At 61.1% G+C, this 230,686-nt stretch carries 196 protein-coding genes, 5 tRNA genes, 2 pseudogenes and 2 riboswitches (1 of these 205 cut by a window edge); of the genes and pseudogenes, 112 read left to right on the top strand and 91 right to left on the bottom strand.

Annotated features, from left to right (window positions below):
• The 7 genes from CVS29_RS04425 to CVS29_RS04395 all read left to right on the top strand — a co-directional run.
• Positions 1 to 539, top strand: partial view of an ArsR/SmtB family transcription factor gene (locus CVS29_RS04425; protein ID WP_110105132.1) — the 3' portion only. It extends 172 nt beyond the left edge of the window; the window shows 539 of its 711 coding nt (coding positions 173–711); its start codon lies off the left edge, out of view; the stop codon is at positions 537 to 539.
• Between the two features lie 160 nt (positions 540 to 699).
• Positions 700 to 2,040, top strand: a complete 1,341-nt coding sequence (gene gdhA / locus CVS29_RS04420; protein ID WP_110105131.1) for an NADP-specific glutamate dehydrogenase — start codon at positions 700 to 702, stop codon at positions 2,038 to 2,040.
• A 161-nt stretch (positions 2,041 to 2,201) separates the two neighbouring features.
• Positions 2,202 to 2,882 (top strand): DUF1961 family protein, encoded by a 681-nt coding sequence (locus tag CVS29_RS04415; RefSeq protein ID WP_110105130.1) that lies wholly within the window; start codon positions 2,202 to 2,204, stop codon positions 2,880 to 2,882.
• Positions 2,883 to 3,016: 134 nt separating this feature from the next.
• The gene (locus CVS29_RS04410) at positions 3,017 to 4,276 is read left to right on the top strand and encodes an NAD(P)/FAD-dependent oxidoreductase (protein ID WP_110105129.1); all 1,260 of its coding nucleotides are present in this window, start codon (positions 3,017 to 3,019) and stop codon (positions 4,274 to 4,276) included.
• 261 nt (positions 4,277 to 4,537) lie between these two features.
• Entirely contained in the window at positions 4,538 to 5,671 is a 1,134-nt protein-coding gene (locus tag CVS29_RS04405) for a 3-deoxy-7-phosphoheptulonate synthase (protein WP_110105128.1), read from the top strand.
• Positions 5,672 to 6,120: 449 nt separating this feature from the next.
• Positions 6,121 to 6,357, top strand: coding sequence for a helix-turn-helix domain-containing protein (locus CVS29_RS04400; protein ID WP_110105127.1), 237 nt, complete (start codon positions 6,121 to 6,123; stop codon positions 6,355 to 6,357).
• Between the two features lie 113 nt (positions 6,358 to 6,470).
• Complete coding sequence (locus tag CVS29_RS04395) at positions 6,471 to 6,569, top strand: 30S ribosomal protein bS22 (RefSeq protein WP_074712200.1); 99 nt, start codon at positions 6,471 to 6,473, stop codon at positions 6,567 to 6,569.
• Positions 6,570 to 6,664: 95 nt separating this feature from the next.
• Here CVS29_RS04395 and CVS29_RS04390 read toward each other — a convergent pair whose 3' ends face one another.
• On the bottom strand, positions 6,665 to 7,477 hold the full coding sequence (locus CVS29_RS04390; RefSeq protein ID WP_110105126.1) for an HAD family hydrolase: 813 nt from the start codon (positions 7,475 to 7,477) through the stop codon (positions 6,665 to 6,667).
• A gap of 164 nt (positions 7,478 to 7,641) precedes the next feature.
• Between CVS29_RS04390 and CVS29_RS04385 the strand changes: the two genes are divergently transcribed.
• Together CVS29_RS04385 and CVS29_RS04380 are read left to right on the top strand one after the other, a co-directional pair.
• Positions 7,642 to 7,944: a glutaredoxin family protein gene (locus CVS29_RS04385; protein WP_110105125.1), complete on the top strand. Its 303-nt coding sequence runs from the start codon at positions 7,642 to 7,644 to the stop codon at positions 7,942 to 7,944.
• Between the two features lie 158 nt (positions 7,945 to 8,102).
• Positions 8,103 to 8,816, top strand: coding sequence for a redox-sensing transcriptional repressor Rex (locus CVS29_RS04380; RefSeq protein WP_110105124.1), 714 nt, complete (start codon positions 8,103 to 8,105; stop codon positions 8,814 to 8,816).
• A 9-nt stretch (positions 8,817 to 8,825) separates the two neighbouring features.
• Here CVS29_RS04380 and CVS29_RS04375 read toward each other — a convergent pair whose 3' ends face one another.
• Positions 8,826 to 9,524 carry a hypothetical protein gene (locus tag CVS29_RS04375; protein ID WP_110105123.1) on the bottom strand — a complete coding sequence of 233 codons (699 nt, stop codon included), beginning with the start codon at positions 9,522 to 9,524 and terminating at the stop codon, positions 8,826 to 8,828.
• 377 nt (positions 9,525 to 9,901) lie between these two features.
• Entirely contained in the window at positions 9,902 to 10,459 is a 558-nt protein-coding gene (locus CVS29_RS04370) for a YceI family protein (RefSeq protein ID WP_110105122.1), read from the bottom strand.
• A gap of 159 nt (positions 10,460 to 10,618) precedes the next feature.
• On the opposite strand from CVS29_RS04370, the gene CVS29_RS04365 reads away from it, so the two are divergent.
• The 5 genes from CVS29_RS04365 (at position 10,619) to ccsB (ending at position 15,563) form a co-directional block, all read left to right on the top strand.
• A complete protein-coding gene (locus CVS29_RS04365; protein WP_110105121.1) occupies positions 10,619 to 11,284 on the top strand; it encodes a histidine phosphatase family protein in 666 nt (221 codons plus the stop codon).
• Between the two features lie 111 nt (positions 11,285 to 11,395).
• A complete protein-coding gene (locus tag CVS29_RS04360; protein WP_179442507.1) occupies positions 11,396 to 11,983 on the top strand; it encodes a TlpA family protein disulfide reductase in 588 nt (195 codons plus the stop codon).
• A 15-nt stretch (positions 11,984 to 11,998) separates the two neighbouring features.
• Positions 11,999 to 12,754 (top strand): cytochrome c biogenesis CcdA family protein, encoded by a 756-nt coding sequence (locus CVS29_RS04355; protein ID WP_110105119.1) that lies wholly within the window; start codon positions 11,999 to 12,001, stop codon positions 12,752 to 12,754.
• Complete coding sequence (resB, locus tag CVS29_RS04350) at positions 12,754 to 14,460, top strand: cytochrome c biogenesis protein ResB (protein WP_110105118.1); 1,707 nt, start codon at positions 12,754 to 12,756, stop codon at positions 14,458 to 14,460. The genes CVS29_RS04355 and resB overlap by 1 nt, the downstream gene beginning before the upstream one ends.
• Positions 14,460 to 15,563 (top strand): c-type cytochrome biogenesis protein CcsB, encoded by a 1,104-nt coding sequence (gene ccsB, locus CVS29_RS04345; RefSeq protein WP_110105117.1) that lies wholly within the window; start codon positions 14,460 to 14,462, stop codon positions 15,561 to 15,563. Before resB ends, ccsB begins: the two co-directional genes overlap by 1 nt.
• Before the next feature lie 144 nt (positions 15,564 to 15,707).
• On the opposite strand, the gene CVS29_RS04340 is transcribed toward ccsB, so the two are convergent.
• From CVS29_RS04340 to abc-f, 3 genes are all read right to left on the bottom strand, one after another.
• Positions 15,708 to 16,169: a hypothetical protein gene (locus CVS29_RS04340; protein WP_110105116.1), complete on the bottom strand. Its 462-nt coding sequence runs from the start codon at positions 16,167 to 16,169 to the stop codon at positions 15,708 to 15,710.
• Between the two features lie 127 nt (positions 16,170 to 16,296).
• On the bottom strand, positions 16,297 to 17,697 hold the full coding sequence (locus tag CVS29_RS04335; RefSeq protein ID WP_110105115.1) for an NAD(P)/FAD-dependent oxidoreductase: 1,401 nt from the start codon (positions 17,695 to 17,697) through the stop codon (positions 16,297 to 16,299).
• A 441-nt stretch (positions 17,698 to 18,138) separates the two neighbouring features.
• Complete coding sequence (gene abc-f, locus CVS29_RS04330; protein WP_110105114.1) at positions 18,139 to 19,776, bottom strand: ribosomal protection-like ABC-F family protein; 1,638 nt, start codon at positions 19,774 to 19,776, stop codon at positions 18,139 to 18,141.
• Between the two features lie 255 nt (positions 19,777 to 20,031).
• Positions 20,032 to 20,150: riboswitch (SAM riboswitch) on the top strand.
• 37 nt (positions 20,151 to 20,187) lie between these two features.
• Here abc-f and CVS29_RS04325 point away from each other — a divergent pair.
• Positions 20,188 to 20,730, top strand: a complete 543-nt coding sequence (locus tag CVS29_RS04325) for an OsmC family protein (protein ID WP_110105113.1) — start codon at positions 20,188 to 20,190, stop codon at positions 20,728 to 20,730.
• A gap of 114 nt (positions 20,731 to 20,844) precedes the next feature.
• Here CVS29_RS04325 and CVS29_RS04320 read toward each other — a convergent pair whose 3' ends face one another.
• Positions 20,845 to 21,513, bottom strand: a complete 669-nt coding sequence (locus tag CVS29_RS04320) for a GntR family transcriptional regulator (RefSeq protein ID WP_110105112.1) — start codon at positions 21,511 to 21,513, stop codon at positions 20,845 to 20,847.
• Positions 21,514 to 21,525: 12 nt separating this feature from the next.
• Here CVS29_RS04320 and CVS29_RS04315 point away from each other — a divergent pair.
• A pseudogene (locus CVS29_RS04315) lies at positions 21,526 to 22,513 on the top strand (1-aminocyclopropane-1-carboxylate deaminase).
• A 19-nt stretch (positions 22,514 to 22,532) separates the two neighbouring features.
• On the opposite strand, the gene CVS29_RS04310 reads toward CVS29_RS04315, so the two are convergent.
• Both CVS29_RS04310 and CVS29_RS04305 read right to left on the bottom strand, forming a co-directional pair.
• Positions 22,533 to 23,147 (bottom strand): hypothetical protein, encoded by a 615-nt coding sequence (locus tag CVS29_RS04310; RefSeq protein WP_110105111.1) that lies wholly within the window; start codon positions 23,145 to 23,147, stop codon positions 22,533 to 22,535.
• Positions 23,144 to 23,827, bottom strand: a complete 684-nt coding sequence (locus CVS29_RS04305; protein ID WP_110105110.1) for a hypothetical protein — start codon at positions 23,825 to 23,827, stop codon at positions 23,144 to 23,146. The genes CVS29_RS04310 and CVS29_RS04305 overlap by 4 nt, the downstream gene beginning before the upstream one ends.
• 240 nt (positions 23,828 to 24,067) lie before the next feature.
• On the opposite strand from CVS29_RS04305, the gene CVS29_RS04300 reads away from it, so the two are divergent.
• From CVS29_RS04300 to CVS29_RS04280, 6 genes and pseudogenes are all read left to right on the top strand, one after another.
• On the top strand, positions 24,068 to 25,867 hold the full coding sequence (locus CVS29_RS04300; protein ID WP_110105109.1) for an ABC transporter ATP-binding protein: 1,800 nt from the start codon (positions 24,068 to 24,070) through the stop codon (positions 25,865 to 25,867).
• Positions 25,867 to 27,612, top strand: a complete 1,746-nt coding sequence (locus CVS29_RS04295) for an ABC transporter ATP-binding protein (RefSeq protein WP_110105108.1) — start codon at positions 25,867 to 25,869, stop codon at positions 27,610 to 27,612. The genes CVS29_RS04300 and CVS29_RS04295 overlap by 1 nt, the downstream gene beginning before the upstream one ends.
• A 98-nt stretch (positions 27,613 to 27,710) precedes the next feature.
• The gene (locus tag CVS29_RS18360) at positions 27,711 to 27,857 is read left to right on the top strand and encodes a hypothetical protein (RefSeq protein ID WP_170120891.1); all 147 of its coding nucleotides are present in this window, start codon (positions 27,711 to 27,713) and stop codon (positions 27,855 to 27,857) included.
• Between the two features lie 88 nt (positions 27,858 to 27,945).
• Positions 27,946 to 28,994: pseudogene (locus CVS29_RS04290) on the top strand (LLM class flavin-dependent oxidoreductase).
• Between the two features lie 197 nt (positions 28,995 to 29,191).
• Positions 29,192 to 29,692, top strand: coding sequence for a GNAT family N-acetyltransferase (locus CVS29_RS04285; protein WP_110105107.1), 501 nt, complete (start codon positions 29,192 to 29,194; stop codon positions 29,690 to 29,692).
• Positions 29,693 to 29,998: 306 nt separating this feature from the next.
• Positions 29,999 to 31,672: a ribonuclease J gene (locus CVS29_RS04280; RefSeq protein ID WP_110105106.1), complete on the top strand. Its 1,674-nt coding sequence runs from the start codon at positions 29,999 to 30,001 to the stop codon at positions 31,670 to 31,672.
• A gap of 116 nt (positions 31,673 to 31,788) precedes the next feature.
• Here the strand turns inward: CVS29_RS04280 and CVS29_RS04275 are convergent, their stop codons facing one another.
• The 9 genes from CVS29_RS04275 to CVS29_RS04240 form a co-directional block, all read right to left on the bottom strand.
• Entirely contained in the window at positions 31,789 to 33,507 is a 1,719-nt protein-coding gene (locus tag CVS29_RS04275) for an L-lactate permease (RefSeq protein ID WP_110105105.1), read from the bottom strand.
• 571 nt (positions 33,508 to 34,078) lie between these two features.
• Positions 34,079 to 34,756: a type I restriction enzyme endonuclease domain-containing protein gene (locus tag CVS29_RS19180; RefSeq protein ID WP_308467714.1), complete on the bottom strand. Its 678-nt coding sequence runs from the start codon at positions 34,754 to 34,756 to the stop codon at positions 34,079 to 34,081.
• A gap of 48 nt (positions 34,757 to 34,804) precedes the next feature.
• Positions 34,805 to 34,864, bottom strand: a complete 60-nt coding sequence (locus CVS29_RS19235; protein WP_373366707.1) for a hypothetical protein — start codon at positions 34,862 to 34,864, stop codon at positions 34,805 to 34,807.
• A 174-nt stretch (positions 34,865 to 35,038) separates the two neighbouring features.
• Positions 35,039 to 35,407 carry a hypothetical protein gene (locus tag CVS29_RS19175; protein WP_308467756.1) on the bottom strand — a complete coding sequence of 123 codons (369 nt, stop codon included), beginning with the start codon at positions 35,405 to 35,407 and terminating at the stop codon, positions 35,039 to 35,041.
• A 282-nt stretch (positions 35,408 to 35,689) separates the two neighbouring features.
• The gene (locus CVS29_RS04260; RefSeq protein WP_179442314.1) at positions 35,690 to 36,070 is read right to left on the bottom strand and encodes an RNA-binding S4 domain-containing protein; all 381 of its coding nucleotides are present in this window, start codon (positions 36,068 to 36,070) and stop codon (positions 35,690 to 35,692) included.
• A 136-nt stretch (positions 36,071 to 36,206) separates the two neighbouring features.
• On the bottom strand, positions 36,207 to 37,208 hold the full coding sequence (locus CVS29_RS04255; RefSeq protein WP_110105103.1) for a sugar phosphate isomerase/epimerase family protein: 1,002 nt from the start codon (positions 37,206 to 37,208) through the stop codon (positions 36,207 to 36,209).
• A gap of 4 nt (positions 37,209 to 37,212) precedes the next feature.
• Positions 37,213 to 38,418 (bottom strand): Gfo/Idh/MocA family protein, encoded by a 1,206-nt coding sequence (locus CVS29_RS04250; protein WP_110105102.1) that lies wholly within the window; start codon positions 38,416 to 38,418, stop codon positions 37,213 to 37,215.
• An 11-nt stretch (positions 38,419 to 38,429) separates the two neighbouring features.
• Complete coding sequence (locus CVS29_RS04245; RefSeq protein WP_110105101.1) at positions 38,430 to 39,536, bottom strand: Gfo/Idh/MocA family protein; 1,107 nt, start codon at positions 39,534 to 39,536, stop codon at positions 38,430 to 38,432.
• 5 nt (positions 39,537 to 39,541) lie between these two features.
• Positions 39,542 to 40,291, bottom strand: a complete 750-nt coding sequence (locus tag CVS29_RS04240) for a sugar phosphate isomerase/epimerase family protein (protein WP_110105100.1) — start codon at positions 40,289 to 40,291, stop codon at positions 39,542 to 39,544.
• A gap of 138 nt (positions 40,292 to 40,429) precedes the next feature.
• Between CVS29_RS04240 and CVS29_RS04235 the strand changes: the two genes are divergently transcribed.
• The 5 genes from CVS29_RS04235 (at position 40,430) to CVS29_RS04215 (ending at position 46,561) form a co-directional block, all read left to right on the top strand.
• The gene (locus CVS29_RS04235; protein ID WP_110105099.1) at positions 40,430 to 41,695 is read left to right on the top strand and encodes an ROK family transcriptional regulator; all 1,266 of its coding nucleotides are present in this window, start codon (positions 40,430 to 40,432) and stop codon (positions 41,693 to 41,695) included.
• Positions 41,692 to 42,771, top strand: a complete 1,080-nt coding sequence (locus CVS29_RS04230) for a LacI family DNA-binding transcriptional regulator (RefSeq protein ID WP_110105098.1) — start codon at positions 41,692 to 41,694, stop codon at positions 42,769 to 42,771. Before CVS29_RS04235 ends, CVS29_RS04230 begins: the two co-directional genes overlap by 4 nt.
• A 426-nt stretch (positions 42,772 to 43,197) precedes the next feature.
• Positions 43,198 to 44,502, top strand: coding sequence for an ABC transporter substrate-binding protein (locus CVS29_RS04225; RefSeq protein WP_110105097.1), 1,305 nt, complete (start codon positions 43,198 to 43,200; stop codon positions 44,500 to 44,502).
• A gap of 252 nt (positions 44,503 to 44,754) precedes the next feature.
• Entirely contained in the window at positions 44,755 to 45,729 is a 975-nt protein-coding gene (locus CVS29_RS04220; RefSeq protein ID WP_110105096.1) for a carbohydrate ABC transporter permease, read from the top strand.
• Complete coding sequence (locus CVS29_RS04215; RefSeq protein WP_110105095.1) at positions 45,722 to 46,561, top strand: carbohydrate ABC transporter permease; 840 nt, start codon at positions 45,722 to 45,724, stop codon at positions 46,559 to 46,561. The genes CVS29_RS04220 and CVS29_RS04215 overlap by 8 nt, the downstream gene beginning before the upstream one ends.
• 124 nt (positions 46,562 to 46,685) lie before the next feature.
• Here CVS29_RS04215 and CVS29_RS04210 read toward each other — a convergent pair whose 3' ends face one another.
• The 3 genes from CVS29_RS04210 to aceA all read right to left on the bottom strand — a co-directional run bounded on the left by CVS29_RS04210 (position 46,686) and on the right by aceA (position 50,681).
• On the bottom strand, positions 46,686 to 47,393 hold the full coding sequence (locus CVS29_RS04210) for a DsbA family oxidoreductase (RefSeq protein WP_110105094.1): 708 nt from the start codon (positions 47,391 to 47,393) through the stop codon (positions 46,686 to 46,688).
• A 197-nt stretch (positions 47,394 to 47,590) separates the two neighbouring features.
• The gene (aceB, locus tag CVS29_RS04205; RefSeq protein ID WP_110105093.1) at positions 47,591 to 49,246 is read right to left on the bottom strand and encodes a malate synthase A; all 1,656 of its coding nucleotides are present in this window, start codon (positions 49,244 to 49,246) and stop codon (positions 47,591 to 47,593) included.
• A 112-nt stretch (positions 49,247 to 49,358) separates the two neighbouring features.
• A complete protein-coding gene (gene aceA, locus CVS29_RS04200; RefSeq protein ID WP_110105336.1) occupies positions 49,359 to 50,681 on the bottom strand; it encodes an isocitrate lyase in 1,323 nt (440 codons plus the stop codon).
• 167 nt (positions 50,682 to 50,848) lie between these two features.
• Between aceA and CVS29_RS04195 the strand changes: the two genes are divergently transcribed.
• The 7 genes from CVS29_RS04195 (at position 50,849) to CVS29_RS04165 (ending at position 58,732) form a co-directional block, all read left to right on the top strand.
• Positions 50,849 to 52,345: a helix-turn-helix transcriptional regulator gene (locus tag CVS29_RS04195; RefSeq protein ID WP_110105092.1), complete on the top strand. Its 1,497-nt coding sequence runs from the start codon at positions 50,849 to 50,851 to the stop codon at positions 52,343 to 52,345.
• 279 nt (positions 52,346 to 52,624) lie between these two features.
• Positions 52,625 to 52,867: a hypothetical protein gene (locus CVS29_RS04190; RefSeq protein WP_110105091.1), complete on the top strand. Its 243-nt coding sequence runs from the start codon at positions 52,625 to 52,627 to the stop codon at positions 52,865 to 52,867.
• Positions 52,868 to 52,876: 9 nt separating this feature from the next.
• Positions 52,877 to 53,395, top strand: a complete 519-nt coding sequence (locus tag CVS29_RS04185) for a GIY-YIG nuclease family protein (RefSeq protein ID WP_110105090.1) — start codon at positions 52,877 to 52,879, stop codon at positions 53,393 to 53,395.
• A 150-nt stretch (positions 53,396 to 53,545) separates the two neighbouring features.
• Positions 53,546 to 54,364, top strand: coding sequence for an SDR family oxidoreductase (locus CVS29_RS04180; RefSeq protein WP_373366668.1), 819 nt, complete (start codon positions 53,546 to 53,548; stop codon positions 54,362 to 54,364).
• Positions 54,365 to 54,366: 2 nt separating this feature from the next.
• Entirely contained in the window at positions 54,367 to 55,629 is a 1,263-nt protein-coding gene (locus CVS29_RS04175) for an acyl-CoA dehydrogenase family protein (RefSeq protein ID WP_110105089.1), read from the top strand.
• Entirely contained in the window at positions 55,629 to 56,708 is a 1,080-nt protein-coding gene (locus tag CVS29_RS04170) for a phosphotransferase family protein (RefSeq protein WP_110105088.1), read from the top strand. Before CVS29_RS04175 ends, CVS29_RS04170 begins: the two co-directional genes overlap by 1 nt.
• Before the next feature lie 131 nt (positions 56,709 to 56,839).
• Entirely contained in the window at positions 56,840 to 58,732 is a 1,893-nt protein-coding gene (locus tag CVS29_RS04165; protein ID WP_110105087.1) for an FAD-binding monooxygenase, read from the top strand.
• Here the strand turns inward: CVS29_RS04165 and CVS29_RS04160 are convergent.
• A complete protein-coding gene (locus tag CVS29_RS04160; protein ID WP_110105086.1) occupies positions 58,729 to 59,478 on the bottom strand; it encodes a hypothetical protein in 750 nt (249 codons plus the stop codon). The genes CVS29_RS04165 and CVS29_RS04160 overlap by 4 nt on opposite strands.
• A gap of 148 nt (positions 59,479 to 59,626) precedes the next feature.
• Between CVS29_RS04160 and CVS29_RS04155 the strand changes: the two genes are divergently transcribed.
• Positions 59,627 to 60,259: a hypothetical protein gene (locus tag CVS29_RS04155; protein ID WP_110105085.1), complete on the top strand. Its 633-nt coding sequence runs from the start codon at positions 59,627 to 59,629 to the stop codon at positions 60,257 to 60,259.
• Between the two features lie 18 nt (positions 60,260 to 60,277).
• On the opposite strand, the gene CVS29_RS04150 is transcribed toward CVS29_RS04155, so the two are convergent.
• From CVS29_RS04150 to CVS29_RS04090, 13 genes are all read right to left on the bottom strand, one after another.
• Positions 60,278 to 61,081: an HpcH/HpaI aldolase family protein gene (locus CVS29_RS04150; protein WP_179442318.1), complete on the bottom strand. Its 804-nt coding sequence runs from the start codon at positions 61,079 to 61,081 to the stop codon at positions 60,278 to 60,280.
• Positions 61,048 to 61,851 carry a 2-oxo-hept-4-ene-1,7-dioate hydratase gene (hpaH, locus tag CVS29_RS04145; protein WP_110105083.1) on the bottom strand — a complete coding sequence of 268 codons (804 nt, stop codon included), beginning with the start codon at positions 61,849 to 61,851 and terminating at the stop codon, positions 61,048 to 61,050. Before hpaH ends, CVS29_RS04150 begins: the two co-directional genes overlap by 34 nt.
• Positions 61,852 to 61,983: 132 nt before the next feature.
• A complete protein-coding gene (hpaD, locus tag CVS29_RS04140) occupies positions 61,984 to 63,048 on the bottom strand; it encodes a 3,4-dihydroxyphenylacetate 2,3-dioxygenase (protein ID WP_110105082.1) in 1,065 nt (354 codons plus the stop codon).
• Positions 63,045 to 64,544, bottom strand: coding sequence for a 5-carboxymethyl-2-hydroxymuconate semialdehyde dehydrogenase (hpaE, locus tag CVS29_RS04135; RefSeq protein WP_110105081.1), 1,500 nt, complete (start codon positions 64,542 to 64,544; stop codon positions 63,045 to 63,047). The genes hpaD and hpaE overlap by 4 nt, the downstream gene beginning before the upstream one ends.
• Positions 64,541 to 66,040: a fumarylacetoacetate hydrolase family protein gene (locus CVS29_RS04130; protein WP_110105080.1), complete on the bottom strand. Its 1,500-nt coding sequence runs from the start codon at positions 66,038 to 66,040 to the stop codon at positions 64,541 to 64,543. The genes hpaE and CVS29_RS04130 overlap by 4 nt, the downstream gene beginning before the upstream one ends.
• A 189-nt stretch (positions 66,041 to 66,229) precedes the next feature.
• The gene (locus CVS29_RS04125) at positions 66,230 to 67,642 is read right to left on the bottom strand and encodes an NAD-dependent succinate-semialdehyde dehydrogenase (RefSeq protein WP_110105079.1); all 1,413 of its coding nucleotides are present in this window, start codon (positions 67,640 to 67,642) and stop codon (positions 66,230 to 66,232) included.
• A gap of 37 nt (positions 67,643 to 67,679) precedes the next feature.
• Positions 67,680 to 69,296, bottom strand: a complete 1,617-nt coding sequence (locus CVS29_RS04120; protein ID WP_110105078.1) for a zinc-binding metallopeptidase family protein — start codon at positions 69,294 to 69,296, stop codon at positions 67,680 to 67,682.
• Between the two features lie 44 nt (positions 69,297 to 69,340).
• Positions 69,341 to 70,987 carry a thiamine pyrophosphate-binding protein gene (locus tag CVS29_RS04115; protein ID WP_110105077.1) on the bottom strand — a complete coding sequence of 549 codons (1,647 nt, stop codon included), beginning with the start codon at positions 70,985 to 70,987 and terminating at the stop codon, positions 69,341 to 69,343.
• Between the two features lie 11 nt (positions 70,988 to 70,998).
• Positions 70,999 to 72,732: an amidohydrolase gene (locus tag CVS29_RS04110; protein ID WP_245932057.1), complete on the bottom strand. Its 1,734-nt coding sequence runs from the start codon at positions 72,730 to 72,732 to the stop codon at positions 70,999 to 71,001.
• A gap of 39 nt (positions 72,733 to 72,771) precedes the next feature.
• Entirely contained in the window at positions 72,772 to 73,815 is a 1,044-nt protein-coding gene (locus CVS29_RS04105; RefSeq protein WP_110105076.1) for a C-terminal binding protein, read from the bottom strand.
• Positions 73,805 to 74,572 carry an amino acid ABC transporter ATP-binding protein gene (locus CVS29_RS04100; RefSeq protein ID WP_110105075.1) on the bottom strand — a complete coding sequence of 256 codons (768 nt, stop codon included), beginning with the start codon at positions 74,570 to 74,572 and terminating at the stop codon, positions 73,805 to 73,807. The genes CVS29_RS04105 and CVS29_RS04100 overlap by 11 nt, the downstream gene beginning before the upstream one ends.
• Positions 74,573 to 74,604: 32 nt before the next feature.
• Entirely contained in the window at positions 74,605 to 75,342 is a 738-nt protein-coding gene (locus tag CVS29_RS04095; protein WP_110105074.1) for an amino acid ABC transporter permease, read from the bottom strand.
• A gap of 109 nt (positions 75,343 to 75,451) precedes the next feature.
• Positions 75,452 to 76,297, bottom strand: coding sequence for a transporter substrate-binding domain-containing protein (locus CVS29_RS04090; RefSeq protein ID WP_110105073.1), 846 nt, complete (start codon positions 76,295 to 76,297; stop codon positions 75,452 to 75,454).
• Positions 76,298 to 76,523: 226 nt separating this feature from the next.
• Here CVS29_RS04090 and CVS29_RS04085 point away from each other — a divergent pair, with 226 nt between their 5' ends.
• Genes CVS29_RS04085 through CVS29_RS04075 form a run of 3 tightly spaced genes read left to right on the top strand, consistent with a single transcriptional unit; the run spans position 76,524 to position 78,920 of the window.
• Positions 76,524 to 77,441: an Lrp/AsnC family transcriptional regulator gene (locus CVS29_RS04085; RefSeq protein WP_110105072.1), complete on the top strand. Its 918-nt coding sequence runs from the start codon at positions 76,524 to 76,526 to the stop codon at positions 77,439 to 77,441.
• Positions 77,442 to 77,493: 52 nt separating this feature from the next.
• A complete protein-coding gene (locus CVS29_RS04080) occupies positions 77,494 to 77,994 on the top strand; it encodes a DUF2127 domain-containing protein (protein ID WP_110105071.1) in 501 nt (166 codons plus the stop codon).
• Complete coding sequence (locus CVS29_RS04075) at positions 77,991 to 78,920, top strand: 2-dehydropantoate 2-reductase (RefSeq protein WP_110105070.1); 930 nt, start codon at positions 77,991 to 77,993, stop codon at positions 78,918 to 78,920. The genes CVS29_RS04080 and CVS29_RS04075 overlap by 4 nt, the downstream gene beginning before the upstream one ends.
• Before the next feature lie 60 nt (positions 78,921 to 78,980).
• On the opposite strand, the gene CVS29_RS04070 is transcribed toward CVS29_RS04075, so the two are convergent.
• The 3 genes from CVS29_RS04070 to CVS29_RS04060 all read right to left on the bottom strand — a co-directional run bounded on the left by CVS29_RS04070 (position 78,981) and on the right by CVS29_RS04060 (position 82,550).
• Positions 78,981 to 80,180, bottom strand: coding sequence for a hypothetical protein (locus CVS29_RS04070; RefSeq protein WP_110105069.1), 1,200 nt, complete (start codon positions 80,178 to 80,180; stop codon positions 78,981 to 78,983).
• 186 nt (positions 80,181 to 80,366) lie between these two features.
• A complete protein-coding gene (locus CVS29_RS04065) occupies positions 80,367 to 81,293 on the bottom strand; it encodes an NADP-dependent oxidoreductase (RefSeq protein WP_170120900.1) in 927 nt (308 codons plus the stop codon).
• An 87-nt stretch (positions 81,294 to 81,380) separates the two neighbouring features.
• Positions 81,381 to 82,550 carry an alpha/beta hydrolase gene (locus CVS29_RS04060; protein WP_110105067.1) on the bottom strand — a complete coding sequence of 390 codons (1,170 nt, stop codon included), beginning with the start codon at positions 82,548 to 82,550 and terminating at the stop codon, positions 81,381 to 81,383.
• A 158-nt stretch (positions 82,551 to 82,708) separates the two neighbouring features.
• Between CVS29_RS04060 and CVS29_RS04055 the strand changes: the two genes are divergently transcribed.
• Both CVS29_RS04055 and CVS29_RS04050 read left to right on the top strand, forming a co-directional pair.
• On the top strand, positions 82,709 to 83,323 hold the full coding sequence (locus CVS29_RS04055) for a hypothetical protein (RefSeq protein WP_146212992.1): 615 nt from the start codon (positions 82,709 to 82,711) through the stop codon (positions 83,321 to 83,323).
• A gap of 146 nt (positions 83,324 to 83,469) precedes the next feature.
• On the top strand, positions 83,470 to 84,219 hold the full coding sequence (locus CVS29_RS04050; RefSeq protein WP_110105065.1) for a queuosine precursor transporter: 750 nt from the start codon (positions 83,470 to 83,472) through the stop codon (positions 84,217 to 84,219).
• 182 nt (positions 84,220 to 84,401) lie between these two features.
• Here CVS29_RS04050 and tgt read toward each other — a convergent pair whose 3' ends face one another.
• The 4 genes from tgt to CVS29_RS04030 form a co-directional block, all read right to left on the bottom strand.
• Positions 84,402 to 85,769 carry a tRNA guanosine(34) transglycosylase Tgt gene (gene tgt, locus CVS29_RS04045; RefSeq protein ID WP_110105064.1) on the bottom strand — a complete coding sequence of 456 codons (1,368 nt, stop codon included), beginning with the start codon at positions 85,767 to 85,769 and terminating at the stop codon, positions 84,402 to 84,404.
• A 114-nt stretch (positions 85,770 to 85,883) separates the two neighbouring features.
• Positions 85,884 to 86,600: an SRPBCC family protein gene (locus CVS29_RS04040; RefSeq protein WP_218867975.1), complete on the bottom strand. Its 717-nt coding sequence runs from the start codon at positions 86,598 to 86,600 to the stop codon at positions 85,884 to 85,886.
• A 68-nt stretch (positions 86,601 to 86,668) separates the two neighbouring features.
• Complete coding sequence (locus CVS29_RS04035) at positions 86,669 to 87,208, bottom strand: NUDIX hydrolase family protein (protein WP_110105063.1); 540 nt, start codon at positions 87,206 to 87,208, stop codon at positions 86,669 to 86,671.
• Between the two features lie 14 nt (positions 87,209 to 87,222).
• The gene (locus CVS29_RS04030) at positions 87,223 to 87,837 is read right to left on the bottom strand and encodes a hypothetical protein (RefSeq protein WP_110105062.1); all 615 of its coding nucleotides are present in this window, start codon (positions 87,835 to 87,837) and stop codon (positions 87,223 to 87,225) included.
• A gap of 47 nt (positions 87,838 to 87,884) precedes the next feature.
• Between CVS29_RS04030 and CVS29_RS04025 the strand changes: the two genes are divergently transcribed.
• The gene (locus CVS29_RS04025) at positions 87,885 to 88,475 is read left to right on the top strand and encodes a YdeI/OmpD-associated family protein (RefSeq protein ID WP_110105061.1); all 591 of its coding nucleotides are present in this window, start codon (positions 87,885 to 87,887) and stop codon (positions 88,473 to 88,475) included.
• A gap of 32 nt (positions 88,476 to 88,507) precedes the next feature.
• Here CVS29_RS04025 and CVS29_RS04020 read toward each other — a convergent pair whose 3' ends face one another.
• Positions 88,508 to 89,560, bottom strand: coding sequence for a glycoside hydrolase family 76 protein (locus CVS29_RS04020; RefSeq protein ID WP_110105060.1), 1,053 nt, complete (start codon positions 89,558 to 89,560; stop codon positions 88,508 to 88,510).
• A 131-nt stretch (positions 89,561 to 89,691) separates the two neighbouring features.
• Between CVS29_RS04020 and CVS29_RS04015 the strand changes: the two genes are divergently transcribed.
• Both CVS29_RS04015 and CVS29_RS04010 read left to right on the top strand, forming a co-directional pair.
• Positions 89,692 to 90,471, top strand: coding sequence for an SDR family NAD(P)-dependent oxidoreductase (locus CVS29_RS04015; RefSeq protein ID WP_110105059.1), 780 nt, complete (start codon positions 89,692 to 89,694; stop codon positions 90,469 to 90,471).
• Positions 90,468 to 91,682 (top strand): acyl-CoA dehydrogenase family protein, encoded by a 1,215-nt coding sequence (locus CVS29_RS04010; RefSeq protein ID WP_110105058.1) that lies wholly within the window; start codon positions 90,468 to 90,470, stop codon positions 91,680 to 91,682. Before CVS29_RS04015 ends, CVS29_RS04010 begins: the two co-directional genes overlap by 4 nt.
• A gap of 26 nt (positions 91,683 to 91,708) precedes the next feature.
• On the opposite strand, the gene CVS29_RS04005 is transcribed toward CVS29_RS04010, so the two are convergent.
• Positions 91,709 to 92,515 carry a DUF1684 domain-containing protein gene (locus tag CVS29_RS04005; protein ID WP_110105057.1) on the bottom strand — a complete coding sequence of 269 codons (807 nt, stop codon included), beginning with the start codon at positions 92,513 to 92,515 and terminating at the stop codon, positions 91,709 to 91,711.
• A 169-nt stretch (positions 92,516 to 92,684) separates the two neighbouring features.
• Between CVS29_RS04005 and CVS29_RS04000 the strand changes: the two genes are divergently transcribed.
• The 11 genes from CVS29_RS04000 (at position 92,685) to CVS29_RS03950 (ending at position 100,899) form a co-directional block, all read left to right on the top strand.
• Complete coding sequence (locus CVS29_RS04000) at positions 92,685 to 93,236, top strand: SRPBCC domain-containing protein (RefSeq protein WP_110105056.1); 552 nt, start codon at positions 92,685 to 92,687, stop codon at positions 93,234 to 93,236.
• 185 nt (positions 93,237 to 93,421) lie between these two features.
• Positions 93,422 to 96,241, top strand: a complete 2,820-nt coding sequence (gene ppc, locus CVS29_RS03995; RefSeq protein ID WP_179442320.1) for a phosphoenolpyruvate carboxylase — start codon at positions 93,422 to 93,424, stop codon at positions 96,239 to 96,241.
• Between the two features lie 126 nt (positions 96,242 to 96,367).
• Positions 96,368 to 96,673: a hypothetical protein gene (locus CVS29_RS03990; protein WP_110105055.1), complete on the top strand. Its 306-nt coding sequence runs from the start codon at positions 96,368 to 96,370 to the stop codon at positions 96,671 to 96,673.
• Positions 96,674 to 96,848: 175 nt separating this feature from the next.
• Complete coding sequence (locus tag CVS29_RS03985; protein WP_218867976.1) at positions 96,849 to 97,382, top strand: Asp23/Gls24 family envelope stress response protein; 534 nt, start codon at positions 96,849 to 96,851, stop codon at positions 97,380 to 97,382.
• Positions 97,379 to 97,570 carry a DUF2273 domain-containing protein gene (locus CVS29_RS03980; protein ID WP_110105054.1) on the top strand — a complete coding sequence of 64 codons (192 nt, stop codon included), beginning with the start codon at positions 97,379 to 97,381 and terminating at the stop codon, positions 97,568 to 97,570. The genes CVS29_RS03985 and CVS29_RS03980 overlap by 4 nt, the downstream gene beginning before the upstream one ends.
• Positions 97,567 to 97,992 (top strand): hypothetical protein, encoded by a 426-nt coding sequence (locus tag CVS29_RS03975; RefSeq protein ID WP_146212991.1) that lies wholly within the window; start codon positions 97,567 to 97,569, stop codon positions 97,990 to 97,992. Before CVS29_RS03980 ends, CVS29_RS03975 begins: the two co-directional genes overlap by 4 nt.
• Positions 97,989 to 98,618, top strand: coding sequence for a hypothetical protein (locus CVS29_RS03970; protein ID WP_110105052.1), 630 nt, complete (start codon positions 97,989 to 97,991; stop codon positions 98,616 to 98,618). Before CVS29_RS03975 ends, CVS29_RS03970 begins: the two co-directional genes overlap by 4 nt.
• Positions 98,615 to 99,220: a hypothetical protein gene (locus CVS29_RS03965; RefSeq protein WP_110105051.1), complete on the top strand. Its 606-nt coding sequence runs from the start codon at positions 98,615 to 98,617 to the stop codon at positions 99,218 to 99,220. Before CVS29_RS03970 ends, CVS29_RS03965 begins: the two co-directional genes overlap by 4 nt.
• 109 nt (positions 99,221 to 99,329) lie before the next feature.
• Positions 99,330 to 99,899 carry an RNA polymerase sigma factor gene (locus tag CVS29_RS03960; protein WP_245932056.1) on the top strand — a complete coding sequence of 190 codons (570 nt, stop codon included), beginning with the start codon at positions 99,330 to 99,332 and terminating at the stop codon, positions 99,897 to 99,899.
• Positions 99,896 to 100,534 carry an Asp23/Gls24 family envelope stress response protein gene (locus tag CVS29_RS03955; protein WP_110105050.1) on the top strand — a complete coding sequence of 213 codons (639 nt, stop codon included), beginning with the start codon at positions 99,896 to 99,898 and terminating at the stop codon, positions 100,532 to 100,534. Before CVS29_RS03960 ends, CVS29_RS03955 begins: the two co-directional genes overlap by 4 nt.
• Positions 100,531 to 100,899: a hypothetical protein gene (locus CVS29_RS03950; RefSeq protein ID WP_146212990.1), complete on the top strand. Its 369-nt coding sequence runs from the start codon at positions 100,531 to 100,533 to the stop codon at positions 100,897 to 100,899. Before CVS29_RS03955 ends, CVS29_RS03950 begins: the two co-directional genes overlap by 4 nt.
• Before the next feature lie 94 nt (positions 100,900 to 100,993).
• Here the strand turns inward: CVS29_RS03950 and CVS29_RS03945 are convergent, their stop codons facing one another.
• Positions 100,994 to 101,917, bottom strand: a complete 924-nt coding sequence (locus tag CVS29_RS03945) for a pseudouridine synthase (RefSeq protein ID WP_110105048.1) — start codon at positions 101,915 to 101,917, stop codon at positions 100,994 to 100,996.
• A gap of 127 nt (positions 101,918 to 102,044) precedes the next feature.
• On the opposite strand from CVS29_RS03945, the gene CVS29_RS03940 reads away from it, so the two are divergent.
• The 3 genes from CVS29_RS03940 to CVS29_RS03930 are packed head-to-tail and all read left to right on the top strand — an operon-like array spanning position 102,045 to position 104,949.
• Positions 102,045 to 103,565 carry a WXG100 family type VII secretion target gene (locus tag CVS29_RS03940; RefSeq protein WP_110105047.1) on the top strand — a complete coding sequence of 507 codons (1,521 nt, stop codon included), beginning with the start codon at positions 102,045 to 102,047 and terminating at the stop codon, positions 103,563 to 103,565.
• Positions 103,562 to 104,254, top strand: a complete 693-nt coding sequence (locus tag CVS29_RS03935) for a hypothetical protein (RefSeq protein WP_146212989.1) — start codon at positions 103,562 to 103,564, stop codon at positions 104,252 to 104,254. The genes CVS29_RS03940 and CVS29_RS03935 overlap by 4 nt, the downstream gene beginning before the upstream one ends.
• Before the next feature lie 44 nt (positions 104,255 to 104,298).
• Positions 104,299 to 104,949 carry a maleylpyruvate isomerase family mycothiol-dependent enzyme gene (locus CVS29_RS03930; RefSeq protein ID WP_110105045.1) on the top strand — a complete coding sequence of 217 codons (651 nt, stop codon included), beginning with the start codon at positions 104,299 to 104,301 and terminating at the stop codon, positions 104,947 to 104,949.
• A 56-nt stretch (positions 104,950 to 105,005) separates the two neighbouring features.
• On the opposite strand, the gene CVS29_RS03925 is transcribed toward CVS29_RS03930, so the two are convergent.
• Both CVS29_RS03925 and CVS29_RS03920 read right to left on the bottom strand, forming a co-directional pair.
• A complete protein-coding gene (locus CVS29_RS03925) occupies positions 105,006 to 105,815 on the bottom strand; it encodes a DNA-formamidopyrimidine glycosylase family protein (protein WP_110105044.1) in 810 nt (269 codons plus the stop codon).
• Positions 105,808 to 110,736 carry a DNA glycosylase AlkZ-like family protein gene (locus CVS29_RS03920; protein ID WP_110105043.1) on the bottom strand — a complete coding sequence of 1,643 codons (4,929 nt, stop codon included), beginning with the start codon at positions 110,734 to 110,736 and terminating at the stop codon, positions 105,808 to 105,810. Before CVS29_RS03920 ends, CVS29_RS03925 begins: the two co-directional genes overlap by 8 nt.
• Positions 110,737 to 110,981: 245 nt before the next feature.
• Here CVS29_RS03920 and CVS29_RS03915 point away from each other — a divergent pair, with 245 nt between their 5' ends.
• Entirely contained in the window at positions 110,982 to 111,551 is a 570-nt protein-coding gene (locus CVS29_RS03915; RefSeq protein WP_110105042.1) for a hypothetical protein, read from the top strand.
• 7 nt (positions 111,552 to 111,558) lie between these two features.
• Here the strand turns inward: CVS29_RS03915 and CVS29_RS03910 are convergent, their stop codons facing one another.
• From CVS29_RS03910 to CVS29_RS03875, 8 genes are all read right to left on the bottom strand, one after another.
• Positions 111,559 to 112,248 (bottom strand): DUF4232 domain-containing protein, encoded by a 690-nt coding sequence (locus CVS29_RS03910; RefSeq protein WP_110105041.1) that lies wholly within the window; start codon positions 112,246 to 112,248, stop codon positions 111,559 to 111,561.
• A 226-nt stretch (positions 112,249 to 112,474) separates the two neighbouring features.
• Positions 112,475 to 113,188: a YcnI family copper-binding membrane protein gene (locus CVS29_RS03905; RefSeq protein WP_110105040.1), complete on the bottom strand. Its 714-nt coding sequence runs from the start codon at positions 113,186 to 113,188 to the stop codon at positions 112,475 to 112,477.
• 75 nt (positions 113,189 to 113,263) lie between these two features.
• A complete protein-coding gene (locus CVS29_RS03900) occupies positions 113,264 to 113,911 on the bottom strand; it encodes a hypothetical protein (RefSeq protein ID WP_110105039.1) in 648 nt (215 codons plus the stop codon).
• A 49-nt stretch (positions 113,912 to 113,960) separates the two neighbouring features.
• The gene (locus CVS29_RS03895) at positions 113,961 to 115,619 is read right to left on the bottom strand and encodes a sensor histidine kinase (protein ID WP_110105038.1); all 1,659 of its coding nucleotides are present in this window, start codon (positions 115,617 to 115,619) and stop codon (positions 113,961 to 113,963) included.
• The gene (locus CVS29_RS03890) at positions 115,613 to 116,362 is read right to left on the bottom strand and encodes a response regulator transcription factor (RefSeq protein WP_110105329.1); all 750 of its coding nucleotides are present in this window, start codon (positions 116,360 to 116,362) and stop codon (positions 115,613 to 115,615) included. The genes CVS29_RS03895 and CVS29_RS03890 overlap by 7 nt, the downstream gene beginning before the upstream one ends.
• A 194-nt stretch (positions 116,363 to 116,556) precedes the next feature.
• Positions 116,557 to 116,697 (bottom strand): hypothetical protein, encoded by a 141-nt coding sequence (locus CVS29_RS18345; RefSeq protein WP_170120888.1) that lies wholly within the window; start codon positions 116,695 to 116,697, stop codon positions 116,557 to 116,559.
• A gap of 171 nt (positions 116,698 to 116,868) precedes the next feature.
• Positions 116,869 to 117,309, bottom strand: a complete 441-nt coding sequence (locus tag CVS29_RS03885) for a hypothetical protein (RefSeq protein ID WP_110105037.1) — start codon at positions 117,307 to 117,309, stop codon at positions 116,869 to 116,871.
• 378 nt (positions 117,310 to 117,687) lie between these two features.
• A tRNA-Ser gene (locus CVS29_RS03875) sits at positions 117,688 to 117,777 on the bottom strand.
• Positions 117,778 to 117,845: 68 nt separating this feature from the next.
• Here CVS29_RS03875 and CVS29_RS03870 point away from each other — a divergent pair.
• Positions 117,846 to 119,018 (top strand): DNA glycosylase AlkZ-like family protein, encoded by a 1,173-nt coding sequence (locus CVS29_RS03870; protein WP_110105328.1) that lies wholly within the window; start codon positions 117,846 to 117,848, stop codon positions 119,016 to 119,018.
• 10 nt (positions 119,019 to 119,028) lie between these two features.
• Entirely contained in the window at positions 119,029 to 119,487 is a 459-nt protein-coding gene (locus CVS29_RS03865; RefSeq protein WP_245932055.1) for a hypothetical protein, read from the top strand.
• Positions 119,488 to 119,537: 50 nt separating this feature from the next.
• On the opposite strand, the gene tadA is transcribed toward CVS29_RS03865, so the two are convergent.
• A complete protein-coding gene (gene tadA, locus CVS29_RS03860) occupies positions 119,538 to 120,032 on the bottom strand; it encodes a tRNA adenosine(34) deaminase TadA (RefSeq protein WP_281268034.1) in 495 nt (164 codons plus the stop codon).
• A 22-nt stretch (positions 120,033 to 120,054) separates the two neighbouring features.
• Between tadA and upp the strand changes: the two genes are divergently transcribed.
• Positions 120,055 to 120,693: a uracil phosphoribosyltransferase gene (gene upp / locus CVS29_RS03855; RefSeq protein ID WP_110105035.1), complete on the top strand. Its 639-nt coding sequence runs from the start codon at positions 120,055 to 120,057 to the stop codon at positions 120,691 to 120,693.
• A 55-nt stretch (positions 120,694 to 120,748) separates the two neighbouring features.
• Here upp and CVS29_RS03850 read toward each other — a convergent pair whose 3' ends face one another.
• Both CVS29_RS03850 and CVS29_RS18620 read right to left on the bottom strand, forming a co-directional pair.
• The gene (locus tag CVS29_RS03850; protein ID WP_245932054.1) at positions 120,749 to 121,540 is read right to left on the bottom strand and encodes a formylglycine-generating enzyme family protein; all 792 of its coding nucleotides are present in this window, start codon (positions 121,538 to 121,540) and stop codon (positions 120,749 to 120,751) included.
• A complete protein-coding gene (locus CVS29_RS18620; protein ID WP_179442322.1) occupies positions 121,507 to 122,208 on the bottom strand; it encodes an aggregation-promoting factor C-terminal-like domain-containing protein in 702 nt (233 codons plus the stop codon). The genes CVS29_RS03850 and CVS29_RS18620 overlap by 34 nt, the downstream gene beginning before the upstream one ends.
• 3 nt (positions 122,209 to 122,211) lie before the next feature.
• Positions 122,212 to 122,415: riboswitch (cyclic di-AMP (ydaO/yuaA leader) on the bottom strand.
• A 220-nt stretch (positions 122,416 to 122,635) separates the two neighbouring features.
• On the opposite strand from CVS29_RS18620, the gene CVS29_RS03840 reads away from it, so the two are divergent.
• The 4 genes from CVS29_RS03840 (at position 122,636) to CVS29_RS03825 (ending at position 126,522) form a co-directional block, all read left to right on the top strand.
• A complete protein-coding gene (locus CVS29_RS03840) occupies positions 122,636 to 123,136 on the top strand; it encodes a MarR family winged helix-turn-helix transcriptional regulator (protein WP_110105034.1) in 501 nt (166 codons plus the stop codon).
• Complete coding sequence (locus CVS29_RS03835; protein ID WP_170120887.1) at positions 123,137 to 124,411, top strand: MFS transporter; 1,275 nt, start codon at positions 123,137 to 123,139, stop codon at positions 124,409 to 124,411.
• 641 nt (positions 124,412 to 125,052) lie between these two features.
• On the top strand, positions 125,053 to 125,889 hold the full coding sequence (locus CVS29_RS03830; RefSeq protein WP_110105033.1) for a winged helix-turn-helix domain-containing protein: 837 nt from the start codon (positions 125,053 to 125,055) through the stop codon (positions 125,887 to 125,889).
• 111 nt (positions 125,890 to 126,000) lie between these two features.
• On the top strand, positions 126,001 to 126,522 hold the full coding sequence (locus CVS29_RS03825) for a SixA phosphatase family protein (RefSeq protein WP_110105032.1): 522 nt from the start codon (positions 126,001 to 126,003) through the stop codon (positions 126,520 to 126,522).
• Positions 126,523 to 126,581: 59 nt separating this feature from the next.
• Here CVS29_RS03825 and CVS29_RS03820 read toward each other — a convergent pair whose 3' ends face one another.
• The 9 genes from CVS29_RS03820 to CVS29_RS03780 all read right to left on the bottom strand — a co-directional run bounded on the left by CVS29_RS03820 (position 126,582) and on the right by CVS29_RS03780 (position 138,192).
• A complete protein-coding gene (locus CVS29_RS03820) occupies positions 126,582 to 128,618 on the bottom strand; it encodes a YhgE/Pip domain-containing protein (RefSeq protein WP_110105031.1) in 2,037 nt (678 codons plus the stop codon).
• On the bottom strand, positions 128,618 to 129,535 hold the full coding sequence (locus tag CVS29_RS03815) for an ABC transporter ATP-binding protein (RefSeq protein ID WP_110105030.1): 918 nt from the start codon (positions 129,533 to 129,535) through the stop codon (positions 128,618 to 128,620). Before CVS29_RS03815 ends, CVS29_RS03820 begins: the two co-directional genes overlap by 1 nt.
• A 227-nt stretch (positions 129,536 to 129,762) precedes the next feature.
• The gene (locus tag CVS29_RS03810; protein ID WP_110105029.1) at positions 129,763 to 130,449 is read right to left on the bottom strand and encodes an N-acetylmannosamine-6-phosphate 2-epimerase; all 687 of its coding nucleotides are present in this window, start codon (positions 130,447 to 130,449) and stop codon (positions 129,763 to 129,765) included.
• Positions 130,450 to 130,480: 31 nt separating this feature from the next.
• A complete protein-coding gene (locus CVS29_RS03805) occupies positions 130,481 to 131,413 on the bottom strand; it encodes an ROK family protein (RefSeq protein ID WP_110105028.1) in 933 nt (310 codons plus the stop codon).
• Between the two features lie 191 nt (positions 131,414 to 131,604).
• Entirely contained in the window at positions 131,605 to 132,534 is a 930-nt protein-coding gene (locus CVS29_RS03800) for a dihydrodipicolinate synthase family protein (protein WP_110105027.1), read from the bottom strand.
• A 74-nt stretch (positions 132,535 to 132,608) separates the two neighbouring features.
• On the bottom strand, positions 132,609 to 133,436 hold the full coding sequence (locus tag CVS29_RS03795) for an ATP-binding cassette domain-containing protein (protein ID WP_110105026.1): 828 nt from the start codon (positions 133,434 to 133,436) through the stop codon (positions 132,609 to 132,611).
• Entirely contained in the window at positions 133,433 to 135,472 is a 2,040-nt protein-coding gene (locus CVS29_RS03790; RefSeq protein ID WP_110105025.1) for a dipeptide/oligopeptide/nickel ABC transporter permease/ATP-binding protein, read from the bottom strand. Before CVS29_RS03790 ends, CVS29_RS03795 begins: the two co-directional genes overlap by 4 nt.
• A 3-nt stretch (positions 135,473 to 135,475) precedes the next feature.
• Entirely contained in the window at positions 135,476 to 136,432 is a 957-nt protein-coding gene (locus tag CVS29_RS03785) for an ABC transporter permease (protein WP_170120886.1), read from the bottom strand.
• A gap of 137 nt (positions 136,433 to 136,569) precedes the next feature.
• Positions 136,570 to 138,192, bottom strand: a complete 1,623-nt coding sequence (locus CVS29_RS03780; protein ID WP_110105024.1) for an ABC transporter substrate-binding protein — start codon at positions 138,190 to 138,192, stop codon at positions 136,570 to 136,572.
• 397 nt (positions 138,193 to 138,589) lie between these two features.
• Here CVS29_RS03780 and CVS29_RS03775 point away from each other — a divergent pair, with 397 nt between their 5' ends.
• Positions 138,590 to 139,309: a FadR/GntR family transcriptional regulator gene (locus CVS29_RS03775; RefSeq protein ID WP_373366708.1), complete on the top strand. Its 720-nt coding sequence runs from the start codon at positions 138,590 to 138,592 to the stop codon at positions 139,307 to 139,309.
• Between the two features lie 227 nt (positions 139,310 to 139,536).
• Here CVS29_RS03775 and CVS29_RS03770 read toward each other — a convergent pair.
• Positions 139,537 to 139,609: transfer RNA gene (locus CVS29_RS03770), tRNA-Arg, on the bottom strand.
• Between the two features lie 290 nt (positions 139,610 to 139,899).
• Here CVS29_RS03770 and CVS29_RS03765 point away from each other — a divergent pair.
• On the top strand, positions 139,900 to 141,729 hold the full coding sequence (locus tag CVS29_RS03765) for a phosphoenolpyruvate carboxykinase (GTP) (protein ID WP_110105022.1): 1,830 nt from the start codon (positions 139,900 to 139,902) through the stop codon (positions 141,727 to 141,729).
• A 125-nt stretch (positions 141,730 to 141,854) separates the two neighbouring features.
• Here CVS29_RS03765 and CVS29_RS03760 read toward each other — a convergent pair whose 3' ends face one another.
• The 4 genes from CVS29_RS03760 to CVS29_RS03745 form a co-directional block, all read right to left on the bottom strand.
• Positions 141,855 to 143,027, bottom strand: coding sequence for a globin domain-containing protein (locus CVS29_RS03760; protein WP_110105021.1), 1,173 nt, complete (start codon positions 143,025 to 143,027; stop codon positions 141,855 to 141,857).
• 108 nt (positions 143,028 to 143,135) lie between these two features.
• Entirely contained in the window at positions 143,136 to 143,585 is a 450-nt protein-coding gene (locus tag CVS29_RS03755; protein ID WP_110105020.1) for an RrF2 family transcriptional regulator, read from the bottom strand.
• A 3-nt stretch (positions 143,586 to 143,588) separates the two neighbouring features.
• On the bottom strand, positions 143,589 to 144,044 hold the full coding sequence (locus CVS29_RS03750) for a hypothetical protein (RefSeq protein ID WP_110105019.1): 456 nt from the start codon (positions 144,042 to 144,044) through the stop codon (positions 143,589 to 143,591).
• 71 nt (positions 144,045 to 144,115) lie between these two features.
• Positions 144,116 to 145,531 carry a phosphomannomutase/phosphoglucomutase gene (locus CVS29_RS03745; protein ID WP_110105018.1) on the bottom strand — a complete coding sequence of 472 codons (1,416 nt, stop codon included), beginning with the start codon at positions 145,529 to 145,531 and terminating at the stop codon, positions 144,116 to 144,118.
• A gap of 96 nt (positions 145,532 to 145,627) precedes the next feature.
• Between CVS29_RS03745 and CVS29_RS03740 the strand changes: the two genes are divergently transcribed.
• On the top strand, positions 145,628 to 147,790 hold the full coding sequence (locus CVS29_RS03740; RefSeq protein WP_110105017.1) for a RecQ family ATP-dependent DNA helicase: 2,163 nt from the start codon (positions 145,628 to 145,630) through the stop codon (positions 147,788 to 147,790).
• A gap of 189 nt (positions 147,791 to 147,979) precedes the next feature.
• Here the strand turns inward: CVS29_RS03740 and CVS29_RS03735 are convergent, their stop codons facing one another.
• Together CVS29_RS03735 and CVS29_RS03730 are read right to left on the bottom strand one after the other, a co-directional pair.
• On the bottom strand, positions 147,980 to 148,738 hold the full coding sequence (locus tag CVS29_RS03735) for an SDR family NAD(P)-dependent oxidoreductase (protein ID WP_110105016.1): 759 nt from the start codon (positions 148,736 to 148,738) through the stop codon (positions 147,980 to 147,982).
• Positions 148,739 to 149,623, bottom strand: a complete 885-nt coding sequence (locus CVS29_RS03730) for a fumarylacetoacetate hydrolase family protein (RefSeq protein ID WP_110105015.1) — start codon at positions 149,621 to 149,623, stop codon at positions 148,739 to 148,741.
• A gap of 209 nt (positions 149,624 to 149,832) precedes the next feature.
• Between CVS29_RS03730 and CVS29_RS03725 the strand changes: the two genes are divergently transcribed.
• From CVS29_RS03725 to CVS29_RS03705, 5 genes are read left to right on the top strand one after another with little or no spacing between them, the layout of a single operon-like run.
• Positions 149,833 to 151,164 carry an L-fuconate dehydratase gene (locus CVS29_RS03725; RefSeq protein ID WP_110105014.1) on the top strand — a complete coding sequence of 444 codons (1,332 nt, stop codon included), beginning with the start codon at positions 149,833 to 149,835 and terminating at the stop codon, positions 151,162 to 151,164.
• 2 nt (positions 151,165 to 151,166) lie between these two features.
• Positions 151,167 to 152,567: an alpha-L-fucosidase gene (locus CVS29_RS03720; protein WP_110105013.1), complete on the top strand. Its 1,401-nt coding sequence runs from the start codon at positions 151,167 to 151,169 to the stop codon at positions 152,565 to 152,567.
• 36 nt (positions 152,568 to 152,603) lie between these two features.
• Positions 152,604 to 152,918 (top strand): L-rhamnose mutarotase, encoded by a 315-nt coding sequence (locus CVS29_RS03715; RefSeq protein WP_110105012.1) that lies wholly within the window; start codon positions 152,604 to 152,606, stop codon positions 152,916 to 152,918.
• A complete protein-coding gene (locus CVS29_RS03710) occupies positions 152,915 to 153,883 on the top strand; it encodes an aldo/keto reductase (protein ID WP_110105011.1) in 969 nt (322 codons plus the stop codon). The genes CVS29_RS03715 and CVS29_RS03710 overlap by 4 nt, the downstream gene beginning before the upstream one ends.
• The gene (locus CVS29_RS03705) at positions 153,876 to 154,727 is read left to right on the top strand and encodes an amidohydrolase family protein (protein WP_218867978.1); all 852 of its coding nucleotides are present in this window, start codon (positions 153,876 to 153,878) and stop codon (positions 154,725 to 154,727) included. Before CVS29_RS03710 ends, CVS29_RS03705 begins: the two co-directional genes overlap by 8 nt.
• A gap of 55 nt (positions 154,728 to 154,782) precedes the next feature.
• On the opposite strand, the gene CVS29_RS03700 is transcribed toward CVS29_RS03705, so the two are convergent.
• The 3 genes from CVS29_RS03700 to CVS29_RS03690 form a co-directional block, all read right to left on the bottom strand.
• Positions 154,783 to 155,454: a FadR/GntR family transcriptional regulator gene (locus tag CVS29_RS03700; RefSeq protein ID WP_110105009.1), complete on the bottom strand. Its 672-nt coding sequence runs from the start codon at positions 155,452 to 155,454 to the stop codon at positions 154,783 to 154,785.
• A gap of 134 nt (positions 155,455 to 155,588) precedes the next feature.
• Positions 155,589 to 155,680, bottom strand: a tRNA-Ser gene (locus tag CVS29_RS03695).
• Between the two features lie 92 nt (positions 155,681 to 155,772).
• The gene (locus CVS29_RS03690; protein ID WP_110105008.1) at positions 155,773 to 157,875 is read right to left on the bottom strand and encodes a prolyl oligopeptidase family serine peptidase; all 2,103 of its coding nucleotides are present in this window, start codon (positions 157,873 to 157,875) and stop codon (positions 155,773 to 155,775) included.
• Between the two features lie 100 nt (positions 157,876 to 157,975).
• On the opposite strand from CVS29_RS03690, the gene CVS29_RS03685 reads away from it, so the two are divergent.
• Complete coding sequence (locus CVS29_RS03685; RefSeq protein ID WP_245932053.1) at positions 157,976 to 159,919, top strand: FAD/NAD(P)-binding protein; 1,944 nt, start codon at positions 157,976 to 157,978, stop codon at positions 159,917 to 159,919.
• Between the two features lie 156 nt (positions 159,920 to 160,075).
• Here CVS29_RS03685 and CVS29_RS03680 read toward each other — a convergent pair whose 3' ends face one another.
• The gene (locus CVS29_RS03680) at positions 160,076 to 164,827 is read right to left on the bottom strand and encodes an ExeM/NucH family extracellular endonuclease (protein ID WP_110105007.1); all 4,752 of its coding nucleotides are present in this window, start codon (positions 164,825 to 164,827) and stop codon (positions 160,076 to 160,078) included.
• Positions 164,828 to 165,231: 404 nt separating this feature from the next.
• Here CVS29_RS03680 and CVS29_RS03675 point away from each other — a divergent pair, with 404 nt between their 5' ends.
• From CVS29_RS03675 to CVS29_RS03620, 12 genes are all read left to right on the top strand, one after another.
• Entirely contained in the window at positions 165,232 to 167,439 is a 2,208-nt protein-coding gene (locus CVS29_RS03675) for an acyl-CoA dehydrogenase family protein (RefSeq protein ID WP_110105006.1), read from the top strand.
• Between the two features lie 92 nt (positions 167,440 to 167,531).
• Positions 167,532 to 169,781, top strand: a complete 2,250-nt coding sequence (locus tag CVS29_RS03670) for an acetate--CoA ligase family protein (RefSeq protein WP_110105005.1) — start codon at positions 167,532 to 167,534, stop codon at positions 169,779 to 169,781.
• A 77-nt stretch (positions 169,782 to 169,858) separates the two neighbouring features.
• Complete coding sequence (locus CVS29_RS03665) at positions 169,859 to 170,473, top strand: TetR/AcrR family transcriptional regulator (RefSeq protein ID WP_110105004.1); 615 nt, start codon at positions 169,859 to 169,861, stop codon at positions 170,471 to 170,473.
• 22 nt (positions 170,474 to 170,495) lie between these two features.
• Positions 170,496 to 171,326, top strand: coding sequence for a VOC family protein (locus CVS29_RS03660; protein ID WP_110105003.1), 831 nt, complete (start codon positions 170,496 to 170,498; stop codon positions 171,324 to 171,326).
• Between the two features lie 136 nt (positions 171,327 to 171,462).
• A complete protein-coding gene (locus CVS29_RS03655) occupies positions 171,463 to 172,668 on the top strand; it encodes a thiolase family protein (RefSeq protein ID WP_110105002.1) in 1,206 nt (401 codons plus the stop codon).
• A 9-nt stretch (positions 172,669 to 172,677) separates the two neighbouring features.
• A complete protein-coding gene (locus CVS29_RS03650; RefSeq protein ID WP_110105001.1) occupies positions 172,678 to 173,109 on the top strand; it encodes a Zn-ribbon domain-containing OB-fold protein in 432 nt (143 codons plus the stop codon).
• A gap of 1 nt (position 173,110) precedes the next feature.
• Positions 173,111 to 174,607 (top strand): aldehyde dehydrogenase family protein, encoded by a 1,497-nt coding sequence (locus CVS29_RS03645; protein ID WP_110105000.1) that lies wholly within the window; start codon positions 173,111 to 173,113, stop codon positions 174,605 to 174,607.
• Positions 174,608 to 174,873: 266 nt separating this feature from the next.
• Positions 174,874 to 176,373, top strand: a complete 1,500-nt coding sequence (locus tag CVS29_RS03640; protein WP_170120885.1) for an MFS transporter — start codon at positions 174,874 to 174,876, stop codon at positions 176,371 to 176,373.
• A 275-nt stretch (positions 176,374 to 176,648) separates the two neighbouring features.
• Positions 176,649 to 177,542, top strand: coding sequence for a MaoC family dehydratase (locus CVS29_RS03635; RefSeq protein ID WP_110104998.1), 894 nt, complete (start codon positions 176,649 to 176,651; stop codon positions 177,540 to 177,542).
• A gap of 26 nt (positions 177,543 to 177,568) precedes the next feature.
• Positions 177,569 to 178,381, top strand: a complete 813-nt coding sequence (locus CVS29_RS03630) for an electron transfer flavoprotein subunit beta/FixA family protein (RefSeq protein ID WP_110105321.1) — start codon at positions 177,569 to 177,571, stop codon at positions 178,379 to 178,381.
• A 14-nt stretch (positions 178,382 to 178,395) separates the two neighbouring features.
• Positions 178,396 to 179,379 (top strand): electron transfer flavoprotein subunit alpha/FixB family protein, encoded by a 984-nt coding sequence (locus CVS29_RS03625; RefSeq protein WP_110104997.1) that lies wholly within the window; start codon positions 178,396 to 178,398, stop codon positions 179,377 to 179,379.
• A gap of 12 nt (positions 179,380 to 179,391) precedes the next feature.
• Positions 179,392 to 180,333 (top strand): cytochrome b/b6 domain-containing protein, encoded by a 942-nt coding sequence (locus CVS29_RS03620; protein WP_110104996.1) that lies wholly within the window; start codon positions 179,392 to 179,394, stop codon positions 180,331 to 180,333.
• Between the two features lie 68 nt (positions 180,334 to 180,401).
• Here CVS29_RS03620 and CVS29_RS03615 read toward each other — a convergent pair.
• Positions 180,402 to 180,489: transfer RNA gene (locus tag CVS29_RS03615), tRNA-Ser, on the bottom strand.
• A gap of 95 nt (positions 180,490 to 180,584) precedes the next feature.
• On the opposite strand from CVS29_RS03615, the gene CVS29_RS03610 reads away from it, so the two are divergent.
• The gene (locus tag CVS29_RS03610; RefSeq protein ID WP_110105320.1) at positions 180,585 to 181,568 is read left to right on the top strand and encodes an NAD(P)H-quinone oxidoreductase; all 984 of its coding nucleotides are present in this window, start codon (positions 180,585 to 180,587) and stop codon (positions 181,566 to 181,568) included.
• 44 nt (positions 181,569 to 181,612) lie between these two features.
• Here the strand turns inward: CVS29_RS03610 and CVS29_RS03605 are convergent, their stop codons facing one another.
• Together CVS29_RS03605 and CVS29_RS03600 are read right to left on the bottom strand one after the other, a co-directional pair.
• Positions 181,613 to 181,831 (bottom strand): hypothetical protein, encoded by a 219-nt coding sequence (locus CVS29_RS03605; RefSeq protein WP_110104995.1) that lies wholly within the window; start codon positions 181,829 to 181,831, stop codon positions 181,613 to 181,615.
• Positions 181,832 to 182,174: 343 nt separating this feature from the next.
• Positions 182,175 to 182,369 carry a hypothetical protein gene (locus CVS29_RS03600; protein ID WP_146212988.1) on the bottom strand — a complete coding sequence of 65 codons (195 nt, stop codon included), beginning with the start codon at positions 182,367 to 182,369 and terminating at the stop codon, positions 182,175 to 182,177.
• A 176-nt stretch (positions 182,370 to 182,545) separates the two neighbouring features.
• Between CVS29_RS03600 and CVS29_RS03595 the strand changes: the two genes are divergently transcribed.
• The 10 genes from CVS29_RS03595 (at position 182,546) to CVS29_RS03550 (ending at position 194,929) form a co-directional block, all read left to right on the top strand.
• The gene (locus CVS29_RS03595) at positions 182,546 to 183,202 is read left to right on the top strand and encodes a PadR family transcriptional regulator (RefSeq protein ID WP_110104993.1); all 657 of its coding nucleotides are present in this window, start codon (positions 182,546 to 182,548) and stop codon (positions 183,200 to 183,202) included.
• A complete protein-coding gene (locus CVS29_RS03590; RefSeq protein ID WP_110104992.1) occupies positions 183,199 to 183,924 on the top strand; it encodes an ABC transporter ATP-binding protein in 726 nt (241 codons plus the stop codon). The genes CVS29_RS03595 and CVS29_RS03590 overlap by 4 nt, the downstream gene beginning before the upstream one ends.
• A gap of 1 nt (position 183,925) precedes the next feature.
• Entirely contained in the window at positions 183,926 to 186,850 is a 2,925-nt protein-coding gene (locus CVS29_RS03585) for an FtsX-like permease family protein (protein ID WP_110104991.1), read from the top strand.
• A gap of 251 nt (positions 186,851 to 187,101) precedes the next feature.
• Complete coding sequence (locus CVS29_RS03580; protein ID WP_110104990.1) at positions 187,102 to 189,369, top strand: carbon starvation CstA family protein; 2,268 nt, start codon at positions 187,102 to 187,104, stop codon at positions 189,367 to 189,369.
• 2 nt (positions 189,370 to 189,371) lie between these two features.
• On the top strand, positions 189,372 to 189,572 hold the full coding sequence (locus CVS29_RS03575) for a YbdD/YjiX family protein (protein ID WP_110104989.1): 201 nt from the start codon (positions 189,372 to 189,374) through the stop codon (positions 189,570 to 189,572).
• A gap of 115 nt (positions 189,573 to 189,687) precedes the next feature.
• On the top strand, positions 189,688 to 190,356 hold the full coding sequence (locus CVS29_RS03570) for a bacterial proteasome activator family protein (protein WP_110104988.1): 669 nt from the start codon (positions 189,688 to 189,690) through the stop codon (positions 190,354 to 190,356).
• Position 190,357: 1 nt separating this feature from the next.
• Positions 190,358 to 190,903 (top strand): hypothetical protein, encoded by a 546-nt coding sequence (locus CVS29_RS03565; protein ID WP_110104987.1) that lies wholly within the window; start codon positions 190,358 to 190,360, stop codon positions 190,901 to 190,903.
• Positions 190,904 to 191,058: 155 nt separating this feature from the next.
• Positions 191,059 to 192,123 (top strand): iron ABC transporter substrate-binding protein, encoded by a 1,065-nt coding sequence (locus tag CVS29_RS03560; RefSeq protein ID WP_245932052.1) that lies wholly within the window; start codon positions 191,059 to 191,061, stop codon positions 192,121 to 192,123.
• 5 nt (positions 192,124 to 192,128) lie between these two features.
• On the top strand, positions 192,129 to 193,727 hold the full coding sequence (locus tag CVS29_RS03555) for an ABC transporter permease (RefSeq protein ID WP_373366669.1): 1,599 nt from the start codon (positions 192,129 to 192,131) through the stop codon (positions 193,725 to 193,727).
• Positions 193,724 to 194,929 carry an ABC transporter ATP-binding protein gene (locus tag CVS29_RS03550; protein WP_110104986.1) on the top strand — a complete coding sequence of 402 codons (1,206 nt, stop codon included), beginning with the start codon at positions 193,724 to 193,726 and terminating at the stop codon, positions 194,927 to 194,929. Before CVS29_RS03555 ends, CVS29_RS03550 begins: the two co-directional genes overlap by 4 nt.
• 2 nt (positions 194,930 to 194,931) lie before the next feature.
• On the opposite strand, the gene CVS29_RS03545 is transcribed toward CVS29_RS03550, so the two are convergent.
• The 5 genes from CVS29_RS03545 to tmk form a co-directional block, all read right to left on the bottom strand.
• On the bottom strand, positions 194,932 to 196,104 hold the full coding sequence (locus CVS29_RS03545) for a low temperature requirement protein A (protein ID WP_110104985.1): 1,173 nt from the start codon (positions 196,102 to 196,104) through the stop codon (positions 194,932 to 194,934).
• Between the two features lie 257 nt (positions 196,105 to 196,361).
• Positions 196,362 to 196,437: transfer RNA gene (locus CVS29_RS03540), tRNA-Thr, on the bottom strand.
• A 154-nt stretch (positions 196,438 to 196,591) separates the two neighbouring features.
• Complete coding sequence (locus CVS29_RS03535) at positions 196,592 to 198,139, bottom strand: alpha/beta hydrolase (RefSeq protein ID WP_110104984.1); 1,548 nt, start codon at positions 198,137 to 198,139, stop codon at positions 196,592 to 196,594.
• 18 nt (positions 198,140 to 198,157) lie between these two features.
• A complete protein-coding gene (locus CVS29_RS03530; protein ID WP_110104983.1) occupies positions 198,158 to 199,327 on the bottom strand; it encodes a DNA polymerase III subunit delta' in 1,170 nt (389 codons plus the stop codon).
• Positions 199,324 to 199,962 (bottom strand): dTMP kinase, encoded by a 639-nt coding sequence (gene tmk / locus CVS29_RS03525; RefSeq protein ID WP_110105317.1) that lies wholly within the window; start codon positions 199,960 to 199,962, stop codon positions 199,324 to 199,326. Before tmk ends, CVS29_RS03530 begins: the two co-directional genes overlap by 4 nt.
• A gap of 227 nt (positions 199,963 to 200,189) precedes the next feature.
• Here tmk and CVS29_RS03520 point away from each other — a divergent pair, with 227 nt between their 5' ends.
• Positions 200,190 to 201,383 (top strand): trans-sulfuration enzyme family protein, encoded by a 1,194-nt coding sequence (locus CVS29_RS03520; protein WP_110104982.1) that lies wholly within the window; start codon positions 200,190 to 200,192, stop codon positions 201,381 to 201,383.
• A 9-nt stretch (positions 201,384 to 201,392) separates the two neighbouring features.
• Entirely contained in the window at positions 201,393 to 201,752 is a 360-nt protein-coding gene (locus CVS29_RS03515; protein ID WP_245932051.1) for a DUF2516 family protein, read from the top strand.
• Between the two features lie 132 nt (positions 201,753 to 201,884).
• On the opposite strand, the gene CVS29_RS03510 is transcribed toward CVS29_RS03515, so the two are convergent.
• Positions 201,885 to 202,730 carry a class I SAM-dependent methyltransferase gene (locus CVS29_RS03510; RefSeq protein WP_110104980.1) on the bottom strand — a complete coding sequence of 282 codons (846 nt, stop codon included), beginning with the start codon at positions 202,728 to 202,730 and terminating at the stop codon, positions 201,885 to 201,887.
• Between the two features lie 240 nt (positions 202,731 to 202,970).
• On the opposite strand from CVS29_RS03510, the gene CVS29_RS03505 reads away from it, so the two are divergent.
• Entirely contained in the window at positions 202,971 to 203,717 is a 747-nt protein-coding gene (locus tag CVS29_RS03505; protein WP_110104979.1) for a phosphoglyceromutase, read from the top strand.
• A 212-nt stretch (positions 203,718 to 203,929) separates the two neighbouring features.
• Here CVS29_RS03505 and phoU read toward each other — a convergent pair whose 3' ends face one another.
• Positions 203,930 to 204,592: a phosphate signaling complex protein PhoU gene (gene phoU, locus CVS29_RS03500; RefSeq protein WP_110104978.1), complete on the bottom strand. Its 663-nt coding sequence runs from the start codon at positions 204,590 to 204,592 to the stop codon at positions 203,930 to 203,932.
• A 162-nt stretch (positions 204,593 to 204,754) separates the two neighbouring features.
• Here phoU and CVS29_RS03495 point away from each other — a divergent pair, with 162 nt between their 5' ends.
• The 3 genes from CVS29_RS03495 to CVS29_RS03485 all read left to right on the top strand — a co-directional run bounded on the left by CVS29_RS03495 (position 204,755) and on the right by CVS29_RS03485 (position 211,853).
• Complete coding sequence (locus tag CVS29_RS03495; protein ID WP_110104977.1) at positions 204,755 to 206,032, top strand: sensor histidine kinase; 1,278 nt, start codon at positions 204,755 to 204,757, stop codon at positions 206,030 to 206,032.
• A 15-nt stretch (positions 206,033 to 206,047) separates the two neighbouring features.
• Positions 206,048 to 206,728: a response regulator transcription factor gene (locus CVS29_RS03490; RefSeq protein WP_110104976.1), complete on the top strand. Its 681-nt coding sequence runs from the start codon at positions 206,048 to 206,050 to the stop codon at positions 206,726 to 206,728.
• A gap of 166 nt (positions 206,729 to 206,894) precedes the next feature.
• On the top strand, positions 206,895 to 211,853 hold the full coding sequence (locus tag CVS29_RS03485) for a beta-galactosidase (RefSeq protein WP_146212987.1): 4,959 nt from the start codon (positions 206,895 to 206,897) through the stop codon (positions 211,851 to 211,853).
• A gap of 198 nt (positions 211,854 to 212,051) precedes the next feature.
• On the opposite strand, the gene CVS29_RS03480 is transcribed toward CVS29_RS03485, so the two are convergent.
• Positions 212,052 to 212,618: a hypothetical protein gene (locus CVS29_RS03480; RefSeq protein WP_110104974.1), complete on the bottom strand. Its 567-nt coding sequence runs from the start codon at positions 212,616 to 212,618 to the stop codon at positions 212,052 to 212,054.
• A gap of 276 nt (positions 212,619 to 212,894) precedes the next feature.
• On the opposite strand from CVS29_RS03480, the gene CVS29_RS03475 reads away from it, so the two are divergent.
• The 6 genes from CVS29_RS03475 to glgX all read left to right on the top strand — a co-directional run bounded on the left by CVS29_RS03475 (position 212,895) and on the right by glgX (position 219,829).
• The gene (locus CVS29_RS03475) at positions 212,895 to 213,377 is read left to right on the top strand and encodes a CarD family transcriptional regulator (protein WP_062285384.1); all 483 of its coding nucleotides are present in this window, start codon (positions 212,895 to 212,897) and stop codon (positions 213,375 to 213,377) included.
• A gap of 122 nt (positions 213,378 to 213,499) precedes the next feature.
• Positions 213,500 to 214,279 (top strand): 2-C-methyl-D-erythritol 4-phosphate cytidylyltransferase, encoded by a 780-nt coding sequence (ispD, locus tag CVS29_RS03470; protein ID WP_110104973.1) that lies wholly within the window; start codon positions 213,500 to 213,502, stop codon positions 214,277 to 214,279.
• A 4-nt stretch (positions 214,280 to 214,283) separates the two neighbouring features.
• Positions 214,284 to 214,805, top strand: coding sequence for a 2-C-methyl-D-erythritol 2,4-cyclodiphosphate synthase (ispF, locus tag CVS29_RS03465; protein WP_110104972.1), 522 nt, complete (start codon positions 214,284 to 214,286; stop codon positions 214,803 to 214,805).
• Positions 214,802 to 216,220, top strand: coding sequence for a cysteine--tRNA ligase (gene cysS, locus CVS29_RS03460; RefSeq protein WP_110104971.1), 1,419 nt, complete (start codon positions 214,802 to 214,804; stop codon positions 216,218 to 216,220). The genes ispF and cysS overlap by 4 nt, the downstream gene beginning before the upstream one ends.
• A 316-nt stretch (positions 216,221 to 216,536) precedes the next feature.
• Positions 216,537 to 217,532 (top strand): 23S rRNA (guanosine(2251)-2'-O)-methyltransferase RlmB, encoded by a 996-nt coding sequence (gene rlmB / locus CVS29_RS03455; RefSeq protein ID WP_110104970.1) that lies wholly within the window; start codon positions 216,537 to 216,539, stop codon positions 217,530 to 217,532.
• A gap of 2 nt (positions 217,533 to 217,534) precedes the next feature.
• Entirely contained in the window at positions 217,535 to 219,829 is a 2,295-nt protein-coding gene (glgX, locus tag CVS29_RS03450; RefSeq protein ID WP_110104969.1) for a glycogen debranching protein GlgX, read from the top strand.
• 83 nt (positions 219,830 to 219,912) lie between these two features.
• On the opposite strand, the gene glgP is transcribed toward glgX, so the two are convergent.
• The gene (gene glgP / locus CVS29_RS03445; RefSeq protein WP_179442326.1) at positions 219,913 to 222,528 is read right to left on the bottom strand and encodes an alpha-glucan family phosphorylase; all 2,616 of its coding nucleotides are present in this window, start codon (positions 222,526 to 222,528) and stop codon (positions 219,913 to 219,915) included.
• 259 nt (positions 222,529 to 222,787) lie between these two features.
• Between glgP and CVS29_RS03440 the strand changes: the two genes are divergently transcribed.
• The 3 genes from CVS29_RS03440 to glgB are packed head-to-tail and all read left to right on the top strand — an operon-like array spanning position 222,788 to position 230,335.
• Positions 222,788 to 224,842, top strand: coding sequence for an alpha-1,4-glucan--maltose-1-phosphate maltosyltransferase (locus CVS29_RS03440; RefSeq protein WP_110104967.1), 2,055 nt, complete (start codon positions 222,788 to 222,790; stop codon positions 224,840 to 224,842).
• Positions 224,843 to 224,846: 4 nt separating this feature from the next.
• A complete protein-coding gene (gene treS / locus CVS29_RS03435) occupies positions 224,847 to 226,634 on the top strand; it encodes a maltose alpha-D-glucosyltransferase (protein WP_110104966.1) in 1,788 nt (595 codons plus the stop codon).
• Complete coding sequence (glgB, locus tag CVS29_RS03430; protein ID WP_110104965.1) at positions 226,634 to 230,335, top strand: 1,4-alpha-glucan branching protein GlgB; 3,702 nt, start codon at positions 226,634 to 226,636, stop codon at positions 230,333 to 230,335. The genes treS and glgB overlap by 1 nt, the downstream gene beginning before the upstream one ends.
• Before the next feature lie 97 nt (positions 230,336 to 230,432).
• Here the strand turns inward: glgB and CVS29_RS18615 are convergent.
• A partial coding sequence (locus CVS29_RS18615; RefSeq protein WP_211315088.1) for a hypothetical protein occupies positions 230,433 to 230,686 on the bottom strand: 254 nt, incomplete at its 5' end.

The raw sequence follows: 230,686 nt of genomic DNA, 5'->3' as shown, positions 1-230,686 counted from the left end.
TGCGTGCGCAAGGTCAAAAACGCTACTACCTCATCAATACCGAGCCGCTTGCCCTGGTATCCACCTGGTTGGAAACCCTCGGGGCCACCGGGGCTGCCCGCGCGGCGAGCACAACCGCGGGGGCTGCGACTTCCGCCGTTGTCAGTGCCCCCGGCGCCGCGCCTGTGGTGAAGCTTCGCCCCGCGGCTACGGCTGCCCCTGCTGTGCCTGCCCCTGCTGTACCTGCCGCTGCTGTGGTTTCTGCTCCTGTGGTTGCGCCGGAGCCTGCGCGCCAACTGGTACCTGCCGCAGCGGGTACCGATTCCCACATGAGCGATTCCGCCGTGGCTGCTTCCCACGTGACCGATTCGGAACAGCTGAGGAACGCTACGGCCGTGGTTCCCTTCGATAGCGTGCACTCCGGTGTTGCGCAGCCTAATGAATACGAAGGCGGTGTACCCGGACAAATCAGCCGCAGTATGGGCAGGGCGGCGAATAAGGCTGCCGATCTGTTGGCTAACTTGCCCGCCCTACCCGCGTTCAAGCGACGCAAAAGCTAAAAATAACAAAAAAATCTTACTGCTTGATCAAGATACGTATGATCATGCATAAAATACTGAATTGTGAGAAAAATTAGTCTAAGTGGCACCATGACTGGAAAATTGCCACAGAGAATATTTATGCGCTGCATGACGGCGCCTCACCCTTTTCAGGAGACTCATGGATACCAGGCTCGAAGCCATCCGGGAGCAAGTTTTAGCCCGCAACCCCGGTGAAAAAGAATTCCACCAGGCAGTACTGGAAGTTTTTGAAAGCCTTGGCCCCGTTTTGGATAAGCATCCAGAATTTGTTGACGCCGCCGTGCTGCAGCGTTTGTGTGAGCCTGAGCGTCAGATCATCTTCCGGGTGCCGTGGATGGATGATTCCGGCCGTGTGCAGATCAACCGCGGGTTCCGTGTGGAATTCAACTCAGCTCTTGGCCCGTACAAGGGCGGACTGCGCTTCCACCCCTCGGTATACCTGGGCATTGTGAAGTTCCTCGGTTTCGAGCAGATCTTCAAGAACGCCCTGACAGGTATGCCCATTGGTGGCGGCAAGGGCGGCTCCGACTTTGACCCTCGCGGCAAGTCTGACGGCGAAGTTATGCGCTTCTGCCAGAGCTTCATGACTGAGCTTTACCGCCACATTGGCGAGTACACCGACGTTCCTGCCGGTGACATTGGGGTTGGCGGCCGGGAAATTGGCTACCTCTTCGGTCAGTACAAGCGCATCACTAACCGCTACGAATCCGGTGTTCTGACCGGCAAGGGCATCGGTTGGGGCGGCTCCTTGGTGCGTCCGGAAGCTACAGGCTTTGGCACCGTGATGTTCACACAGGAAATGCTCAAGACCCGCGGTCAGTCCCTTGACGGACAGCGCGTCGTTGTTTCCGGCTCCGGTAACGTAGCCACCTTCGCCATTGCCAAGGCCCAGCAGTGGGGTGCCAAGGTTGTGGCTTGCTCGGATTCCTCCGGCTACATTGTGGACGAGAACGGCATTGACGTCCCGCTGCTGCGCCAGATCAAGGAAAAAGAGCGCGGCCGCTTGAAGGAATACGCGGTCCGCCGCGGTTCCTCTGTCAGCTATGTTGAAGGCGGTTCCGTCTGGGACGTCAACGCCTCCGTTGCGCTGCCGTGTGCCACGCAGAATGAAATCAACACTGACGCAGCCACCCGCATGGTCAAGAGCGGCCTGGTTGCCTTGGCTGAAGGCGCCAATATGCCCTCCACAAGTGGTGCTATTGCCGTCTTCCAGGAAGCTGGCATCCTGTTCGCTCCGGGCAAGGCAGCCAACGCCGGTGGCGTGGCCACCTCTGCCTTGGAAATGCAGCAGAACGCCAGCCGTGACGCTTGGTCCTTCGAGCACACCGAGGAGCGCCTGCACAAGATCATGATCGGCATCCACGACCGCTGTGCCGAGACCGCAGATACTTACGGCTCACCGGGCAACTACGTGGTGGGCGCCAACATTGCCGGCTTCGTCAAGGTTGCTGACGCCATGCTGGCGCAGGGTTTGATCTAAGCTTCACAGCTTCACAGCTTCACAGCTTCAAGAAGTACGACGGCGCGTTCCCCCTGCCGTGGGGAGCGCGCCCTCGTTCCTTTAAGGGATAGTGGGACAATCTTGGTTACGTTCAAGACGGCACACCGGCGCACATGCCTGATATTTTCAAAAGGAACCACATGAACCTGCGATCCACTGGGGAAACAGTGCTGTACAGCAACGAGATGTCGGAGCAGTCCCTGGCTGATTGGGTGCGTGAGGGGCCGGTGACTGTTGAGGACGGCTACGGTGGGGCCGTGTTGGGCAGTAGCGCTGACCCGGTGAAAATGGGTGCGCATGCCCATTTCCTCCTCTGGTGCCCCATTATTTTCCCGGACCGGATTCGGATTTCTTGGGACTTCCAACCCCTCGAGGGCCAGGGGCTTGCCATGCTCTTCTTTGGAGCTCAAGGCAGCGCCGGCCGCGATCTTTTTTCTCCTGAGCTTGCCCCACGCACCGGGTTCTATCCGCACTACCATTCCTCAGATATCAAAGCGCTTCACATCTCCTATCAGCGGCGTAAGTTTGCTTCCGAAAGGGCTTTCCGCACGTGTAATCTGCGCAAGAGTCCGGGGGCGCACCTTGTGGTGCAGGGCGCAGACCCGCTGCCAAGCCCGGAGGATGCAGAGGGTTTCTATCACATGGAAATCTGTAAAGATGGCCCGCAAGTCACGCTTGAGATCAACGGACTGCGGATCTTCCAATGGCTGGATGAGGACCCCGCCACCGGCCCGGGCATCGGCGGGGGATACTTGGGTTTACGCCAGATGGCACCGCTGTGGGCAGTCTATAGAAACCTCGTTGTCACCGCGTTGCACTGACGTGGACTTGACCCCACGAGTTGGCGGAAAAGTGGCTTGCCAGGGCAATGGCTCGTTGGAGGAGCAATCACGGATACCCTAGGGGAAGTGCCGGAAAACTAGCTCTCCGGCTTTTCACTCAAGGAGTGTGAACCGTGGTCAGTGCAACGGCGCCTGGGCATGTAGTGGTTGTTGGTGCGGGGATTATTGGTTTGTCCACCGCGTGGTACCTGCAGGAACAAGGCGTTAAGGTCACAGTGGTTGATAGGGGTGAAGTGGCGTCCGGTTCATCTTGGGGAAATGCTGGCTGGCTGACCCCGGCACTGACGCTTCCGCTGAGTGAACCCTCCGTGCTCAGCTATGGGCTCAAGGCCATTCTGGATCCGGCGTCCCCCCTCTACATCCCCTTTTCCACCGACCCCTTGCTGCTGAAATTCCTGCTCGGCTTTGCCCGCAACTGCACGCCCGGGAAATGGCGGGCTGCCATGAAAATTTTTGCCGAGCTTGGTCGGTCCGGGATCGACGCGTTCCAAGAACTTGCCGAGGGCACCCCGGCGCTCGCTGAGCCCACGCATCTGGCCGACCCCTTCCTGACCGGCTTCGCCTCGCTGAAGGACCGTGATGCCCTGGTTAAGGAATTTCATGTGATCCGTGAAACGGGTGGTCACGTGGACTTCACTCTCATGAGTGGGGAGGAAATCCGCCATCTGGAACCAGCCCTGGGTGCCGGAGTTGCGGCCGGCATTGCCATCCGTGACCAGCGCTTCATTGACCCGCCGAACTTCATGGCTTCCCTCGCCGAAGCCGTGATAGCCCGTGGCGCCACTGTGACCACGGCCTTCACAGTGCTCGATGTCAGGGACACCGGCAGCGGTGTTGAGGTGATTGGTTCGGCAGGGCGTTCCCTGATTGCCGACGCCGTTGTCCTCGCCACGGGTGCCTGGTTGGGGACGCTCGCACGCAAGTTTGGCGTCAAACGGGTAGTGCAGGCAGGCCGCGGCTACAGTTTCACCGTGGTCCCGGAGGCCATACCCACCCACCCCATTTACTTCCCAGCCCAACGTGTTGCCTGCACGCCCTTGGGGAACAGATTGCGCGTGGCGGGGATGATGGAGTTCCGGAACGCTGATGCACCCTTGGATGCCCGGCGTATCAAGGCCATTGTGGACGCAGCCTCACCCATGTTTACCGGTATTAACTGGGATGACCGGGCCGAGGAATGGGTGGGGTCCCGGCCCTGCACCACCGACGGTTTCCCGCTGGTGGGTGCCACCCGCTCCCCACGCGTGCACGTGGCTGGCGGGCATGGCATGTGGGGAATCGCGCTGGGCCCGCTCACGGGCAAAATGGTGGCTGCGGAGTTGACGTCCAATACCCCGCCAGCCAGCATGCGCCACTTCAACCCGTTGCGTTAGGGTGCTGGCCGCAGCTCAGTTCAAGAGTCCACATGTGACGCGACCGATTTGCGGGGTGAAGAATTTTCGGCATATGGTGTGGACATGACAAACCGTTGGTATGCGTATTTTTCGTTGGCTCTGGAGGAGCCCGCGTCTAACTGACACGCATCCATCACCTTCAGAGCCAACAGGACAGAGAATCTTTCTCTGTCCTTCGCCATTTCCAGGCGGGTTTCTGAAAAGGGGCTCGCTGCCAGCCCGCAAAAGGAACCCTCTCACATGAGCATCACAGCAGCCGCAGAATCCACCACAAACTCAGCCCCAGCCATCACAGCAAATCTGCGTGTCAGCCAATTCACGGCCCTTCCCTCACCTGCGCAACTGAGCGCAAAGCTGCCGCTCGATGCCCACACAAGCAACGTCGTCGAACGTGGCCGTGACCAGGTCCGCGCCATCATGGACGGGCTTGATGACAGGCTCCTGGTGGTAGTAGGCCCGTGCTCCATCCATGACACCAAGGCCGGTTTGGAATACGCGGCACGGCTGGCTGAAACCGCCAAGGAACACGAAGCGGACCTCTTGATTATCATGCGCGCCTACTTCGAAAAGCCCCGCACCACTGTGGGTTGGAAAGGCCTGATCAATGATCCCGCCCTGGACGGCAGTCATGATGTGGCAAAGGGGCTGGAGTTGGCGCGCGAGTTTCTGCTGAACGTGGCCGCGCTGGGGCTGCCTACCGGCACCGAATTCCTTGAGCCCATCAGCCCTCAGTACACGGCAGATTTGATCTCCTGGGGTGCCATTGGCGCCCGTACCACTGAAAGCCAGATCCACCGCCAGCTCAGCTCCGGCCTATCTATGCCGATTGGCTTCAAAAACGGCACCGATGGCGACCTGCAGGTTGCCCTTGACGCCTGCAACGCAGCCAGTGCGGCACAGTCCTTCTTGGGAATTGATGGCGACGGGCGCGCTTCTCTTGTCAGCACGGCCGGCAACCAGGACACGCACGTGATCCTGCGTGGCGGGCGCAAGGGCCCCAACTACAAGGCCGCAGAGGTGGCGGCTGCCTCCGCCAAGGCTGCCGGGTCCGGGGTGAACCCGCGCCTGATCGTGGATGCCAGCCATGCCAACTCCGGCAAGAGCCACCACCGTCAAGCAGAAGTGGCGCTGGAAATTGGGGCCCAGCTGGAAACAGGCGACTCCTCGGCGCACACCATTGCCGGTGTCATGCTTGAAAGTTTTTTGGTGGGCGGCGCCCAGAATCTCAATGTTGAGCAGGTTGCCGCTGGCGAGGCGGAGCTGACATACGGTCAAAGTGTCACGGACGCCTGCATGGACTGGGACGTCACGGCCGATGTCTTGACCAAGCTGGCGCAAGCCTCACGTGTGCGGCGCACCAGCAACCAGGTGTAGGTCAAAGCAGGGCTTGGGGCGGCGGTTTCGTGTTCTGAGGCATCGCTGGGGGCATGGAGACGCCGCTAAGCATCTCTAAACCAAGCATCTCTAAACCATGTACTGGAGAGCCATATTGTTAGGCTGGAGGTGCGCTGATAGCGTACGAAGCAGCGGAGCGTTCAACGGGCGCTGAAACCGGGGCACAACCAGAATGGGGTGGTGGCGGAAATGATTCGGTTTCTCTTGCGCACAGCAATCAATCTTGTTGATTCATTGGTGGCAGGGCGGCTGGATTCTTGGCATTTTCATCATCGACCGTTGGTGGGCCAAGCGCCGTCGTGCCAAGACAGGCAAATAACATCCGCCCCATTCACATCGGCCCCAACAGCACCTAGAGTTAGCGTTTAGAACGCGGTTGAACCCGCGCTCTGGACGGCTAACACCTAAGTGAAATGGACCCAACAGCCATGATGCAGGAGTCAAATCTTCAAGATGTGAATTTCCTTACGGTGCAAGAAGTTGCCGAGCTCATGCGCGTGTCAAAGATGACTGTGTACCGGATGGTGCACGCTGGAGAGCTGCCAGCAGTGCGTTTTGGGCGCTCCTATCGGGTCCCGGCAAGCGCCGTCGAAAGTTATTTGCGCTCGGCAGTGGTCGATGGCACAGGGACTCATGGAAACCCCGGTTCGGCGCATACAGGGTAAAGGCGGTACCCTAGGAAAGATCCATTTTCGGCTTTGACCGATTCCTGCGATCGGTCGACCAATCGTTTACGGCCTCATTCGAGGTTGTTCTATGCAGTTTGTGAGGAACTTTCATGGGTTCAGTAGTTAAGAAGCGCCGCAAGCGGATGTCCAAGAAGAAGCACCGCAAGCAGCTTCGCAAGACGCGTCACCAGCGTCGCAATAAGAAGTAAATCTTCTTCTTTATCAAAAAAGCACCCGTTCACCCTTGTGGTGGGCGGGTGCTTTTTCATGCTCTAGGCCCCAAATAGTGGGAGTGGTGGAGGGATTAGCGCTTGCGCATCATCGAGATGCCCTTCCAGAGGCCATAGACAACTCCGGCTCCGGTGGCTGCCTTGAGCCCCAGCGTGGCTGCACGGCGCCCCGAGCGGTAGTCATAAATGGGCCAGTTGTTCTCCTTGGCGTGCTTGCGAAGCTTTGCGTCGGGATTGATGGCCACAGGATTGCCCACGGTAGTCAGCAGCGGGATGTCATTGTAAGAATCGCTATAAGCCCAGCAGCGCGTCAGATCCAGATCTTCGCGGACAGCAAGTTCCTCAATGGCGCGGCCCTTGGCCGGTCCGTGCAGGATCTCGCCCACGAGGTGACCCGTGTAGACGCCGTCCGCTATCTCCGCGACCGTGCCCAGGGCACCCGTCAGGTTCAGCCGGGAGGCAATGACGCCGGCTACTTCCACGGGGGTGGCGGTAACCAGCCACACTTGACGCCCGGACTTCAAATGTTCCTGGGTCAGCGCTTTGGTTCCGGGCCAGATCTTGGAGACGATCATCTCGTCATAGACCTCTTCGCCAAGTTGGCGGATGAATTCGGTGCTGATGCCAGCGGCTAGTTTTTGTGCAGAATCCTGAACGGAGTGGACATCGTTCATATTTTCCCCGCGCAGGATGAACTTTGCCTGCTTCCACGCGAAGCCGGCAACGTCCTGCAGGGTAAATGCCCGCTTCTGATACATCTTGCGGGCTACATGGAACAGACTGGCGCCCTTCATGAGGGTATTGTCCACGTCAAAAAAGGCTGCCTCGCCTTGGTGCACTGCAGCAGTCGAGGGGGCCTCGGCACTGTTGGAAGTCACGTCGGGCATGGAATGAGTCTAGTCAATGCTTCGTGCCACCGCCTGCCACGCCACTACCTGCCGGGGGTTAACTCTGGGCAAAATCATATATTTCGCGCACGGAGAGCGCCCATGGTGCTGGGCCTACGGGTCCAGGGCCCTCCGGTAGCTTTACGTTGAGTACCGTTGTAGCTATGGAATCTATTCTCAATAACCCCGCTGCAACACCCGAGCTACCCAAAGTGCCACTCCTACAGCTTGTGACACGGTCGGGGTGCCATCTGTGTGAGAACGCACGTGAGGTGGTGGATACCATTGCCACGCAATTGCAGTTGCACTGGACCGAGGTCAGCCTGGATGACCATCCCGAACTGACGGAACGCTATGGCGAGGAGATCCCAGTTGTTCTTGTTAACGGGATCCAGCGCGACTTTTGGCACATTGACCCGATCCGCCTGGGCAACATCCTCAGCCAAGCGCTCACTGGGAACTCCTGAGGCCCTGCTGCCGGGCGCTTGCCGCCGCGTCCGCTGCCGCTTCGAGGCGAGTAGGCCGTGGCTTTTGGCTCTGACCCCGCGAAGTCATAGAGTTATTGCAGGCCAGCACGGACGTTGCGGACGCATGTTCAGTATCTACGGGCGGCCTTATTTTGAGAATGTGGAGTAGTGATGTGAACCCAGCGCAGCCCGTGGAGGAGCCTGTAGCAGAGCCGGCCAGGCAGCTGCCTGCTGCCACTGTGTCCCGGTTGACCCTCTACTTGCGCACACTCAACGCGTTGCTGGCCGAAGGTGCCGAAAGTGTCTCCTCGGAAGCCTTGGCCGAGTCTGCTGGTGTGGGTTCCGCCAACGTCCGCAAGGACCTGTCCTATCTGGGCTCCTACGGAATCCGCGGGGTGGGCTACGAAGTGGCCAACTTGAGCCGCAAAATTGCCCAAGCACTTGGCCTGACCCATGAATGGCGTGTTGCCATTGTGGGTGCCGGTAACTTGGGCCGCGCTCTGGCCCGCTATGCCGGGTTCGAATCACGTGGCTTTGACGTAGTTGCCCTACTTGATGCCGACGAGATGCTGGTAGGCACAGAAATTGGCTGGCTACGTGTCAGTGATGTGGGAAACCTCGAAAAAGTTGTGAGCTCCACACGGGCCAACATGGTGGTGTTGGCGCTGCCAGCGGCCGTTGCACAGTCTGTCTGTGACAGAGTGGTGGCCGCCGGCGTGCGCAGCATCCTCAGTTTTGCCCCCGTAGCCCTGAGCGTTCCCGGCAACGTGAACTTGCGCAAAGTGGATATGGCTACAGAGCTGCAAATTCTTGCCTATCATGCGCAGCGGCTCCAGGGCGCACACCTGGACGAGGACTTACCGGGCGTCTAAGCAGTGCCGCTACAGGCTCTTGCGGGCTTTGTGGGCGAGGAAGAACTCCTTGGCGGGGGATCGGTACAGCAAGAACACCGCAACAAGGCCCAGCACAATCTGAACAATTGCCACCGGATTGAGCTGTCCTAGAAGCAACAGCGAGAACAGAGCCAGCACCAAGGCAGTGGTGCGCGCACCGTTGGACCCTTTGCGAATGGCGCGAGCCAACAAGAAGTACGACGCCGTCATGACGATACTCAACACGAAGCCGAGGAACAAAATAGTGTCCAGAAGTGCCGCATCTGAGTAGACGGCGGCCAGCTCAGGGGAGGCCGCGAGAGTCTCTTGGAGGACATCGAGAACAGGGGCCTTGGCCGCTGGTACCAGCAGCACCACCAGGAGGACGATGACGGAGAGTGCCTGCATAATTCCGGCTGCAACAATGAGCCTGCAAGCCATCCTGACCCGGGCCGGAGGTGCCAGCTGTGCGCCCCCGGCACTGGCTATGCCTGATTGGCTGACCGGCGGGCCCGGATAGGCCAACGCGGGCGGCAGATTTGCGCCGGCTTGTGCGTCCTTCACCTCCTGAGGAAGTTCCCACCCAGCGGGCGCATATTGGCCGTAACGGGGAACGCCAGGGGAGATTTCGCCGTAGCTGCCAGGGATGGGCGGGCTGCTAGGGGCTGGCGGGGTTTGCTCTTGAGGCTCTTCACCGGGGGTGCTCATGGGATTGCTCTCTCAAAGGGTTCGGGCCCAATATGTGTGGGCTCAATGGGTTCAGGCACTGATCAGTTGCGGGTACAGCCACTGACCAGCTGGCAGGCCCATCGCGGCCAGAGATGGAGAGGGCCGCTGCGGGTCTCATATAAACCCTACGCGACCTGCTGCGTGGCAACTATTGGAGAAAAATTTTGCCGGCAAATCCCCGCCCATCCCAAGAGCGAGGGGAGCGGGGGAGCAGAATCCACCTGACACCCCTCGGGGAGTATCCGCGCATGGGGAGGGCAGCAAAATGCCGGCCCGAAAAATCTCGGACCGGCAGGAGAACCTCCAGAAAGTAGGTTGCTCCAGCTGCTTCGGTTGCATTCAGTTGCGAGGCGGTGCTAGACAGCCTTCACGAAGGCAACTTCGAGGGAAATCGTGACTTTGTCAGAGACCAGCACGCCTCCTGCTTCCAGGGCAGCATTCCAGGTCAGGCCAAATTCCTTGCGGCTGATCACGGTCTTGGCTTCGAACCCCGCGCGGGTGGCGCTGAAAGCGTCAACGGCCACGCCGCCGAACTCGCCCTTGAAGCTCACAGTCTTGGAGATGCCCCGGATAGTCAGTTCCCCCGTCATCTCGAAGTCTTCTTCATCGCCGGAAACGGAGGTGGAGACAAATGTCAGTGTGGGGAAGAGATCAACATCGAAGAAGTCGGCGCCGCGGACGTGGGCGTCGCGGTTGGCGTCACCTGAGCTAAAGCTTGCGGCCGTGATGGTGGCCGTGACGGAGGCGTCGGCCAGTGTCTGGCCGAGGTTCAGGGAGCCTTCCATCTCGGTGAACTGGCCGCGGACCTTGGAAATGCCGGCATGGCGGACCATGAAGCCCACGGTGCTGTGTGAGCTATCAAGAGTCCAGAGGCCCTGGGCCAGCCCGGTTGATTCACTGATTGTTGCTGACATGTGCTGCTCCTTGAATGGTTGTAACTACGCGTTGGAACCACCTGTGTGGCGGCCGGTCACAGACTATAAGCATGCGTTTGCATCTAATATTCCCGAGTGAATGAAATTCATTCGGCTCCGGATTAACCCCTTCCACAACAACTTTGAGAAACTGGGTACATGTCCCGAGTAACTGTGCATCTTTTGCGTCACGGCGAGGTTTTTAACCCCAATGGCGTCCTCTACGGCCGGCTCCCCGAGTTTCACCTCTCTGAGCGTGGACGAGCCATGGCGGTCATGGTGGCGGAGCACTTTGCAGCGGCCGCCAAGAACGGCGCTGGTGCACCGGTTTATCTGGTGGCCTCGCCTCTGACGCGAGCCCAGGAAACGGCGGCGCCCACGGCAGCAGCGTTGGGCCTTGAGATTGTGACTGATCCGCGCATCATTGAGGCCGAGAACCACTTCGAGGGGCTCGTTATGAATAAAGCGGAGCTGGCCAAGCCAAAGCACTGGCCTTACTTCGTGAACCCGTTCAAGCCTTCGTGGGGTGAAGCATACTCAGCCCAAGCGCAGCGCATGCTGGAGGCGGCACGCGATGCCCGCCGTCGTGCTTTTGAAATTGGTGGAGACGGGGCCCAAGCCGTCATGGTCAGCCATCAGCTCCCCATCTGGTCCACGCGCCGCAGCGCTGAGGGCAAGCGTCTGTGGCACGATCCCCGCAATCGGGAGTGCACCCTCGCCTCCCTGACGTCATTGACGTTCGACGGCGATGATGTGGTCGATGTTGTGTACAGCGAGCCCGCTGCCGCATTACTACCAGGCGCTGCAACCACCCCCGGAGCCTGAGCGGCATACAGCTGACCATCAGCTTTTCGACATACTGTAGAACAAAATGTCATGTCTGCGCGCAGTCATGGCTTAACCATGAAATGAAAGAAACGCGTCGTGACTTCTTTGATGAGCCGTAGGGCGCTTTTTGCCGCTGGCGGGGCAGCCTTGACGGTGGCTCTGGCCGCTTGCTCGGGAAATGACCCTCTGGCGGACCAGGCCAATGCCGGAGATAACAAGAACTACATTGCCGGGGACGGCTCGGTCACGGAATACGGGGCCGCGGACCGCAAGGATCCGGTGGCCTTCAAGGGCGTCTTGTTTGACGGCGGCACGGTGGACGCAGCTGATTTTGTGGGAAAAGTCACCGTCCTTAACTTTTGGTACGCGGCCTGTGGACCTTGCCGCATTGAAGCCCCTGATCTGCAAGCGCTCTACACGGACTTTAAGTCTCAGGATGTGGAGTTCTTGGGCGTCAATGTTCGTGATGAAAAGGCCGCTGCAGAAGCCTTTGAGCGTAACTTCGGGCTCAGTTACCCCAGCGTTGCGGATAAGGACGGCGGGGTGCTGCTGGCCATGACCAAATATGTGCCCCCGGCCGCGGTGCCCACCACGCTCGTGTTGGATAAGTTGGGCCGCGTTTGCGCCCGCATCCTCGGTGTTGCAGAGAAGGGCACCTTGAAGGCGCTCATCAGCAGTGCGCTGACGGAAAAATAGCGGCCAACCTCCTTCATGAACAATCCATTTGCCGAGACAATTCTGAGCGGCTCCATGCTGCTGGCCATGCCGGTGGCGCTGTTGGCTGGCCTTGTCTCCTTCCTCTCGCCGTGCGTGCTGCCTCTTGTTCCCGGGTATCTGGGCTACGTCAGCGGATTGACCGGTGCCGATCTTGAAAACCAGCGCCGCGGCCGCATGTTTGCCGGGATTGGGTTATTCGTGCTCGGCTTCTCCGTGGTGTTTGTGCTTATTGGGGCCGTTTTCGGTCAGCTGGGTGCCTGGCTCATGGGGCCCGACGCCGCCTGGGTCACCCAGGTGCTGGGCGTGGTGGTGATTCTCATGGGTGTGGTGTTCCTTGGTGGGATGAGCTGGTTCCAAAGCGAAGCGAAAATTCATGCCAAGCCGCCGGCCGGCTTGTGGGGCGCACCCATTTTGGGCGTAACCTTTGGATTGGGCTGGGCACCATGCATTGGCCCCACCTTCAGTGCCGTGCAATTGCTCGCCTTCTCCGACGGTCCCAACGCGGCCAAGGGTGCGTTCCTGACCTTTATTTATTGTTTGGGGCTGGGACTGCCGTTCCTGCTCATTGCCCTCGGTGCCCGCCGCGGGCTCGGAGCCCTCGCATTTTTCCGCAGTCACCGCCGCGGGCTCCAGTATTTTGGCGGGGGCATGCTGATCCTGCTGGGTGTTTTGATGGTGTCAGGCTTGTGGGGGATCTGGATCAACGACCTGCAGCTTTGGTTCGCTAATGAAGTCAGGTTGCCAATCTAATGAAAGAGACAGTGGTGAAAGAACCCAAGGGCAAGGCGCCCCAGGCTGGTGCCAGCGAGGTGGTCCTGCCGCAGCTCGGCTTCGGCGGGATGCTCCGGTGGGCTTGGCGTCAGTTGACCAGCATGCGCACAGCCTTGTTTTTGTTGTTGATGCTGGCTGTTGCTGCTGTGCCTGGATCCCTTTTCCCGCAGCGGCCCTCCGCCCCTGCCGAAGTGACCCAGTACCTGAAGGACAACCCCGGTTCCGGTCCCATCATGGACTGGTTCAGGCTCTTTGACGTGTACTCCTCGCCGTGGTTCGCGGCCATCTACCTGCTGCTGTTCACTTCTTTGATTGGCTGTGTGCTGCCGCGCGCCAAAATCCATTGGAAGGCCATGCGCTCGGCGCCGCCGCGCACCCCCAAGCGGCTTTCCCGCCTGGCAGAATACGGCACTGTCACCATCCCGGCCGGCAGCGGCATTGACGCCGAAACTGCTGTCAGGGATGCTGCGGCCGTACTGAAAGCCCGCCGTTACCGTGTTGACGTGCGTGACTTAGACACGGACCGGCCCTCAGTGGGTGCCGAAATCGGGTTCATGAAGGAAGTCGGCAACCTAATCTTCCATACAGCCATGATCGGTGTGCTGGCCGCCATCGCGTTCAGCGGTCTGTTTGGCTACAGCGGCCAACGCGTGCTGGTGGAGGGAGAAACGTTTGTCAATACCCTCACCGGGTACGACACTTTCACTCCTGGAGCCAACTTTGGTGAGGGCCGGTTGAGCCCCTACTCGGCAACACTGGACCGGCTGGTGGTCAAGTACGACCGCTCAACAGAGGCGCACTATGGCCAGCCCCTCGACTTCACCGCAACCTTGAGTGTCAAGGACGGTCCCGGCGCCGAAGCCAAGACCAAGACGTTGAAAGTCAACGAGCCGGTTGCTGTGGGTGGTACCAACCTTTACCTGGTGGGTAACGGTTATGCACCCGTTGTCACCGTCAAGGACGGCGAAGGAAATGTGGCCTTCCAGGGCCCGGTCATCACCATCCCCACCGACGGCGCCTACACCTCACTCATGGTGATCAAGGTTCCGGACGCCAAACCGAAACAGCTGGGCTTTGTTGGCTTCTTCTTGCCCACTGCGGTCTACAACGATGAGGGCGTGGCCTTCGGCTCTGACCCTGACCCTTTCAACCCGGTGCTGAACTTGAACGCCTACACGGGCGATCTCGGCTTGGACAGCGGGGTGCCGCGCAACGTTTTCACCTTGGATACTTCCGGAATGAAGGAGATCAACTCCCGCAACCTAGACGCTGGCGGCATTGTTCTGAAACCAAATCAGAGCTACACGCTCCCCGACGGCAACGGCACCATCAGCTTCGATGGCATCAAACGATTTGCTGCCTTGGATATCCGTCACGACCCGGGTCAGGCCTACGTTCTAGTATTCGCATTGTTGGCGTTGGCGGGCCTCATGGGCTCCTTGTTCTTGAACCGCCGCCGTGTCTGGGTCCGCACGGGTAACCACCCAGACGGGCGCACCATGGTGGAATTTGGTCTGCTGGCTCGCGGCGAGGACCACCGATTGGCCGGAGAATATGCGGCCATCAACAAGGCGCTGCACGCAAAATGGCTGGTGCCAATGGACGCGGCAGGGCAAAATGATGATGAGCAGATAATAATCAACGACTCCGCACAGAGCGTCACTGCGGCAAGTAAGGACCAGTAATGCCAGAGATCAATCAAAGCTTCGCCCTGCTGAGCGAGAGGCTCATGCTGCTGGCCGGTCTGGCGTATGCAGTGGCTTTTTGCGCCTATGCGTGGGATCTGTTTACTTTTAGCCAGGCAGCCAAGCGCGGCCTCGCAGCCGACACCCGTGCCACGGCCGCCGCTGCCGGTGTGGAGAAGGACGCCGTCCTGGCCGGTGTGGGTTCAGGTGCGGCTCGCGGTTCCGCAGGCCAGGATCTTGGTGCCGGTCCACAGGACCGCGGTGTGCGTCCCAGCTCCAAGACCCATGCAGGGTCTGACGGCGTCACGGCCGGGGACTCCATGCGCTACGGCAAGGAGCGGCGCGTTGTAGCCCGGGTAGCCGTGGCACTGACCATACTGGCCGCCGTGGTTCAGGGCTTTGCTGTGCTCTTCCGCGGGTTGGCGGCAGGGCGTGTGCCGTGGGGCAATATGTATGAATTCTGCACCACTGGCTCTTTTGCTGTGGCCGTAGTATTTTTGCTTGTTCTGACCCGCCGCGATCTGCGGTTCCTGGGGACCTTTGTCATTGGCTTGGTGCTGGTGATGGTGGTGGCCGCGTCCGTGGCGTTCTGGACACCTGTTGGGCACTTGGTTCCGGCACTTCAGAGCTACTGGCTGGTTATTCACGTCTCCATTGCGGTTCTGTCCTCGGCGTTCTTCACCCTCACCTTTGCCATGTCCGTGCTGCAACTCTTCCAGTCTCGGCGCGAGGCCTCTATCGGCTCGGGCAAGCCGGATAAGTTCCACGTCATGCGCCTGGTGCCAAACGCGCTGAGTCTGGAGAACCTTTCTTACCGCATCAACGGCATTGCGTTTGTTGGCTGGACACTGACGCTGATGTTCGGCTCCATCTGGGCCGAAAAGGCATGGGGCCGCTTCTGGGGCTGGGACACCAAGGAAGTCTGGACGTTCGTGATCTGGGTTGTCTACGCCGGTTACCTGCACGCCCGGGCAACCAAGGGCTGGACCGGAACCCGTGCGGCCTGGCTGTCTATTGTTGGCTACCTGTGCGTGGTCTTCAACTTCACCATTGTGAACGTGTACTTCTCCGGCCTGCACTCCTACGCCGGTGTGGGTAGCTAAGACGTAAGTGCTCCTGCGTACAGTTTGATCCTGCGTACTGTTTGACCCCGAATGGTGTGCCACTTCAACAGTGGCGCACCATTTGGCCTTTAACGGTGTGCAGGTTCGGGGCAGGGTCACACGCAGGTGAACTTCAGCGTGAAACTACTTCATGCCACCGTGGCGGAAGCCTGGCTTGGTGTAGGTGCGGGCCAGTAGTGTCAACGCTATAGCGGCCACCATGAGGCCAAAATCGCGCAGGGCCACGTCGTAGAAGCCTGGGTAAGTGAGCAGGTTGACGATGATGCCTGCCAGCCAGAGCGCCACAATGTAGGCGGCGTACCGTGGGCGCAGGATCATGGCAATTGCTGCAATGATCTCCACCACGCCAATCGCCATCATGGTGCCGTGGGCGCTGAACGGGGAGACGTTCTCGATCCATGGTGCCAGGTAGTTTTCCCAATGGGTTAAGACATTGAAGAATTTGTCCACGCCCATGATCAGCGGGATGGTGATGAAGCCAACCCACAAGAGCAGGAAAGCCCCATAAGCGGGCTCGGCCTTGACGCGTGTCAGTGTCTGGGAGCTCCAACCACTGGACGGGGCGGGAATTGAATGTGTTGCCATGACTCCTCCATCTAAAAACGTGATCTATGTTTTTAGATTGCGCTTCACGACACAACTTGTCAATAGTCCAGCAAAAAGTGGGCCGGGGCAGCTGCCCCGGCCCACGACGTGAAACTTTGGTGTGAAACTACTTCGCGCTGAACTCGCTGGTCAGGGCGGTCAGGGTGCCAGTATCTACATCCTGCGACGGGCCATTAAGGTAGCGGTCCAGAGAATCATCCATGGCATTGATCCACCGGGTGTGGTGCTTGGTGGCCATGGTGCCGGTGACCACGGATTGGTGGGTCATGTCCCGGTAGCCCAAGATGTCGGTTTCCTTGTGGTGCATCCAGTCCTTGAATAGCTGCGAAACGGCGTGCAGATCAAACGGCGGGTAGTCCGTTGCGGCAATGAGCTCACGCAGGTAGTCCGACTGGAAATCCGCTTCGGCATTGTGATCTGCCAAGGCAGCCTGACGTTCCAGCCACAGCTGAATATCTGCCTCGCGCTGGGCTAGAGACGGCAGCTCGATGGCGCCCGTCATGACGTCGCGGGCAAACCATGCCTGCGCGTCAAACATGTTGAACGTGTAGTACTGATCCTGCGCGCCAAGGTAAAACAGGTTGGTGTTCTCCTGCCACACCACGCCCTTGTAGAGATTCCCCGGGTAGAGCACATTCTTGGACGTCAATGACAGATCGCTGGGCAGGAACGGGTACTTGTGTTGGTATCCGGTGCACAGTACGACGGCGTCAAACTCGCCGCAGGTGCCGTCGGAGAAGTGCGCGGTTTTACCCTCGAATTCGGTGATGAGCGGGCGCTCCACAGTGTTCTCGGGCCAGTCGAAGCCCATGGGGTTGCTGCGGTAGCTAAAAGTAATTGAGGCGGCGCCCATCTTGTGGGCCTGCATGCCAATGTCCTCCGCGGAGTAGCTGGCGCCAATCAGCAGCATGTTCTTGCCGCTAAAGCGCTCTGCGCCGCGGAAATCGTGGGCGTGCAGAACCTCGCCGGGGAAAGAGCCGATGCCCTTGAACTCGGGGACCGTGGGGGTGGAGAAATGGCCGGAGGAGACCACGAGCTTGTCAAAGACATGATCGGTGGTGACGCCGGTGATCAGGTTTTCCACCGTCAAGGTGAATTCCTGCGTGTCCTGGTTGTAGCTGGTGTGCCGGGCAACAGTATTGAACTGGACGTACTTGCGCACATCTGACTTTTCAACACGGCCCTTGATGTAATCGAAGAGGACCTCGCGGGGCGGGAAAGAGGAGATGGCGCGGCCAAAGTGCTCGTCGAAGGAGTAGTCGGAGAATTCCAGGCATTCCTTCGGGCCGTTGGACCACAGGTGGCGGTACATGCTCGAGTGCACGGGTTCACCGTGTTCATCCAAGCCAGTGCGCCAACTGCTGTTCCACTGGCCGCCCCAGTCGCTTTGCTTCTCAAAGCACATGATCTCCGGGATGTCAGCGCCGTTCTGGCTTGCTGAGTCAAAGGCACGCAACTGTGCCATGCCGCTGGGGCCTGCTCCAATGATTCCGACTCGCAATGTCATGCTTTTCTCCTCATTATTTGGATCATTTTGTCCTCGTGTCACCAGACGCTTCGAATCCATAGCTCAACAGCATGAACGGGCGGGCCGTAATCGGCGCTCCCGTGGCGGAGCATCAAGGCGCTAAGTGCGCGGGCGGCAGACTTGCTGCGGCAAAAGACCAGGCGGATGGCCGCCCGTGGTTCTCGCGGAACTTACACGCGGAAGGCGTTGTCCGGAACCGGTGTGAGGTACAAGGAGTGCACCAGGATTCGAAAAGCAGCCTACTGCAGATCCAAAAAGTGCAGCAAACTTGTTACCTATTGCAACATTTTAGGGATAATAAGTCAAAGTGTACTGATTAGTAAGTACTTCTAATGCTTTGTTTTTGCGGTCCCGTAAAATGGCAAAGGGCCTGCGCATCCGTTTGATTGCGCAGACCCTTATGGAAAGTTTCTTGATGCCTTAAAGCTCTTGTAGCTGGCCGTTCTCCACCATCCACCGGGAGTCCAAGCGCACGTTTTCAAGGAGCCTGCGGTCGTGGGTGACCAGGAGCAGCGTGCCTTCGTAGCTCTCCAGCGCTTCCTCGAGTTGCTCGATGGCTGGCAGGTCCAAATGGTTGGTGGGCTCATCTAGCACCAGTACGTTCACTCCGCGGGCCTGCAAAAGTGCCAAGGATGCGCGGGTGCGTTCGCCGGGGGAGAGCGCACCCACCGGGCTTGTCACCTGGTCAGCTTTCAGCCCAAACTTAGCCAAAAGGGTACGCACCTCGCCCTGATTCAGTTCCGGCACGAGCGCCTCGAAGCCCTCTCCTAGCGGACCCTGCTCTGGGAATTGGCTGCGCGCCTGGTCAATCTCCCCGATGGCAACATTCGCGCCCAGGGAGGCAACACCGTCATTCGGGGAAATGCGGCCCAGCAACAGCCGCAACAGGGTGGACTTGCCGGCGCCGTTGGGGCCGGTGATGCCTATGCGTTCCCCAGCGTTCACCTGTGCAGTCACCGGCCCCAGGGTGAAGCTGCCCTGGCGCACCACCGCAGCGTTAAGCGTAGAGACCACGGTGCTAGAGCGGGGTGCTGCGCCAATGCTGAATTGGAGGGCCCACTCCTTGCGTGGCTCCTCAACCTCGTCCAGGCGGGCGATCCGGGACTCCATCTGGCGCACCTTCTGCGCCTGCTTCTCACTGGATTCACTGGCGGCCTTGCGCCGAATCTTGTCATTGTCGGGGGCCTTTTTCATGGCGTTGCGTACACCCTGCGAGCTCCACTCGCGCTGGACTCGGGCGCGCCCCACGAGGTCCGCCTTCTTGTCCGCGAACTCGTCATAGGCTTCGCGGGCGTGGCGCTTTGCAATGGCACGCTCTTCCAAGAAGGAGTCGTAACCGCCGTCATACACGGCCACCTTGTTCTGCGCCTGGTCCAGCTCCACTACGGAGGTGATGGTGCGGGCCAGGAACTCGCGGTCATGCGAGACGAGGACCACGCCGCCGCGCAGACCCCTGACGAACTCTTCCAGCCGAGCCAGTCCCGCCAGGTCCAGATCATTGGTGGGTTCATCCAGAAGTACTATGTCGAAGCGGCTCAGCAGGAGCGCGGCCAACGCCACGCGGGCGGCCTGCCCGCCGGAGAGCCGTGTCATGGGTGTGCTGGGAGTGAGGTCCAAGCCGAGCTCGGCCAGGGTGGCCGGGATGCGTTCGTCCACGTCTGCGGCACCGCAGGCGAGCCAGTGGTCCAGGGCTGCGGCGTAGCGGTCATCGTCGGCGCAGTTGCCGGAGCCTAGTGCTTCTGCGGATGATTCCATCTCCTCCGTGGCCTGGGTGCAACCGGTGCGCCGGCCAATGTAGGCGGCGATGCTTTCGCCCTCGATCCGCTCATGTTCCTGCGGCAGCCAGCCGACGAAGGCGTCTTGTGGGGCAGTGCTGACGGTGCCGCCCTGCGGGGTGGTGGCGCCCGCGAGGAGAGCCAAAAGTGTTGACTTGCCGGCACCATTGGCACCCACCACGCCTATGACATCGCCCGGGGCCACGGTGAAGGAGAGATTACTGAAAAGGGTGCGGTGTGCGTGGCCTCCGGAAAGGTCCTTCGCGACAAGTGTTGCGCTCATGCATCCATCTTAAGTCGCTTCCTTGCGCCGCCCGGACGTTTTGTGCCGCCGCGGTCCCGGCGCGCCCGCCCCCGCCCGTCCCCGCCTTCAACCGAGCCTCCATTGTGCACCTCCCATCGGTCCGTGAGAAAAGGTCGTTTAGGACTGAGTTAAGCGACTTTTTCTCACGGACCGATTCGGGGAAGCCGCCGAAATGTTGCCGTGTGTGACGGCAAGGTTGCTTGAGGCCCTCTGTCAGGGCAATCTAGTGGACAGAATCAAGAGTTCCAGTCAGAGGCCCTGGCCGACTGGACGGCAACCCTCGCAACCATAGTGGGGTGCCCCAGGTGAGGATTCGACGCCGCCGGCAGCTGCCGCGGGCGTAAGTATGGCGCGGTGCCTGGCACTTGCGTTCCCCTGAATGGAGACATCATGACTGAGACCACTGTAACTATTGACGACGCAGCACAGCGATCGGCGCGCCTTGGCGAAGCCGGCGCAGCCTGGGCCAAGCGCATCGGAGCCAATCCGGACAATGCGAACCTCACGTACACAGCCGCCGGCGTGGGGGTTGGCTCGGTGGCCACGCGCATCAGCGCCGGCAAACACCAATTCCTCGTCGACGAACCTGCCGCACTTGCTGGGGACGATGCCGCAGCCAGTCCCGTGGAATTCGCACTCGGTGCCATCATCGCCTGCCAAGTTGTGGTGTACCGCCTCTACGCGGAGCAACTGGGTATCCAGCTCGATGACATCACCATCAAGGCCGAAGGCGATCTGGACGTCCGTGGCTTGTTCGGGATCGATGAGTCAATCCGTCCCGGCTTCAGCGACATCCGCCTAGCCGTAAGCATCACGGGACCTGAATCGCAGGAACGCTACGAAGAGCTCGGCCGCATTGTTGAAGCACGCTGCCCTGTCCAGGACCTGTTCAGCAACACCACGCCTGTCAGCGCAGTCGTCACGAAGGCTTAGACATCACTAAATCCTGAGCAGCGTCAACGCCAAGGACGCCGCACCGCATGTGTTCGAGGATGAAGCCTAACGATTCGACACGGTGGTGCGGCGCAGGCAAGTAGCCCATAACACTCAAGCTGTAGTTTCTTCGGCGACTGCTTGGATGCCGAGAGCCAGCCAGTTCGCACGTGTGGCCAGTGCTGCGCCGTCGGCGTCGCCCGCAGTGGCAAGTTTGATGATGTCCGCATGCGCACTGACCGAATGCTGCGCATCGTGGGAACTGAACCGTTGACGCTCCACTCTCCGCAACAGTGGCATGGCCTGGTCCAGCATGGTTGGCACCATGTCATTTCCGCACGCACCAACGAGAACGGCATGGAACTGGTCATCGGCAGCCGAGGCGGCATCGGCGTCGTTCTTCTTGATGGCGGCGGCAAAGCGCACGTTGGCAGCGGTCATGGCGGCAAGGTCCTGCTCGCTCAGCAGGGGAACTGCCAGCCGCGCCGCCAGCTCGTGCATGGCCGCGACTACCTGCTGCGCATTCACGGTGGAGGCGGCATCAAGCGGGGCGACGATGGTGGCCCGGCCCGGCTGGGCAATAATCAGCCCGGCCCGCTCAAGCCGGAGCAGAGCCTCCCGGATAGGGGTTCGACTCACGCCCAACCATGCCTCTAGCTCCGGATCCCGCAGGCGCTCGCCCGGAGCGAAGGTGCCATTGACGATGGCGTCGCGGATGGAATCGTACACGTCATTACGAAGCAGGGAGCGCTTGTGAATTCCCTGGGGCGGAGGAGTCGGCATGCAACATAGGATATATCGTCCCAGGTGGAGTTTGGCCGCAGCCCCGTCCACGAGTTGGCGCGTCTGAGCAAACATCCCGGCGGCGCGAGGATTTGGGCCAAACGTGAGGATGTCAACAGTGGTCTGGCTTTTGGTGGCAATAAGACCCGCAAACTCGACTACATTGTTCCGGACACCATTGCCCAAGGAGCTGACACGCTCGTCTCCATCAGCGGATATCAGTCGAATCACACCCGTCAGGTGGCGGCAGTGGCTGCAAGCCGGGTGTGAAAGCCCGTCTCGTGCAGGAAAACTGGGTGGACTGACCGGACCCGCTATCCAACCGGGTAGGCAATATTGAGCTTTCGCGCATCATGGGTGCCGACGTCCACCTCGATGCAGCTGGGTTCGACATTGGCATCCGTAGCAGCTGGGAACAAGCCATCAAGGACGTCGAAGATGCCAGGGCAAGCCCTATCCCATCCCGGCAGGCGCCTCCGAACATCACTTGGGCGGGCTGGGCTTTGCTAACTGGGCCTATGAAGTGGAGCAGCAGGAGAAGGAACTAGGTGTCTTCTTCGACACGATTGTGCTCTGCACCGTTACCGCCTCCACCCACGCAGGCATGATCGCTGGATTTGCGGGACAAGACAGGCCGCGGCGCGTCATCGGCATTGACGCCTCAGCCACCATTGAAAAGACTCGCGCTCAGGTGGCCCGGATCGCCCGTCACACAGCTGAGCTGATGGACTTGGACAGGAAGATCCGTGACGACGAGACCACTGTCTTGCAAGGCTGGGCCGGCAACCACTCTGGCATCCCTGTGGAATCCACGCCCGAGGCCATAAAACTCACCGGATCCCTTGAAAGCATGATCATCGGCCCTGTGTATGAAGGAAAATCCATGGCTGGGTTGATTGACCTTGTCCGCAGCAAGGACATTCCTTCCAGCAGCAACGTCCTCTACGCGCATTCGGGCGGACAGCTGGCGTTGAATGCCTACAGCGGACTGTTTCGCTAAAGAACATTAGCGGACAGGGTCAGGATTCCTCAGCGCTCGGGGCTTCCCGTTCAGAGCCAGGGGCTTCCGGCCCTGGAATCGGAGCGCCTCTGGCAGGCTCTGCCTCCGCGGCGAGGGCGGTGGCCTGTGCCAGCTCAAAGCGGGCTAGCTTAGTCTGGTAGTGCAGCTGCCGCCTGGCCTCCATGGTCAGCTCCACCCAGTACGCTGCCTCACGGGCGCCGTCGAAAATGGCGATCAGGCCGTGGGGTACGCGTTTTTTGGGCCGGGCGGAGAGCTTGAATTTGAGAGGGGACATGTGGGCGGACTGGGGCTTGCGGAAAATGAGGAACAGGGCTGGTCCCAGCCAAATGAAGTAGCTGAGCAAGGCCAGTAACACCTTGTTGTTCTGCCATGCGGCCACAACAAGCGGGCTGACCACTGCCAACGCCACCACCACCAGCAGTACTGAGGCGTACGCCAGCCCCACGCCTGGGCGCGGATTGCTGCGGTACAAGGACACTGCTCGAGCGGATAGTGCAGCGCTCACAACTACCAGCAGGGTCAGTGCCAGTGCCGAGAGCAGGACCCGCACGGGCGTGAGCTCACTGTGCCAGAACAACGAAACCAAGGTGATGAGTAGCCCGGCAAGGCTCACCAGGCCACCAGCCCGGTGATCTTGCGCCCATCCACCCGGATCCGGTTGTGTGTGGAAATGCCCCACATCCGTTCCCACCGCTGAATGCGCAGCCGCATGGAGGTGGTCAGGTGGAACTCATCAATATCTCGTTGTACTGCCGTGTCACGCTGGCGGACCACGGAGAAAATAACCAGCATCAACGAGAGCATGCCAAGGAAGAACTCAGGCCCGGAATCAGGGGCAGAGGGCAGGAAGAAGACGTTGTGCAACGCCATCCACATGGTTGCGGCGGCGGCAATGCCAACCAATAGCGTCAGCAGCTCAAGGAGCTCATCCAGTGCCATAACCTGGGATTCATTGGCCATGCCCAAGGAGTTACGGCCGCTAAAGACCAAAGCAACCAGCGTGGTTGCCGTGGCGCCAAGGATCCACCCAAGGGCATCAATGCTAAATTCAAAGGTCCCCGGACTGGCGAAAGGTGCCAGCAACCGCTCGAGGAGACGTCCCCACACCACGTTGAGATCGCCAAACGAGGCAATGCGCCTCTTGTTAAGGGGGTGATGGATTTGCAGGATCATTAAACACAGGAGCAAGCCTAAGAGCAGCAACGTAAGAATTTGCCGTCGCTGGCTGCGTTTTTCCCGGTGAAACTCGGAAACGGCGCGAATATGGCGTTCCTGAGGTGCGTGAATTGTCATCTCCGATCATTGACCCTGTCCCGTGATGCTATCGGAGGGCAGTGCGGCCCGGCACAAAATACCGGAGGCTCCACAAGCTGCAAGATTTCACTTGTTCCATGACTCCTGTGTGCACTAGGGTCAATAATTGTGAGGTAGAGAACACAGACACGCAGATCGCACCGCCCGCAGCAAGCTGCCGCGGCATCCTGGATCGCGTCTCCGTAGCCCACCAACCCCTGAATTCGATAGAAGGCCGCAGTGCGTTCATTTCCTTACAAATCCGCCGGAAAACCCGATCTCCGTTCACCCTCACGCTATCTTTTGTGGCTGGCTGGCGCCCAACGAGGAACCCTCCTGCTCGGCATTCTGTACGGTTCCATCTGGACGGTGTGCCAGGCCCTGACGCCATACATTCTGGGCCAAGCCATCGACCAGGGCATCCTGCCGGGCAACTTCGGCCGTCTCTCCTTCTGGGTGGGCCTGCTGGTGGGCTTGACCATCATCCAGTCAATCTCCGCCACGCTGCGTCACCGCGCCGCTATGAGCAACTGGATGCAGGCGGCCTTCCGCTCCGCCCAGATTGTTGGCCACAAGGTCACCCGCAGCGGCGACGCTCTCCCGCAAAAGTTCTCCACCGGCGAGGTGGTCTCCACGTGTGCCTCCGACGCCATGCGCATTGGCGAGATTTTCGACGTCGCCGCACGCCTGGCCGGCTCCGTTGTGGGATACCTGCTGGTCTCCTACCTTGTCTTCCAGTCCTCCTGGCAGCTGGGACTGGTGGTCCTGGTGGGCGTGCCGCTGTGCGGTGCCGGGATGTTGTTCGTGATCCGCCCCCTCCAACGTCGCCAAAAAGACCAACGTGAAGCGGCCGGAAAAATGACGGCATTGGGCGCTGACACCGTGGCCGGCCTGCGCGTTTTGCGAGGTATTGGTGGCGAGCACATCTTCGTCCAGCGTTACCGCGAGCGTTCCCGGGAAACTCAGCTCGCCGGCAACAAGGTGGCCTGGTCCCTGGCCGACCTCGACGCCGCCCAGGTCTTCGTCGTTGGAATTTTCAGTGTCGCTTTCACCTGGATCGGCGCGATACAGGCCGTGACCGGGCAGATCGAGGCCGGCCAGCTCGTGGCCCTCTACGGTTACGCGGTCTTCCTGGTCTCGCCCATCCGCACCGCCGCCGACGCTGTCTCCCGCCTCATCCGTGCCCAGGTCGGTGCCCGCCGCATCATCGATGTGTTGGCCACCCCTTCAGCCGTGCACGACGCCGAGACAACAGTCCCAGCCCCGGCCGCACCGAGCGCTTTGCTCGACTCGGTTTCAGGAGTGGTGGTTGCCCCGGGTGGGATGAGCGCGATTGTTTCGGAGGACCCCGCCGCAGCCGCTGAGCTGGCCCGGCGGTTGGGCCGTTTTGAGGACGCAGTGCTGCGTGAGGCTGTGGTGCAGTGGGGCAGCGAGGCCCTGCACCTGATGCCGCTGCGTGAGGTGCGCTCCCGCATTGTGGTCTCCGACGCCGAACCGCAGTTGTTCACCGGCACTCTCCGCGAGGAGCTAGACCCGGACGGCCGGCACAGCGACACGGAGATTATGGCGGCCATTGAGGTGGCCAGTGCACAGGACGTCTTTGATGGTCTGGAGCAGGGCCTAGACGCGGAAGTCACGGAAAAGGGGCGCAGCTTTTCCGGCGGCCAGCGCCAGAGACTGGCCTTGGCTCGTGCTGTGCTGACCGAAGCGGAGGTGCTGGTGCTCATTGAACCAACCAGCGCCGTCGATGCACATACCGAACAACGGATAGCAGGGGCGCTGGGCAAAAGCCGCGGTTCCGCTGCGCACACCACACTTGTGGTGACGGCCAGCCCGCTGCTGCTGGGCGCCATGGACACTGTGGCTTTTCTGAAGCACGGCAAGCTGCAGGCTCAGGGCACACACCGGCACCTGCTGGACACTGTCCCGGAATACCGCAAGGTGGTGGTCCGTGGTGAGGGCATGAACGGTCATGGCCACACCGAAGCAGCAGTAGCCGCCAACGCCAACCACAGCACCGCCACCGAGGGGGAGAAGTAATGACAGAGACAATGTTGCCTGTGGCGGACTCCGCCCAGGTCAAGGCCGAGGGCCTGCGGTTGATGCGGTTGCACAAAAAGCCGCTGGCCGGCGTCGTTAGTCTTTATGGTGTGGCCGCAATTGCCGGTCTGGCCGGACCGTTCCTGTTGGGGCGGCTCGTGGATGCGGTCACGGCAGGCACCACTACCGGCTTTGTGGCCATGGTGGCGTTGACCCTGGGCGGGTTCGTACTCATCCAGACCGTGCTGGCGCGCTGGGCCCGGCGCAAGGGCATGGTGCTGGGCGAGAAAGTGTTCGCGCAACTCCGTGAGGAATTTATGGAGCAGGTCACTTCTCTGCCGCTCTCCACGGTGGAACGGGCCGGCACCGGCGACCTGGTCTCGCGCACCACCAACGACGTTGACGCGGTCTCCCACACTGTCCGCTTCGGTGTGCCGCAGGTGCTTGTCTCGGTCGCGTCCATCGTGCTGACGGCGGCCGCGGCAGTGTTGACGAGCCCCATCCTGGCCGTGGCCCTACTGGTGGGCGTGCCGCTGCTGGTGCCCGTGACTCGCTGGTATCTCAAGCGAGCCACGCCGGGGTACCTGTTGGAACGCGAAAGCTACGCCGGGCTCAATGGTGCCGTTACCGAAACCATTGAGGGTGCCCGCACGGTGGATGCGCTGAGTCTTGGCGCCAACCGCCGCCACCGGATTGACGCGGCCCTGCGCAACTGCTTTGAACGGGAAAAGTACACGCTGGGCCTGCGCACGGTGCTATTTCCGGCGGCCGAATTTTCCTTTTGGCTGCCCGTTGCGGCAGTGCTTTTGTGGGGCGGCTGGCTCGCCTCGCAGGGACAGGTCAGCACGGGCATGGTAGCCACAGTGGCGTTGTACGCGTTGCAGTTGATCGACCCCGTGGACACGCTCATCATGTGGATTGACGAGATTCAGGTGGGCGCCTCATCTCTGGCCCGCATTGTGGGCATCCGCAACGTGGCGCCGGACCGTACCGCAACGGATGCTGTGCCCACCGATGAACAAATCCTGGTGGAGCAGGCCCGCTTCGCCTACCGCGAAGGCCACGACGTGCTGCACAACATTGACCTCACACTCCGTCCTGGCGAGCGGCTGGCCATGGTGGGTCCTTCCGGCGCGGGAAAGTCCACGCTGGGGCGGCTGCTCGCTGGTATCAATGGGCCCACGGCCGGCTCCGTCACGGTGGGCGGGGTGCCACTCATGGATCGACCGCTGGATGAGCTGCGCGGCGAGGTGGCCCTGGTCACGCAGGAGCACCACGTGTTCGTGGGCACGCTGGCCGACAACGTCCGTCTGGGGAAGGCCGACGCAACTGATGCCGAGATTGAAAAGGCCCTGTCCGACGTCGGATCCCTGGCTTGGGTGCGCGCCCTCCCCAAAGGGCTGGCCACCGAGGTGGGCTCAGGGTCGCATTCGCTCACGCCTGCTCAGGCGCAGGAGTTGGCGCTGGCCCGGCTGGTACTGGCGGACCCGCACACGCTGGTGCTGGACGAGGCCACCTCGCTGATTGACCCGCAGGCCGCTAGGGATCTGGAGTTCTCCCTCAGTGCAGTGCTTCAGGGGCGTACGGTAGTGGCGATCGCGCACCGGCTGCACACCGCGCACGACGCCGACCGGGTCGCCGTCGTGGAAAAGGGGCGCATCACGGAGCTGGGCCCGCACGACGAACTGCTGGCACAGAATGGCTCATATGCGGCGTTGTGGAACTCGTGGCGGCAGGACATTTGAGCCTGTTCTGCGCGGCGAAATAAGCGTAACGTTCAAAGAGGGGCGTGTTGGGCCAGCTGACCCGGTGCGCAATGAGCGCGATGCAGAAGGAGCTTGCCATGCCTGACAAACAGCCTCACCACCACGAACACAAGAAGCTGGATAAGGGCCACGCCATCAAGGCCAAGCGCGCAGAGAAGAAGGCCCGCGGTGCTGCCAATGAATCCGAGGATCCGGTTGCGAAGATCACGAAGAAGCACACCTGATCGCAAACGGACGGAGGAGCCACCGACCCGCACCTGACTGCATGCGTATGCATGGAATAGTTTGGTGCGGGGTCCGGTTGTGCTGATCATGGAGAGCACATTCAAGAAACGCCTTGGGTTTTTGTCCTTTGGCCACTACGGAACGGGACGCGGCTCGCAGACCAACACGGCTGCCGATGCGTTGCGGCAGGCATTGACTTGGCCGTGGCCGCCGAGGAACTGGGCATCGATGGGGCCTTCTTCCGGGTGCACCACTTCGCCCGGCAACAGGCTGCCCCGTTCCCGCTCATGGCTGCCATTGCTGCGCGCACCAGCCGGATCGAAATTGGTACCGGCGTCATCGACATGCGTTATGAAAACCCGCTGTACATGGCCGAACAGGCAGCCGCCACGGACCTGATCAGTGGGGGTCGGCTGCAGCTAGGGGTGAGCCGCGGCTCACCCGAACCCGCTGCCAATGGGGCCGCAGACTTCGGCTACCGCCCGCTCGACGGCGAAACGGTTGCGGACATGGCCCGCCGCCACACCGCCTTATTTCGGCAGGCAATTTCCGGTGCAGGAGTGGCCGAGCCTGGGGAGTACTCACACATGGGCGGCGAGTGGCTGTTGCGCATTGAACCGCAATCGCCGGGGCTGTCCCAGCGGATCTGGTGGGGCGCTGGCACCCGTGCCACAGCCGTATGGGCCGCGGCGCAGGGGATGAACCTGATGAGCTCCACGCTGCTGACCGAGGACACCGGTGTGCCGTTTGATCAGTTGCAGGCCGAACAGATTCAGTTGTTCCGTGACGAGTGGGCGCGTGCCGGCCATGATTTTACGCCCCGCGTCTCCATCAGCCGCTCCGTCATTCCTGTGGTGGATGACGTCGACAGGACGTACTTCGGGGTGCGTGCCCAGGCGGACAGCCGGGATCAGGTCGGCATGATCGACGGCTTCCTCTCACGCTTTGGCAAGAGCTACATTGGCGATCCCGCAGTGCTCGCCGAGGAGCTGGCTGCCGATGCAGCTGTTCAAGCAGCGGACACCGTCATGCTCACCGTGCCCAACCAGCTAGGTCTCGACTACAACACAAAAATGCTGGCCAACATTGCCGAACACATCGCCCCGGCGATCGGCTGGGAGCCGGCCACGGCTTGAGGTGCCCAGCCTGCAGGAGGTGCGTGCCGCCGTCGTACGTCAATGTCCGGTGGCTGGTTCTGTGCCCCTGCGCCGGCGGACAGGCGCATCTACGCGGACCTTGGGGATTTCCTTGCTGGAATTGACCCGTCCACCGGATTGCTCGCAGACCCCTAAGGAACCAAGGCAGTGGGGCGGAATTGGCATACGCTGGGTCGATGGCAATTTGTCTTGAACTTTTGGATCCTGGCAGCTTCCCGCAGTGGTTGGAACAAAGCTGCAGCGAGTATGTGGCCGATCTCATCTCCTCGGGAAGCGCGCCCGGAGCGGCTCGTCAGCAGGCTGAAGCCTCACTTCACAAATCCTTCCCTGAGGGCCGCCCGGGCCTCGACAACGCCGTATTCACCCTGATGGACCAGGGTGGATCTGCCGTGGGCTATATCTGGGTTGGCCGGGACCACTCCGACGACCCGACCGCGTGGTGGGTGTGGGACATCCTTGTTGACTCCGCACACCGAGGGAAGGGGTATGGCAGGGAAGCCATGCAACTCGCGGAAGAGTATGCTCGCTCACGTGGCGCCCTCACCCTGGGATTGAACGTGTTCGGCTACAACGCTTCGGCCCGCGGACTCTACGAATCGCTGGGCTACGAAACTACCAGCATCAAGATGCGCAAAAGCCTCCTCTCTGCCGGAAGCGGCGAAGACGCGAGCAATTAGGTGATGATCTCTTTGCCGGTGGTACGGATCGCAGCAAACTGTGCGCGCCGCAAAGTCACGGTGACCAGTAGGGTGCCAGCCACAGCGTGAGAGGGCTGATTGCACCCAACCTGGGTGCCGCCGTCGGACGCTAAAGCGCGACGGCGGCACGTGGTGCCATCCCATGTGTCACGGTGGTAAAATCGGCTGTGGAGCAATCCCCCTAAATTTTAGCGACACCGGAACAGCTTTTGGCCGAACGAGTCGCACGAGAAGGCAGCGCAGCATCGCCGCCAGACGCCCACTACAGAATAAAGTTTGGAACCCATGAGAAGAACTGCACGCCAGACCCCGCCCGCCCTCGCTGATGGTGCAATGCGCATCGTAGCCCTTGGCGGATTGGGGGAGATTGGCCGCAACATGACCGTCTTCGAATTCGCGGGAAAGTTGCTGATCGTTGATTGCGGTGTGCTCTTCCCTGAGGATCACCACCCCGGCGTTGACTTGATCCTGCCGGACTTCTCTTACTTGAAGAACCGCTGGCAAGACGTTGTTGGCTTGGTGCTGACACACGGCCACGAAGATCACATTGGCGGGGTTCCGTACCTGCTCAAGCACCGCGGCGACATCCCTGTCATCTCGGCCAAGCTGACGTTGGCTTTCTTGAAGACCAAGCTTGAAGAGCACCGCATCAAGGGCAAGATGGTCCAGGTTAAGGAAGGTGACCGCCGCAAATTCGGTCCGTTCGACGTCGAATTCCTCGCCGTCAACCACTCCATCCCGGACGGACTGGCCGTTGCTATCCGCACCCCTGCCGGTCTGGTGCTGGAAACTGGTGACTTCAAGATGGACCAGTTCCCCTTGGATAAGCGCATCACTGACCTAGCTGGCTTTGCCCGTCTGGGCGAGGAAGGCGTGGATCTGTTCCTGCCTGACTCCACCAACGCAGAAGTACCCGGCTTCCTGGCCGCTGAAGCAGACCTCATCCCGGCCATTGACCAGGTGATGCGCACGGCTCCGCGCCGCGTTGTGGTTTCCAGCTTCGCGAGCCACGTGCACCGCATCCAGCAGATCATTGACTCTGCGCACAAGTACAACCGCAAGATTGCCTTTGTTGGCCGCTCCATGGTCCGGAACATGACCACGGCACGCGAATTGGGCTACCTGAAGATTCCCCGCGGCGTACTCGTTGACGCCAAGGAATTGGAAAAGATGGACCCCAAGAAGGCCGTGCTGATCTGCACCGGTTCACAGGGAGAGCCCATGGCCGCGTTGGCCCGCATGGCCAACGGTGACCACCAGATCAACCTGACCGAGGGCGACACCGTCCTGCTGGCCAGTTCACTGGTTCCCGGCAACGAGTCCTCGATCTACCGCCTGATCAATGACCTCACCAAGCAGGGCGCCAACGTTATCCACAAGGGCAACGCCAAGGTGCACGTCTCCGGGCACGCCAGTGCTGGCGAGCTCGTGTACTGCTATAACTTGGTCCGCCCCAAGAACGTCATGCCGGTCCACGGCGAGTACCGCCACTTGAAGGCGAACGCCGAGCTGGCGGTCCGCACCGGTGTTGAACCCAAGAACACGTTCATCATTGAAGACGGCACTGCGCTGGACCTCAAGGACGGCGTGGTCAAGGTCAGCGGCAGCGTCCCGGCTGCCTATGTCTACGTGGAGAACATGGTTGCCGGTGCGGCAACTGAAGAATCACTCCAGGACCGCATCCGTCTGGCCGAAGATGGTGCCGTCACGGTGCTGCTCATTGTTAACCCGGACACCGGCAAGATTGAAGAAGACCCCGAGTTCTTCTCCGTGGGCTTCAACCTGACGGACAAGGACATTGAAAAGGCCGCCGGAATTGTGGAGAAGACCATCTCCGGGATCCGCGGCGAAAAGACCGGACCGGCGGCTGAGAAGGCTGTGGCCAACGGTCTGCTGCGCTGGTCTGACCGCGCACTGCGCCGCAAGCCCGTTTACACGGTCATCATCGTCGAGGCGTAAGCCTTCGCGGCCAATGCCGCCGCTTCATCGATCCGTGAGAAAAGGTCGCTTTGACACTGTCAAAGCGACCTTTTCTCACGGATCGATTTAGAGATTGCGCCAAGCGCCCGGCGGGGCTACGGTGTGGGCAGCATCCAGCTCAGAACCGGTGTCGACTGCAGATAGACCAGGACGCACAGGATCAGGAGCATGCCCACCGACCACCCGGCAACCTTCTTCAGGATGACCGACTCCTTGCCTTCCATACCCACCGCTGTTGCGGCAATGGCAAGGTTCTGTGGGGAGATTAGCTTGCCCACCACGCCACCGGAGGTGTTGGCGGCAACCAAGAGGTTCGGATCAATCCCAGCGTTGATGCCGGCAGTTTGTTGCAGGTTCGCGAACAAGGCGTTGGCCGAGGTGTCCGATCCGGTGACCGCGGTGCCGATCCAGCCAAGAATGGGTGACAGGAAGGCAAAGAATGCTCCTGTTCCGGCTAGCCAGGTCCCGATGGTGATGGTCTGGCCGGAGAGGTTCATGACGTAGGCCAATGCGAGCACGGACAAGATGGTGGTGGCTGCCCAGCGCATTCTGTAGATGGTGTGCCAGATTTCGGCGATAGCCCGGGAAACCTTGATCTTGTACTTGCCGCCACCGTCAAAGATTGAATAGACCACGGCAACAATAAGACCTGTGAACAGCAGTAGGGTGCCGGGGTTCGAGAGCCACTGGAAGTTATAGACGGTTGAGGTAACGGGGTTCCCTCCGGCATCCAGGATGTGGCCATACAGTAGTGGCCATTGAACCTTGACGTCGGTGGATCCAAGGACGGCAGGAACACTGACTCCAATTGTCCAAAGCTTGGCGATGCCGAAGATGATGATCACAAGCAAGTAGGGGAACAAGGCCAGGAACGTTGGGCCCGGCAGTAGCTTGCGGTTGGACTCGTCGTACGTTGTGGTAATGCCGGCGCTTCCCCCGGTAGCCCCGTTAGTTCCGCCCACCATGATGCGTTCACGTGCTGCTTCGCGGCCAGCGGAGGACCAGAAACGCAGGAAAATGACGGCTGCGCCAAGGCCAGCCAGCGAGGCAACAATATCCGTCAATTCGTAGGAGAAATAGGTAGCGCACAAGAACTGAGTCACAGCGAACGTGGCGCCGATGACCAACGCTGCCGGCCAGACTTCCTTGACACCGCGTTTGCCATCAATGATGAACAACAGCAGCGTCGGAACAAAGAGGGCAAGGATCGGTGCCTGGTGTCCCACGATGGCGCCGATGTGGTTGGCGTCCAATCCCGTCAGCGAGGCTGCGGTGGTGATTGGGATGGCTACCGCGCCGAAGGCCACCGGGGCGGTGTTGGCAACCAGGACTGCGGCCGCAGCGCGCAGCGGAGACATCCCCAAGGCCAGCAGCATCGTGGCTGTGATGGCCACGGGGGCTCCGAATCCGGCCAGTGCCTCAAGCAGGCCACCGAAACAGAAGGCGATGAGAATCGATTGGATACGCACATCCCCGCCGCCGATCACGTCAAAGACACGGCGCAGATCCTCGAAGCGTCCTGAAACCACGGTGATTTGGTACAGCCAGATAGCCATGATGACGATCCAGACAACGGGGAACGCGCCGAATACGGCACCCATCACGCCGGACATCAACGTCATGCCCACGGGCATTTTAAAGACGAAGATGGCCACAAGGATCGCTACCGCCAAGGAGGTTAGGCCGGAGACGTGGGCCTTGGCCTTGACTACTGCCAGCATGATGAAGAATGTCACTAGGGGCAGGAGGGCGACGATGGCCGAAAGCGCGATGCTACCGACCAGCGGATCTGTTGTAGGTGTGAATGTATCCACGGGGGTCCTTCGCTTGGAGTGGGGCGGGGAAGGTTCTTAGTGGTCCCTTTGTGAGGCAACCGTGGTCAGACCACTATGGTCCGACCACGAAATTATAGCCTAGATAATCACTACCGGTGAGCAGAATCACAGAGGTGCCCCAAAGTCCTGCCAGCGCCGCTGTGGTTGGATTCCGGACGTTGGATGTTCCTCCTCATCAACGTCTATGACGTGTCGCGCGCTAAGGGCATAAGGGGTGATCTCAAGGGTGAAGGTTACCCATGGCCAAGAAAACGAGGCGAACAGGCAAGGTGCAGCGCATCATCAAGTGATCTCTGGCGGTGAGCTGCGGGCCACCCGCGCTCTGGAGGCCATCACTGGTCCCTCCCATGGGGAATATACGGATTATCGGGGCTGGCTCGGGCTGATCGGCCAGCTTGCCGACAGGTTCTAAGCCGTCTGGGCCCGGTTTTTCCGCAAGTACGACGGCGGCACTTGCCTCCCAGCGTCTGCACAGCGCTGCTGGGTGTGGCGATCATGGCAATGACAGTATTCATTCACTAACCGCGCGTGAAGCCGTTAACCCGGAGGATCACAGCTCAGCAATGCTCACCGGTGCGTGGACGAGCCCGGTCATCCACGCGCCTCCGCAAACCGAGGCGCCATGGACTCCATCTGTTCCATGACCAGCTTGATCGCCGCAGGCTGGCTGTCCGGCGAATTCGTTAGAGGCGACGGCGTCGCAAAACGCCAGCTCATCAGAGTTCAGTGCGGGCGTGAAGTGCTGTCCGTGGATGGCTTCAGCAGCAACTTCCTTGGCCAACTCCACCAGCTCCGCAATCACTTCGGTGGAGGTAAAATGTTGCTGCGTGAGGTGGCTACCGATTCCTCGGCTACGAGCTTGCGCAGGGCCTCCATGGCCAGCTGCAGGTTTCGTGCCGCCTTGGTCTTGGCGATGAATTCGGGCGTCAGATTGGGTGGCACGGGCAATCAGCTCACCCAGAAGCCGCTGGATCTCCTCCGGGATAGGTTCGCCGGATGCCTGACGGTCGGCGGCGTCAAACTTTGCCATCCAGACACGGATCTCCTCATACATCTGGACTTCAGGTTTGAGCTCCGCCAGATTCACCGCGCCGGAACACGCTGCCCAGGCCCGCGAGAGCTGCCCACTATAGCGCCGGTACTTTGACGCCAAGGTTTCATCTTCCGACGGCACGTTCCCCATCACTGTCAGAGTCAACGCGAGGGCTTCGTCGATGATCTTTCCCACAGGCTTGTTGGCCTAATCGGACTGCGTGTATTCGCCCAGCGCCTTGGCTTAGTTCTCCGCGGGCGGCGCATCGAAGCCTGTGAGCATCATGTCCTTGACAATCACCAACTCCAGTTCGTCATCCTCGTCCTTGAGCCTGGCCTTGACGATGACGTTGAGCGAATCGCGGCGAACGTGCTCGGATACCGGCGCAGCTCAACAATGGGCGTGTAGAGCCTCGCGCAAATCTCACGGGTGCCGCCCACGATCATCGCTTTTCCGGTACCGCGGGGACCTGCTTCATCACGGATCGGCGGCCTTCCCAGCGTTCCGCCAGGTCGGCGGCCAGTGCAGCAAATGCGTCCTGGGGGCGCCAAAAACTGCGTTGACCACGGCCACGGTGGCCTCGATGTGGGAGTGTTCGGTGATGTCCAGGCCCACGGTGGCGACGTTCTCCACTGCCCGGGTGAGATCGTAAATGTCGATGTATTCACCAAAAACGTCGCGGGTGTTGCGGTCCTCGAAGGAGATGGGCGTACCCGTGGAGGCAATCAGCGTGGCATGGGGAAGCGCATCGCGCAGGTGCCGGGCGTGCCCGTCCGAGCCGTCGTAGTGGCTGTGGCCGGTGTCGGCAACCACCGTGGGGTTCTTCATCCGGGGGTGAAGGATCACGCGGTTGATATAGAGCCCCCTTTCCATGGACTTGCCAGAACCCTGGGTGTGCCAGACGACGCCAGCCTCCCCTTCAACCGTCCAGGAGGAACAGGGACGCCCTCGTCATCCACGTTCTATGGGGAGAAGTGGTTGACAGGTGTGAAGGGGGTGCCTTATTTGGCTTGGATACCGCCCCGCGCATAACCGGGCAGGGCAACTGAAGGAGGGCCGCCGTCGTACTTTTTCAAGTACGACGGCGGCCCTTGCGTTCGGTAGGTTCACTCAGCGCCCGCTTTGGAGTCATTCTCCGCGAAGTTTGTCCATATCGCGGCGGTCCTTCTTAGTGGGCCGGCCCGTGCCCCGATCGCGCTGGGGCAAGCCCAGCGCTGGCAGGACCGGGCGCGGGGGAGTGTGGTCTGTGAAGCAATGCGAGGCCGCTTCGGGGCCAACGCGTTTGTTGATCAACAGGCGAACTTCCAAGATGCGGTCATAGCCGGGCTGGCGGACTCGGACTGTGTCGCCGGGGACCACCGTGTGGGCTGCCTTGGCGTTCACGTCATTGAGTTTCACATGGCCGGCGCGGCAGGCTGCAGTGGCCATGGACCGCGTCTTGTAGGCGCGGATGGACCACAACCAGGCGTCAATGCGCACTGAGGCGGGTGCTGACTTTGGAATGCTCATGATGGAATCCACTCTATCCGTGAGCCTGCTCCACGAAAAATGACACCGATCCCGCTTCCTGATCCCTAAATTTCGGGATCAGAAAGCAGGATCGGTGTCAGAACTCGTCAGGAATCCCAAAACGCCATCGGCAGGGCTAGCCCTGGTTGCTGAACGCAGCATCAAAAGGCTGCGTGGACGGTGAAAAATCGAACTTCTTCAGTGCCGCGAGGGCCTCCGGTGCGCCTTGCAGACGGTCCATTCCGGCGTCTTCCCACTCGATAGAGATGGGGCCGTGGTATCCGATGGCGCTCAGCGCGCGGAAGGAGGATTCCCAAGGCACATCTCCCCGGCCAGCCGAAACGAAGTCCCAGCCGCGGCGCGGATCTCCCCACGGCAAATGCGAGCCCATGACCGTGTTTCGGCCCGTGGGGCGCAGCTTCGTATCCTTACAATCAACATGATAGATCCGGTCCTTGAAGTCCCAGATGAAGGAAACCGGGTCAATGCCCTGCCACATGAAGTGGGAGGGGTCCCAGTTCAGTCCAAACGCGGGACGGTGACCAATGGCTTCCAGAGCGCGCACCGTGGTCCAGTAGTCATAGGCGATTTCGGAGGGATGTACCTCGTGGGCGAACCGCACGCCGCACTGATCGAAGACATCCAAAATGGGGTTCCAGCGGTCAGCAAAATCTTGGTAACCTGCCTCGATCACGGATTCTGGAACGGGCGGGAACATGGCCACGTACTGCCAGATGGAGGAGCCGGTGAAACCGACCACCGTCGAAACGCCCAAGGCCTGCGCCAGACGCGCGGTGAGCTTCATTTCCTCGGCGGCTCGCTGACGGACTCCCTCGGGATCGCCGTCGCCCCATACCTTGGTGCCAACTATCGCTTGGTGGCGGAAGTCAATGGGGTCATCACACACGGCCTGGCCCTTGAGGTGATTGGAGATGGCCCAGACCTTCAGGCCGTAGCCCTTGAGCATGGCGAGCTTACCGGCAACATAGCCCGGTTCGTCCCAGCGCCACGGGTCCAAATGATCGCCCGAGCAGGCAATCTCCAAGCCGTCGTAGCCCCATTCGGACGCCAGTTTGGCCACTTTCTCGAGCGGGAGATCGGCCCACTGGCCGGTGAACAAGGTGTACGGGCGGCTCATGCGTTCAGTCCTTTGAAATGGTGATGATTTGGGGGATGGCGACGGTGCTTCCGCCGGCTGCCGAGGATGTCTCGATGGCCGCCAAGACCTGCTGCACACCGTACCCTTCTTCGAACGACGGCGAGGGGTCCGTTCCCGTGGAGATGTTCAGGAGGAAGTCGCGGATCTGATGTGTGAAGCTATGCTCCCAGCCAAGCACGTGCCCCTGAGGCCACCAGCCGGAAATATAGGGGTGCTCGGGTTCTGTCACAAGGATCCGCCTAAAGCCCTGAACCTCGATGGGCTCGGTGCCGTTGAGGAAGTACAGCTCATTGGGGTTTTCCAAATTGAAAGTAATTGACCCTGTTGTGCCATAAACTTCCACTCGCAGAGCATTCTTCTGTCCCAGCGCCACGCGCGAAACGTCTACGCTGGCCATGGCGCCACTTGCCATGGACAGCGTTGCCCACGCTGCGTCGTCGACCGTGACAGGTTCGGGGCCGTCGGGACCAGGCCGTTCGGTGGTGAAGGTGTGCAGCTTGCCGGAAACCTCGGTGACGGTGTCGCCGAGCAGGTACTGAACCTGATCGATGGCGTGCGATGCGATGTCGCTCAGCGCGCCCGAGCCCGCAGTTTCCTTGCGCAGCCGCCAGGTCATGGGGGATTCGCTGTCTGCCAGCCAGTCCTGCAAGTACGACGCGCGGACCTGGCGGATGCTGCCCAGCTCACCCTCTGCAATGAGCTTGGCCGCCAAAGCCAAAGCCGGGATGCGGCGGTAGTTGAAGCCCACCATGGAGCGGACACCCGCCGCTCTGGCCGCCTTGGCTGCCGCCACCATGGTCTCGGATTCGGCCAGGGAGTTGGCCAGCGGCTTCTCCACGAGCACGTGCTTGCCCGCGGCGAGTGCCGCCGTCGCAATTTCAGCGTGCAACCAGCCGGGAGCGCAGATGTCCACAATGTCGATGTCATCGCGGGCAATGACCTCCCGCCAATCGGTGGCCGATTCGCTCCAACCGTACTTTTTAGCTGCGGCAGCTACAGCTACGGCGTCCCGGCCCACCAAGACCTTTTGCTCGAAGTTAGGGACGTCGAAGTGGTTGGCCACGGTGCGCCACGCGTTGGAATGTGCTTGGCCCATGAACGCGTAGCCGATGGCGGCCACGCCCAATGGGCGGGTGCCCAGGGGGCGGGAACCCAGAGGGCCGGCGGCCGGTGATTGAGGGGAGGTCATGATTGTGATTCCTAGAGGGTTGCGGCGGTGGGTGCCCAGTCAACGGGCACTGCCTCGGAGCTCGGGGCGGAGCTGGCAACTTCCACGAATTCACCGGTGTTGACGGACTCCGAGATTGAGACCATGGCGTCAAGGATGTGGTAAGCCAGTTCTCCAGTGGCGCGGTGCGGAACGCCGGCACGAATGGAGCGTGCCATATCCAGTACGCCCAGGCCGCGGCCATTGTCAGGGCCTTCCGCGGGGACGGTGGTCCAATCCTCGGCCCCGCTCGTGAAAACGCGGATTTCGCCGTCGAAGTTGTTTGGATCCGGCAGCGAGATGGTCCCTTCGGTGCCCGTGATCTCCACAAATCCCATGCGCGGGCGCGGGGATTCGAAGCTGAAGACGCTGTGCGAGGAGGCCCCGGATTCAAATTGAGCAATGGCGCTGACGTGCGTGGGAACTTCGACGTCGAATACCTCACCTTCCTTGGGGCCCGAGCCGATGGTGCGGGTGGAGAAAGCGGTGTTGCCCACGGCAGCCACCTTGGCGAGCGGGCCAAAGGCTTGCACCAGAGTGGTCAGGTAGTACGGAGCCATATCAAAGAGCGGGCCGGCGCCTTCCTGGAACAAGAACGCGGGGTTCGGGTGCCAGGACTCCGGGCCGGGGGACTGGAACATGGTCAGTGCCGTGAGCGGGGTGCCAATGGCGCCACTGTCTATCAGGCGGCGAGCGGTCTGCAGGCCAGCTCCAAGGAATGTATCAGGCGCACAGCCAAGCCGAACGCCGGCAGCGTCTGCCACTTTAAGCAGGCCCAGGCCACTTTCTCTGTCCAGGGAGAACGGCTTTTCCGTCCAGACATGCTTGCCTGCGCGGACGGCTGCCGCAGCAACTTCTACGTGGGCGGCCGGGATGGTCAAGTTGACGATGATTTCAACGTCCGGGTGGTTGAGCGCCACCTCCACACCGCCGGAAATTTCCACGCCGTATTCGGCGGCGCGTGCGGCCGCTGCTTCCTCGAAGAGGTCGGCGATGACCAGTACCTTCACATCCGGGAACGTGGTCAGGTTGTCCAGGTACTGCTTGCTGATGTTGCCAGCGCCAATGAAGGCAATACCGACTGGTCCAGTTTTTGCCATGGGGATTAGGCCTTTCCGGCGTTTGTGTTTCCGGCGTTGAGGAAGGCAAGGCTTGCAGCGATGCCCTCGAAGATGTCACCGGCGTAGTCGTCGAACTCCACTACACCAATTTCAAGCGACTTGGCGGCTTCAATGACGTCCCAGATGGGAACCTGTCCCTGACCGGCGGGAACCTGATCAAGGTTCTCTGTGGTTAACGGGCCATCCTTGATGTGGATCAGTTTCACGCGATCACCCAGGCTGGTCAGTACGTCAACTGGGTTGGCGCCGCCCACGGACACCCAGTAAGTGTCTACTTCCAAGATGATTTCCGGATCCAGCAGTGTTTCAAAGTACTGCAGGGCAGTGGTGCCGTTGATGGTTGACTCCAATTCCCACTGGTGGTTGTGGTACCCCACGCGGATGCCGTATTCGGCACCCTTCTTGGCGGCAGCGTTGAGGCCTTCGGCGATCTTCTGGACGTCTTGTGCATTTTGCCAGCGATCGGCGGGAATGAACGGATCAATCACGGTGGTGATGCCCAGCTTCTTTGCCGCAGCGAAGATCTCGTCCTGATCAGCACTGAGCAGGGGTGCGTGGCCTGAGGGTGCGGTGATGGAGTTCTCAGCGAACGCGGCAGCGAGGGCATCGGCCGTGGCCACAAAGTTGTACGGCTCAACGTGGGTGAAGCCCAACTGGGCAACGCGGGCAATGGTTCCGGGCAAGTCTTCTTCAAGGGGCTTGCGGACTGTGTACAGCTGAAGGGAATACGTCATTGAAACTCCTTGAAGGCCTGTGAGTGTGTTCAAGAATCAACCTAAGGGAACTTTTGTCGATGGTCAAGCAAAAGTGTGCTTAAAACTACCAAGTCTTTAGATTGTGACAGATGGAAGCCCGTGTGTTATTTGTTGACAATGTCTAAGTCTCCAGCTCAGCAACCCACACATGGACCGCTTGCAAGCACCACGGCCGCCTTTGATCCGGCAGCCTCAGCTCCGCAGGGGCAGTTTGGCCACTCGCGAGCCGGAGACGTTTTCCAGATTTTGCGTGATGGACAGGCCCGTACCCGTGCGGAGTTGGCGGAGATTACGGGCCTTGCTCGCTCAACGGTTGCCGCCCGCCTTGAGGGCTTGAGTGCTGCTGGGTTGATAGGTCCGGCAGGTGAGGGGATCTCCTCAGGAGGGCGTCCGCCATCGCGCTTTGCTTTTCACCCCTCGTCACGAGTCATTCTGGCTATTGACGTGGGGGCAACGCACGTGTTGATCGCGCTCATCGATCTCAGCGGCCGGGTGCTCAGTGAACTGCGGGAGTCAATGGATATAGCTGACGGCCCCACTCACGTGCTGGATGCAGTGCTGGAGCGGTGCGGCCAGGTTTTTGCTACGGCGGGGCGCCATGAACGTGAGCTGGTGGGGATTGGCATTGGGCTTCCGGGACCGGTGGAACACTCCACGGGGCGGCCCTCCAGCCCGCCCATCATGCCTGGCTGGGACGGGTTCGATGTGCCAGCCTATGTCCAGCAACGTTTTCCCACGGACGTTCTTGTGGATAACGATGTGAATATCATGGCCCTGGGGGAACGGGCCGCGTACTGGCCGCACGCGCAGGATCTTCTGTTCATTAAAGTTGCCACGGGTATTGGTGCTGGCATTATCAGCGGCGGACTTTTGCAGCGCGGAGCCGATGGTACGGCTGGCGATATTGGGCACGTGAGAGTTCCGCGCGGCGGCGAAATACTGTGCCGTTGCGGGAATTACGGTTGCCTGGAGGCTATGGCGTCGGGCCCTGCGGTGGCTGCAGCGCTTAGTAAAGACGGGGTTCCGGCGCACAGCGGTGACGACGTTTTGGAGTTGGCGCGCCGGGGAAACTTGGCCGCCATTCATGCCATGCGGCAGGCAGGCCGCGACGTTGGTGATGTCTTGGCGGCGTCCGTGAACTTGCTCAATCCTTCCGTCATTGTCATTGGCGGCGGGCTGTCCTCGGCAGGGGAATATCTGATGGCCGGTGTGCGTGAAATTGTTTATCAACGATCGCTGCCGCTGGCCACGGCACGGCTGCGGATAGTGCAGTCAATGGCCGGTGACCACGCCGGTGTGCTCGGTGCAGGACGCATGGTGATTGACCATGTTCTTGCCCCCGCATCAGTTGAGCGGCTTGTCGCCGCGCATTCACAAGGATGAGCGCCCTGGGTACTCCGCAGGCCGGAAAAGTGACCATCAGCGATCTGGCCTTCCGCCTGGGTATCTCCAAGGCTTCAGTTTCCTATGCACTCAACGGCCAGCCCGGCGTCAGTGAATCTACCCGGGCCCGTGTTCTGGCATTAGCCAGTGAACTCGGGTGGTACCCCAGTTCCAGCGCGCGGGCACTTTCACATTCACGCACTGATTCGGTGGGCATTGTGCTATTCCGGGACCCTGAACAAATTGGTGCCGAACCGTTTTACATGAGCATCCTGGCCGGAATTGAGGGAATTTTGGGTACGCATGAGATGAACTTGCTGCTGCGCATGGTGGACCCCCGTACCGTGCCGGATGAGCGCACCCGTGATCTGCCCGTCTACGAGCGCTGGGCCGGAGAGGGCCGCGTTGACGGGGTGATTCTTTTTGACCATGTTCACGATGATCCCCGCCCGCCCCTGCTGGACCGCTTCAAAATGCCCTATGTACGCCTTGGCGCAGGGCTGGATGCTCTACCCTCCGCTGGGAACTCCAATGTCACGGTGTCACAGGCTGCAGACGCGGCAACGGTGGTGGAGGCCCTGCACCGGCACGGGCACCGGCGCATTGCCTTTGTCTCTGGCCCCCTGGACTTGCTCCATGAGGAGCGTAAATCAGAACAGATCACAGCCCATGCCAGGCGCCTGGGCATGAGTGTGGTGCTGTGCCCCGCGGACTATTCAGCGGACGACGGCGGCACGGCCACCATCGCTGTCATGGCCGGCTTGGTTCCTGGGTCACCAGAATTCCCCACGGCCGTTGTCTATGGCAATGACCTCATGGCTGTGGGTGGGCTTCAAGCGTTGAAGCGTCTAAACCTGTGTGTTCCCGCGCAAGTTTCGGTAATCAGTTGGGATGATTCAATCCTGTGCAAGCTCAGTTCTCCTAGTTTGAGCGCACTGAGCCGCAGTGTTTCCGATTTGGGCAGATCCTCCGCCCAGCTACTGGTGGAGCTTATTGGCGGCCACGAACCTCGCAATATTCAAGCCTGCCCCGGTGTATTTCAGCTCCGTGAGAGCCTAGGGCGGAACCTCTTCTAGCGCGGTCTCCAGGGGTGGCTCGAGAGTGAGCTGCGGTGCTTTCCGGCAAGAGGCAAGCCCCTTATGAGGCCCCCACGCGCTAGCCCGCGAGCCCGTTAATTTTTTATCTTCCTTATAACGGATGGGTAACAACTGCCGCTTGCTGAACCGGTTCAGCAATGGTGCTTATGGTGTGGTCAATAGTGAGGGTGTCCCTTGTTTGCGGGCTATTTTGAGCCATGCATGTGGCGCTGAACCTCCTGCGGCGGTGAATTTTCCGTACCTTTGGTGTCACAAATCAATATTATTTCAGATATTTTCTAACTTTTGATTGACCGTCGACATAAGTTCATCTAGGTTTGGTTCAACGTCGAGCGGCGCGAGTCACAGATGCTCCTACGGCTCGTGTTTAGGAACAGTTCTCACACAGACAAGGAAGTCACGGAAGTGAAAATACGTACTTTTGCCGCAGCAGCGGCTATAGCGGCACTTGCCATTACAGCCACCGGCTGCAGCGGCGGTTCCGGAAATGAATCATCCGATTCCGGCGGGAAGACGCTCACTTACTGGGCCAGCAACCAGGGCACCAGCTTGGACAATGACAAGGAAGTTCTTACCCCGCAGCTGGAGAAGTTCGAAAAGGAAACCGGCATCAAGGTCAACCTTGAAGTCATCGGCTGGAACGATCTTCAGACTCGTATCCAGACAGCAGTCACCTCCGGCCAGGCCCCGGACGTTCTAAACATCGGCAACACGTGGGCCGCCTCACTGCAGTCCACCGGGGCTTTCATGCCGTTTGACGAGGCAGCATTTACCGCCATTGGTGGCAAGGACAAGTTCGTCAAGACAGCTATGGATACCGGTGGCGTGGCTGGCGAAGACCCCACCTCAGTCCCGCTGTACGGTCTGGCCTACGGCCTGTACTACAACAAAGCAATGTTCAAGGACGCCGGTGTAACCCCTCCCACCACATGGGAAGAAATGGTTGCTGCTGCCAAGAAACTGACCAGTGGTGATGTCCACGGATTCTCACTCGCAGCAGGCAGCTACACCGAGAACTCACACTTCGCCTTCATCAACGCAGCCCAGAACGGTGCCGACTTCTTTGATGCAGATGGTAAGCCCACCTTCACCTCGGACGGAATTGTGGACGGCATTGCCCGCTACCTAGATCTAATGCAGGCCGATAAAGTCGTAGCCCCAGGTGATGCTCAGTATGACAACGCAACACAGGCCATCAATGACTTCGCCACCGGTAAATCCGCCATGGTGCTCAGCCAGAACAACGCCAACAGTTCCATCGCCTCACAAGGTATGGCCAGTGACGCATTCGGTGTCGTAGCTTTCCCTGCTCCCGCAGCGGGCAAGGATATTGCCACCATGGTTGCCGGTATCAACATGTCCATCTTCAAGAACACGAAGAACAAGGATTCAGCACTGGCATTCGTGAAGTTCATGACCAGTGAAGACACTCAGGCAGCATTGGATAAGCCCTTCGCAGCACTTCCTGTACTTGCTGGCGTCACACCTTCCTTCACCGACGATGCGGAACTCGCCAAGACGTTCTCTGACATCTACTCCAACAAGTCCAAGCCCCTTCCCCTGGTAGCGGCCGAGGACCAGTTCGAAAGCACTGTGGGCAAGGCCATGAACCAGATGTTTGCAACCATCGCCTCCGGCGGTACGGTCTCCAAGGCAGATATCAAGAGTGCATTAGAAACAGCACAGCAGGCAGTCGAAGCAGCAGGCTAGTCCCCACCTGCTCCCCAACGGTGGCTCGCTGAGCGAGCCACCGTTGGGGCCCCTCGCAGGCGTGGGCCCAACGTTTCTTGCAGCCGTGGGTCGCTAGCGACCTACGGCTTGGGCCCCTCGCAGGCGTGGGCCCAACGTACCTCGCAGCGGTGGCTCGCAGGCGTGGGCCCAACGTTTCTTTCAATCCGTCGGTCGCTGAGCGACCCGCCTCTTCACTACTTCAATTTTTCCAGGAAAGGTGAGTGTCGAACAGTGTCTGCTTCCACCGCCGTAAAGAAATCCGGCCCCTCCGCCGGGGCCACCGCACGGAGAGCGCGCAAGCCTCGCCGTGCCGGCTGGTGGCTACCCTATGCGTTGCTGGCCCCCGCCGTCATCTTTGAACTCGTCATCCACATTGTTCCCATGATTACTGGCATTTGGATGAGCTTCCTCAAGCTCACCAAGATGTACATCTCCAACTGGGGCAACGCCCCGTTTATCGGCACAAAGAACTACCAGGTAGCCCTGGACTTCAATTCGGCCGTCGGCATGGGCCTGCTGAAATCCTTCGGAATCACAGTGGCCTTCACCATTTTGGTGGTGGGCCTTTCATGGTTCCTCGGTATGGCCGCGGCCGTGGCGCTACAAAAGGTTTTCCCGGGACGGGCAGTGTTCCGCACACTGTTCCTGATCCCGTACGCTTTGCCCATGTATGCCGGCGTCATCGCCTGGAAGTTCATCTTGCAGAAAGACAACGGGGCCCTCAGCCACCTTTTGTTCGACAACTTAGGACTCCCGGGAGACAAGCCCTTCTGGCTGATCGGCGATAACGCCTTCGCCGCCGTCGTCATTGTTGCCATCTGGCGGCTCTGGCCCTTCGCCTTCTTGATGCTGATGGCCGGACTCCAATCCGTCCCCACGGACATCTACGAGGCTGCCTCGGTTGACGGCGCCAAACCGCTGCGTCAGTGGTGGGCCATCACCTTGCCCCTGCTGCGCCCAGTCAATATGTCACTGGTACTGGTGATGTTCCTCTGGACCTTCAACGATTTCAACACACCCTTTGTCCTGTTCGGCGGCTCGCAGCCGCCCGCCGGTGATCTGATCTCTTTCCACATTTACAACGCCTCATTCCTCACGTGGAACTTCGGCTCAGGTGCCGCCATGTCGGTACTGCTCCTGCTCTTCCTCTCGGTTGTCAGCGGAATCTACGTGCTCCTAATGAACCGGAGGAAAGATAATGCATGACACAACCGGTACCAAGGTCTTTAGAGTCATTACGATTACAGCTCTGAGTATCTTCACCATCATCCCCATTTACGTCATGGTGATCTCTGGGCTGAAGCCGCTGAAGGATGTCCAAGGCGCATTCACGTGGTGGCCCGAAACGTTGACCATCCAGCCCTACATCGACATGTGGAAAACAGTCCCGCTGGCCAACTACTTCATGAACTCCGTCATCGTCTCAGTTGCCGCCACGTTGCTCTCGCTCGTCATTGCCATCTTCGCCGCCTACGCCGTTTCGCGTTACACATTCCGCGGCCGGTCATTGTTCTCCGGCGCAGTGCTCTCCACACAGATGCTGCCAGGGGTGCTGTTCCTGCTCCCGCTGTTCTTGATCTTCGTGAACATCAACACCAACTTCGGTGTCCAGTTGGTGGGAACCCGTGCCGGCCTGATTATCACCTACCTGACGTTCTCTCTGCCGTTCTCCATCTGGATGCTCGCTGGCTACTTCAACGGCATCCCTCGTGAACTCGACGAGGCCGCCACGGTAGATGGCTGCGGCCCCATGCGAACCCTGTTCACCATCATCTTGCCCACAGCACGTCCGGGCTTGGTGGCTGTAGCCATCTACAGCTTCATGACCAGCTGGGGTGAAGTCTTGTTCGCCTCGGTCATGACCACCGACGCGAACCGCACCCTCGCCGTCGGCCTCCAGCTCTACTCGACCCAGACCAACGTCTACTGGAACCAGATCATGGCCGCCTCAGTGGTGGTCTCAATTCCCATCGTGATCGGCTTCTTGCTCCTGCAAAAGAACTTTGTGGCTGGATTGACCGCAGGTGCCGTCAAATAGCCACCGGGCCAAGGCACTGCCGGGCCAACCGCCAGCCAACCCAGCCACAAGGGCCAGCACAGCGCTCGGGATCCTCATGGTATTCCACCTGCTTCGGGCCCGCCTGCTCGGAAGGCCGGAGAGCCTAGATGGCGCAGCCGTCCGGGCCGCAGGCCTGCGCGTCTTCTCCACCGGTGGCCGAAACCATGGTCAGCGGGTTGGCTTCCTGCCAAGCCTGCTCCAGAGCCTGGCCGAACACCTCGGAAGGCTGAGCGCCGGAGATGCCGTACTTCCGGTCGATGACGAAGAACGGAACACCCTGGACGCCAATCGCGCGGCCCTCGGCAATGTCGTTGCGGACGGCGTCGGCGTACTGCGAACTCTCCAGAGCATCATTGATTTCGACGGCGGACAGCCCCGCCTTGGTGCCGATCGCAACGAGGGCTTCTCGGTTGCCAATATCCACGCCGTGCTCAAAGTGGGCTGAGAGCAGGGCTTCCTTGACGGCGTCGCCCAATCCGTGGGACTTGGCCAGGTGGAGCAGCTCGTGGGCGCGGAAACTATTGGCGACCACCACGTTCTCGAACTTAAAGTCCAGCCCCACTCCCTGGGCAGCCTGCGTGACGTGGCCCAGCATGCCCAGCAATTGTCCGCGGTCCATGCCCTTGCGCTCCACTAGGTACTCCAGCTCGGTGCCGTCGTAGTGCTCGGGAAGGGTGGGATCCAGCTGAAAACTCTTCCACGTCACTTCCACGGAATCCTTGTGGGCAAAGCCGCTCAGAGCGGTTTCAAAACGGCGCTTGCCGATGTAGCACCAGGGGCAGGCCACATCGGACCAGATCTCAATCTTCATACTGTGGCTAACATGCCCCGTTCGGCGCTTATTCCCCGCCCGCCCCACCCCGTAAACGCCCCGTTAAACGCCGAACGTACAATTGATGCCTGTGGGAACAGGGCATCAACTGTACGTTCGGTGATGGTAATGACACTCTCGCCGAGACCCGGATCTCGGGTGTGCAGTGGCGTCGCGTTCGGCGAGAGCTGTCAAACTTAGGCCGCGATCAACTGCTGTTCGGGCACTTCGGCGTGCGCGTGCAGGTAGTTGGCGTAGGCGGAGGTAGTCAGGAAGGCCGGGAACTCTTCGCCCATGGCTACATCGGTGAAGATTTCCAGTGCGTCATCGAACCGGTCCTTATCAAATCGGGGGAGCCGTGAGAACTCCTCGTCGAGCATTTCCTTGACCCAGTCATAGGTGATGAGTTCGCCTGTGTCCGTGATGGCCTGGCTGTGGATCCACTGCCAGATCTGGGAACGGGAGATTTCCGCGGTGGCGGCGTCCTCCATGAGGTTGTTCAAGGCCACAGCACCATGGCCGCGCAGCCAGGACTCGATGTACTGGATACCCACCCAGATGTTGTCACGAATGCCCTGCTCGGTGATCTTGCCTTCCGTGCCGGCCACGTTCAGCAGTGCACGGTCATCGAGGAGAACATCCTCACGGGTGCGAATAATCTGGTTCGGGTTCCAGCCAAGCACCTCGTCAAAGACCTCCATGGCTACGGGAACCAGGTCAGGGTGGGCCACCCAGGAACCGTCAAAGCCGTCGTTGGCTTCCCGGGTCTTGTCTGCACGGACCTTCTCCATGGCATTGGCGTTGGCCTCCGGATCACGACGGTTGGGCACAAAGGCTGCCATGCCGCCGATCGCCATAGCGCCACGGGTGTGGCAGGCGCGGACCAGTTGTTCGGTGTAGGCGCGCATGAAGGGTGCGGTCATGGTGATCTGGTTGCGGTCCGGAAGCACAAAGCGCGGGCCGCGGGTGCGGAAGTTCTTGATGACTGAGAACAGGTAGTCCCACCGGCCGGCGTTCAGGCCAGCGGCGTGGTCGCGGAGCTCGTAGAGGATCTCCTCCATCTCGAACGCGGCCGTAATGGTCTCGATCAGCACCGTGGCACGGATGGTGCCCTGGGGGATGCCGAGCAGGTCCTGCGCCTGGATGAAGATGTCATTCCAGAGACGGGCCTCCTGGTGATTTTCAATCTTCGGCAGGTAAAAGTACGGTCCCTTGCCCTGAGCGATCAGCCTCCGGGCATTGTGGAAGAAATACAGGCCAAAGTCGACGATGCCGCCTGCCATGGGCTTGGAATTGATCAGCAGGTGCTTCTCCGGCAAGTGCCAGCCGCGGGGACGGACCACAATAGTGGGGAGTTCCTCCGCCGGCGCCAGCTTGTATTCTTTGCCTTCGGGGCTGGTGAAGTCGATGCGGCGCTCCAGTGCGTCAATCAAGTTCAGCTGGCCGCGGATCACATTGCCCCAGGTGGGTGTGGAGGAGTCTTCCATATCAGCCAGCCAGACCTTCGCCCCGGAGTTCAGCGCATTGATGGTCATCTTGCGGTCAACAGGGCCGGTGATTTCCACGCGGCGATCCTCCAAACCCGGGGCAGGGGGAGCAACGCGCCAGCGGGGATCTTCCCGGATGGCGGACGTTTCGCGCAGGTAGCGCGGATCAGTGCCACTGAGGATCTGGGAGCGGCGCGTGCGGCGGGCTGCCAGCAATTCGGTGCGCCGCGCCGTCGTGGTGCGGTTTAGTGCAGCAATGAAATCCAGTGCCTCAGGAGTCAGGATTTCTTCCTGGCGGTAGATGGGCGGTGCGGTCATGGTGATGCCGTTGAACGTGATTCCGTTCAGGCTGTTCGTTGAGTTCATGGGGCTTGCTCCAAGTCTGAAAGTGCCGGTGACGGGACTGCGAGCCGCCTCTTGTTGCAACGTGAGTCTCAACAAGAGGCGGCCAGCGGTCCCACCCAGCGGGAGGGAGTTGTTAGTGGAACTGCTCGGCTTCTGTGGAGCCTGCCAAAGCGAGGGTGCCGCTGTTCGGGTTCAGGGCGGTCGCCACCGCATCGAAGTAGCCTGTGCCCACTTCGCGCTGGTGTTTGGTTGCGGTGTAGCCGCGGGATTCGGAGTCGAATTCTCGCTCCTGCAGTTCGACGTAGGAACTCATGCCGTTACGGGCGTAGCCATGGGCAAGATCAAACATCGAGTAGTTCAGGGAGTGGAAACCAGCCAAGGTGATGAACTGGAAGGTGTATCCCATAGCGCCAAGCTCCCGTTGGAACTTAGCGATAGTTGCGTCATCCAAATGCTTTTTCCAGTTGAATGACGGTGAGCAGTTGTAGGCAAGCATCTGGTCCGGGAATTCGGACTTGACCCCTTCAGCAAACTTCTTTGCATGCTCAAGGTCAGGTGTTCCGGTCTCCATCCAGATGAGGTCTGAGTGAGGGGCGTAGGCGCGGGCCCTGGCAATGGAGGGCTCGATCCCGTTGCGGACGTGGTAGAAACCTTCCGCCGTGCGCTCGCCGGTGAGAAAGGGGCGATCGCGCTCATCTACATCCGAGGTGATCAAGGTGGCGGCCTCGGCGTCGGTGCGGGCAATAATTACCGAGGGGACGCCGGCGACGTCGGCCGCGAGCCTTGCCGCGTTCAACGTGCGGACATGCTGGGCCGTGGGGATCAACACCTTACCGCCCAAGTGCCCGCACTTCTTCTCGCTGGCAAGCTGATCTTCCCAGTGCACACCGGCCGCACCGGAGGTGATCATGGACTTCATGAGTTCGTAGGCGTTGAGGGGGCCACCAAAGCCGGCCTCGGCATCGGCCACAATCGGCACCAGCCAGTCCTCAACGCTCTGGATTCCTTCTGAGAACTCAATCTGGTCTGAACGCAGGAGCGCATTGTTGATGCGGCGAACTACCTTGGGCACCGAATCTACCGGGTACAGCGACTGGTCCGGGTAGGTGTTGCCGTTGGAGTTGGCATCCGCGGCAACCTGCCAGCCGGACAGGTAAATGGCTTTCAAGCCGGCCTTGACCTGCTGAACCGCCTGGTTGCCGGTGAGGGCGCCCAGTGCGTTGGTGTAGCCGCCAGGTGCGGCGTTTGTCAGTTGGTCCCACAGCTTCTCGGAGCCGCGGCGGGCCAGGGTGTGTTCCTCCTGGACCCGGCCACGGAGCTTGATGACATCCCCGGCACTGAAGGAGCGTTCCACGCCATTCCAGCGGGGGTTTGCAGCCCACTCGAGCTCGAGGGCTGCAGCTGCCTCGGTGCGGTTCTGCTCCGGCGTGGTTGCGGGTTCAAATGCTGCGCTCATGATGGAAAGCTCCTTGTTATTGTGGATCTCGACAAGCTCGATCACCGGGGTGGGTGAGCTAGTTGAAGCTGCGTTCTTCTTCGTGATTTCTACTATTCAGCGCTTTTCAAGGGGTTACTAGAGGTAATTGAAGAGAAGAAACGCGTTTCTTCGCGTATTGTCAAGAAATGACGAATGTGGGATGGAACACAGGTGAGGCATCTGCCCGGCGCGGTAAGAAAGCTGCTGCGCAGGGAGAATTGGACATCATTTCCTTAGGGCGCCGGGTGCGGCACCTGCGCAAGACCCAGGGGATGACCCTGGATGATCTCGGGGTGAAAGTGGGGGCCGCGCCGTCGCAGCTTTCCTTGATTGAAAACGGCAAACGGGAGCCCAAACTGGGGCTGCTGCAGGCGCTGTCCGGGGCGCTCGGCGTAGGGCTTGATCAGCTGTTGGGCAACGAGCCGCCCAGCCGGCGCGCGGCACTGGAAATTGAGCTGGAACGGGCGCAGCGCGGGCCGCTGTACCAATCGCTGGGGCTGCCCACAGTCCGCGTCAGCTCACGGCTTTCCACCGAAGTCCTTGAATCTTTAGTGGGTTTGCAACACGAGTTGGAACGGCGGCTGGATGAACAGTCCGCTACGCCGGAGGAGGCCCGCCGGGCGAACAACGAACTACGCCAGGAAATGCGTGAACGCAACAACTACTATCCGGAGATTGAACGCCAGGCCCAGGATCTACTGGCGGCGGTGGGGCATGACCGTGGGCCACTGTCCCACCACGTTGCTGCGGACGTGGCCGAACACCTCGGATTTGACCTGCATTATGTGGGGGATCTGCCGCATTCCACCCGGTCTGTGACGGATTTGAAGAATCGCCGAATTTATCTCACTCACGGGCAGCGCTCCGACCACGATCCGCGTTCGGTACTGCTGCAAGCGCTGGGTCACTACGTGCTGGGGCACCAGACCCCCCGCGACTACGCTGACTTCCTGCGCCAACGCGTGTACACCAACTACTTTGCGGCTTCCTTGCTCATGCCGGAGCGGGCCACAGTGGACTTCCTCAAGACAGCCAAGATGGCGAAGGAGCTTGCCATTGAGGACATCCGTGACGCCTTCGCCGTCTCCTATGAAACGGCCGCGCACCGCTTCACCAACCTGGCCACCGAGCACCTGGGCATCACCACACACTTTCAGAAGGTGCATGAGTCAGGGATCATCCACAAAGCCTACGAGAACGACGGCGTGAACTTCCCTGCCGATCACACCGGCGCCATCGAAGGCCAGGCCGTGTGCCGGTACTGGACCTCCCGGGCCGTCTTTGAAGTGCCGGATAAGTTCCGTGCGTTCAACCAATACACGGACACGGCCGTTGGGACGTACTGGTGCACTGCCCGCACTGAACGCCATTCCTCGGGAGAGTATTCGCTCAGTATTGGGGTACCTTATGAGCACGTTAAATGGTTCCGGGGCCGGGACACCACGGAGCGTTCAGCATCCCGCTGCCCGGATCCTGACTGCTGCCGGCGCCCACCCACCGAGCTTTCGGCCCAGTGGGCAGGGCATGCCTGGCCCTCAACCCGCGCCAACTCGCACCTTTTGGCGGCTATGCCCCAGGGCGCCTTCCCCGGAGTGGACGAGACAGAGGTGTACAGGTTCTTGGCAGCGCACGAAGGCCGGTAAAAGAGGCCGCAGGTCATGGCCGGGTCATGGCGTGAAACGTTCCCCGGTTTTTCCCTAGCGTTCACGCGAGCACAGGGGTGAAGTCAACTCCTGCAACTTAGCGTGGAAGGGCCAACCGCATCCGAAGAGCTAAGGAACGTCCATGACTACACGCCACATCCCCGTTGTGCTGAGTGCCGCAGGTGCCGCCGGGAACAATGAAGACGTGATCGCAGACAACGTTTTGTGTTGTCAATGACATGTTCCGGGCACTGTTGACTCCAGCGGACATTGTCACGAATGCGCCGCGAAGACCTTGATGCCTACGTCCGCGAAGGGCTTGGCGCCATGGAGCGGTTGGATGTGGAGTTTGAAGACCTCTTCGAGTCCGAAGACGTCACGGGCTTGAATGCCGCGTGGTTGCGCGCCCAGCCGGGGCTCTTGGTATTGGAGGAGACGAAGGTGACAGCCCCTATTGCCGAGCGGGTTTCTTGGCGCTCTGCCATGGCTCTACGGCAGGACGCCACAGGCTCCATGCCGTAAAGTCAACGGATGAGCGAACTCAAATGGACTGCAACCGCCCCCGCAAAAAGCGCATGGCAGGCGATGCCTTTTGCCCCCGGCCTTTATAAGTACTACCTGAGCGGAGGCCTGCCCAAGGACATGAATTGGCCGGCGGAGCTGACCCCGCTCAAACGCGGTGACCTGCTCTACGTGGGCAAGGCCACGAACCTCAAGGGCAGGGCAAAACACCACGATATTCAAACGTCAAAATCCACTTTCCGCCGTTCCCTGGCGGCATTGCTGGGACTTCAGGCCCAGTGGCATGGACGCTCCGCACACCCGCGCCTGACCGATGTAGATGAAGAAGTGTTGAGCGTCTGGATGACGCAAAACCTGAGCGTGCAGTTTTGCGTACTCCCGGACGCTGCACCCCTTGCCGATCTTGAGGAAGCAATGCGCGCCGAGCTTTGCCCGCCGCTGAACCGTGACGGGCGCACACCCGAGCAGGTGCACGTTTCGGAAGTTGCTGCAGCCGCGCATGGCAAGGCCCTCCGCGAGAAGGGCTGAGCAACTGAAGGCTGCTCAACGAGAGAGTGGGGCAGCCGTGGGGTGAAGGTGCAGAAACCCGGGCCGCCGCACAATAGCGGTTTCCAGCTTTCCCTTGACCGTTGCCGCATTCCACAGCATGCTGGCAATAGCTACCGCCGAGTAGGCGCGATGGCAACGGAAAAAGAGGATCCCATGGCATTAGATGGCACGCACTCAACCCCGAACCCGGCCCAGCGATTTCTTGGCAAGAATGTCATCGTCACCGGCGCCAGCCGGGGGATAGGGCTGGCCATTGCCCGGAGGCTGGTGGAGGAGGGGGCCCGCGTCCTCATCACGGCCAGGCGTCAGGATGCGTTGGATGAGGCAGTTGCCAGCCTCGGTGCGAACGCCCTCGCCGTGGCCGGGCACGCCGATGACCCGGAGCACCGCGCAGAGGTGCTGGACACAGCCGAACATCACTTTGGCGGGCTGGATGTGCTGGTCAACAACGCCGGCATCAACCCCGTCTACGGGCCTCTGGAAACCGCGGAGCTGGACGCGGGGCGCAAAATTTTTGAGGTTAACGTGTGGGGCACCCTCGCCTGGACGCAGGCCGTGCTGGCGCATCCCGGGCTCAAGTTCAAGGTGCGGCGCGGGACCGTGGTGAACGTGTCCTCCATCAGCGCCAACGTTCCCGCCCCCGGCCTGGGCCTGTATGGGGTGAGCAAGGCCGCCGTTTCACACCTGACCCGCACACTATCCATGGAACTGGCACCGGAAATCCGGGTTAATGCCGTGGCGCCGGCCGTGGTAAAAACCCGTTTTGCGGGTGCGCTCTATGAGGGGCGTGAAGCGGCAGTGGCGGCCTCCTACCCGCTGGGCCGGTTGGGCGAGCCTAGCGACGTTGCCTCCGCCGTGGCCTTTCTCGCCTCCTGCGACGCAAGCTGGGTGACGGGACAGGTCCTGATTCTTGATGGCGGTTTGGGCAATGCGGGAGGGTTGGGCTGATCATGAACAGTACACCACCAGAGGGGCAATACCCGGAGGCCGTGGAAAATCTCCGGGCACGCACGCGTCAATTCATCCGTGAAACGGTGATCCCTGCCGAACCCCGGCCGGGGCAGGCACTAAACGTTTCGGTGCGCCGTGACTTAGCGGCTGCTGCCCGGGCGGCCCGGGTGTTCGCCCCGCACGTACCGGTGGAATTCGGTGGGCAGGGACTGGCCGTGGAGCACTGGTCACCGGTGTTTCAGGAAGCCGGCTACTCACCTATCGGTCCGGCGGTGCTTAACGCCATGGCACCGGATGAGGGCAATATGCACATGTTGAACCTGATCGGCACAGCGGAGCAGAAACGGCGTTTCCTAGCCCCGCTGGCCGCCGGAGACATCAGCTCCTGCTTTGCCATGACGGAGCCACACCCCGGCGCCGGGTCCGATCCCGCAGCACTAGCCACCACGGCTGTGCGGGACGGCAACGGCTGGCGGATCAACGGGCACAAGCGCTTCACCAGTGGTGCTACGCTCGCCGGGTTCGCCATTGTCATGGCGCGCACGGACGCAGACGCAGCTGACGGTGCGCACGGGGCCAGCACAGGTGCCTCAATGTTCCTGGTGCCCATGGACACTCCCGGCGTACGGCTTGGCGCCCCCATCCACACCATGGACACCTACCTCCCTGGCGGGCATTCCCATCTCCACTTTGAGGACGTTCTAGTCCCGGACTCCGGTGTCCTCGGGGAAGCGGGCCTTGGCTTCCAATACGCCCAGGTGCGGTTGGGCCCTGCCCGGCTGACCCACTGCATGCGTTGGCTGGGCTTGGCCCGGCGGGCCATGGACATCATGCTTGACCGCGCCAATACCAGAGAGATATTCGGTGCGCACCTTGCCCAGCTGGGCATTGCGCAGGACATGATTGCGCAGTCCGTGATGGACATTGAGACCTCTGACGCCATCATCGCCAAGTGTGCGCGCCTGCTTGCCGTAGATGCGAAGGCGGGTTCGGCACTCTCCTCAGTGGCCAAAATGCACTGCTCCGAGGCGGTGTACCGGGTCATGGACAGGGCGGTGCAGTTGTGCGGCGGAGACGGCGTCTCTGACGGGTTGCCACTGATGCAGTACCTCAATGAAGTCCGCCCGTTCCGGATCTATGACGGCTCCACGGAAACTCATAAATGGGCCATTGCACGCCGTGCTGCCGCTGAGCGGCGCCGTGCCGTTGCCGGCGGAGAACCGTTCCAGGGCACGGCTGTCAGCCACGAGGGAGAACGCTAATGGGGGTCCCGATGGACATTGTGCAAACCATTGAAGATGCGGCAAGGGCGCAGTCACCGCCACTGCTGATCCTTGACCGGGTGGCGGAATTCCTTGATGCCTGCCACCTCGGGACAGGGCCAGTCCACGCCCGCCGTATTGGCGAGGGGCAATCCAACGTGACGTTCAGGATTAAACGGCGCGGGGCGCACGTGGTGCTTCGCCGGGGACCTCGCCCACCCTTGCCGCCCTCTACCCATGACATGGTCCGGGAGGCACGCATCCAATCGCTGCTAGCGCCGCTGGGCATTCCGGTGCCGAAAATTCTGGCTACATGTGCCGATGCCAACGTGCTGGGAGTGCCGTTCTACATCATGAAATTCGTTGACGGGGAGGTGGTCACAGACGCCGTGCCGGCGCACCTGGATACGCTGGCGCAGCGCCGGGCTACGAGCGAAGCGGCAGCAGACATGCTGGTAAAGCTGCATTCCGTGGACGCTACTAGTGGTCCGCGGGCAGAGATTGGGCGCCCCGAGGGCTACCTGAAACGTCAGGTGGCGCGGTTTGCGGGGTTGTGGGACTTAGTGGCAACACGTGAACTTCCCGAAGTGGCGCAGCTGGCCCGGTGGTTGGAGGGGAACCGTCCAGAGACCCAGCGCCATGCCGTGATCCACGGGGACTACCGGCTGGGAAATCTGATGTTTGCCAGGCAGGGTCCCGCCCAGGTGAAAGCGGTGCTGGACTGGGAAATGGCCACCGTGGGTGATCCATTGGCTGATCTGGGGTACCTCAGTGCCACGTACTCGCAGGCAGGCTCCACTGCCACCTTGCTGGAACTTTCGCCCGTGACGGCTCTGCCGGGATACCTGGACCGTGCGGGCATGGCGGCACGGTACAACGCGCATTTTAATCTGGACCTTTCCGCATTGCCCTGGTATGAGGCGCTGGCGCTGTGGAAGGCAGCCATTTTCAGTGAGGCCATTTACACGCGATGGAAGAACGGGGAACGGGCAGATGGTGAGAGGTTCGGCGCCGCGCTCGAGGCGGGAGTGCCGGAGCTGTTGGCGGCCGCGGCCGCCCACGCCGCCCGGCTGCCGTAACGCTGCTTTGCCGCGGCTGAGGATCTGCTCCATACCGGACTGCCGCCACGGGTGCGCCAAAGCCCCTTGATTGGACTGCCCCAGGGGCACATGATGAAGGTGCGGGCGCCACACAGGCAGGGAGGAAGTACATGCAATTCCACCAGCACGGTTACGTGTCCGGGGACCCACGCGTCAAGGCCGCGGAAGGGACGGGTATTGGCCGTCCGGCGGAACTGCCGGATGAGATGGACGTGCTCATTGTGGGCTCGGGACCTGCCGGCATGATCACTGCGGCCGCACTTGGTGCATTCCCGTTCATCAACACCCGGATTGTGGAGCGACGCGGCGGGCGCCTGGAGATTGGCCAGGCGGACGGTATCCAAGCCCGCAGCGTGGAGACGTTTCAGGCGTTTGGCTTCGCCGAGCGCATCATCACCGAGGCGTACCGGATTACTGCCACAGTGTTTTGGAAACCTGACCCGGCTGATCACACCCGCATTGCCCGGGCGGCCCGCGCCCCGGATGACACCACGGGGATCAGCGAATTCCCGCACCTTATTGTCAACCAGGCGCGCGTGCTGGACTACTTTGCTGAGGTCATGGCCAACTCCCCGGCGCGCATCCGCCCCGACTACGGCTGGGAGTTGCGCACCCTGAAAATCGAGGACCATGGAGACTTTCCTGTCGCTGTGACGCTGGTGGGTACCCATGGTGCGCAAACCGGATTAGAACGTGTGGTCCGGGCGAAGTACGTGGTGGGTGCGGACGGGGCGCACAGTGCCGTGCGCGAATCCATTGGGGCAAAGCACAGCAGCATCCACGCGAACCACGCATGGGGTGTCATGGATGTTCTGGCCGTCACTGATTTCCCGGACATTCGCGCCAAATGCGCCATCCAGTCCGGTGATGGCGGGAACATCCTGCTCATTCCGCGCGAGGGCGGCTCCCTGTTCCGCATGTACGTTGACCTCGGTGAGGTGCCAGAAGACGGTTCGCACACCGTGCGCAGCACCAGCATCGAAACGATCATCGCCAAGGCCAACAAGATCCTGCACCCCTACACACTGGATGTGCGCAGCGTGGCCTGGACCAGCGTTTACGAGGTGGGGCACCGCCTGACTGACAGGTTCGACGACGTCCCACTGGAGTTGCTCGGCACTCGCCTTCCGCGCGTGTTCATCACAGGGGATGCCTGCCATACGCACAGTGCCAAGGCGGGCCAGGGCATGAACGTCTCCATGCAGGACGGCTTCAACCTTGCGTGGAAGATTGCGCATGTGTTGGCCGGGCGCAGCCCGGCGTCGCTGCTGGCCACGTATTCGGCCGAGCGCCAGGTCATTGCCAAGAACCTCATTGACTTCGATTTGGAATGGTCCAAGCTGATGGCCATGCGGCCCGAGGACATGGCGGATGCCACCGAGTTGGAGGACTTTTATGTGCGCACCTTCGAGTTCCCGGCAGGCTTCATGACCCAGTACCAGCCCTCCATGATCACCGCACCAGCAACGCATCAGGAACTGGCCACGGGTTTTCCCCTCGGCAAGCGCTTTAAGTCTGCGCCAGTGGTTAGGGTTGCGGATGCAAACCCGGTGCAGTTGGGTCACCACCACCGGGCCGATGGGCGGTGGCGCATCTACGCCTTCGCCGATGAACCCGCCATTGGCGAGCAGTCAGCCCTGTCGGAGTGGGCACACTGGCTCTCTCACAATCCTGAGTCGCCGCTGCTCAAGTACACGCCACCGGAGGGGGACTCCGATGCCGTGTTTGATGTAAAACTTATTACCCAGCAGGACTTTGAGGGTGTGGAGCTGGGCCAAGTTCCGGAAGTGTTCATGCCACGCACCGGCCCTTTTGGGCTCATTGACTACGAACTGGTCTATGCCACGGACCCGTCACGCGACATTTTCGAAGCCCGCGGGATCAGCCGCTCCGGCGCCGTCGTAGTGGTCCGCCCGGACCAGTACGTGGCGAACGTGCTGCCGTTGAGCGACACGGCAGGGCTGGCAGCATTTTTCGCCCCCATCATGCTGGCGCACGGTTAACTGTGCTCACCCGCGTTTGCGCGGGTTGCCTGCTGGGCCAGTTCTACTGCAGTCTTGCTCATTTCCTCCATGAGCTTCAGCTCGTCGAACATACCTCCCACTGCACTGTCGTCACTGTGTGCGGTGATACGGGTTTCGCCGCGGATTTCATCGATCCTGAAATGGATCTCAGGCCTGACTTTCATATAGCGGGCGGCGTCCTCGTGCTGCCAAGTCCCGCCAGCCCAATCTTTACTGATCTTGAGCCAGAGGTCCTGGCCTGCCGTTGTTGCAATCAACCCCGGCTGGTGGAACGCCTCGGTCAGTGAGACCCAGGCGGCTTCGCCGGAGAGCGAGCTGGTCCACTGTTCCTCGCGTGGGAAGCGGGCGGTCATGGGTCTGAAGCTCAAAAGAATCCACAACGCCACCATATTGGGCCACAGGGCTGTGGTGATGAGTGCATCTGGGCCCGCCGAGAATCCGAAGATGACTGCGGCCGTTCCCACCAAACCAAAAGCGGCCAATCCAATGAGGCGCCACCGGCCGGTAATCAGTTCCAAGGCTCCTGCCTTGCGCCAACCACTGCAAAGATAGACGCCGGCGCCCAGCGTAAACAGCGCCTGGAGACCGTAGATAACCGCGAGTGGAATTGCGCTCCAGAGATTGAGCCCGGACAAGTAGATCATGACCATCGACAAGAACGACAAAGCAATGATGGCCAAGCCAGCAGTTGCCCTGATCTTTTTGTCCCGTCCCGAAGGGTGCATGGATACATGTCAGCACGGTACGCCGAGCTTGTCCATGAAAGCCAGGAAACCCAAGAAGGCAGAGTCAGCATAAGCCCTATCTTTTGTTGGCACGGCACAACGATGATGGTATGGCAGGGCAAAACAGCGTCTGGTGGGGAGGAACAGGATGAGCGGACTTGACGATCTCTTGGCCGAGTCCAATGAACGGTGGCAGTGGGCCATGAAGAGGGCCGACGGCGTCGAAGACGTTTGCCTGGGGCGCGCCGTCAGAAGCTACTACTTGCGGTATTTCCCTGTTGGTTTCCTTGCCTTGCTGGTTCTCGGAATCGGTGGCGGGATCTTGCTTTTCGGAACTACTGCGGCCGATTGGGCGAACTATCTGAGCGTGGGGCTTCTACTGTCCACGTTGGGTGCGTTCGTGGGCGGATTGATCTACAACGCTAAGAAGGTGGCACCCTCCGTTCGGCTCAACACCCTAGATGTATTGTTTCGGTTGGCAGAGAGCGAACGCAAGAACATCACTGCGCAGATTACCGGGAAGGCACCTCTGGAGCGGGAGCACTTACCGGTGGTCCGGGCTGCTGGGGTTCAACGCCTCAAGGGCTTGGCCACACAACTGATCATCATGCCGGCCTACCCGTTGATGTTCGCCTCCCAAACGCTCAACTGGGCGGGACGGGACGAGATGTTCGTATGGATAGGGGTGGTGGCCTCCGGCGTAGGGATAATCGGGATTGCTTTGCTATTTCGTGATTTTAGGCGCACAGCCCGTTTTCTGGAGGCGACCGCAAAAGGATGAGCCGTGCACCCGATGAGCTCACAGCAAGGGGCGGCCTACGCGTTTCGGAATGAACGCTGAGGCCAGACCCTCGCTGCCCCTGGCCAGAAGGGTGACATCGGCGCCCACCAGGATGAAGTCCACCCCGGCGTCGATGTAGTACTGGGCAGTGGCCGGAGCAAATGCGTTCACACCCACCGGCTTTCCGGCTGCCTTCGCCGCGGCAATGCACTGCTCCACGGCCGCCATCACCGTGGGATGTTCCTGCGCTCCCAGCAATCCCATGGAGGCGGCGAGATCGGCCGGTCCCACGAAGATGGCGTCCACCCCGTCCACAGCCAGGATCCCAGCCACGTTCTCCACGGCCTGGGCCGATTCAATTTGTACCATGAGGCTCACGGTATCCCCGGCGCGTTGAACATAGTCAGGGATGCGGTTCCAGCGCGAGGACCGGGCCAAGGCCGAGCCCACCCCGCGTACCCCGCGCGGAGGATAGTGGACCGCAGCCACGGCGGCCTCGGCATCGGCCACGGTGTGGACCATCGGGATCAGCAGCGACTGCGCACCCAAGTCCAAATACTGCTTAATGATTACGGTGTCGTTGACCGGCGGGCGCACCACGGCCGTGACCGGGTAGCCGTGCACCGCCTGCAACTGGGCCAGGATTCCCTCGAGCCCGTTGGGGCTGTGCTCGCCGTCGATCACTACGGCGTCTAGCCCGGCCCCGGCACAAATCTCCGCCACTAGGGCGCTGCCGGAACACACCCACATGCCCACCAGCGGCCTGCTGGTGGCGGCGAGCGCGTCCTTTAGTGAAGGATCGGGGCTGATTCGAAGCGGCATGTGACTCTCCCTAGCATTCCGAAATCGGCATGGATGGTATCGCCGGCGGCAACCCAGAGTGGGCGGGTGAAGGAGCCTGCCAGGATCAGTTCCCCGGCCCTGAGTGACTCGCCGTGGACGGCCAGCTTGTTGGCCAGCCAGGCCACGCCCCGCCCAGGGTGGCCCAGCACGCCGGCGGCAACACCCGTCTCCTCCACCACCTCGTTGCGGAGCAGGATGGCGGATACCCACGGCAGATCAATGGCGTCCGGTTTCACCGGGTTGCCGCCCACCACTACGGCACCGAGGGCGGCGTTGTCACTGATGGTGTCAACTATGGTGCGCCACTCCATCTCTACCCGGGAATCGAGAATTTCCAGGGCTGGGGTGACGTAGTCGGTGGCACGCAGAACATCGATCAGGGTGATGCCAGGGCCAACAAGATCTTCCTTGAGTAAGAAGGCGAGTTCCACTTCCACCCTGGGGTGGGTGAACTGCTGCCAGGGAAGCGTACGCCCCGTTTCTAGGATGGCGTCTTCAAAGATGATGCCGTAATCGGGTTCACTAATACCGGTGGCCTGCTGCATGGCGCGGGAAGTCAACCCAATTTTGTGCCCGGCCACAACCCTTCCGGCAGCCTCACCGCGCTGACGCCACAGCTTTTGCACCCGGTAGGCGTCCTCCACGCTCATGCCGGGATAGCGAACGCTCAGCAGGGGGACCGGCACCCGAGTCCGTGCCGCCTCCGCGAGTTCGTCGGCAATCTCGGTAAGCGTTGCGTCGTCAAGCATGAGCTGTCTCCTTCTCGCTCGCGGCGCAGTCCCGGCAGGGGCATGTTCCGCGCCGGAGTGGCTTCGGGCACCCGCGAAGCGGGCGGCAAGAACTTGCCCCTGCCGGGCCAAGAGGATGCCGGTGAGTACGGTTCACAGCTGCTCTCCCAGCTTGAAGCCCCGGCCGCTGTCGTCGCGGGTGTAGGAAAAACCGTCGGCACCAACCGCGATGCTTTGTTCGGATGCTCCGGCCAGTATGTGCAGCGGCCGGGGTTGGCCTGCCAAATCCAGAACCGGGGAGGCCTCTGTATACCAGGACGGGACTACCGGGTTGCCCCACCAATCGCGGCGCTGGTTGTCATGGACATCCCAGCTAACCACCGGATTGTCCGGATCTCCCGTGTAGTAGTCCTGCGTGTAAATCTCCACGCGGTGTCCGTCAGGGTCAAGGATGTACAGGTAAAAAGCGTTGGAGACCCCGTGCCGGCCGGGTCCGCGCTCAATCCGCGCGGAGATGCGCAGGGCGCCCATTTTGTCGCAGATGTGCAAGATGTTGTGCTTCTCATGCGTTGCGAAGGCGATGTGGTGCAGGCGTGGCCCGGCACCGCCTGTCAGAGCGATATCATGCACGGTCTGGGTCCGGTGCATCCAGACCGCATAGGTGGTGCCGGCCGAGTCCCGGATGTCTTCGGAGACCCGAAAACCCAGCCCTTCTAAGTAATCCCGGCCGCGGGCAACCTCGGCCGTGACAAGGTTGACGTGGTCCAGGCGAACCAGTTCCCCGGCCGAGGCAAGGTCATAGCGCCGGGTCAGCCGCTGCACGTGTGCGGCCTCGTAGAAGAACTCGTAGGGGAACCCCAAAGGGTCCTCCACCCGGACGGAGTCACCAATCCCGGCAACGAAGCCCTCCCGCCGCCGCTCGGTGCGGCAGCCCAGCGCCGTGTAATACGCCTGAGCAGCATCGACGTCCGCCGGCGTCCTGACCCTGAACGCTGCAACAGCCAGGGCGGGCACGGGGCCAAGACGCAGCACCAGGTTGTGGTGGATGAACTCCTCCAGAGTGCGCAGGTACAGGGCGCCCGGCTCCTCACGGGTGATATGCAGGCCCAGGAGGTCAACATAGAAGGCTCGGGAGGCGCCAAGATCGGTGACAACAAGTTCCACATAGGCGCAGCGGACAATATCCGGGGCAGGGGTTTGCGGGTCGGCAGCGCTCATGGCAAGGCTCCGAACTTCGGGGTGTCCACGCTGCCCAAGGTGATGTGCACAGCTTGCTGGTCCGTATAGAAGTCAAGGGAGCGGAAGCCGCCCTCGTGCCCTAGCCCGGAGGCTTTCACACCGCCGAAAGGGGTGCGTAGATCCCGCACATTGTGGCTGTTCAGCCACACCATCCCCGCTTCCAGGGCTTGGGCGAAGGTGTGGGCGCGCCTAAGATTGTTCGTCCACACATAGGCGGCCAAACCATACTTGACGCCATTGGCCAAAGCCAGCGCCCCGGCGTCGTCCTCGAAGGGGGTGATGGCAACCACGGGGCCGAAGATCTCCTCCTGGAAAATCCGCGATTCGGGGCCAACATCGGCAAACACGGTGGGTGCCACATAGTTTCCGGTGTCCAGGCCCGCGGGGCGCCCACCACCGGCCAGCAGCCGGCCCTCGGACTTGCCAATTTCCACATAGTTCATGACCTTGGCGTAGTGCTCCGGGTGCACCAGCGCCCCCACCTCGGTGGCAGGGTTGTGAGGATCGCCCACCACAATGTTCCGGGCGCGGGCAGCAAACTTCTCACAGAACTCGTCATAAATGGGCCGCTCCACCAAGATCCGCGAACCTGCCGTGCAGCGCTCGCCGTTGAGGGAGAACACACCGAAAAGGGCGGAATCGATCGCGGCGTCCAGGTCTGCATCGGCAAAGACCACGCACGGGCTTTTGCCGCCCAATTCCATGGAGAGCCCCTTCAGATTTGTGGCTGCGTTGCGGAAGATGGTCTGACCCGTGGTGGTCTCGCCGGTGAAGGAGATCAGTGGCACGCCAGGGTGTTTCACCAGCGCGTCCCCAGCCTCCTCGCCCAGACCGTTGACCAGGTTGAACACGCCCTGAGGCAGGCCCGCTTCCTCGAAGATACCGGCCCACAACGACGCTGACAGAGGCGTGAATTCGGCGGGTTTGAGCACCACCGTGCAGCCAGCGGCAAGCGCGGGCGCCAGCTTCCAGGATTCCAGCATGAACGGCGTATTCCAGGGCGTGATGAGCCCGGCAACCCCGACCGGTTTACGGTTGACGTAGTTGAGTTGCGCACCGGGGACCTTCATGGCATCGTCCAACTGGGCCACCACCAGATCCGCGAAGAAACGGAAGTTTTCCGCCGCGCGCCGGGCCTGGCCGCGAGCCTGGGTGATGGGCAGGCCGGTGTCGAAGGTTTCCAGCTCGGCCAGCCTTGTTTCGCTGTCCTCGATGGCGTCTGCCACCTTGTTCAGGATCCGGGCCCGCTCCCGGGCCTTCATATGCGGCCACGGTCCCTCACGGAAGGCACGCGTTGCGGCTGTCACGGCCAGCGCAATATCAGCTTTCTGTCCGGCGGCGGCGGTGGCGTAGTTTGCGTTGGTCACCGGATCCAGCACAGGGAATCTCTCCCCGCCCACCGAGTCCACGGATTGGCCGTCAATGTAGTGCCGGATGTGGGCGGGCAGGCCGTCCGGGATGAAATGGCCGCTCATCCTAGGCCGCCTTTCTGCTCGCTGTGGCTGGACTCCCACTCCGTGAACGTGGCCCGCCACGTGGCGTTCATGGGGAACAGGCCTTGAATGCCGTGGCCCTGAGCCACCATTTCGGCAATGAACTTCTCTTCATGTTCCTGGGCGATGGCAGCGTCCGCTACTTCTTGCGCCAACGACGCCGGGATGACCAGCACGCCGGTGTCATCGCCTACAATGATGTCCCCCGGCTGGACGGTGGCCCCGCCGCAGGAGATGGTCAGGTCCGTGTCCCACGGGACGTGGCGGCGGCCCAGGACGGCCGGGTGGGTGCCGTGATGAAAGACGGGAATGTCCAGGGCGGCGATCTCGGTGAGGTCCCGGACTCCGCCATCGGTCACTATGGCCGCCGCGCCCCTGACCTGGGCGCGCAGGGCCAGAAGATCCCCCAGTGTCCCCGCGGTGGGGTCCCCGCGGGCCTCCATGACCAGGATCTCCCCGTCATTGAGCGAGTCAATGGCGCGTTTTTGGGCGTTGAAGCCGCCGCCGTGAGCTGCGAATAAGTCCTCGCGAAAGGGCACAAAGCGTAAGGTTCGGGCCGTTCCGGCGATCCTCAGCCCGGCTTTGGTGCAGGACAAGCCCTCAATATGGATGTTGTTAAAGCCGCGTTTGCGCAGTTGGGAGCTGAGGGTGGCCGTGCCAACACTTATCAGTTTCTGCTGAAGTTCAGCACTGAGAGCTGTGGAAGGGGAAGTGGAAGCCAGCCCGGCGGCTTCAGCAGAACCCCACGCGTCCACCCTGTCAGCATCGCTGATGCGGGGTACAGCGTCATAGCCGGTCCACTCCCCGGAGCCCTGCACCACTGACGTGCGCAGCCGGCCGGTAGATAAGCCGGTAGATGGACCCGTTCCGGGGGAGTCGAGCTGAACCTCAAGGACATCTCCGGGTACGGCCACAGAGGATCCGGCAGGGGTTCCTGTGAGGATGACATCCCCGGGTTCCAGGGTCATGAGCTGGGATAAATCGGCCACGATCTGGCTGAAAGAGAAGAGCAGGCCAGCGGTGGTGTCATCCTGGACCAGTTCCCCATTAAGCCACGTGCGCAGCCGCAGGGCATGGGGATCGAGCCCGGCGGCGGGAATGAGGCCCGGACCCAGCGGTGTGAAACCATCGCCGGACTTGGACCGGACGTTGGAACCCTTGTCCGCATATTTGAGGTCATACACGCCAAGATCGTTCGCGGCGGTGACGTGCCCAATGTGGGACCAGGCTTCTGCGGGGCTGACCCGCCGTGCTGCCTTGGCGATGACGAGCGCGATTTCGCCTTCGTAGGCCAGTAATTCACAGCCCACCGGCCGCTCCACCACCGAACCGCTGAGGCTCAGTGAGGAAGGGGCCTTGAGGAAATATGACGGATGTGAGGGGATCCGCCCGCGCTGTTCTGCCCGGGACTTGTAGGCAAGGTGGACGGCGATAACCTTGCGGACCGTGCTGAGCAGCTCTGCCGAGACCTGTTCCACGAAACACCCCAATTACAAAAAAGCCGTTGACTGGTGCAGGATTTGTGCGCCCCGTACGGGCCGCGACTGTGTAACTTGGGCGGTGTCTGTCCACTGAGGCGCAGCAGGTGCCATCCACTCCCTAGCTTCCGCCGCAACAGGGCTTTCGTCAACCATTGAGCGGGGGAGAATGCTTTCCAGCGCAGCAGTTCAGCTGGTCGCAGCCACGTAGAGCAATTGTTTATTCACAAATTCTTCCATCCCCAGAGGACCCAGTTCCCGCCCGAACCCGGATCGCTTCACCCCGCCAAACGGCATGCCTGCCCCTTCCCCTCCAGCGGTATTGATGGCCACCATTCCGGAATGGATTTGCTGGGCTACGGCCAATGCCTGCTCTGTGTCAGTGCTAAAGACAGCCCCGCCTAAACCGAACTCAGAATTGTTGGCGAGTGCCACAGCCTCGGCTTCATTTGAGACCTTGTAGACGATTAAAACAGGGCCAAAAAGCTCTTCCCCGAATGCCCTCATATCTGCTGTGACGCCGGTCAAAACCGTCGGTGCCAAGTAGTGCCCGGGTCGGTCCGCCTGAAAACCACCTGCATGAAGAACCGCGCCTTTTTCCGTGGCGTCATTAATTTGGTTCAGCAGTCCAGTAACAGCGGCAGCTGAAGACAGCGGAACATACGTTCCGTCCTCTTCTAGTTCGGGTGAACCAGGCTGTAATGCTTTGGCTTGGTCGGCTAATTCCTGGACAAACTCATCGTAGAGCTCATCCATAACGATGATCCGCTTGTTGGAATTACATGCCTGACCAGCATTTTCCATCCGGGTACTGAATGCTGCCCGGGCGGAGGCCGCCACATCAGCGCTGGAAAGGACAAGGTACGGGTCCGAGCCACCCAATTCCAGTACCACCTTTTTCAGATGGCGCCCGGCGGTTTGGGCCACGGCAGCCCCGGCCCGTTCGGAACCTGTCAGGGACACGCCCTGGATGCGGGAGTCCGCGATGATACTTTCGATTTGTCCATGTGTGGCGAACAAGTTGATGTAGGCGCCAGCCGGGAGGCCGGCGTCGCGCATGAGCTGCTCAATAGCTAGAGCAGAGCGCGGGCAGTTCTCTGCATGCTTGAGAATGATGGTGTTACCGAGCATGAGGTTGGGGGCGGCAAACCGGGCTACCTGATAATACGGGTAGTTCCACGGCATAATCCCCAGCAATGGACCAACCGGCCGCTTTTGAATGACGGCGCGGTCACCGTTGATCGCTTTAATAGGTTGGTCCGCGGCTAAGCCAGGCCCCTCCTTGGCGTAATAATTAAAGATTTCAGCAGAATATTCCGCCTCACCCACGGCTTCAGAAAGACGTTTTCCCATTTCCTCGGTGACTATCGCTGACAACTCATCCTTACGTTCTAAGAAGAGTGCGCCAATGCGGGCAATCACGGCGGCACGTTCGGTTATCGGTACGTGCCGCCATGTTGTGAAAGCCTGCTCCGATGAAGCCAGGGCTTCCTGCACCTCAGTGTCCGTGGCCGTGAGAAACTCTTGGATCACGGCGCCGCTGCTGGGATTGGTTACCCTGTAGCGCAGAGTCTGGGTACTGGGTGCTGAAGTGTGAGACACGGGTGATCCTGTTCATCGGTGGTGGCTGGAAACGCTGCTATCTTGAGGTTTTGGGGTACCAGACTCGTTCGCCGTCGGGTGCTGCAGAGTAGTCAGGCCACGCGAACTCAGTGGGCGGCATGAAATCTGCTGGCAAGAGCACGGGCATGGGATCCTGCGCCACACGCGTGTCAAACTCACTCTTGGCCTGCTGCACAATTTCCGGGCGAGTGAGCAAATCTACGAATGTTCCGGCAATGGTTTTACCAGCAACGTCGATCGTGGGATCAATGGTTGCGGGGATGCCGCCCAGAGCGTTCATCACCCAGCCGGGATATGCGCCCTGACCTGGTGCTGGTTTCAACGCTGGACGCGAAACATAGAAGCGCACCGTGGGGGCATAGTGGGTCATCTCTACATAGTCGTCGCTGGTCCAGTTCTTTTGCCATGGAGCAAGATGCTCACGCAAAGCCGCTTCAGCGTCCTGCGGGCTGATCAGAGCCTCGCACTCGTCAAGGAACGGCCTGTCCATGGGCTCGAGTCCCAAGGTGCGCTGGATCTGCTGGGCTGCAGCAATGGCTTCTTCACCGTAAGAGGGAGCTCCAACACCTTCTAAGTTGTTGTACAGCGCTTGCGCCAGGACATGGTTGGTGCGGCCAGGGCGGTTGCGTGCCACCCACGTGGTGCTCAGCTTGCAGTGGGCCATGGCGGCGGCATGTTCTGCGTTGCGGTCAAGTACTGCCAAGACGTGGTCGGCCATTTCCAAGGTGGGGCAGCGCCAAGAGTACTGGATCTGTGCAATCCGGGCCGGCAGGTTATCGGCAGTGGCCTGGCCCTGAGTGAAAATGGCGTCGGACAGGCTCCACCCACCAAAGCTGGGCAGCATGGCGTCCTGCATGACGCGGGAGGAGGTGTACATGCTCATCAAGGCGACGTTAGCGCCGGGTGCACGGGCTGCCGAGTGTGACGCCGGGATGGGCGAGTTGGGATTCGCATTGAGCTGCCACGTCTCCGGCTCATCACAGATAAAGGTGTACACCTTGCTGTAGTAGCTACCACACTGGGTATCCCAGCGGGCAGTGTTGCACAGCGGCAGCATGTAAAACGGGTGGAAACTGACAATGGCGTCCACGCCGTCGTAGTAGCCTCTCAGGCCATGAACCACCTTGGATCCCTGCACTTTCTCGGCAGGTTCGCCCGTGTACTTCAAGGTTCCGGCGATTCCGTGTACTTCCATGGCGTGCTTGGTGCCGAGGAGGCCGGCCAAAGTGGAGATACCCAGTGCTGAGTGAGGGTCGGTGTGACCGGGTGCGTGCGGGCTCAGATCCTCGCGCGGGGACTGCTCGGTGGAGGCTGACTGACAATTCCCTGGCACGGCGTCGTACTCGGCATAAGTCAAAAGGACCGGACCGCCATCGCCGCAAGACCACTGGGCGCTGAAGGCAGTGGGCATGTCTGCGCTGCCAGCTTCAACGGTGAAGCCTTCGGCGCGTAGCAGCTCCACGTACCAGCTGGCTGACTTGTATTCGCGCCAGGCAGGTTCTGCCAGATCCCAAATGTGCTTGTGCCAGGTGGAGAGCCGGGGCATATTCTCGGTAATCCATTGTTGGGCGGTTGTCTTGGCCACCGCTGTCAGTTCGGGCGCTGCAGTCAAATGTGGAGATGCAAGTGTCATGGTTTTTCCTGATTCAGGCGTTGAAGGGAGAAGTTCCGGGGTATTTAGGATGCGGCGTTGAATAAACTCACAGGCACGTGCAGAACGTGCAATCCACGCCCCTGCAGTGCGGCGTGCAGGGTCGGTGCGAAATCAGCGGCGCGGGTGATGGCGTGACCGGTGCCGCCAAACGCGGTGGCAAGGGCTGCCCAGTTCGGTTGAACTAGATCCACACCCACAGCGGGGATGCCGCGGTCTGCTTCATTGGAACGAATTTCGGCATAACCGCCGTTATCCACACACACCACTACAAGATCTAGCCGCTGCTCCACGGCCGTGATGAGTTCTTGCACAGCAAACATGAGAGCGCCGTCGCCCACGATGCACACAACGGGACGTTCTGGAGCTGCGATCTTGGCTCCGATGGAGGCTGGGAGCCCGTATCCCAGCGTGGCGTAGGCCGGTGTGTAGAGGAAGGAGTGCGGGAATTCTTGGGGAATGAACGACGCCGTGCCCAGGTAGGTGATTTGCGAAGAGTCGCCGCCAACAATGGTGTTGGACGGCAAAACCGCGGCGGCTTCCTCAGCAATACGGCTCAACTCCGGAGACAACGCCCTGGCTTGGTTGCGCAGTTCTTCCCGGACCGGTGCAAGGTTGACAACGGGGCGCTCAGGGGAACCGATCTCATGGAGTAATTGAGTCACGATGGCGGCCGAGTCGCCAATGAGTGCGAGGTCAGAGGCGAGGTTTTTGTTGGCTTGGGAGGCAAGAATATCTACCCGGATGACGGGGCCACTAGGGGTGATATTCCCACCCCACAGTTCAGACTCACCCACTTTAGAACCGATCACCAGCAACACATCGGCACGGTTGCACAATTGCTGGGCGGCGGGGAGGCGGATATCAGAGCCCAGCGCCAGAGGATGGGATTCGGGAACTGCGCCTTTGCCGTTGAGAGTGGTCACCACGGGTGCCTGCAACGCTTCCGCCAGAGCCGCCAGTGCTGCTCCGGCGGGGATGGAACCGCCACCGGCTAGGATGACGGGGTTCTGCGCAGCCTTCAATAGTTGCACAGCCGTTGCAAGGGATGTGGCATCCGCCTGGGCGCCTTGCCGGCGTGGCCGTGCCTGAAGCAAATCTTCGGGGCAATCGGAGAGAGACTCGAGGATGTTCAGCGGCACCTCTATATGGACCGGGCGTGGGCGGCCGTAGCGGAATATCTCGAACGCGTCATGGACGGCGGCCACAGCTTCTGTGGCGGAGTGAACTCGGCGGCTCCATTGAACAATGGCACCTGCGGCTGCCGTGGAATCCTTTGTCTCATGTAAAGAACCGATATCGGCAAATTCCTCACCCTCTGGTACGCCGGGGGAGAGGATGATCAGTGGACGGGATTCGCAGTAGGCAGTCCCGGCGGCGGAGAGGGCATTGAGAAGTCCAGGTCCAGAGGTGGTGATCACCACGCCTGGCAGTCCCTTTTGCTGGGCCCACCCGTCGGCGCCATATCCTGCGCCTTGCTCGTGGCGGGTTGTGACGGGGTGGATGCCCAAAGGGGCCAAATGGCGGTAGAACTCAAGGTTGTGAGTGCCGGGAATTCCAAAGATCGTGTCAATGCCGTAGTTGCGTAGCGTCTTGAGCACTGCATAGCCAGCATTGTTGGTGACCTGCACGTTGTCCTCTAGAGGGGTAGTTGCCGTGGATTGGGTTTGCATGGTGTTCCTTCTTACGAATTCACGGTGTGAAGTGTGGGGGTACCTGTGGACTCGTGGCTTGCCGAGTCTGGCTCAGCCGTAAACTGGCACGTCCCATCGATCCAGGTTTGGAGCACGGTGATGGCTGAAATTTCATGGGCGGCAGTACTCAAAGGATCACCTGTGAGGACAGCAAAATCGGCTTTCTTACCCACGGTCAGTGAGCCCAGATCATCTTCGCGGCCCAAAGCTGTGGCGGCGTTGATGGTATGCCCGGCCAAGGCTTGTGCAACTGTGATGCACAAGTTATCCGGGCCTAGTTTGTGACCGTTGCGGGTGACACGGGTGACGGCGGCCTGAATGGCCTCGAGGGGGCGCGGCTCTGCCACCGGGGCATCGGAGCTGATAGTGACGGGTACTCCCGCTTCAATGAACTCCCCGAGTGGGTTGAAACGTTCCCCGGGGGTGCCAATAGCTTGCTGAACGCCTTCACCCCAGTTGTAGTAGTGCTGGGGTTGGTTGACGGGGCGGATCCCGGAGTGGGCCATACGGCTAATTTGTTCGCCTGTGGGTAAACCACAGTGTTCAATCCGGTGCCGGGCGTCTGCGTCGGGGCGCTGAACCAGCGCCGATTCTATGGCGTCGATGACCATTTCAATGGCGGTGGGAGACTGTGCATGGGTTGCTGTTTGCAGACCAGCCGCGTGTGCTTTCGCGATCAAAGCCTTGTACGCAGCAGGCTCATGGTAGAGCTGGCCAGTGCGGCAGGGATCGCCAACATACCCGTCAGGGAAGTAGGCGGTCCACCCACCGAGCGTCCCGTCAGCGTAGAGCTTGATGCCAGCAAAGCTTAACCGGGCATTGCCAAACTGTCCGTGCAAACCCATCTCAAGAGCGTCCTCTAGTAGGTGAGAGAGCAAGTACATACTGACCCGAACCTTGAGCTGGTTCTCTGCGGCCAAGCGAAGGTACATGTCGAATTCGCGGCGTGAAACTTGAGCGTCACCGATGCTGGTGACACCGCCGGAAAGGAAACTTTCCTGGGCGAGACCCAGCTGGCGTAAATGTTCGCCCGGTTCGTCAGCAAGGTGGAAGTTGGGTCCGTGGTGACCAATTTTGACGCCGGAGACACCGGTGAGGATGTTGCACGCTGCGTCGGAAAGTTCGCCGGTCAGTTCGCCGTTAGCGTCGCGGAAGAATTCCCCACCTTGAGGGTTGGGGGTCTCAGCAGTGACACCGTTGAGGGTCAGAGTGTAGGAGTTGACAACGCCGCCGTGACCAGAAGCGTTCATCAAATACACCTCCCGGTCCGTGGCCACGGCATCAAGTTCGTGGCGTGTGGGGTGACGACCCTCGAGAAGGTTGCGGTGTTCATAACCAAAACCGCGTACGGGCAGTCCGTTGGGGGTTTTTTCAGCAGCCTGCACAAGCAAGGCCACAATCTCGGGAATGGTTGTGGCTTGGGCCGGGCCACAATCCACCCAGCTCATCATTTGTCCATACATCAAAGGGTGCGCATGAGCGTCAATGAATCCGGGGACCACAGTGGCTGCGCCGAAGTCCCGGATTTCAGGTTCCTGGCTGCCGTGCAGTGCCGCTGTTTCACGGCATTCCTGGATGCTACCGACGGCAGCAATTTCCGAACCGATCAGCAGGAAGGCTTCCGCGCTGGGGTAGGAGGAATCCATGGTGTGGATGTGCTCGGCTGTAACAATGACAGGGCGGTGGCCGTACGGGCGGTGCTCGAAGGCGTTGAGTTTACGCAAAATCTTCTCTCCCAAGAATCGGGGGCGGTTGAGGATGAGCTAAAGCAATTCAAGAACGGGGGAGTCTGGGCGCCCTTGAGCCGCCCAAGAGAGTACGTTCTGGGCCTGTTGGCGAACATACTCAGCGTCCGTGAAATCGGAAAGGTAAGCCACATGGGGTGTGATGAGAATGCGCGGGTTACCTAGCAGTGGATGGCCGCTGACGGTGGGTGGTTCTTCGTCCAGCACATCCAGGCCTGCACCGGCCAAATGCTTGGCGTTGACGCTCTCACGCAAGGCCTGTGAATCTATCAATGCGCCCCGGCTGACGTTGATCAGGTAGGAGCCCTGTGGCATCTGGGCCAAGAACGCGGCGTCGACCATGCCTTCAGTTTCTGGGGTCAGCGGCATGTGCAAGGACAGCACCGTTGAGGTGGAACGCACTTCTTCTAAAGAAGTGCGCCGAATGCCGGCTGCAGCCAGCTGCTGTCGGATCACCGGAGTGTCCGGAAGGACGGGATCGTAGCCCACCACTTCGCCAAAAAGGGCGCCTCCGAGTTCGGCGAGTCGAGTGCCAATACGGCCCAACCCCAGAATTCCTAAACGGGTTTGACTCAGCCGTGGTGGGACGGTGGAATCACGGGCATTCCATTGCCCGGATTGCACTGCGGAACTGTAAAAAGTAAGGCCGCGAGTCAGGGAGAGGGTGAGTGCCAACGCGTGCGTTGCTACTTCCTCCGTGGCCGCGCCGGGAATATTGGTGACCCAAATTCCACGCTCACGTGCCGCCTCAATATCAACATTGTTAAAGCCCATGGACAGCAGCGCAATAATCCGCAGCGAAGGCATGGCATCCATCATGACGGCGGTTACTTCCGCGTAACCCACCAACAGAGCCGTAGCGTCAGGGGCTTGGGCCATGATTTGTGCAGAATCTGAGGTGTTGAGGTAGTCAACCTCGAATCCTCCTTCACGGAGCCGGTCTACACCGGCGCGGAAGTCGACGTCGTCCATGTCCGTGTAGACAGCACGCAGGGTCTTGTTCACTGACTCAACAGCGCTGTCAGATTCTGCAGCGATGGTTGTGGCGGTTCTAGTGGACATGGCTGAGGAACTTCCTCGTGCGCTCGTGCTGCGGATTGGTGAAAAATTCCTCAGGCTCGGCCTGTTCCACAATGACGCCACCATCAAAGAGGGTGACCTCGTTGGCTACACGCCGGGCGAAACGAACCTCGTGGGTAACCACGATCATTGTCATCCCAGATTCTGCGAGATTTTCCATGACTTCAAGAACCTCGCCGACCAGCTCGGGATCCAGGGCCGAGGTGGGCTCGTCAAAGAGCATGACTGAAGGATTCATGACCAAAGCGCGGGCGATGGCCACCCGTTGTTGCTGTCCACCGGAAAGTTCGGAAGGGTAGTGGTCAGCGCGGTTGTCCAAACCAACTTTTTGGAGCATATCCCGTGCCTGAATGCGTGCCTCGTGGTGCGAGATTCCCTTGACACTGGTCAGCCCCAACATGACGTTGCGAACTGCTGACAGGTGAGGGAAGAGGTTGAATCGTTGGAATACCATACCCACTTCTTGGCGCTGGATTGCCAGGGTCCGCTCGGATAGGTGCACTGATTTGCCTTTGTGCTCCCGGCTGCCAATTCTGCTTCCCTTGAGTAAAATCTGACCAGAATCGGCCGGCTCCAACAGGGCCATCAGGCGTAGCATGGTGGACTTACCCGAGCCGGAAGGCCCCAGCACGGCCTTGACTTGGCCCTTCTCAATGTCGAACTCCACGCCTTTGAGGACCTGGTTACCGTTATAAGTCTTGTGCAGGTCCCGGACTTGAAGGATGGGCTGCTGGGTCATTAGGGGCTCCTGGGAAAGTTGGGGTGCCGGCATCATGAGATCCCCATGGGGGCGGGGACAGTGGCTTCAGTGGACTTCTTGGACTTCGCGGACTTTGAGGTCCAAGCGAACTTCTTTTCCAAGAGACCCTGAAGAATGGACAGGATCGAGACGATCACCAGGTAGTAGACGATCGCGGCGGCATAGTATTCGGCGTAACGGAAGGTGATGTTCACTCCCACCTGCGCGGTGGTGAGCAACTCCCGCAAGGAGATCACGGAGGCCAGTGAGGAGTATTTGACCAGGCCGATGAACTCATTTCCGGTAGGCGGCAGTGCAATCCGAATGGCCTGTGGCAGCACCACCTTGACCATGACCTTGGCTGGGGACATTCCCAAAGCGCGTCCTGCGAGTCCTTGGCCATCATCAACACTGAGCAGGGCTGAACGGATGATTTCAGACATGAATGCTGCCTCTACCAAACCCAGACCCACGGATGCGGCGATGAACGGTGAGAACCAGTCGGCACGCAGGGCTGGAATGATTTGAGGCAGGGCGTTCCACATGATGAGCAGTACCAGCAAGGCGGGGATTGCACGGAAGAACCACACATAAAAGTGGGCTGGGGCTCGCAGGTACGGCTGTTTTGCCGTACGCCCGACGGCCATGAAGAAGCCGATAACTGTGGCAAGAATCAGCGAAACGATGGCCACCGCCACCGATAGGGCGGCGCCCCTCATGTAGTCAACGCTGACAAGTTGCGCGAAGAAGATATTGGAATCAAAAAGCATTGTCTATGCACTCTCGTGAGAATCGTGGGCTAGGCCCACTTCCAGGTGAGGACCGGCAAACACCATGGTTTGGTGCGTGAAAGCAGGGTAGGAAAAGGCGGAGATCCGCCTATTTGACGTCAACAATGGTTGGGTCAAGATCGTATTTTTTGGCGATTTCTGCCAAGGAGCCATCCTCTTTGAGGGCTTTGAACGCGGCAGCAATGGCCGGTGTCATGGAGCTGTCCTTCTTGGTGAAGACGCCGAAGGTGGTGTCGGGGTCAAAAACTTGGCTGGCCATTTCGAGTTTGCCCTTGTTCTGCGTGACCATGTAGGCGGCGGCCACATTAGTTTCAACGAGCACATCAGCCTTGCCATTGAGAACAGCCAAGACGGTGTCCGAGGTCTTGGGATACTCGGAGACGATAGGGGCCCCCTTGCCAGCGGCCTTGCACTCTTCGCCCATCGCCTGAACCGTTGCTGCGTTACTGGACGCGGCCTGCGCAGCTACCTTACGTCCACACAGATCGAGTTTGCTGGTGAGCTTACTGGCCAAAGCTGGTGCAGCAAGGGCTGCAGGGCCAGCGTTCATGATGGGAGCGGCGTCTGCTACTTCCAAACGTGCCGGGCTGGTGTATAGCCCGCCGAGGATGATGTCACAGCGTCCTGTCTGCAGTCCGGGCATCAGGCCGTCAAAGGAGGTCACCTCAAATTTGACCTTCACGCCCCAGTGGTCGGCAAGCGCTCGGCCAGCGTCGGCATCGAAGCCAACAATGTCTCCGCCGGAACCATCCGCGTAGTACTCAAGGGGAGGGTACTCCGGATCGATACACAGCGTGACTTGGCCGGCCTTGACGAGGTCTGCAGGGGTGTTGCTGTTTCCTGTTGCGGCGTCCCCCCCGGTAGAGGTTGAGCAGCCCGAAAGTGCTAGCAGGCTGATGGAGGCAGCAGCCGCAAGTTTGAAGAATTTCGCCATTGTAGTTCTCCTGGGAAAGGGGGGAGCAGCACAGGTGGTTGTGCTAGCAGGGTGTCTAAACGATTGTGTGACACGAAACACTCGTTGTCAACAAATTATTAGAATGTGAGACTCTTTGCCTTAAATCTGTGTGAGATTTTCAGTAATTGTTCGACAAGTCTTCCGTTATTGAGGTTTCTTGTTAATTATTTGACTGTTACCTTGCTGCAGCTGGTATAAAGAGTGAATGGATCAGATGGACAGAATGCTTGTGCAGCAGCTGCAAGCCGATGGGCGCGCATCATATAGTGACTTGGCTAAGTCAGTGGGAATCAACCGCACTCTCGTGGCCTCTCACGTGAACGAGTTGTTGGGTTCGGGCAAGGTGAAAGTCATTGCCGCTGTGCACCCACGAGTGCTGGGGCTGGAAGTGCTCGCTCACTTGGCCTTGAAAATTTCAGGCCCCAGTCACGACGTCCTGCGCCGGGTGGAGGCCCTTGACTCTGCTGTCTACATCTCAGAAACCACGGGTGCGCATCAAGTGGTGGCCGAGGTGCGGGTAAGCACCATGAATGAACTGTATGAGACTGTGGCCTTTGTCAGTGGGCTACCAGATGTCTCTTCCGTCAATGTTCTCCTGTACGAGAAGGTCATTCGCAGCCTCTTTTTAGGTGAAGAGCCGGTGCTAGAGCGGTTGTCCTTGGACCAGATTGACATTGATATTATGCGCATACTCCAGCAGGACGGGCGTCGGGGGTTTGCTGAAATTGGAGAAGCCATTGGTGTGTCCATGAGTACGTGCAGGTCCCGTGCGTTGCGACTTATTGATGCCAATGTGATGCAGATTGGGGCCATTACTCGCCGCGCCGGAATAAATGGGTCCATCGTCTTTGGCTGTGGATTGTCGCTCATTGGTGATGCGTCAGCAGACGTAGTGAACTTACTGGCTGACGTGGATGGCGTTGAATTCGTTGCCCGGACTATTGGCCGGTTCTCCCTAGTGGCCACCATTGCAGCCGACTCGCAGCAACAATACAACGAAATAGTTTCCCGGATCAGATCTTTGGCAGGGGTCAGGAGCATCGAAACTTGGCTGCACACGCGGATTGTTCAGGAACGGTATGAAGACACGCTTGACCAAGTGAGATCGCTGATCAACCGCTAGGCAAGTGCCAAGGCTCCAGTGTTAGGCTCCAAGCAGGAATGCGGCTGGAGGAATGATGCGCATACTCAAAATGACCGATTGGTGGGACAGGCTCTTCGTCGCCGGCATCATCATCAAAGGCTTGGACGGTGTCCTGGAACTGCTCGGTGGCGTGCTCCTGCTCTTCATAGCCCCGGCCAAAATCCAGGAGATTGCCGTCCTGGTCACCCAGCCGGAACTGACCGAAGATCCGGATAATTTTATTGCCAACCGCATCCTTCGGGGCGCCTCCGGGCTCAGCGACCATGTGGTCCTCTTTGCCGCTTTCTACCTGCTGGCTCATGGCATAGTAAAAGTGGTCCTTGTGGCCGCATTACTCGTGGATAAGTTGTGGGCGTACCCCTGGATGATCGCCGTCCTTGGCCTGTTCATCCTTTACCAGCTCTATCAGCTGAGCGTGCAGCCCTCGGCCGGGCTCATCATCTTGACAGTGTTTGACGCACTCATTGTGCTGCTCACCTGGCATGAATACCGAAGGCACCGACGACGTGTCAGCAAGGAAATAGGCACATGAAAATACTCGTAGTAGGGGCCGGTGCAACTGGGGGATACTTCGGCGCTGCGTTGGCCCGTGCCGGCCGGGATGTGAGCTTTTTAGTCCGCGAAAAACGTGCACAATTCCTGCAGGAACGCGGCTTGCGCATTGTGGACGCGGAAGGTGAAACCCGTAGTGCGCCCCGTATCCTCACGGCAGGGACGCTTGATGAGATATTCGACGTGGTCCTGGTCACCGTTAAAGGTCCCGGCCTGGAACAAGCCATGGTGGACATGACCCCGGCCGTGGGGCCGGACACTCTCATTGTGCCGTTCCTAAACGGTATGGGGCACATGGAGGTGCTGGCCACCGCGTTTGGTGCCGACGCCGTGATCGGTTCCGTGGTGCATTTGGTCTCCACCATTAACGCCGACGGCGACATTGCGATCCTCAACCCGCTAGCGCGCTGGAGCATTGGTGACCAAGACGGTCCCCTGGAAGGCGCCGTGTCAGCACGGGTGCAGGCGCTGCTGGCCGAGATTTCCGTGCCTGGCTTCGAAGCCGTGGCTGTGCCGAATGGGCTGGCCATCATGTGGCACAAATGGGTTTTTATTGTGGCTGCCGGGGTCACCACTTGCCTCATGCGCGGACCGGTGGGGTCCATTGCCGCGGTGCCGGGAGGGCCGGAGTTTGTGGCGGCGGTACTGGCGCAGACCGCTGCGGTCTCTGCCGCAGCAGGCTACCCGGTGCCACAAGCGCAGCAGGCGGGTAACCTCACGTTCCTTACCGAGCCTGGCTCAACGTTCACCTCGTCGCTGTACCGGGATGTGACGGCCGGGCTGGCGCATGAGGGCGAGCAGATAGTGGGCGACTTCGCTCGCCGGGCCGCCGGGTTGGGTGTGCCAGTGCCGCTGATCGATCTGGCGCTCCTGCAGTTGCGCGTCAACGAGGCCAGCCGCAGCTAAAGCACCTCGCCCGGCCGGTGCCCCGTCCGGGCGAGGTGCCGGCCGCCGTCGTACTCTGGGTCAGAGATCCTCTGCTCCCGGACCTACTGCCTGGATGGGGAAATCGTCCTTGAGCATGTCAAAAACGTCGGGACGCCAGACCGGTGGCACCTCAATGAACTCGCCAACGGTGACAAGGCCCTCCTCAGCCCAGTGGGCGATGTTTTGGGCAATGGCCAACAAGTCCGGATGAACAGAATCCGGCTCCTCCAAGGCTTGGATGAGCAGGGCCGCTTCGGGAGGGGCGCCGGATGCGGCTTGGGTCAGCCAATCCGCCATTTCCAGATGCCAATCCTCATAAATGCCCTCCTCTGAACCTTCCAGGGTGGCCGTATAAATCAGATGGCCCATCAAATCCCGCATATGCAACACCATCTCGGGATCATTGCTCTGCAACAGCTGCGTGGAGGTGGGGGAGATACGGCTCTCACGCACGCTCACCAGCCCCGCCACATCCAGCAATTGCCAATAAAGTGCCAGCCGTGCGGCGCCGTGATCGGCCGGGGTGGTGAACGCGGCGGCCGCGGCGAGGGCGCCTACGCCTGTATGGATCAAGGTGGCAGCGGCGCCTTCCTGATCCAGCACGGTGCCGTGTTCCGTGAGGTCCTTGCCCTCGCCAATCCACTCAAGCAGGGCCAGAACATTCTTCCAGAGTGGGGAATTGGCAGCTGTTGTTGCAGCCGCCTCTTCACTGACCGTGGGGAGGTAGATTTCGGCGAACTCGTAGTCCTCAACGGACAGGCTATCATCATCCAACGCGTCATCGGGGTCAGCCCCGGGAACTGCCGTCTGCGCCAGCTCTTCAAAAATGGTCATCAGATCCTCATGCGTTCCCGTCCAAAGCTCGGCCTCGGCCAAGTAGGCGATGTAATCATGGACGCCGTTGCGCAGGGTCATCACACCCAGCGGGTTCGCGTGGCCGGTGACTTCCAGAACTTCCCGCAGCGCTGCGGGCACCAGATTGGTGGGATCCGGATGCGGTTCAAGGATGCGGTACATGTCAAAGAAATCATCCAGGATGGCAAGGCTGAGATCGATTGACTTATTGGGACGGCTCTCGGCTTCCAACCAGGCAACATAGCCCGACGACAGTGCCACCATGGCCCGATCCAGCCGGGCCTCGGCCGAGGGCCGTTGCGTTGACCGGGCAGCGGAGTCGGCCGAGGCCTTGGCCGGATTGCCGAAACGGGACTTCTTGGCGTTCTTGGACTTATTGGCCACAGGGTTCCTTGCAGACAGCGGGATGAGGTTCCTTAACCGTAGTCGCCTTGGCCTGGCTGCCGCACCCGTGCAGCCGCGCAAGCCCACTCCGCCCCGGCGCACACCCACGCCCCCGCGCCCCACCCCCGTGCGCGGAAGAGGTCAGAGTGCCCCGAAACGCGGGACGAGCCGTGGAGGGCGCGGGGGCTAGTTACTGAACTCGGTCAGGACCACCTTGCCGCTGCCGTGCCCGGACATACTGGCTTCAAAGGCGCGGGCAGCTTCCTGCATGGGAAAAGTTTGCGCCACATCTACGCTCAGCGATCCGTCCTCAACCAGCAGGCTCAGGCGCACTAGTTCCTCCGTGCCGGGGCGGACCCAGACGTAGTGCCCGCCGTGGGAGCTCACGCTCGCATCTGCAATTGAGGCGTGCCGGCCGTTCTCCTTCAATAACGCCAAAGTATCCTCGAGGACGCCGCCAATAAAGTCAGCCACGGCGTCTACACCCTCCGGCGCTTCGGCGCGCACGCGCCCCACTAGCCCGGAACCGTATTCCACCGCGATGGCGCCAAGTTCACGGAGGCGGGCATGGTTTTTTACGGAGCCCGTGGCGATGACGCGCACGCCCTCCTGGGCTGCTAGCTGGATGGCGGTGCGCCCAACACTGCCGGAACCGTTGTGGATCAACAGCGTCTGGCCCGCAGTCACGCCTAGCGTATCTAGACTCCGCTGAGCTGTCAGGCCGGTCAAGGGGAGGGCTGCGGCCTGTTCCCAAGAAAGGTTTGCAGGCTTGTGTGCCACGATCGCGGCTGGAAGTGCCACAAGTTCGGCGAAGGTCCCGCCCTGAATGGTATCCCGGCGGCCATAGGAAAATACCTCATCTCCCACTGAGAACTCCGGCGTATCGAAGCCCACTGCCTCCACAATTCCGGCAACGTCCCAGCCTGGAACCACGGGAAAATTCACATCCATCAGGGAATCGAGGTGGCCGCCCATAATTTTCCAGTCCACCGGATTCACCCCTGCCGCTTTGACACGGATCAGCACAGCCCCGGGGGACACTTTAGGAATGGGCAACGGCGCCTGTTGCAAAACCTCCGGGCCGCCGTATTGCTGGTAAGTCATGGCCTTCATCGATGAATTCATGGAAGCGTGTTCCTCTCCTTGAGACCCAAAGCGACTCGTGGTTTTATTCCTGCGCATTATTCAAACACATGCGCACTAGGAAATGCCGAGAAAGGAGCTCACACTTCGCCGCTCCCAGCGCTGCGATGTGGCTGCATTCAGGGCGGCTTCTACCCAGCGGCCCATGCCTGAGTACGCCTGATCCCGGATCTCGGTGGGGGATAAGAAAACGTCATGAAAGGCGCCTTGGATCCTGTGCAATGTGACGCTGGATCCCAAATCCAGGGCGCGTTTGGCCACCACATCCACATTCAAGACAACATCTGAGGACAACGCGCTGGACGACCATTTGGGTTGCAAATAGCTCTTGTCTGAGAGCATGACCAGCACCGGGACCGTCAGGCCCAGCCCACGAGCTACCTGCGCCTGCCCTTGAAAGACAGCATTTAAGAACGATGCCGTCACAGGGAAGCCACGATCCGGGCGCCAGGCGGACTCGTACTCCCACTCACCGTCGTACTTCTTTGACACGGCCCGCGTATAGAAACCGGGGTCAATAGGCGGCAGCGGAACCATGGGCCGGAACCTGGTGCGCGCCTGGATGAGCGGTGCCACCATGGCGCGCCCCACCTCACTGGCCTGGAATTCCAGCCAAGGACTGTTAAGCACGAGGGCGGATGCCGCACCCGGGTGCCGCGCGGCCCACAAGCTCAGTGTGAGCCCGCCTGTTGAATGGCCCAGCAAAACCAGGGGGCGTTGGCCCGTGAATTCGGGGGCTTTTTCGACGCGTTCGCGCCCTGCAAGCGCGTCGAAGGCCGCGCTGAGACGGTGCCGGGTTTCCTCTAGGAAGTCCAGCTCAAAGGACTTCTCATCCGGGGCAGGCTCAGGGGAGGGGAAAGGAACCGCCGCTTCGGGGACCACGCTGCGTCCCATGGCCAACAGCGCGGCCGCAATGTCGGCGTCGTACTCGGTGAGGGAAGAGACCTGCCCCGGCGCCAGGCCCGGGCGCAGGCTGCGGCCGTAATGATGTAAGTCAAGGGCATAAAAATTGGCCCCGGCGCGGTGCCAGAACTCGGCCAGCTCGTGCTGAAAAAAGTAGTCCGACCAGCCGTGGACGTACAGGACATCGGCACCGGTCAGCGCGGACGGCTCCCACAGTGGTGCGGGGCCAACGTAGCGAACCAGTGTGGCGGGGGAACCTGCGGGAAGGTCCAGGGTGAGCTGTTCAAAGGTGGGGCCAAGGACGTCCTGCTGCCATGTGCTCATAGCTTGATGCTAGCCGTAGCAGCCGTGAAGAGGGGACGGGTGCGTGATGTTTATTGCGATGTTTTCCCGCGGTGAGTGTGCCTATGCTGGAGGTGCACGCGGGCGGCCCGGATGGAGCCGCCAGCACCTGAAATATTGTGGTTGGAAAGGGTGAAGACATGGGATCTTGGCAGGACACTTTTGCGGACTGGGCACAGGCGTGGGCTGCGAGCCAGGACCTGGCCGCCACAGTTGAGGGTTCCACAGTACTTTTCGGCAACCAGCACGTCATGGTGTGGCCCGGGCAGGATATTGAAGCTCAAATCACGGTGCTGGCGCAGGGCTCGGAGCTTGTCTTGATCACCGAGGATGCCGCCGAAACCACTACCTATGCCCTGTCCAAAGGACTTGTGGCCACCTCGCGGGCGGTGCTGCTGCAGGCGCAGACGGACAACCTTGACTTGGCGCCGCACTTGCCTGCCGAAGCCAATCTTGCGGAGGCGCCCATGGAGAACTACGACCTTGTTGAGCTAGCGGTCTTTGACCACCCTGTGGGCCGTGGCCGGTTGAGCACGGCAGATGAACTTGCCGTGGTGGCTGAGCTCAGTGTTGATGAGGGCTATGAGGATCAGCTTCCCGTGTTTGAGAACGCCATTGTTGCGGGGCTGGGCGATGAAGCCTTCGCCCATGGGGCAGACACTCTGTATCTGGTGGCAGGTGAGGAACAAGCGCAACGATTTGCCGCCGTCGACGGTTGGAGCCGTGTGGCGCAGATCCTGAGCTTCAGGAAGTAACGGCAGCCCGGGTGGGCAGGGGATTGCTGCCGTGGCAGAATAGGGGGTGGCCCGGGTGCAGACGGGCCCAGTGATAATACAGCCGGCCGCCCCTGACGGGTGTGGCATGAGCGAACCACTTAAACAAAAGAAATTTGAGACTCAACATGTCCCCGCTGCAAAGCAAAGCTTCGGCAACCCCTGATTCGGCAACCCCGACCAAAAACTTCCCCAAAACCACGCCTACGTTCGCCGCCATCGGAAGCCCCTATTTTGGGATTCTCCTGGCGTGCATGGCCGTCATTGTGATCCTTTCCAATATTGGCGCCTCCAAGGGCGTGCAATTTGGCCCCATCATCACCGACGGCGGCTTCTTCCTGTTCCCCTTCGCCTACATTTTGGGTGATGTGATCAGTGAAATTTACGGTTTCAAGGTCAACCGCAAGGCCATCCTGACCACGTTTGCACTCTCCATTTTCGCGTCCCTTTCCTACTGGGTCATGATTGCGCTGCCCGGGTTCACTGACGACTTTGGGCTGGCTAAACAGCAGGCCCTGCAGGACGCGCTGGGACCGGTGCCGCAAATTGTGCTGGCCAGCCTGCTCGCATTTTTGGCCGGGCAGAGTGTCAATTCCGCGATCATGGTCCGGCTCAAGGCCCACCACGGTGAACGCAAGCTGTGGGTGCGGCTCATGGGCTCCAGCGGTGCCGGGGAATTCCTGGACACCCTGATTTTCTGTGCCATTGCCGCCCCTGTGATTGGCATTGTGGGTTCTGGCATGTTCGTCAACTACGTGCTGGTGGGCTTTGTGTACAAAGTGGGTGTGCAGTACGCGCTCATCCCCGTCACCGCGGTGGTGATCCGCTGGTTCAAACGCAACGAGCCCTCCTATGTGGAGGCCGCGCCGGCAACATAGTTGCTGCCCGCAGCTTCGGCTGGAGCCCAGTGTGGATTCGGATGGCGTTTGCGGAAAAAGACGGCCGTCTACCACTGTCTTTTTCCGCGAACACCAGCCGAACCCGTTTTGAACATACGACGGCGGCGCCTGGGTGAGTTTTTTGACTCTCCCGGGTGCCGCCGTCGTACTTTTTTGCGCCGCTATGCCTGCCGTTTGGGGTAATAGCGGCGCAGGGTTTCGGCCTTGAACGCGAAGAAGGTGCCATCCTCGATGGCGAGGCGGGCATCGTCCACCATTTTCACCACGAAGCGCTCGTTGTGGATGGAGACGAGCGTGGAGGAGACCATTTCCTTGGCCTTGAACAGGTGGTGGATGTAGGCGCGCGTGTAGTTTTCGCAGGTGTAGCAATCGCACTCATCGGAGAGAGGCGTGAAATCGCGTTTGTACTTGGCTCCGGAGAGGTTGAAGCGCCCGTCCGGGGTGTAGAACGCGGAGGTGCGGGCCACACGGGTGGGCGAGACGCAGTCAAAGGTGTCAGCCCCGTTCTCGATGGCGGTGAAAATGTCATCGGGTTCCGAGATCCCCAGCAGGTGGCGCGGCTTGTCCTCCGGCAGCTCCTCGGAGCACCAGCGCACAATGGTGCCCAGATTTTCCTTCTCCAACGCACCGCCAATTCCGAAACCGTCAAAGTTCATTTCTCCCAGATCGTGGGAGGCCTTGCGGCGCAGGTCCTCATACTGGGCGCCCTGGATTACGCCAAACAGGGCCTGGTACGGCTTGCCCGTGCGCTCCTCCGTGAGGCGGAAGTGCTCCTCGATGCAGCGCAGCGCCCACAACCGGGTGCGTTCAAGGGACATTTCCTGGTAGCCGCGGGAGTTCAGTAAGGTGGTCAGCTCATCGAAGGCAAACATGATATCCGCCCCGATCTGGTGCTGGACCTGCATCGAGACCTCCGGGGTGAAACGGTGCATGTCCCCGTTGAGGTGGGACTTGAACCAGACACCGTCATCGTCAATGTGCGCCAGACGTTCCTTGCCCACGGCCACGGAGTCGTCGGCGCCGGCGTGCGGGGAGGCCGCCACGGCATCCATGTTGATGACTTTTTTGAAGCCTGAGCCTAGGGACATGACCTGGAATCCGCCGCTGTCGGTGAACGTGGGCCCAGACCAGTTCATGAATTTACCGAGGCCGCCGGCGGCATCTAGGATGTCCGCGCCGGGCTGCAGGTACAGGTGGTAGGCGTTGGAGAGCAACGCCTGCGCACCCAATTCCGCCATGGTTTCCGGCAGTACCGCCTTCACGGTGGCCTTGGTGCCCACAGCGATGAACGCCGGGGTCTTGATGGCGCCGTGCGGGGTGGTGATGACGCCGGTACGGCCCTGGAACGCCCCGCCGTTTTTCTCAATCGCCGCTGCGTTGGGTGCGCACGTCTCGTTCAGCCGGGTGGTGACGGTAAAACCGAATTCGCTTTGCGAGGCAGGTGCGCCGGGCGCCGGTGGTTCACAGGGCGCTTCGGAGGGTGCGTGTGCGGGCGCAAGCAGGTCAGTGAGTGTTTCAGGGGAAGGCATTTCTCCATTTTGCCAGTCTTTGCCGGCCAGCGGTCACGAAGGTGTCCAACGCAACCGCCCCACCCCTTTGAACGCTCACGCAGTTACTGCAAAGAGTCGAGGAGGTGACGGGTGTTATTCGTCAGGGAAGTGGGTTTCCATGAAGGCGTCCCACTGGGTGCCGATAGCGTCGAAAGCTGCGGCGCCGAGGCCATAGGTGGAGGCGATGATCTGGGCGCCGGGGTGTTCGCGCAGACCTTCCAAGGGTTTCTGCTGGGCAAGAATAAGCAGCCCGTCTCCATGCTGCGCATAATTGGCCACCGTCAACCCCACTTGGGATTCACTGCGATACCAAACTTTGCCGGATAGTGAAGCCCCCGTGTTCAACGTCAACTCGTAGGGTTCCCCCGGATCGGGTAGCCACCCGGTATCGATGCCCAGGGCGTCCCACAAGTTGGTGTGCGCCGAACTGGTCCCATCAACATAGATGGTGCGCCTTGCAGTTTTTGGGTGACGTTCAAGAGCAAACTTCAATTGCTGGATAAACATGGTCCAACCAGAAGTAATATCCTCGTTGTACTTGGCCCATTCACCTGTGGCCACACCACGAGTCAGCGTCAATAAGGTGCCGTCTGGCCGCGGCTGCAAGGTGAAAAAATCGCCCATTTCCAAGTTCAAGCGCAGATGGTCAGCGCTTTCGCTCACATTGGCGTGATAGACCTGTTGGATTTCCGCATCCAGGCCGTCCATGTCCCAACCGTGCCATTGGGCAAGTTTGGCTGGTTCACGGAGCATGAGCCAAACCTGCTCGGCATCGGCGTTGATCAGGACGGAAAGCTGAGTGGTCACCATGGAAGGTAATCTACGCTCGATAGTTCAAACGGGCCAGAGCTGCCGGCGGCGGGTTGCCGAGCCTCGGCTTAGCGGCCCAAGCCGGCGTAGGAGATTGCTTGGCGCACCAACGCCCCGCGGCCGCCCACGAATTCAGCCTGGACACCGGGGCTGAGAACCTCCTCCGGTGTCATCCACGTCAGCTCGAGGGCGTCCTGGCGCGGCTCACAGTCGCCCGTCACCGGGATGACATAAACCATGGCAACCGCGTGCTGGCGCTCGTCCGTGAATCCCGTTTGGGAGGGAGAGGGCAGGTACTCGGCCACCGTGAACGGGACGGGACTGACAGGTAGCTGTGGCATTGCGAGTGGGCCCAGATCCTTCTCAATATGGCGGATGAGGGCGGCCCGGATGGTTTCGCGGTACAGCACCCTTCCCGAGACCAGGGTTCGCACCATGGAACCTTGCTCATCAGCTTGCAGCAGCAGCCCCACCTCGTTGACGTATCCCAGCGGGTCCAGCCTCACTGGAACCGCTTCGACATAGACCATGGGAAGCCGGTTGCGAGCCTCATAGAGGTCCTCGTTGGATAACCAGCCGGGATAAGGATCAGGGGTACGCACGCTCATATCTAAGTTCTACCTTATCCACGTCCTGCGCGCTTCTTTTCCGCACTGAAATCTAGGAAGAGTTCGCTGCCGGCACCAAAAGTGAGTATCCCGGAGCCGTGCTTTAGCTCAAGCTCGACGCCGGACACCTCACCCTGCGCCGTGGCCACAAAACCGCCGTTTTTGGCCCGGTACAGGGCACCGCCATCCGGGAGATCCCGGACAAACTTGGCGCCAATGTTGGCCAGAACCTTGTTGGCGGCAGCAGTGTCCGGGGTGCGCCAGATGGCGGTGACAGCCAGGGCCGTGTCCGGGTGGGGCAGGCGGAGGTCTTCGGATTCGGCCAGTGAAAAACTGAAACCGTCGGGCGCGGTGACCTTAGCCCCGGGGCCGTTGTCTGTGTCAGCAAGCTCCGCGTGCGAGCCATCGGCCAGAGTGCGCCGAACAAAAATAGTGGCGTCGCGCAGCTCAAAGGCAAGCTCCGTGCGGCTGGCCTGCGGAGACTCGCGAATCACCCGGATCTTGCCGTTGCCGGAATCAAAGTCGGCGCTGTCCCTGCCGATCTCCAGAGTGTCCAGGCCCAGCTCACGCAGTTGTGTGACGGTGGCATCGAAGTGGGGGGTCAAAATAAGGGGGCGCACGCGCAGCATGGTTTCTCCTGGTGGCGGGTGGATGGTTCCAATAATAGTGTTGAGTCATGGCCGAACTTCCTGAATTGCTGCTCCCCGACGCCATCTCATGGCGGGCCTGGTTGAGCGAGAACCACACCAACTCTCCCGGGGTTCGGCTGGTGCTGCATAAGAAGGGCGGCGCCGTCACTGAGCTCGATTATGCGGGTGCCCTTGATGAGGCGCTGTGTTTTGGCTGGATTGACGGGGTGGTGGGCAAACGTGACGAGCACTCCTTTGTTCGCCGTTTTACCCCGCGCACCAAGGCCAGTAAATGGTCCAAGATCAACGTGGGCCACTTTGAACGGCTCTGTGAGCAGGGGCGTATGTGCTCTGCAGGAGTTGCCGCCGCCAATGCTGCCAAGGCGGACGGCCGCTGGGAGGCTGCATACTCCGGGCAGGCCAGTGCCGAGGTTCCGCACGATTTTGCCGCCGCGATCGCAGCCAACCCGGCGGCCCAGGCCATGTTCGAGGTCCTGAGCGCTACCAACCGCTATGCCTTTCTCTACCGGCTGGCCAATGTGAAAACGCAAGCCGCCCGAGAGGCAAACATGCTTCGTTTTGTGGGGATGCTGGCAGCGGGGCAGACGCCGTACCCGCAAAAGCGCCGGCCGCTCTAGGCGTACGTGAAAGGTCAGTGGCGCCCCGACGATTAGAGTGCGGCTGCGGCTGAAAAGATACTCCAGCGCTGGATGGCGGCTGAGAGTTGATCCGGCTCGTGATTCAGGAGTTGTTCCGCGGTCTGAACAATGAGGTTCGACGCCGTTTCCCGGGTTTGGGCACAAAGCCTTCCGTCCCGCGCGGCCACGGCCAGATAACGGCACAGGATGCCGGTGAACAGGCTTCCATCGCCGCCTGGTTCGAGGCGCAGCCCGTGCCCGGGGGTGCTGAGCTGGGCTTTGATGGCGGTGACGAGGCCGGCTGCCTGCTCGAGCTGGCCCGGCCCTCCGAGCGTCAGTAGGGCGGCAAGGATAGGGCCCTGGTTGTACGTGTAGATGTTTCTTTCCACGCTGCGCCCGGTAGCGGTGGGGTGGACGCCGTCCATGTACAGTCCCGAGTCCAGGTCAAAGAGTTCGGTGCGCAGCCAAGCGGTCACCGCTGCGGCAGTGCGGAGCTCGCCAATCCGGGCAAAGTGTAGAGCGGCCGGGCCGTTGACGGGAGTGTTTTTGTAGTCGCGTTTCCGGGACCAGTACAAGCCTCCGCCCAGCACCTGATCATGGGCCGCATGCAACTGCCGGGTCAGCACCCGCGTGGCAAACCGAGCCAGCGCCACGGGTTTAGCGTTCAGCCGCAGGGATAATTCGTTGAGCCGGGAGGCTGCCAAGGCCAGCCACGCCATGTCGTCATAGAAATGGTTGGGGAAGCGGCCGAAGTTTCGGATGAGGATGCCGCGCAAGAGGGCCTGACCTTGCCGCAGCCAGCGCCGGGCTGCTGGGCGTGCGCCGTCGGACAGGGCCAGGAACCCGGCGTCCAGGATGGCGTCAAGGTAGTGGGCCTGCCACCAGTAATGCCATTCGGACCACGGCACTGTCGATGGTGGGCGGGCGTTGGGCCCTGCTGCAAGGGAACCGATCCAGGTCCCCGGCAGGCGCATCAGCGGATGGCCAAAACGGGCGTTGACGTTTTGTGCGGCAGTGGCGGCCAGCGCAGCCCAATCCCGGGAGGGGTGTGGTGACTTCGCCGTGTTCGGGAAAGGGCCTGTCATGGACCCAAGCGTACTGTCCTAGCCGTGGTGTTAAAGGCACGCCCCAGCATCCAGAAATTTTGGTTAGTATGCATTAACGCAAAGTCGTTGTGGCCTGGTGACGGGTGGCAGCACCTCAATGAGGAGGAATTATGGAAATCTCTGACAATGGCACGGTTGCGCTCATCACCGGTGGTGCCTCCGGGCTGGGTGCAGCAACGGCGAGGCGGCTGCACGCGGCCGGTGCCGCCGTCGTACTGGTTGATTTGCCAGGTTCGCACGGTGCCGAGCTTGCCGCGGAACTCGGGGAGCGGGCTGTCTTTGCCCCAGCTGATGTGTGCGATGAGGCCCAGGTGCGTGCCGCGGTCCAGGCTGCCGCCGAGCTGGGGACGCTGCGAATCGCTGTCAATTGTGCAGGCGTTGCCACTCCCGGGAAGGTGCTGGGGCGTGAGGGTGTGCTGCCGTTGGAGGCATTCAGCCGCGTGGTCCAGATCAATTTGGTGGGTACTTTCAATGTGGTCCGGCTGTGTGCCGAGGCCATGGCCGCTGCCGAGCCGCTCGCGGGGGAATTCGGTCCCGAGCGCGGGGTTATTGTGAACACAGCCTCCGTGGCTGCCTTTGACGGGCAGATCGGCCAGCCCGCTTATGCGGCCTCGAAGGGTGCCGTGGCGGCCATGACCTTGCCACTAGCCCGTGAACTGGCGCGTTCGCTGATCCGGGTAGTCACCATTGCGCCGGGCATCTTTGAAACGCCCATGCTGGCAGGTTTGCCGCAAGCGGCGCAAGATTCCCTGGGGGCGCAGGTTCCGCACCCCTCACGGCTGGGCAAGCCCGCTGAATATGCGGCGCTTGTGGAACACATTCTCGCGAATGCCATGATGAACGGCGAAACCATCAGACTCGACGGCGCCATCCGGATGGCACCCAAATGAGTTTGCCTGAGAGGGAGTTGCCGTCCGCGGACTTCTACGACTTCGAGGCGCTGCTCAGTGCACAGGAACAGGCCAAGCTGGCACAGTTGCGGGCCTTTCTGGCGCAGGAGGTGGCCCCGCACGCCGTCGGCTGGTGGAATGATGCGCAGTTCCCGGCCCACATCCTGCCCAAGATTGCTGCCCTGGATCTGGCTGCCCCGGACCGCCGCCGGTATAGCCACTTGTTCACGGGGCTGGTAGTGGCTGAAATGACGCGGGTAGATACGTCCCTAGCCACGTTTTTTCTGGTCCACCACGACCTTTTTGTGCAGGCTCTCATTGACTTTGGCTCGCAGGAGCAGCAGGAGCGGATGCTCGCCGATGCCGTGGCGCTGCGCACCACGGGCGCCTTTGCCCTGACCGAACCTGATCACGGCAGCGATGTTGCCGGCGGGATGGTCACCACGGCCCGGCGTGTGATGGGCGACGACGGCGGAACCCACTGGGTGATCAACGGTGCCAAACGCTGGATTGGCAACGGGACGTTTTGCGAGCGGATGTTGCTGTGGGCGCGGGATGCCGAGACAGGGGAGGTACGGGGTTTCTTCCTGGATGCCACTCTTTCCGGGGTGCAGCGGAGCAAGATTGAAAACAAAATTGCGCTGCGGACAGTCCAAAACGCGCACATCACACTCATAGACGTGCAAGTCCCGGAGCGGGACCGGATTGCCCAGGTCAATTCCTTCGCGGACATCAACAAGTTGCTGCTCAGCTCGCGGATCTCCGTGGCATGGCAGGCAGTGGGGCAACAGCTCGCGGCCTTTGATATTGCCCGGGCCTATGCTCTTGAGCGCCAGCAATTTGGCCGTCCCCTTGCCGCGTTCCAGCTGATTCAATCGCAGTTGGTGACCATGCTGGGCAATGCCACCTCTTCGTTGGCCATGATGGTACGCATTGCGGGGTTGCAAGACGCGTCAGAGAGCGCCGGCTCTGGTGACTCCGGGGGTCCAACCATGGCCCAGGTGGCCCTGGCCAAGGCTCACACCACGTCTGCGATGCGCGAAACCGTATCGCTGGGGCGGTCTATTCTGGGCGGCAACGGAATTGTCAGTGACTATTCCATGGCGAAGGTCTTTGCCGATGCCGAAGCCATTTATACCTATGAGGGATCCCACGAAATCAACACACTCATTGCCGGGCGGGCCATTACGGGGATTTCGGCGATCGTTTAGGGCGGTGCCCTCGTTTAGCGCAGGATTTATTTCCTCGGGTCGCGCTCGCCGGCTTCTATGGCCACGGCCAGCGTGTTGTTTGCAACGGGTTGCGGGCAGGTACCGAAGTCACTGAAGGCGCTGGGGTAGTTGATGGCGCGGTTGAAATCCAGCACAACGGAGCCGTCCGGGCGCGGCCTGGACAGTTCAACCTTGCGCCACGGCGCGGTGGAGACGTTGTTGCTGGCGTCATGGAATGTGATCACAAGAGAACCCAAGGCGCCTGCTTCAGCGTCCAACTGGTACTGCGTGCCCGCCAGTTCAAAGGACACTTCACCAACAAATTCGGCGGAGCCGGGCACCTCCGGGTTTGCCGTGGCGATGGCCTCCGCGCGCGGTGCAGCAAAGCGGGTAAACGCCCCCGTCACCACGAGATTCGGGTTGTAGTCAAAAACGGGCACCCCAGCAAAATGGGTGAAGGTGGGTGAGAGCGCGTCACGGGTACGGATCATGTAGCGGTTGGCCCGCATGCCCAGCTCAACCACCACCGAACCATAGGAAACCCAGAGCAGTGACTCTTCATCCACGAGCAAAGCGGTGACGGTGCCATTCACCGGTTCGCCGCTTTTCACCAGCGTCAGGTGATCCTCTGCAGCGGCGGTCAGTGACGCCGCAGTGCCGTCAGAACTCCACAGTCCGGGTATGCCGGGCAAAACGGACGCGGTGGTGGGGAGCCAGTGGAAGGAGGTCAGGGTCAGCCAGCCGTGGGCGTCGGCCAACGAGGTGTCCCGCCCGGAACGGAAGCGCTCCCAACGCTGGGTGAGACGGCTGAGCTCGGCGGTGGGGGTACTCATGATGCTCCTTTGAATGCGCTAAAAACCTCTACCCGTTGCAACGGCGGGGTGCATGCGCGTATTCCGGGCGCGGCGGGCACCCAGTGGTCCGGGCACCTAACGCCGTGGGTGCCCGGCGATCCGGGCACCTAACGATCCGGGTGCCCGGCGGTAGTGGAAGAATAGGTTCATGGCTTCAAACGCAGAATTCAACAAGGACATGGCACGGTTTCCGCTCGGCACCTGGGCCGTAGTGGATTCCGAGCGCACGGAACTTGTCTTCACCCGGCATTATGCAGCATCCCCGGACGCGGTGTGGGCCATGTTGACTGATCCCGAAAAAACCCAAATGTGGTGGGCCAAAGTGCGTGGTCACGCTAAGACGGGATCCTCCTTTGACCTGAAATGGCTCAACGTCAAAGATGTTGGACAAGGCATTGAAACTGACTGGTGGAACGGGCGCGTGGTGGAAGCCGAGGCGCCAGCGCTCCTTGAAATCTCCAACTCGATGCACGGCCGGATTCGTATTGAACTGGTCCCCGTGCCCGGCGGTACGGTGTTGACGTTCCGTAATGTTGTTGCGCTGCCGGAAGAGGTTGTGTTGATGTCGATGGCCGGTTGGCACGTGCATCTGGACCACCTCAATGAGGCCCTTGAGGGCAAAAGCATTGACTGGCAGCACTGGTGGGACGACTTTTACCCTTGCTGGGAAAGCGCCCACGCCAGCTACGCCGCACGGTAGCCGAACGGTAGCCAGCCACGCCGGCTAGCCGGTGGCCAGCCGTAAAAATTCAGCCACAATTTGAGACTGATTGGCACCCGTCACACAAGGCCCAGTAGGATCCAAAAGGCCCTGCCTTGGGCCGCCACCGTATTCAGCGCCGCATACGAGCACCCCAGATTCATAGACCGTAAGGACGCTGACTCATGAGCTCAGACATGCACGCTAGCCCTCAGGGCACCTCCCAGAACCCGGAGCAGGACACTGATCTGCGCCGAGATGTACGCCGTGTCAGCACGCTCCTGGGTGAATCCCTGGTCCGTCAGCACGGGCCCGAGCTGCTCGCCATGGTGGAGCAAGTCCGTCTGCTCACCAAGGAGTCCAAGGAAGCCGCCCGCGGCGATTCCGGCACAGGGCCTTGGAGCGCGAATGACGTCGCAGAGCAGGTCCGCGAGGTCCTCGCCTCCCTGCCACTGGGGCAGGCAACCGATTTGGTTCGCGCCTTTGCGTTCTATTTTCACCTGGCCAATGCCGCCGAGCAAGTACACCGCGTGCGCAGCCTGCGAACACGTGCTGAAAAGGATGGCTGGCTGGCCAAGGCTGTCACCGAGATCGCTGAACAAGCCGGTACGGATGCTTTGCAGAAGGTGGTCAATGAACTCGATGTGAGGCCAATCTTCACCGCCCACCCCACTGAGGCGTCACGGCGTTCGGTGCTGGATAAGATCCGCAAACTCTCCGATATCCTGGCCACTCCCTCCGAGGAAGGCACGTCCGCGCGTACCCGCCAGGACCGCAAACTTGCCGAAATCATTGATCAGATGTGGCAGACCGATGAGCTGCGCAAGGTTCGCCCCACCCCCATGGATGAGGCACGCAACGCTATTTACTACCTGCGCAACATCCTCACCGACGCCATGCCGGAGGTGCTGACCGAGCTCAGCGACCTCCTCGGCGAGCACGGTGTTTCTTTACCTGCCGATGCGGCTCCGCTGCGCTTTGGCTCCTGGATTGGTGGGGACCGCGATGGCAACCCCAACGTCACCTCGGAGGTCACCCGTGAAGTGCTGATCCTGCAGAACCAGAACGCCGTGAAGATTGCCACGGCGCTCATTGATGAACTGCTCAGCGTCCTCTCCAACTCCAGTGCCCTGTGCGGTGCGGATAAGGCGTTGACGGATTCCATCGCAGCCGATCTGGCGAACCTGCCCGGGTTCGATGCCCGCGTGCTGGAATTGAACGCGGATGAGCCGTACCGTCTGAAGCTGACGTGCATCAAGGCCAAGCTGTTCAACACCCAAAAGCGCGTGGCAGCGGACGCGTATCACGAGCCCGGCCGGGACTACAGCGCCACCTCCGAGCTCATCGCCGATCTTGAACTGCTGGAGACCTCACTGCGCAACAATTCGGCAGCGCTGGTTGCCGACGGCGCCCTCGCCTCGGTGCGCCGGGCCATCTCCTCTTTCGGCCTCCACCTGGCCACCTTGGACATCCGCGAGCACGCGGATTACCACCATGACGCCGTCGGCCAGCTCATTGACCGGGTTAGCGAGCTGGGCAAACCCTACGCAGAACTCGAGCGTGCCGAGCGGATGTCCGTACTGAGCGCAGAATTGGCCAGCCACCGCCCGCTGTCCGGTCACCCCATTAAGCTCGACGGCGCAGCGAACGGCACGTACGACGTTTTCCGTGTGGTGCGCCGTGCCTTGCGCACCTACGGCCCGGATGTTGTGGAAACGTACATCATCTCCATGACTCGCGGCGCCGATGACGTTTTGGCAGCTGCCGTGCTGGCCCGCGAGGCCGGTCTGGTCCAGCTCACGGGTGAGAACCGCTACGCGAAGATCGGCTTTGCCCCGCTGCTGGAAACCGTGGACGAGCTGCGCGCCTCGGCGGAGATTGTGGACCAGTTGCTCTCGGATCCTGCCTACCGTGAATTGGTGCGGCTGCGCGGAGACGTGCAGGAAATCATGCTCGGCTATTCGGACTCCAACAAGGAATCCGGCGTGCTCACCTCGCAGTGGGAAATCCACAAGACCCAGCGCAAGCTCCGCGATGTTGCACTCAAGCATGGTGTCAACGTGCGCATGTTCCACGGCCGTGGCGGCTCAGTGGGCCGTGGCGGTGGCCCCACGTATGATGCCATCATGGCCCAGCCCAACGGCGTCTTGGAAGGCGCCATCAAGTTCACCGAACAGGGCGAGGTCATCTCGGATAAGTACTCCCTGCCGGAACTGGCCCGTGAAAACTTGGAGCTCTCGCTCGCTGCTGTCATGCAGGGATCTGCTCTGCATCAGGCTCCGCGCCACTCCGAGGACGATCTGGGCCGCTTTGGGGCGATCATGGAAGTCATCTCTGATGCGGCCTTTGGCAGCTACCGGACACTGATCGAGCACCAGGATCTGCCGGCCTACTTCCTGGCCTCCACCCCCGTGGAACAGCTGGGCTCGTTGAACATTGGTTCACGCCCGTCCAAGCGCCCGGACTCGGGGTCTGGCCTGGGTGGGCTGCGCGCCATCCCGTGGGTGTTCGGCTGGACCCAGTCACGCCAGATCGTGCCCGGCTGGTTCGGTGTGGGCTCCGGCCTTCGCGCGGCACGTGAGGCCGGCCGCGGAGCAGAGCTCAAGGAAATGCTGGATCACTGGCACTTCTTCTCCTCCACCATTTCCAACGTGGAGATGACGTTGGCCAAGACGGATATGGATATTGCCGCGCACTATGTTCGCACCCTGGTCCCTGCCGAGTTGCAGCACCTGTTCGCCACAATTCGCGCCGAGTTTGACCTGACTGTTGCCGAAATTCAGCTGCTGACAGGAGAAAGCGAGCTGTTGGGTAACCAGCCGCTGCTCAAGCGTTCCCTGGAAGTCCGGGATCAGTATCTGGACCCGATCTCCTACCTCCAGGTGGAGTTGCTGCGCCGCGTCCGGGAAGCGGACATCACCGCGAGCGAGGTGGATGAGCGCCTGCAACGAGCCATGCTGATCACCATCAATGGTGTTGCCGCCGGCTTGCGCAACACCGGATAAGCACCGGCTTCGGCTTCCCGTGCTGAAAATTGCGCCCACCTCCCAAATATGCGCCCGCTTTACCTGGCGCATATTTGGGAGGCGGGCGCAATTTTGTGTGTGGCCCACCGCCGATAGGCTGGAGTAATGCCTTCCTTCCGCGCCACCCTTCAGATCACCGGGCTGCGTCCTGGCCACGCCCCCGAGGAAGTTATGGACATGGCCGTTGCCGCTGTCGGTGCCGCTCATGTAGTGGAGGCAAATCAGCTAGATATTGTGGCCGGAACCCCGCGCATCACCGTGCGTTTCATGGTGGAGGCCAGCGAGCACGACGCCGAGAACCAGTTTGCGCGCAACGCTGCGGTATCCATGGCGCACGGTGTGAATACCGTGGCCAGCTCGGGTGCGCTGCGCACCTACCGCCGCCAAACCGGGAAGTGGCTCGCAATCTGAGCAGCCCCATTTGACCGGTCATTGGAGCCGCCCCATACTTGTGATTAAGATCACATAAAATTCACCGTGAGGATGTAAGCGTTCGCTACGCCTTACTTGTAGGCGCCACGATGGCACCGAGCTTGAAAAATATGCTTGAAAAATATCGACACGATGAATTTCGGGAGTGATTATTTTGACTACTGCGCCTCAAAGCAAGAACCAGCCTGCAGCCAACGCCGCTGCAAAGCCCGTAGCGTCAAGTACTTTTGATGCGGCACGGCAGACAGCAACAAGCCGCGGAACCACTACAGTGGCGGACGGTGTGGTGGCCAAGGTGGCAGGCATTGCAGCCCAGGATATCCCCGGTGTGTACGCACTCGGCGGCGGTGCGGCCCGCGCTTTGGGTAGTATTCGCGAAGCCGTCGGTCAGAAGGACCTCACTCAGGGTGTCAGCGTTGAAGTGGGTCAGACCCAGGTGGCAGTTGACGTCACGTTGGTGGTGGAGTACCCGCACCCTCTCCAGCAAGTGGCCGACGATGTCCGCAACGCCATCTATGCGGCTGTTGAAGATGTTGTTGGCATGGAGGTAACGGAGGTCAATGTCTCCATCACCGATATCCACATTGCCACCGAGGATGACGATGAGCGGCCCAGCAGGCGGGCTGACAATGACGAGCAGCGCGTTCGTACCGAGCAGAGCGGCCAGCGCGAAGCCCGCGTCTCATGAGTGCCACCGCTATCGGGGCAGTAGTCGGGGCTGTGCTGGCACTTACCGCCGTGGCCTTCGGATTCTGGGCCATGCTTCTGGTAGCCCTGTGCATGGCGGTTGGAGCGGTCATCGGGCGAAGCATGGAGGGCCGGCTGGATTTCAGGGGAGTCATTGACGCCCTCAGAGGCAAGCGCACTTCCTCATGAATACCGGCCTCATGGATACCGGCCCGCTGGGGATTGAACAGCAGCCAAGTTTTCGAAGCCGGCCACCGATGTGCGCCGGGTACACCAACATTTCGTCCGGCACCTTGGAGCAGCTGATAGCAGCCATTGCCGCCGATGCTTTCAAGGTGCCCTTGCAAGAGGTACGGGCCTCGCTCCATGATGAGCAAGGACAAGTAGGAGTTCGCCTGGTTGTGCCCCTCATGGTCCGGGCGGCTAAGGAAAACTCTACTGCTGTTTTTTCCACGCTCGACGGCGGCACCGTCTTTGAGTGGGCGGCCGCGGCAAGGAAGGTGGTTGCTGCGCGTTTTGCGCTGTTAGCTGGATCAACAGTTGCGCGCGTAGATGTTCGCTTCACGGGAATTCATGAGGCCACGAGCAGGACCGCGGGGAGGGTTCAATGAGAGCCACAACAGCAAAGGGCCCCCAGCAGAGCAACTTGCCCAACAACCAGCAGCACAACCGGGCCATCAATCGCATGAATGCCCGTGAAACCCGCTCGGGCAGGGCTACTCTATCCGTCACAGTGGCTGCCGTGCTGCTCGTGGTAACCCTGTGGCTGGGCGTGGAACTGGTGCTTGCGGCAACTGGCCAGCCACCCTTGCTGATAGCCCCAGCGAAACTGGCCCAGGGATCACTTTCACTGACAGCCGATGCTGCCCCTGGGGCGTTGATCGGAGCAGCGGCACTCCTGGCTCTTCTAGGGTTAACACTGTTGCTCGCGGCGATCCTTCCAGGGAACAAGTTGCGGCATATTGTGCAGAATCAGCGTTCCGCCGTGGTGGTTGACAGTGAAGTGCTGGCGGCCGCGGTCTCCAGAGCCGCACGGACAGCTGCGCGCCTGGCTCCTGAACAAGTCACCAGCCGCATTGGAAAAAAGCGCGTTCTGGTAGTCCTTCACCCCGGCTCAGGCAAAGCTGTGGACTTAGCACTTGTTCGCGAAGCCGTGGAAGGTGAAGTGGCCAGTTACAGTCTGCGTAAGACCCTGGCCTTGCATGTCACCACGGGAACGCAAACGGTGGCGTCATGAATAGCGCCCAGCGCAGGCTGAACCGCACAGTGCTGGCGCTGCTCGCCGTGGTAGTCCTCGGGCTAGCTGTCACAGCGGCGCTGGCCGGTACTGCCCAAACCGGCACCGCCCAAGTCAGCGCCACCCAGCTCTGGGCTCGCATTCAAGAAAACCTGGCGGCCGCCCCGATCCCCGGGACCAACACCAGCTGGTGGAGCGTGGCGGTGCTGGCTCTGCTCGTGCTGCTGGCAGTGTTACTCGTGTGGTGGATTATTGCCCAAGGGAGGGGCCGTAGCTCTTACGTGGCCCGCCAAGCCAGCGGCGCCGGAGACACCACTGTGGACACGGCGGTTGCCGGGCAGCTCATCAAGGATGCTTTAGCGAATAACACTGCGGCGCTCTCCTGTTCCGTGACATCGTGGCGGGCACGGGGTGTGGTTGGCGGGGTGGCGCTCAAGATTAGTGTCCAGGCGCGAAGAGGTGCCTCACCCGCTGACTTAACGGCCGAAGTTGAACACCTGGTCCGTGGTCTAGATGCGCTTCTTGGCTCACAAATCCCTGTGCTGGTGCATATCCGCGCTGGTACACGCACAAAGTTTGGACGTGCCGGAAGGGTGCTGTGAGGTGGCAGGATGGGTATCGCCTACCATCAAGACGTGGCTGCTCCTTATGGGTGCCGCCACCACACCAAATATCCCTGATCCAGCCGCGAACCTCGAAAGGCCCTAGCAGGTGGAACAACAGCAGGATCTCCCGCACAAGCTCGCGGATGCCTCCGATGCCCTCTTGGCGGAGCGGGCCGGCGACGGTGATGTTGCCTCGTTTGATATGCTCGCACGCCGGTACGGTCCGCTCATGCGCGCCTATGCCCGGCGCTTGGTGCGCTCTTATGACGAGGCCGACGACGTTGTGCAGGATGCGCTGTTCACGGCCTGGAGGGACATTGCCGCCTTGCAGGACGGAAGCGCTGTGAAGTCCTGGCTCATGCGCATAGTCTCCCGCCGCGCAGTGGACACCGGCCGCCGTCGTAAGACGCACAGCAACTTAGAGGACCAGTCTGAAACCGCTGACCGGGAGCCAACGCCGGAGCAACTAGCTGTGGCCGGGTCCGCGCGGCGGGCATTGGAAAAAGCACTGACGCGGCTGCCTGAAGAGCAACGAAGATGCTGGGTACTGAAGGAATACGGAGGGCTTTCCTACACGGAGATCGCCGAGGAGCTGGGCATCAGCATTACCAGTGTGCGGGGCCGGCTAGCTAGGTCCCGGATAACGCTAGTTCAGGAAATGGAGGAATGGCGATGAACCCCACGAACGGTTGCAGCCTGCACATCGCGGACCTCAGCGACTACCTAGACACTGGCACCTCACCTGACGCGGCTCACATAGAGAACTGTCCGCAGTGCCACGCGCGTCTTGCCGGGCTGCGCAGCCTCAGCGCCGCAGCTCATGAACTCATGGACGACGACGTTGCTTCCGCCACATCCGATGCCGGCTGGCTGGACGGCATCCTGGCCAGTCTGCGCTTGGAAACCAGGGCCGGACGCCCCATCCCGTTACAAGGTGGTCCCGATGATGAACTCACGGAAACGGAAGGTGCTGTCATTGCGCTGGTCCGTTCAGTGGGGGATTCTTTGGGAGGAGTACTCATAGGCCGCTGCCGTTTGGAGGGGGAGGTCAGTGTCCCCGGGGCGCCCGTGGAGGTGCGGATCCATGTTTCCGCCCGCTATGGCTACCCGCTGCCAACACTGGCACAACAATTGCGGGAAGCAGTGTGGGCGCAATTGTTGGTGCACACGGAGCTGAACGTGATGGCTGTGCACGTGGCATTTACAGATTTGCGCCCGCCGTTGGATGAGGCTTTTGCCCAGGAGAGCGAAGACTTCGGAGAGAGCGGACGCTCCGGAGGCCCGGCCGGCTTGGGGGAGGATTCGGAATGAGCATGGAAGAGGAAATTCGCCAGTTGGTGCTGTCCATGGACGGGGTTGCCACCGTCTATGCGGCCGATCCGCTGTGGCTGACAACCGTGAAACGCCTGGGCTTACTGTTGGAGCAAGGCACTGAGGAGCTGGCTCACTTTGTGGTGTGCTCGGGCGGTATTGAAGAATTCCCCCTGGTTGACACAACTGCCACCGGGGACGGAACTGGCGCCCTGACCATCAGAACACGGATTGGTACCGACGGTTCGCTGCCAGCACCTGCCACGGCGCGTGCGGTGGCGGATGCGATTCGTGTCTTTGCCACGGAAAATTATCCGTTCCTGAGCGTCAAGGCGATCGTAGAAGTTTCCACGATCGGCGTTTGAGCAGTTTCATTGGGCGCGGGCGTCCGGACCTGCCAGCGTGCTCTCCGTATGCGCAGCGGTGGCTGCCAACTAGGCGCCACAGTGACAGCTGCGTCTAGTTGTGGTCTGGGAACTGTGCCAGTTCCAGCTTCGAGAAGTACTTCACCGCTTCACGGGTCAGCGGGTCCTGGAATGAAATGCTGTGGGCCAGCAATTGCAACGGCTTGCTGTAGTCATCGGGGGCTTGTTCGTGAAGGACCGGATAAAACGGATCATTGAGAATTCCCAGGCCCTGCGAGGCAAGATGCACCCGCAATTGGTGGGTTTTACCCGTGTGTGGCGCCAGATCGTAGAGTCCTAGGGTCTGCCCGGACGCATCGACCCGGGTGTCCATGAGCTCAATCCGGGTCTCCGCATTCGGCTCGCCTTCGACCTCCTGGGCCAGCAAATACGTGCGCGATTTGATCATGCGGCTGCGTACTACCAGAGGAAACTTCAGGTCATCACGGACCGGTGCCACGGCCCTATAGGTCTTTTCGATGCGCCGTTTTTCAAAGAGTGTCTGATATTTGCCGCGAGTTTCCGGGTTCGCTGAGAACAGCAACACCCCGGCTGTCATGCGGTCCAAACGGTGAATAGGCACCAGCTCCGGTAGGTCCAGCAGCACGCGCAGCCGTACCAGGGCTGATTCCTGCACGTACATGCCGCCAGGCGTAGTGGGTAGGAAGTGCGGCTTGTCCACAACCACCAGATGCTCGTCCTGGTGGAGTATGGATAGTTCCACGGGCAGCCGCTTCTCCACGGGCAGCTCGCGGTAGTACCAAATGAACATGTGCTCGTTCAGCGCCGTGGTGGGTGTGACGATCTCCCCGTCGAGGGCCTTCACCTCGCCACGTTCAAAACGCTCCACAATTCCCGCCGGGTCCACATGACTAAACCTATCCAGCACATACTCCATGGCCGTTGCCCAGGGGCCTTCAACGGGGATGCGCATGCGGGTGGCATTGACGCCATTGCGCACGGGAAGGGGAGATTTCATCACCTTTCAAGGGTACCGAGGGTTACGCACTGACCCGACCATGCCCGTGGATGGATAGTTCTCACCATCCCGAATAGGCTGCTTTATTGGTAGCGTGAGCACCTCAGAGCACGGTGGGAGGAGCCCTATGTCGGGGAAGATGCTGGGAGCGGACCCCGAACAGTTGCGGCTGTTCGCCAAGGACATGACGGCTGCCGGAAACAATCTGCGGCATACCGCGATGACCTTGACGCACGTTATTTCTGCGGCCCAATGGTATGGACCGGATGCGGATAATTTTCGCAGGACTTGGTCAGGGCACAAAAGATCCATAGCCCAGATAGTCAACGGCATGAATGATGCTTCAGCCAGCTTGCTGCGCAATGCACAAGAGCAGGAAAACGCCAGTTCTGCCAATTCCTTGGGCACCCACGGTTCGGGCGGCCTTCCCAATACCGGCCCGCCCAATGCCGGTCCCACCGCGGCGGAGGTGAGCGCTGCAGCTCAGGAGCTCACTGACAAGCTCAACGCCATGACGGCGCAGGAACGGATCAGCTACCTCCAAGGCGATGATTTCAAACGGTGGGCCGCGGAAAACTCGGCGGCAGCCAAACAGGCCATGGATGACGCCGTTGCTCAGGGCCTGATTCTGGAAAAGTCACCGGAGTACAAGAGTTTCCTGAATGACTATTGGAACAATCTGGCGATGGAAAGGATGGGCATAGACCCATCGCAGTGGGACACGTCCAAGGGAACGGCACACAACTGGGAGACCATCAAGAAGGTCTACGACTTCTACGGTCAACAATTTCTGGCCAACCCAGATCTGCAGTGGGCAGGCATGGCGAACATGATTGGCCCCTCCTTCGCAGGAGGTTTCAAGGACATGGACATGGTGCGCACCATCGCCCAAGAGGTTCTCAAAGGCCCCATCGATAAGATTCCCCTTGACCAGTTGCAGTGGCTGCGAGACGTCGCGGCCATGCCGGATGACGAAGTTAAGTTCTATGAAGTTGCCATGCTGGATATGAACAAGGAAATCTTCCTCGATCAGGCCCGCCAGCACATGGCTTATGAGCATGGCGGGCTCACAGAAATTGATCGGCTCAACGCCTCCGGTGCCATCAGCAGGGAAACAGCCCAGGCCTGGCATGACATCGACTCCGGGGATCCGGAACGCATCAAGCACGGCAATACTGTGCTGTTGGATCGGGAACAGAACCAAATCATCAAGGACGACTACGACTTCATGGGTCAACGGCCAGGAACCGGGGAGGCCGTGACCTATCTGGTCACGCTCGTGGGCGAGCCTTCCATCCCTGGAGCCAAGAGCTTTCCGGAGGTTTTCCCCTATATTTTCAACGTTGAATCGCCCGGCCCCAAGGACGTCCCTGGCACCCACTGGGATAACCCGCTTCAATTCCGCACTGAAGTAACCACGGGCCTGCCGGACGGTAACATTGCCAATCAAGAACAACGCTGGGCCTTGATCACCAAGGACACGCTGCCTCAGTATCAGGAGTTGTTGGCCAACGATCCTGCGAGAGCACGCGAGATCATCAGCTCAGACTTTAACCAAAGGGTGGAACAATCCCGGCCGAGCCACAACATTGCACCGATCGTCAAAAGAATTTTGGACGGATTTCAGGTGGAGGTCCACCAACGATGACTCAACCAGCGATGACCCAACAAGCGATGACCCAACAAGGTGTGCCCAACCGTTCCAACACCACCCGTAGCGCGCCCCGCTCCACCCTCTGGCTCCTCATGGCGGCGCTCGCATGCTTCGCCTTGACCGGATGCGGATTTACTCTGGGCGGCCCGTCCACCAACACAAAGGAGGCTCCCATGCCGACCACCGAATTTTCTTTGCTGAATGAGCAGGGCGTTGCCCAGATCAAAGAAAGCAAGTCAATCCGCCTCGACTTCCGCACGGGCGCCTTGATCAAGCACGAGGTCGGCCTGCCGGACTCGGCGTATGGGCCCGAGTTGGTTGCCCCGCGGGGACAGAAATTTCTTCTGAGCATTGTAGGCAGTGAGGGTACGGTGACAGCGGAGACGGACCACGTCCGCTTCACCACCACCGACACCATGCCCACCTTGGACATCATTTACTACTTTTTGACCGCTGACACGGGCGAAGAGTACTTCGCGCTGGTGCGTGAGGGCGTGGAGAAATATGGGATTGACCGGGCAGATGCCGAGAACTGGATTGACAGTGTCAAGGCCCGCCCCGATGAAAAGCACGAGTATGTGCTCACGCCTGGGTTCTCTCCGGGGTTCGGTGTCACCTATGATCTTCGCTATGACGGCAGCAAAGCGACACAGGTCATTATTGTCTCGGTGTCCGCCAGCTAACCAGCTAAGTAGCCGCACTGCATCACCAAGGAAATGGGCGTGACATGGCGAAATCGCAGGACACCACTTTGTGGGCTTTGGTGCACGCAGAGAGGGCAGCGCTGGCAGAGGATTTAGCGCTCCTCTCGCCGGAGCAATGGCACCAGCCAAGCCTGTGTGAAACGTGGGATGTTCAGCATGTGCTGGCGCATCTGAGCGCTGCGGCCAGCACTGGCCAGTGGGCGTGGATTTCCAGCATGCTTGGCGCCCGGTTTCGGCCCGCTGTGCACAATCAGCGGCGGTTGGCGAAGCACCTAGGTGTCACTCCGTCGGAAACCCTGGAGAACTTTCGGGCCGTTATCAACAGCACCGTTGCGCCGAGCTCGGACACGGCCGCCTACCTCGGTGAGGTTGTGGTGCATGCCCAGGATATTCGCCGTCCGCTGGGACTGGCGCGGACTCCGTCATTAGCAGCGTTGACCCCGGTTGCGGAATTTTACGCGAGCCGCAATTTCGCCGTGCCTAGCCGCAGTAACGCCGCCGGGCTGCAACTGCGGGCGGAGGATGGGCCCTTCACTGCAGGGGCAGGAGCTCTTGTCACAGGCCCCACACTGGCTCTGGTGATGGTCATGGCCGGGCGCACCGCGTACCTGAGCGAGCTGAACGGCCCGGGCGTGGGCGTTCTTCGCGAACGCCTGGAACAAAAACGCAGCTAAGAATCAGCTCAGCGCCCTGGCAGGCTTGAAAAGCCCAAACGGACGTCAATTCATTTTCAATCTGGCTGGCAGCGCGGGCACCAGTAAATGTCCCGGGCAGCACGCACCGGGAAGTCCGGATCTGCCAAGGTGGCGTACCGGATGGTGGCGCCGCACCTTTTGCACGGCTTTCCCGCCAAACCGTAGACCCACGCCGCTGCCTCACCGTGTGCCGGCCCGCCCGTGGTGGAACGGCCCGAGCGGTCCTTATTAGCTTCAAGCAGCCGCTTGGCAAGGTCCACCATGCGCGGCAAATTCGGCACTTCGCTCACAGGCCGCGCCGGATGAACGCCACCTAGAAAACATAGATCATTGCGGTAGACATTGCCAATCCCCGCAAGATTTCGCTGATCCAGCAACGCCAGCCCCACGGCCCTCTCCGGCCGGTCCAACAGGTTGTGCAAGGCCAATCCGGCATCCCAGTCAGCTCCTAGAAGGTCTGGACCGAGGTGTCCAACAGCCTCGCTGACCAATGCTTCCGGCAGCACTTCCAACGTGCCCAACGAGAACCCCACCGCCGTGGCCTGGCCCGTGGTGAGGACAGCCCGGGCCGTGAAGGCTGGCCGCCGCCACCGCGCAGCCCGGCCAGTGGCGCTAACAGGGTAAATATCCCAGTGACCTTCCATGGATAGATGGGAATGGATCACTAGTCCGGCCACATACATGAGCAGGTGTTTGCCACGCGATTGCACAGAGGTGAGCGTTGATCCTGCGAGGTCCAAGGTTGCGTACGCGGGCACCCTGAAGTCACTTGACGTAAGTACTTGTCCCTCCAGTACTTTCCGTAGGTCCCGCGCCTGCCGCCAGACGGTATCTCCCTCAGGCACGGATCCGTACCCCCTTGGGCGAGCCGTACGCGCCGGAGGCCAATAGTGCCGCGGCCAGGGGGGTGCCCAGAACATCGAGCCCGTTGACCTTTTCAATGGCCATTTTGTCGATGGCTCCTCGCCTGACCACCTGAACCAGTGCGGCCGCGGCGAGGGCAAGGCCTGGCTCCCTGTCACTAAAGCACAACAGCGTCCGCCCGCCGCGCTCCACATACAGAACCAAAACGCCGTCGACCATGACCACCAGAGCGCCAGCCTTGCGCCCCGGCCGGTGCCCGGAATCCAGCGGCGGCCACGGAAGTGCGGCACCATAGGGGTTTGCCGGATCGGTGGCTGCCAGGGCAAGAGCCTGCGGTGGACGCGGATTTGTGGTTGCGTCCTCGCTGAAGCTGCGCAGCCTATCCACCGTGGCAGAGACGGCGAATTGTGCTGCGCCCAAGTGCTCGATGAAGTAGCCGCGCCGGCACTTGCCGCCTTCCTCCAGCCGTGCCAACACCTTGTACATGAGCCCGAATCCGCCCGGGATTCCCTGGTTCATGACGGAGCCGCGCGTCACCACGCCGTACCTGTCCAGGAACAGCTCGGCGAGTGCGTGGCTGCGCAAGGTGGTCTGGGCACTGTCCATCTGGACACTCGCCCCCACTTCAGTGCCAGTGCCAACGCCGGGTAAAAGGCTCCAACGCCCTGCAGATAAGGGCGGCGCCCCGCGCGGGGTGCCCCCGGCCAGGCCGGGCCGAGCATACCGTCCGGCCCGGCCTGGTCTTAGCCGGGATGGCGGTGGCTTCTGCTTATGCGCTGTGTGCCCGCCCGCGAGCAGGGCACGGACCGGGGCGAAGGTGTCATTGCTGATGCGTCCGGACCAGAACAAGTCCCACAGTGCGGCGGTCAGCTCGGAATCGGAGGCCACCAGATCCGGCCCGTTGGCGCTCATTTCCCGCAGCTGGTGGAAGAAGTAGGCGCCACCGTTGGACAACGCCGTCAAGAGCGCAGACTGGAAGTCCGTGGGCTCCAAATCGGCAGGTGGGGCCAGCGTCAGTTCAGCGGACTCGGCCACGTGAAGGCTCAGCCAGCCGTCATTGGAACCGATGGAACCGGCGCCGGAGACCAGAACTTCCCCGGTTGCGCTGAGCTGATCGAGCATCGCGGGGGAGTAGTCGGCTACCCGGGCGGCCAGCACAAGGGGTTCCCATGCCGACGCCGGAATCGGTACCCCCGCCAACTGGTCCACTACCGTCAGAACCCCGTCTAAACCACGCAGGGCGGGGGTGCCGGAAGCTGCTGTGACATGCTGCCATGTAGGCAGGAATCGAGCAAATGCTGCAGCATTGACCGGCTCCACCTCGGCCCGCAATGCGGCGAGCGAGCGGCTGCGCAACTGCCGCAATACAGCAACGTCGCACCACTCAGTGCCACCCTCCGGATACGCAGTGCTGGACTCTGGACGGGTCAGTTCGGCAGGGCGGAACTCACCTTCCGTAACCCTCCTATCCGCTGCCAGCCGGGCCAGCCCGGAACGGACGATCGCAACACCTAATCCCAGCCTCGTTGCAGCTTCCGCCGTGGTGAACGGGCCGTGGGTGCGGGCATAACGGCCCAGCAGATCCCCCAGAGGATCCGCCACAGGTTCAATGAACGCCAGCGGAACGCCCATGGGCAGCGGGATGCCGAGGGCATCACGGAGCCGCGCAGCATCTTCAACGGCAGCGAAGCGCTCCTGCCCAGCCATGTTGATGCGCAGCGCCCGGGTTGCTACGACAAGCGCCTCCGCGTAACTGCTCGCCATGGCGGCATGGGCCGCAGCGGTTGCCAGCTCAGAAGTACCGGCCGGGGCAGGCGCACTGGGTGGGGCGGCGGCGGAGGGTGGGTTCCCGGCGTCGTGCAGGTCCTGGCTGGGCTCCAACACAGCTGGCGTTTCCGGAAGAAGCCGGGCAGCAATCTCGGCCACAGTGAGCGGGCCCAGCAGACGCAACAAATCCGCAACCCCCTCAAGGCCACGGACGCGGCGGTCTTGATCGGGGCCGGCGCCCGCGAGCCGCTGCAAGGCGGATTCAGTGCGGGTAATGACGGTGGGGTCCAGGAGCTCACGCAGTTCGGCTCGGCCCAGCAATTCATCGAGCAGGGCAGGGTCCAGGGAGAGGGCGGCGGCGCGGCGTTCGGCCAGCGGGGAATCGCCCTCGTACAGGAAACTGGCCACATAGCCGAACAGTAGGGACCGGGCAAAGGGCGAGGGCTGGCTTGTGGTGGTTTCCACGATCCGCAGTTCACGCCGTTCAATGGCCGCGGCAATGCCCTTCAGCGCGGGCAGGTCATAAACGTCCTGCAGGCATTCGCGCACTGTCTCCAGCACGATCGGGAACTGCGGGTACTTCCGGGCCACATCCAGCAGCTGGGCTGAACGCTGCCGCTGCTGCCACAGGGGCGAACGCTTACCGGGATTCTGCCGGGGCAACAGCAGTGCGCGGGCCGCACATTCACGGAAACGGCTGGCAAAAAGGGCGGAACCACCCACCTCGGCCGTCACAATGGCGTCTAATTCCTCGGGGTCAAAAAGGAACAGCTCCGCACCGGGCGGCTCATCATCCATAAGGGGAACGCGCAGCACAATGCCGTCATCGGAGGCCATGGCCGAGCCGTCCAAGCCGTAGCGTTCGTGCAGCCGGGCCGCCACTGCCAGAGCCCAGGGGGCATGGACGGGCATGCCGAAGGGGCTGTGCAGGACCACGCGCCAATCGCCCAGCTCATCATGGAAGCGCTCCACCATGAGCGTTTTGTCATCGGGCACCGCGGAGGTTGCCGCCTTTTGTTCCTCCAGATAGCTGAGCAGGTTGTTGGCCGCCCACTCATCCAGGCCCGTCGCTTCGCAACGTGCCAGCGCCTTTTTGCGTGGGGCGGCACTGACCTCGCGGATGAAGGCGCCTAGTGCCCGGCCCAGTTCCACAGGCCGGCCCAGCGAATCGCCCTTCCAGAAGGGCAGCTTGCCGGGCTGGCCAAAGGCGGGGGTGACCAGTACCCGGTCAAAGGTGATGTCTTCGATCTTCCAGCTCGTGGCACCGAGCGCGAACACATCACCCACCCGGGATTCGTAAACCATCTCTTCGTCGAGCTCGCCCACTCTCCGCCCACCCTTGTTGGCGGAGCCAGCGGCCCCCGGCTCCTCCGAACCGATAATGAACACGCCGAACAGGCCCCTGTCCGGGATGGTGCCGCCGGAAGTGACGGCCAGCCGCTGGGCGCCGGGGCGGCCAGTGATGGTGCCGGCGGTTCTGTCCCAAATGATGCGCGGGCGCAGCTCTGCAAATTCATCGGAGGGGTACCGCCCGGCCAGCAGGTCAAGTGTGGCGTCGAAGGCTGAACGGGGCAAGGCGGCAAAGGGCGCGCTGCGCCGCACCGTCTCAAACCAGATCTCAACATCCACGGACTCCAACGCCGTGGCCGCGACCGTTTGCTGCGCCAGGATATCCAGAGGGTTGGCGGGGATGGACAACGGTTCAATTTCCCCCGCAAGCATCCGCTCTACGGTGACGGCCGAATGCAGCAAGTCCGCTCGGTGCTTGGGGAACAGCAGTCCCTGCGAAATCTCGCCCACCTGATGCCCGGCGCGTCCTACCCGCTGCAGCCCGCTGGCTACCGACGGCGGGGATTCAACCTGGATGACCAAATCCACGGCCCCCATATCAATCCCCAACTCCAGGCTGGAGGTGGCCACCACTGCCCGCAGCCGTCCCGATTTCAGATCGTCCTCGATCAGAGCTCGTTGCTCTTTGGAGACCGAACCGTGGTGGGCTTTGGCGAGCACATTCGGTGCCCCTGCCACGGACCCGGCCTGTGCCATCATCTCGGCGGGCAGCCTGGCCGGGGACTCCGCAGTCCGCCAAGGGTCCGCGGGGGAGGGGTCCGCGGCCGACGCGGCGCCACCCGGCGCGTCACCACCGGGCGCGGCGCCACCCAGCGCGGCAAGCTCGCAGCGCTCCACATAAATCTCATTGAGCCGGCCCGTCAGGCGCTCGGCCAGGCGGCGGGAATTGGCAAAGACGATGGTGGATTTCTTTGCCAGGACGGCGTCCACAATTTTCTCTTCCACATGCGGCCAAATGGAGGCGTTGGGTGCCAGACCGGAGGCGGGCCCGAGATCGTGGCCCGCGGCAAGCGCCGGCAACTCGGTCATATCGGCAACCGGGACCGTGACGGCCAAGTTCCAGGTCTTGGTGCTGGCCGGGGCAACGATGGTCACGGGGGCCTGACCTCCCAAGAAGCGGGCCACAGTGGAATGCGGCTCCACAGTGGCGGAGAGACCAATGCGCTGGGCGGGTTTTTGCAACAGAGCATCCAGGCGCTCCATGGACACTGCCAAGTGGGCTCCGCGCTTGCTGCCAGCCACGGCATGGACCTCATCGATGATGACGGTGTGGACATCACGGAGAGTTTCTCGCGCCTTCGAGGTCAGCATGAGATAGAGCGATTCCGGGGTGGTGATCAGGATGTCCGGCGGATGGCTGAGCAGGCGGCGGCGCTCGCTGGTGGGAGTGTCGCCGGAGCGCACGCCAACGCTGATGTGGGGCGCTTCCAGACCCAGCCGCGCGGCAGTTTGCGTAATGCCGATTAGCGGTGCGCGCAAGTTTCTTTCCACGTCCACGCCCAAGGCCTTCAGGGGTGAAATATACAGGACGCTGGTGGCGCGGGGGCCCTGTGTATTGTCCGCGTCCCGGCCACCTGCAGCACCGGTGACCGCACCCAGCTTGCCAGTGCTCAGAGAGTCCAGGGCCCACAAAAAGGCGGCCAGCGTCTTTCCGGAACCAGTGGGCGCCACCACGAGAGTGTGCGCTCCTCCGGATATCGCATCCCAGGCCCCGGCCTGTGCCGGAGTGGGTGAGCTGAACGCGCCCAAAAACCATTCGCGGGTTGGTTCTGCGAATTGATTCATGACCGGCTTTTGGCTTCTAACATCCACGGCTCCATCATGCCGCATGGCACCGACATATTGCGCCAAAGGATGAGGGAAAGGATATTCCTAGGCAAAATTTTGGCGGGGAGCGCAATTGTGGTGCGGCAGTGTCGGTGCCGCGCGGTAATCTATCGGTAGGAGCGGCAATGGGTGCCGATGCCGGTCCGTCATTACAAACGTGCCAGCTGATGCTCCACTTGAGAGAACCTAGGAGGTCAGGGACAATGAAGGTACGCCATATTGGCAACAATTGGTTCCCCTTGCTGGGTATGGCACTGCTTTTTTTGCTCTCCGGAGCCATCAGCATGGTCACCGATAAAGGCAACGGGGCCGACGCCGGATTCTTCGCCGTGGGAATGCTCGTTGTTGGCGCAGTGAGCGCTCTGTGGCTGTGGAAGCACCCGTCCTGGTGGATTGCTCCGCGCAACCACTATTTGTACTTGGCAGGTGGCACTGCACTAGCCGTTGCCGTAAGTATGTTGCTGCCATTTTTGAATGGCACAGGTCCCTGGCTGGTGCTAGGTGCCGCACTTGCCGTGTACGGCTACTTTGAACGGTTCAGGCTGCTCATGACAGTGGGCGCAGGGGTGGCTTTGGCGGGCTTGCTGACAGCGGTGATCCATGCAGAGATTATCGGTGGCGCGCTGCACCTGGTGAGCACCGCCATTTTGGCAGTCGGGGCCAACAGGCTGCACATCTTGCGCCATGGAAGACGCCGGGAATCGGCCGACAGCGAGCCCGACTTCATCGGGTCCTTCGAAGAATTCGACCCCAACGAGGCCCTGCGTCCGTAGCTGCGTGCTATTGCGTGAACGCGCCGATGCTCAGCAATTTGATGTCTTCATTGCTGCACGCCGTCAAAGTGCGGGAGATGGCAAGGCTGTCCGTGGCGCTGGGCGGATACACCAGAATTGACTCTGCCTGCACTCGCTGGCAGTTCTGATAATTGCCAGCCTGGGTGTAGCGCAGGGTGGCGCCGGCGCTGTCTCCCGGAGCCAGTGTGATGGGCCCCTTCGATGGCGCCTGCGGGTCACGTTCTGCTGGTGCCCCGATCGGGGTGGTACTGCCAGCTGCCACCATGGAAACTCCCGGGTAACCGTCCAAAATACATGGTGCCGCTGACGAGTTTGTGAGGACCAGGGTCATGTAAATGTGCCCAGCTGCGCCTCCGCCGCTGTCATCCAGGGCGCCACTCAAAGAGGACGCGGGACACAGCGGTACACCTTGGTCTGTGGGCGTGATGGGGGCAGCGCTTGTAGGCGATACCGCGGACGACGGCGCCTGCCCAGCTGAGGGGGATGGTGTACCTGCGCTGGGGCTGGCCGTGGTGGCTGTGGTGGCAGCGCTGCTGGGGCGCGGTGAGGCTGTGGAGTCCCCGGAACTCTGCGCTCCACACGCAGCCAGTGAACTGCCTAGAAGGATCATGGAAGCTGCCGTGAGCAGCTTTCCCCACGAGTACTGCTGGACGGGGGTGCGTTGTGGGGAAGTCATGCCCCTACTTTTCCGCGCGAAGGTTAATGAGTCAACTGGCCCCGCCGTGTGCGGTTTGATCGGGGCTGGCACACTTTCTCCATCCGGAGTGTCAGCGCAGCCGTGACAAAGCAAAAAATGCTTCTCACGGCTGCGCCCACTTACCTTGGCAGATGGTGATAGTTTGCTGCAGCCCGCCAGTCATCTGGGTGGGGTGGCCAGCGGGGTGCCAGGCGGAGTTATTTCGTTACGCCTTTTTGCTGGTGCGCAAAAATGCCAAGCCGCCCAGAACAAGTCCGGCCAGCCCCGCACCCAAGCCGAGCCAAGCGGGCCAGGCGGTACCGGCGTCGCTCTTCTGAACGGACGCGGCAGCCCCGGGGGCGGCGTCAGCGGCAGGGGCGCCGTGCCCGTCGCCCTCCGCCACAGCCGCGGTGACGGTCAGCTCGGGGGCAGGGGCGTCCACGGAGTCATGGTCCGCACCGGCGGCCGGAATTTCCTTCCAATCGGTTTGTCCCACCTCGCACTTTTGCAGTGTGGGGAAGTGCAGGGTGGTTCCCACCGCATCAGGCAACTGCACGGACAAGGTGAAGGTGTCCCGCTCATGGTCAACCAGCGGGGTTTTAGCTGTGTAGGTGATGGAAGCCATGCGTTCACTGATCTTGCTGCCATTGGCCAAGGTGCGCGGAGTGTCCAACTTCTCGCTGGTGGTGCTGATGGTCCAGTTCGGGTTGACAGTGGGGGTGGCGGAGTTCAACTCATCGGGCAAGGTGATGGTCAGCGCGGTGGTTGGCGAGCCATCGCAGCCATGGCCCACCGAAAAAGTGACCAGTGAATAGGATCCGGCCGCGGTTTCTGTGGGAGTGGCGCTCACGTGGGCAGACGCGCTGCCCAGGCCCAACAGCATCAAGGTGCTGGTGGCGCCAACGGCGAGGGTGGTTTTGAGAGTGCGTGAAAAACGCATGATGAAAGCCTTTCGAATGGGCGGGTGCGCAAAAAATTACGGGGTAATGGCACCCCGCGACGAGTTCGAAGGGTGCTAGGCGAAAATTGCTACTCCGGCAGGTGGACCACGGCGGGTGTTGGCACGCAGATTGCGCCACGGCAGGCGGGGCAACGGGCGTGGCATGATGGCTGGCCGGCTTGATTTTGCCGGAATTTCAAGCACAACAGCGGCGCTGCGGTACAGTGGGCGCAGCCAGCCCGCGAGTGCCCAGAGAGCGTCCTCACCATAGGCGAGCAGGACGGCCGCGGCGAGCGTGGCAGCGATGTGGGCCGCCCACATCCACGGTGACATTTGCACTGTGTGGCTAAGGTTCTCAATCCCAGAGCTTGCCAGCGGGACGGAGGAGGCCATCATGGCGGAGGCGTGTTCCTCAGCGGACATGCCGTGGTGGCTCATGGCCGGCGCTCCGGGGGCAACACCTGCACGGACGCCATGGGAGAGCATTTCAAAGCTCTGATGCAGGACCAGTTGGCTGCTCGCCAGCAAGGCCACCATGGTGGCGGGCGAGATTTGGAATCTGGTGGCGATCGTGGAGCACAAAATATGTAGTGCCATGATGGCGACCATGATCGCTGGAGCGGGGAGTGTGCCGCCGCCCAAAAGGTGCGCCCCTGCTGCCAAACCGAGGATGGTGGTAGCTACCGCCGTGGTACGGAGCAGTCTGAAGGGAGCGTGAGGCACCTTGCTCCTTTCCATCGGTTGACCACTGAAGTTTAGCGAGGGGAAGTGATCAGGGTAAAGTCGGGCCGCAAACGTGTACGCCATCTGACGTTGCCACGCCGGGGCGGGACAGTTCAGGGCGGGAATTTTCCGCCCGCGAGGCTGTTGCTTCGGGGGGCGTGGAAGGGGGAACCGGCGGAAAGGGCGGAACAGGGGGAACAGTGGGTACTGGAAGAATAGGGGAGGAGCCGGGCAGGCGGACGGTGAACGTGGTGCGCCCAGGGGTGCTGGCCATGGATACGGTGCCGTCATGGGCGAGCGCCATTGCCCTCACAATACTCAGCCCCAAACCGGTACTGCCAGATGTTGCGGTGCGGGCCTGATCGGCGCGGGAAAACCTGTCAAAAATGATTTTTTGGAACTCGGGGTCAATACCGGGACCATTGTCAGAAACTTCCAAAAGGGCTGAGCCGTCGGTAGCTTGGGACAAGGCGATATGCACCTCTGTTCCTGCGGGTGTGTGCTTGGCAGCATTGGAGAGAAGGTTCAGAAGTATCTGGCGCATCGTGGTGGCCTCGCAGGCCACGTTCACAGGTTGGTCCGGAACAGAAAAGCTCCAGTGGTGCCCAGGAGTGGCCACCTGAATATCGCGTACGGTCTCCAGAGTCAATGGCCCTAAATCTACGGACACTGCAGGTATTTGTTGTCCGGGGTTCCTTGGCCCGCCCGCTGAGCGGGCCTCGTCCAGCCGGGCAAGTGTCAGTAAATCTTCCACAAGCCGGCTCATTCGCACTGACTGAACCTGCACGCGGTCCAAGGAGATTTGCCCGTCGGGGCTCAGTTGCTCGGTCATGGACAGCAATTCGGCGTAGCCGCGGATCGCTGTCAGGGGCGTGCGTAATTCATGGCTGGCGTCGGCCACAAAACGGCGCAACTTAGTCTCACTGTGTTGACGTGCCTGTAAGGCGTGGGACACGTTGTCCAACATGGCATTGAAGGCGTACCCCACATTGCCTACTTCTGTCCCAGGACTAGCCGCCGCGGCCGGGACCCGGGCACTTAGGGCGACCTCTCCGGCGTCGAGCCTGAGCGTAGAGACTTGGGTTGCGGTGTCCGAAAGCTGCGCCAGGGGGCGCATGTTGCGCCGGATGATGGTTGTCCCGGCCCACCCCAGCGCCAGCAGCCCTGCCAAAGAGACCAGCACAATGGAGAGCACCAGGGCGGAGAGGGTTTGTTCGGTGGCGGCGAGTGGCAACCCGGTAATGAGGACGTCGCCATTGGGAACAGCTTCAGCTTGCAAAAGGTATCCGCCGATGGAGAGCTTCTTGGTGCGCTGCTCGCCGTTGGGGGAGAGCTGGGCCAAAATGTCAGCATCTGCGGTGGTTAATTGTTGTCGGCTGCCCGTGCCGGAGAGGATACCCGCATAATGCACTACGCCGCTGCTCAGGACCGCGCTCAACTGGCCAGCGCTGGTTGCCCGTGCGTTGAGGGGATCGGGAGGGTTGGCGCCGTTTTGGCTTGTATAAAAGGCAACTGTGCGCACTGACGCTTGTTGCAGGGAAGAATCGAGCTGGTTCCGCACCGTCATGCTCAGGGTTGAATAGCTCACCATGCCCACCAGCGCACAAATGACCGTCAGGAGAGCCAGCATGACGGCAACGAGCCGGGTGCTTAGATGCCAGGTGGAGGGGCGCAAGGCCTGCCACGGCTTGGTGCCGGTGATCAACATGGCTTGATCACGTAGCCTGAGCCCCTGACTGTGTGAATCATGGGCGGGTTCTGGGCGTCAATCTTTTTGCGCAGGTAGGAGATGTAGAGCTCCACAATGTTGCTTTGGCCGCCGAAATCGTAGTTCCAGACGCGGTCTAAAATACGGGCCTTGCTCACCACATGGCGGGGGGTTTCCATCAGAATTTTCAGTAGCTCGAACTCCGTTGCGGTCAGGTTGATCTCGCTCCCTGCGCGGCGGACTGCCTTAGTGTCCTTATTCAAGGAAAGATCTCCCACGGTTAGGACCCCAAAGTTCGCAGCCGTGATGCCAGAACGGGCAACAATTCGGTGCAGCCGCAGCAGTACTTCCTTCATGCTGAAAGGTTTGCTGACATAGTCATCACCGCCGGACTGCAAACCGGCCACTTTATCTGCCACGGCATCTTTGGCGGTCAAAAACAAGGCGGGGACCTCGGGGTAGATGGTGCGCATTCGCTGCAATAATTCCACCCCATCCATGCCCGGCATCATGATGTCCAAAACCAGCACGTCCGGGGCAAAGTCGCGGGCGATCTTCAGCGCCGCAAAGCCGTCATTGGCCGTGGCCACGTCCCAGCCAGAGATTTCCAGGCCACGGCGCATCAGATCCGCTAATTCTGGTTCGTCATCCACCACGAGTGCGCGGATGGGTTCGCCGTCGGCGCGGGTGAGCGTGGGCAGGGCGGCCGGTGGTGTGGGCGTCTCTGATGAAGGGTTGGCCATGCCTTCATTCTCGGGCATCGAACCAGACAGTAGCTGGATGTTTACTGGGAGTTCTATGTGTCAGCGGGGTGGCATTTATTCGTGGTGGCGGGAACTTCCGGTCTATCCGGGGCTTTTAGTGGAACGTTAGTTGCACACAGAACGCACAAGAGCCCCCAGCCGGTGCCGGGGGCTCTTGTGGAAATCTTTTAGGGTTAGAGACCGAACCAGATCAGCCCGAAGAAGCCGGCGATGCCGATGAAGACGGTGACGGCTCCGATCACAGCTCCGGACCGGCTGCCGTTGTCCTGTTCCTGCGCGCTTGCTGAGGACTTGTTTTGCGTTTGGGTGCTCAATGACATTCCTTTGTTTGAAGGCCCAAGGGGCGTAGACCGGGATCGGCGGCTGTGTTGCCGCAGGTGCTTTGCAGGCAACTAAAAATATTCCACCGGCAATAGCGGTGACCCTTCCAATCTACCAACGGCCGCCTGAAAGGCCCAAACGCCGCCCAGTTCCCTGTGCGGCGCCTAGCCAGTGCGCCGACAGCATCGAGTGCGCCGAGGATCTCCGGCGCCTGCTAGATGCGGTTGGCGGAGCAGGTACTGCTTGATCCGGTGCACCGAGGAGTCGCTTAGGGCGATGACCTGATGGTCCCAACGGGCAACTGCCGCCTGGATGTCATCGACCAGCTGGCGGCCGTTCTGTGCTGCAGCAAAGAACGTCTCAGCCACGGCTGTGATGATGGCATTTGTGTTCCCAGCCCGGTACTCGGTCAGCGCGCGGAAATAGGCGTCAGCACGCTGGGCGAAGGCGAGAACGTCCGCCATAAGGCTGGGGATCCGAGTGTGGTGATGCGGCACAAATGTCGCAGCGTGGCGGGAGATGCTGCCGCCGCCAACCCCAACCTGTTCATTGCGCCAATGGCCTGTGCATTCAGGAGTAGTGTCCCGCAGCAGTGCATCGTGCATCGTACATCGCGATGATCGAGTCCTAATCCAACTGGTCTGAGCGCGAGATGGTCGCGGTTATGACACGAACGTTTGCGACCACGAGCCGTGCGTTGTCGGACTTTGACCGGCTTATCTCCGCGAGAGCCACTTTGCTGGCGCTGGGGGTGAGGCTCTCCGCCTCCGCACTGGAGACAGACTCCCTGCGCAGCAAGATAGGCGCGAACGGGGCGGTAATCATTCCGGCTTCAGCGTCGAACCTGGCGAGAAGAGGAGCGCAGTCACAGCTTGCGGGGACCTTGCGTGAGATTCGATGGCAGGCAAGCGCAATCTGCACCGAAAACGCACCTGATAATCCCTAAAAATGACGAAAACCCCCGGTTTCCCGGGGGTTTTCATTGGCGGTGACGGTGGGATTTGAACCCACGTTAGGCTCTCACCTAAACAACATTTCGAGTGTTGCACCTTCGGCCGCTCGGACACGTCACCAACGGCTCAACCTTACCGGGTCAAAGCGCTACAACAAAAATCATGGGCCCAGGGTGCACAATGGTGCCATGGACAGCGCAACGCGACGTGCTTGGAGCTGGCACAAACAAGGCCTTGACGGGTCACTGGCCGGCAGCGACGCCGCCACGGTGTTGAGCCTGGCGGGCTGGGCCCGCTCCGTGGGCGGCGCCAACCCTTACCTGACCTTGTACGCCCGTGCTGGCATTCGCCGGGAACAAGCTGATGCCGACGTTGCGGCCCTGCGCATCCATGAACTTCCGACGGCGCGCGGCTGCACCTATGTGCTGGGCGAGGACGATTTTCCGTGGGCGTTGTCGCTTGGCCGGGGCGCCGCTGAGGCAACGGTGAAAGTGTTGGACAAGCTCGGCGTCGAACGTGGAGAAGTGGCCGCGCTGGAGGCGCAGACCCTGGAAATACTCAGAGACGCCAACGGCCCGCTTGATCCGAAACAGCTCAAGGAACAGTTGGGTGAGGCGGTGCGCAGCCTCGGCGATGCCGGTAAGAAGAAGGGTGTAGCGACCACGCTGCCCACAGTGCTCGGGCTGCTGCAAGCTGATGGCCGCATTCGCCGCGTACCCGTCAACGGCAGGCTCGATCAGCAGCGCTACGCCTACACTGCATGGGATCTGAGCCCTGTCCATGAATCGGGAGAGGATGCGCGCGCCATGCTCATGGAGAAGTACTTGGGGTGGACCGGCGGGGCAACGCTGAAGCAAACCCAGTGGTTCACAGCCTTCACCGTGGCGCAAACAAAGGCGGCGCTGGAAGCTGTGGACGCAGTAGAACCTGAAGGGCTGTGGATGCTGCCACGGGATGTTCAGGCAGCCGAAGATTTCACCCTCCCGCCAGAGGAGCAAATCCAGTTGCTGGCTGGCTCTGATTCCCTCTTCCTGCTGCGCCGGAACGCAGTGGAGCACTTTGCCGGTGATGACGGGGACCGTGCGCTCCTGAACACAAAAGTTGCCCTGCAGGCCGATCTGCCGGATCACCCCATCGTGGACCGCGGGCGGATCATAGGGCTGTGGCAGTACGATCCAGGCGGGCAGAGAATTGCCCACTGGCTCTTCGAACCACCGAGCGCCCCCGTGAGCCAACGCATAGCCGAGGTGGAGGAATTCATCCGCGAAGACCTGGGAGATTTCCGCTCCTTCAGCCTGGACTCGCCCGCGAGCCGGCAAAAACGCATCGACGCACTCAACGCGGCGGCCGGGCAACGGTAAGGCGGCCGTGATGCGAAAAGCAGCAGGAATTGTGGCGGCAGTGCTGCTCCTGTCAGGAACGGGCTGCGGCCAGCCGGTCGGAACCTTTGGGGGCGACGGCTGCATGCCGCCCTCGTTCTCGCTCAGCGCCGATGCTGCCCGCCCCGGAGAGTCTTTCACCATCAGTGCCGATGATGCCACATGCAACCCTCGCTATGGTGACACCGCGCAAATCCAGCTCGAAGTCATGGATGGCTCCGGTGTAAAGATTGTGGACACCCTGGCTCCCATGAACGACGCCGGCGGGTTCAGTACCGCCGTGACCCTCCCCGAATCTGCCGTCCCCGGCACAGGATCTGTGGCTGCCTTCCCTTATAACCTGGACTGGTGCGATGACACGGGGCGGAACAATAGGGTGGGCCATGGCGCAGCAGAAATCCACAGGGCTTCCTGTGTGCTACCCTCGCAGACGCTTACCATCGAGCCCTAAGAGCAGCCACTGAACCATTTTCTGGGGGTTGCTACTGAGGCCGCAGGCTACTAGCGGTGGATACTAAAGAAATCCCTTAACAGTGCCGCGCATTCGTCCTCGCGCACACCGGGGAACACCTCCACCCAGTGGTTGAGCCGGCGCTCACGCAGCACATCAAAGACCGACCCAGCAGCACCCGCCTTTTCATCCCAGGCGCCAAAAACCACGCGTGGAATCCGGGCCAGAACTATGGCGCCGGCGCACATGGTGCAGGGCTCCAATGTGACTACCAGGGTGCAGCCGGACAGGCGCCACTCACCCAACTTTGCGGCGGCCGCCCGGATCGCCACTACCTCCGCATGCGCCGTGGGATCGCCATGGGCTTCACGCTCATTGCGGCCCACCCCAAGGATTTCCCCGTCCGGTCCAAGCACTACGGCGCCAATGGGCACATCCGCCGTGGTGAGAGCCAACTGTGCCTGGTCAAGGGCAAGACTCATCCAACCATCGTGCAAAGCCGTGGTGGTTGTCTCTATTGGGTAGAAATCAGAGGTGTTGGGCACGGCTCAATGGTAGCTTTTATTCATGCGCGTATTCGTTGCGGACCATCCGCTTATTGCCCACAAGTTGACGGTCCTGCGGGACAAGACCACACCGTCACCTGTTTTCCGCCAGCTCACCGAGGAATTGGTGACTTTGTTGGCTTACGAGGCGACCCGCGGAGTGCGGGTGGAGCCGGTCAATATTGAGACACCGGTGACCTCCGCCGTGGGCACTGGACTGGTCAAGCCCACACCACTGGTTGTCCCGATTTTGCGCGCCGGGCTGGGGATGCTCGAAGGCATGACCCGCCTGCTGCCCACCGCCGAAGTAGGCTTCCTGGGCATGGCACGCAATGAGGAAACCCTCGAGGCCATTACCTACGCAGAACGCCTGCCCGAGGACCTGACCGGCCGTCAGGTGTACGTGCTGGATCCCATGCTGGCCACCGGCGGCACCTTGATTGAGGCGTTCAAGTTCCTCTTTGACCGCGGCGCCGCGGACATCACCTGCATCTGCCTGCTCGCAGCGCCGGAAGGTCTGGCGAAGCTGGAAGCCGCTCATGGCGGGCGTGACAACGTCCACGTTGTGCTTGCATCCATTGATGAGGGTCTCGATGAGAACTCCTACATTGTGCCGGGCTTGGGCGACGCCGGCGACCGCCTCTACGGCGTGGTGGACTAACTCTCACCGTTAGCATGCGGCTCACGGCTGTGTGAGAGGACGGGCTGGAGGGACACTAGAGGGATTTTAGCGGTGTCCAGCCCACAGGGCGCGGGCCAGTGATGGCCGCACGTTCTTTGTCTGCGGCTGCGGACCAGCCCTGCGCTAGACATGAGCCCAGTGCGCCCACGGGCCCGCGCGCTACCCGGAATCCCACATCCTCAAGGACCGCATCCGGGGCGCTGCCCCGGCGGACCGAGGCCCGGGGACTCCACGGCGGATCATCCCAACCGGCGCCGCGCAGGCTCCTGTACTCGCCGTAGCGGGCCGTGTCCGCGTAGTCCCAGCACCACTCCCAAGCGTTGCCGATCATGTCAAACAGGCCGTAGTTATTGGGTTTTTTGCCGGCGACTGGTTGCGGCCCGTCAACCGCGTCCAGGGCAGTCCACGCAATCTGGGCCAACTCGCCGTACACCGCGGAGAGCGTCCCGCCACGCGCGGCCCACTCCCATTCGGCCTCGGTGGGCAGGCGGTATCCTTGTGCTGCCACGTCCCACTCGACGCTGCGCCCGCAGATTTCATAGGCCGGGGTGAAGCCGTCTTGCACCGAGGCTGCATTGCAAAAGTCCACGGCCTGAAACCAGGTGAGCCCATGCTGTGGAAGCCCGACGGCGGTTGGCGGGGTCCCGCTATGCTCCATCACCTTGTGCCACTGGGCTTGGGTGATCTGCGTGCGGCCCAGAGTGAAGGGCGCCAGGGCCACCTCGCGGCGTGTCCCGGAGCGGGCATTACGTAAGGTGATGGTGCCGCCAGGAATCTCCAGCGTGTGCAGGATTAGTACCAGCCCACGGATTCGGAGTGGCCCCAAGCGCCGCAGGGTGAACCGTACCGGCCCTGGATGTAGCCCATTCCCCAGCGAATCTGAGTTTCATAATTTGTGGCCCAATCACTTCCTGCGCTGTCCATCTTGTTGGCAGGCAGCGACTGCGCGATCCCAAAGGCACCGCTGGAGGCGTTTTCGGCGGAGGTGAGCCATTCGGACTCGCGCTGCCACAACTGGCTCAGGCAGCTCATCTGATCTGCTCCCCAGCCGAAGGATGCCAGCTGGGATGAGGCGAAGGCCCGAGCTGCAGCGGGGTCATCCACGGCGCCGGCACGAGCTGGCGGGGCGGGTGTCTCTTTCGCCACCGGCTTGACCGCTTCCGCTTCGGCTTTGACAGCGGCGGCGGTAGGGCCGGACGTGGGGGAGGGCTTTGAGCTGACAGTGATTCCGGAGAAGCTGATAGCTGCGTCGGTAGGAGCGGAGATGGCAGGGGCGCCCTGATCTACGGTTGACGCCAAGCTGCCAATGGAGCTCGCCGCGGCATCATCACTAGATGAATGCGAGGCCACCGAGCCTGCCGCAACAAGAACACCTACGAGCGATGCGGCTGCCACGCACTTGGTGGCAGTGGCGAAGGCCGAGGTGCGCAGGACAGAGGGGCGGCGGCTGGCAGGCTCGGCGCGGCGACGGCCGCGCTGGGGGGTTGAAGACATGGAGGAGCCTCTCTACGCCTGCGAGGTGAGCTGTCGGGAACGGACTAGAGAATCCGGCCGTGCAATGGTCCGTGGCAGCTTTCACTGCTCACAATCGGCTGTTATTGCACTGGCTTAACCCCAAGGGCTTCCAAGTGAGGAAGGCCCGCAAATAATGGGTCCCCCGTCTCTGCCATGGAGAAGTTGGGAAATGGGCGGGGGCAGAGCTCGGCGATCCGTCCATTGATGCCAAGAGCCGATGGTGGCTCAGCGGGCACTTCTGCCAGCGTAACCGAACCGGAACCCTATGTCACATTATGGTAACGACCTTTGTAGCGGGTGAGCCACGTAATATTTACTTAGCAATGCTAAGGATCTAGAGTTGCAAGGAGGATATATGAAACTAGTTTCTAACTAGGCAGATTTGCAATGAGGTAGATGAGCACTGATGGCTAAGACTTCCCAGCACAATACCGCCCCTGACGGCACCATTTTGGACCACACCCCTGATACTGGCCCCTTAGCCGCGGAACTGCGCGTGGCAGTAATGCGTACTTCGAGGCGGATCCGGGCTGAGGCAGCCACCGGGGAACTTAGCCCCGGGCGCTATTCGGTACTTGCCGGACTCATGGGTGCGCCCCGCACTGTGGGAGAACTGGCCGCCCGGGAACAGATTGCGGCCCCGTCCATGACAAGGATCGTCAACGATCTGGTGGTGGCCGGTTTTGTGAGCCGTGGGGAAAACCCGCTGGACAAACGTCAGGTACGTATTAGTATCACCAGCCTTGGAAGTGCGGCCCTGCTGCAGGCACGGTCCATGCGGACTGCGTGGCTGGCGCAGCGGCTAGCGGCGCTTACTCCCGCACAGCAGGCCACGCTCCATGAGGCCTCAATGATCCTGCAAGCGATGAGCGCACCAGAGATGGGCATGCAAGAGGTGAAAGCCTAGATGAACTCCATGTTCCGCGCCCTGAAAGTGCATAACTATAGGCTCTGGGTAACAGGGGCTTTGGTGTCCAATATTGGTACGTGGATGCAGCGTGTTGCCCAAGACTGGTTGGTTCTGACCGTTTTGACCCACAATTCCGGAACGGCTGCCGGCATCACTACGGGCCTACAGTTCCTGCCCATTGTCTTCCTTGGTCCCTACGCCGGGCTGCTCGGTGACCGGGTGAACAAGCGCAAGTTGCTGCTCATCACACAGACAGCCATGGGACTTTGTGCGTTTTTGTTGGGAATGTTGGTTGTTACGGGGGCTGTACAACTGTGGCATGTATATGTACTGGCACTTCTTCTGGGTGTGGCCAGTGCCTTTGACGCACCGTCACGTCAGGCCTTCGTCTCTGAGGTAGTTGGAAAGGACGACATACCCAACGCAGTTGCGCTGAACAGTGCCTCCTTCAACTTAGCTCGGCTGGCAGGCCCCGGCGTTGCCGGTCTGGTCATTGCCCTGGTGGGCACGGGCCCCGCCTTTCTTATCAATGCCGCCAGCTTTGCCGCCGTCATCTTTTCCTTGTGGCGGATGCGTACCGCAGAACTTGTCCCCGCGGTACATGTGCCCCGAGCCAAGGGGCAGATCCGCGAAGGACTGGTCTATATTCGGCAGCGGCCAGATCTTCTGATGATCATGGTCCTAGTATTTTTGGTGGGCACCTTTGGCATGAATTTCCAGATCACCAACGCACTCATGGCCACCAGCGTGTTCCACTTGGGACCAGGGGAGTACGGGTTGCTCGGCTCCGTCATGGCGATTGGCACGCTGGGTGCGGCCTTACTGGCGGCCCGGCGAAAGAACATGCGCATGATGTACATAGTTGGCGGTGCTTTGGCCTTCGGTGTCACAGTGGGCATAGCTGCCCTGATGCCGAGCTACGTCCTGTACGCGCTGGCTCTAATCCTCGTGGGGCTGGCCTCATTAACATTCATGAACGCTTGCAACACCACCGTGCAATTGACCACCGATTCTGCCATGCGGGGCCGGGTGCTTGCCGTGTACATGGTGGTCCTTCAAGGTGGGACACCCATTGGGGCACCACTTGTTGGTTGGATTGCCACCGAGTTTGGGGCCCGGTGGTCACTGGGGATGGGGGCCGTTGTGGCGTTCGTGGCGGGCCTGGCCGCACTGTTCTTGATGAACAGGCGCAATAGTGTGCGGCTGCGGGATCAATTCAAGAGTTTGCGGCCTGCGTGGATGGTGCGGGGACTGCGCCACACGGCGGGATAGCCAGAGCAATCGGCAATCGGCAATCAGCAATCAGCAATCAGCAAAAGTAAACAGTGAGCGCCCGGGGTCCTCTAAGTAAACATCTGTTTACCTAGCGTGAAAATCTGGGAGAAAGCTGGGCGGACCGGCCAACTTGCCGAGGGCATCTTAGCCATGCTTTTGAACGCGCTGAATAAATTTGTACGAATTAGCATATTGATCGAACTTATTGATCTCAAAGCACTCAATAATGTTATTTTCTTTGACCCAAAGCGTCATATGGTCACAAAGTGAGAGCAAAGCAACAGTATCGGCTTGATCACAAATTAGAGCACAATCTCACATCGTGGACACTTTGGGGCTATGTTACTTGCAAGTTCCCTTTGTTACGTAGGACACTGGCAAGTGTGAACACCCACTCAGTAAATTCTGCAGCCGCAGCAACTGCCCGCCTCGGATCGACCGGACGGTTTACGCGTGGTTGTCGAATGCAGTCCTAGCTCACAATCCTGGCAGCCATCCCAGCGCACCACGCGTTGGGTACGTGCAGCTAGTCTTTGCCCTTGGGTCGGCTCTGGAGACAGGGCTTTTCGGTTCTGTAGGGGCAGAACCACAGGAAGCATTCGCGCCGTCCTCACACGGCCATACACCTAGGTAGTTCAATGTCAGTAGCATCCGGATACGTCCACATCTCTGTCCGCAACGCCGCCAAGGCCGTTGCCCGCAACACCAGCCAAGGTGCTGGATACCGCAGCTCACACCAAGAGCACGCCGGCTACCGCGCCGATACTCCCAGCGCCGCTGCCCGCTTGCGCGCCGTCCCGGCCGCTGACAGCAACCCCATGACGGCGCCCACGCCCGTTATTGCCGGCGGCGAGGCAGATGTGCTCCGCGGCGTCAGCCCCGATAACGTTGCCCGCGGCTTTGTGCTGTACGTGGGCGTGGATGAGGACACGGCCGCCGCTGCGGGAACGTCCTTGGCCAAGCTTGCACAGGACATTCGTGCTTACGCCCAGACCCTTGTCCCGCAGGCCCAAAGCTATGCAGCGGTGGCGATTGCGCCGTCGGACGCGGTGGGAACCCCGCTGGACGTGGTCCGTTCCACCTTCGGCGATCCCACAGTGGCCAGCCGCCAGCGTCAGGAACCCGTGCGCACCCCCGCCGCGGAACAGCGCCCCACTGGCGTGTTGATTGATCTGGCCCGCCGGGAAGTGCACCTGGACGGCGATACCCTGAACCTCACCTTCAAGGAGTTCGAGCTGCTGAACTACCTTGTGGAAAACGGCACGCGTACCGTAGGCCGCGACGAACTCTTGAGCGGGCTCTGGTCCAACGCCGATGAGGTCCCCAACGAGCGCACCATCGACGTGCACATCCGCCGCCTGCGCTCCAAACTGGGCCGCCTGGCCAACACCGTGCGCACCGTCCGCGGCGAAGGCTACCGCTTCTACGAGCACCCCGAAGTGGTTGTTTGGGCTGCGCCGGAATACTCCATCTAACGCCCATAACTGAAGGCTCTAGTAGCGCTCCTGAACATGCACGACGGCGGATTCCCCACCTGGGCGGGGAATCCGCCGTTGTGCACTTCTAACACTCACTAAACTAGAAGAATGAGCGAACACCACATTAAGCGGCTGATCCTAATGCGCCACGCCAAGGCGGCATTTCCGCTGGGCGTAGAAGACCATGACAGGCCACTGGCCCAACGTGGCCACACTGAGGCGCCCCTGGCTGGCAAATGGCTGATGGAAAACTCGGTGGTCCCGGACTTTATCCTGTGCTCATCAGCGCTGCGCACCCGTCAGACGTGTACCTGGGTGTGCCAGAAGCTCGGCGAGAAAGCACCCACCCCCAAGCTGGAATCGGGCCTCTATGCGGCCGGAGCCACCTCGATGCTTTCGGTCATCAATCACGTGCCAGAAACCGTGGGTACCCTGATGGTGATCAGCCACATGCCAGGTATCCAGTCGCTGGCGCTGCGGCTGGCGTCGCGGGAATCAGACCAGGACGCCTACATGGATCTGGCCTCAGGGTTTCCCACGAGTGCGTTTGCCGTGTTTGAGCACAGTGGCGACTGGGCCACCCTTGACGGTCAGGACGCCACGCTGGTGAACTTTGTGGTGCCGCGTTAGCCACTCTGCCGGGTGGTCTCTGGTGCGCCTCTGGTGCGCTTGGGCCGCTGCCGGGTGGCTCAGGCCTCCATCTCGGGCATGAGGGTTTTCAGTGTCCAGGTCTTCTTCTGGTGGACGGCTGCCCAGGCCATCACAAAACCGAGGACCATGTAGCCCAGTAGACCCAGGACTATTGGCACCAGCGCTGCAATGTCAGAGCCGTAAATCAAGTGGCGCATGCCCTCCACAACATGGCCCATGGGCAGTACTTGGTGCATGATGTGCAGGGGTTCTGGGGTTGTCTGCCAGGGGAAGGTGCCGCCAGAGGAGACCAGCTGGAGCACCAGCAGGATCAGCACCACGAACTTCCCAGGTGTCCCCAACAGGGCCACAATCCCCTGGATCAGCGCCGTGAAGGCCAGCGAGGCCAGCATGAGCAGGCCCAGGGTGAGCCACGGGTGGCTTGGTTCCAGCCCCAGCCCAAAGTGCACCACGGCGTAGAGCAGCAGCGCCTGTGCGGTGGCCACCGCGGCAAAGGGCAGCCAGCCGCCAATGGCAATCTTCCAGGACGGGGCGTTGGAGGCCAAGGCCCGCACCGTCAGCGGACGCATCACCTGCACCAGCATGAAGGCGCCAATCCACAAGGCAAGCACCAGGAAGAACGGTGCCAGACCTGAGCCGTAGTTGGCCGCCTGGGCCTGGGATACGGAGTCAATGCGGATGGGATCGGCAATGACACCCGCCGCGTTCTCCTTGTCCTTGTCATTGGGGTTAGGAACCGAGCCTGAGCCACTGCGCAATTGCTTGGCCAGTTCGTTGGCCCCTGAGGAGATTTTGCTGGATCCTGACTTCAGATCACCCGCGCCGGTATCCAGCTTCTTGGCGCCCGCTGCCAGCGCTTCTGCGCCATCTAGGGCCGTGAGCTGACCGTCAGCAAGGGTGCCGGCGCCTGTTGAGAGTTCCCCGGCCCCTGCGTGGGCTTGCTCAATAGCCGTGGTGAGCGCCGGCGTAGCGCCTGCCAATTTTTTGGCCCCGTCGGCAACCGCAGCGGCCCCGGTAGCGAGCTTTTGCACATCTTCAGCGCTGGCGGAGAGCTGGTTTTTCACATCGACAATGGCGGGGCTTGTGGCGGCTGTCTCCAGCCGGGTACGGATCGTGCTTGCTTGTTCCTGAGTCAGAGTGCCGTCCGTGACCAGCGAATCGAGCTTGTTGTTGATGGCGGTGTTGACGGCGTCGTCAAGCTTCTCGGCCGATCCAATGGCGCCCTGAACCTTAGAGTTCAAGGCGGCGTTGCCTCCTGAAACTGCTGCCGCACCATCAGAAAGTTTCTGCGTATCCTCGGGTAGGGCGGACGTTTTCGTCTCCAACTGGCCCAGCCCGGTGTTCAGTGCAGAGGCCCCGGCCTGCAGCTGCTTGGTCCCGGCCACCAGGTCCTTTTGTCCAGCTGCCAGCTGCTCGGCTCCCGTGAGGAGATCCGAGGTACCTCCCTTGAGCGTGCCCACCCCGGTGTCCAATGTGGCGGCTCCGTCCGCCAACTGTTGCGCCCCGTCAGCAGCCTTCACAAGCTGCGCATGGATGGTGCCATAGCCGGTGAGAAGGGAGTTAGCGGTCTGTTCGCCTACCTGCTGGGCAACGGAGGCATGAACCTGGGTGGCTACTTTATCCACAATGGAGGTCAGCAAATAGTTGTTGGCGTCATTAGTGGTCACGCTCATCATGGCCTGCGTGGCAGAATCGAAGTTCTCTGGAGACGCCAGATTCGTTGAGAAGTCCTTGGGGATGATCAGGGCAAAAGCGAATTCACCGTCTTTGACCCCATTGTTTGCCTCCTCGGGGGTGGCCACGAGTTGCCAATCGAACTTGTGGTCTTTGATGAGGGTTTGGGCAACTTCTTCGCCTACCCGCAGTTCCTTGCCGTCCTTAGTCACGGCGACTTCGTCCTGGACCACTACCGCGGCCTGGAGCTGGTCAAGGTTGCCGTACGGATCCCAATTGGCGTACAAATACACGGCCCCATAGAGCAGCGGGACCATCACCATGGCCACAATTGTCAGCTTGGGCAGGATCCCGCCCGTCATGCGCTTGAGTTCGGATAAGGCCAATCGCAGGATGGTCATTAGCTTTCCTCTGGATCGCTAGTACGCTCAAGCACGACGCCAGACCCTGCCGTGGGCTCAACATCGTCACCCATGCCGGTGGTGGGGAGTGAAACGGTCTCTTCCGAAACGGTGTCAGGGAGGCCGGAGGCCGCTTGCGGGCCAGGATCGGAAGGCCGCGAAGACGATTCCAGCCCAACCCCGCCTGTATCCTGCCCGGCCTGATCGTCGGCGTCCTCGCTACCATCCCCATCGGCTTCCCCGTCAGCGACACCGCCGGCAATATCCTCACCGGCAACAGCCGTGGGCCCGTTCCAGTCCGAGGGGATGCTGCCCACCACGGCTACCACGATGAGTGGCCGCAGCGGGGTCTCGGAGCTGGCGTCAGCGCCGCGTCCCAGTTCGCCGGTGGCGAGACGGGTGAGGAGGGGGAGCCAGGCGTCGGTGTTGGCTGTGTGGCGGTCGGGGGAGTCGATGACCACCAGATCCACGCAGCTGTCCGCGAGGGCGAGCTCGAGTTGGAGGTGCAGGAGCCGTCCGGAGTCAACTTCTTCCACCCATTTATCCAGGATGTCCCGGAAACCGTGTCTAACCAGCCACTCGGTGGGGCGGGTTCGGTCACGGAATTTAAGCGGGACTAGGGCCAGATCTTCCGAGGCGAGGGAGCGGACCGTGAGGTGGTGTTCTGGCGCGTTGACCTCGGGGGCATCGATGATGGCGCTGCGGCGCCGCAGCGTGGCCATGGAGCCCTCATGTCCCATGGCGACGGTGCCGGTGGAGGGTTTCATCCGCCCTGTCAGAGCCAGGGCAAGGGCTGTGCGGCGTGATTGGCCGCCTGCCTGAACCAGGAGCAAATCGCCCCGAAGTGCTTCCAAGGTGGTGGCTGGCAGCAGAGTGTGATGCCGGCCGTCAATATGCAGCTGGTGGGTGGTGAGCATGTGGGGCGCTCCTTTGACAGGGGGGGTGAGCTGGATAAAAATATCAGAACCGACTAGTCAGTGCAAAATTTTGTGGGATGCTCACATGTCACTGTTCCATATGAAGCGCTTCTCAGGTTCCCTCTGACGGGTCAAGATGGCAGGCGCCGATGCGCTCCGGCACACCACGCAAAAGGCCCCCTCCGCCGTCGTAAATGACGGGCAGAAGGGGCCTGCGGCGGGAAACCCTAGGCGTCCAGTGCTGCCTTGAACCATCCGGTGATGGAGGATGGGTGCGTAATGGCCGTGCCCACCACTACGGCAAAGGCGCCGGCATCCATGGCTGCGCGGGCCTGGGCGGGGGAGTGGATGCGGCCTTCAGCGATGAGCGGGGCCCCCAAGTTGGCGGCGGCAATCTGGGCGATCAGCTCCAGGTCCGGGCCGTCAGTTTTGGGCCGATCATCGGTGTATCCGGCCAAAGTGGTGCCGATCAAATCCGCCCCAGCCTCGGCCGCGGCAACGGCATCTTCGAAGGAACCACAATCTGCCATGACCAGGGAGTTCGAGTTCGAGTGCACGCCCGCAATGGTCTCTTCAAGGCTCAGGCCGTCAGGACGGGGCCGGCGGGTTCCGTCAATGGCCACAATGTGCGCACCGGCGCTGGCACAGGCGAGAGCATGGCGCAGCGTGGGGGTGATGAAGACGCCGTCGTGCCCGTCTTTCCAGAGCCCAATCACGGGAACTTCCACGGCGGCCCGGGTGAACTGGATGTCCGCAATGCCCTGGACCCGGATGGCCGCAGCGCCTCCGGTCACGGCTGACGCCGCCACCTGGGCCATGGTGCGAGGATCGCGCATGGGTTCGCCCGGGTACGCCTGGGCGGACACTACAAGCTGCCCGGCAAGGGCATCAAAGTTGGTCAATTTCAGTGTCATCGTGACTCCTAGAAAAGCTGAAAAAAGTAATTTAGTGGTCAAGGACCAGGGATGCTGCGCCCACAATGGCGGCCGTGTTTCCAAGGCTCGCACGCACCACGGGCACTTGGGACAGCGGCGCCAGAAGTTCAGCACGTAAAGCCGTTTCCATACCAGCCCACCACAGCTCGCCGGCGTCCGCCAGTCCTCCGGAGACAACAACCACTGCTGGGTCCAAAATGTTGATCAATCCACCCACTGCTTGCCCTGCTGCCGTGGCAGCTTTGGCGATGACACTCAATGCCAGATGGTCCCCTGCTCGGGCTGACTCAAATACGGCCCGGGTGTCCGCCAGTGTGGCACTTCCGCCATCGCGGCGGTAGGCGGCGTGGATGGCCGGGCCTGAAGCAATGGCTTCCACGTGGCCCACGTGGCCGCAGGAACACGGTAACGGGGTGCCGCGGTGGACCGCCAATGGTGAGGCGAAGTGCCCCATGTGGCCACCCACAAAGTGTTCGCCAAGAACGGGCTGGCCGTTAATGACAAAGCTGCCGCCTACGCCCGTTCCAAAAGCGACCATGAGTGCGGTGGCCGCGCCTGCGCCGGCCCCGTGGCCGGCCTCGCCCAGTGCGTGGGCATGCACATCATTGACCACGGCGCAGGGCAGTCCCAGCCGCTGCGTCAGCCCCGCCGCGATAGCGGTTCCACTCCACCCCAGAATGGCGTCGGTGGCCGAGATGACGGTGCCTTCGGCGGCGTTGATGACACCGGCAGAACCCACACCCACGGCCTCGACAACAGCGCCTTTGGCGGCTGCGCTGGTCACGAGGGAACGGACCAGCGCGGCGGTGGCATCCAAGATGGCCTCGCCACCATCGCGGTTCAGGGTGGGAATTTGCTCCGTGAGCAGGACCGAGCCGTCACTTGCCACAACGCCGGCAGCTGTTTTGGTTCCGCCTAGGTCAACGCCAACTACGTACCGCATGTAAATTCCTTCAAGTTCAAATCAAGCAAAAACAAGTGCTCCCCAGCCGCGTTTCTGGGCCCATGCCCGCGAGGGGCTAGGGCCCAGGAACGCGGCTGGGGAGAGCTTGGGGGAGGGCGTGGGTGGGCCCACGCGCCCGAGGGCCCCCGCCGAATACGCGCCAGCGGATTCAGCGGGGGAGCGGGTGGGGACTAGATCAGGCCCGTGCGCTCCAGGATGACCTTGATCGCTGCGGTTTCATCCGCATCCAAGGGCAGCATGGGAGCGGACATGACGTTGGTCTTAATGACGCCCATGAGCATCAGTGCGGTCTTGAACGCGCCCAAGCCGGCGGCGTTGCCGGATACGCGGCCAGCCTTCGGGGTGTAGACGATGTTGAAGACGTCGGCAATGCGGTCCTGCTCTGCAGCAGCACCGGCCCAGTCGCCTGCGACAGTGAGGTCGTACAGGCGGCGGTAGGCGGCCGGGTCAACGTTACCCAGGCCGGGAACTATGCCCTGGGCACCGCCCAGCATGGCGCCGTCAACAACTACTTCGTGGCCGGTGAAGATGTCAAAGTTGGGGATGTCGCGTGCGGCGATCAGCAGCTGGCGGAAGGAGACGTCATCGCCTGAGGAGTCCTTGACCCCGGCAATGATGCCTTCGCGACCCAGCTCCACGAGCAGGTCTGTGGGCATCTTGAAGTGGGTGCGCACGGGAACGTCATAGGCGAAGACGGGGACGTCCACGGACGCGGCGATGGCACGGAAGTGGCGGCCGTTTTCCTCGGCGTTGCTGATGGCGTAGTACTGGCTGGTGGCGACGATTGCGTTGGCGCCGAGGGACACCATGCGAGCGGCTTCTTCGATCACGCGGTTGGTGGTCTGCTCAACGGCGCCCACCAGCAGCGGGACCTGTCCGGCGTTGACGCCGGCAATGGTGGTCAGCACGGTGTCGCGCTCAGCGTTGGTCAGGTGGGTGACCTCGCCTGAGGAGCCGTTGACAAATAGGCCGCTCACGCCGCCGTCCAGCAGGTGGCGGGTCAGGTTTTCCAGCGAGGGGACGTCAATGGCGCCTTCAGCTGTGCGGGGGGTGCAGACGGGCGGGATGACGCCCTGGAAACGGGATGCGACGGTAGTCACGTGAATTGCTCCAAAATTGTATTGATTGAGTGGAAAATTTGGGGGGGACCGCGCCCAATCGGGCGTGGGTGGGGTTAGAGGTGCAGCAGCGACGGCGCGGCGCCGAGGAGCTTCTTCGTGTAGTCGTTGCTCGGGTTGTCAAAGATTTGCTCCGCGGAGCCCTCTTCAACAATCTGGCCGTAGTACATGACGGCAATGCGGTCTGAAACGTAGCGCACTGTCTGGATGTCATGGCTGATAAAGACCATGCCCAGGTTCAGTTCCTTCTTCAGGTCAGAGAGCAAGTTCAGTACCTGTGCACGGACGGAAACATCCAGTGCGGAGGTGGGCTCGTCCGCCACCATGATGTCCGGGCCAAGCGCCAGTGCGCGGGCAATGGCCACACGCTGGCGTTGTCCACCGGAAACCTGCGACGGCGTGACCTCGGCTGCCGATTGCGGCAAGCCAACCAGGGCCAGCAGCTCGTGGACCTTGGCCAAACGGGAAGCGCCATTACCGATCCCGTGAATCACCAAGGGATCGAGCAGGATGTCCTGGATGGTCATGCGGGGGTTCAACGCTGTTGACGGGTCCTGGAAGACCACGGAAACAGAACGGCCAAACTCCTTGCGCATGGCGGCGTTGCGCTTGATGGCGGGCTTTCCGTGGAACAGCACCTCACCGGAGGTGGGGGTCTGTAGCCCAACAAGAACCGAGGCCAGAGTGGACTTGCCACAACCGGACTCACCCACAATGCCCACGGTTTCACCACGGCTGATGGAGAAGTTCACACCATTGACAGCCTTGACGTAGCTCGGCTTGAACAGGCCACCGGAACGCGTCCGGTGGTGGACGTGCAAGTCCTTCAGTTCAATGACAGGGGTAGCGCCGCTGACGGGCTTTCCTGCTGCTTGCTTGCTCATGAGGCACCTTCCGTATCTGCCCCAGCGGAAACGCTCTGGGCATCTTCGAGCTTGTGGCTGGCCCAGAAGTGATCGCTTCTCTCACCGGCACGGGTGAGGGAGACAAAGGAGAGCTTCTGTGCCGGATCAGCGTCGGGACGCTGGGAACGGCTGGCAAACCGGTCACCGTTGGCAAACTCGCGGGGCGAGGGAACCGTACCGGGGATCTGGTGCAGCCGGACGGCGTCGGACTCAATGGAGAGAACTGCACCCAGCAGGCCACGGGTGTATTCGTGGGTGGGATGTGCCAGCAGCTCGGAAGCCTGCGCGGATTCCACTACCTGGCCGGCGTACATGACGGTGATCTTGTGAGCCAGTGAGGCCACCAGGGCAAGGTCATGGCTGACGAACACCATGGCGAAACCAAGCTGCTCACGCAGTTCGTTCAACAGGTCAACAACCTGCTTCTGAACCGTGACGTCCAAGGCGGTGGTGGGCTCATCTGCCACCACAATCTTGGGCGAGCGGGACAAGGCCATGGCGATCAGTACGCGCTGGCGCTGGCCGCCGGAAAGCTCGTGCGGGTAGCTCTTGAGAGTACGTACGGGATCCAGCTTGACCAGTTCCAGCAGTTCCGCCGGGGTTTTGCGACCGTTGCGGCGGGTCAGCTGCAGCATCTGGTCCTTGATCAGCATGGACGGGTTCAAGGAGCTCAACGCGTCCTGGTAGACCATGGCGATCTGCTCGCCGCGCAGGCCGTCATAGGCCTTGGCTGAGCTGTGCTTGGTGACGGGATCCAGCATTTCCTTCCCATCAAATTTGATGGAGCCGGTGACTTCGGCAGTCTTGGGAAGCAATCCCATGATGGCCAGTGAGGTGATGGACTTGCCACAACCTGATTCGCCCACCAGGCCCATGGTTTCGCCTTCACGGACAGTGAAGGAAACATTATCCACAATGGCTGTTCTATCGAAGCGGCCGGGGAAGCGGATGGAAAGGTTGGTGACTTCAAGGATCACCCGGGCGTCCGGGGCAACCTGGGGAAGGCGATCCCCACGGGTCAATTCCACGGCTTGGAGCCGCAGGAGCTCTACATCCAGGGCGGCGAAGGGGTCTTCGATGGCTGCGCGTGCAGCAGCATCAGCCTTGGCTAGCTCAAGAGCGGCAGCACCGGAACCGTCGTCGTCCTTGACCGGGGCGGCCTTCTTGAAGCGCGGGTTGACCATGGCGTCGGTGAGGCCTTCGGCCAAGATGTTCAAGGAAAGCACAGTCAACAAGATGACAAGACCGGCGAAGGTGGTTGCCCACCAGCCACCCGAGAGCACCAAGTTGCGGCCGTAGGAGATCACGTTGCCCCAGCTGGGATCGGGATCTTGGATACCAGCACCCAGGAAGGACAAGGAGGCTTCCAAGATGATGGCGTCGGCAACCATGATTGTTGCGAACACCAGCACCGGGGCGGCAGTGTTACGAACAATGTGCTTGAGCAGAATATATGCACGGCCTGCGCCAATGACGCGCTCGGCACGGACGTAGTCCTCACCGTATTGGGACAAGACGTTGGCACGCACCACACGGGCAATCTGCGGTGTGTAGATGATGGCGATGGCAATGATGATGGTGGGCACGGAGTTACCGAACGCGGTCAGCAAAACGGCGGCCAGGGCAATGCCGGGGAATGCCATGAGGATGTCCATGACGCGCATGATGACCTCATTGACAGCCTTGGAGGACGTTGCTGCCAAGGAACCAAGCGTTGCGCCAACAATGACAGCCAACGCCACGGAGCCAAGGCCAATCATCAAGGATGCCTGGGCGCCGTACATCAGGCGGGACAGGACGTCGCGGCCAATACGGTCGGTACCAAACCAGTGGATGGCGTTGGGTGCCTGGGCCGGATCTCCGGTCTCGAGCGGATCATGCGGGACGATCCACGGCGCGAAGATGGCCACAAGGGCAATAAAAATCAGGAACAGCAAGGCCAATTTGGAGCCCAGTGTCAGGGCCTTGAAGCGCAGACCTGGCGCGCTTAACCGTTCGGCAAGTTTGCTACGCATGGCTTAGACCGTCCTGATTCGGGGGTTGATGAGCAGGTAAAGGAGATCCACCAGGATGTTCACAATCACGAAGGTCACCGCAATGACCAGGACCACGCCCTGGACCAGGTTCGTGTCGGAGTTGGTGATGCCGTTGAGGATCTGCTGACCCATACCCGGCAGGGAGAAGATCATTTCAATCACGACGGCGCCGCCGAGAAGGTAGCCAATGCGCAGGCCCAACACGGTCACCGGGGTGACAAGGGCGTTGCGCAGGACGTTCTTGGAAACGACCGTGGTGTACGGGACGCCGTTGCCAATAGCCGTCCGGACGTAGTCACGGTCCAGCTCCTCAACCATGGAGGTGCGGACAACACGGATCAACGATGCCGAAACGGGGATTGCCAGGGCAAGTGCAGGAAGGGTCATGGAGCTGAGCCAGCCCATGAAGCCTTCGCTCGGATCTGCGAGCCCGCCGGAGGGGAACCAGGAGTTATCGCCAAGGGCAAACCACTGGATAAGCAAGATGCCCAGCCAGAAAGACGGGGTGGCGATGGCTGCGACGGAGAAGATGCGGATAACTTGGTCAACCCACTTGTCGCGGTACAGGGCTGCGAGAACACCGAAGATAAGGGAGATGACGATGGCGATCAGGACGCCAAGGAACGTCAACTGCAAGGTCACGGGGAAGGCGCTGGCAATGACCTCAGTGATCGGCTTTGCCGGCGGCAGGGTGTTACCGAAGTTGCCCGTGAGGAGCTTGCCTAGGTAATTAAAGTATTGGATGAAAAGGGGATCGTTGAATCCGTTGACTTCGCGGTATTGCTCCAGGGCCTCAAGAGAGGCTCCTTCACCCAGCGCGGCAACGGCGCGGTCACCGGGAGTGAACTGCAGTACTACGAAGACGAGCAGGGTTACGCCCAGGATCATCAACGGTAGGGCTGCGAGCCGGCGTCCCAGCAGGCGCAAAAAGTTTGCCAATGTACTTACTCCGGTTCTATTTGCAACAGCGCAGAAGGGAGGACTGTGTGCTGCATCATAGGAAAGATTATTTCAGGCCGGAGGGGCCGTGGCCTGTGGTAGGCCACAGCCCCTCCGGTCTGGGTGAAACGGTAATGCTATGCCGTGCGGCCAACTCCAATGAAGGAGATGCCCGTGGTGGGCAGCGGTGCGAAGCCGTCGAGCTTCTTAGCGTCCCACGCTGTGGGCAGCTTGCGGTGGAAGATCGGGTACAGAGGAACTTCTTCAGCGATGATGTCTACAATTTCCTTGTAGAGAGCCTTGGCATCGGCTTCGGGAGCGGCCAACGCTGCATCGAGCTTGGTCTGGACTTCCTTGTACTCTGCGGATTCGTTCCAGGCGAAGCGGTTCTTGGCCCAGGTATCGCCACGGAACCACCAGCTCAGCAGGATGTCTGCGTCGTTGCCGAACACGGACGGATCGCCGGGGGCTGCGACAACGTCGTACTTCAAGCCGCCCACCTTCTCCGGTGCGTAGACGGCGGCGGAAGCCAGGGGCTCAAGTGTGGTTGCAACGCCAATGGCATCCCAGTTTTTCTTGATGAGCGGGATAACGTCCTTGACCCAGGCGGTGTCGGTGCTGGTCAGGGTCAGCTTCAAGTCCTTGACGCCTGCACCAGCCAGCAGTGACTTGGCCTTCTCGGCGTCGTAACCGTAAACGGTGGAAGCCAACTGGTAGTTGGGGCTGCCTTCCTGGAAGAAGGAGGTGGCAGCGGTTCCGTTGCCCAGGAGGGCGGTCTTGATGATTGCTTCCTTGTCCAAGGCGTAGTGCAGTGCCTGGCGTACTTCCTTCTTATCAAAGGGTGCGCGGGAGAGGTTGAACATCAAGAACATCAGGCCGAAGGACTGTACGGACTCTACGTCAACCTTGTTCTTGAGCGCATCAACGTCCAGGTAGGGGACGTCCTCGATGGCCTGGACGCGGCCGGACTGCATGGCGGTGACGCGAGCCGAGGCATCCGAGAGCAGGAACCAGGTCATGTCCTTGGCCAGTGCCGGCTTCGGGCCGTTGTAGGCATCGTTGCGAGCGAAGACGATCTTGTCATCCTTGGCTGCGGAAACGAACTTGTACGGGCCGGTGCCGACGGGCTTGGCGTCGAAAGCCACCTGATCGGCGGAGGCGAGGGCCTTGGGAACAACCTTGACCACGGAAATTCGCGGGCCGAAGCCGGCGAATGCGGTGTTCAGCTTGAACTCAACGGTCTTCTCATCAATGGCCTTGACGGAGTCAATGAAGAAGATGAACTGCGCGAACAGGGCCTTGTTGGCCGGGTCCAGTACGCGCTCGAAGGAGTAGGCAACATCTTCGGTGGTGACCGGGGTGCCGTCATGGAACATGGCACCGTCGCGAATGGTGACCTGGTAGGTGGTCTCATCCACCTTCTTGGGATCTTCCTTGGCGAGAGCGTTGTAGGGCTCGCGGGTGGCCGGGTGGAGCTCTACAAGGCCTTCAAAGATGTGCAGGTTGGCGGCCAGCGGGGTTGCGCCCGAGGAACTCATGGGGTCAAAGCCGGTGGACAACGAGTAGGAGATGCCAGCTTCAATGCTGAGGTCCTTGTTAACCGTTCCGGTGTTGGCATTGTCTTTGCTGGTGTCAGTGGAGGAGCCGCAAGCTGCCAGTGTTGCTGTGAAGGCGGTAGCTGCACCAAGGACGCCAGCGGCCTTGAGGAACGTGCGCCGCGACGCCGGGGTCGCAGGCAGGTTCTGAAGAGTATTGCTCATACTGGTGACTCACCATTTCATGTAAGAGTTATCGGATGTAGGACGTCCGATGCTTATAATGAAACTGTAATAGCCATCACACGGTTGGTCAAATGCTTTGAGGTTCCATTTTGGCCTCAGATTTGTCCGCCACGGCGTTGAGCTTGTTTCGGCCCAAAAATCCACTTGCACGGCTGTGCGGGTGGGATTTATAGGAGCATGGTCGGACATCCGATATTCTATGGTCTGGATCACGTGGTCATGCAGCAGGCGTGTTGGCCCCGAGCGGCAGGATTGCAAGGCTCGTGGCAGGGGGCAGGAGGCAGGGGAAAGTCTTTTTCCCGTAAGTTTCGCCAGCGAAGTGATAATTGCAGTTAGTGCAGCGTTAGTTTCTGAGGAGTTTTTGTTGTCCATTTCGATGATTGTGCCCAAGGCCAGGTTCAGTGCACAGGCGCGTCTGCGTGCCTTACAGGCGGACATCATGGAACTTATCCTGGACCGGGACCTAGATTCCGGTGATCCCATGCCCACGGAGAATGAGCTGTGTGAAGTCCTCGGCGTGGGGCGCAATACCTTGCGGGAATCCCTGAAGGTGCTCCAGGCGTTGGGTGTCATCGAGATTAGGCACGGATTTGGCATGTTTGTGGCTCCCAGCAATTTTGATGCCTTGGCTGACGGGATGACCTTCCGTGGCCGCTTGTCACTGCGCCACGAAGGTTTGGAGGCCTTGCAGCTGGTGGATATCCGCCAAGCGTTGGAGGCGGGGCTAATTAGCGAATCAATCTCCTTGGTCAGCCCGGAGCACTTGCTGCGCATTGAAGCCACAGTGGTGAAGATGGAAGAGCTTGCAGAACGCAAGGAACCTTTCACCGAAACTGACGCTGAGTTTCACCGGCTGCTGTTCGAGCCCCTCGGCAACGAGCTGCTGATGAACCTGATGAGTGTCTTCTGGAAGGTCTACCACAAGATCCACGTGGAAATTGGTACTGGCGGGCAGGATCTTCTCAGCACAGCCGCAGAGCACCGGGCCATTTACCGTGCCGTGGCTGCCAAGGATGGGCGTGGCGCTGCACAGCTGCTCAGCTGCCACTTCGATGGAATCCGGGCCAAAATCCGCAAGTTTGTAGAAGCTGAGTAATTCGTAACGGAAAGTGCTCTGCCGCATCTCCCTGAGTCCGGACGCTGGTAGCGGAGGCGGGTGTCTTTTGCCGCCGCCACCGCAGTGCGGTGGCGGCGGCATTATTTGAATCCGGCTAAACCGCAAGCCGCGAAGAATCACTACGCCGCGAAGCACTGCTTGAACGGGCCGGCGCATTGGTTAAACGAAAGAGTCCCAAGCACAAGCTTGGGACTCTTTCTTGAAAGTGCGCGCGAAGGGATTCGAACCCCCAACCTTCTGATCCGTAGTCAGATGCTCTATCCGTTGAGCTACGCACGCATATTTTGTTTCTTTGTTTCTTTGTTGACCCTCGGGCCGTGAATAACTCTAACCCACCTTGGGCGGAGAGTACAAATCGGATAGTCGCAAAATCGCGGTGTTCCCCAACACTAGACCGGTCTAGGTGACGTGAGTCACAAATGATACGGATAACAAAAATTGAGAACCCCGGAAAGACGCGGAAGTTGCTACGGTATCCAGCTACTCATCCCATATCCAACCCCCAGAGGCTCCAAAAAACGCGCCATAGCATTTAGACACCACCTACCGACCCAATGAAGGGACACACAATGGGCAACGCGCCAGTGCAGGAATCCGTTGAGCAGGCTACCACTACCCATGAGGGCCTCGCCGCCTGGGTGGCTGAAGTTGCTGCGCTAACCTTGCCGGAGAGTATCCGTTGGGTAGACGGGTCTGTGCAGGAATATGCCCTGTTGACGGATCACCTGGTGAATGAAGGCACACTGACCCGTCTGAACCCGGAACTGTTCCCGAATTCCTTCGCTGCCTTCTCGGACCCCAAGGACGTGGCCCGAGTAGAAGGACGCACCTTCATTTGCTCCGAAAAGGAGCGCGACGCCGGATTCACCAACAACTGGATGGACCCGGCGGCCATGAAGGAAATCCTGGACGAGAAGTTTGCCGGCAGTATGCGCGGGCGCACCATGTTCGTCATCCCGTTCGTCATGGGCCCCCTTGACGCGCAGGATCCCAAGTTCGGCGTGGAGATCACCGATTCCGCCTACGTAGTTGCCTCCATGCGCATCATGGCCCAGATCGGTTCCGAGGTCCTGCGCAAGATCGAGGAAACCAACGCCTTCTTCGTCCCAGCACTGCACTCGGTGGGTGCCCCGCTTGCCCCAGGTGAAAAAGATGTTCCCTGGCCGTGCAACGAGGAGAAGTGGATTGTGCACTTCCCCGAAGAACGAGCCATCTTCTCCTACGGTTCCGGCTACGGCGGAAATGCGCTGCTCGGCAAGAAGTGCTTTGCCCTGCGGATAGCCTCCGTCATGGCCCGTGATGAGGGCTGGCTGGCCGAACACATGCTGATCCTGAAACTCATTAGCCCCGAAAACAAGGCGTACCACGTTGCTGCAGCGTTCCCGTCTGCCTGCGGGAAAACCAACCTGGCGCTGCTCCAACCCACCATCCCCGGCTGGAAGGCCGAGACGCTAGGCGATGACATCAACTGGATGCGCTTCGGTAAGGAAGGTGAGCTGCGTGCTGTTAACCCGGAAGCCGGCTTATTCGGAGTGGCCCCCGGCACTGGCTGGTCCACCAACCCGAATGCCATGGCCGCCATTGTCAAGGGAAATTCCATCTTCACCAATGTTGCTTTGACGGACGATGGCGGTGTCTGGTGGGAGGGTATGACCAACGAGGTGCCCGCTCACCTCACGGATTGGCGCGGCCAGGACTGGACCCCCGAGACCGGGCGGCCCGCAGCTCACCCGAACTCCCGTTTCTGCACACCCATCGATCAGGTGGACATGCTCTCGCCGGACTACTACAGCCCGGAAGGCGTTGAAATTGACGCGATTCTGTTCGGTGGCAGGCGCAAAACCACCATTCCTTTGGTGACCCAGGCCCGCGATTGGACCCACGGGATCTTCATGGGCTCCACCCTCTCATCCGAGACAACGGCTGCTGCCACCGGAGCCGTAGGTGTGGTGCGCCGCGACCCCATGGCCATGCTCCCCTTTATCGGATACGACGCCGGTGACTACCTCAAGCACTGGATCGATCTCTCCGCCGGTGGTAACCAAGAGCGCCTACCCAAGATCTTCTTGGTGAACTGGTTCCGCCGCAACGCAGAGGGTGGCTTCGCTTGGCCCGGCTTCAGTGAAAACAGCCGCGTGCTCAAGTGGATCATCGAACGGATCGAAGGCAAGGCTGCAGCCGTGGAGACCCCTATCGGCTTTGTCCCGGCCGAAGGGGCACTGGACCTGGCAGGTTTGGAGGTCTCGGATGCGGACATAGCAGATGCGCTCAAGGTGGATGCGGCTGAATGGAAAGAGGAGCTTGCCGGCATCGATGAATGGTACGCCCGCTTCGGCGATTCCCTCCCGGCGGAAATGGCTGCCGAACTCGAAGGCCTCAAGCAGCGCTTCGCCGCCTGACGCCCCAGCATTAAACGCAGGAGCCGAGGCTCCCTCGCGGGCAGTAAGATTTTTTTCGGTCGCTGGGCGACCTTGAAAATCCATCCCCGCTCCGGGAACCTCGGCTCCTGCTTTGATTTTTGCGGTTATGCGGCGGTCCCGGCTAGCCACAAGTCCGGGCCGAACACTTCGTAGTGAATCTTTGTGGACGGGATGCCAGCGTCAATTGCCTGGTTGCGGATGGCCTTCATGAACGGCAGTGGACCGCACACATACATGGAGGCGTTCTCCGGAATGTCCAGGCCCTCCAGGGACATGAAACCCTTGTTGAAGCCCTCCGTGGGCTCTTCAAGCCACAACTGCAGGTTGGCGCTGTCAATGGCGTCAACATCGTTGGTCATCTGATCACGCAGGGCCCAGGCTGCCAGGTTCTTCTCTGCATGGAGCACCATGATTTCGCGGTCTGCGCCGTTCGCGGCAAGGGCGCGCAGTGCCGAGGCGGAGGGGGTGCAACCGATTCCGGCCGTGGCCATGATGATGGGACCTTCGCCGTCCAGGGTCAGGTCACCGGCGGGGTTGGACAGTTCCACGATGTCACCGACCTGGACGTTGTTGTGCAGTACGGGGGAGACCTCGCCGCCGTCGTCGCGCTTGGTGGTGAACACGCGGCGGCTGGTGGAATCCACATCGGCGGAGAGCGAGTACTGGCGGCACTGGAGCAGGCCATCCGGGAGGGCCAGTTTCACGGAAACGAACTGTCCGGGGCGGGCCACCGTGACGGGGGTGTCATCAGCTGGCTCAAGGACGAAAGTCATGGAATCGGTGCCGGCGGCGTTCTTCTCGATGACGCGCCAAGGCATCCACATCTTGTCATTGGCCTGCTGGGAGTAGAGGCCCTTCTCGATCTTGATGAGGGCGTTGGCCATGAGCCAGTAGACCTCGGTCCAGGCTTCGGCGATCTCGGCGGTGATGACATCGGAGAGCTCTTCGGCGATGGCTTCGAATAGGTACTTGTACACAATTTCGTACTGGTCCTCGGTGATGCCAAGCGTGGTGTGCTTGTGGGCAATGCGGCTCAGCATGGTCTCGGGAATTATGTCAGGGTTAGCCACGAGTGCTGAGGCGAAGCCTGCGATGGAACCGGCCAGGGCCTTTTGCTGCTCACCATTGTTCTGGTTGGCGCGGCTGAAAAGTCCGTCAAGGAGTTCGGGTCGGGCAGCGAACATGCGGCTGTAAAAGTTCGGGGTGATGGCGCCCAGACGCGAGCCAACAAGCGGCAGCGTGGCTTCGATGAGGGGGCGCGATTTTTCCGAAAGCATCTTTACTCCTTGGGTTGTGTCTTTGTGACAGATCCAAAGTAGCATTTTAAATGCGAGTTTAAATTCCACTTTTCTACGCGCTGTAGAAAAAGCCTGATTTGGCGGGGGTTAATCCGGACGTGATGTGCTTAACGTCACGGGCACCGGGCCGGTGGTGGTGGTCCTGGCGAGACTGTAGATGGTCACCTCGTCTAGTGACACGTAAAATGCTTCGCGTGCGTGATTGAGCACGCCGCGCAGGCCGCAACTATGCGCCATGGGGCAATCGCCCATGTCCGTTTGGCATTGTGCAACGTCGCCATGATCGTCAAGGATGCGCAGCACCTTACCTACCGTGGCTTGTTTGCCTTCAGATGAAATGCGTACGCCGCCGCTGCGCCCACGAAGGGCTTCCACCAAGCCCATTTGGCGCAATTTCAGGACAGCCTTGCTGACATGGTTGTAGGGCGTGCCCACGGACTCAGCGAGTTCACGCGTGGTGGGAAGCTCATCCTCTGGCAGAGAGCACAGCACCATCAACAGGCGCAGGCTCACGTCAGAAAAGCTATTAATACGCATGGATTATGCCCATATGGTGACTTCACCAGCTTCTAAGAAGGGATTGCCGAACTCCCACCCGGTGGGGGCTTGACGGTAGGGCCGGACTGCGGAAACGCTCACACCGGTGCTGTGCTCGGCCATGACGTGGATGGCGTCGGTGGCATCATCGGGCAAGTGAATATCGCAGACCACGGCGGCAGCTCGGTTCGCTTCCTTCTGCTGAGATAGCGCTTCGAAAAGATCCGCCACCATTTGATCGGCGTCCAGCTCTTCCTCTTCCCCACCTTCGGTGGTTATCGGTGAGACGGCCACCAGACTCAGATCGCCCTCGTGCGTGAGAACAAGGCCCACCGGCAGGAAGGCGCCATGCTCTTCGAGCTGGTCGCCCGCCACACCCAAGGCGGTGCCAATGAGCTTGTTGAGGTCATCTTGGACCAAGAGGTCGGTTTCAGATTGCGGGTTGCTGTTCGGCTCCATCAGGGCTCCTGTAAAAAGTGTTGGGTGGTTGGGGCTGTGCCGTGGTGGCTGTGGTACTTGCCGCTGGCGGGCTAGCGGCGGACCAGCTCAAGAACGGCGTCGCGCAGATCAGCCATGGTCACGGCATCAACAGCTTCGGCATTCAGGCGCAGGAAAGGCTCGGTGTTGGAGGCGCGCAGGTTAAACCACCAGGAACCGTCCTTGGCGGTAAAGGTGACGCCGTCCAGTTCATCAACCACTACGTCTTCGCGGGTGTAGGCCTCACGTACCCGGGCTACTGCGGCGGGGACATCGGCCAGCTGGGAGTTGATTTCACCGCTGGATGCGTAAGGTTCGTATTCGCGGCCCAGATCCGATAGCGGACCATCCTGCTCGCCTAAGGCAGCCAGGACGTGCATGGCTGCGAGCATGCCGGTGTCTGCATTGAAGAAATCGCGGAAGTAGTAGTGAGCGGAGTGCTCCCCACCAAACACTGCGCCTTCTGCGGCCATGGTTGCCTTGATGAAGGAATGGCCCACGCGCGTGCGGACGGCTCGGCCGCCGTCGTGCTCGATCAGTTCCGGTACCGCACGGGAGGTGATGAGGTTGTGGATGACTGTGGGGTGTTCCTCTCCGCCCTTCTTGGCTCGCGCAATCTCGCGGCGGGCCACCAAAGCCGTCACGGCCGACGGCGAAACGGGCGCCCCCAGCTCGTCAATTACAAAGCAACGGTCGGCGTCGCCGTCGAACGCCAAACCAATGTCCGCACCATGCTTGACTACGGCCGCCTGCAGATCCACCAGGTTGGCCGGCTCCAAGGGGTTGGCCGGGTGATTGGGGAAGGTGCCATCGAGCTCAAAGTACAGCGGCACAATCTCAAAGGGCAGGCCGGGCAACAGTGCACTGCCCAGCACGGCCGGAGTGGTCATACCAGCCATGCCGTTACCGGCGTCAACCACTATCTTTAGCGGGCGTGAGGCAGAGAGATCCACCAGAGAACGCAGGTACTGTGAGTAGTCCTTCAGGACATCCGCGGTGCCAATGCTGCCTACGGTTTTATCGGCCGGAATTCCATTGGCCAGATAAGACTGGGCGAGGTCCCGGATCTCGGTCAAACCAGTTTCCGAGGAAAGCGGCACGGCGCCGGGCTTGGTCATCTTCATGCCGTTATATTCAGCCGGGTTATGACTGGCAGTGAAAACCACGCCGGCAGCCTTAAGCGCACCCGAAGCGAAGTACAGCTCATCGGTGGAGATCAGCCCCAGCAGCTGAACATTGGCACCCCTGCCGGATGCGCCCTCGGCAAAGGCTGCCGAGAACTCGGGGGAGGAGGGGCGCATATCGCCACCAACCAAGACGTTTTGGCCCTCAAGGCCCAGCACATCGACAAAAGCAGCACCCACGGCCTTGACGGAGGAGGCAGTAATGGACTGCCCCACAATGCCACGGACGTCATACGCTTTGAAGGAAGTGGAGAGGTCAACAGGGAAATTATCTTCAGTAGTCACCCCATCATCTTAGCGTTGAGGAGCAAACCGTGAAGTTATCCACAGTTTCCCCGGGGTGGGCGCCCATTGTCGGTGGCCGCTGGAATACTGGGGGATATGACGACGCAACCAACCCCCGGTACTTCCACAACATCCCACAGCGCCTCCGCTACCAGGGCTCAGGCGCTGGAAGTGCTACGGGCCTTGGTGGGCCGGGAGGATGCAGACTTTCATGATGGCCAGTATGAAGCCATTGAAGCCCTGGTGGACGCCGGACGCCGGGCCTTGGTGGTCCAGCGCACCGGCTGGGGAAAATCGGCCGTGTACTTTGTTGCCTCGCTGCTACTGCGGGCCCGGGGCGCCGGCCCAACCCTGATTGTCTCGCCCCTGCTGGCACTCATGCGTGATCAAGTTGCCGCAGCGGAGCGGGCGGGAGTGCGGGCCATGGCCATCAATTCCGCCAATGCCACGGAATGGGGTGAAATCTCGGCCGCCCTGGCCGCCGATCAGGTGGACGTGCTGTTGGTGTCCCCTGAACGGCTGACGAACCCGTCCTTCCGGGAAAATCAGCTGCCCATGCTCATTGCGCGTACCGGCCTGTTGGTTGTTGACGAGGCCCATTGCATCTCCGACTGGGGCCACGATTTCCGCCCCGATTACCGCCGCATTGCGGATCTGATTGCTCAGCTTCCGGCATCCGTACCCGTCCTGGCCACCACCGCCACCGCCAACTCACGGGTAGTGGCTGATATTGAGGAACAGCTCGGGGCCGGGGTATTCACCATCCGGGGCCCGCTGGCGCGAAAATCCTTGCGGCTGGGGGTGCTGCGGCTGCCCGATTCTCGTGACCGGCTCGGCTGGTTGCTGACGCATTTGGCAGAACTGCCGGGCAGCGGCATCATCTACACCCTCACGGTTTCCGCGGCCGAGGACACCGCGCGGCTGCTCTCCGGAGCAGGACATGTGGTCAAGGCCTATACGGGACGTACCGACACCATGGAACGCGAGAACCTGGAAGAGGCGCTCAAGAACAACCAGGTCAAGGCGCTCGTGGCCACCAGTGCCTTGGGTATGGGGTTCGACAAGCCGGACCTGGGCTTCGTGGTGCACTTGGGGGCGCCCTCATCCCCTGTGGCCTACTACCAGCAAGTAGGGCGTGCCGGCCGTGGCAGCGCCAACGCGGACGTGCTCCTCTTGCCCGGCAGTGAGGACGCCGAAATTTGGCGCTACTTTGCCACGGCCTCCATGCCGGCCCAGGACAAGGCCATGGCAGTTTTGGAAACGCTGGGCGAATCACCCAAGGCCATGTCCACCCCGGCACTGGAAGCCAGAGTTGACCTGCGGCGGACCCCGCTGGAGCTGCTGTTGAAGGTGCTGGCTGTTGACGGGGCCGTCCGGAGGGTCACGGGAGGCTGGGAATCCACGGGCCAGCCCTGGGTCTATGACGAACAACGCTACCGCCGGATTGCCGCAGCCCGTGTGGATGAACAGCAATCCATGGTGGAATACGAGCGCATGTCAGGGTGCCGGATGGAATACCTGGCCGCCGCGCTGGACGATGAAACGGCGTCTCCGTGCGGGCGGTGCGATAACTGTACGGGCCGCTGGTTTGCCGCAGACGTTGGCCAAGGAGCTGCCGAACGTGCCGGGGAATCGCTGCGTCATGCCGGACTGCCGCTTGATCCACGCGCCATGTGGCCTACCGGCATGGACAAGCTGGGGGTTCCGGTCAAGGGCAAACTGAAAGCCAACGAGCTGCTCTCAACCGGACGAGTTCTGGCCAGACTCAGCGATCTGGGATGGGGCAATGCCCTACGGGCCATGTTTGCATCCGGTGCCCCGGATGCTCCTATGGACCCGGCCATGGCCCAAGCCGTAGTAGCGGTGCTGCGCGAATGGGGTCAGCACGGTTGGGAAGGTGCCGGACGCCCCGTGGCAGTGGTCTCGATGCCGTCCCGGAAGAAACCATTGTTGTTGCAGTCCTTCGCCCAAGCCATCTGTGAGATTGGCCAGCTGCCGTACCTGGGTGAATTATCGCTGCAATTCGGTGGACCCACGGGGGAGCGCGGAGGCAATAGCGCCTACCGCCTGGCCGGTGTCTGGGATCGCTTTGAGGTGGGGCCAGAGCTGGCATCCGCGCTCGCGGATGGCCCGGATGGCCCGGTTTTGCTGCTCGATGATCTGGTGGATAGCCGCTGGTCCCTCACTGTTGCCGGACGTGCCCTGCGTGCCGCAGGGGCGGAACAGGTCCTGCCACTGGTGCTGGCCCAAGCCGGCTAAAGCTTCCCCGTCCCGCCCAACACGCTGGGTCATCTTTCGGCATTAACCCAAAACGCTACCGCAGCAATGGTTGGAGACTCGGGAACGCTAGTGCACACAGTGGTATAGCGTTCCCAAAAATCGCGCCATTGCTGCGATAGCGTCTGGGAAACGGGGCCCGAAGGTAACCGAGCGTCCGCGAGGTGGTGGTTACTGACCGGCGGGGCGCAGACGCAGGGCCTGCATGCCACCATCCACGGCAATGGAAATACCTGTGGTGGAGCCGGAAAGCGGGCTCGCCAAGTACGCCACGGCGCCCGCAACCTCATCGGCGGCAACCAGACGGCCATGCGGTTGACGGGCGTTCAAAGCAGCACGCTCCGCTACCGGATCCGGTGCCGAATCCATGAGCCGGCTGATCCACGGTGTGTCAGCCGTGCCGGGGTTCACGGCGTTGACGCGTACCCCTTCACGCAGGTGATCTGCCGCCATGGCCTGCGTCAAGGACAAAACCGCGCCCTTGGTGGCCGAGTACAGTGCGCGTTGCGGTAATCCTGCGGTGGCCGCAATGGAGCAAGTGTTCACAATAGCCGCGGCAGATGACTTGCGCAGATGCGGCAGGGCAGCGCGGGAAACGCGGACCATGCCGACAACGTTGATGTCCCAGACGCGAGTCCATTCGGCGTCGTCATTGTCCTCCACGGTTCCTTGGGCGCCAATGCCGGCGTTATTGATGAGAATGTCAACTCCGCCAAAGGCTGCCACGGTGCCCTCGATCGCGGCCTTGACGGATGCGTCGTCAGCTACGTTGCAGACAAACCCAAGCTGGCCCTCGGGCAGATCCGCAGGATTCAGGTCAAGGACTGAGATGTTCGCGCCCATGGACTGCAGCTTGGCCGCGATGGCTGCGCCAATTCCGGAGGCACCGCCGGTAACAACGGCTGTCAGGGCTGAAAGCTCGGGGCTCATCTAGGCTTCCTGTGCAGCGGGTGCGGCCCGGAAGAATTCCTGGCGCTGGCGCCCCAAACCGGCGATCTCCACTTCCACGACGTCGCCGTCCTGGATGTAGGGGAAACGGCCGGACAGGGCAACGCCTTCCGGGGTCCCGGTCAGAATGACATCGCCGGCTTCCAGCACCATGTACTGGCTCAGATGGTGAATGATGGTGGGAACATCGAAGATCAAATCCGCGGTGTTGGAGTTCTGGCGTGGCTCGCCATTGACCCAGGTCTGGAGCTGAAGGTTGCTGGCGTCTATTGCATCAGCAGGAACAAACCACGGCCCCAGCGGCGTGGACTTGGGAAGCGACTTACCCTTGGTCCACTGCCCGGCGGCACCCGGGAGCTGGTATTCGCGCTCCGAGAGGTCGTTGGCAATGAGATAACCGGCGACGGCGGATGCGGCCTCGGAGACATCGGACAGGTAGCTGACCTCACGGCCCACAACGATTCCTAGTTCCACCTCCCAGTCATACTTGGCCGAGTTCGGCGGGATGGGGGCGGCATCGAACGGGCCGGACACCGTGTTGTTCGGCTTGAGGAAGACCACCGGACTGGTGGGCGGCTCGGCACCTGACTCTGCCGCGTGAGCTGCGTAGTTCATGCCGACGCAGACCACATTGTTGGGTCGTGAGATGGGGGAACCGATGCGCAGCCCATCAGCGTTGTCCAAGACCGGCAAGGATTCATTGGCCAACGCGGTTCGCAGGGCGGCGATGCCGTCATTGGACAGGAAGGCCCCATCGATGGCGGAGGTTACGGGGCGAGCGTCATAGACGCGTTCAACACCAGCAGAATCGAGCGCGATGACAACGGGAATTTCTTGTCCTTGATCACCAAGACGTGCAATCTTCATTGATTTCCTATCCTTACTGCGGCCGCACCGTTGCGGCCCTTGTGGCTCAGAAACCTCCGTAACAGAGGTCAGTAACGTCTGAGCTTTAAGGTAACTTTACCCACTCATTGCAATTATTTCAGCATTTTGAGACATATTGACATGCGAAACATCGGATGTTTAGCTTGAGGCAACTTCTATTATCTCTAATTCTCTCCTAGGGAGCACCTGTGAGTACCATCATTGCCGTTGAGACCAGCGACGTCCGTTTCCCTACCTCACGTGATCTGGATGGCTCCGATGCCATGAACCCGGATCCGGACTATTCGGCAGCGTACTTGCGTGTTGTTACGGACCACGGCGACGGTCATGAAGGTCACGGTTTCGTGTTCACTATTGGGCGGGGAAATGACGTGGAAACGGCCGCTATCAAGGCGCTGACGCCATATCTCATGGGCCGGAATGTGGAGAATTTGCTTGCGGATATGGGTGCCACCTACAAGGAGTTCATCAACGATTCCCAGTTGCGATGGCTCGGTCCTGAAAAAGGTGTCATGCACATGGCAATTGGTGCTGTGGTCAATGCGCTGTGGGATTTGAAAGCCAAACGTGCAGGCCTGCCGTTGTGGCAGTTACTGGGGACCATGAGTCCCGAGGAGCTCGTGAACCTGGTTGACTTCCGCTACCTCAGCGATGCCCTCACCCCCGAGGACGCCTTGGAGATTCTGCGTGCCGCAGAGCCTGGCCGTGATGAGCGCATGGCTACCTTGCTGGCGGAGGGCTACCCGGGCTACACCACCACACCAGGCTGGTTGGGGTATTCGGATGAGAAGCTGACACGGCTGGCGCACGAGGCCGTTGCCGAAGGTTTCTTGCAGATCAAGCTCAAGGTAGGTGCCGACCTCGCGGATGACGTGAGCCGTCTGCGTACCGCACGTGCCGCCGTGGGACCAGACATCAAGATTGCCGTGGATGCCAACCAGCGTTGGGATGTGGATCAGGCCATCGAATGGATGTCCCATCTGGCCGAGTTTGATATTGCCTGGATCGAGGAACCCACCAGCCCTGACGACATTTTGGGGCACGCAGCCATTGCCCGCGGCGTGGCACCGATCCCGGTGGCCACCGGCGAGCATGTGCAGAACCGTATTGTGTTCAAGCAGATGCTACAGGCGGGCGCGCTGCAGGTTTTGCAGATTGATGCAGCCCGTGTGGCTGGAGTCAACGAAAACGTGGCCATCTTGTTGCTGGCCGCCAAGTTCGGTGTCCGGGTCTGCCCGCATGCTGGCGGTGTAGGCCTATGCGAGGCCGTGCAGCACTTGTCCATGTTTGACTTTCTCGCCGTCTCCGGCAAAAAAGATGACCGCATGATCGAGTTCGTGGACCACCTCCACGAGCACTTCCTCACCCCGATTGATGTTCATGACGGCCGCTACTGGCCGCCCGTTGCTCCCGGTGGCGGCAGCGAAATGCATGCTGCATCCGTAGCGGAGTACAGCTTCCCGGACGGGGCCTTCTGGGCTGCGGACGCGGCGAGTGCCGTGGAAAAGGACATGGTTTAGTCATGTCAGAGCTAGCCATCCCCAATCAGCCTGCCCCCAACAAAACCATCCCCCAGTCCACCTCGGCGCAAGCTGTTTCAGCCCGAGCCGATTCAGCCCAAGCCACCATCCCCCATGCTCCCTGGTTCACCGAGGACAGGCTCGGCATGTTTGTGCACTGGGGTTTGTACTCCCTCGCTGCACGCCATGAGTGGGTCATGTACCGGGAGAACATGAGTGTTGGGGAGTACCGCAAGTACTTTGATCACTTTGAGCCGGACCTCTATGACCCCCGTGAATGGGCCGCCGCGGCCAAAAATGCGGGGATGAAGTACGTGGTCCTGACCACCAAACACCACGACGGTTTCGCGTTGTGGGATTCTGCCCTCACGGAGTACAAATCCACCAACACCCCCTGCGGAAAGGATCTGCTGACACCTTATGTGGCGGCACTGCGGGAGGTGGGGCTCAAAGTTGGCTTCTACCATTCGGTCATCGACTGGCATCACGGGGATTTCACCATTGACGGCAACCACGCTGACCGGAAAAACCCGGATTGGCAGGAGTTGAACAAGGGGCGCGATGGGGACCGGTACCGTAAATATTTGCACGGCCAGGTCCGTGAACTACTCAGCAATTATGGGCAGATTGACTACTTGTTCTTTGATTTCTCCTATCCGGATGTTGCAACTGCCAACCCCGACGGCGGTGGGAGGTTCCCCGGTAAGGGAGCCGCTGACTGGGGCTCAGCCGAGCTGATGAAGATGATCCGGGAACTGCAGCCGGGCATTGTGGTCAATGACCGGCTCAATGTGCCCGGGGACTTTCTCACGCCGGAGCAATATCAGCCGGCAGGGCCCATGATCAGCGGGAACAAGCAAGTGCCTTGGGAAGCGTGCCAAACACTGAACGGAAGCTGGGGCTATGACAGGGACAATCTGGATTACAAATCTGCCGAACAACTTATCCGCATGCTCATTGACGGTGTGTCCAAGGGAGGGAACTTGCTGCTGAATGTGGGTCCCACGGCTCGTGGCGAAATTGATCCCCGCGCACACGAGCTACTGGCTGCCATGGGCGAATGGATGCATCTGCACGGGCGCTCCATTTACGGTGCCGGGGCCTCGGGCCTGCAAGCGCCAGCGGATGCCCGCTACACCCTGCGTGGCAACAGGCTGTACTTGCATCTTTTTGCCTGGCCGTTCCAGTTCATCCATCTGCCCGGCCTGGCCGGAAAGGTGCGGTACGCGCAGTTGCTTAACGATGCCTCAGAAGTTGCCATGCAAGTCCTTGATCCGGGGCAGTCCGCTGGCCACATGACCCCTGCCGGCCAAGCACCCGGTACCTTGACCTTGAAATTACCCGTCAAACGCCCCGGCGTGAGCGTGCCTGTCATTGAACTGTTCCTGAATCCAGAACCCTGAATCCTGACCCGAATGAGCACCGAAGGAGCCCCGCGCATGAGCCAGAAGATCGCCCTACACACCCGGCTAAAGCCCGGCAAAGAGGCTGAATATGACGCCGTCCATGCCCACATCAGTGACGAGCTTGACGCTGCACTTCGCACCGCCGGGGTCACAGCATGGAACATTTGGCGCAGTGGCCGGGAGCTTTTTCATGTGGTGGAAGTGGCCGATTACCAAGCCATGCGCAAGGAATTGGCCACGGATCCTGTCAACATTGAATGGCAGGCCGTCATGAGTGAACTGCTGGAAGTTGAGGACGACTACTCGGGCGATGACATGGGCCTGGCACAAGTGTGGGAACTGCCATGAGCGTGCCAGAACTGGGCCGTTTGGGATTTGGTGCCGCAGGAATCGGCAATCTCTACCGTGCCATGGACAGCGACGTTGCCGCCGCCACCCTCGCCGCCGGGTGGGACGCGGGCATCAGATACTTTGACACAGCACCCCATTACGGACTGGGCCTATCCGAACGACGTGTGGGCGCTTTCCTGGCCGGCAAACCGCGAGAGGACTTTGTCATTTCCACTAAGGTAGGCCGCGTTCTGGAATCGGTGGAGAACCCCTCGGATGCTCGCGATGAGCAGGGCTTTGACGTTCCTGCAGACACCGTTCGCCGCTGGGACCCGTCAGAGGCGGGGATCCGCCGCAGTATTGAGGACTCCCTGACCCGCACTGGGCTGAACCGGATCGACATCGCCTACCTCCACGACCCGGACGTGTACGACCTCGAGGCCGGAATTAGGGAGGCCCTTCCCGCCTTGGTAAAGCTGCGCGAGGAGGGCCTGGTGTCTGCCATTGGCGTCGGCGCCAACTCCGCCGACGCTTTGAGGGACTGCGTGCTCGCCGCGGACCTGGACATCATCATGCTCGCCGGGCGCTACTCACTGCTGGAACAGCCGGGCGCCGCAGACCTCATGCCCCTGTGCCTGGCGCGCGGTGTGGGTATTGCCAACGTTGGCGTGTACAACTCCGGTCTGCTGGCCCGCCCCGTGGTTGCTGAGGGCGCGTTTTACAACTATGAACCGGCCCCGGCGGACATCTTGGCCCGCGCCAAGGCCCTCGCGGCCTGCTGCGACGAATTCGGTGTTGAGTTGCCAGCCGCTGCGCTGCAATTTGCTGCCGCCCACCCGGCTGTGAGCACCGTAGTGGTTGGTGCGTCCAACCCGGATCAAATCACTCAAACAGCGGCACGGATGGCGGCCCAGATTCCGCCCGAGCTTTGGACCGCACTGGTGTCCCGCGGTCTCCTAACGGAAGATCTCGTCTTTGCCTAGCGCGGACGCGGTGGCTCGGGTTGATTCTCACCTGCACCTGTGGGAACTGGGGGAGGGGCGGTATTCCTGGCTGCAACCTGGCCACGGCGTACTGTACAACTCCTTCACCGCGGAGCAGGCGTGGGAAGCACTGTCCGGGGCTGGCGTTCAGCAGGCCATCCTGGTCCAGGCTGACGATGCCGCCAGTGACACTGAAGCCATGCTTGCCGCGGCAGATGCCAACGACTGGATCATCGGCGTCGTGGGGTGGTTGCCGTTGGAAGATCCGTCTGGCGCTGCCGCACTCCTGGAACAATGGAGCGCCAACCCCAAATTCTGCGGTGTCCGGACACTGATCCACGACGACCCCCGCCCCAAGGTGCTGGAGCTTCCGGCAGTCCGCGAAACCCTGGCGTTGCTGGAGCGGGCAGGGATTGCCTTTGATGTTCCGGACGCCTTCCCGCGCCATCTGGGGCAAGTGGCTCAGCTGGCACGGGATTTTCCGCAGCTGCGGGTGGTGGTTGACCATCTGGGTAAGCCGCCGCGCGGAGGCGTAGAAGCCATGGCCGTATGGGAGGCGCAGTTGCGCGCCGTGGCGGCGTTTCCCAACACGGTGGCTAAAGTTTCGGGGCTGCATATGGACGGTGCACAATTTTCCGCAGCAGCGTTGCAGCAGGTGTGGGGCGTTGCTCTGGAAGCTTTCGGTCCCCATCGGCTGATATTTGGTGGTGACTGGCCGGTGAGTTTGCTTGGTGCCAGTTATGCGCAGACCATAGCGGTGGCGGGTGACCTTATTGAAACGTTGAGCCCCGCGGAATCCCAGGCCATCTGGTCCGGGACGGCGCTGCGTACCTATCGTCGCTAGTCGCCCCCGGGAGAGCCATGGCAGAGGCAAGGCTGCCTGCGGAGTGCGGGCGCCCCTAGAGTGCCTGACGGAGCCAGTACTCCACTGCGCTAATGTGAACAGTTAGGAGTGACTTTGCCAGGTCCGCGTCACCGCGTTCCAGGGCTTCAATGATGGCGGTATGTTCTGCCAACGTGCGGTCCACTGCCTTTTCCTGGGTCAGGCCCCGCCAGATGCGGGCGCGCACGGTGCTACTGGAGAGGGCATCCAGGACACTGGCCAGATAGCTGTTATCTGCCGCAGAGGTGATGAGCTGGTGGAAGATGAGATCGTGTTCCACGAGTGCTTCCACACTGGTCGCATCGTCAATGGTCTCCATGGTGGCGCGCAGTGAGGCAATTTGTTCGGGTGTGATGCGCGTGGCGGCAATGGCTGCTGCGGCCGGTTCCAGGATTCGACGCACTTCGAAGATGTCCAAAATGGACTCATCCTGGTGAAGGTCCACAATGAACGTCATGGCCTCCGTCAGTAGCTTGGGTTCCAGGCTTGTCACATAGGTGCCGTCGCCGCGGCGTACATCCAGGACGCGGATAATCTCCAGGGCTTTGACCGCTTCGCGCAAGGAGCTGCGGGACAGGCCCAGTTTTTCGCTGAGTTCCTTTTCCGGAGGCAGCCTGTCCCCGGCACAAAGTTCCCCGGAGATGATCATGTCCTTGATCTTGGTAATTGCTTCATCTGTCACAGCCATGCTGCCAGTGTAATGGTCTGATGTTTGTTTAGTGACCAGGATCGCTGTCTTGAGAACAGAAGGTACACGTTAGTCACGGGATTTTATCGATAAAACAAAAATGCGCTCCTCGACGAATCGAGGAGCGCATTTTTTGGCGGAGACGGGGAGATTTGAACTCCCGGTGGAGTTTAACCCCCACACTTCATTAGCAGTGAAGCCCATTCGGCCGCTCTGGCACGTCTCCAGCACTGGCTAAGGTAGAAGCCCCTAACCAGCATCCCAAACTTTACCCAGAAACAGGCCTGCAAAGCAAAACGAGGGCCGGGTGCGCCAAAATTACAGGCTTCCGGTGAGTGCCCGCCACAGGAACTCGTGCGATGCGCTGTGCAGCCGGGCGGCCTGTTCATTGTTGCCAGCACCGGCATGTCCACCCTCCAGCGCCTCGTGAAAGAGCGCCGGAATGCCCATGGCTTCCATCCGTGCCGCCATCTTCCGCGCCTGCACCGGTCCCACCCGATCATCCGAGGTGGCCGTCCAAAAGAATGCCGCCGGGTACTTCACCTCGGCGAGTAGCAAATGGTAGGGCGAGAACGTTTTGATGTATTCCCACTGCTCCGGCACATCCGGGTCGCCATACTCGGCAATCCAGGATGCTCCGGCGGAGAGTTTCGTGTACCTGCGCATATCCAGCAACGGCACGCCGCAGGAGATGGCACCGAACAAGGACGGATACTGCGTGAGCATGTTTCCCACCAGCAGCCCCCCATTGCTCCCGCCAGCACATCCCAACTTGGCTGCTGTAGCCACCCCGCGCGCTGCCAGATCCAGGGCCACCGCAGCAAAGTCCTCATACGCCCGGTGCCGGTTTTCGCCCAGCGCGGCCGTGTGCCAGCTGGGCCCATACTCGCCGCCGCCGCGAATATTCGCCACCACGTACACGCCCCCGCGCTCTAGCCAGGTACGCCCCACCGCACCGCTGTACGACGGCGTCCGCGACACCTCGAACCCGCCGTAGCCACTGAGCAAGGTGGGGTTGGCGCCGTCGAGCGTTAAATCCTTGGGTCCCACCTGGAAATAAGGCAGACGAGTGCCGTCAGCGGAGGTGGCAAAGTGCTGCTCCACGCTGTACTTTTCCGCGGTGAAGAACGCCGGAGCTTCCCGCACCAGCGCTGCCGGTGCACTCTCGCGGGACTCAAGGGTGCCGCGGTACACGGTGGACGGGGTGAGGAAACCAGTGGCAATGAGCCAGTAGTCGTTGCCGGCCTCTGGACCCTCGTTGTCCACGGCGTACGCGTCCACGGAGTGCAGCGGCGGGCAGGCATCTAATTCCGTGGCGGCCCAGTCCGCGGCGGGATCCAGGATCAGGATTTTGGAGGAAACATCAGATAACAAGTTCAGCAGCAGGTAGTCCCGGGTCCAGCTCCAGGACTGCAGGGATTCCGCGGCGGTCGGGGCAAAAATGGTTGCCAGGTCACGGCTCCCGGCCAGGAACGCGGATAGCTCAATGGCCAGCAAGGTCCCGGCGGCGTACACGGTCCCGGCAACGTCCCAGTCCGTACGTGGGCGCAGCAGCAGCCATTGGTGGTGGAGGGAAACATTCACATCGTCAGGGACCTCGATATGGACCCAGTCATCGCCTACGCGCAAGTAACTGCGGCTGTTGTAGAAATCCAGCACGTCATAAGCCACATCGCGTTCAAAACCGGGAGTGCTGCTGTGGGAGACGCCGCCGCTCAAATGATCCAGCGGAACCGAGAACAGCGGCTCCTTTGCGCCCATCTCCGCCAGGGATTCCCCGCGGCGCAGCACCCGGGCGGCGGCAGGGTAGGAGGAAGCCGTCATGGAACCTTCCCCAGTGTCGGTGCCCACGTACAGCGTGTCCGCATCCAACCACGAAAGCCGGGTCTTCGCTGCCGGAAGGTCAAAGCCGCCCGGCACAAAACTGCGCGTTGTCAGATCAAACTCCCGGTAGGAGACCGCATCGCCGCCGTCGGGGGAGAGCGCCAGCATGGCCAAGCGGTAGTCCGCTCCGGGGGCTGGACGCAGGAATGAGGCCCCCGCCCACAGCCACTGTGCATCCTCCGCAGCGCACAGCGCGTCTACATCCAGCAGCACATCCCACTCCGGTGCGGCACTGAGGTAGCTCTCCCATGAGGTACGGCGCCAGAGCCCGCGCGGGTTCACCTCATCCCGCCAGAAGTTGTAGTACCAGGCGCCGCGCTTGGACACCATGGGGATCCTGTCTTTGGAGTCCAGCACCTCCAGGACCCGGGCTTCCATGGCGGTGTACGCGGGGTTCACGAGGGTGGCGTCGGTGCGGGCGTTGTGCTTGCGTACCCACTCCATGGGCGCCTCGCCGTGGATGTCCTCGAGCCACAAGAACTCGTCGGCGGGCTGGTTGGCTATCTGTTGGGGGGTGGCAGTCACGGCTTCAGTCATGGCACCATCCTAGGCAACGCCAACAGCAGCCGCACGGTACCGGGACCTCACCGCAGCATCCCACGCAACTTTGGGGTGCCCCATCCGTTAAGCTCAGAGGGTGGAATTAACAAGTGTGCAGACGGTGGCAATTGTGGGTGCGGGGCCCCGCGGGACTTCCGTCATGGAGCGGCTGCTGGCCCACCACGCCGCAGGGCACCGCACACGGGCACTGCACATCCACCTGATCGATCCCTTCCCGCCCGGTGCGGGCCACGTCTGGCGCACGGAGCAGTCACGCCTGTACTTGATGAATACGCAAAGTTTTTTCCCCACACTGATCCCGGACCAAGGGGTCAGTGCGCCTGCGCTGGCAGCTTGCAGCTTCAACCAATGGCGTGAAATTCAACAGCACACACCGTGGGAACGCCTCAGCGGCGGGGACAAGGCTGAACTGGCCGTCCTCGGTGCCGCAAATTTTCCCAGCCGCGCTCTCTACGGCAGGTACCTGAGCTGGTGCTTTGAACAGCTCACAGCCACCCTGCCCGACGGCGTGAGCCTCACCGTCCATCCTGCTGAAGCCAAGCGCGTGGTGCGCGATCACAGCAGTGGCGGATTCACCGTAGTCCTGGTGAGCGGGGAAAGTCTGGCCGTGGACCAAGCGGTCCTGGCGCTGGGCCATGTGGAATCAAAGTTGAGCCTGGCGCAGCAACAGCTACGGGCCGAGGCGCGCGAGCATGGCCTGACATACCTGCCCCCGGCGGTGCCCAATGACGTTGACTGGGACCAGTTGCCGGCCCGTGAAACCGTTCTGGTGCGCGGCATGGGATTGAACTTTTTTGACGTTCTGGGCCAGCTGACACAGGGGCGCGGCGGCACGTTTGAGGATACCGGGAAGCCGGCGGGGGAGGCGTTGCGGTATGTGGCGTCGGGCCGTGAACCGGTCATTGTGGGGGCGTCGCGGCGGGGGACTCCTTACCGTGCGAAGGCGGAGCTGGCCAGCTACTACCCTGCAAGTGTGAGCCTGCGTTTCTTGTGCGAGGATGCCGTGGCTTCGATCCGGGCCATGGGAGCCACCGCCGGGTTCGACCACGATATTTGGCCGTTGCTGTACCGGGACACGCTCTGGGCGTACTACACCACCTTGGCCAGGACCCGCCCGGACACGGTGAGCGCCCCTTTGCTGCCGGCATTGGATGCGCTGCTGCATGTTGGGCTCGACGGCGGGGACCCGGGGTGGCAGAGCCGACTCACGGAGTTGCTGGGCAAGGGTGTGCAAGACGGGCTGGTGCTCGATCTGGAAGGGTTGGCCAGGCCGTTAGCTGCGCACCGGCTGCGGGCCGGGGCTGGGCATCGCTTCGCCACGCATGCGGACATGGATACGGCCGTTCTGGAGTACCTTTGCGCCGATGCGGCCGGGTCGGCACTGGGGGAGGATGATCCTACCAAAATGGCTATCGGGGCGTTAAATGCCGGGCGGGCTGTGATTAAATCGCTCGTGGCCGATCGCGGCATCACTCAAAGTTCTTGGCTGGGGGAGTTGCGCGGCTGGTTTGAAGGCTTCGTGGAGGGTCTGGCCAGCGGTCCGCCCGCGATCCGTGTTGAGCAACTGGCTGCGCTGGTGCGTGCCGGGGTGGTCCATTTTGTTGGCCCTGACCCAGTATTTCGCGTCCAGCACGGGGTGTTCACAGCCGTTTCTCCGTGGGTGGCTGATGCGCCGTGGGAAGCCAAGCATTTGGTAGAGGCGCTTGCCCCGGCCAACAACGTACAAGGCAGTGCGTCCATCCTGTTGGCGAACCTGCTGGCCGAGGGCGCCGTCCGTCCCCGCATGATGATGGCCTCCGACGGCGGGCCCGTGGTCACCAGCGGGCTGGACGTAAGCGCCCCGCCGTACCGCCCGTTGGATGGGACAGGTGCGCCTGTCCAGGGCATGTATGTGCTGGGCCTGCAGCTTTCCTCCACGCAATGGGGTACCGCCATCGCGGCGGAGGCGTCGGCGCAGTACCGCAGCGGCTATAGCACGCTGCTGGATGCGGATGCTATCGCCGTGGACATCCTCGCCTGAACGCTATCCCACCATTGGCGCGATTTTCGCGAACGTTATCTCTCCTTTGGCGTGTTTTTGGCGGACGCTCTCGCAGCAAGGGAATGCTCCGGTTAAAGTGCCGCGCCCGTCCCCTCGAGACGAGGGAACGGGCGCGGTGGCTTGGTTCAGCGACGGTTAGTGGCGTGCCTCCTTGCGTCGGCTTGCCATGGCCACGGCAACTCCGGCCCCCACCAGGACCAGGGCACCCAGTCCCAGCGGCAGCGCGGTGGCTCCCGTGTTAGCCAGGTTGCCCGAGCCGTTGCCGGTGCCGCTGCCTGCGCCACCGCCTGCTGTACTCGTCGCAGAAGGCGAGGTGCCCGGAGCGGAGGTGCCCGGAGCCGTGCTGGAGCCGGTGGGGCTCGGTGACTCCGTATCCGTGGGTGTTCCCGCATCTGCCGTCACCGAGATGATGGGGAGCCCGGCGGACGTTCCGCCGTCGGTGGTGATGGTGAGACGGCCGCCGTTGAGCGTTTTCGGCATTTTGAACTTCAAGTCCGCAGAGCCGTTATTGACGATAAAGATATTCTCTATGGGTTGCTGAACCGCCGCTCCGCCGCCCGAGTTTTCGTACCGAACAGTGACCTTCGTGGAGACAGGGGTTCCGAGTGAGGTCAGATCCAGCTTTTTCAGCGTGAGCGTAACCACCTGGCCTTCCTTGACCGTGGACGGTGCGCCCACAACGTCCACGCCGCGGCGGGCAAAGTCAGGTGCTATCGGAGCTTCGGCAGACTTCGCCCCGAGGTACGCAATCCAGGCGTCGCGGTCAATGAGGCCGGAATCCTTGGTGTTGGTGCCTTCGGTGAAGACGCGGAAGTTATCCCCGCCCGTTGCCAGGAAGCTGAACGTACCCACACGGTAGGAGCGTTCCGTATCCAGCGGCGCGCCATTGATGACCACAGAGGTGATGTGATCGCCCAGCGCACGGGAGGAATCGTAGGTGTAGTCCACGTTGGAGGACAGTCCCAGATTCAGGAACGGGCGGCTGGGGATGGGGCCATCCGCGTTGGTCTGCCACTGCTGCTCCAGCATGGTTTTCACCTGCGCTCCCGTGAGGGAGGTGGTCCACAGGTTATTCACAAACGGCAGCACCGCGTTGGCGTTGGCGTAGGTGACCACCCCGTCCTCGAGGCCTGCGTTCTTGTACAGCAGGTCCGCACGGAGTCCGCCGGGATTGACCACGCCAATCTCGGCTCCACCGGTCTGCTCACCCTTGAGCGCATCCAAGAGGGAGTTGCCCACCAGGTTGCCCAGGGTGGACTCGCTGGAACGGTCGTCACGGCTGTACTTGCCGCTTGCCGCATCGAAGGTCTGCGCCGTGGTGATGTCGGCAGAGATCTTGCCTACTGGAACACTGCCGGCAATCTTTGCGGCCTCCAAAGCCGCATCCGTGATGGCCTTGACCTCGGCAACACGCGGGAAAGCGGCCACCAAGAGTGAGTCATCAACCTTGCTGCGTGCCACATTGGACTGCGTGTAGGAGAGAACCTTGTTGTTGGCATCAACTTGCAGCTTGACCTGACCAATGAACTCGCCGTAGCTTCCGGTCTGGAGTATGGGGCGGGTCTTCAATACGGCATCGCTGGCAACGCCGGGGATGGGGGCATCCCAGGCGTACTGCTTGTGAGTGTGGCCCGTGAAGATGGCGTTGACCGAGGCGCTGGTCTTCGTCACAATTTCAGCGAACGCGCCTCCTGCGGCCAGTTCCTGCTCAAAGGTTGCCCCGTCCGGGGTCCCTGCACCGGCACCTTCGTGGTATTCAGCCACGATGACGTCCGCGAGTTTTCCGTCGGTGATCTTTTTGGCAACCCGGTTGACAGCTTCAACAGGGTCACCGAATTCCAGCATAGAGATGCCGGACGGGGTCACCAGTGTGGGGGTTTCCTCGGTGATGGCACCAATGATGGCAACCTTCACACCGTTGACGGTGATGATCTTGTATTCATCAAGCACCGGGGTGGTGGTTCCCTTGGCGTAAACGTTGGCGCCTAGGTAGCTCCAGTTGGCTGCGTCTTGGACGCGCCCTTCCAAATCAGCCCAGCCCTTGTCAAACTCATGGTTTCCAACAGCGGAAGCACTCAGGTCCAGGGCGTTCAGGACATCGATGGTGGGCTTATCGTCCTGCGAGGCAGAAGCGAACAAGCTGGCACCGATGTTATCTCCCGCCGAGAGGAACGCCGTGTTGGCGTCGCCCGAGGCGGCCCGGAGCTGTTCCACTGTGCCAGCGAACTTGACCGTGTTGGAGTCGATGCGGCCGTGGAAATCATTGATGTTCAGGAGGTTGATTTCCTTGGGTGCGCTCGCCGCAGCAGCAAGGTTCAAGCCAACCACAACGGGGTCGTGGTCGGAGGCGGCAAAAGCCGAGGTGTCATAGAAGTCCGTGACGTTGGAGTTGTAGCGGCTGTATCCCATGGCGATGGACTCGGTGGAGTTGATGTTCCAAATGTCCGCACCCGTGACGAATGCGTCCAGTGCCGGGGTAGCCACAATGTGATCCAGTGAGCCCACCAGTCCGCCGAAGGCGTAGGAGTGCTTGCCCGTCTTGGCGCCCTGGTCCACGTATCCTGCCGCAGCCATGAGCAGCATGGGATCTTCAAAGGTGTATGAGTTGAAGTCACCCATGAGCAGGACCTTGTCGGTGCCTTGAGCGCTCTGCTGGGCATTGGAGAACTTCACTAGGGCTGTAGCTTGTGCCGTGCGGGCAAGGTTGGAGTTGCCCTGGCCCTTGTCAATGTCATCCGGTGTTGCGGGGGAACCCTTGGACTTGAAGTGGTTGGCAATCAGAATGACCTTCGCGCCCTCGCCGTTCCCTGCAAGGGTGAAGGCCTGAGCCAACGGCTGGCGGGCAATGCCGGTGAAGGCAGGGTCATCCAGGATGGCGGAGGTACCTACCGGTTTAGCAACTGCCACCTTGTAGATGAAGGCAGTGCGGATCACGTCCTCGATCGCCACCGAGGGGCGCTGGTCCATGCCGGGTGAGCGGACGTAGTCCCACACTCCGGGGCTCTGAACGTTCAGTGCCGCCACCAGGGTGGCCAGGGCGAAATCGCGGTCCTCGCCGAACTTGACGGAGTTCTCAATTTCCTCCAGTGAGAGCACATCGGCCCCTGACTGGTGGATGCCGGCAACAATTTTCGCCTGCTGGCGTGTGAGGTTTGCGGCATTGGCAGCACCACGTTGGAGGCAGCCTGTCCGCACTGTAATGGGGTTGCCTGCGCGGTCATTGTAGAACTGGCAGGAGGCGTTTTTATCGCCGGTCTGCGTGAAGTAGTTCTGGACGTTGAACGTGGCAACCTTGAGGTCCCCGCCGACGGCACTTGGTGCATCAACCCGGTTGTTACCGAAGGCGATGGGCTGAACGGCTTCTGCGTTGGCAGGTGTCAGTGCCTCCAACGGCTGGAACTTGTAGGCGTTATTACGGTTGTCAAAGATCACGTTCGTTGCGAACTCGGCGGTGGAGCCCACCCGCATCGGTGTTGCTGCGCTGAGCCACGGCAGCGGAACCGACTGGCCGGCGGCGTTGAGGAAGTTGGTGCTGGCGCCGTCATCGAGCCTGATGGCCTTGGTGGCGTTGGTGGCAATCGTGGCGGTGTGTGCAGCGGAGCCAACCGGACCCACGGCGGTGGGCTGGAGCAGCACTTTGGTGCCTACTGCCAGGCCAACTTCGCCGTAGTTATTCAGCGTGTAGTTGTCGGTGATGGTGAATTCGCCCTGGGGTGCCACGAGCATACCCTCAAGGGCTTCGCGTCCTTCTGTGGTTTCCGGGACACTGACGACGGCGGCCTTGACCTCTGTCGCTGCCTCGTCCAGTACCGTCATACCATCGGCCGGGACGTCAATTTCGGTGGTGGTGGTGGTGTCAGTGGCACCACCAAATTCCTTCACGAGTCCGCTCACCTGAACATAATCACCAATCTTGACCTTGGCTACGGTGCCGGGTGAGTAGACGAACACGCCGTTGGAGGCTTTGTGGGTGGCCATGTCCAGATCGCCACCGGTGCCGGGAGTCTGGATGAAGTAGCCGTCGAAACCTCCGGTGGGGTAGGCCGCCGTGACCTTGCCCTTGGTGGTGACAGTGGAGCCTTCAAAGGCGCTCTTGGCGCCTTCACCCTGGATCTCGGCGATGGTCTTGTTGCCGGCATCCTCCGGCGGCTTTGGCGGTTCTACCCCGCCAGCCGTGCCGGTGGGCGTAGGAGCTGCGGTGGTGAAGTCGGTGGAATTGTTATCCGTGTCCACTGCGTCGCTTCGGTTCAGTGAGAGCGCCACAGTTTGGCCGCCAGCAGGTACGGCTTCAAAAGTATTGGATGTGCCGTACCCGAGCAGGTCGACAATGTCGGCAGTGCCCACCAGTGAGCCGGTTGCCAGGTCTGCAGGAAGCCGCTCGGCCTTGTTGGAGAGGAACAGGGTCCCGGCGCTTCCGGAGAACGCGAGACTGCCGGTATCGGCATCGGCGGGCGGCAGGTCAAGGCCCTTATCCCCGTTGGAGTTGCCCTTGATCAGGTAGTAGTCATTGGCTTTGATGGTGCCCGCAAGCCCGGTCAGCCCGGATGGTGCCACTGAGCCTGTGGCTGAGCGGTACTGCAGTGACCAGCCGCTCAGGTTGATGTCTGCATTTGTGGGGTTGTACAACTCCACGAATTTATTTTTGAAGCTGGCGTTCGCGCTGCCACCGTTGAGGTACGCCTCGTTGATGATGACGTTGGGTACCGCTGGTAGAGCCGCGAGTGGAGCGGCAGGGGCGCGATTTCCTTCCGTTCCCAGTTCCGCCGCGGATTCGGTTGGTTCGGGGGCAACGTTGGCAAGGGCTGGCGAGATCGCCAACGGCGCCACGGCCAGACCGAAGGCCAAGGCGGCCCCCAATCCTGCCTTGTAGAAGTTACTGCTCGTCATGTCTCCAACTCTCGAAAGGGTGGCACACCGTTGTGCCGTGAGTGATGATGAACCGCAGCTTTGGCTCAGTGAACGGCAAAGAGCAATCCCAGAGAGCGAACTGCGGAAGCGTTAATGAGCCAAGCACATAGATGTGAATCATTCATGAACTAGTGGCTTCGGTCAAGCAAATACAAGGGTTTTGTGCGGAAGTGGGCACATGTGGGAGTAAAAGTAACATCGGTCGGGGTATGCCCGCATTGGGGAGCTGGAATCCGAAGAAAAAAATATTTTGAAACTTGATTCCAGAAAAGTGTTGCCCAAGTCACAAACTTAAACTAGAGTCTAGTTTCAGTTAACAAATGTCCCGCTCGTCGGACCGCTTCCCTTCAGGAACGGTTCGGCCGTGATTTTGGAGTGATTCAATGCCTTTGTCCCTCACAGAAGAGCACGCCGATCTGGCTGCCGCAGTTTCAGACTTCGCGGACCGGTTCGCCGACGTCCTGCAGACCCGTGAACTGTTCGAGGCCTACGGCGCCGGCGGCCGCCCGGCGCACTGGGGCGAACTGGTGGACAACGGACTCCACGCCCTGCACATCAGCGAAGAGCGCGGGGGACAAGGCGGAACTGTCGCCGACACCGCAATCGTGGTCGAGGAGTTCGGCCGCCGACTGGTGCCCGGCCCCTACGTTTCCACCGTCCTGGCAAGTGCTGCTGTCGCGGCCGCCGCCGAATGCAAGGCCTCCACACACGGCCTGGACGTGTTCGCGGAGGGTGCCACAGGTGCCTTGGCCATGCCCGCCGCCACGCTCACAGCCCTTGCCACAAGTACAGGGTGGATCATGAACGGGCGCACGGCTGTGGCGTCACTGCTCTCGGCAGAACAGCTAGTGGTTGGATTCACCGACGGCACACACACCCGCTTCGCCCTTATTGAGGCCGAGCGGGCCGGGGTGGCCAAGGTGTCCGCAAGCTGCACCGACCTGACTCGCGACGCCGGCACTCTGGTGATGGAGAGCGTGGTCATCGGCGCCGACGACATCCTGGCCGGGCTGGGCCTGGGCCACGTTGAAACCCTGCAGGCGGGCCTGCTCGCCGCAGAGGCTTCGGGAATCATGCGGTGGGCCGTGGAGGTTTCCACGGACTACGCCAAGATCCGCGAACAGTTCGGCAAGCCCATCGGCTCCTTCCAAGCCGTCAAGCACAAGTGCGCCAACCTGCTCATCGCCGCCGAACTGGCAACCGCCGCAGCGTGGTCGGCTCTGGTGGCCCTGGACCAGGACGCGGACCAGCAAGCGTTGGCCGCCGGGTCCGCACGGGAGGCCGCCATTGCCCAGGCCGTGGACGCAGTCACCGAGGCTGTCACCATCTTGGGCGGGATCGGCTACACCTGGGAGCACGACGCCCACCTGTACCTGCGCCGCGCCATGACCCTGGCCGCACAGGTGGCACCGGCCAGGGCCGGCATAGCCTCCGTTGGCCGTGTTGCGCTGGAGCTGGACCGCCGCATCGATATTGAACTCCCCGATGAGGATCCCGCCTTCCGCCAGCGCATCGCCGGGCTCCTGGACCAAGCCGCCGCCATGAAGAATGAGCACGACGGCGGACGCTGGAACTCGCGCGGTACGCAGCGGACATTCCTGGCTGAGAACGGCCTCGCGGCCCCGCACTGGCCCGCCCCCTATGGCTTGGCAGCCTCCCCAGGGGAGCAGGTGATCATCTCCCAGGAATACGCCCGGCGGAATCTCATCCAGCCGTCGTCGGTCATTGGCGAATGGGCCATGCCCACCGTCCTGGCCTTCGGCAGCGAGGAGATCAAGGAAAAGTTCGCACTCCCCACACTGCGGGGCGAGCTCATCTGGTGCCAGCTCTTCTCGGAGCCTGGCGCCGGTTCAGACCTGGCCGGGCTGTCCACACGTGCCAATAAGGTGGAGGGCGGCTGGGAGCTCAAGGGACAAAAGGTGTGGACCTCCGGGGCGCACGAAGCCGATTGGGGCATTTGCCTGGCCCGCACCGACGCCGACGTGCCCAAGCACAAGGGGCTCAGCTACTTCCTGATGGACATGCGCAGCACCGGCGTGGACATCCGGCCTCTGAAGCAGTCCACGGGCGATGCGGAATTCAACGAAGTCTTCCTGGACTCCGTGTTCGTGCCCGACGCCTACCTGCTCGGCGAACCTGGCCAGGGCTGGCGCATCACGGCCACCACCTTGCAAAACGAGCGCACCCAAATCTCCTCCGGAGTATCCGCCGGCGCCGAGGAATCCCTGCGTGAGCTCATCCGGGAGCAGGGGTACTGCGCAACGGAGGAGGAGGCCTTCACCGAGCTGGCCCGCATCGTGGCTCTCAGCAGCGCCATCGGTGCTCTGAACCTGCGTGAAACCCTCCGCCAGGTCAACGGCCTCCAGCCCGGGGTCGGCTCGTCCCTGGCCAAGGTTGCCCACGCCAGGCTGTCCCGCGAAGCAGCCACCCGTGTGTTGCAGTTGGCCGGTCAGGGCGCCCTGTTTGCCCAGGCCCCGGGCGACGCGGTCACCGGGATGCTGGGTGTCCCGCAGGTCCTCATTGGCGGGGGAACCGTTGAAATCCAGCTCAACGTCATTGCCGAACGCATTCTAGGCCTGCCGCGCGGCTAGGCCGGAAACGCGGCCAGCGCCAAACACAGCCAGGCCGGCTGTGGGAATAGAACGTCAACACTCCATGCTTCACCGAAAGGAAACCTTTTCGCATGACAACGATGACAGGCGAGGCCACTCCCTTGCAGAACATTCACACAGCAGGCGCCGCAGGCGCTGCGGACTCCACAGCGCAGGGCAAAGCAGTGCAGGGCGCGGCCGTGCAGAATACGGCCGTGCAGAACCTTGACACGGCCCGGCTGCGCGAGCTCGTTGAGCCTCGGAGCATTGTGATCATTGGCGCCAACACGAAGTCCAGCTGGTCCCACTTCACGCACAGCAACCTGATGGAAGGCGGCTTTGCCGGGGAACTGTTCATGGTCAACCGCCGCGGTGAGGAGTGCCACGGGCAGCGCTCCTACACTTCCATTGCGGAGCTGCCTGCGGTTCCCGATCTGGCCATTGTGCTCACGGGTACCAACTCGTTGGAGACCGTGCTGGAAGAGGCCCGGGTCAAGGGCATCCGGAACCTTATCCTGCTGGCCTCGGGCCTCGGCGAGGCGGGGCCGGAGGGTGCGGCGCTGCAGGAGCGGCTGGTGGAGCGCGCCCGCAATGCCGGACAGCTGATCCTGGGCCCCAATAACCTTGGTTTCATCAACTCCCACGCGAAGGTCGCCGCGTTCAGCCACATGACGCAGATGCCCATGATCGCCGGAGGGGTCGGTGTCGCCAGTCAGTCCGGTGCCCTGGCCATCTACCTGTTGCCGTACATGGCCTCACGCGGGGTGGGATGCTCGACGGCGGTCACGGTAGGCAACGAGGCCATGGTCTCGGCCATCGACGTCATGGACATGCTGGTGGAGGACGAAAACACACGGGTCATCGCCGCTTACCTGGAACAAATTTCCAACCCGGAACGGTTCCTCGCCGTGGCCGAAAGGGCCCGCCTGGCCGGCAAACCGATCGTAGTATTCAAGGCCGGCCGGGGCGAAGCCTCAGCCCGCGTGGCCGCCGCCCACACCGGTTCGCTGGTGGGCGATGACAAGGTTATTGACGCAGCCTGCAAGCAGTTCGGTGTTGTGCGGGTGGACAACATTGAAGACCTGGTGGCCACCGCCGGCATCATGGAATCCTATGGCGCCCTGTCCGGAAACAGGGTGGGCGTGGTCACCGGATCCGGTGCCATGTGTGCCTTGATCGCGGAGAAAGCCGAACTGGCGGGCCTGGAACTGCCGACACCCGCAGACGCCACCGTCCGTGCCCTGTACGACGCCGGGCTCCCCTCTTTCTCCACGATCAACAACCCGATGGACACCACCGGCTATATTTCGGTGGATCCGACTATCATCACCAAGGCCAACCAGTGTTTCATCGACGACGAGAACTTCGACTTCATCGTGGTCAACAGCTCCTGGCCGGAGAACCAGCTGATGGCAGACATGGGCCGGTTGAACCAAGACGAGTTGCACCGCCAGCTCACGTCATCGACAAAGCCGGTCATCAGCATGAGCTTTTTGCCCACCACCGTCACAGAATTCGGGCGCGCTTTCGCCAACGAGCATGGCCTGCCGCACTCCTCGGACTCCTTTGACCGCGGCATCCCGGCCGTGGCCCGCAGCGCCTGGTGGAGCAAGCGCTCGGATGAACTCACCACAGACCCGGCCGTGGCGCCGGCAGAACTGATTGAGAAGCCCGCAGGGGCTCAGACATGGACCGAAATTGAGGCCGGCGCGTTCCTGCGCAAACACGGGGTGCCCTACATCCCGGCCGCGATCGCAACCTCCGAAGAGGAGGCCGTGGCCGCAGCCGGAGACATGGGCTACCCCGTGGTCCTGAAGATCGCCTCCGAAGATATTGCGCACAAGACCGAAGTGGGCGGAGTCCGGCTCATGCTCCGTGACGCAGCGGCCGTCGCCGAGGCGTACAACTTCATCATGACATCCGTGGCAGACCTGGCCCCGGGTGCACACATCCAAGGTGTTGCCGTCTCTCCCATGCGGCCCGCCGGCAATGAGCTACTCGTAGGCGTTGTCCGGGACCCGCAATGGGGACTGGTGCTCGCCGTCGGATTTGGCGGGGTCATGGTGGAGATTCTCAAGGACTCCGCACTGCGCCTGTTGCCCGTGGGGCCGGCCGAGATCCGCCGCATGCTCGAATCCCTCAAGGGCATCGAATTGCTGACCGGTTTTCGTGGCGGCGCAGCCACAGACCTGGACAAGCTGGCCGAGACCATCTTCCGGATTTCCCAGGTGGCAGTGGGCCTCGGCGACGAGCTTGAAGAGCTGGAAATCAACCCGCTGCGCGTTGCCGGCGACGAGATTGAAGCCCTCGACGCCCTGATCCGCTGGAAGCAGCAGTCATGAAAGGCCCCGAACACGGCCGCACTAAGGCCCGGTGGTACCGTTGATGGTCAACCGGATATTCACGCAGGAGGCGAGTCATGACCGGAGTGCTATCTGGGGAAAGGACCGAGCTTCCCGCTTATCAAAAGCTGCGGCGGCAACGGATCCTGGACGCCGCCAAATCGCTGCTGCGCGACCACGACTACGAATCGATCCAGATCCGCGATGTGGCCGCAGAGGCCAACGTGGCCCTGGGCACGCTGTACCGGTACTTCACCTCGAAGGAACACCTGTACGCGAATGTTGTGTACGACTGGAGCGTGCCGTTCAACTCGATGGACCAGTCATGGGCGGAGCACCAAGGCACCACGGAGCGGATCAGTCAGCGGCTTCGCATGGCCTTGGCCGCGTTCGAGAAGCAGCCGAACTTCTACAAGGCGATCCTGATGCTGCGCGCCACGAACGATCCGGAGGTTTCCGAGCTCATGCACCGGCTTGGAACAGTGCTCGAGCAACCGATCCACTCGGACCTCTCCATGTTCTTGGACGACGAGGCGGCGGACATCACCGCCATGGTCTGGTGCGTGTTGATGGATCTGGTGGCCAGGCTGCTGTCGGGGGACAAGACGCTCACCGAGGCGCACCGGATCTTGGACAGGTTTGTCCAGATGATCGGCCTGCGGCTGGCACAGTTCGAGGCCGGGGCGCACTAGCCGGTCAGACCGGGGGGCTCCTATGAGCGCCCACGAACTGGACCACCTGGCCATTGCGGTGCCTGCCTGGGAACCGGCGGGCACGCTGCTGAACCGCCAGCTGGGTGCGCGCTGGGCCAGCGGTTTCAAGATGGAAGCGTTCAGCCCCTGCCAGCTGGCCGTTGCCGATGACATGCGCTTGGAACTTCTAGAACCTGGCAGCGGGGAACACTCGTTCATTCAGCGTTTCCTGACCGAGATTGACGGTCAGGGCGGCCCCCACCACATCACCTTCAAGGTCCATGACATCCGGGCCGCCATTGCGGGAGCACAGGAGGCCGGGATCGAGCCGATCCTGGTGAACCTGGCACATCCGCAATGGCAGGAAGCATTTCTGCATCCCCGGGATACTGGCCTCGGGTTCCTGGTCCAAATGGTCCAGGCGCCGCTGAGTGTGGAGGAGCTCACCGCCACCTCCGACGGCGGAACCCTCGCCTGCCCGTGGGAACAGACGGACACGGCGGCCCTGCGCATTCCACTCATTTACGGATACGTCGCGGACTTGTCCCGGGCACGGACGGTCCTGTGCGGGGTGCTCGGCGCCAAGCAGTACGGCGCCGGCACTGCAACCGCCGGCTTCCAGTGGGACGCTGGCGCGGACCTGTTGCTGACGGAAACCGGAGCAGACGGTGAAAGCTTCGGCATTGCCGGCCTGCTGGCCTTGGACGCGGCAGCGGACTGGTCCCGCAGGGATGTCCCGGAACAGCTGGATGCACTGCTGGCCAGCGGTACGGTTCACCCGGGCATCGGCCTGAAAATCTCCATCCTGCAGGGCGCCATCCTGCAGGGCCGCCCGGCCGGAACAGGGACCTAATTCCAGCAGCACCGCCAGGTGCCATTTCCCGGCAGTACGCCAGCCAACTACACCCAACAAACCACCACACCATCATCGAGTGCACCCAAAAACAGGGGCAGAGGATGAAAACGAACAATTATTTGAGGAGATCACCATGGGACTTCGAGGAGAAGCCGCAATCCTTGGTTTTTACGAATTGCCGCCGCAGCGCAAGCTGGCCCGCGAAAAAACCTTCAACCTGGAACAGTGGGCCAGATTGTCCAAGGCCGCGCTGGACGATGCCGGGTTGGACGCCACGGACGTGAACGGTATTGTCACACCGTTGATTGGTGAAGCGAGCATGTTTGTGCCCTCCACCATCACCGAATACCTGGGCATCGACGCCAACTTTGCCGAGATCGTGGACCTGGGCGGGGCCGGCTCTGCCGCCGCCGTCTGGCGGGCCGCGGCCGCCGTCGAACTCGGTTTGTGCGACGCCGTCCTGGTCACCTTCCCGGGGACGCACGAGGTACCCACCCACGAACGTCACCCCTTTGTCATGGAGGATTCCATGTACTTTGGCGCCTCCTCCAACAAGTACGGTTCCCCGCAGGCCGAATTTGAGATCCCCTACGCCAACCTTGGTCAGAACGGCCCCTACGCCCAGATCGCCAAACGCTACGGGCACGAGTTCGGTTACGACGAGCTGGCCATGGCGAAGATTGCCGTGGACCAGCGCACCAACGCCTGCGCCACCCCCGGCGCCGTCTTCCATGGGAAACCCATCACGGCCCAGGACGTCCTGGACTCGCCCATGGTCGCGGACCCGCTGCACATGCTCGAAATTGTGATGCCCTGTCAGGGAGGCGCCGCCGTCGTCATTGGTAACAAGAACATGGCGGCCAAGTCCAAAAACCGTCCCGTCTGGATCAAGGGATTCGGTGAACGGGTGCCCTACAAGACACCTACCTATGCGCGGGACCTCATGTATTCGCCCATGGTCCATGCCGCGGATCAGGCGTTCACCATGGCCGGGATTGGCCGGGATGAGGTGGACATGGTCTCCATTTACGACTGCTACTCCATCACCGTGCTCATGAGCCTGGAAGACGCCGGTTTTGCTGAAAAGGGCAAGGGCATGCAGTTCGTCAACGAGCACGACCTCACGTTCCGGGGCGACTTCCCGGTTAACACGGCCGGTGGCCAGTTGTCGTTCGGCCAGGCGGGCATTGCCGGCGGCATGCACCACGTGATCGACGGCGCCCGCCAGATCATGGGACGCGCCGGAGAAGCACAGGTCGCGGACTGCAACCGCGCCTTTGTCACCGGCAACGGCGGCATCATGAGCGAGCAAACAGCACTGATTTTTGAAGGGGAATAGGAACACACCATGAGCACCACCTACACACAGCCCGTCTTGACACCGCCGCTTCCGGTCCCCACCCCGATCACCAAGCCTTTCTGGGATGCCCTGGCCGAGCACAAGGTGCGCATCCAGTACTCCCCGTCCCTGGGCGAGTACATCTTCTACCCCCGCCCGCTTGCGCCGCGCACCTTGGCTGACGATCTGCAATGGCGTGAGATCTCCGGGGCCGGAACCCTCTACACGTACACGATCACTACTCGTCCGGTGGCGCCGCACTTCGCGGCATCGGGGCCCATGGTCCTGGCCGTGGTGCAGTGGGATGAAGGCCCCAAATTCTCCACAGAGTTGGTCAACGTGGCCCACGAGGACATCCAGATCGGCATGCGGGTTAAGCCCGTGTTCTGCGACTACCCCGAAGCGGACGTCACCATGCTCCGCTACGAGCCGGAGGCCTGAGATGGGTATCGCAACGGAAGAGCAGCGCCCCGCAATTGTGCTGCCGGAGGTGACACTGCCGGAGGTGACGCTACGTATTGGCTCCACCACGCGCAGCACAGGTGCCGGCACCTACCACCACATCAACCCTGCCACGGGAGTTCCCGACGCTGTTGTGCCGCTGGCCGGCGCCGCCGATGTTGACGAAGCCGTTCAAAGCGCACACGAGGCATTTGCGGTGTGGAAGGCAACACCAGCCGGGACACGTGCCCGCGCACTGCTTACACTCGCCCGGCTGGTAGAGGAGCACACCGCGGAATTTGCCGCACTCGCCACCGCCGATAACGGCACACCACAGGCCACCGCGGCGGCGATGGTGGGTGCCGCGGCAGAATGGATCCGCTACTACGGCGGCTGGGCGGACAAGCTGCCCCTGGGCCGCGTCACCTCCGTGGCCGGTGCCGGCGGTTCCTTCGGGCACACCCTGCGCCAGCCCTACGGCGTGATTGGGGTGGTCATTACCTGGAACGCACCACTGATGTCCTTGGCCATGAAGGTCCCGGCCGCGTTGGCGGCAGGGAATACCGTGGTGGTCAAGCCGAGTGAATTGACGCCGTTCAGCGCCATGCTCTTTGCCGATCTGGTCCGCGAGGCCGGCATTCCCGACGGCGTGTTCAACGTACTCACCGGCGGCGCCGAGGCCGGTGCTGCGCTTGTCTCGCACCCCCTGGTCAAGAAGGTGACGTTCACGGGCGGCCCTGACACTGCACGGAAGATCACCGCGGCCTGCGCCCAGACGTTCAAGCCCGTCGTGTTGGAACTGGGCGGCAAGTCGGCGAACCTGGTGTTTGCCGACGCCGACCTGGACGCAGCGGCCCTGCATGCGGCCTTCATGGCGTTTGGCATCATGACCGGCCAGGCCTGTGCCCTGCCCACGCGGCTGCTGGTGCAGGATTCCATCCACGATGAGTTCGTGGCCAAGGTGGCGGCCATCGCCGGATCCTTCAAGGTGGGCAGCCCACTGGAACTGGACACCATCTGCGGACCTGTCATCAACCAGGGTGCCATCGATCGCATTGAGGCCATGGTGGCCCAGGCCCGGAACGACGGCGCCCGCATCCTCACCGGCGGCACCCGCCTAGGCGGTGAGCTGGCAGATGGCTACTACTATCCGCCAACGGTGGTGGCGGACGTGGACCGGGACAGTGAGCTGGCCCGGCAGGAAGTCTTTGGCCCCGTCCTGGCCGTCATGCGCTTTAGCGACGAAGCCGACGCCGTGGCCCTGGCCAACAGCACCGACTACGGACTCTCAGGCTATGTATGGACCTCGGATGCCAAGTGCGCCATGAGGGTCGTGGAGCAGCTGGAAACTGGCGAAGTGGTGGTCAATGGCGCACCCAACGCGGTGGCTGAGCGCCCCTTCGGCGGTATTGGCCACTCGGGCACCGGCAACGAAGGCGGGTTGGAGGGGCTAGAGGAGTTCTTCTGGACGAAGTCCGTCGCCTACGGCACCAACTAGGCGCCCTGCCTGGCGCTCCTGTTCCACCCTGCATGTGCCCTTTCTGCATGTCCCCTTTGCCCTGCGGCGCACCCCTGACGGTGTGCCGCAGGCAAGCGTGTCAAAAACCGTCGTCACCGCCGCATGAGGTGGTGTGGGCCGGGAATGGCCGGCACGTCATCTTCGTGTTCGTCCGCCGTTCCAAGGAATGTTCGTTACATTGCCCACCAATTCCTTCAGGGCACAACCACTTTCTTTTCAGCACACCCACGAAAGGCTGGACGAAGATGTCCTTCGCTAATCTCCGGAAACCCGGAACCCTGAACACCCTCAAACGGCCCGGATTCGCCGCCGTCGTGACAGTTCTCATCCTGGCCGAAGTTGTCTCGGCCTTTGAATTATCCATGATGTACGTAACACTGCCCACGCTGATCAAAGAATTCAATGTGGATGCCAGCACGGTTGCCTGGGTTGTCACGGCCTACCTGCTGGTCTCCGCCTCAGCCGGTGTCATGGGCGGACGCTTCGGTGACATGTACGGCCGGCGTAAGGTCATGATCATCGTGTTGATGATCGCCTTTGCCGGCTCGCTGATCTCCCTGATTGGAGGCAGCCTGGGCATGATCATCCTGGGCCGTGCCATTCAGGGCACGGCCGGTGCCTTGATGGGGCTCGCCTTTGGCCTGGCACGTGAACACATGGCCAAAGAACGGATCCCCGTGGGTGTCTCCATGATCGGAGCCTCGGCCTTGATTGCAGGTGCAGGAGGTGCGCTCATTGCCGGCATCATGATCCAGGTCTTCTCCTGGCACCTGATCTTCATCTTCTCCGCGATACTTGCCGTGGTTGCCGCCGTCGCCATCCTGGCCGTCATTCCCCGCGACACCCTGATTCCCAGCAAGGAAAAGCCCGACTACCTAGGCGCCGTGCTGCTGCCGATCGCAGTCAGCGCCATCCTGCTAGCACTTTCCGGGGCCTCGAAGACGGGGTTTGGTTCAGTGCAGTTCCTAGGCCTGATCACCGCAGGCATCGTCGTTACGGCCATCTGGGTGTGGTGGGAGCTGCGCGTTGAGTCTCCCATTGTGAATTTGAGGATGTTCAAGAACCGCCAGGTCGCGCTCGTCATGACGGCCACCATGCTCGCTGCCCTCGGACCCATCGGCGGCATGTCCGTCCCCACCCAAATGGTCCTCCAATACCCGACGACCTTGGGCTTTGGCCTCGGTTTCGCCCCTGCAATCGCCGGCATTTTCAGTGCGCTGACGGCCGTTGTCGGCTACCTGTTCTCTCCGCTGGGTGGCAAGCTGGCCTTCCGCTTCGGTGCACGCTCCGTTTTCATTGGTGGACTGTGCCTCATGGCGGCGGCCATTCCCATCATCCTGCTCACCTATGGCAACGTGGTGGCATTCTGCCTGGCCATGGCATTGAACGGCATTGGCGTCTCCCTGACCTTCGGCGCCCTGCCGAACGTTCTCATTGAGGCGATCCCAGAAACCCACACCTCGGAAACTGCCGGCACCAACACGATGGTCCGCAACATTGGCCAGTCCGCCGCCACTGCCATCGGGGCCATGATCCTTGCCAGCTACCAGAACCCGGAAACCACCATCGTGGCCCAGGGCGGCATCAGCGCAAGCTTTGTCTTTGTGCTGGTGTTCGCCATCCTGGCCGTGCTCGTTGCCCTGTTCCTGAAACGCCGTCCGGTGCAGTGGGTCCCGGAAACCACCCAAGAACGTTCCACGCGGCGCGGAACTCTGGCCAAGGATCCCGTGCCGGCTGCCAACTGAGTTGGGCCGCGCAGCCTAGAAGGTGCCCTAAACGCCGCACCATTAACAACCACTGCACACAATCGGGCGCCCTGCGCATCCCTATCTGGGAAGCGGCAGGGCCCCTTGTTGTATGTGCCGGGGCCCAGCCCGGGGAGCGGGGTGGACAAATGATACCGGCACAACCATAGACAAGAACTAGAATCTCGTTATAGTATTTCGTATAGAGTGATCCACGCCACCTTTGGGTGGCCGTCTGAATCGTTGGGGAGAATCCCCATGAAAGGAGCAGGACTGTGGCGATCCACATGCACAACATTGGGAAGATGAGTGAGGGCGAACCCTTCTCCTGGACGTCGAAGGATGCGCTGCTGTATGCGCTCAGCGTGGGGGCCGGGGCCGGGGGTCCGGCGAAGAATCTGGCCTTCACCACCGAAAATTCACGCGGCGTGGACCAAAAGGTCCTGCCCACATTCGCGGTTGTGCTTGGCTCAACGTCCGGATCCATGGACGGGCTGGGCGACTTCAAACTATCGCAGATCCTGCACGGCGGCCAGCAGATCACTCTGCACCGGGAGCTGGCTACCAGCGGCACCGTGATACCCGTCAGCGGCATGAGCGCCGCCTATGACAAGGGCAAAAATGCGGTCATCGAGCTGAGCACGGAACTGCTGGACGCGGCGACCCGCGAACTCGTAGCGACGAGCGTGACCACTATGATCATCCGCGGCGAGGGTGGCTTTGGCGGGCCCGCGGGACCCTCCGAGCAGTGGAAAGTTCCGGACCGTCCGGCCGACGTGATCGTTGTGGAGAAGACCTCCCTTGACCAGGCCCTTATCTACCGGCTCAATGGCGACAGGAACCCGCTGCACTCGGACCCGCAACTGGCAAAGATGGTCGGCTTCGACCAGCCGATCCTCCACGGCCTGTGCACCATGGGCTTCGCCGGACGGGCGGTCCTGGAGCAGGTCTGCGGTTCCGACGTGGAGACCTTCGGCACCCTCAGTGTCCGCTTCGCCGCACCCGTGGTTCCCGGCGACGAACTAGCTACCAGCATCTGGAAGACCGAGACCGGTGCTGTGTTCCAGGTCCGGGTAGGGGAGACCGTAGTGCTGGACCGCGGAAGCTACGCACACCGCCGCGCGGTCGCGGGAGAAAGCACTGACCACCTAGCAGCGGCCACGGCCTAATGCCGTCCGGACGGGAAGAAAAAATCATGAAAATTGCAGTTCTCATCAAGCAGGTCCCCGACACCGCCGACGACAGGAAGCTCACTTCCTCCGGCGCCGTCGACAGGTCCGCCAGTGACCGGGTTGCCGACGAAATCACCGAACGCGCCCTGGAAATCGCGCTGCGGGAAAAGGACGCTGACAAATCAGTGGAGATTGTGGCCGTCACGATGGGCCCTGGCACGGCTCTGGAAGCGCTGCGCAAGGCACTCTCAATGGGTGCGGACTCGGCCATCCACGTGGTTGACGACGCGCTGGCAGGCGCAGACGCACTCACCACGGCCAGGGAATTGGCCGGTGCCATGCAGGGCGCAGGCTTTGATCTGATCGTGGCCGGCAACGAATCCACCGACGGCCGCGGCGGCGTTGTGCCGGCCATGGTGGCCGAACTTTTGGGACGGCCCTTCCTTGGCTCGTTGGACACCGTGGTGATCAAGTTAGGTACTGTGTCCGGGCAGCGGCAGGACGCCGAAAGCGTCCAGCAACTGACCGGCGCACTCCCTGCCGTCATCTCGATCACGGAAAGTTCCGCCGAGGCGCGTTTCCCCAAGTTCAAGGGCATCATGACAGCCAAGCGCAAGCCCGTGGCTGTGGTTGGCGCTGCCGTGGTTGGCGCTGCTGGGTTTGGCACTGCCGTGGCTGGCGCTGCTGGGTTTGGCACTGCCGTCACCCACGCCAACGGCAACGTGGTCCTGTCCACGACCCTGCGCCCGGCCCGGACGGCGGGTCTGAAGCTCGTGGACGACGGAACCGCCGCCACACAGCTCGCTGACTTCCTCAGCGCCGAAAACCTGATCTGAAAGGGCTGCCCATCATGAGCAACATTCTCGTCAACATTGAACTTGCAGCTAACGGAACACTGCGTTCTTGCACGGCCCACCTACTGGGTCTGGCCGCACGCCTGGGCACGCCGGTCGCCGTCGTAGCCACCCCTTCGGGTGCTTCGGAGGAACTCGCTAAGGAACTGGGCGGACTGGGTGCGGCGGTGGTCGTTGACGGTCAGTGCCCGGCGTCGAGTGGCCTGGTTGCCGCCGGAGCCGTGGCTGCGCTGGCCGATGCCATCACCCGCCACAAACCGGCTGCGGTGCTGGCCTCTACAAGCCCTACGGCACGCGAGGTCATTGGCCGTCTGGCTGCCCGCACCGGCAACGCCGTCATGGTCGACGCCGTGGACGTTACCAATGACGGCGGCCGGATCGTGGCAAGCCATTCGATCTTCGGCGGAAGCTACACGAATGAATCCGGAGTTGGCGCGGGTGTTGCGCTGGTCACCGTCTCCTCTAGCAGTTCCGAACCAGCCCCGGCCGTTGCTTCACCCGTGGTGGAGGTGCGCCAACTGGATGTTTCCACGCAGGCCGCCACCATCAAGGCCGCCGAGACGGCTTCGGCAGGCTTTGGCCGGCCCGAGCTCCGCTCGGCCCGCATCGTCGTCTCGGGCGGCCGCGGACTGGGCTCGAAGGAGAACTTTGTGCTGGTTGAGGAACTGGCCGACATGCTCGGGGCGGGGTTGGGGGCGTCCCGGGCAGCAGTCGACGCCGGGTATGTTCCGCAGAGCTGCCAGGTGGGCCAGACTGGTGTCAGCGTTTCCCCCGAACTGTACCTGGCCGTGGGCATTTCCGGTGCCATCCAGCACCGGGCCGGTATGCAGACGGCCAAGCGTATTGTGGCCATCAATGAGGACGCCGACGCCCCCATCTTCGATGTTGCCGACTTTGGCATTGTCGGGGACCTCTTTACCGTCCTGCCCCAGTTGCGGGAGGCCATTGCAGCACGCAGCGGCGTTCCCGCGGGCGTCTAGAGAGGTTGCCGGATGTCGCTGCAAACTAAATCGAAACAACAAGCCTCGGACGGGGGCAGCCGTTGGGTCCGTCCGGCCGTGTGGGCTGCCGCCGCCGTGGTGGCCCTGGCGGCCGTCGTAATTTTGGCCCGTTGGGCCCGCGAGCTGGCTCCGGTCCAGGACTTCCTGCTCCAGTTCCCCGGCCACAGCGAACTGCCGGACAATGCGCCCGTCGGGATTCCCGCGTGGCTTGGCTGGCAGCACTTCCTCAACGCCTTTTTCCTGGTGCTGATCATCCGTTCCGGCTGGCAGGTGCGCACCACCGCCAGGCCCAAGGCGTATTGGACACGCAAGAACACGGGGCTGCTGAAAACAAAAGGCAAGCCGGCCAAGATCAGCCTGGAACTGTGGTTCCACCTGAGCGTGGACGTGCTGTGGCTGCTCAACGGCGCCGTGTTTGTGGTGCTGCTGTTTGTCACCGGCGCCTGGATGCGCATTGTGCCCACAAGCTGGGACATTTTTCCCAACGCGCTCAGCGCCGGGCTGCAATATGCGTCGCTGAGCTGGCCAGTAGAAAATGGCTGGGTCAACTACAACGCCCTGCAGGTCCTGGCCTACTTTGCCGTCGTCTTCATTGCTGCCCCGTTGGCCGCCATCACGGGCGTCCGCATGAGCCCGGCCTGGCCCAAGGACAAGGCGGCGCTCTCGAAGGCCTTCCCCATTGAAGCGGCCCGCAAAATCCACTTCCCCGTCATGTTGTTCTTCACCGGCTTCGTCATCATGCACGTGGCGCTGGTGCTGTGCACGGGAGCGCTGGGGAACCTGAACCACATGTTCGCCGCGCGCCAGGACGCCGGGTGGCTCGGCTTTGGCATCTTCGCAGCCTCACTGGTGCTCATGGTCGGGGCGGTGTTCCTGGCCCGGCCCCTCTTCCTGCGGCCCATTGCAGGCGTGATGGGCAAGATTTCCAAGTAGCAAGGCCTGGAAGTCCATAACCACAAAAAAGCGGCCCCAGTGACGGGGCCGCTTCTTTTGTTTATGCGCGGAAGGTAAGAGATTCGAACTCTTGGTACGGGGTTACCGCACACTGGTTTTCAAGACCAGCTCCATCGGCCGCTCGGACAACCTTCCTTACCCTAGTAGTGTTTCATAAGCAGGGCCGTGCCACCAAAATGAGTACGGGGCCTGTGAAGGTTTAAAGGAATGAAACGGCAATGGAGAACGTCATGAAGGCAGTTATAGCAACAGGTGCGGGTGGCCCAGAGGTTTTGGCAGTAAGTGAGGCCTGCGCCCCGGTAACGGGCCCCGGAGAGGTCCTTATTGACGTTGTTGCCGCCGGAATCAACCGGGCGGACGTGCAGCAGCGCCGTGGTTTCTACCCGCCGCCAGCCGGAGCGTCAGAGATTTTAGGCCTTGAGGTCTCGGGTCGAATTGCCGGTTTTGGCGCAAATGTGACGAAGCCGTTTAGCCTGGGCCAGAAAGTTGTGGCATTGCTCACAGGTGGTGGATATGCCGCGCAAGTGGCGGTTCCAGCGGGTCAGGTGCTGCCTTTGCCGGATGGTATTGATGTGATCTCTGCTGCGGGATTGCCAGAGGTTGCCGCCACTGTTTATTCAAATCTGTTCATGACGGCACAATTGCAGGCGGGCGAGACCGTCCTCATCCACGGCGGTGCCGGCGGAATTGGTGCCATGGCCATCCAGCTCGCCAAGGCGGCTGGCGCTCACGTGGTTGCCACGGCTGGAAGCGATGAAAAAGTTGCCATGCTCACCAGTTATCTCGGCGCGGACCTGGCCGTCAATTACCGCAGCGAGGACTTCGTGGAGCGGCTCAATGAGTTCACCAGCGGGCAGGGAGCGAACGTGATTCTCGACGTCGTGGGGGCCAAATACCTGGCCCGCAACGTCGCCGCACTGGCCACCTACGGCCGGCTGGTGGTCATTGGCTTGCAAGGAGGTGCGAGTGCGGAACTGAACTTGGGTGCCCTGCTCACCAAGCGTGCGGCCATTATTGGCACCACACTGCGCGGCCGGCCAATCGAGGAAAAGACCACCATCATGGACGGAGTGCGCGAGCATGTTTGGCCGCTGGTGGCCAGTGGTGCCGTCAAGCCCATGGTGGATAAGACCTTCCCGTTAGAACAAGTTGGTGCTGCGCACGAGTACTTCGATTCGGGTACGCATGTGGGCAAGGTGCTGTTGACGCTTTAGCCTGGTCGGCCGGCGCAGGCTGGCTCATAATATCGGGCTGGCAGCTAGTCCTTGAGCCGGTATTTTCTCTTCAGGATGGCCAGTGCGTCTCTATTCTCTTGGATGTCTTGCAGCAGGAGGTCCTGCTCCGGCCCGGCTGGCAATGCCTCTGCCGCACGGATCTCAGTATCTAAGTAGGGCAGGGCAAGGCCGCGGCGACCGCGGGCCCGCCAGTGCCGGGACGAGCGCGGTCCTAGAAATGATGTCCACCAAAATACAGCCATCCAGAATGGACCCTAAAAGTGCGTAAGTGGACGCGCTTTCTCTGGCTTGGCTCGCTGAGATTCCCTGGGCCTGCGTCACTTTCACCGCAACAACGAGGAAAAAATGGCGGACGCTGTTGCCCGCAAGGGAAGGTTGAGCTGGGGGCCTAATGTGTTCGTGCTCCCACTGAAGTAGTACGTGACTCTCCACGCGCGCCGGTCACCGCGCAGACCACGCCACGCGATGTAGACCAGGCAGAGAGCGGCCAGCGCAAGCACGATGATGCAAAGTTGCATGCCCGGCTCGAGGTAGAAGAACCTCTTGATCGTGGCAGAAGGGCCTTACCAGTAAATTGCTACGTATTTAGACGTCTTTTATCCGAGCTGAATCAGCCTGCTTAAATGCCCAGAGGGCGTGCTGGGATTTGTCGATGTCCGCCATGTGACGCTGCTTTTGGGTCCGGGGGCCAGGATGGTCCGTGTACTTGAAGGTGGTTTCGGCCCCCAGGATCAGAGTAAAAAGACCTCCCGCGGCGGACCGCAGTGGCCAATTGCTCATGGCAGAAAAATCGGGAATCACGTGCAGAACTGTCCTTTCCAAGGGCTTAACCGTAGCAAAAGCAGAACGTCACAGTTGCACCCACCATACTCAGTAGCTATGTTTGCTATACGCGGTATGCATACCGTTGCGGCGAGGGTTCATTGGGGGCTTTCGCGCCAACTCAGGGAGCACCAGTGTCCATCAAGCATTCTTTATTGGCCTTGTTACAGGAAAGCCCGCGCTACGGCTACCAGCTGCGCGGCGAGTTCGAGGAGCGCACCGGCTCCACCTGGCCACTGAATATTGGTCAGGTCTACACCACCCTTGACCGGCTGGAACGGGATGAGCTGGTGGCGAAAGATGGGGACGACGGCGAAGGTCACGTCATCTACAGCATCACTGCCGCCGGACGCACCGAGGTGATGGATTGGTTCGCCCAACCCGTGGCTCAGGCCAACCCGCCGCGCAATGAGCTGGCCATCAAGCTGGCGTTGGCCCTGACCCTGGAGGACGTTGACGTTTCCGCCGTGGTTCAGGCCCAACGCACGGCCTCGATGAGGTTGCTGCAGGACTACACGCGGCAGCGCCGCACCGCCGCTACGACTGCCGGCGTTCAGCTGTCCAGCGAAGAAGCCGGTGATCCCAACGACGCCGCGTGGCTGCTGGTCCTTGACTCCCTGATCTTCAGTACAGAGGCCGAAGTGCGCTGGCTGGATCACTGTGAAGGTTGGATGGCCAAACGCGCAGCCTCAGCCGGCAAATCTGCAGCCACCAGGCGGGCCGAGCGTGCAATACCGGCGGACGTCAGCACCCCAACACTCACATCCACCACGAAGGCGGCCAGCAAATGAGCAATGAAATTCTGCAGCTTGAGTCCGTCAGCCGGACGTATGGCGAAGGCGCCACCTCTGTTGCCGCGTTGCGCAACGTGAATCTGACCATTCATGCTGGCGAATTTGTGGCTGTTATGGGCCCCTCGGGCTCGGGCAAATCGTCCCTGCTGACCCTCGCTGGGGGACTGGACAAGGCCACCAGCGGTGAGGTTTACGTTGAAGGCACGCCGCTGGGTGGGCTGAGCATCAACGAGCTCGCCCGGCTGCGCCGCCGCGCCGTGGGCTACGTTTTCCAGGACTTCAACCTGGTGCCTACCCTGACGGCGTCCGAAAACGTGGCCCTGCCGCGTGAGCTTGACGGCACCCCCGCACGCAAGGCCCGCCGTCAAGCCAAGGACGCCCTGCGCCTGGTGGGCATTGAAGATCTCGCAGACAGGTTCATGGACCAGATGTCCGGCGGCCAGCAGCAGCGCGTGGCCATTGCCCGTGCCATTGTGGGCCAGCGCCGTTTGATCCTGGCTGATGAGCCCACCGGCGCCCTCGACTCCGCCACCGGCGACGGCATCCTGGAAGTGTTGCGCAACCGCGCAGAAGCCGGGGCCGCCGTCGTCATGGTCACGCACGAGGCCCGCCACGCAGGCTGGGCAGACCGTGTGGTGTTCCTGAAGGACGGGCGCATTGTGGATGAGGCAGCCTCGCAGCACGATCCTTCCGTACTGCTCTCCGGTTTAGCACACTGAGGTGGCGCTTGACCTGAAACCTGTCAAGGGCGGCGGCCAGCACCGGCTCAAAGTTGCCCTGAAAATGGCGTGGCGGGACATCCGCCGCCACAGGGGGCGTTCCGCACTGATCGTTGCGCTGATTGCGCTGCCCATCTTCGCCATGTCCTTCGCCGCAACGGCGGGCATGAGCACCATGCCCACGAATGCTGAGACTGTTACCACGCAACTGGGCCAAACCCAGGGCCGACTTGGCACCCTGGGCGCGCAGAATGCGAAGGCCATCCAGTCCATCGGCGGCGACACTGGCTACGGGGGTTGGCATGGCGGCGGGGAACCCGACCCTAACTTTGTGCCCACCGCACCCATGGACGCTGTCCCGGCCGGTTTCACCGTGCTCCCCTGGCATTCCACCACGGTCCACACCGCGGTGGGTAAGGCGCAGGTGGAAGTGAACACCACCGTGACGGACGTGCTGAACCCGGCGTTCAAGGGCAAGTACACACTGCTGGACGGCGCCGCCCCGGCCACTGCCTCCCAGGCTCTTGCCACCCGAGGCTTGCTGGAACGTTTTGATCTGGCCCTCGGCGATGAATTGACGACGTCGGCCGGCACCTTCGCCATTGTCGGCACCATCCGTCCGGAGGGCCAGGGGGACGGCGAGTCGTACCTGTTCCTCACTCCGGAACAGCTGTCAGCCGCGCTGACGCAGAACCTTGGCCCGGCCACCGCGTATTTGGTGGGGGAGCGGGCCCTGCGCTGGGATGATGCGAAGGAACTCAACGCCCAAGGTGTGGTGCTGTCCTCCCGCAGCTTGATCTTGGACCCGCCCAGCAAGGCCGAACTCGGGGCGGATGCAGAGATCCTGCAGAACGGCTGGCGCAGTTCTGCCATGGTCCAAATGTTCCTCATGGGCGGGCTCATCGGTGTGCTGGCCCTGCTGGAAGTGGGGCTGCTGGCAGGAGCCGCCTTTGCCGTAGGCGCACGCAAGCAGCAACGCGATCTCGCCCTGCTGGCAGCATCCGGAGCTGAAAGTTCCATGGTGCGCACCACCGTCACGGCCAGCGGGTTGTGGCTCGGTCTGGCCGGCGGCGTCATTGGTGCCGTGCTCGGCACCATTGCCGCCGTCATCACCGTGCTGGTGGTCCGGAACCAAGGGTTGACCATCTTCACGGGGCTGCACCTGATGTGGCTTCCCGCCCTGGGGCTGATCCTGGTGGGCGTGGTGGCAGGGCTTGTGGCTGCCATGGTGCCGGCCCGGGCGGTGGCCAAACAAGCCACGTTGTCCGCGCTGAAGTCCGGCCGCACTGCCGACGCCCCGTCTAAATGGGGTACGCGCATCGGGGGAGGGTTGCTGCTGCTTTCAGCAACTCTTATGGCCGCCTCTAGCATTGCCACGATTTTCCTGGGCGGCAATGATACCCAATACCTATGGGCGCCATGGCTGGCAGGCGCCGTGGTGGTGGGTGCTGTACTGCTCGTATTCGCACTCATTTTCATGACGGGGCGGCTCATTGAACTGTTGACCACCAGGACTTCCTGGCTGCCGTTGCCGTTGCGGTTGGCGGCCCGCGATGCTGCCCGCAACAGGGGGCGGACAGTGCCGGCCGTGGCGGCAGTCCTGGCCGCAGCAACGCTCTCGGGCGCGCTGATGGTAGGCACAGCTAGCACCATGGCTGACGCCAGCGACAAGTACACCTGGCAGGCCAACCTGAATCAGAGCGTGCTGTTGCTCAATTACGTTGACTACAACTATGTGGACGTTGGTGGCGGTGCCATGAGCAGCAATGCGGCCACGATGGTCACGGTGGACGCCGAGGATGCCAACACACTGCTCAAGGAAGCGCTGGGCGCCGGTGTCAGAACCCAGCTGTTGCGCGGAGTGCCGGACACCAGCAAGTGTGAGATCGACCAGCAAAACGAACAAATGAAAAGTCCGGGTCAGGAACTGAAACCTACCGTGGCGTGTCCGCGCTGGTTGTTGGCAGAACCAGTGGGGAATAGTTGCGAGCTAGGCAAGGACTGGAAACCAGTGAACCTGGACCACTGGCGCTGCACCGGAGCCTTGGCTGATAGTGGAAATATCAGGAACCTGCCCACCTTCGTGGTGGGTGGGGAAGCTGAACTGGCTGCGCTGCTGGGCCGTGCGCCCAGTGCGGAGGCGAGGAAAACCCTCGCCACCGGTGGCATGGTCCTCGCCAACAAGGTGTACTTGCAACCCGATGACACGGCCACGGTCATCAGCTACGACCCCTCCGACGAGGAGAACTTCCAGGGCTACGATCCAACCAGCCCGGACACGAACTACATGCGCCACCAGTGGAAGGCGCTCACCTCACACAGCATCCCGGCCGTAGTGGATGCACCGGAGAAGCCGTTACCCTACTTCGGCATCATGTCCCCGGACGCTGCAGCCGCCGCAGGGATGCCCGTGAGCGATCAGGCTCTGCTGGCCACCATCCCGGAGCCGCTGGCGCCAGCTGAACGGGACCAAGTGCAATCGGCCATGACACCCGTGCTTGATCAGAACGGCTACATGAACTTTGAGACGGGACCGGCCACCAACATGGCCATCATTTTGTGGGTCATCGTCATTGGCGGGGCGCTCATCACACTCAGTGCCGCTGGCATCACGGCAGGCTTGGCGCTCGCCGACGGCCGCAACGACCACGCCACCTTGGCCAGTGTTGGTGCGGACACCAAGCTGCGCAAGGCCATCTCCGGCTCGCAGATGCTCATGACGGCGCTGCTAGGCACCGTGTTGGGCGTGATTGCCGGGGCCATTCCCACCGTGGTGGTGCTCTCGCAACAGCGCGGCGCAGCGATTGTGGTGCCGTGGCTGCAGCTTGGCGCGCTGGCTGTGTTGGTTCCGCTCTTCGGTGCGGGTGCTGCCTGGGTGCTGACCAAGGGGAAACTGCCCCTGACACGGCGGCAGACCCTGGCCTAAATACCTTGAAAGCACCAGGCCGGGAGCCGCCCAACGCTGGTAGGGGCCTCCCGGCGTCGTACTTTAATTCCTGTACTTCAATGCCTGCGGGACGAACTATTGGATCACGCAGAAACGCGCTGTGGCGTCCGTTCACCGCAGCAGAGCCACCGTTCGTCGATAAAAGGTGGTGTTTTCCCTCACAGGAGGGTAAGGGCCGCAAGCTATTGGTAACTTATTGAAGGTTTTAGACAGACTCAAAGGAGAGCAGCATGCCAGTATCGCCAAACGCACCAGCCGATCCAGGGGATCTTTTAGTCCAAGATCCACAGCTTCCACCCGTGGCGGTGGATTTGGTCAAGGATGCGCAAGCCCACAAGTGGACACCGCTGAAGATCGCCATCTGGTCCGCGATTGCGCTGCTGGGTGGTGTGGCTTGGGTGGTTCTGGCCGTGGTGCGCGGGGAAACTGTCAACGCCATCTGGTTCGTGTTCGCCGCAGTGTCCACCTACCTGATTGCGTACCGCTTCTACTCCAAGGTCATTGAGAAGTATCTGCTGCGGCCCAATGACAAGCGGGCAACCCCGGCCGAATACAAGGCCGATGGCAAGGACTACGTTGCTACCGACCGTAACGTTCTGTTCGGCCACCACTTTGCCGCGATCGCCGGAGCAGGGCCTCTGGTGGGACCCATTCTGGCCGCCCAAATGGGCTACCTGCCGGGCACCATCTGGATCATCCTCGGCGTGGTTTTTGCCGGCGCCGTCCAGGATTATGTTGTCTTGTTCTTCTCCATGCGCCGTGGCGGACGCTCCTTGGGCCAGATGGCTCGGGAAGAGCTGGGCCTCATTGGCGGCACGGCCGCACTGATCGCCACCTTGTTGATCATGATCATCATTGTCGCGATTCTGGCATTGGTGGTTGTCAACGCCCTAGGCGAATCCCCGTGGGGCGTGTTCTCAGTCTCCATGACCATCCCGATCGCCCTGTTCATGGGTGTTTACCTGCGCTACCTGCGCCCGGGGAAAATCATGGAAGTTTCCCTCATCGGCTTCGTTTTGTTGATGGCCGCCATTATTGGCGGCGGCATGGTGGCAGCCACTGAATGGGGTGCCGAGACCTTCAGCCTGGACCGCACCACCTTGGCCTGGGCAATCATCATTTACGGTTTCATCGCTGCCATCCTGCCGGTCTGGCTGTTGCTGGCTCCTCGCGACTACCTCTCCACGTTCATGAAGATCGGCACCATTGTGATGCTGGCCGGCTCCATTGTGCTGGTCCGTCCCACCATCAACGTCCCTGCCTTTAGCGAATTTGCTTCCCGCTCCGACGGCCCGGTGTTCTCCGGCTCGCTGTTCCCGTTCCTCTTTGTCACCATCGCCTGTGGTGCGCTCTCCGGTTTCCATGCACTGATCGCCTCCGGCACCACCCCGAAGCTGATCGAGAAGGAACGCCAGGCCCGCTTCATCGGTTACGGCGGCATGCTCATGGAATCCTTCGTGGCCATCATGGCACTTGTGGCCGCACTGTCCATTGACCGCGGTATTTACTTCGCCATGAACGCCTCCGCAGGTGCCACCGGTGGCACCATTGAGGGCGCGGCAGCTTTTGTGAACTCGCTGGGCCTGACCGGTGTGAGCCTTGACCCGGCCCTGCTTGCACAAACCGCGGCCGACGTCGGTGAAGAGTCGATCGTTTCGCGCACCGGCGGTGCACCCACCTTGGCTGTGGGCTTGGCGCACATCATGCAGCAGGTGGCCGGCGGGCAGGCCATGATGAGCTTCTGGTACCACTTCGCCATCATGTTTGAGGCTTTGTTCATCCTTACCGCAGTGGACGCCGGAACCCGCGTGGCCCGCTTCATGCTGCAGGACTCCATTGGCAACTTTGCCCCGAAGTTCAAGGACAACTCGTGGCGTCCGGGTATCTGGATCACCACCGCCATCATGGTGGCAGGCTGGGGAGCCATCTTGATCATGGGCGTCTCCGACCCACTCGGCGGCATCAACACCTTGTTCCCGCTATTCGGCATCGCCAACCAGTTGCTGGCAGCCATAGCCCTGGCCGTCTGTTTGACCATTGTCGCCAAGAACACCCGCATGAAGTACCTGTGGATTATCATCGCCCCCTTGGCATTTGTGACCGTTGTGACAGTTGTGGCGTCTTACCAAAAGATCTTCTCCACTGTTCCGGGCGTAGGCTACTGGGCTCAGCACCAGGCGTACAAGGAAGCACTGGCAGCTGGCAAGACGAGCCTAGGAAATGCGAAAACTGTGGAAGCCATGGAAGCCGTGGTCCGCAACACCGCGGTCCAGGGCACGCTGTCCATCATTTTTGTGTTGCTTTCCATCATCGTGATCACCACAGCCGTCCTGATCACCGTCCGTTCCGTCCGTGCCGGTGGCGGTCCCAGCATGGAGGACCCAGCCATTGCTTCAAAGATCTTCGCACCGGCGGGCATGGTGCCCACCGCGGCAGAGAAGGCACTGCTCAAGGAGTGGTCTGAGTCCGGTAAGCAGCCGGCACGGCAGGGACACTAGGCATGGAAACCCTGCGCCGGGCGGCGGAAATGTTGGCAGCCGTGAACAAGTACTTCATGGGAGTTCTCGGGGCGGACGCCTACGAGCGCTACCTTGAGCACCACAGCGCCACCCGCTGCGAGGCCCCTGCCCTGAGCGTGAAGGAATTCTGGCGAGATAAGAACCAGCGCCAGGACACCAACCCGGAGGGCCGCTGCTGCTAAGCGCTCTGTGAGAGTGTGCCAACGTGCCGAGGGCGGGTGAAATTTCACCCGCCCTCGGCACTTTGGCACGCCCTCCACGGGTGAGGCCCTTGTGCGGCCGTGAGAGACTGGCACTATGAGTGAAAAGGCGCAGATCCCGGCCCCTGACGACGCGGCCGAAGGCACAGTTTTGGTGAACACCGCGGATGCCGGTGGCAGCCAGGGAGCAAATGGCCCTGGAGTAGACAGCCCTGCGGAGCAGGAATCCAAGGCAGCCAAGAATCAGAGCAATATAGCGGAGCTGGTGGACCAGCCAGCCAAGGTCATGCGTATTGGCACCATGGTCAAACAGCTCCTAGATGAAGTCAAGAGTGCCCCGCTTGATGACGCCGCGCGGGTCCGTCTGGCAGAAATTCACCAAGCGTCCATAGCCGAGCTGGAAGATGGCATGGCCCCGGAACTCATCGCGGAACTGCACCGGCTGAGCCTGCCTTTTACGGACAACGTCACGCCATCTGACGCTGAGCTGCGCATTGCCCAAGCACAGCTGGTTGGCTGGCTGGAAGGGGTGTTCCACGGCATTCAGACCGCGCTGGCAGCCCAAGCCATGGCGAACCAGCAAACGGCTGCCCGCCTTGCCATGCACCAGCTGCCGCCGGGTACCATGATCGCCCCCGGTGTCATTGTGGGCGAGAACGGTGAGCCCCAGCGTGCACCAGCGGGCCGTGGCATGCCGGCCAGTGCCCGGCCGGAAGGCGCCGCTTTGGGAGGCCCCGACGCAGGCGGGCCGGGGCAGTACCTCTAGCATGCTCAAAGGACTCTTTGGTGCCTCCCGCCAGGCCAAGCGCGACGACGCCGAGCTCGGCAAAGGCGTCTGGCGCCGCGACCACGACCGCTTCCGGCGCGGGCTGGACCGTTTTCACCAAATGCTTGAAGGCTTAGAAGCCGCTGGTGCTGCCGGTGCCGCTGGTGCTGAAGGAGCTGCCAAAGCCAGTGGTCCGGCCAGCGGCCCTGCGCCATCCCCGGTGTGCTCCGAGGGCACGTATCAGGCCATGGTTATGGTGGCCAACAATCTTGCGGATTTGCTGCCCATAGTCCATGGGATCGTCATGGAAGCCCAGCGCACGGCTCCCAGTGATGGCATGGAAGTCCCGCTCGGCACTGGCGGCTACCTCAATGATGTGCACCGCGAGCTCTCCCGCTCCGGAAATGCCCTAGCGGCCGCTGCCGAGGCTCTTGCTCTGGTGCGGCTGGGTGTGGGGGAGGCGTCCGGCGTGGAACTTAAGGCGGCAATTGTGGCCCGTCACGTGGAGCGGGCCGGGGAGCTGTTGCACAAGCAGGCAACGTCCTAGCCATAGCTTCGGGAATCCTACGCGCTGTCCCTGAAGAAGTTATAAAAAATGTATGAGCTGCGTCATAATTGGGGTGAAGTGAGGATAGCCTGCCCTCTGGTGGATTACGATCGAGTTATCTAAGCTATTTATTTCAACCGCCGAAAGGCTGCCCTATGAAGACTTGGCCCACCCTGACCATGCTGCGCAAATCCGCCCTCACGGCTGTTGCGGGAGCATCCATCCTCGCCCTTGCCGCCTGCGGCGGCACCACGTCGCCGGCGCAAAGCAGCGGAGCAGCCGGTGGCACGGATGATGCCATCACCGTGTACAACGCCCAGCACGAATCATTGACGCAGGCTTGGGTTGATCAGTTCACCCAGGAAACCGGCATCAAGGTCACGTTGCGTCAGGGCAGCGATCTTGAGCTCAGCAACCAGATCATCGCCGAGGGGGCCAAGTCCCCGGCTGATGTTTTCCTGACGGAGAACTCGCCCGCCATGACGCAGGTGGAAAACGCAGGGTTGTTCACTGACATCAGCAAGACCGTACAGGGTCAGGTTCCGGAGCAGTTCCGTCCCTCCACTAACAAGTGGACAGGAATTGCTGCCCGCAGCACCGTCTTTGCGTACGATAAAACAAAGCTCAGCGAGGCGCAGCTGCCCAAATCCATCATGGACTTAGCCGATCCTGCGTGGAAGGGCCGGTGGGCGGCATCGCCGTCTGGCGCTGACTTCCAGGCCATTGTCTCCGCCATGCTGGAGCTCAAGGGTGAGGACGCAACACTGTCCTGGTTGAAGTCCATGAAGGAAAACTTCAAGGCTTACAAGGGCAATAGCACCGCCATGAAGGCCGTCAATGCAGGAGAGGTTGAAGGCGCCGTCATCTACCACTACTACTGGTTTGGCGATCAGGCCAAGACCGGCGAGAACTCCAAGAACGTGGCTCTGCACTACTTCAAGAACGAAGATCCGGGCGCGTTTGTCTCCATCTCCGGTGGTGGCGTCCTCGCGTCCAGCAAGCACCAGGACAGTGCTCAGAAATTCTTGGAGTTCGTCACGGGCAAGGCCGGCCAAACGGTATTACAGACTGGCACCAGCTTCGAGTACCCGGTTGGCAGCGATGTCCCGGCCAACCCCAAGCTGATCCCGCTAGCAGATCTGCAGGCACCCAAGATCGACCCGGCGAAACTGAATTCTGCGAAGGTTAGCGATCTGATGACCCAGGCGGGTCTACTGTAGTTTCAATGGATTCTGCGCAAAGTACGACGCCGTCACCCACCTTGGGTGCCACGATCTCACCGAAGATGGCCAGGGGCCGGGGTTCACACCTGGGTCCCTGGCCCGTTGTTGTACTTTGTTTTGTGATCGCAGCATTTTCGTTACTACCGCTGGGCTTTGTTGTGGTTGCCACCGCCAACACTGGGTGGGATTCCATTGTTGCCCTAGTGTTCCGCCCACGGGTGGGCGAATTGGTAATAAACACCCTGTTGTTGGTGCTCATCACTGTGCCGCTGTGCGTTGTCATTGGTGTGGGCGGGGCCTGGTTGGTGGAACGTACCAGCCTGGCCGGACATAAGGCGTGGGCGGTGCTTCTGGCAGCGCCTTTGGCCATCCCCGCATTCGTCAATAGTTATGCCTGGGTCAGTGCCATTCCCTCGCTGGGTGGGATCTTTGGGGGTGTGCTGATCTCAGTACTGTCCTATTTCCCGTTGGTTTATATTCCTGTGGCAGCAGTGCTGAGCCGGCTTGATCCAGCGTTGGAACAGTCCGCAGCGTCTCTGGGACTTAGCCCCTGGAAAGTATTTTTCCGTGTGATCCTCCCACAGCTTCGGTTAGCCGGGGCGGGTGGGGCATTGTTGGTGTCCCTGCACTTGCTGGCCGAGTACGGCGCTTTCGCGATGATCGCCTTTGATACCTTCACCACCGCCATCTATGACCAGTTCCAATCAACCTTCAACGGTGCAGCTGCAAACATGCTTGCCAGCGTACTGGTCATATTTTGCCTCCTGCTGCTACTAGGAGAATCTAAGACGCGCGGCCGTGCCCGCTACGCGCGGGTGGGCGCAGGCGCGCAATCCACTCCGCACCGTGTGCCACTAGGGCGTTACCAAGGGCTGGGGCAATTGCTGCTGGCCGGTGTGACAGCGTTGGCTCTGGGCGTCCCCTTGTGGCATGTGGGACGGTGGCTGGTGGCTGGCGGAGCCGTTATTTGGCAGCGCCCCGATCTCCTACCAACATTGCTGCACACCCTGGGGTACGGTGCGGTGGGCGCCTTGGTAACCATTGTGTTGGCCTTTCCGCTGGCATATTTGGTGGTCCGTCATCCCGGACCAATGAGTAAGATTTTGGAGGGTGCAAACTACATTTCCAGTTCCATGCCAGGGATTGTGGTGGCGCTGGCGCTGGTGACCATTACCGTCCACAACGTGCCTGCCATTTACCAAAGTTCTCTGGTGCTTGTGGGGGCGTACGCGCTGCTGTTCATGCCGCGGGCCTTGGTGAACCTGCGGGCGGGGCTGGCCCAAGCGCCGTATGAACTCGATGAAGCCGCGCAAGCGTTGGGTAAACCGCCGCTGATCGCCTTCTTGCGGGTGACGCTACGCCTGGCAGCCCCGGCTGCCGCCGGCGGGGCCGCCCTGGTATTTCTTGGAATCGTCAATGAGCTGACAGCAACGCTGCTGTTGGCGCCCAACGGTACCCGCACTTTGGCCACCCAATTCTGGTCATTGAGTAGCGAGATCGATTACGTGGGTGCTGCCCCTTATGCCTTATTAATGATCTTGCTTTCAGCACCCATGACGTATTTACTGTTCGTGCAATCCAAGAAGGCGGCCGGTCAATGACCACCCACCCCCACGGTTTCAACACTCCGCGTCCCAATGAATCCTCCGGTGCCCGTCATGTGCGCGGCGGTCCTCCCCCGGGGACACCTGAAAGCTTGACTTTTGTTGATGCTGCCAGTGACGCTCCAGACCACTTGCAGATCACTAATCTGCGCAAGAACTTTGGCGGTGCGGAAGTCCTCAAGGGGGTCAATCTGGATGTTGCCCAGGGGCGCAGCACAGCCATTGTGGGACCTTCGGGCTCTGGCAAAACCACACTTCTTCGGCTCATTGCCGGCTTTGCCTCTCCCAGTGCGGGCCGGATAGCCTTGGGCGGGGAAGAAGTAGCCGGGCCATCCACCTGGCTTCCGGCCCATAAGCGCAGTGTTGGCTATGTGGCTCAGGATGGCGCGTTGTTCCCGCACTTGAGCGTGGGGGCAAATATAGCCTTCGGCCTGCCTTTGCGCGGCAAAGCGGCGGCGCTTCGGGTGGGGGAGTTGCTGGAGATGGTTTCCATGGACACCTCCTATGCAAAACGCCGGCCCCACCAGCTTTCCGGTGGGCAGCAACAGCGTGTCGCCTTGGCGCGTGCACTGGCCCGGCAGCCCCAGCTGATGCTCTTGGATGAGCCATTTAGTGCACTCGACGCGGGATTGCGCGTTGCTACCAGGCGCGCTGTCTCACAAACACTCAAACAGGCCGGGGTGACCACCATCCTCGTCACCCATGACCAATCAGAGGCCCTCAGTTTCGCCGATCAGGTGGCCGTGATGCGTGATGGCAAGTTGGCTCAAATTGGGAGCCCTTTTGTGGTGTACACCCGCCCCTCGGACAGGGCCACCGCAGAGTTTCTTGGCGACGCCGTCATCATTGAGGCATGGATGGAAGGTTCCTTGGCCTTGTGCTCGCTGGGAGGAATCCCAGTGCGCCGCCCACCGGTACAGGGCAAGGTTTATTTGATGTTGCGGCCCGAACAAATCCGCATTTCCAGCAATGGGCCCATCCGTGGACGCGTGGTGGACACCGATTACTTTGGCCCCGAAACCACTGTCCGAATACAGCTGGAACCTATTTTGGTGGACGCCGAACACCCTGCGGACCCCCACCAGCCTGTTGGTGGGGAGATTATCAACATCAGGCACTGGAACGCCATGCTGGCCCGTCCTGGTACCGAACTATCACTGAAAGTGGTGGGTGAGGGCGTGGTCTTTCCCTGGGACTAACGTCAGGTGTGCCGCAGCCGTGCGGTGATTTCAACATAGCCGGTGAGCGCCACCAGAAGGCCCGCCACCAGAGCAAGCACCACGGCGGCTGGCTGGGTTGCGCTAGCCGGAATTAGGCAAAGCGCAATCACCACGGTGGGGATGCTCCAGATCAGGACCGTGCGCGGAGGTTGTCCGTAGCGCAGCGAGGCGGCCGCGTTAGTGGCGTAAAAGAGAGCGATCCCGCCGCCCAAGGCGATGGTTGCGCCTAGCGGCAGCGGCTTGAACGGTTCCGGGATGGCGGTGGCAATGCCTGCGGCGAGTGAGGTCACCCCCAGAACCAGCACGAACGGCATGAACAGTGTGGTTTGCAGGATCCCGGTGAGATCGCCCCGTTCGCGCAGGTGTTCCAAGCCGCTGGACAGCGTGCCCATGCCGTATTGGAAGAAAGCCCAGCCAAGCAAGGCCACGATGATGAACCCCAAGGATGCCACGAGGCCGGTACTGGGGCTCCAATCGGTGGCTGCCTCGTTGACAATGCTAAACACCGATTCCCCCAGAACTATGATCACAAACAGGCCCAACCGTTCCCCTGCGTGCTCAATGTTGATGGCGGCCATGCTCCGGTTGGCCCCGATTCGGTTGCTGTTGGCCACCATGAGAATTTCAAGGGCTATCGAAACCGCCCAGAGGCTCACGGTGGCGGCCAGTGGCAAGAACGCTGCAATGAGCCACAGGGCCGCGGTTCCGCCGTTATAGACCCAGATCCGCCACGGCGAATCGGTGGAGAATGTGCGGTGCTGGTACAGCCACAGAATGAGTAGGACTATGCGCATGGCGGCGTTTGCCAGCGAGAAGGCCCATGCCCGCTCGCCAAAGGCTTCCGGGGCGGCTGCCGCCATAAGTGCTGCTGCGGCCATGGCAGCCAGCATGGCCACCCCAAGCACCCGGGCTGTCAGGCCGGGGAGCAGATTCACTACCGAGACAATGTTGGCCCACGCCCACCAGGCGGGGAAGAACAGCAGCACGTAGGTGCCAAATTCCGCCCAGCCGGGATCGCCGTGGATGCCGTGGGCCAGCTGTCCCACGAAGGCCACGAACACTAAATCGAAGAACAATTCCATCCAGTGAACCCGCCCGGGTTCACGCGCCGGCTGCCGGGGTGCGGTTGGGTGAGGTTGAGGTTTTCTGCTCATGGGCACATTTTATGCCCGGGGTTCCGGCCTGCTGGGTACGGGACTTTTCCCGGGCGTATCCTCATCCATCCGGGAGAAATGGTGGTTTAGGTATGTCCTTAGCGACCATTTCTCACGGATCGATTCTTACCGGCAGGCACTCGGACTCGGAGCGAAGGAATAGCGGTTGGCTCAAGCCATGGTTTACAGTCCAAACCCGGGATTTGTGGGGACACAACCAGAAAACCCCCGGATTCCTTAGAATCCGGGGGTTTTAGTGGAGCCTCCAAACAGAATCGAACTGTTGACCTTTTCATTACGAGTGAAACGCTCTACCAACTGAGCTATGGAGGCCTGTGCTGGTTTGGGCCCTTGCGGGATCAAGTACCGAACACAAGAAACTACTCTAATCGGTGCGGGCCGGATGTACAAAATCGGCGCTGCCGCCCGTCCCGCCGCCCGCCCCGCCGCCCGCTCTTCAGCCCGCGCCGGTGCCGGGCGGCAAAAGTTAGCAGCGCGTTCCCGCGTTCGGTACCTTGCCGTCCACAAAGTAGTCATCTACTACGGACGTCAGGCAGGCGTTGGCACGGCCGTAGGCGGTGTGGCCTTGGCCTTTCCACGTCACCAAGACCCCGGAATCCAGCTGCTTGGCCAACGCTTCTGCCCAGGTATAGGGAGTAGCAGGATCGCCCGTTGTGCCGACCACCAAGATGGGTCCGGCCCCTGCGGCGGTGATCGGCGCGGGCGCACCCGTGGCCGGGAAGGGCCAGTATTTGCAACTCATTCCCGAATAGCTCAGCAAGTCCCCAAAGGTGGGGGCGGCCTTCTTCAAAAGCTCTGCCTGTTCACGCATGTGTGTCAGATCCGAGTTCATGGGGTAGTCAAGGCAGTTGATCGCGGTGAAGGCGGCGGCGGTGTTGGAATTGTACTTGCCATCGGAGTCTCTATCCGCAGAGAAGTCCGCCAGCATGAGCATGCCCGAGGCGTCCCCGGCAAAGGCTTGTTTCAAGGCGCCCGTCAAAGGTGCCCACAAATCGGTTGAGTACATGCCGAAGGCGATGGCCCCGGTGAATTCGGTTCCGGTCACAACGCGGCCCTCCGGGGTTTGTTGGGGTGTGGCGGTGTAGACGTCGTTGAGCTCCCGAATTTGGGCCATTGCCTCATCCACAGTCCCGGATACGGGGCACTCGTTGCTGCTCAGGCATTCCGCGGCCCAGGCCCGCAGGGCGTTTTCAAAGCCAACAGCCTGGCCCATCGAGACCTGATCAATGTTTAGTGAGGGGTCCATGGCGCCGTCTAGTGAGAGCCGCCCTACTCGAGAAGGAAACAACCCGGCGTAGGTGGCGCCCAATTTGGTGCCGTAGGAGAAACCCATGTAGTTCAGCTTTGTATCTCCCACCACGGCACGGAGGATATCCATGTCACGGGCGGAGCTGACGGTGTCCAGGTAGGGCAGGCTCGGCCCGGAGTTTTGCTGGCACAGCTTGCTCTGCCGTTTCGCCTCCGCCTCCACCGCGGCGATTCCGGCCGGGGAGTTGGTGTTGAACTCCTCCTGCCGCGCCGAGTCCATCTGAGCATCGTTTAGGCACTTGACCGGAGCCGAACGTTGTACCCCGCGCGGGTCAAAACCCACCACGTCATAGGCGCCGCGCAGTTTGGCGGAAAAATAGGAACTGGCGCCGTTCTTGACCATGTCCACACCGGATCCCCCCGGCCCGCCAGGGTTGATCAGCATGGCGCCTTGGCGCTTCCCGGAGGCGGGAAGGCGAATCACCGATAAGTTGATGGCCTCCTTCTTCGGGGCCGCATAATTCATCGGAACGCTCACCTCGGCACACTGGAACCCCCCGCTGCACGAGGTCCAGGTCACCGTTTGGCCGTAAAAGGTCAACAGGTCCGCAGGCACCTCGCCCACTGTTGACGGATCCGCGGAGCTGACCGAGGGTTGTTCTGGCGCCAGTACGGAGCACGAGCTCAAGAGCAGCCCAAGAAGAGCCGCAGCGGCGGTGAGGGACAGGCGGAGGCGGGGTCGCCGTCGTTGGTTTCCGGCAGGCATATGGGAGTCCTTCACGTTTTAGAGCAGGCTTACTGCCATGGCTTCAAGAGCCAGCAGCGGGGCAACATTGGTGGTGGTGAGCCGGTGGCGCACGGCATTGATGGCATCCATACGGGCAAGGGTGGCTTCCGCACGGGAGTTTTGGGCAAAGGCGAACAGGTCTCCCCTGAGACCTTCATTGACGAGTTCAACGCCTTGGGCCAGCGCGCCGTTCCCGCCGCGGGCGGCTAGCTGCAGAACCAGCACATCCCGGTAGAAAGAGAGCAGATCTGTCAGCGCCCGGTCCAAATGATCCGTCACCGAGCGCTTGGCGCGCCGCTTCTGGTCCTCTTCCAAGGCACGCACCTGGGCGCGCAAAGGAGGTGGCAGCGTCCCAGTCTCGGGGGCGCCGAGGTTGCGCAACAGCGTGGCTTTTTCGCCGGCGTCGCGCTCTTCATTGGAGGAAGAGGCTTCTTCCTGGGCCAGCGCCAGCAGAGAAGCGGCCGCCATGACAGCCGTGGTGACGTCACGCAGATTCAGCGGCAGCCGGACCGTGGCATCGCGACGTTCACGGGCACCGGGATCTCTGGCGAGGCGCCGAGCAATCCCAATGTGGCTTTGCGCGGCGCGGGCGGAGATCAACGCAAGCGCAGGATCAATACCGTCGCGGCGCACCAGCAGCGCGGCCACATCCTCAACGGGGGGCAGGCGCAAGGTCAGGGTGCGGCAGCGGGACCGGATCGTCACAAGGACATCGGCCGGGCTCGGAGCGCACAGGATCCAGATGGTCCGCGGAGGCGGTTCCTCGATGGCCTTCAGCAAGACGTTCGTGGTGCGTTCGGCCATGCGGTCGGCGTCACCAACAATCATGACCCGCCACCGTGCGGAGGAGGGGCTGTCATAGGCCTTGCGGACCAGCGAGCGGGCTTCCTCAATGGTGATCGTGGTTTTCTCGGTGGCGATGAAGGTGACGTCCGCGTTGGTTCCGGCCATGGTGGTGTGGCAGGCCTTGCACACACCGCAGCCGCGGGCGTTGAGTTCGGACTGCTCACAGACCAAGGCGGCGGCAAAGGCCAGCGCCGCATTTGAGCGCCCTGAGCCCGGCGGGCCCGTCAAAAGCCACGCGTGCGTGGGGCTGCCAGACTGGGCGGCACGGCGCAGCTGCGAGACCACACTGTCCTGGCCCTGCAGATCAACCCAGACGCTCATGCCCGGGACCGTTTGTGCAACAGATCTTGTACATGCCGGGCCACAGATGCGGCAAGCTCATCCACGCTGCCACCGGCGGGAAGCACCACATAACGCTCGGGGCTGGCCGCGGCTAAGTCAAGAAAGGCGGTACGGATGGCGGCGTGGAAATGATCCGGTTCTGATTCCATCCGGTCTTCAGTAGCGTCACCGGCCGTGCGCCGTTCCCGCCCGGCAGTCGGGGAGACATCCAGCAGGACGGTCAGATCCGGCCACAGACCACCGGTAGCCCAATCGTTGAGATCCTTGATGGCTGCCGTGCCGAGTCCGCGCCCGGAACCTTGGTAAGCGATCGAGGAATCCGCATACCTGTCGCTAAGTACTATCTCTCCACGGGCCACAGCTGGAATGATGACTTGAGCCGCGTGCGCTGCCCGGGCTGCTGCGAAGATCAATGCCTCGGTCCGGGCATCGATTTCACCTTGGCCGTGATCCAGGACTAGGGAACGCAGCTTTTCGCCCACCGGGGTGCCGCCTGGCTCACGGGTGCGCAAAACTGTGTGTCCGGCGTGGGAGAGGGTCTTGGCTAACAATGCAGCCTGAGTGGATTTTCCAGCACCGTCGCCGCCCTCAAAAGCAATGAATAAGCCCGGCATCGGGGCAGCAGAATCAGTCACCCCACCAGCCTACCGGCCCAAGCTGAATGATTCCTTGCGGCACCGGAAGCTTATCCACAAGGACAGCGGCTCCAGCCGCCACGCCAGGGCGGTGGCCCGCCACCCGCCTGCTCGGTGCCAGCCGCCACGCCCACCACGCCAGGTGGCCCGCCCGGCTAATGTCACAATGTGCGCGAGCGTGACGCAGGCGGTCTAGTGTGGAAAGTATGACGCACCAGCCTGCCAGCCATCCCGAACACCTACGCCCCGACACCCTTGTTGTGGCGGCAGGGCGCCCCCCACGCGTTCACGACGCCCCCGTCAATCCGCCGATCATGCTCTCCTCTACCTATGTGGGAACCGGGACCGTTGTCGATGGCGATCGGGCGTACGGACGCTATTCCAACCCCACCTGGGATCCGTTGGAGGAGGCACTGTCCCAGCTAGAAGGTGCCACGCTGCCGGCCCTCATTTTCGGTTCCGGTCTGGCTGCGGCTTCTGCCGCGCTTTCGCTGATCCCCACAGGCGGCACTCTCGTTATGCCCATCCACTCCTACCAGGGTGCGCTGGTCATGGCGCAGGAACAGGCTGCGAAGGGCTTGTTTACGTTGCGTACCGTGGACATCGCCAACAATGATGAGGTCATCGCGGCGTTGACGGGGGCGGGGGAGAAGGCAGCTGACATGCTGTGGCTGGAGAGCCCCACCAACCCCATGCTGGAGGTGGCTGATATGGAGTTGCTATGCCGTTCGGCCCAGGCGGTGGGGGCCATCATTGTCACCGATAACACCTTCTCCACTCCGCTGGTGCAAAAGCCTCTCGAGCTGGGCTCTGACATTGTTCTGCATTCAGTGACGAAGTACTTGGCCGGCCATTCTGATGTCATCCTCGGCGCCCTTGCCACCTCCCGCCCGGATCTGCGCGAGGCTCTGCTGCATCACCGTTCCATCCATGGAGCCATCGCCGGACCTTTTGAGGCGTGGTTGGCGCTGCGGGGCCTGCGGACTCTGGCGCTGCGGGTGGAACGTTCCCAGGCCAGCGCCCTTGAGCTGGCCCGCCGTCTGGACACGCATAGCGGCGTTGAGAAGGTTTTGTTCCCAGGCCTGGAGTCGGACCCGGGTCATGTCAGGGCCAAAGCACAAATGAGTGGTTTTGGTTCTGTTTTGTGCATTCAAGTGGCTGGGGGAGCAGAGGCCGCAACCGCCGTTGTGGAGGCGCTGGACTTGTGGACTCCCGCCACCTCGCTGGGCGGAGTTGAATCGCTCATTGAAAGGCGCCGGCGCCACGCCAATGAGCCGGATACTGTTCCCCAGAATCTCTTGCGCTTAAGCGTTGGTATTGAGAATGTGGAAGACCTCTGGGCCGATCTAGATCAGGCGCTGGACCAGCTCTCACAGCCAATATCCGGTGCGGGACTGTAAGCTGAGTCTGTGGTAAACATTATGCACTTTCTAGAGTTCCTCATCCTGGTGGCACTGGGACTGCTGGCCTTCGGCGTTCAAGTGTGGGCACTTGCCGATTGCTTGCGCACCCCGCCCAGTGACTTCGAACGCGTGTACAAGCGGACTAAGACGTTTTGGGCTGCCCTGACAGGCGGCGCTAGTTTCTTTGGGTTCCTGTACATCATTGGCCCCATCATGACCTTGACGGTGCCGCCGCTTGGCATGATGTTGCTGCTGACCTTGGGCGGCGCTACCGCTGCAGGGGTCTACTTGGCAGACGTGCGCCCGGCCCTCGTTGAGGTTCGCGCACGCAAGCGCGGCGGCCAAAACCGCGGCTCTTCCTGGTAATTGTTGTCCCTGTTAACCGTTGCCCTCAGGTACGTGCCCTTTAGCTAACCGCTGCCCTAGGCACCTGCCCGCTTTGGCAGGTGCCTGCGTAACCCTTAGCTGGGCTCAACCCTTGGCTATGCTCCACTGAACTTAGTTGGGATCCACTGCGGACCAGGCCACGGTCAGTTCACCCAAGCGCCACCGTGAGGGTGAACGCACCACTGGCCAGCCGTCGTCGTACATTTTTTGGCACATAGCCAGCCAACGCTGCCGGTTGCCAAAGGGCGCCAGCGCTGAGCCGGCCAGCCAATGCTTGTCCAGAGCCTGAAGGAATGTGTGGATCCGCTCGCCGGGCATGTTGTGGTGGATGAGGGCCTTGGGCAGGCGTTCGGCAACGTCGGACGGCAGTTCAAAACCACCAAAACGCAGCGAAATGGTGAGCGAGAGTGGGCCCGTGCTATCGAGTGCCACCCAGGTACTGCGCCTGCCAATCTCATCGCAGGTGCCATCCACAAAGATTCCCTGTGGGGCCAAGCGTGAGCAGACGGTGTCCCAGATCAGCCGGACATCCGCCTCATCATATTGACGCAGGACATTGAACGCCCGCACCATGGTGGCCTTGCCGGAGACCGGGATTTCAAAGCCGCCTACCCGGAAATCCAGGCCATCGTGCTCGAGTTTCTTCGCGATGCGAACGCGTTCTGGCTCAATTTCGATCCCCGTCACATGGGCCGCTGGGCACACGGCATGAATGCGCGAATACAGTTCAACAGCCGTTGCAGGGGAGCCGCCATATCCCAGATCAACCACAAGAGGGTTGCTTTCGCATTTCAGCCGCCAGGCTTGGGGACCTGCCAGCCAGCGGTCAACACGGCGCAGCCGGTTCGGATTTGTGGTGCCACGGGTCGCATTGCCAAAGGGCTTGTTGCGTTGGCGAACTACACGGTTTGAGGGGTCGGCTGAAGAGTTTCCCACTCGCTGCGCACGTTGAACCACTTAAGAATTTTATTTTGTGCACAGCGGTGGAACCGCCGTTTTTGACCTTTTCGCCCTGTGTTGCCAGTCACAATCACGTGCCTGTTGCCGGCGCTCTCTTCGATACCCCAGTTTTTGGGTGGGTTCAACCAGTGCTTCAAAGGGGTGCTGGCGGATAGAGCAGAGATGGCGAGCAACAGCCCAAAGTGCAAATCTGCGTAGTAATTCTGGCCCAACGAATACGCCCGGTAAGATGAAAGTATGACTTATACGTTGATTTTGCTTCGCCATGGCCACAGTGAGTGGAACGCCAAGAACCTGTTCACCGGCTGGGTGGATGTTGATTTGAATGATCAGGGCCGCACCGAGGCCGTACGCGGTGGTGAGATGCTGGTGGAGAAGAACCTTCTGCCGGATATTGTCTACACCTCGCGACTCAAGCGTGCCATCAACACCACGAATCTGGCCCTGGAAGCGGCCGATCGCGGCTGGATTGACGTCAAGCGTGACTGGCGTCTGAACGAACGTCACTACGGTGCGCTCCAGGGTAAGGATAAGGCCCAGACATTGGCCGAGTTTGGCGAAGAGCAGTTTATGGAATGGCGCCGCAGCTACGACACCGCGCCGCCTGCCTTGTCCGATGACAGTGAATTCTCCCAGGCTCACGATCCCCGATACGCGGATTTGGGTGAGGCCCTGCCGCGCACCGAGTGCCTCAAGGACGTCCTGATCCGTCTGCTGCCCTACTGGGAATCGGATATCAAGGAAGATCTCAAGGCCGGCAAGACTGTTCTGGTTACGGCCCACGGCAACTCGCTGCGCGCCTTGGTCAAGCACCTGGACGGCATCTCAGATGACGCCATCGCCTCGCTGAACATCCCCACGGGAATCCCGCTCGTCTACGAACTGGATGAGAACTTCGCCCCCATCACCCCCGGCGGCACGTACCTGGACCCCGAAGCCGCAGCTGCTGCTATCCAGGCTGTAGCGAACCAGGGCAAGAAGTAACACCTCTTAAACGCACGCGACTTTAATGCACCAGGGCGGGGCGGTACCTTTCACACGAAAGGTGCCGCCCCGCAGCCGTTCCCTACACACTCTCCACGCCCGGCCCTAGGGCGCGTGCCCCCATAAAAAATGCGCCCGCCTCCCACTAATGCGACCTGTAGACCGGGCGCATTAGTGGGAGGCGGGCGCGTAAGTTGCAGCGCGGCCGGAATTTAGAGGGCCAAGAACTCCTCGGGCTGCCATTCGCCCGTCACCAGGTAGGAGACTTTGCGGGCCACTGACACTCCGTGATCGCCAAAACGTTCAAAATACCTGCTGGCCAGCGTGACATCGACAGTGGTGGCGGCGGTTTCCTGCCATTCAGGAGCGGCCATGGTGGCGAATACGGTTTTATGCAGCTTGTTGATCTGGGACTTAGCCGCAGAGATCTCGGCCACCAGTTCAAGATCCCGGCTCTCCAAGAGCTCCGTGACCTTCCCCGCAATGAAGATGTCCAGACGGGCCAACTCGGCAAAAGTTTCCGTTAGAGATGCCGGGATCACTGGGTTAGGGAAGCGTAGCCGCGTCAATTGGGCAATGTGCCGGGCCAGATCGCCCATGCGTTCCAAAGATGCGCTCATACGCAGGGAGCCCACAATCATACGGAGGTCACTGGCCACGGGGCCCTGCAAAGCAAGAACGTCAATGGCTCGTTCGTCGAGATCGTTTTGCAGAAAATCGATCCGGGCATCGGCGGCAATGACTTCTTGCGCGCTGGGAAGATCGGCCGCAGCGAAAGAGGCCGTTGCCTTCGCGATAGCTTCGAGAACTAGATCAGAGATCTCAATCAGGCCCTCACCTATTTGGTGGAGCTCGGCCTGGAATACTTTGCGCACAGATGCTTCCTTTCACGGGTAGCCCACAACGGGCCTGTCCTGCCCTCCAATATGTCACCTGCATATGAACGGCTGGGCACCTGAAGGTGAACGTTAGCTGAACGCACGGTTTAGGGGAGCCGGTTGGTGAAAATCCGTGTCATCAGCACATAGGCTTGAGCTGTGGATCCCTTGCTGGTAGGAGTGGTGGCCGGGCTTATTGGCTTGGCCCTGGGTGTGTTTGGCATGCTCGCATTTAGTCTGAGCGAACGTTCACGCCAACGCACTGTAGACATTGGTGAACCCCTGTTGCCAGACGGTTCCGCCGAGGTTCTTTCCGTGGTGGGGAAGGCCTACATTGTCATTGACACGGTCGACGGCGTTGTCCGCGCCAGCCCGGGTGCGTACGCCTTCGGCCTGGTCCGCGGCCATACGGTGGTCCATCACGAACTCATTGAACTTGCCCACCGGGTACGTCGCGATGGTGTTATTGAAGAACGTGACCTTATTTTGCCACGCGTCGTCCTGCCTGGCGGAGCGGCTGCGCCAACGCCGCCCACCGAAGTCCCACCGACCACAGCAACCCACGCCACAGCGCCACCCGCTGACCTGTTCCCGGCGACTTCGGGTCAGGGCACCTTGGTGATCCAGGTGCGCGTTGCCCCTCTGGGTGAGGAGTACATCTTGCTGTTGGCGGATGACCGCACCGAGATTGCCCGAACGGAAGCCGTGCGCAACGATTTCGTGGCCAACGTTTCACACGAGCTGAAAACACCCGTGGGGGCCATCTCGCTTCTGGCTGAGGCGCTTGAATCGGCGCCGGAAGATCAAGCAACTGTCCGCCGCTTCGCCTCACGCATGATGACAGAATCTGCGCGGCTGGCCGCCCTGGTCCAGGACATCATCGAACTCTCGCGCGTGCAGGGCAAAGATGTGGTGCGGGTGGGCACCGAGGTGGATATCAACGGGGTTATTGCCGAGGCCGTGGACAGGACAAGGCTCCCAGCGCAGAGCCGGAACATCACCATCGCCGTGGGGCCCGGCCAGCCGGCGCAGGTCTATGGCGACCGCTCCCAGCTCGTGACCGCTCTGCGCAATCTGATTGATAATGCTGTGCGGTATTCCCCGGAAAATACGCAGGTCGGGATCGGGCTTTCGGTGACGGATGAGGTGGTCTCCGTCAGCATTTCCGATCAAGGTGACGGACTCAGCCCCACCGAGCAGGACCGCATTTTTGAGCGGTTTTACCGGGTTGACACTGCGCGTTCGCGCCATACTGGCGGTACTGGGCTGGGCCTGAGCATAGTCAAACACATCATCAGCAACCATGGTGGCGAGGTGACAGTGTGGTCGGCCCCGAAGCTGGGCTCCACGTTCACCGTGCGCCTGCCCCAACTTTCCAACCAAACGTCCGACGGCGGAACGCACCACCGCGCCGAGCGGCACCCAGGCTTGACCTAAAGGAGCGCACCGAGCGTGAGCAGAATATTGATCGTTGAAGACGAAGATTCCATTAGCGACCCGTTGTCATTCTTGTTGTCCAAGGAAGGCTATGAAGTTTCGGTAGCGGATAACGGGCTGGACGCCTTGGTGGAGTTTGAACGCAGCGGCGCCGATTTGGTTCTGTTGGATCTGCAATTACCGGGCATGAGTGGAACCGAGGTTTGCAAGCATTTGCACCAGCGTTCAAGCGTCCCCATTATCATGCTGACGGCTAAGGATTCAGAGATTGACAAGGTGGTTGGCCTGGAGTTGGGGGCCGATGACTATGTCACCAAGCCCTACTCCTCCCGTGAACTGATTGCCCGGATTCGGGCGGTTCTGCGCCGTCAGGCCGAGCCGGAGGAGCTCATGGACTCCGCGGTCCAGGCAGGTCCGGTACGCATGGATGTGGACCGGCATGTTGTGAGTGTGCGTGGGGAATCGGTGAGTTTTCCGTTGAAAGAATTTGAACTGTTGGAAATGCTCCTGCGCAACGCAGGGAAGGTGCTTACCCGAGGCCAGCTGATCGATCGCGTGTGGGGATCGGACTATGTTGGTGACACCAAGACTCTTGACGTGCATGTGAAGAGGCTGCGCAGCAAAATTGAAACGGATCCAGCCGTGCCCCTGCACCTAGTGACGGTGCGTGGGCTGGGTTACAAATTCGAACCCTAAAGCACGCCTGATCCTGGCCAATTCGTCAAAAAGTGTGGGGAAAACTGTGTCATATGTGCGTATAAGTTGAATTTTGATTGCCTCGGTGTGGTGTGCGTCATATGCTGTGATGGATAACAATCCGGGCGGCCCTGACGGTTGCCTCTAGGTTCAAGGGAATCAAACTATGACTGCGTACTCCTCTAGAGCGCCTGGGCGCTCCCGAAGGCTCAAGGCGGCTGCCATTATGGCTACGGCGGCGCTGGGCCTCATGAGCATTTCCTCTCCAGCGCTGGCCGAGGGCTCCAACGTCACAGTGGAGAGTGTTGCAACCTCAGCTATGAGTGGCGAGAAGGTCATCTTCCCGGGCAATGACGGCAAATCACACACCGTCACCTTTGATTCCAAGTCCTTCATGGTTGACGGGGAACGCCTCAACGTCTGGAGCGGGGAGTTCCACCACTGGCGTCTGCCCGGTACGGACGACTGGCGCGACATGTTCCAGAAGATGCGCGCCAGCGGCTTCAACGCCGTCTCCCTCTACTTTTTCTGGGGACTGCACTCCACTGAATCCGGCAAGTTTGACTTCACCGGCATCAAAGACATTGACCTCTTGCTGACCATGGCGGAGGAAGAGGGCCTCTATGTCATTGCCCGCCCCGGCCCCTACGTCAACGCCGAAATCTCCATGGGCGGATTGCCAGCCTACCTGACCAAAAGTGGTGCGGGATCCTTACGCAGCACCGATCCGGAAGCGCTGCGCGAGTCCCTGAGCTGGATTCACGCTTTTAATCAGATCGCCGTTAAACACCAGGTAACCGACGGTGGCGGTTCGATCGTCACCTACCAGGCCGAGAATGAGCTCCTGAATGAAGGTGGCGACCGTCCCGCCTTCATGAAAGAACTTGTCAAGGGCATCAAGGCAGACGGCATCACCGTCCCGGTGTTCCACAACGACTGGGGCTTCAACGGGGCCTACGTCCCGGGCAGTACGAGTGCCGGTGGCAACGTGGGCCTAGACTATTACGCCTTCGACCAGTACCCACTGGGCTTCACTTGTTCCAACGCCCGGGGTCAGATCCCCGACATGGAAGACCGTTTCCGTGCTCGCACCGAAACGAGCCCCATGTTCATTGCGGAGGGTCAGGGCGGAGCCTTCACTCCGTGGGGCGCCAACTTCAACACTGACAAATGCGCCGATTTTGTTGATTCAGCGTTCACCCGCCAGTACGGGGTTAACAACCTGAACAACGGTATCAACATGTTCAATTACTACATGCAGTACGGTGGCACCAACTGGGGCTGGACTGGATCCCCGTCTTCTGGATTCACATCCTATGACTACGGTGCTGCCATCAATGAGGATCGCCAGCTCACCCCCAAGGCATCCGTGCAGAAGGAACTGGGATACTTCCAGAAGGACTTCACCCCGATCTCGAATATGGTTCCGCAGCCCGGCGCCCCCGTCACAATCGATGGCGGTACCGGAAACATCAAGTCGTACCAGCGCATTGCCACCGAGAGCCTGGAGAGTGATTCCGTCTCCGGCAACGGAGCCCGCTACCTGGGCTTCCGTCAGGGTGATAGCAACAGCACAACGGAACTGAACTACTCCATCCCCTTGACTCTTTCCCCGCGTGAAGAGGTTGTGGCCGCCAGCTACACCGTTGATGACAGGGACCCCTCCATCACCTATGCAGGCACGTGGGGCAAGTCCAACGGTGAAGGCTGGGCCGCAGGGAACTACAAGGGCACCGAAACCTTCAGCGACAAGACGGGTGATTCCGTCTCCTACACGTTCACTGGGGCAGGTATCCGCGTCATTTCCGCGCAGTCCATCAACCACGGTTACGGCGATGTTTACATTGACGGTGTCGAGGTGGGTCAGACAAACACCTACCGCGGCCAGAATGCCAACTTCCAGTACGTAGCTTTCCAGAAGGACGGGCTGGACCCGAACGTTCCACACACCATCAAGATTGTGGTCACCGGGCAGAAGGACGCTGCAAGCCAAGGTGCCAACGTCACCATCGACGCCTTTGATGTCATTCCGGCAGCAACAGCACCGGAAGCTCCCGCCGCCCCGATCACCAAGAAGGTCGACGACGTCGATCCCGCCATCGTCTACTCCAAGACTGGAACCGTTTCCGACTGGAGCCATGACACCGGCAAAAATTGGACCGCTAATGACTATATGGGCACCGAAAGCAACAGTGCCAAGACCGGCGCGTACTATGAGTACAAGTTCACGGCCGCCGAGGTGAAGCTGATTTCCGCCACAGCCTACAACCACGCCATTGGTGACGTCTTCATCGACGGTGTCAAGGTGGGCCAGACCAACACGTACCAAGTCGCCGTTGCCAGCACCCCCGGCCAGACTGCGTTTGAGAAAAAGGGTCTGGATCCCACGGTTGAGCACACCATCAAGGTGGTCAACACGGGTGTGAAGGGCGCGCCCGCCGCGGTGGGGACGTTCATCTCCATCGACGCCATTGAAACCTCCACCCCGGCCGCAACCACCCCGGAGACGCCGGCGGATTCCATCACCTTTGCCCGCGTCCCGCAGAAGGCCGGCACTTTCTTGAAGCTCCACGGCCGTGATGCGAACATGGTCATCGCCGATTACGCCTTCGACGGCCAGAAAATGCTTTACAGCACCTCCGAGTTGTTCACGAAGATGCCCGTGGCCAACGGTACCCTGCTGGCGCTCAACGGAGCCAAGGGCGACGACGGCGAAACTGTCCTGCAGTACGTCTCAGAACCCACTGTGACCACGCTGGCTGGCACCGCCGTCGAATCCGTATGGAATGGCGCCACAAAGCAGTTGCGCTTGAACTACATTCATGGCACCAACACCTCGTTCAAGATCACAGGTGGCGGCGCCCCGACCTTGACTGTTGTCACCACGGACCGCTCGGCCACGGCCCAGCAGTGGAGCATTGAGGGAATCGTCAAGGGTGGCACCTCGAACAAGACCGTCATGGTCACGGGTGTTGACCTGCTCCGTTCAGCAGAGTTCGACGGCGACACAGTGCACCTGGTCGGCGATACCAAGGCTGCACGCGCCATCAACATTTACGTTCCGGCAGGAATCACCAAGGCCACCTGGAACGGTGTTGCACTGACCGCCACGGTGGGTGCTAATGGTCAGCTTGTTACAAACCTTGCCGGTCCGGGTGCCGCTGTCCTGCCAGCACTGAGCAATTGGAAGGTTTCCGGGGAGAACCCGGAGTCCGCCAAGGATTTCGATGATGGCGCATGGCAGGTAGCCAACGCCACGTCCTCACCAAACAACCGCCAGGGCCCCGGCACCAACCAGGGCAAGGTCCTGGATACGGCATTCTATGGCTTCTACGAAGGTGACACCTGGTACCGGGCACACTTCACCGCATCCTCGGCGTCCACCAGCATCCAGCTGCGCGGTCAGGGCGGATCTGCGGCTAACATGCTGGTCTGGGTCAATGGCACCTTCGCCGGATCCGCAGCAGCAGATGGCAGCATGAAGGCAATCACGGTTCCGGCCGGGGTCATCAAAAATGGTGAAAAGACTGTGGTTTCGGCAGTGGTCCGTAACCACGGCCAGAACCTTGACTGGTCTGATGACGGACTGTCCCGTCAGAACCGTGGCCTCTTTGATGCCATTTTGCCCAACACCGGTGCTGTGACGTGGAAGCTGCAAGGCGCCAAGGACAAAGCCGCCCCGGTCGATACCGACAGGACCATGTACAACACCGGTGGTCTTTACGGTGAGCGTGCTGGCTGGTACCTGCCCGGATACCCGGACAGCGAATGGGCTGATGCCACCTCGTTCAAGCCAGCTAAGGCCGGCGTGACCTGGTACCGCACCAACTTTAAGCTGGCTGTGCCGGCAGGAACTGATACAGCCCTTGGCTTGAAGATCAACGATGCCAAATTCGAGAATGGACGCCAGTCCTTCGCTCGCGCCGTCATCTACGTCAACGGTTGGAACACGGGAACCTGGGTTGGCAATGTGGGCCCGCAGAGCATCTTCACCATCCCCAGTGGGTTCTTGAACAAGAACGGGGACAACACCCTGGCCATTGTGCTCAGTACCGAGCGCGATGCCCAAGGCCCGGACTCCTTCACCTTGGTAGACCGTGGCACCAGCCTCGGCGGGGTCACGACCAAGCTGAACACGGCACCGGACTACACCCTTCCGGCGGTCACCGCTGCCGCAGCCAAGTCAACGCTCGACGTCGGAGCATCGGCGCTCATCAGTGGCACCTCCGCATTGGCGGCCATCGGTGACGGAGCTTTGACTAACGCTGTTGTCGGCTTTGGTGATGGCAGTGCAGACGTGAGCGTCCCCGTTGTTGGCGGTCAGTACACTGCGGCGCACACCTTTACGCAGGCAGGCGACTATACGGCGAAGGTGACCATCAAGGACGCCATCTCCGGCTCCGTTTTGGGCAGCAAAACAGTGGCGATCAAGGTTGAGGGCACCGTGGAACCCACGGTATCGGCAAGCCCGAGTGCTTCGGCTACGCCGAGTGCTTCGGCTACGCCGAGTGCTTCGGCTACGCCGAGTGCTTCGGCTACGCCGAGTGCTTCGGCTACGCCCAGCGCCTCAGCTACACCGAGTGCTTCGGCTACGCCGAGTGAGAGTGCAACAGCCTCTGTCAGCCCCACGGCTAGCCAGGGCCCGTCGCAGGAACCGGCAACTCCGGGGATTGAACTCAGTGCGGGCACTGTTGCCGCCGGTGGTGCGCTCGTCATTACCGGTGAGAGCTTCTTGCCCGGTAGCAGCGCAACGTTCACGCTGCGTTCCGAGCCGTTGGTGTTGGGGACAGCCAAAGCCGATAAAAACGGTACCGTGCGCCTGAGCGTAACGCTGCCTGCGAATGTTCCGGCGGGTACGCACCGGATCATCATTGACGGTATTGGTCTTGATGGTGAGCCGCAGCAGGTCAGTGCACCGTTGATCATCACAGCCTCCACTGACAGCACCCCTGCAACGGATGCTTCAACGGATGCATCGGATGCCACCACGGCGGCCGTCACTGGTGGGGATGACCTAGCCAGCACGGGTGCCAGCAACGTCTGGATCGGAGGCTTGGCAGCATTGCTGCTGGCTGCCGGTGCAACGGTGTTCCTGCTCAACCGCCGCAGGAGCGCAACACACTAAGCTGTAGAAACTGAGGGCGGGTGCCAGAATATTTTCTGGCACCCGCCCTCAGTGTTTAATTCTCAATGTTTGAGGCCTCGGGGATGTCCAAAGCCTAGAGTGTTTACTGCCAGGTGAGCACAAAAAAGTGGGGCCAGTTGTCTTGGACAACTGGCCCCACTTGTACCGCTTGTAGACAGCCGCAGACGAGCGGTGCTGTTACGGGGTTGCCGTAGCTGTTGCCGTGGCTTCTGGTGTGGCTTCCATGGTGGCCGGAACACTGGCGGCCGGTGTGGGAACAAGTTTCTTGTACTCAGCTAAGGAGCCGTCCAGAACAGGCACGTTCAAAGTAGCCGTTTCAGAGCCGGCACCTGACTGGCGCAGTTCAATGGACTCAATGCTGCCCGGCGGCTGGGCCATAGTGCTCAGGATTGCCTGATCGGACTTGCTGTTGAGCACCAGGGGAACGCCGGGCTGGACAGTGATTTCTGTCTGGGAGCCCTGAGCGCCACTGATGGTCAGGACCATCTGCGAATCAGCGTGGTTGTAGAAAGTGCCTATAACGCGGCCTGGATCCCCTGCTGCTTCAGAGACGATCAGGACGTTGCGCAGTTCCAGCTGGCCCATATCCAATTGCACACCATCAGTGACGGTGACCTCCATGGCGGTGCTTTGCTGGTTGATGGCACTGCAACCGGTGAAGGCCATGGCGCCAATGCCGATGGCGGCAATCAGGCTAAAGCGTTGCGCTCGTTTGGTACTGCGAATGCCGGCAGCGATTCTCACGTCAGTAACTCCTCATGGAAAAGACAAAATATCTTTGTTCAGCTTATCCGCAAACAGGCCAAATGCACGCTTCCGGCAATGAGTGCCGGAGAAGCCGGAACAGGAGGTAGATTCCTGCCTGCACTTTGAGGATCAGGAGTCAAGGGCTGGAGAATTCTCCAATTGTTGGAACAATTGCGCCGCTGGCGTAGCTCCGATTGCCCCTGACCTGCGGAAACTCAAGGGAGCGGGAAGTTAACCGTGGTAAACTAGAAGCATTGGAAAGGGAGAATCCACATGCTTTTTGAGGTCGGCGAGACAGTAGTTTACCCACACCATGGTGCGGCAAAGATCGAAGAGATCAAGATGCGCACCATCCGGGGTGAAGAGAAAATGTATCTCAAGCTCAAGGTTGCGCAGGGGGATCTGACCATTGAGGTCCCTGCGGAAAACGTTGACCTTGTTGGTGTTCGTGATGTTGTCGGCAAGGAAGGCCTTGCGCACGTTTTTGAAGTACTTCGTGCGGAGTTTACGGAGGAGCCCACTAACTGGTCCCGCCGTTACAAGGCCAACTTGGAGAAGCTTGCCTCCGGTGATGTCATCAAGGTTGCCGAGGTCGTGCGTGATCTCTGGCGCCGGGACCATGACCGCGGCTTGTCAGCTGGGGAGAAGCGCATGCTTGCGAAGGCACGCCAGATCCTGATTTCGGAGCTTGCTTTGGCCGAAAAAACTGACGAAGACAAGGCTGCTGAAGTTCTGGACGAGGTCTTGGCCTCGTAGCAGTTGCCTGCACAGCAAAACACAAGAAAACCCCCGCACCCTTCGGTGTGGGGGTTTTTTGCGATGTGGGGCAAATCGTGGCACAAAGCCCAAGTAGAGGCCGCCCGGACTATTCTAGGGATATGAATGAGGTCGAAGAAGGTTCTTGCGCCGTAGTGATTGTTGCCGCCGGATCCGGGCAGCGCCTGGGCTTCGGCGTTCCCAAGGCCCGGGTGCCATTGGCCGGGCAACCCATGCTGCTCCTTGCCATCCGTGGCGTGATCAAGACCGGTGTTGCAGCCCAGATCTGTGTTGCCATTACCGCTGATGACCCGGAGCTGGCAGTCATTTGCGCAAGCGGTGCACACGAGGCTCTGGCCGCCGGAATTCTTTTCAGCGTAGTTGACGGCGGGGCCGAACGTTCTGACTCGGTCGCAGCCGCCCTGGCAGTTGTTGCCCAGGGCGTTGAAACCGTCATGATCCATGATGCTGCCCGGCCTCTGACGCCGTCTGGCGTTTTTCATCGGGTGGCAGGGGCACTGCGTGACGGAGCGAAGGCAGTCATCCCGGCCTTGGCCGTGGTTGACACCATCAAAACTGTGGAGCCGGCACAGCTGCCAGCCACGGGGGCCGGGGTTGAAAAAGTTGTTGGCACGCCAGCACGGCAGGTATTGCGGGCAGTTCAAACACCCCAAGGATTCAAATTGGCCACTCTGCGCCAAGCCCATGCCCACGCGCTGACGCTCACCCCGTCTGAGCTGGCGGCCATCACGGACGACGCCATGATGGTGGAAGCCCTTGGCGAGGAGGTGTTTGTTGTGCAAGGTTCAACGCACAGCCTCAAGATCACCTCCCCCACGGACCTGTTGTTGGCCGAAGCGCTCTTGGAAGGGCCGCTGCGCCCGCGCTGGATTGAAGGCTGAACCCATGAAGCTACCCCGTACTGGTATTGGCGTTGATACGCACGCGTTTGCCCCCGATGATGCGCCCGCACCCCTGTGGCTGGCGGGACTGCTCTGGGAGGGAGAACGCGGACTTAGCGGCCATTCCGACGGCGACGCCGTTGCTCACGCAGCAGCCGACGCCCTGTTTTCAGCGGCCGGAGTTGGCGATCTCGGCGCCCATTTTGGTACCGACCGCCCCGAATATGCGGGAGCATCTGGGGTGAAATTGCTCGGTGAAGCCGCCCGGATTGTACGGGAAGCGGGTTTTGAGATTGGCAATATCGCCGTGCAGTTCATTGGCAACAGGCCTAAGTTCAGCCCGCGCCGTGCGCAGGCACAAGAAGTGCTCAGCGCCGCTGCCGGAGCACCAGTGTCGGTGAGCGCAACCACGTCGGACGGCTTGGGTTTCCCGGGTCGCAACGAAGGCATCACCGCAATTGCCACCGCCTTGGTTATGGAACGCGAGCACCAGGGCCTCGATGGACGCGGTAGCCTAGAGCCGTGACCCTGAGATTCCATGACTCCGCCACTGCCACCGTCCGCGACTTCGTCCCGCTCCAGAAGGGCAAGGCGTCGCTGTACTACTGCGGTGCCACCGTTCAGGGCGAGCCGCACATTGGCCACGTCCGCTCCGCACTGGCCTTTGACCAGCTGACCCGGTGGCTGCAGACCAGCGGCTACGAGGTCACCGTGGTGCGCAATGTGACGGATATTGATGACAAGATCCTGGTCAAGGCTGCCGAAAATAACGAGCCGTGGTGGGCCCTCGCCTACCGTTTTGAGCAGGCCTTCGAGAACGCTTATGACTCACTGGGCATCCTCAAGCCCACCTACGAGCCCCGCGCCACCGGCCACATCCCGGAGATGCACGCGCTCATCCAGACCCTGATCGAGCGTGGCCACGCCTACCCCGCCCTGGATGATTCCGGCGATGTGTACTTCGACGTGCGCTCCTGGAAGGCGTACGGATCCTTGACGCACCAGAACATTGATGACATGCAGGCCGCGCCTGACGCCGATCCCCGGGGCAAGCGCGATCCTCGCGACTTTGCGCTGTGGAAGGGTCATAAAGACGGCGATCCGGAGACTGCCAAGTGGGAGTCACCGTGGGGCGCCGGCCGGCCCGGCTGGCACCTGGAATGCTCGGCCATGGTCACCAAATACCTCGGCACCGAGTTTGATATTCATGGCGGCGGCTTGGATCTGCGCTTCCCGCACCACGAAAACGAGATGGCCCAGTCACAAGCTGCCGGCCACGGCTTCGCCAACTTCTGGATGCACAACGGCATGGTCACCTATCAGGGTGAAAAAATGTCCAAGTCCATCGGCAACACCATTAACCCTCGTGAAATGCTGGAACTCGCCCGGCCGCTAGTGGTGCGCTACTACTTGGGCCAGGCACACTACCGCTCCGTGTTGGACTACCGGCCCACATCGCTCGCCGAGGCCGGCGCCGCCGTCGAACGCATTGAGACGTTCATCGAGGCAGCACGCAAACAGCTGTTTCCCGGCAATGGCTTCGGCTATATTGGCACCCGCCCGGAGGCGTTCGCTGCCGCCATGGACGACGACTTGAACGTTCCTGCGGCGCTGGCAGTACTGCACGAAACAGTAAGGGCAGGCAACACGGCACTGGCTGCTGGCGATGCAGACCGCGTGCAGGAAGCGTTCCTGGCCGTCTTGGGCATGGCCGACGCCTTGGGCATGAACCCCCTGGATGAAAAATGGGCCACTGCAGCGGGATCACCCGCAGCGCTAGGTGCCTTGGACGTGCTCGTCAAGGCCCAGCTCGAGGCGCGGGCACTGGCCCGGGCGGAGAAGAACTGGGCCGAGTCGGATAAGATCCGGGATTTGCTGGCAGCAGCGGGCGTCGTCGTGGCAGACACAGCGGCCGGAGCCACCTGGTCCCTGCAAAAGTAGAGGCTCCCTCACCTTCGGTGGGTTTTGCCCAGGCGCTCCCTCACCTTGGGTGCATGGCGGCCGGTTTACCGTTCGGCACTTGCAGAACCGTCGGGTAAAAACGGCCCGAATGTAACCGAGCGTCGGGTTGGGGTGGGTGAGACTGCGCACTTTTTCCTGTCTGTCGCGCTGTCGATTTGCGTTGAGGCCGTAAGCTATTAGCTACGGGTCTGTTGTTTCCCGTTACGAGGCGTGCCAAAAATGTGCCCGCTGAGAGATTTGTTTGACGAACTTCGGGGCCAGCACAGGGCGCCGCACCAATCGTAAGGGTTTTACCATGGCCAACAATCCCCGTTCCGGCGCCGTCCGCAAGCTCAAGAAGGGCCCCATCAAGGGCACGGGTGGGCTCGGTCGCAAGGCACTCGAGGGCAAGGGCCCGACCCCTAAGGCTGCAGAGCGCACCTATCACAAGGCCTACAAGAACGCGGAGCTGGCCGACCGCTCCGCTGCCAAGCGCGCCGGCACCAGTAACTCCCCGCGCCGCAACAGCGGCCCCAAGGGTAAGGCTACCGAAGAGCTCGTGACGGGCCGTAACTCGGTGCTTGAGGCGCTGCGTGCGGAAATCCCGGCGAAGGCGCTCTATGTCGCCGTCCGCGTTGACATGGACGAGCGTGTGCGCGAATCCATCAAGCTGGCCACCGAGCGCGGTATCCCGCTGCTGGAAGCGCACAAGCCTGAGCTGGACCGCCTCACCGAAGATGCCATCCACCAAGGCCTGGTTTTGCAGATCCCGCCCTACGAGTATGAAGATGCCGTGGACAAGGCTAGTGAAATTCTTGCCAAGTGGAAGAAGGGGCACATTGCCAACGCCCCGCTCATCGTGGCCCTTGACGGCATCACTGATACCCGCAACCTCGGTGCCATCATCCGCAGCGTCTCAGCCTTCTCAGGCCACGCCGTCATCATTCCGGAACGTCGCAGCGCCGGTGTGACCGCCGCTGCATGGAAGACCAGCGCCGGTGCCGCCGTGCGCGTGCCGGTTGCCAAGGCACCCAACTTGAACCGTGCCATTGGTGCGTTCCAGAAGATGGGCTTCTTTGTTCTGGGGCTTGACGGCGACGGCGACGTTTCGCTGCCGGCACTCGGTTTGGCGCAGGAGCCTGTGTGCATTGTGGTGGGCTCCGAAGGTAAGGGTTTGTCTCGCCTGGTTCGGGAAAATTGCGATCAGATTGTCTCCATCCCGATTGACTCGGCCATGGAATCCCTCAACGCCTCCATGGCGGTGGGAATCACCTTGTACGAGATCTCGAAGCTGCGCTCGGCTAAAAGCTAATTATGGCCATCACCGTCATTGAAGCCATCAGTACCCTGGGCGCGGCCTTGTCACGCCATTTCCCCTTGGGCGTCAGCCACATTCCCCGGGAGCATGGGCAGGCTGCGGCCAATGTGGCGGTGTATTCCCCGGCTTACCGCGATGTGGTGTTGTGCTTACAGCCTCCCGGTGGTCACTGGAAGGCTGTGCTGCTCCCTGATAAGACCGACGGCGTCCACCACGGCTTAGTGGAGAACATGCCTGCCGGCACCCGCTACGGTTTTTACGCCGATTTGGGTGCCACGCAGGAGGAAATGCTCCTCATTGATCCGGAAGCTGTTCAGCTCTTGCTGGATCCTTATGGGCAGTACATTGATGAGCATGTTGGCGTGGATGGCGTCACTCGTTACTTATCAGTGCGCATGGACCAGGAGTTTGACTGGGGCACTGTCAAGCGGCCTAACACGCCGTGGCGGGAAACAGTGTTTTATGAGGCGCATGTGCGCGGTCAGACCATGTTGCATCCGGATATTCCCGAAGAAATCCGCGGCAGCTACGCTGGCATGGCCCACCCAGCCATGATTGAGCACCTGGTGGGTCTCGGTGTGACGGCCGTGGAGCTTTTGCCGGTCCATTTTCACATTGATGAGCCGCATCTTCACGGCACTGGGATGAGTAACTACTGGGGTTACAACACCTTGGGGTTTTTTGCCCCACATGTTGGATATGCCAGTGCGGGGGCGCAGGCGGGTGGACCGCAGGCCGTGCAGGCCGAGCTGAAGGGCATGATCAAACTTCTGCACATGGCAGGCATTGAAGTGATCCTTGACGTGGTCTACAACCACACGGCCGAGGGTGGCCCGGGCGGGCCAAGCTACAGCTGGCGGGGCTTGGCGGAAGAGCAGTACTACCGTATGCGCGACGGACACTACTTCGACACCACCGGGTGTGGCAACACCTTGAACTTCAGCAATCCGCACGTTATTAAGATGGCGATGGATTCTCTGCGTTTCTGGGTTGAGGAGTTCCATATTGACGGATTCCGTTTTGATCTGGCAGTTTCATTGGCACGCAACGGCGAGCACGAATTCAACAACCAACATCCGTTCCTGCTGGCAGCAGCCACAGACGGGGTGCTGTCCTCCACGAAACTGATCTCGGAGCCATGGGATGTTGGTTACGGAGGCTGGCAGACGGGACAGTTCCCCACAGGCTGGGCTGACTGGAATGACTCTTTCCGTGACAGCGTCCGGGAAGTGTGGCTGACTGACCGCGCTGCAATGCTGGCTGGATACCATCACAATGGGCTGGCAAAATTTGGTGATGCCCTGGGTGGATCGGCGGAACTTTTTGCGCCGTCGGGCCGCAGCCGCTTGGCCTCGGTCAACTTGATCACGGCCCACGACGGCTTCACCCTGGCCGATCTGACGGCTTATAACCACAAGCACAACGAGGACAACCAGGAAGATAGCCGCGACGGCACCAATAATAATCGCAGCTGGAACCACGGTGTTGAAGGCATCACGAACAATCCGCACACCCAGGCCCAGCGCGCCCGGAGCAGCCGGAACTTGATGGCCACCATGCTGTTGGCGTTGGGTGTTCCCATGATCACTGCGGGCGACGAGCTTGGCCGCAGCCAAGGCGGAAACAACAACGTCTACTGTCAGGACAATGAAATTTCCTGGGTTGACTGGACCATGGATGAAGATGCCAAGACCATGCTCGCCGCCACCCGGTATCTATTGCAGATCCGCAAGGAATTTCTGGCCGCCCAGCCCAGCAGCTACCCTACTCGTGGCGGGCAGTCGTTCATCCACTGGTTTGGTGCTGACGGCCAGCCCATGAGCGCCGAGCGTTGGGGCAATCCGCACGAAAGGGTCCTCACCATGTTGATGGGGTCCCCCGATGGTGCGGTTGACGGACTGGTTGTCTTTAATACCGGCATCACCGATGAGGACGTGGTGCTACCTGCAAACCCGCGTTTCACCAATCAGGACAGTGCCAATCAGGACAGTGCCAATCGGGACAGTCCCAATCAGGACAGTGCCAATTCGGACAGCACCAACCCGGATAGCGCTCATCTCGACAGTGCTAATCTTGGCACCGCCAATCCGGACGGTACCAACCCTGACGTGGGCACCGTCGTATCGCTGCCCTATAGGCTGATCATGAGTACGGAGTCACCAACTGTCTCGCGCGACGGCGGACCCACCTTCCGCCAGTCCCGTTCGGTACCGCAGGTTCAGGCAGGAGACGCCGTACGAGCCAACGCCAACACGGTTCTGCTCTTCCGCAACGACCTCATCGTCCAGTAGCAGCCCGCTTGGCGGGCTGGCTGAGACCACGCCCGGCGGGCTGGCAGAAACACCAAGCCCGCCGCGCTGCTAGAGACCCGCCCCTACGCCGTAGTGATGAGCCCCAGCTCGGCGGGGTTAGCCAGTGCCGGATGGTGGGGCAGGACTTGGACGCCGTAACCGAAGTCACCGGAACGGTCTATCAGCAAATCAGCGGAGAACTGGTACTTGCCGCCCCCGTTGTCCTGGACGGATTCAAGGGCCAGATCCGCAGTGTTGTTCAGCTCATCTGAATCTCCTGCTGTGCCATACACAACGTTGACCCGAACATCGGCCGGGCTCAGTGAACCCAACGTGATGTGGGCGCGGACTTGCAAGGTTTCACCAATTTGTGGTTCGTCAGTGAGCCCGTGGGATTCCACATGGTCAATATGAATCTCCTGCCATGCTGGCCTAACCCGCTCAATCCAGGCCGCCAGCTCCCGCACGGAAGCATAGTTCTCTGCCCGGGCTGCCCGCCCGGCCTCAGCTGCCGGTTGGTACAAACGCTGAACGTATTCGGCCACCATGCGGTTCGCTGAGACGGCGGGTCCCAGATGAGCCAGGGTGTGCTTGATCATGGAGATCCAATGTGCGGGAAGTGCGCTCTGGTGCGGTTGTGACGCTCCGGCAGCTCCTGCTGCGGCAGCCACCACTTCACCGTAAAAGCGCGGCGCAACCTGGGTTTCCAACAATTCGTACAGCGCTGACGCCTCAATGTCGTCCCGTTCGGAATCCCCGGCCCCGGTATTTGCTGTCGGGATCGCCCAGCCGTTTTCGCCGTCGTACATCTCATCCCACCAGCCATCCATGACGGAGAGGTTCAAGGAACCGTTGATGGCGGCCTTCATGCCGGAGGTGCCGCACGCCTCGAGGGGGCGCAGCGGGTTGTTCAGCCAGACGTCGCAGCCGGGGAAGAGCGTGCGTGCCATGGCGATGTCGTAGTTGGGCAGGAACACAATCCGGTGCCGCACCTCGGGGTCGTCGGTGAATTGGACCAGATCCTGGATCATTTTCTTGCCGGCGTCGTCCGCTGGGTGCGACTTTCCGGCAATGATGATCTGGATCGGATGCACCGGATGCAACAAGAGCGCCTTCAGCCGGGCGGGGTCCCGCAACATCAGCGTCAGTCGCTTATAGGTGGGCACGCGCCGGGCGAAACCGATCGTCAGCACGTCCGGGTCCAGGGCGGCATCCGTCCAAGCCAGCTGCGCATCGGCTGCGCCGCGCTTCTTCCACGAGGAGCGCAGCCGGCGTCGGGCGTCCTTCACCAAAGCCAACCGCAGGCGGCGGCGCATGGCCCACACTTCCTCGTCGCTCACCTCGTACACCTTGGACCAGTCAGGGCCGTCAAGGACCTCGGCGCCAAAACGTTCCCGTGCCAGCTCGGCCAGCGCCGGGTCAACCCACGTGGGCACGTGCACACCGTTCGTGACGGAGGTGATGGGCACATCGGCCGTATCAAAACCCGGCCACATACCGGAAAACATGCCGCGCGAGACCACACCGTGCAGCTTCGCCACACCATTCGCGCGTTGAGCTAGGCGCAGACCCATGACGGCCATGTTGAACATTTCACCATCGCCGCCGTCGTAATTTTCCGCGCCCAGGGCCAAAATATCCGCAACGGGAACGCCGGGAGCCAAGGGCCCGGCGAAGAAGTCTTCGATCATGCTGCGGGGGAAGCGGTCAATGCCGGCGGGAACGGGGGTGTGGGTGGTGAAAACGGTCGAGGCACGGCCGGCAGCCAAGGCCTCGCCCCACGTGAGCGGCTCGGGTGTGAGGGCTGGGTCCATGAGCTCGCGGATGCGCTCGATCCCCAAGAATCCTGCATGTCCCTCATTCGTATGGAACACCTCAGGTGCCGCGGTGCCGCTCAGCCGGGCGTGCACACGCAACGCCTTCACCCCGCCCATGCCCAGCAGAAGTTCTTGTGTGAGCCGGTGTTCCCCGCCGCCACCGTACAGCCGGTCGGTGACACCGCGGGCGGCGTCGTCGTTCTCGGCCACGTTGGAATCGAGCATTAGCAGGGGCACCCGGCCAACGTCTGCACGCCACACGTGAGCCCGCAATACCCGGTTCTCCGGCAGGGGAAGCTGAATTTGGACAGGGGTGCCGTCCTCCTCGCGCATCAGTGTCAGCGGAAGGGCATCGGGGTCCAGCAGAGGGTAGCTTTCCTGCTGCCAGGCGTCCCGTGACAGGGACTGCTTGAAGTAACCGGCCTGGTAGAGAAGTCCGACGCCGATCAGCGGCACCCCTAGGTCCGATGCGGATTTTAGATGGTCACCAGCTAAGATACCCAGTCCGCCGGAATACTGTGGCAAGACCTCGGTGATACCAAATTCGGGGGAGAAGTAAGCAATGCATTCAGGTGTTCCAGCGCCGAGTTCCTGGTACCAGCGGGGCTCTGTCAGGTAGCTTTCAAGACTTTCCTGCGCCTGTGCCACACGCGCCACCACGTCAGGGTTAGCTGCCAAATCCGCCAACTGCTCACGGGAGAGTGAAGCGAGCATGGCCAACGGATTGTGACGGGATTTTTCCCAAAGTTCCGGGTTAAACGATTCGAACAGGGCACGCGTGGGCACATGCCAGGACCAGCGGAGGTTGGTGGCCAGCCGGGTTAAGGCAGAAATTTGTGCGGGAACGAGTGTGCGGACAGTAAATCTGCGGATTGCCTTCATGCCGGTCACACTAGCCCAACCCTGCCGGGGCCGAAGAGTAAATGTGAGAAATTGGCGCCGTGTTACGTCCGCCAGCACCCTCGCCGTCAAGTGTTCTGCCGAATCAGTGCTCGTGTGACGGCCATCTGGCCAAAATGGCGGGGGACCTTAGCAATCCGGGCCGCGAGTCGCTAACGTTCATTTTGTGAGTATTTCCAAGCCTTCGCGTAATGTGCCCGTCGCCTCCTCGGGCCCCGCCCTCTCAAAATCAGGCAAAGGGGTGCCTGCTGCTGCGCCTTCCAGCGCGCCCGCTGATCCACGGCAGGGCTTGCGCTTTGGCCGAATTCCCATCACGAATGTCCAGCCCGTCTTAGAAGCTGGCAGCTTCAGCGCCAAGGCCATTCGCGGTGCTGATGTGCAGGTCAGCGCAGTGATTTTCCGTGAAGGGCATGACGCCTTGGGTGCCACCGCAATTCTCTTGGCGCCGGATAAAAGCGAGGCACAGCGCACCGCCATGAAACCCGGGGCTAAGGGCTCGGATAGCTGGCATGGGGTACTGACGCCCGCCTTCGAAGGTGCGTGGAGCTTTGCCATCGAAGGCTGGACCGATAACTACGCCACGTGGGCGCACAACGCGCAGGTCAAGATCAATGCCGAGGTTGATGTCGAGGTCATGCTGGCAGAAGGGGCGCTGCTACTAAGTACCGCTGCCAAAGACGCTAAGGCCACTGCTCCCGAGGCCGCCAAAGTTTTCAAGGCGGCGGCGCGGACATTGGCAGATTCTTCCCTCAACACCAATGACCGTCTGGCTGGCGGAACGGGCAAGGAGGTCCGTGCCGCCGTGGCACATTTCCCGCTGCGGGATCACGTGACGCGCAGCGCTGAATATCCGCTGATGGTTGAGAGAGATGCCGCCGGGCGTGGCGCGTGGTACGAATTTTTCCCGCGTTCAGAGGGTGCCCGCCGCAATCCTGACACGGGGGAGTGGACCAGTGGGAATTTCCGCACTGCCGCGCATCGCTTGCCAGCGGTGGCAGCCATGGGATTCGACGTTGTGTACCTGCCGCCCATCCACCCCATCGGCACCATCAACCGCAAGGGACCCAACAACTCGCTCGTGGCGGCACCGGCGGATCCGGGTTCTCCGTGGGCCATTGGCTCGGCAGCCGGCGGGCATGACGCCATCCACCCGGACTTGGGCACGGAAGCAGATTTTGCTGCCTTTGTTGCAGCCGCGGAAGAGCTGGAGCTGGAAGTTGCGCTCGATCTTGCCTTGCAATGCGCCCCTGATCATCCTTGGGCCACCGAGCATCCGCAATGGTTCACCACGCGGGTGGACGGGACCATTGCCTACGCGGAGAATCCGCCCAAGAAGTACCAGGATATTTACCCCCTGAACTTTGATAATGATCCGGCAGGGCTCAGCGCAGAGATTTTGCGGATTGTGCGGCTGTGGATTGAGCGGGGTGTACGGATTTTCCGGGTTGATAACCCGCACACCAAGCCCGTCTGGTTCTGGGAATGGCTCATTGGCACCATCAATGCAGAGAGGCCCGACGTCGTTTTCCTCGCCGAGGCCTTCACCCGCCCGGCCATGATGGCAGCATTGGGCCGGGCTGGTTTCCAGCAGTCGTACAGCTACTTCACCTGGCGCAACACCAAGGAGGAGCTGGAGGAATACTTAGTCCATGTGAGCCACGAATCGGCAGGCTACTTCCGCCCCAACTTCTTTGTGAACACCCCGGACATTCTCACTGAGTACCTGCAGTACGGTGGGCCCGCAGCGTTCAAGATCCGTGCAATCCTCGCCGCCATGTCCAGCCCCTTGTGGGGCATGTATGCCGGCTATGAGCTGTATGAGCATGTGGCACGCCCCGGCTCCGAAGAAAACATTGATAACGAGAAATATGAGTACAAGGACCGGGACTTTGCCGCTGCGCAGGCGAATGGTAAGTCACTGGCACCGTTTGTGAGCCGCCTAAATGAGATTCGGCGTGCACACCCGGCTTTGCTGGATTTGCAGAATCTGAGCCTGCACGAGAGCTCGGATGACGCCACCTTGGTGTTTAGCAAGCACAAAAACATTGCCGCCACGGCCACCGAGCCGGCACGGAAGGACACCATCATTGTGGTCATCAACGTGGACCCGCACAGCATGCGTGAGGGCCAAGTGACCCTCGATCTTGATGCGCTGGAATTGGATGGACTGTCCCCGGACGGCACGTTCTTGGTGAACGATCTGCTCACCGGGGCCACCTGGAATTGGGGCAAAAAGAACTACTTCCGCCTCGACGCGCACATGGAACCGGCACATATTCTGCACGTTAGGAGATAACGCTATGGCTTTTGGCTTCAACAACAGCGCACCACACTTCAACCTGAACGCCCCCGGTGTCTCACACGATCCGCACTGGTACCGAAAGGCTGTTTTCTACGAAGTACTTGTGCAGAGCTTTGCCGATTCCAACGGTGACGGGACGGGAGATTTTGACGGTCTGATTTCACGGCTGGACTATCTACAGTGGCTGGGTATCGACTGCCTCTGGCTACCGCCGTTCTTTGATTCGCCCCTGTTGGACGGTGGTTATGACGTCCGTGATTTCACGGCTGTCATGGAGACGTACGGCACCATGTCCAACTTCAAGTCGCTGGTGACCCAAGTGCACGAACGCGGCATGCGGATCATCATTGACCTGCCCCTGAATCACACCTCTGACCAGCACCCCTGGTTCAAGGCGTCCAGAGAGGATCCGGAGGGGCCCTACGGTGATTTTTACATGTGGAGTGACACCACCGATCTCTACAAAGACGCACGTATCATCTTCGTAGATACGGAAGAGTCCAACTGGGGCTTTGACCCCATCCGCCGCCAGTATTTTTGGCACCGGTTTTTCAGTCACCAGCCGGATCTGAATTTCAAGAACCCTGCCGTGTGCGAGGCCATTTTTGACGTGGTGCGGTTTTGGCTGGCTCAGGGAATCGATGGTTTCCGGGCGGATGCCATTCCCTACCTGTTTGCCGAAGATGGCACCAACTGCGAGAACCTGCCGGCAACGCACCAGTTCCTGGTGGACCTGCGGGCCATGGTGGACAGGGAGTTTCCCGGCCGGATCATCATCGCCGAGGCAAACCAGATGCCCCATGAGGTGGTGGACTACTTCGGCACGCCCGAGGAACCCGAATGCCATATGGCCTTCCACTTCCCCATCATGCCGCGGCTGTACTATGCGCTGCGGGATCAGAAGGCCGCACCGATCATTGAAACCATGGCCAACACTCCTGACATCCCGTTTGGTGCCCAGTGGGGGACGTTCCTGCGCAACCATGACGAGCTCACCCTGGAGATGGTGACACCTAGCGAGCGTGAAGCCATGCTCGGCTGGTACGCACCTGACTCGCGCATGCAGGCCAACGTCGGCATCAGGCGGCGGCTGGCGCCCCTGCTGGACAACTCCAGGGCAGAGATGGAACTGATCAACGCCCTGCTGCTGGCCCTTCCCGGAAGTCCGTTTCTGTACTACGGGGACGAGATCGGCATGGGGGATAACATCTGGCTCGATGACAGGGACGCCTCCCGCACGCCGATGCAGTGGAACCCTGACCGGAATGCGGGCTTTTCCAGCGCGGATCCGGGCAAGCTGTTCCTGCCAGTTGTGCAGTCGCTCGTGTACCACTACAACCACGTGAACGTGGAGGCGCAGGTGGCGCACTTTAGTTCCTTCCTGCATTGGAACAAACAAATTCTTGGCGTCCGTAAGGTCCACCCAGCCTTTGGCCTGGGCCGTTACGAATCCCTCACCACGTCCAACGAGTCGGTGCTAGCCTTCCTGCGAGTGCTGCCAGTGGGCAACGAGGAGGGGGAGCAGCCTGAAACTATCTTGTGCATTTACAACCTGTCTCAGCACCCCGCCTGCGCCACGGTGAGCGCACCCAAGCTGGCCAACCGCGGATTGCGTGACGTGTTTGGCGGCGATATTTTCCCCGGAATTGACGACGGCGGCCAACTCACCGTGACGCTGGGCTCGTACGACTTCTTTTGGCTCAGGGTGCGCTCACAAGCGTCCAACGCCTCGTCCATGCATACCCAATCAATGCCGGTCATTGACGGCACGGATCTAGGCTACTGATGGCCGCGTCACTGCTTGACCTACTGGGAACATGGTTGCCCCACCAACGTTGGTACCCCCGTAAGGATGTAGACGGGGAACAGATGGTCATTGAGTCAGAGCTGGAACTACCCTCTTTGACCCGTGGCATCTCCTTTAGGGTGGTATTTGTGCGGGTTGGGCCAGCGGACTCCGAGGTGGCGCCAAGCGAGCACCTTTCCCCAGCCCAGCACCACGCCAGCAGTGGCTTCCTACTGCAAGTGCCCTTGACTTTTCACCACACATCCGGTTTTAGCTCAGCTGTGTCGGAACAGCTCTGTGACGCTGAGGTGCCTGGTGTTGAGATTGGCCACGTGGCAGGTGCGCGCGTGTACGACGCACTAGCTGATCCGGCCTTTCTGCGAGCGTGGCTGGAACTGCTGGGCGGATCGGCTAAGTCTGGCACGTTGGGGGCAGGAACTTCCGGGATGGGAGTGCGCGGCTGGAGTGATGACCGGCTCGCCCATCTTCTGGGCGCCAACTCCGTCTCCCGTAGCGGCGTATCTCACGTCAGGGTGGTGGGGACCGAGCAGTCAAACACGTCCGTCATCTTTGAGCTGGCGGGAGAGCCTCTCATTGCCAAGTTCTTCAGGGTTCTGCAACAGGGCGTGCACCCTGAACAGGAAATCGGCAGGGCCCTTGCCGGTCTGACTGGACGCAGTGCTGTCCCGCAGGTTCCTGCGCTGAGGCTTTCGGTGGAGAACGTGCGCAATGACACTACGTTGTTTGTGGTGCATGACTTTGTGCCAGGCGCCGTGGATGGATGGACCTTCGCTTTGGCCGCTGCCGCCGAGGGTGCGGATTTTTCCGAGCAAGCCCAGGCCATGGGTGAGGCCTTGGCCGAAGTTCACCGCGGACTGGCGGAAAGTATGGGTGCGCACAGCCAGGATTCGGCGGGCGTCACTGAGTTTATCGGCGGGCTTTCGGCGCGGTTGCGTGCTGGCTGGGGGCTTGCTGGCTCCGCCGTGGGAGCTTACTCTGGCCAGTTCCAGGATGTTTTGGCACATCTGGATCAAATAAACCAGCTTCCGCCACTACAGCGCATCCACGGCGACTTGCACTTAGGTCAACTGCTTCACCAGGAAGTACTCGGTGCGGGGCAATGGCATGTTTTGGACTTCGAGGGGGAGCCGTTGCGTCCGCTTGCTGATCGCGGCCAAGCGGATGTGGTGTTGCGGGATGTGGTGGGCATGTTGCGGTCCTTCGAATACGCCGGTGCGCAAGCCGCGAGTACCGCAGAGACCTCCCAGCTTGCAGCAGCAGCATGGGCCAAGAGTGCCTCCGCCGCGTTCATTGCGGGCTACGAGAGTAGATCTGGCACAACAACTGGCCAGAATTCTGCGCTTTTCACGGCATTGTGGCTAGACAAAGCTCTTTATGAGGTTGTGTATGAATTACAAAACCGGCCCACTTGGGTTTGGGTGCCGGTAAATGCCGTGCGGGAACTGTTTGAATCAAGGGAAAGTGGTGTGGACGTGGGACTTAATGAACTCGCCCCGATGGCAGTAGATGCAGATGTTTTGGCCAGAATTTCTGAAGGCACGTACTACGCGCCACACTCAGTGCTAGGTGGCCATCTGGGCAGCGAGGGTTTTGCAACCATCCGCACCTTGCGCCACTTGGCACAGTCAGCCCACGTGGTCACAAGTACCGAGAGCTACCCCATGAGCCACGAACAAGGAGGCATCTGGGTGGCGGTGGTTCCCGTGGATGATTCAGGTAGGGTCCCTGATTATCGCCTGGATGTACAGTACGCGGACGGCGTGCACCGTTGCGATGACCCCTACCGCTACATGCCAACAGTGGGCGAGCTGGATATGCACCTGATTGGGGAGGGCCGGCACGAGACGCTGTGGACAGTCCTCGGCGCACACGTGAAGCGTTACCACTCGGAACTAGGTGAGGTTTCCGGCGTCAGCTTCGCCGTCTGGGTTCCCGGTGTGCAGGCTGTGCGCGTCATTGGTGAGTTCAATAGCTGGGATGGCCGTGCCCATGCCATGCGGAGCCTGGGCAGCAGCGGTATTTGGGAGCTGTTCATCCCCGATGTTGCGGCGGGGGAGTGCTACAAGTTTGAGATCCTCACCGAGGCCGGAGCGTGGCTGCAAAAAGCTGACCCCATGGCCTATGGCACCGAAGTGCCACCGCTGACGGCGTCGTGCGTGGTGGAGTCCAGGTACGCATTCCAAGACGGCGATTGGATGGCGCAGCGGGCTAAAACCGATCCGCACAACGCCCCCATGAGCGTCTATGAGGTTCATCTTGGATCATGGCGGCCAGGGCTGAGCTATGTGGAACTGGCTAAGGAACTCGTTGAGTATGTGCAGTGGCTAGGCTTCACCCATGTTGAGCTCATGCCCGTAGCCGAGCACCCCTTTGGCGGTTCCTGGGGATACCAGGTCACCTCCTACTTCGCTCCAACCTCGCGGTTTGGCCACCCGGACCAGTTCCGGCATCTTGTGGATGCCCTGCACCAGGCCGGGATCGGCGTCATCATGGACTGGGTGCCGGCTCACTTCCCCAAGGATGAATGGGCGCTGGCCAAATTCAACGGTGGCCCGCAGTACGAGCACGCGGATCCTCGCCTAGGTGAGCATCCTGACTGGGGTACGCTGATTTTTGACTTTGGCCGCAACGAGGTTCGCAACTTCCTCGTAGCCAACGCACTCTACTGGTTTGAAGAATTCCACATTGACGGACTGCGTGTGGACGCCGTTGCCTCCATGTTGTATTTGGATTATTCCCGCGACGACGGGGCATGGAGCCCCAACCGCTTTGGTGGCCGGGAAAATCTGGAAGCCATCAGTTTCTTGCAGGAAATGAATGCAACTGCCTACCGCCGCAATCCCGGTATTGTCACTATTGCTGAGGAGTCCACGGCGTTCCCAGGAGTTACGGCACCCACTAGCGGAGGCGGACTGGGATTTGGCATCAAGTGGAACATGGGTTGGATGCATGATTCGCTGACCTATATGGCGGAAGACCCCATCAACCGCGGCTGGCATCACAACCAGATCACTTTTTCGCTGGCGTACGCGTTTACGGAAAGCTTCCTGCTGCCCATCAGCCATGACGAGGTGGTCCATGGCAAGGGATCCCTGCTGCGTAAGATGCCAGGAGATCGATGGCAGCAATTGGCAAACCTTCGGGCCTACTTGGCATTCCAATGGGCTCATCCGGGTAAGCAGCTGATCTTTATGGGAACGGAGTTCGGCCAGGAAGCAGAGTGGAGTGAACAGCACGGTCTTGACTGGTGGCTGGCAGAGAACCCTGCCCACAGTGGGATCCAAGAGTTGGTCAAGGATCTAAACGCCAGTTATGTGAACACCCCGGCACTGTATGAGCTGGACAACGTTGCTGATGGCTTCAGCTGGCTCAACGGTGGAGATACGGAAAATAACGTTCTTTCCTTTATCCGATGGGACAAAGCAGGTAATCCGCTGGTGTGCATCATCAACTTCGCTGGCGTTGCGTATGAAGGCTACCGCGTGGGCCTACCCTCAGCCGGGGTGTGGAGAGAATCCCTTAACACGGATCTTTCCATCTATGGTGGCTCCGATGTCCGCAATGTTGGGGATTTGCAGGCAGAGGAACTGCCCTGGGATGGAAGGGATGCCTCTCTTCGTTTACGAGTTCCACCGCTAAGTGCCGTGTATCTACTTCCGGCAGAGCCCTCTGGCCTCTAGGAACTTGGCTCTCGAAGTTCACCTGCCCGTCGTTTTGTGTTCACGGCGGGCAGGTGCTAAAGTTAGTACTCCGCTGAACGAATGGTTCAGATCCGGACTAGACCAAACCACGTGGCCTCGAAAATAGGCCTAATGGTGCGTGTTCAAATGAAAGTTTGAATTCAGTCGAAATCAAGGATTTGACATACATAAATTCGTGCGGGTAAGGTTGGAAAGTTGCCCCGGCGCTGATCGTTACGGATTTTTTGATGGTTCGGATGTGTTGGTTGGGTGTGGTTGTTGTTTGAGAACTCAATAGTGTGCCAAGTTTTATTGATACCAATTTATTGTAATTGAATTGGTTATTTGGTT

Origin of the sequence: Arthrobacter psychrochitiniphilus (assembly GCF_003185915.1) — a bacterium.
GTDB lineage: Bacteria > Actinomycetota > Actinomycetes > Actinomycetales > Micrococcaceae > Specibacter > Specibacter psychrochitiniphilus.
The sequence above is the reverse complement of the archived record's forward strand: the minus strand, read 5'-3'. Positions and strand labels throughout refer to the sequence as shown.

Coding starts and splice junctions, on each gene's coding strand:
- gdhA (WP_110105131.1), top strand. CDS start 700: ATGGATACCAGGCTCGAAGCCATCCGGGAGCAAGTTTTAGCCCGCAAC.
- CVS29_RS04415 (WP_110105130.1), top strand. CDS start 2,202: ATGAACCTGCGATCCACTGGGGAAACAGTGCTGTACAGCAACGAGATG.
- CVS29_RS04405 (WP_110105128.1), top strand. CDS start 4,538: ATGAGCATCACAGCAGCCGCAGAATCCACCACAAACTCAGCCCCAGCC.
- CVS29_RS04400 (WP_110105127.1), top strand. CDS start 6,121: ATGATGCAGGAGTCAAATCTTCAAGATGTGAATTTCCTTACGGTGCAA.
- CVS29_RS04395 (WP_074712200.1), top strand. CDS start 6,471: ATGGGTTCAGTAGTTAAGAAGCGCCGCAAGCGGATGTCCAAGAAGAAG.
- CVS29_RS04390 (WP_110105126.1), bottom strand. CDS start 7,477: ATGCCCGACGTGACTTCCAACAGTGCCGAGGCCCCCTCGACTGCTGCA.
- CVS29_RS04385 (WP_110105125.1), top strand. CDS start 7,642: ATGGAATCTATTCTCAATAACCCCGCTGCAACACCCGAGCTACCCAAA.
- CVS29_RS04380 (WP_110105124.1), top strand. CDS start 8,103: ATGTGGAGTAGTGATGTGAACCCAGCGCAGCCCGTGGAGGAGCCTGTA.
- CVS29_RS04375 (WP_110105123.1), bottom strand. CDS start 9,524: ATGAGCACCCCCGGTGAAGAGCCTCAAGAGCAAACCCCGCCAGCCCCT.
- CVS29_RS04370 (WP_110105122.1), bottom strand. CDS start 10,459: ATGTCAGCAACAATCAGTGAATCAACCGGGCTGGCCCAGGGCCTCTGG.
- CVS29_RS04365 (WP_110105121.1), top strand. CDS start 10,619: ATGTCCCGAGTAACTGTGCATCTTTTGCGTCACGGCGAGGTTTTTAAC.
- CVS29_RS04360 (WP_179442507.1), top strand. CDS start 11,396: ATGAGCCGTAGGGCGCTTTTTGCCGCTGGCGGGGCAGCCTTGACGGTG.
- CVS29_RS04355 (WP_110105119.1), top strand. CDS start 11,999: ATGAACAATCCATTTGCCGAGACAATTCTGAGCGGCTCCATGCTGCTG.
- resB (WP_110105118.1), top strand. CDS start 12,754: ATGAAAGAGACAGTGGTGAAAGAACCCAAGGGCAAGGCGCCCCAGGCT.
- ccsB (WP_110105117.1), top strand. CDS start 14,460: ATGCCAGAGATCAATCAAAGCTTCGCCCTGCTGAGCGAGAGGCTCATG.
- CVS29_RS04340 (WP_110105116.1), bottom strand. CDS start 16,169: ATGGCAACACATTCAATTCCCGCCCCGTCCAGTGGTTGGAGCTCCCAG.
- CVS29_RS04335 (WP_110105115.1), bottom strand. CDS start 17,697: ATGACATTGCGAGTCGGAATCATTGGAGCAGGCCCCAGCGGCATGGCA.
- abc-f (WP_110105114.1), bottom strand. CDS start 19,776: ATGAGCGCAACACTTGTCGCGAAGGACCTTTCCGGAGGCCACGCACAC.
- CVS29_RS04325 (WP_110105113.1), top strand. CDS start 20,188: ATGACTGAGACCACTGTAACTATTGACGACGCAGCACAGCGATCGGCG.
- CVS29_RS04320 (WP_110105112.1), bottom strand. CDS start 21,513: ATGCCGACTCCTCCGCCCCAGGGAATTCACAAGCGCTCCCTGCTTCGT.
- CVS29_RS04305 (WP_110105110.1), bottom strand. CDS start 23,827: ATGACAATTCACGCACCTCAGGAACGCCATATTCGCGCCGTTTCCGAG.
- CVS29_RS04295 (WP_110105108.1), top strand. CDS start 25,867: ATGACAGAGACAATGTTGCCTGTGGCGGACTCCGCCCAGGTCAAGGCC.
- CVS29_RS18360 (WP_170120891.1), top strand. CDS start 27,711: ATGCCTGACAAACAGCCTCACCACCACGAACACAAGAAGCTGGATAAG.
- CVS29_RS04285 (WP_110105107.1), top strand. CDS start 29,192: ATGGCAATTTGTCTTGAACTTTTGGATCCTGGCAGCTTCCCGCAGTGG.
- CVS29_RS04280 (WP_110105106.1), top strand. CDS start 29,999: ATGAGAAGAACTGCACGCCAGACCCCGCCCGCCCTCGCTGATGGTGCA.
- CVS29_RS04260 (WP_179442314.1), bottom strand. CDS start 36,070: ATGAGCATTCCAAAGTCAGCACCCGCCTCAGTGCGCATTGACGCCTGG.
- CVS29_RS04255 (WP_110105103.1), bottom strand. CDS start 37,208: ATGAGCCGCCCGTACACCTTGTTCACCGGCCAGTGGGCCGATCTCCCG.
- CVS29_RS04250 (WP_110105102.1), bottom strand. CDS start 38,418: ATGACCTCCCCTCAATCACCGGCCGCCGGCCCTCTGGGTTCCCGCCCC.
- CVS29_RS04245 (WP_110105101.1), bottom strand. CDS start 39,536: ATGGCAAAAACTGGACCAGTCGGTATTGCCTTCATTGGCGCTGGCAAC.
- CVS29_RS04240 (WP_110105100.1), bottom strand. CDS start 40,291: ATGACGTATTCCCTTCAGCTGTACACAGTCCGCAAGCCCCTTGAAGAA.
- CVS29_RS04235 (WP_110105099.1), top strand. CDS start 40,430: ATGTCTAAGTCTCCAGCTCAGCAACCCACACATGGACCGCTTGCAAGC.
- CVS29_RS04230 (WP_110105098.1), top strand. CDS start 41,692: ATGAGCGCCCTGGGTACTCCGCAGGCCGGAAAAGTGACCATCAGCGAT.
- CVS29_RS04215 (WP_110105095.1), top strand. CDS start 45,722: ATGCATGACACAACCGGTACCAAGGTCTTTAGAGTCATTACGATTACA.
- CVS29_RS04210 (WP_110105094.1), bottom strand. CDS start 47,393: ATGAAGATTGAGATCTGGTCCGATGTGGCCTGCCCCTGGTGCTACATC.
- aceB (WP_110105093.1), bottom strand. CDS start 49,246: ATGAACTCAACGAACAGCCTGAACGGAATCACGTTCAACGGCATCACC.
- aceA (WP_110105336.1), bottom strand. CDS start 50,681: ATGAGCGCAGCATTTGAACCCGCAACCACGCCGGAGCAGAACCGCACC.
- CVS29_RS04195 (WP_110105092.1), top strand. CDS start 50,849: ATGACGAATGTGGGATGGAACACAGGTGAGGCATCTGCCCGGCGCGGT.
- CVS29_RS04190 (WP_110105091.1), top strand. CDS start 52,625: ATGCGCCGCGAAGACCTTGATGCCTACGTCCGCGAAGGGCTTGGCGCC.
- CVS29_RS04185 (WP_110105090.1), top strand. CDS start 52,877: ATGAGCGAACTCAAATGGACTGCAACCGCCCCCGCAAAAAGCGCATGG.
- CVS29_RS04180 (WP_373366668.1), top strand. CDS start 53,546: ATGGCAACGGAAAAAGAGGATCCCATGGCATTAGATGGCACGCACTCA.
- CVS29_RS04175 (WP_110105089.1), top strand. CDS start 54,367: ATGAACAGTACACCACCAGAGGGGCAATACCCGGAGGCCGTGGAAAAT.
- CVS29_RS04170 (WP_110105088.1), top strand. CDS start 55,629: ATGGGGGTCCCGATGGACATTGTGCAAACCATTGAAGATGCGGCAAGG.
- CVS29_RS04165 (WP_110105087.1), top strand. CDS start 56,840: ATGCAATTCCACCAGCACGGTTACGTGTCCGGGGACCCACGCGTCAAG.
- CVS29_RS04160 (WP_110105086.1), bottom strand. CDS start 59,478: ATGCACCCTTCGGGACGGGACAAAAAGATCAGGGCAACTGCTGGCTTG.
- CVS29_RS04155 (WP_110105085.1), top strand. CDS start 59,627: ATGAGCGGACTTGACGATCTCTTGGCCGAGTCCAATGAACGGTGGCAG.
- CVS29_RS04150 (WP_179442318.1), bottom strand. CDS start 61,081: ATGCCGCTTCGAATCAGCCCCGATCCTTCACTAAAGGACGCGCTCGCC.
- hpaH (WP_110105083.1), bottom strand. CDS start 61,851: ATGCTTGACGACGCAACGCTTACCGAGATTGCCGACGAACTCGCGGAG.
- hpaD (WP_110105082.1), bottom strand. CDS start 63,048: ATGAGCGCTGCCGACCCGCAAACCCCTGCCCCGGATATTGTCCGCTGC.
- hpaE (WP_110105081.1), bottom strand. CDS start 64,544: ATGAGCGGCCATTTCATCCCGGACGGCCTGCCCGCCCACATCCGGCAC.
- CVS29_RS04120 (WP_110105078.1), bottom strand. CDS start 69,296: ATGACACTTGCATCTCCACATTTGACTGCAGCGCCCGAACTGACAGCG.
- CVS29_RS04115 (WP_110105077.1), bottom strand. CDS start 70,987: ATGCAAACCCAATCCACGGCAACTACCCCTCTAGAGGACAACGTGCAG.
- CVS29_RS04105 (WP_110105076.1), bottom strand. CDS start 73,815: ATGTCCACTAGAACCGCCACAACCATCGCTGCAGAATCTGACAGCGCT.
- CVS29_RS04100 (WP_110105075.1), bottom strand. CDS start 74,572: ATGACCCAGCAGCCCATCCTTCAAGTCCGGGACCTGCACAAGACTTAT.
- CVS29_RS04095 (WP_110105074.1), bottom strand. CDS start 75,342: ATGCTTTTTGATTCCAATATCTTCTTCGCGCAACTTGTCAGCGTTGAC.
- CVS29_RS04090 (WP_110105073.1), bottom strand. CDS start 76,297: ATGGCGAAATTCTTCAAACTTGCGGCTGCTGCCTCCATCAGCCTGCTA.
- CVS29_RS04085 (WP_110105072.1), top strand. CDS start 76,524: ATGGATCAGATGGACAGAATGCTTGTGCAGCAGCTGCAAGCCGATGGG.
- CVS29_RS04080 (WP_110105071.1), top strand. CDS start 77,494: ATGATGCGCATACTCAAAATGACCGATTGGTGGGACAGGCTCTTCGTC.
- CVS29_RS04075 (WP_110105070.1), top strand. CDS start 77,991: ATGAAAATACTCGTAGTAGGGGCCGGTGCAACTGGGGGATACTTCGGC.
- CVS29_RS04065 (WP_170120900.1), bottom strand. CDS start 81,293: ATGAAGGCCATGACTTACCAGCAATACGGCGGCCCGGAGGTTTTGCAA.
- CVS29_RS04060 (WP_110105067.1), bottom strand. CDS start 82,550: ATGAGCACATGGCAGCAGGACGTCCTTGGCCCCACCTTTGAACAGCTC.
- CVS29_RS04055 (WP_146212992.1), top strand. CDS start 82,709: ATGGGATCTTGGCAGGACACTTTTGCGGACTGGGCACAGGCGTGGGCT.
- CVS29_RS04050 (WP_110105065.1), top strand. CDS start 83,470: ATGTCCCCGCTGCAAAGCAAAGCTTCGGCAACCCCTGATTCGGCAACC.
- tgt (WP_110105064.1), bottom strand. CDS start 85,769: ATGCCTTCCCCTGAAACACTCACTGACCTGCTTGCGCCCGCACACGCA.
- CVS29_RS04040 (WP_218867975.1), bottom strand. CDS start 86,600: ATGGTGACCACTCAGCTTTCCGTCCTGATCAACGCCGATGCCGAGCAG.
- CVS29_RS04035 (WP_110105063.1), bottom strand. CDS start 87,208: ATGAGCGTGCGTACCCCTGATCCTTATCCCGGCTGGTTATCCAACGAG.
- CVS29_RS04030 (WP_110105062.1), bottom strand. CDS start 87,837: ATGCTGCGCGTGCGCCCCCTTATTTTGACCCCCCACTTCGATGCCACC.
- CVS29_RS04025 (WP_110105061.1), top strand. CDS start 87,885: ATGGCCGAACTTCCTGAATTGCTGCTCCCCGACGCCATCTCATGGCGG.
- CVS29_RS04020 (WP_110105060.1), bottom strand. CDS start 89,560: ATGACAGGCCCTTTCCCGAACACGGCGAAGTCACCACACCCCTCCCGG.
- CVS29_RS04015 (WP_110105059.1), top strand. CDS start 89,692: ATGGAAATCTCTGACAATGGCACGGTTGCGCTCATCACCGGTGGTGCC.
- CVS29_RS04010 (WP_110105058.1), top strand. CDS start 90,468: ATGAGTTTGCCTGAGAGGGAGTTGCCGTCCGCGGACTTCTACGACTTC.
- CVS29_RS04005 (WP_110105057.1), bottom strand. CDS start 92,515: ATGAGTACCCCCACCGCCGAGCTCAGCCGTCTCACCCAGCGTTGGGAG.
- CVS29_RS04000 (WP_110105056.1), top strand. CDS start 92,685: ATGGCTTCAAACGCAGAATTCAACAAGGACATGGCACGGTTTCCGCTC.
- ppc (WP_179442320.1), top strand. CDS start 93,422: ATGAGCTCAGACATGCACGCTAGCCCTCAGGGCACCTCCCAGAACCCG.
- CVS29_RS03990 (WP_110105055.1), top strand. CDS start 96,368: ATGCCTTCCTTCCGCGCCACCCTTCAGATCACCGGGCTGCGTCCTGGC.
- CVS29_RS03980 (WP_110105054.1), top strand. CDS start 97,379: ATGAGTGCCACCGCTATCGGGGCAGTAGTCGGGGCTGTGCTGGCACTT.
- CVS29_RS03975 (WP_146212991.1), top strand. CDS start 97,567: ATGAATACCGGCCTCATGGATACCGGCCCGCTGGGGATTGAACAGCAG.
- CVS29_RS03970 (WP_110105052.1), top strand. CDS start 97,989: ATGAGAGCCACAACAGCAAAGGGCCCCCAGCAGAGCAACTTGCCCAAC.
- CVS29_RS03965 (WP_110105051.1), top strand. CDS start 98,615: ATGAATAGCGCCCAGCGCAGGCTGAACCGCACAGTGCTGGCGCTGCTC.
- CVS29_RS03955 (WP_110105050.1), top strand. CDS start 99,896: ATGAACCCCACGAACGGTTGCAGCCTGCACATCGCGGACCTCAGCGAC.
- CVS29_RS03950 (WP_146212990.1), top strand. CDS start 100,531: ATGAGCATGGAAGAGGAAATTCGCCAGTTGGTGCTGTCCATGGACGGG.
- CVS29_RS03945 (WP_110105048.1), bottom strand. CDS start 101,917: ATGAAATCTCCCCTTCCCGTGCGCAATGGCGTCAATGCCACCCGCATG.
- CVS29_RS03940 (WP_110105047.1), top strand. CDS start 102,045: ATGTCGGGGAAGATGCTGGGAGCGGACCCCGAACAGTTGCGGCTGTTC.
- CVS29_RS03935 (WP_146212989.1), top strand. CDS start 103,562: ATGACTCAACCAGCGATGACCCAACAAGCGATGACCCAACAAGGTGTG.
- CVS29_RS03930 (WP_110105045.1), top strand. CDS start 104,299: ATGGCGAAATCGCAGGACACCACTTTGTGGGCTTTGGTGCACGCAGAG.
- CVS29_RS03920 (WP_110105043.1), bottom strand. CDS start 110,736: ATGAATCAATTCGCAGAACCAACCCGCGAATGGTTTTTGGGCGCGTTC.
- CVS29_RS03915 (WP_110105042.1), top strand. CDS start 110,982: ATGAAGGTACGCCATATTGGCAACAATTGGTTCCCCTTGCTGGGTATG.
- CVS29_RS03910 (WP_110105041.1), bottom strand. CDS start 112,248: ATGACTTCCCCACAACGCACCCCCGTCCAGCAGTACTCGTGGGGAAAG.
- CVS29_RS03905 (WP_110105040.1), bottom strand. CDS start 113,188: ATGCGTTTTTCACGCACTCTCAAAACCACCCTCGCCGTTGGCGCCACC.
- CVS29_RS03895 (WP_110105038.1), bottom strand. CDS start 115,619: ATGTTGATCACCGGCACCAAGCCGTGGCAGGCCTTGCGCCCCTCCACC.
- CVS29_RS03890 (WP_110105329.1), bottom strand. CDS start 116,362: ATGGCCAACCCTTCATCAGAGACGCCCACACCACCGGCCGCCCTGCCC.
- CVS29_RS03885 (WP_110105037.1), bottom strand. CDS start 117,309: ATGCACGATGCACTGCTGCGGGACACTACTCCTGAATGCACAGGCCAT.
- CVS29_RS03870 (WP_110105328.1), top strand. CDS start 117,846: ATGGACAGCGCAACGCGACGTGCTTGGAGCTGGCACAAACAAGGCCTT.
- CVS29_RS03865 (WP_245932055.1), top strand. CDS start 119,029: ATGCGAAAAGCAGCAGGAATTGTGGCGGCAGTGCTGCTCCTGTCAGGA.
- upp (WP_110105035.1), top strand. CDS start 120,055: ATGCGCGTATTCGTTGCGGACCATCCGCTTATTGCCCACAAGTTGACG.
- CVS29_RS18620 (WP_179442322.1), bottom strand. CDS start 122,208: ATGTCTTCAACCCCCCAGCGCGGCCGTCGCCGCGCCGAGCCTGCCAGC.
- CVS29_RS03840 (WP_110105034.1), top strand. CDS start 122,636: ATGGCTAAGACTTCCCAGCACAATACCGCCCCTGACGGCACCATTTTG.
- CVS29_RS03835 (WP_170120887.1), top strand. CDS start 123,137: ATGAACTCCATGTTCCGCGCCCTGAAAGTGCATAACTATAGGCTCTGG.
- CVS29_RS03830 (WP_110105033.1), top strand. CDS start 125,053: ATGTCAGTAGCATCCGGATACGTCCACATCTCTGTCCGCAACGCCGCC.
- CVS29_RS03825 (WP_110105032.1), top strand. CDS start 126,001: ATGAGCGAACACCACATTAAGCGGCTGATCCTAATGCGCCACGCCAAG.
- CVS29_RS03820 (WP_110105031.1), bottom strand. CDS start 128,618: ATGACCATCCTGCGATTGGCCTTATCCGAACTCAAGCGCATGACGGGC.
- CVS29_RS03815 (WP_110105030.1), bottom strand. CDS start 129,535: ATGCTCACCACCCACCAGCTGCATATTGACGGCCGGCATCACACTCTG.
- CVS29_RS03810 (WP_110105029.1), bottom strand. CDS start 130,449: ATGACACTGAAATTGACCAACTTTGATGCCCTTGCCGGGCAGCTTGTA.
- CVS29_RS03805 (WP_110105028.1), bottom strand. CDS start 131,413: ATGCGGTACGTAGTTGGCGTTGACCTAGGCGGAACCAAAACAGCTGCC.
- CVS29_RS03795 (WP_110105026.1), bottom strand. CDS start 133,436: ATGAGCAAGCAAGCAGCAGGAAAGCCCGTCAGCGGCGCTACCCCTGTC.
- CVS29_RS03790 (WP_110105025.1), bottom strand. CDS start 135,472: ATGCGTAGCAAACTTGCCGAACGGTTAAGCGCGCCAGGTCTGCGCTTC.
- CVS29_RS03780 (WP_110105024.1), bottom strand. CDS start 138,192: ATGAGCAATACTCTTCAGAACCTGCCTGCGACCCCGGCGTCGCGGCGC.
- CVS29_RS03775 (WP_373366708.1), top strand. CDS start 138,590: ATGATTGTGCCCAAGGCCAGGTTCAGTGCACAGGCGCGTCTGCGTGCC.
- CVS29_RS03765 (WP_110105022.1), top strand. CDS start 139,900: ATGGGCAACGCGCCAGTGCAGGAATCCGTTGAGCAGGCTACCACTACC.
- CVS29_RS03760 (WP_110105021.1), bottom strand. CDS start 143,027: ATGCTTTCGGAAAAATCGCGCCCCCTCATCGAAGCCACGCTGCCGCTT.
- CVS29_RS03755 (WP_110105020.1), bottom strand. CDS start 143,585: ATGCGTATTAATAGCTTTTCTGACGTGAGCCTGCGCCTGTTGATGGTG.
- CVS29_RS03750 (WP_110105019.1), bottom strand. CDS start 144,044: ATGGAGCCGAACAGCAACCCGCAATCTGAAACCGACCTCTTGGTCCAA.
- CVS29_RS03740 (WP_110105017.1), top strand. CDS start 145,628: ATGACGACGCAACCAACCCCCGGTACTTCCACAACATCCCACAGCGCC.
- CVS29_RS03735 (WP_110105016.1), bottom strand. CDS start 148,738: ATGAGCCCCGAGCTTTCAGCCCTGACAGCCGTTGTTACCGGCGGTGCC.
- CVS29_RS03730 (WP_110105015.1), bottom strand. CDS start 149,623: ATGAAGATTGCACGTCTTGGTGATCAAGGACAAGAAATTCCCGTTGTC.
- CVS29_RS03720 (WP_110105013.1), top strand. CDS start 151,167: ATGTCAGAGCTAGCCATCCCCAATCAGCCTGCCCCCAACAAAACCATC.
- CVS29_RS03715 (WP_110105012.1), top strand. CDS start 152,604: ATGAGCCAGAAGATCGCCCTACACACCCGGCTAAAGCCCGGCAAAGAG.
- CVS29_RS03710 (WP_110105011.1), top strand. CDS start 152,915: ATGAGCGTGCCAGAACTGGGCCGTTTGGGATTTGGTGCCGCAGGAATC.
- CVS29_RS03700 (WP_110105009.1), bottom strand. CDS start 155,454: ATGGCTGTGACAGATGAAGCAATTACCAAGATCAAGGACATGATCATC.
- CVS29_RS03690 (WP_110105008.1), bottom strand. CDS start 157,875: ATGACTGAAGCCGTGACTGCCACCCCCCAACAGATAGCCAACCAGCCC.
- CVS29_RS03680 (WP_110105007.1), bottom strand. CDS start 164,827: ATGACGAGCAGTAACTTCTACAAGGCAGGATTGGGGGCCGCCTTGGCC.
- CVS29_RS03675 (WP_110105006.1), top strand. CDS start 165,232: ATGCCTTTGTCCCTCACAGAAGAGCACGCCGATCTGGCTGCCGCAGTT.
- CVS29_RS03670 (WP_110105005.1), top strand. CDS start 167,532: ATGACAACGATGACAGGCGAGGCCACTCCCTTGCAGAACATTCACACA.
- CVS29_RS03665 (WP_110105004.1), top strand. CDS start 169,859: ATGACCGGAGTGCTATCTGGGGAAAGGACCGAGCTTCCCGCTTATCAA.
- CVS29_RS03660 (WP_110105003.1), top strand. CDS start 170,496: ATGAGCGCCCACGAACTGGACCACCTGGCCATTGCGGTGCCTGCCTGG.
- CVS29_RS03655 (WP_110105002.1), top strand. CDS start 171,463: ATGGGACTTCGAGGAGAAGCCGCAATCCTTGGTTTTTACGAATTGCCG.
- CVS29_RS03650 (WP_110105001.1), top strand. CDS start 172,678: ATGAGCACCACCTACACACAGCCCGTCTTGACACCGCCGCTTCCGGTC.
- CVS29_RS03645 (WP_110105000.1), top strand. CDS start 173,111: ATGGGTATCGCAACGGAAGAGCAGCGCCCCGCAATTGTGCTGCCGGAG.
- CVS29_RS03640 (WP_170120885.1), top strand. CDS start 174,874: ATGTCCTTCGCTAATCTCCGGAAACCCGGAACCCTGAACACCCTCAAA.
- CVS29_RS03630 (WP_110105321.1), top strand. CDS start 177,569: ATGAAAATTGCAGTTCTCATCAAGCAGGTCCCCGACACCGCCGACGAC.
- CVS29_RS03625 (WP_110104997.1), top strand. CDS start 178,396: ATGAGCAACATTCTCGTCAACATTGAACTTGCAGCTAACGGAACACTG.
- CVS29_RS03620 (WP_110104996.1), top strand. CDS start 179,392: ATGTCGCTGCAAACTAAATCGAAACAACAAGCCTCGGACGGGGGCAGC.
- CVS29_RS03610 (WP_110105320.1), top strand. CDS start 180,585: ATGAAGGCAGTTATAGCAACAGGTGCGGGTGGCCCAGAGGTTTTGGCA.
- CVS29_RS03605 (WP_110104995.1), bottom strand. CDS start 181,831: ATGGCTGTATTTTGGTGGACATCATTTCTAGGACCGCGCTCGTCCCGG.
- CVS29_RS03600 (WP_146212988.1), bottom strand. CDS start 182,369: ATGAGCAATTGGCCACTGCGGTCCGCCGCGGGAGGTCTTTTTACTCTG.
- CVS29_RS03590 (WP_110104992.1), top strand. CDS start 183,199: ATGAGCAATGAAATTCTGCAGCTTGAGTCCGTCAGCCGGACGTATGGC.
- CVS29_RS03580 (WP_110104990.1), top strand. CDS start 187,102: ATGCCAGTATCGCCAAACGCACCAGCCGATCCAGGGGATCTTTTAGTC.
- CVS29_RS03575 (WP_110104989.1), top strand. CDS start 189,372: ATGGAAACCCTGCGCCGGGCGGCGGAAATGTTGGCAGCCGTGAACAAG.
- CVS29_RS03570 (WP_110104988.1), top strand. CDS start 189,688: ATGAGTGAAAAGGCGCAGATCCCGGCCCCTGACGACGCGGCCGAAGGC.
- CVS29_RS03565 (WP_110104987.1), top strand. CDS start 190,358: ATGCTCAAAGGACTCTTTGGTGCCTCCCGCCAGGCCAAGCGCGACGAC.
- CVS29_RS03560 (WP_245932052.1), top strand. CDS start 191,059: ATGAAGACTTGGCCCACCCTGACCATGCTGCGCAAATCCGCCCTCACG.
- CVS29_RS03555 (WP_373366669.1), top strand. CDS start 192,129: ATGGATTCTGCGCAAAGTACGACGCCGTCACCCACCTTGGGTGCCACG.
- CVS29_RS03550 (WP_110104986.1), top strand. CDS start 193,724: ATGACCACCCACCCCCACGGTTTCAACACTCCGCGTCCCAATGAATCC.
- CVS29_RS03545 (WP_110104985.1), bottom strand. CDS start 196,104: ATGAGCAGAAAACCTCAACCTCACCCAACCGCACCCCGGCAGCCGGCG.
- CVS29_RS03535 (WP_110104984.1), bottom strand. CDS start 198,139: ATGCCTGCCGGAAACCAACGACGGCGACCCCGCCTCCGCCTGTCCCTC.
- CVS29_RS03530 (WP_110104983.1), bottom strand. CDS start 199,327: ATGAGCGTCTGGGTTGATCTGCAGGGCCAGGACAGTGTGGTCTCGCAG.
- tmk (WP_110105317.1), bottom strand. CDS start 199,962: ATGCCGGGCTTATTCATTGCTTTTGAGGGCGGCGACGGTGCTGGAAAA.
- CVS29_RS03520 (WP_110104982.1), top strand. CDS start 200,190: ATGACGCACCAGCCTGCCAGCCATCCCGAACACCTACGCCCCGACACC.
- CVS29_RS03505 (WP_110104979.1), top strand. CDS start 202,971: ATGACTTATACGTTGATTTTGCTTCGCCATGGCCACAGTGAGTGGAAC.
- CVS29_RS03485 (WP_146212987.1), top strand. CDS start 206,895: ATGACTGCGTACTCCTCTAGAGCGCCTGGGCGCTCCCGAAGGCTCAAG.
- CVS29_RS03475 (WP_062285384.1), top strand. CDS start 212,895: ATGCTTTTTGAGGTCGGCGAGACAGTAGTTTACCCACACCATGGTGCG.
- ispD (WP_110104973.1), top strand. CDS start 213,500: ATGAATGAGGTCGAAGAAGGTTCTTGCGCCGTAGTGATTGTTGCCGCC.
- ispF (WP_110104972.1), top strand. CDS start 214,284: ATGAAGCTACCCCGTACTGGTATTGGCGTTGATACGCACGCGTTTGCC.
- rlmB (WP_110104970.1), top strand. CDS start 216,537: ATGGCCAACAATCCCCGTTCCGGCGCCGTCCGCAAGCTCAAGAAGGGC.
- glgX (WP_110104969.1), top strand. CDS start 217,535: ATGGCCATCACCGTCATTGAAGCCATCAGTACCCTGGGCGCGGCCTTG.
- glgP (WP_179442326.1), bottom strand. CDS start 222,528: ATGAAGGCAATCCGCAGATTTACTGTCCGCACACTCGTTCCCGCACAA.
- treS (WP_110104966.1), top strand. CDS start 224,847: ATGGCTTTTGGCTTCAACAACAGCGCACCACACTTCAACCTGAACGCC.
- glgB (WP_110104965.1), top strand. CDS start 226,634: ATGGCCGCGTCACTGCTTGACCTACTGGGAACATGGTTGCCCCACCAA.